The following is a 230,686-nucleotide window of genomic DNA, read 5'->3' as shown; positions in this document are numbered from 1 at the left end:
CCGACATCCCATCGTCAAACAAAATAGTCACTCCATAATAATGGCTGAGCCGTTGAGCTACAGCCTCCACGCTTTCACCATCAAGGTTAATCATACCCTGCATCCAACAAGTGTATTCGTCCGTATTCACTGCCCGTTTCTCGGCGAAACTACCCTCTTGCAAACTCACCAATTCATTCGGTTTCATGCGAACCCGGTCATTGTTTGTCGTTTTAAGTTCTACCGCTCCTTGAACCAACACTACTTGCGAATCCGAAGTATCGTAATTATTCACATTAAATTTTGTTCCAAGCACCTTCACTCTAAAATTATCGGAATGAACCAGAAACGGATGCTCTGCATCGTGTGCCACATCGAAGTAAGCCTCACCCTTCACATATACCTCACGGTACTCGCCATCAAAACGTTTGGGATAACGGACAATTGTACGCGAGTTGGCTACGATCCTTGTGCCATCAGCCAACATCAGCGTCATCTTTTCGCCGACAGGCACCTCTACCTCTTCATCATATACATCTGCCATCAATTCCGTAACTTCCATGCGGAACAAACCGTCCATTGCATTCTCTGTAACTATATATTTTATACCTATTAAAAGAAGTAGCGTGGCAGCTACTGAGCCAATATACATCAAAACATGTCGCTGTCTGGATTTACGTTCTTGTTGATGCATTTTCAGAAAAGCTTTTTTCTTAATGCCGGAGATATCTATCTCTGGCGGGGTACTATGTTCTATAAACGACTTCAGTTTAATGTCGCCCTGCAAATCCCCATATGTGTAATCATTAATATCTTTATCCATCTTCAATTCTTTTTATCCTTTCAATATCTTTTTCCCTTTTATTATCTTCTCATGAGAAGTTCCCTTCTAATTATAAAGACGCAAAGGTTAGATTTATCTATAGGTTTAAATTCTATTTTTTTTCTTTTAGTGCTATTTTTTTCTAATCATCCGTTCACAAGTCTCTTTCTCAAAGCATTCATAGCATATCCTATATGGTAATTCACAGTAGGAAGTGAGATTTGCAACATATGCGCAATTTCCGCATAAGGCATTTGTTCCAATTTAGCCAAAAAGAATACATGCTTGCACTTGGGCGGCAAACTATTGATTGCTTCATTCAAGCACCGTATTTCTTCACGCGAAAGCATATCGTCCATTGGAGTTTGCATATCAGGGAAAGAGAAATCCTGAAGCTCCTCAAAAGATATCTCTTGATTGCCCTTTGCCTCTTTGCGCAAATAAGAAATTGATTTACGATAGACAATCGTATTCAACCAACTCAACATGCTGGCTATTTCCAAAAGCGTCTTACGTAGTTTCCACACTTCAAAGAAAACATCGCCTACCACTTCTTCAGCCATTTCCTTATTACTAAGAATACCAAAGGCATGATAGTATAACCTCTTCGAATATCGGTTCATGAAACTATTAAAAGCTAGCTCATCCCCTTTGGAAATCAACAAAAGTTCTCTTTCCAAGTCTTCCATTTAATTAGATTACTATTTTATATATTTACAGGCGCAGAATTCTTGTATGTTATATAGGTTGAGCTACATAATATTAACTTTCTTTATCAATTAGCATATTCCCCCCAAGAATGAGAAAAGCTACATCATCACTCTGAAAACGGAGTTTGATATAGCTCTTCTACACTTAACAGCTACCACCTGAACTTTACAGAACGGGCTTTTTAGTTTTGATACAGATCCTCTCCATAAAGACGCAAATTATTTTGCCATTTTGCAGATTTCATTACCCGCCATCAAGAAAGCGCCGACGCCATAAACTTCCGTCATATCACGAGTCACTTTCTTCGGATCAGCACCGATTTGCTGTACATAGCCTAGTTTCCCATCCGGCCCCACTGCCGATACTAATGCCTTCCATCCCTCTATCATCACAGGAAGATAAGTTTCCTTATCCAATAAACCTTCATTGATGCCATAAGCTATGGAATACACTATAAAAGTCGTACAACTGGTTTCCGGTGACGGATAAGAAGCAGGGTCTAACAGGCTGGCGTGCCAGAAGCCATCGGGATGCTGCAATCCGGCAACCCGTGTAGCCAGTTTGACAAACAGTTCTTCATAGAATTTGCGGTTCTTATCTTTCTTGGGTAACTCCTTCAATATTTCAACCAAGCCACCGAGTACCCAACCGTTACCACGTCCCCAGAAGACTTTCTTGCCATTAACTTCACGCTTATCAAAGTAGCGCCAGTCACGGTAGAAGAGATTTTCTTCTTTATCGAACAAATAATCATAAGTCGCTTTATACTCACGGTTCATGAATTTGATGTATTTCTTGTCTCCAGTCAACATATACAGCTTGGCATATACAGGCGGAGCCATAAAGAGGGCGTCACACCAAGTCCAGCGTTCCAAAGTTTTCAAGTCTCCCTCCACCAATTTGAAACTGCCTTTAGAAGGATGATTGATAATCCATTCTGTACGAGCCTGTGTGGGGACAATCATCGCTTCATCTTTATACTTGCGATATAAATCCAAAAAGGACTGTGATACAGCGATGTCATCAGCATGGTAAAACCGTTTGTCCGGCTGCCAACAATTCCGCCGCCCGATACGAGTCAGCCACTTATAATATGTATCATCATTGTCTTCTTTTTCAGCCAATTCCGCCCAATCCACCATGCCGACATAAAGAGCGCCTTGCGGCCAGTTCAAGTCGTCATGTTCAGGAGCGGGGTGTGGATTGGCAATCTGCCAATCCGCCACCTTTCGCATGATAGACTTTATTTCTGCTTTTTGAAAAGGAATCTCTGTTGCCATTATAAAAACGGGACATAACAGAGACGCTCCCAATAAAAGTGTTTTTTTCATTATATATTTATTTGTTTATCATTCGGTCATTACAGTTCAACTGTAGCCTTTAAAGGCAACTGACTGGAAGCAGGCCCGACTAAGATCTCAAAGTCTCCTTTTTCCACTACAAAGCGGTGTTGATTCATATCGTAAAAAGAGAATGCATCCTCATCCAGCACAACAGAAACCCGCTTCTTCTCCCCTTTCTTCAAGAATACCTTTTCATATCCTTTCAGTTCTTTCAACGGACGGGGAACAGAAGACTGTACATCATGCACATACACCTGTGCCACTTCCGAAGCATCCATCTTACCTGTATTCTCTATATCAAAGCTAACGGTAACCTGATGCTCACCCGTTTTCTTCGCAGCCATATTACTATAAACGAAAGTAGTATAAGACAAACCGTAGCCAAACGGATAGAAAGGTTCTTTTCCCGAACGGTCATATCCACGATAACCGACAAAGACACCTTCGGAATAGTCTACACGCTTAATCTCCGCCTTTAAGTTCTCGTAATAACTGCCGTGCACCGGATTATCTTCCCACTTCCGCTCAATAGAAATCGGTAGCTTTCCACTTGGAGAAATCTTACCGGTCAGGATTTCAGCAATTGCCTGACCGCCTTCCTGTCCCGGATACCAGGCCATAAGAATCGCTTTTGCGGCATCATACCAGCTGGTGAAATCCACACCGCCACCGGCGTTCAGTACAACCACAACATTGGGATGCATAGACGCAATCTTCTTGATAAACAATTCCTGATAGCGAAGCAAGGCAAACGGACGGTCAAAGCCTTCGCCTTCGGTATTACTATTGAAACCTGTACAGAACACAACATTATCCACCTTTGCCAATCCTTGACGAAGTTTCGCCTCATTAAGACTATAAGCATTAAAACGAATGATGGCCGAAGAAATATTATCAAAGAATTCAATCCGGAAACGGTACTCCTTACCACCCTCAACCGGCAGTTCAACTTCACGGCTAGAGTAGGAATGATTTCCCCAATCTCCTGTAATATGCTTGTCATTCACAAACAGACGATAACCGTCATCACCACCGATATGAAGTTTCAACTGACCGTCAGTTTGTGGCATGTAGCAGGCTGTCCAACGGACAGAGAATCCATCTGTCGGGAAGCCGTCCAAAGGTGCTCCATATCCCCAGTCATAATCAACAGAGGATTCAATGCGAATTACTTCAGGCTGTCCCGAAAGAGTCTTGTTTTTAAAGTATTCAGCTTTGAAGCCTTTCATCTGACGATTAGCATCAGTATAAAACTCATGGACAATATCTTCATAAATCACATCATCCGTCAATAGTAACAGATTCTTTTTCTTCAATTCTTTCAAGCCTTGAGCCACTGAGACGGTAGAAAAAGGAGTGACAAAACCACTGCCGCCACCGGTAGGAATCAAATCTGCATTAGGCCCCATCACGGCTGTCTTTCCTTTCAGCGGGAGCAAGTCTCCTTCATTCTTCAACAGGACTACCCCCTCGCGCGCCAGTTCTAAAGCTGTCTGGCGGGAGAAAGGATTATCCTCTGCGATGTTGCTGTCTTTCTGTTCCTTATCCAGCATACCATAAGCAATCAGAGTTTGCAGGATGTGTTGTACTTTCAGGTTGATGGTTTCTTCTGTCACTGTGCCGGTCTTGATAGCAGGCAACAGATTCTCCAAATTCATAAAACGTCCTTTCGGCATTTCGAGGTCAAGCCCGGCGTTAGCAGCGCCTACGGCGGAATATACAGAAGTCCAGTCCGACATCAGAATACCTTTGAAGCCCCAAAGATTGCGCAAGACATCAATATTCAGCCATTTATGTTCGGTGGCATGGACACCGTTCAACAGATTGTAACTGTTCATTACGGCACCGACATTGGCTTCCTGTACTGCTTTCCGGAAAGCCGGGAAATAGATTTCCTGCAAAGTACGCTCGTCTATGTCAGAGCTGGCATGGTGGCGGCTCCATTCTTGGTTGTTGGCAGCAAAGTGTTTGATGGTAGCAATGACTCCTTCCGATTGTACTCCCAGGATATATTGTTTCGCCGTTTCACCTGTCAAGTAAGGGTCTTCACCGAAGTATTCAAAATTACGGCCACACAACGGAGCACGATAGATATTCACGCCCGGACCAAGCAGGATATTAACTCCTCTTGCCTTGGCGTCCTGTCCCAAGCCTTGCCCTAATTTATAAAGTAATTCCCGGTTCCAAGTAGAAGCGGAAAGTATTCCAGAAGGATATAAAGTGCTCTTGGGAGCATGATTACGAATTCCCTGCGGCCCGTCAGCCAACTTGATTTCAGGTATTCCCAAACGGGGGATGGCACGCAGAGAAAAACTGGTATATCCGGAGATATACTCTATTTTCTCTTGCAAAGTCATTTTTGTTACAATGTCCTTCGCACGTTGTTCGGCTTGGGGAGTGATTGTCTGTGCACAGGTTAATATGCTCCATAGCATACATAAACCTATGCCTCCTATTTTCTTTTTCATGGTGATTCTGTGTTAATATAGCATGTGTAAAAAACCAACTTAGCTATCAGCTCTTTACACACTTTTGTTCTTTACATTTTTAGTCTATCAATTCTATTTTAACGGTCTGTCCCTGTACCAGAATATGATATTCGCCGGCTTCAAGGAAGCGTTTACCATCCTCATTGACAAAACCGAAATCACGTTCCAGGTCAATGTCAAAACAGAAAGTCTTCGTTTCTCCGGCTTTGATAAATTGTTTTTCAAAGTGTTTCAATTCTTTCACCGGACGGGTGATAGAGCAATAAGGATCGGAGATAAACCAATGAACAGTCTCTGCTCCATCGCGGGCACCGGTGTTGGTGACAGTCACTTCTGCCGACAGTTTATCGCCGCGCTTCACCTTAGTGGCAGAAGGTGTAACAGTGCCATACTTAAATTCGGTATAACTTAATCCATGTCCGAACGGATATAACGGATCGCTTGTTATATCTTTATAAAATCCCTGATGTCCGCGTCCGCTCTTGCGGCGATTATAATAAATAGGAATTTGTCCTGTGGAATAAGGGAACGTCATAGCTAGTTTACCGGAAGGGTTGATACGTCCAGATAAAATACCTGCCATTGAACGCGCACCATTTATTCCCGGTTGCCATATCTCCAATATAGCATTACAAAGAGGTTCCATGCGATTTAACTCCAAGGGACGTCCATTAGAAAGCACCAATATAATAGGTTTACCAACCTCCTTTAGTTCTTTCACCAATTCTTCCTGAATCTGTGGCAAAGCAATCGTAGAACGGGAAGCATTCTCACCACTCCAGGTAAGCATCTCGCCCAAACAAACAATGACTACATCAGACCAACGAGCAACGTCCAATGCGCCAGCAAAACCTGAACGGTCATTACCCTGCGGTTTGCATCCCATTGCATAACGTAATTCGGCATCTCCTCCAAACTCGGCAGTCAGCCCATCATAGAGCATTTCCACATCCGTATCTTTTCCATGCCCGCACCAGGAACCCAATAAGTCCCAACCATTTTTTGCCATTGGACCTACTACGGCAATCCTTTTTTTGTTTGTAAGTGGTAATATCTGATTGTCATTTTTCAACAGCACCATTGATTCTGCTGCCAGTTGAGCGGCCACAGCCATACTTTGCGGACGGAAAAAACGATCCTTCTCATTAGTAACCGGAGTATAAGGACGTTCGAACAAACCCAGACGGAATTTTACACGCAATACTCGACGGACTGATTCGTCAACTTGTGCCATTGTTACCTTACCTTCCTCTACAAGCTCTTTCAGATGACGATCGTAGGCATGAGACATCATATCCATTTCAAGCCCCGCATTAAAAGCATACCAAGCAGCATCTTTCTTTGTAGCGGCCAATCCCTGATTCTTTAACTGTTCCACAGCCCCCCAGTCAGACACAATGAACCCGTCATGTTTCCAACGTTTCTTTAATATCTCGGTCATGATATAAGGATTAGCTGACCCGGGTACTCCACTGATGTCATTGAAAGAACTCATCAAAGTGGCCGCACCAGCTTGCACTCCCATCTCATAGGGCAGTAGATAAGTATCCCAAAGAGTTTGAGCTGAAATCTCAGTATAAACATAATCTCGCCCAGCCTCCGAAGCACCATAACCTACATAGTGTTTCAGACAAGCAGCCATACGGTTCTCTGCTGACATATCATCTCCCTGATACCCACGCACCGAAGCAGCGGCAAACACTCCATTTGTATAAGGATCTTCACCATATCCTTCGGCTACACGTCCCCATCGAGGATCACGTGCCACGTCGATCATGGGAGAAAAAGTCCAATCAACCCCAGACATACGGGCTTCTTGTGCAGATACCGCACATGCTTGTTCTACCAATTCCGGATTCCATGAACAGGCCTGCCCCAACGAAATAGGATATATGGTGCGAAATCCATGAATAGCATCGTAGCCAAAAATGATGGGAATACCCAAACGAGATTCTTCCATCGCTTTTTTCTGCATACTATTACGCAATTCTGGATTTATATCAAAGTAAATTAAAGAACCAATCTCTGACGGTACTTTTTTCACTTCTTCGCCAACATTATTCACATTGTTATTTCGTCCCAATGTATATTGGTTTAGCTGCAAAACCTTTTCCTCCAATGTCATACGCGATATTAAATCATCAATACGTTTTTCAATTGGAGCTTTGGCATCCTTATACAAAAGAATACTCTTTTTATCTTTTGACGAAAGAGAATGTGTGACTCCCAATAGGCACAATCCCAAAATCAAAACTTTTTTTCTCATCAATGTTTTCGTCAGTTAATTATTATTTCTATTTTTCAGATGTATATCAAGCAATACGTAAGCAGATACTTATTCCAGCCATTCCATGCACTTATCATTTACCTAAGTACCAAACACTTACAATCAGTTCATTGGAGATATATGCTGCATTTTGGATCTATATCCCCAACAAGCTGGAGAGCTATGACTTGCCAATACATTCATTCCCAACAATTTATGCATCTCGCAGCAATTGATTATGACTTACCGAGCGGTAACCTCAAATAATTTCAACCAGCCGGCAGATGTTACATTGTTCTTCACAGCAAGGTGAATTCCAATCTCATTCTGCTTTGCCGTGTCAACAATACCAACAGCCCACATGTATTTACCTGCTCCCACGCCTTCAACCCGGGTCGTAAACGTATATGATTTAGCCGTACCTTTCACCCAATCACAAGCTTCCGGTTCTCCATCGACAAATACATACTTCGGTTTATCATTCTTGGTGTCCAATAAAGCAAAAGCTACTTTATATTTATTCTTCCACTGGGGAATATTTGTCGGACAATATCCCCAACCAAAATTATTCCAACGATGGGCTATTTCAATCTGTTTACCATTAGAGATAGTTGTAGGCAAAGAAATCCTGTCCGGAAATAAACGGTAGCTTCCTTCTGTACAGAATTGTTTAACTAATTGGAAAGCTTCATTAAACCATGAATAAGTTTCTCCATTACGAAAGTCTGAATTATAGCGTAAATCCATCATATTGACGCAGGCTATTTTAGCCTCATCAAACTCACCCTGACGTACTTCTGCATAATTGGCATATCCATCTCCCTGAATCGAGTTTCCATGAGAATTTTTCACCCAGCCACCTTCCATTACTACAGGAACGAGATACTTCCACTTGGCTATAAAATTGCGTTCCCAAGTAGAATAGTAAGTTTTCATGCCAAACGCATCGTGACGTAATGAATATCCTTTAGCTACTGCTTTTCCTATTAATCTTTCAGTATCCTTATCATAATTATTGCCGTCCCATTCTTTACTTGTACCTATCCAACGATGATAATTTACAAACACAGGAACTTTATCAAATACTTGAGAATATAAATCTGTCACCCAATCGAAAACAGCCTCACGAGTCGGCAGCTCCGGTTTTCCCAACTCACGCACCTGATAGTACCATACACTATGATACTCTCCCCATTTTCCAAATCCTGAACCACTTACAAACTGTACTTTGTCGGGATCATTAAAATCCTTAGCCAAAGCCCTGATAAATTTCTCATAATATTTCTGGAAAATAGGATCATCCGGATAGGGAGACCATACTTTTACTGAACCTGTTTGTGTTTCATATCCTTTCGCACCAGCCTCTTTTACAAAATTCGGAGTAAAATTATAGTGCTTATCACGGCTATCCACCACAAAAGTAAAGGCCAATTTCATATTTCTTTGCTTAGCTCCCTCTATCAACATCTTCAGTCGCTTAGCCGAAGGGGTATCACAATCGGAATTCCATGCATATTTTCCTTCTTCAGGATTAAAATCAGCCCAGGCACCACGAAGGTATAAGGTATTTGCATAATCAGAGACCTTTACAGTGCCTTCCGATGACGGGAAATTATCATAATCCTGCCAGAATGTGGAAGATAAACCATCACCAATACCCGCATATAATACCCATCCGGAAAGAGGATTATGCAAAATGATATTTCGATTCTGCTTTACCGTGACAATGCTGTTCCCAGGAATAGAAGTATCTTCTACCAAACCATCATCACCATTATCACCTTCTTCTTCATCATTATCACTGCCGCAAGCGACTAATGATATAGCCATAGAAAAAATAAGCCCACAACTTATTTTTCTCAAACTGCACATATTTTGAAAATTAATCTTCATACCTATAGCTCTTATTTTTTATGCTTACTTTCGACAATTTTAACCAACCCGAATCCAATATATCCCCTTTGGCGGCAATATCCAGCCCTATGAGATCTTTATTACTCCGGTCAACCAGGCCCACAGCCCAAACATAAGTACCCGTTTCAACTTTGGACATATCCGGCTCAAATACATATTCAACGGGACTCCCTTTTATCCACTTGGATAAATCTGTATCCGTATCCACAAATGTATATCGCACCTCATTCGTTTCAGAATCAAGCAAAGCGAAAGCTACTTTATATTTTTGATTCCATTGCGGAATATTAGTAGGACAGTACCCCCATCCCAAATTGTTCCAGCAATGTTTAATAGTCGGAGTTGTTTTTTTAGAGACTTCTAACGGCAAAGAGATTTCACTGGGATAGAGCCTATACCCCCCTTCCCGAAGGAATCGGCGTACTAAATCAAAAGCATCTTTAAACCAGGACTCTGTATCACCAAAACGGAAATCCATCATATTGACATGTGCCTCTTTGCTGTCATCAAACTCACCGCGTCTTACGTCCTCGTGTGAATCCTTGCGATATCCTCTAGGATCCTGCCAATAACTATGTGATTTGACAATCCAGCCACCTTCCATAATAATGGGGCAGATATTACGATATTTTTTTGCGAACCTACGCTCCCAACTGCCATAATAGGTTGTCATGCCAAATGCATCATGACGTAATGAATATCCTTTCTTGATTGCTCCTTCCAACATTTCTTCACTGTCAGCAGCAAAATGTTCATCATCTACCCAATCTTTTCCCGCACCAATCCACCTATGGTAGTTAATTACTACCGGAACTTTATCAAAAGCTTGAGAATATATATCTGTCACCCAATCGAAAACTGCTTTCTTTGGAGTATCATCACCTGTTGAATAAATCATTGTATGATATTCTCCCCATTTCCCAAGTCCGAATCCATCTATAAATTCAACTTTCGAAGGATCGTTGAAATCTTTAGCCAGGGCCTTCACAAATTTAGTATAGTACTTCTGAAAAACAGGATCGTCAGAATAAGGTGACCATTTACCTTTATTCATAAATCCTTTTGCACCGGCATCTTTTACAAATTGAGGAGTAAATTCTGTTCTCTTATCACGACTATCAACTACAACACGAAATGCCAAACGCATATTCCGCTGATAAGCTCCTTCAATATATGCTCTTAAATTAGAATCAATTTTCCAACCATATACATCTTCCTGTGGATTAAAATCTGTCCAACTAGCGCGAATATAAAGCGTATGAGCATAATCTGTCACACTAACATTGTGTCCCAGTTCAGGAATATACATATGGTCATACTGTGCCCAAAAATCCGCAGCATCCACTCCCATACTTGCATAGAGCACCCATCCTGTAAGCGGGTTATGAAGAATACGCAAAGAATCAGGCTGAATCGTAACTATGTTATTCTCCGATAGTTCCTTATCAAATGAAACGGCTGAATTCTCGTCTCCGAAAACAGGAGATAAAAGGAACATAAACAGACAAAGAGACACAATTACTCTATAATAACTAATCTTTCTTATAACCATACTACTAATTGTTTTTTTAAAGAGTGCTATATCATTGTTCTCTTTATTCATATAAAAATCACGAGATTGATATAGCACTCTTAATTTTATCCTGCTTGATTATCTCTTATCAAAGAATACTGTCAGTTCTTTAATATCTAATTCTATGTAATTAACTCCTACAGGCACACTAAAGAAGGCATAGCGGTTATGAGATTGCCCTCCGACTACAGTCTGTTTTTGATTGTAGTCACTCTCTGCAATATCAAGGCAACCGTCATGAGATCCTCTGATGGCATCTGCTGTTGAGCCAAAGGTATAGCAACCTGCACTTTGCGGTCCGACTTTAAAGTTCAATCCACCCGGATGTGCATTTCCATCTTTGTCTTTAATGGAATTCTTTCTGGGTAGCTCCGCTCCTTTGTATATAAACAAATAAGGATTTGCCAAACTAGGTGTCATAGAATGAGCCATAGTGAATCCTGTATCACCAGTGCCATCTTTAGCCCATCCATCGTATGGTCCCCAAATAAAGACTCTTTCAATAGTGGTAGTCATCGTATTATTATTCCATGTCCACGAAACATCCATTGGTTTAGGATCTGTTTCGGGGGAGTAAATCGTAACCTTTTTAGTATTTATATTAATCACAACACGATAGACACCCGCAGTCTTAATATTCCAATGATAAGCAAGTGCAGCTGCTTCCGGGCTCATTGTCGAGATATTCATTGCTGTGCCATCTGTAAAATCGCCTGATTCTTCCGGAGCAATAGCCATATCTTTCTGTCCGTTAAACAAGATTGGGAAATAAATAGTACCTGGTTGCAGTTCTGCATGGAACGCATATTGATTTTCATCTTCTATAGTGCGAGTCATCTCTACATCTGGGCTAACACAAGTTCCGGCAATATAGATTTTATCAGCTTCTATAAAATTACTAGCCAAACCTATAGTAACGGTACGTGTTTCAAAATCTACCACTACACGATACTGCCCATCTTCAGGAATCACCCAATATCCAGCATTATCTGTCCCCTTAATTTTAGCTTCCATTGCTCCATCAGTAATCTGTTGTTCTGCAGCAACTGGTGAAATGGCATTAATCTTATTTTCATCTTTCCAAACAATCGGGAAGTGAAGATTACCTGCCTTCAAGTCACAAATGGAAACATAACGCTTCGGCTGACTTTCCATTGGCAAGATTTCAATATCTTCACCATCAACAGCTGTGCCTGACATATAAAGATGGTCTGCAACAAAGGTCTTTTCAGAATACATCTTTACTTTTATAGTTACTGTAGAAACTTCCGGTTTTACAAACTTTGGGCCTTCTATAGAACCGATAATACGGGCTTGTAACTTTACTAAATCACCAGGATGCTGCTTCCACTTTGACACCAATAAACTCTGCAATTCTTTATGAGTATAACTTTTAGAAAAATCATCATCAATATACTCTCTTATCATTGTGTTTGTTCCAAAACTGTTATTTTCCAGATCCATTTTATAAAGATAAGAGATATAATAGTCAGAGCCTATTGGATCAGCTTCCGTCCAGTTTAACGTCAATGCAACCTCATCCGGGGTGTCTTCCTTGAGTTCTATTTCATAATCAGAAGGAGTCAGGACTAAACTTGTACGATTATCGAGCAAATCAGTAGTATCGTCATCATCATTACATGCTACCATGAAACACGAAGCAAGTGTCAGGAAGAAGAACCGTAAAAGGTTCTTCTTAAATATATATCCGTTTTTCATATCTATATTCAATATATTAATATTATAACTATTTATTGGTTTCCGACGGTCCAGTCAGGAGTTTGTACCAAATTCCAATTCTTATCAATATCGTCCTGTGGAATAGGCCACCAATAGCTTATAAATTTACGTGTCTGATATACTGTACGAGTATAATATTTATTTCTATAGTCCGCATCGGATACTTTAATATAAGCATTCATGCCATAAAAATCACCATCCAATACTTTCTCGGCTAATTTCCAGCGACGCAGATCATTAAAACGAAGTCCAGATTCACAATTCAATTCCACACGCCTTTCTTGACGAATTAACTCGCGCATTTCTACAGGATCTGATGGGGCTGTTATCTTGCCTTCTTCAGCTGAAACACTATATTCGGGAATACCCGCACGCTCACGAATCAAATTGACATATTTCAGAATCTCTTTTTGATTAGCAGTATAAGTGCCCTTCTCAATGCTATATTCATTCAACGCCTCAGCATAACTTAAATAGATCTCTGCTAAACGACATAATGCACCATGACGGTTTTTATAGTCTCCACTACCTTCTTTGGGATTTGCAGATGGGTCTACTCTCTTACGTACCAGATAGCCGCTCCATGGAGCGTCGTGAGAGGGACCACCGTCTTTACCATCCATATAAAAGTCAGTATTTCTCTTACCACCAATATGCCATTGCTCGTTATGCAGTACTGAAATATAAAAACGAGGTTCGCGGTCACAATACATTTTATATGTATTAGCGTCTACAACTACATTTTCATCTTTATTACGATCTCCTTCTGAAGACCCATACTGCCACTTTGTAGAATAAGTCTCTTTTTGCGTACTAAAGCCTGTCTCTGAATAATTAGCATCTGGATTAACTTTAGGAGAGCCATCCGAATTATAGCCTATAATAGGTCTTTGACCGTTTCTCATGAAAAAAGCATCAACCAAAGATTGGGTTATTCCGATCGCTCCCACGCCATTAATACCCAAACCACGTGGGATACAGTTTTTATCATACCATCCACCGGAATCCATTGTACGAACAAACAGTAATTCTCTGTTGGCTTCATTCCATCTCTTCATCACTGCATTCTGATAAGAAAGAAAAGGATCAATATCACCGTTATCCAAATATTCATAATGCAAATGATAGCCAGATGCTTCTGCCTCATCTATAACCAGTTTACAAGCATCCACTGCCCTTTTCCATCGTTCCGGATCATGTGCAGAATTAAAGATAGGGGTTCCATCAATGTTTTTTATATTCGCCAATGCAGGATTACCATTCACCAAGTCACTTGCAGCAAATAATAAGATACGCGCACGCATTGCCAAACATCCGACAGAAGTTACACGACCATATTTCTTATCTTCAGTTTGAGTGGCAGGTAATTGTTTTGAGGCTTCCAACATTTCTTGATCCGCCCAATCAATTACATTATAAAACGGCTCTTGTTTCAACATCAGATCATCAGCCGAAGTACTTTCACTAGCCTCGCGAATAATAGGAACTGAACCATAAGCTATAGCCATCATAGAATTATAATAAGCTATAAAGAAACGACATTCAGCTTTCATAAAGTCCACTTCTTCAGCCGGTACAGCCTCCAGCGGGTGAGCATGCTTAATGAACAAATAAGCAGAACGGATATATTTGGGATAAGTATTCCAATAAGTAATTACCCCGGGATTGTCTGCTGTCCAGTTACCTTTTTGATATTGAATGGCTTTAAATCCTTGCGCTTCCCAACCAACTGAAGGAATCAGTTCATCAGCTATGGCATCGGGACCATCATAAGTATAATATTCGGGCAGGCCGCGATAAACATATGCCAGCCAACGTTCCATATTCTTTTTATTCTCAAATACTGATTTTAAGTCCAACTGGTCATCCGGTTGCTTATCCAGATAATCAGAACAAGAAGAAAAAGCAAATGTCGTAATAATACTTAATACTATAAATTTTAATATGCTATTTTTCATATGCGCTATTATTAGAATTTAATTTCAAAACCTGCAGATAACGATTTCATAATTGGGTACGCAGCCCCTGTAGTATTTTCGACTTCCGGATCCCACAAATCAAATTTTGAGAATGTCAAAAGATTTGTTCCTCTTACGAAAAGACGAATGCCTGATATAACTGTAGTATTTCTCCACAAACTCTTTGGTAAAGAATAACCTAGTTCTATGTTTTTCAAACGTAAGAAACTCATATTCCGCAGCCACCATGTAGAGGATTGGTTATTATTACTATTTATACCGTCATCCAAACGCGGATAAAATACGTTCTGACTTGGGTTGTCTACAGTCCAACGATCATTTGCATTAGTAAACATATTGCCCGTTACTCCTCTATTGGCACCCGGAATAATACTTGATCCTAATATATTCCAACTACGGCCTATTCCTTGAAAGAGAACCCCAAAATCTAGATCCTTATATTTCATATTCAGTCCAAAGCCATATACTATCTCCGGATCTTTTGTTCCTCCGATTGGCGATTTATCAAATACGTCCACTTTACCATCACCATTGACATCCCTGTATCTAATATCCCCCGGGCGGAGTTTGCTTACAAAACTTTGAGTCGGAATTCCTTCTTTCAGTTTACCTGTACTTACGTCTTCAAAATCGTCTTCTGTAAACAAACCTTCTGCTATATAGCCAGTTAATTGCCCTACCGGATGTCCTGTTTCAGCACGGTTAGTACCAACTACTGCACTAGGTTCATCCTTTTCTGTTATTTCATTATGAGCATAGGTAAATGTTCCCATTAAGCTGACAAATAAGTCTTTGCCAAACTGTTTATTAACATTTAAGGAAACTTCTACACCCTGATTAGTCACTTTTCCAAAATTCTTCCAAGGCTGCTTCATAAATCCAGCCGTCATCGGAACAGACTCACGTGGCATAAATATGTCTTTACGGCGTTCGTCGAAATAGTCTAATTGCAAATCAATCATACCATTCAGGAAACCTAGCTCAACCCCCAAATTCATCTTATTAACAATCTCCCATGTCAAATCTTGTACTGCAAACTCACCTTCTGCCATACCAGTTAAGCCATAACTGCTATCCAATCCCCATTTATACATGTTTAATGTCTCATAGTCATCGGTAATTGTAGAAAGGTATGCAAAACGGCGTCCACCTAAATTAGCATTACCTACCTGACCATAGGATGCACGCAATTTCAATTTAGATATGACCTTACGCAACGGTTGCATAAATGCCTCTTCCGATACAATCCAACCAATGGCTCCTGAAGGGAAAAAGCCATAACGTTTGCCTTTGGCAAAATTCTCAGAACCATTATAGCCAAAATTAAATTCACCTACATATTTACCCGAATAGGTATAAGATGCACGTCCTGCCAATCCCTGATTACGGTAAGGCAACTTGCTTCCATCATCATAATTACGACGATTAAACAATAACATTGCAGCAACGGAATGTTTCTCAGCGAATGTGCGGTCATAAGACAAAGTAGCTTCCATATATACGCTCTTATTTCCATAATCACCGCTTTTTGAGTAATCCAGGAAATTAGTACCATTGGATTTTGATGCTATAATCAAATTACCTTCATCATCACGTCCTGTAGCAGGCACATAATAATCCGGCGTCTTTCCACGAGAAACAGTACCCGAAGAAAACCTGTCAAATGAGAATGTACCTTTTATTTTCAATCCCGGAAGTAAGAATTTCAAATCTTGTTCTACAGAAAACAGTGTTTCAATCTTACTGTCGCTTCTTCTTTTATATCCACTCTGAGTAGCCCATGCCCAAACGTTTGGCTCCTCTGTTGTCGGTATCTGTCCACTGGAATACTGTGCAGGAAAAGCATGAGGAACAGCAACGAACGCTTTTTGGAAAATTTGAGATATATCTTTCGTTGTAGAATTTCTATCTTGCAAATATCCACCAATATTAAAACGTAATTGCGTAGTAGGACTTAATTTCAAATCCACATTAGAACGCACGTTATAACGTTGCAACTTAATAGTAGGATCCCAATCATAGCTTTTATCACGTTTCAAAATACCACGTTCATTATACGCAGCAGCAACAAAAGAATAACGTAATGTCTCTGTACCACCGGAAATATCTACTGTTACACGCTGATTCGAAGCATAATCATTTGCAATTGCATCCATCCAATTCACGTCCGGATATAAATCAGGGTCATAGCCTGCACGAGTTTTTGCAATACGATCTGTATATTTAGGCTGTTGTCCTGTATCCATCAAGATATCATCCAAAACCTGCATATAATCTGCCGCACCCAAATACTCGGGAAGTTTAACTGGCTGTGTAGCTGCAAATTCAGCCTTTACAGTCACACGAGGTTTACCAACTTGTCCGCGTTTTGTATTAATTAAAATAACACCATTAGCTCCCCGCACTCCATAAACAGCACTTGCAGCAGCATCTTTCAACACAGAAAAAGATTCTATCTCTTCAGGATCAATATTATTCAAATCGCGTTCTATACCATCAATCAAAACCAATGGGTTTTGTCCGGCATCCTGGAATGTACTAATACCACGAATCCAGAAAGAAGAATTATCATATCCCGGTTCACCAGAACGTTGCACAGCTAATACACCGGCAACTGTACCAGCCAGATTATTACTTATTGAACGAGTAGTAGAAACCTTTAACTTAGCAGGTTCAATCGTTGTGATAGAACCAACAACAGACTCTTTCTTTTGTGCGCCATAGGCAACCACTACAACCTCATCTAATTGACCAACATCTTCTACCATTTGTACATTAACAACCTTCCGGTTATTAACTATCTCTTCTTTAGGAACAAAACCAATATAACGGAAAGAAAGCACAGATTTTCTTTCAGGAACAATAATACTATAATTACCATTCATGTCTGTCAATGCATGCACTGTGGAATCATTTTTCAAAATGATTGTTACACCAATCAAAGGCTCACCTTTTTCATCTGAAACGTTACCTGTTACCTTAATACCCTTTTGTTGTGTAGTTTGCTGTACCTTAGGAGCTTCTGGCACCGAAATAGTAATTTGTCTTCCCGACATCTTATAATTCAGTCCTGTCTCTGAGAACAACTCTTTTAATACAGCGTCTATTTTCTTATTGGAAACTGAAATGGAGACTTTGTTATTCAGATTTTTCTGAACATTAGCAGAGTAAATAAAAATATACTTACTATGTTTTTCGATATAATCTAAAATATCTTTAACTGTAACATTCTCATACTGTACTGAGAATAAATCTTCTTCGGAATTCCAACTAATAGAATTAGTACCGAATGAAGAGAATGGAATCATAAAAAAGACGTTTATAATGCAAAAAAGCTTAAGTCTTTTTTTTAAGTGTAAAAAAATAGTTTTCTTTACCATAAAAATTTCTTTTTAGGTTAACAATTTTGGATTTATTGATTTAACTAGGGAGTTACTATCGGGTAAATACGGCAATATTTATCCGATTTTTTTTGTCATAATGGCAGTCTGTTCTTCATAGGCAAACATATTAAAAGATTAATTAAAAAAATTATTTATTTAAATATATACTAGTATCACTCTTTTCGATCGTGAATGGCAGGGTTTGCTGAATACATTCAATCACCTCGTCTATATCATCTTTCAAATCTAATTTCCCATACACTTTTTCTTTACCAATAATTGGATCACATTGAATAGATATACCATAGTAGATGCTTAGTCTTTGAATGATCTGCGACAAATCATTACCATTCAATAACATAATCCCCTCTACCCAACTAATATACTCTGCTACATCAACTTGCTTTTGATAAGCAATTGTACCATTTGCTATATTCAACAGATCATTAGGATTCAAACGTGCTTTCTTTTCATTCTTATCAGTAACTTCTACCGCACCTTCCACCAATACAATATTAGTTGTTCCTCCTTTATAATTCGAGATATTGAACTTCGTTCCTAACACTTGCAGTTTAAAATCATCAGACTCCACTATAAAAGGATGTTTCTTATCATGCGCAACTTCCAGGAAAACTTCTCCTTGGGCATAGATTTTACGAATGTCTCCTTTAAAACAACGAGGATAAATCACTTTTGACTGGGAGTTAACGACCAGCCGAGTCCCATCAGACAATTCTACTCTAGCCCTTTTCCCCGCAGGGACAAGCAACTGATTATATTCTTGTTCCTCTTTGGTTTTCTCTTCTTTCTCTTTTATCACTTGTGAATTGACAGCAACTTTCCCCTCTTTCGAATACTTAATGAAAACATCTTCATCCAAATTAAGCTGTTCCTTGGAAGTAATAAGAGTCACTTCCTCAACAGATTGGCTATCCATTTCTTCAGCAATAGCCTGGAAGTCTAAATTAACACTTCCATTATGATTAAAAAAATAAATAGTTGAAATGCAAATCAAAAAGGAAGCAGCAATAGAAGCTGAAGCAACTAAGAAATATTTCTTTCTGCGCTTCATAGCATCTTTTCGCATCTTTCGTTGAGTCTTCTCTATGATAGAAGATGAATCAATCTTTTCCTGCACACAATTTTCCCAAAAGAATTTCAACTTCTCAGCATCAGGCATAGAAGTAAAATCATCCTCAATATTTTCTTGAGAATTCAATTTACTAAATAAATCTGCGAGACGATGGTATTCTTTCAAGCTCATAATCCTATTTTAATGTTGTTCTATAGATAAAGACGCAACTAAAAAAAAAATCTCCCAGTCAAAAATGATTTTTTTTCATTTTTCGGGTAAAAAGAATAAAAGTGGAGTTAGCTATGTGAAAAAATAAGGCATTAATAAGCAGGAGAGTAAAAAACTTAGCTCTTGCGAGATTTCATATTCAATCTTTTAGCAATTTCATCTAACGCAAAAGCAATATGGTTATTGATAGTCTTCACTGATATGTTCAACATATCTGCAATATCTTTATAAGGAAGCCCGTCTATTTTTGCTAAGAAAAAGACATGTTTACACTTGGGAGGAAGTTGTTGAATGGCGTCATTAATTTTAGCCATTTCTTCCTTACTAATCATCTCCTCGGCTGGAGATTGAACCGGCTCAAAAATAAAATCTTCGATATCATCAAATGACAATTCATACTTTCCAGTTTCCTTCCGCAAAAAAGAAATCGCTTTTCGATAGGTGATTGTCTGGATCCAAGCATTCATATTGCCAATTTCAGCCAGACTTTTTCTATTTTTCCAAACTTCAAAAAAAACATCACTCACAATCTCTTCAGCTGACTCCTTCTGGCCAAGTAGCGCAAATGTATAGTGATATAAACGCGAAGAATAATGCTCCATAAAACGATTGAAAGCAATTTCATCGCCGTCTACTATTCTACATATTTCATTATTCTCAAGTTTCACAGAAGTATTTATAGATTATTTCCAATTAACAAAATTGAGCCAAATATAGCAGTATCGTATCAATTACGAAAATAAAACACCATAAAAAGGAATTAAAAGTTATCAATTATAGAAAAATGGCTATAATAAAAACATTACCATTTAGCTATAAAAGTCTCTTACTTAGATAACGTACAGGATACCATACGGAGAGAAAACCAACGGCTAAAACTGTGATAAAGATTAATACGACATCCCAAGCGTGAACGCTGACAGGATAGGCATCTACAACAAAAGTACCACCACCGCCTCCCAATGAAATTATACCGAATTTCTGTTGGATAAAACATAGGATTAAGCCCAGAACAATACCGGAAATAGCGCCAAAAAGAGAAATGAGACGTCCTTCAAAGAGGAATATTCGGGAGATGAGTTTATCACTAGCTCCAAGACTCCGCAAAGTTACTACATCATCCTTCTTATCCAAGATTAACATAGAAAGGGAACCAATTACATTGAAACAGGCTATCATTAAGATAAAAGTGAGAAACAAATAAGAGATTAATTTCTCTATCTCCATAATACGGAAAACATCTGCCTGCTGCTGATAACGGTTTTGAACTACAAAATCATCACCTAATATATTTTCAATTTTGGATTGTACAGATGAAATATTTACATTAGGTTTCAATTTCAATTCCATCGCAGAGACTTCTGTTGTATAATCCAGAAGCTCACGGAGGAAATCGAGAGAAGTCAAAATATATTTCCCGTCATATTCTTGCTGATTCACAACAAATACGACACCCGGAGAATACAGGTAATCACGATTAAAAGAAGCACCGGGATTTGCCATGTTCACTTTGGCATTTCGCTTGGGTAGATAGACCTGAAGAGGATCAACAAATTCCAAACCTGTACCCAAAGTCGCAACCAGTTCCACTCCCATGACCCCGTAGTTCACAATAGAGTCATGAAGAAGAAATTCACCTGCACCATAGAGTATACTGTCTATAGCAGTCAGTTCTTCAAAGTTATCCTCCACACCTTTTAATACAACCATAGCTTGGCGATCCTTGTATTGCACCATTGCATTTTCTTCGAGTGTTTCTGTAAACACCTCTACTTCAGGAAGTGCACAAACAGCGCGAATCCGCTTATCTTGCGCATCAAAGACTTTTCCTTCACGGACCGTAATTTTCAACTGCGGGTCAAAAGCCGTAAAAAAGCTAGCGACCATATCCTGAAAACCATTAAAAACGGAAAGGGTGCAAACCAAAGCAAGCGTAGCAAGAGCTACCCCACATACGGAAATACCGGATATGATATTAATAGCGTTATGCTTTTTTTTTGAGAAAAGATAACGCCTGGCTATATAAAAAGGAAAGTTCACCTCTGCAATGAATTATTTCACTTCAGCAATGAATCTATTTTCTCAATATAATCCAATGAATCATCCACAAAGAATTTCAGCTCGGGAATGATGCGCAACTGGTGACGCACACGAGTTCCAAGTTCATAGCGGATGGATTTCATATTGTTATTGATATTCTTCACCATCTCTTCTGCTTTCTCCGAAGGAAAAACACTGAGGTAAACACGGGCAATACTCATATCAGGACTGATACGAACTGCACTAACAGAGACCAGTGTGCCCGGCATGGACTTTGTTTGAAGCAGGAATATCTCACTTAGTTCTTTCTGCAACAGGCGAGATATCTTATTCTGTCTGGTTGTTTCCATAAATCTACTCTTTTATCTTACTTTTTTCTTATAATCGTTAACCCGTCACGTAAAGGCAATATCACTTTTTCCACTCGCACATCTTCCGCCACCAAATCATTGAAGGCTTTAATACCAATCGTCTGTGCATCCGTGTTGCGAGGCTGTTCGAGAACATGACCGTCCCACAAAGTATTATCAGCAATGATATATCCGCCTGCAGATAGATGCGCCAACGTCATCTCGTAATATTCAATGTACTTACGCTTATCACCATCAATAAAAGCCATATCAAAGGTAACACCTAAACGCGGAACAAGTTCTAAAGCATCACCTATATAAAAACGAATTTTATCGGCAAACGGTGATTTCTCCAACCATGGACGGGTAAAGTCCTCTTGTTCATCATTGATCTCAAACGTATGCAACAGTCCACCTTCCGGCAGACCTTCCGCCAAACAAAGGGCAGAATAGCCGCTATACGTTCCGATTTCCAATATCTGACGAGGCTGAATCATTTCTACAAACATCTTCAGCATCCGTCCCTGCAAATGCCCGGAAGCCATACGAGGACGAAGGAGCTTTACATGCGTATCCCGATAGAGCGATTTCAAGTAATCGCTCTCGGGATCAATATGCTGCAAAATATATTCGTCTATCGATTCGGTTTCCTGCATAAAACTTACCTCTTTAAAAATTAAAGATAACGGTTGTTGTTAGGTAATACAGTCTCCTCTGCATGCTTCAAAGCATCTTCCACTACATTAATTTCGAGGAATGAGGTCTTTGTTCCTGCCTTACCACTACTCAAATATCCTACCATATCGGAAGGCTGCAAACGGCCTTCTTTCAACAGACGGCGCAATGCCGCAAAGTAATATTGCTGTCCGTTAGCCAATTCCGGCATATAGATAGCTTCCACACCATAAGACAAAGCCAAATGACGCATTGTCTTTTCTTTATAGCAGATAGCCAGCACTGGATACTTTCCACGGAAAGCAGCCAGGTTACGAGCAGTGCGTCCGCTATAACTATCAGTGATAATAGCACGTATTTTTAGCTTAGAAGTAGCTTTTACTGCTTGTTTAGCAAGGAACGCCGTAACATCATTACTATTCTCATCTAACGGAATACGGATATCATTTTCTTCCAGTTTATCTTTTTCTGCCTGAGCCGCAACTTTAGTCATTGTTTTCACCGCTTCTACCGGATACTTACCATAAGCGGTTTCTCCGCTCAACATCAAAGCATCTGTACGATAGTAGATTGCATTGGCAATATCAGTCACTTCCGCACGAGTCGGACGAGGATTATTTATCATTGTATGGAGCATTTGAGTAGCAACGATTACCGGCTTCTTTGCCAGAATACACTTGCGAATCAATACACGCTGGATTCCCGGAATACGTTCTTGAGGCACTTCGATACCCAAGTCACCACGGGCAACCATTACGCCATCTGCCACTTCCAGAATTTCATCGATATTATCCACCCCTTCCTGATTCTCAATCTTAGCAATAATCTTAATATCACTATTATGTGCATCCAGAATTTCACGTATGTCAAGTACATCCTGACGGTTGCGCACGAAAGAGTGAGCGATAAAATCAATATCCTTTTCGATAGCATAAAGAATATTGTTACGGTCTTTTTCCGTTAATGAAGGAAGATTGATGCGAACACCCGGGACATTTACGCTTTTACGGCTTCCCAAAGTAGCATCGTTCTTAACTTCACACAGCAAATAACCATCCGTCTTATCAATAACTTCCAGTTCCAGATCGCCATCATCAATCAGAATCGTACCACCGATATTCAGGTCAGACACAAAGTTCGGATATGAAACAGCAATACATTCACGAGTTGTTTCCAAATCCGGATTACCTACAATCTTTACTTTCTCTCCTATTTTATATGGAATCGGCTCTGCATTAGCCGTCGTACGAACTTCCGGACCTTTTGTATCCATCAAAATCGCAATACGGTTGGACACAGCACGTACATTTGCAATCAAAGCTTCAAAACCTTCACGGCTAGCATGCGCTGTATTCATACGCACTACATTCATCCCAGCTTCAAACAACTGTTTTATAAAATCCACATCACAACGTCTATCCGAGATGGAAGCCACAATCTTAGTCTGTTTCAATAACATAGTCTTTCTACCTATTATATATTATTACCTTATTTATTATCTATCCAATAAAGCCTCCAAAGCCAAACGGTACGAATTTAGCCCAAAGCCACAAATCACTCCTTTACAAGCACAAGCAATCATCGATACGTGCCGGAAAGACTCGCGACTATGCACATTGGAAATATGCACCTCAATCACCGGAGATGTCACAGAACGAATAGCATCCTGCAAAGCTATGGAAGTATGTGTATACGCACCTGCATTCAAGATTATACCATCCACATCAAATCCCACCTGCTGTATGCAGTCTATCATTTCTCCCTCGATGTTCGATTGAAAATAGTCGATCTCCACGTCAACGTATCTTTTGCGAAGATCAGCCAAGTAATCTTCAAATGTAACGCTTCCGTAAATGGAAGGTTCACGCTTACCCAACAGATTAATATTCGGGCCATTAATAATTTGTATCTTCATCGCGCAATCCTGTTTTTTTATACCTTTGTATCTGAAAGAATGTGCAAAGGTAGAAAAAAGAAATGGAAATCAACGAAAAAAAGCATAAGAAGGAACAACAAGAGCTGATAATCAGGAAGTATCAGCAGTATCTCAAACTGGAAAAGTCCTTATCTCTTAATACGCTGGATGCCTATCTGACGGATCTGGACAAACTGATGAGCTTTCTGAAATTGGAAGGGATTTACGTATTGGACGTATGCCTGTCCGATCTTCAACATTTTGCGGCCGGATTACATGACATCGGCATTCATCCCCGTTCACAAGCCCGCATTTTATCAGGAATCAAATCATTCTTCCGTTTTCTCATCCTCGAAAACTATCTGGAAGCAGACCCCAGTGAACTATTAGAAGGCCCTAAAATAGGTTTCAAACTTCCTGAAGTACTGACTGTGGAGGAAATTGACCGGATTATCTCCGCCGTCGACCGCAGCAAAGCTGAAGGACAGCGAAACAGAGCTATTTTAGAAACACTATACAGCTGCGGACTTCGGGTATCAGAACTTATCACCCTTAAACTATCCGACCTCTATTTTGATGAAGGCTTTATCAAAGTAGAAGGAAAAGGAAGCAAACAACGACTCGTACCGATCTCCCCCCGGGCTATTAATGAAATAAAGCTTTACATCACAGACCGTAACCAGATTGAAGTGAAAAAAGGGCATGAGGATTTCGTTTTCGTCAGTCAGCGGAGAGGCAAAGGACTTTCCCGGATTATGATCTTTCATATGATAAAAGAATTAGCACAAAAAGCAGGCATTACCAAAAACATCAGTCCGCACACTTTCCGGCATTCCTTCGCCACTCATTTACTGGAAGGTGGAGCCAATTTGCGAGCCATTCAATGCATGCTCGGACATGAATCTATTGCGACAACGGAAATCTATACACACATTGACCGCAACATGCTTCGTAGTGAGATTATTGAGCATCACCCGCGAAATATCAAGTACCGGAAAGAAAAAGAGGAGTTATTTCATTAAATTATGATAAAATCGCCCCCTTATCTATATAATTATATTAAGAATTAATATCTTTGCGTTACTTTTTCTGTGTGAGCAGAAGGAGGTTGGCAAATAGACGATATTTCAATTACAAACATTTAATTTATACCTAAAATGACTAAGAAGTTGTACTTGCCTTTACTCATGGCAATGGTTGTTGCATTATTCTCTTCTTGCAGCAAAAAAATGGGTGAATTATCAGCTGATTACTTCACTGTTACTCCGCAAGTGCTGGAGGCAGTAGGTGGTAAAGTTCCTGCGACCATCAATGGTAAATTTCCTGAAAAGTATTTCAACAAGAAAGCGGTTGTAGAAGTTACTCCGGTTTTGAAATGGAATGGCGGCGAAGCTAAAGGCCAACCAGCTACTTTCCAAGGTGAAAAAGTGGAAGGTAACGACCAGACTATCTCTTACAAGATGGGCGGTAGCTACACTATGAAAACTTCTTTTGACTATGTTCCGGAAATGGCTAAGTCTGAATTGTACCTGGAATTCAAAGCTACTATCGGTAAGAAAGTAGTTACTATTCCTGCTGTGAAAATTGCTGATGGTGTAATCTCTACTTCTGAATTAGTAAACAATACATTAGGTAACGCCAACCCTGCATTGGGCGAAGACGCTTTCCAACGTATTATCAAAGAAAAACACGATGCTAACATCATGTTCTTGATCCAACAAGCTAACATTCGTTCCAGCGAGTTGAAGACTGCTAAAGAATTCAACAAAGAAGTAGCTAACGTAAACGAAGCTGCTAACAAGAAGATCAGCAACATCGAAGTTTCTGCATACGCTTCTCCTGATGGTGGTGTAAGCTTGAATACTACTCTTGCTGAAAACCGCGAAAACAACACAACCAAGCTGTTGAGCAAAGACCTGAAGAAAGCAAAAATCGACGCTCCGATCGATGCTAAATATACTGCACAGGACTGGGAAGGTTTCCAAGAACTGGTTTCTAAATCTAACATCCAAGACAAAGAGTTGATCCTCCGCGTTATTGCAATGTATCAAGACCCTGCTCAAAGAGAAAGCGAAATCAAAAACATCTCTGCTGTATACAAAGAATTGGCTAACACTATTCTTCCTCAGTTGCGTCGTTCTCGTTTGACTTTGAACTATGAAATCATCGGTAAGTCTGACGAAGAAATCACTAAACTGGCTTCTTCTAATCCTTCTGAACTGAATGTAGAAGAATTGCTGTATGCTGCTACACTGACTAGCGATCCTGCTAAACAAGAAGCTATCTATACTCAAGCTACCAAACAATTCCCGAACGATTACCGTGGTTACAACAACTTGGGTAAATTAGCTTACCAGGCTGGTAACATTGACAAAGCTGAATCTTACTTCAAGAAAGCTGCCAGTGTTAATGCTACTCCTGAAGTTAACATGAACTTAGGTTTGGTTTCTTTGATGAAGGGTGACAAAACTGCTGCAGAAGCATACTTCGGTAAAGCTGCCGGAACAAAAGAACTTGGCGAATCTATGGGTAACCTGTACATCGCTCAAGGTCAATATGAAAGAGCAGTTAACTCATTCGGTGACTCTAAGACTAACAGTGCTGCTTTGGCTCAAATCCTTGCTAAGGACTACAACAAAGCTAAAAACACATTGGCTAACGTAACAAGACCGGATGCTTACACTGACTACCTGATGGCAGTTTTAGGTGCTAGAACTAACAATTCTTCTATGGTAACAAGCAGCTTAAAGAGCGCAGTTGCTAAAGATTCGTCATTAGCTAAGAAAGCAGCTACTGACTTGGAATTTGCAAAATACTTCACAAATGCAGATTTCATGAACATCATTAAATAAGAGAATTACCACTCTATTTTAAATATTAAGAATTGCCTGTCATTATAAATGACGGGCAATTCTTTTTTTTTATCTGTAAAAACCGTACTTTCGCAGAAAAGAAATCAAAGCAATGAAAAAGAGTAGCATTTTAATCCTCATAATCATTTGTCTATGCAGTTGTGGTAAATCTTCAAAGAAGGTTAGCATAACCGGGGAAATCAAAGGCCTGGGCACAGATACGCTTTATCTGTATGGAATGGACGAATCATTCGACCGGATAGATACCATTTTCGCGAAGAACGATAAATTCTCTTATACAGCTTCAATAGACACCATTACTTCTGCCTTTTTACTTATTGACAATCAGACAGAATATCCAATCTTCCTTGACAAAGGAAATCAGATCAAAATAAAAGGAGATATCAATCACCCGGAATATCTGGATATCAATGGTAATATATATAATGAAGAGTTTACAAACTTTCAGAAAGAACTAAATAGCCTGCCTACCCCATCCGAGAAAGATTTAGAGCAAAAAGCAGAAGAATTCATCATGAAGCATCATTCTTCTTTTGTCAGCCTCTACTTGTTGGATAAATACTTTGTTCAGAAAGATTCGCCCGATTTCAACAAAATAAAGAAGCTAATTGAAGTCATGACAGGAATATTGCAAGACAAGCTGTATATCGAACAACTCAATGAAGCCATCTCACTGGCAGAGAAAACAGAAACAGGGAAATATGCTCCCTTCTTCAGTCTATCTAACATAAAAGGGGAAAAAATTACCCGGTCATCAGAAGATTTCAAGAAAAAGAACCTGTTAATCAATTTTTGGGCTTCATGGGGAGATAGCATTTCCAATCATCGAAGCAATACCGAGTTAAAAGAGATCTATCAGAAATATAAGAAGAACAAACATATAGCCATGCTCGGTATTTCCCTTGATATGGATAAACAAGAATGGCAGGATGCTATAAAACGTGATACGCTCAATTGGGAGCAAGTCTGTGATTTTGGCGGACTAAATTCCGAAGTAGCCAAACAATACGCCATCAAGCAAGTTCCCAGCAACATTCTTCTGTCGGCAGACGGTAAGATTCTCGCGAAAAACCTCAAAGGAGAACAATTGAAGAAGAAAATAGAGGAAGTAGTCACTGCTTCTGAAGAAAAGGAAAAACAAGACAATAAGAAGAAAAAATAATCAATAATCAAACGTGTTAATTAAAGTATTCGGAGCGGCTGTTCAAGGGATTGATGCAACACTCATCACAATCGAAGTTAACAGCTCGCGCGGCTGTATGTTCTATCTCGTCGGCCTTCCGGATTCTGCGGTCAAAGAAAGCCATCAACGTATTATCTCCGCATTGCTGGTGAATGGTTATAAAATGCCCACTAGCAATATAGTGGTCAACATGGCACCAGCGGACATCCGTAAAGAGGGTTCAGCTTATGACTTGCCTCTTGCCATCGGATTGTTAGGAGCTAACGAAACAATCTCTTCCGAGAAGTTTTCCCGCTATTTGTTAATGGGCGAACTAAGTCTGGACGGAAGTATACAACCTATCAAAGGTACGCTTCCCATTGCTATCAAAGCGCGCGAAGATGGTTTCGAAGGACTAATCATCCCCCAACAAAACGCACGGGAAGCTGCCGTTGTCAATCAATTAAAAGTATACGGAGTCAGTAATATCAAGGAGGTCGTCGAATTCTTCAATAATGAACGCGAATTAGAGCCGACTGTTGTTAATACACGGGAAGAATTCTATCAACAACAGACGAACTGTGACTTGGATTTTGCAGACGTTAAAGGGCAAGAGAATGTAAAAAGGGCACTAGAGGTTGCAGCAGCCGGAGGACATAATTTAATAATGGTAGGTGCTCCGGGTAGCGGTAAATCGATGATGGCCAAACGCCTTCCTTCCATTCTTCCTCCTCTTTCACTAGGCGAAAGTTTGGAAACCACCAAGATACATTCAGTTGCCGGACAACTAAAACGCGGGTCCTCATTGATTTCCCAACGCCCATTCCGCGACCCTCACCACACAATTTCCCAGGTGGCGATGGTTGGCGGAGGTAGTTTTCCACAACCCGGAGAAATCAGTCTGGCACATAATGGGGTACTTTTCTTAGATGAATTGCCGGAATTCAACCGAGGAGTGCTGGAAGTGTTGCGTCAACCATTGGAAGACCGCCAGATCACTATTTCCCGCATCAAAAGTACTATCAGCTATCCGGCCAACCTGATGCTGATTGCATCCATGAACCCATGCCCCTGTGGATATTACAACCATCCGACAAAAGCATGCGTATGCAGCCCCGGACAGGTTCAAAAGTACTTGAATAAGATATCCGGTCCATTATTAGATCGCATCGACATTCAGATAGAGATTGTACCTGTACCCTTTGATAAGATTTCCGATCAAAGACAGGGAGAATCGAGCAATATCATCAGGCAACGAGTGATAAAGGCCCGTCAAATGCAAGAAAAACGATACACCGAATATACCGGAATTTATTGCAATGCACAAATGAACAGCAAACTGCTTGCAATGTATGCTCAACCGGATGCCAAAGGGCTCGCATTACTGAAAAATGCTATGGAACGGCTCAATCTGTCTGCCCGAGCCTATGACCGGATTTTAAAAGTTGCCCGTACAATCGCCGATTTGGAAGGAGCAGAACAAATACTCCCCAATCATTTGGCAGAGGCTATCAGTTATCGGAATCTCGACAGAGAGAACTGGGCAGGATAATAACAATGAATACAAACAGAAGAGAATTATTTCATCATCAGCACTATCTTTTTTCATATATTTGTTTTACATTTGTAACAAATAAATAAATTCTAATATGAGAAAATCGATAATAGCTATTTTAATGACATTTTGTTTGAGTATAATGACTTATGCTCAAACTCCCCGTGACAGAGCCACAGAATTAAAAGAACAAGCACAAAGTAGCCTCAATCAAAAAGATTACATCAAAGCACGTTACTTATTCAAAAAGGCATACGAAGCATTTGCAACCCGCGAAAACTATCCACAGGCAATAGAATGTGGTGTTCAGGCCAACGCTTTATACGTCAGAGAGAACTTTTACAAAGAAGGATTCGAACTTTGTCGTGACATGGACCAACTTATATGGGCCGGAGAGCAAAATCAAAAGAAAGTCTTTTATGACCTCCGCTTCCTCGTGAACAAGGAGCGGTTGCAGATGTACACGGCACTTAAAAATCCAGCTCAGGCAAAAACACAGCTGAATAAACTGGAAGAAACTGCTAACCTTGCCAAGAATGACTCACTGACAGAGGTTTTACTGTATACAAAAGCCAACTATTACTATACATTTAACCAAAACACACAAGGTGATGCCTGTTTCCGCAAACTAATTAATCAATACAAGGAAAAGAAAGACTACGCCAAAGTGAGTGATTGCTACAAAAACCTTATCGGAATTGCCCGTAAAGCCAATAACGCCCCTTTAATGGAACGCACCTATGAAAGTTACATCGTTTGGACAGACTCCGTGAAAGCGCTGACAGCTCAAGACGAACTGAATGTACTGAAAAGGAAATATGACGAAAGCCAACTGACTATACAAGAAAAAGACGACACGCTATCAGCCAAACAATACATCATTATAGGCCTGTGTGTTCTTGTACTCATCCTCGTAGCCGGACTGGCAATACTGGCCACCATATTACTGAAATTTATCGCCGGCAACCGCAAATTAAAGAAAAGTGTGAAGATTGCCAATGAACATAATGAATTAAAAACCAAATTCATACAGAACATATCTTCACAGATGGAGCCGACTTTGAATACGTTAGCTACTTCTGCGAATGAACTTTTACAGAAAGCCCCTCAAGAAGCGAGCCAAATGCAGAGCCAGGTCGCTGCTCTAAAGAAATTCAGCGATGATATCCAAGAGCTGTCTTCATTAGAGAATTCATTAACCGAACTCTATGAATTGGGTGAAATCAACGTAGGTACTTTCTGCGAAAATGTAATGGACAAGGTTAAGGAGCATATAAAAATAGATGTTACTCCTTCAGTTAATGCTCCCAAACTTCAGGTAAAGACAAACAAGGAACAACTGGAACGTATCCTTCTCTATTTACTGAAAAATGCAGCCTTCTACACCGAACAAGGACGTATCAGCCTTGATTTCAAGAAACGTGGTGCACACACTCATCAGTTTATCGTGACGGATACGGGAATCGGTATTCCGGCAGAGCAACAGGAAAATATCTTCAAGCCTTTCACGGAAGTGAAAGACCTCACTACAGGAGATGGGCTAGGATTACCAATCTGCTCACTTATCGCCGCAAAAATGAATGGTAGCCTGACGCTAGATACCGGCTATACCAAAGGAACCCGTTTCATACTGGAACTTCACGTCTAAATTTTGCATAAAACGAATAACTTGTATCATTAGATTACTTTCTAATTTGTTTATTATAGTTACCTCCGACAGGCACTATTCCAAGCTTTTGTTTTGAAGTATACAAAAATATGGACAGGTTCATACATAAACGCATCTCATATTTATAATAAACTTTGGAGTAGTTTATTATAAACGGTATCCATGTTTATTAGAAACTCCAAAAGCTGATTTCCGGTTTTTTATTTCTATTTTTTACAACAAGAAGGCTGCAAATTTTGTAAAATTTGCAGCCTTCTTGCTTATATCCAGCCCACCATTCTTAGTATATGCTAGAAATATTGTAAGCACTCAATTAAGGGCATACCCTTTAATTTGGGCACTGTTGAAGTGCCCAAACTGAGTTTCGTTAAAAAATCGTTTTCAATTTAGCATTCACTTGTAGACAAAGAAATCTTACCGGGTACCATATTAACATAGTCCCTGCACCCGTTAAAGATTTTTTTGAAGAAAGTTCCGATAAAATTCCAAACGGAACTACCGTGAAGCTTCACTGTACTAATTACACTATGGTAGGTTGCCGCCATCTCAGCACCGGCATCACTGCCGTAGTGCAGGGAATTGTTTCGCTGAGTAGTCAGCTTTCGGATGGTTCGCTGTCGAGTAGACCAAGGGAATTTCACCCTCAGCCTCTCTCGGAACCGTACGTGAAAGTCTCCCTTCATACGGCTCTTCGCATTCAAATCATTTCTTTTGACGTGCATAGGGTACATATCCTACTTGCCAATGATAAAACAGATTGGGTTCTTTCTGAGCTATATAGGCTAACCAATAATGAGCAGATATGACACCTCGACGACGAAGTCTTTTATATTTCGTCTTTGCCCAATAAGCAATAGAGCGATTCAGATGGCACATAACTTTCCAAAATTCTGTTTTACCAAATTTCTCATAATAGTTTATCCATCCTCTTACGACATCATTAATATATGCTGCCACAAATCGTAGACTTCGATTATGGAGACGTTTGAGATTCCATGATTTTATTGTTTCATGTATTCTGCTTACCGATTTCTTGCTTATAGCAGGCAAATAACTTGTGAATAAGACGTTGTTGCGTTTATCTTTTGCCGCTCTTGATCTAAAAGTAAAGCCTAAATAATCAAAAGAAGTACAATGATAGTGTTTTGATGAACGACTGCTCATTTTACAGAATACTATTTTTGTCTTTTCCTCATTAAATTTCAATTTACATTCAGTAAAGCGTTCTCCAAGCCTTTCCTTTATGTATTCAGCTTGAGTCAATGTACTGCAATGACAAACACAATCATCAGCATATCTCTCAAAAGGTATGTGAGGATATTTATAAGACATCCATTTATCAAAGGTATAGTGTAGGAACAGGTTTGCTAAAATTGGACCTATGACTGAACCCTGCGGTACTCCCATGTCCCTCTTTACAATTTCTCCATCACTTCTCTGATAAGGGACAGTCAACCAACGTTTTATATAGAGAAGTATCCATTTTATATTGATATGCTTCTCCACCGCTTTCATTAATAAGCCATGGTCGATTGTATCAAAGAATTTGGATATATCTATATCTAAAACCCATGCATACTTCCAACACCGTCTTTCTGCCTTGGCTATGGCATCATGAGCAGAGCGATGCGGACGATAACCAAATGAATCTTCATGAAAACAGGGTTCGATGAGAGGCTCAATTACATTAACAACAGCCATTTGTGCAATACGGTCTTCAATAGTGGGAATCCCTAAAGGTCTTTTACCACCATTTGATTTCGGTATTTCTACAAGTTTTACTGCTTTAGGCATATAACTGCCGGAGCTCATGCGATTCCATAGACGATAAAGGTTGGAACCTAGGTTTTGCTCATAAGTGGTCATCTCTATACCATCAATGCCTGAACTACCTCTATTAAACTTTACTTTCTTAAAGGATTCAAAGATTATTCTTTTGTCTATTTGAAATGGTTTTGCTTCTTGCATTGTGTCCTCCTTAGTTTATCAAGTTGCACAATACAGTCCGCTGAATACGTTTCCCCCTTCGCTCCCTTCTCATTACAAGAACTTCAACACTACTACGGAGAAATCCGCCACAAATTGAGACTTTGATACTTTCTGCCTTACGTGTCATGCGTCTTTGGCATTTTCTCTTGACATTCTCAATCTGCTTCTCACGTTCCATCAAAGAGCCTATATAATGGTCTTGCCGCCTACACACCGTACACCAAAGGGACAGTAAACAGGTAACCTCCCTTCTTATCATAGAGCGTAGCAGAAGCCCTATTTCTGATGTAATCTGATAACAATAACGATGCTTCATCAACGGTTCATTTACATTCAACTCCATTATACATACCTTACCATATCTTCTGACTTATTACACACAACGTTCACCACTTTTTGATTGCTCAAAACGCAGCTTGTGATGGTTTGCAACCTGTTCCTGTAAACCGATTGCGAGGGACCTACCCTCATCTCTTTGATAGTTGCAGACAAAATTTCCATGATACCAGCCAATAGCATCATGTTATAATGCCCTCGTGACACACCAGCCAGATTATTATCTATGGGGAATTCCCCGGCTTTTAAATAGGCAAAGATCTCATCCCAAAAGTGATTCAGATAGTTTAAGGCTTCCGTGTAATATTGACTCCGGTATTCTGAATCGGTGGCCAACTCACCGTCTAAACGACTACGGATCCTTATCAATATTTCTTTCGTTGCTAAACTTTGCCGCTCCTTCAATCGTTCTTCAGGAGTAAGACGGGCTTCATCATACTTACGCTCGTTTCTAAAAAGCTCTTTCAAATCCGCGGCAAATAAGGCCGCATGATCTTCTTTTCCTTGATTGGAAGCTTTGACGAATTTATTGCAGGCGTGAGACATACAAACCTGATGTACCGTAGCCTTGAATTGTGCTGATTTCAACTCATTGCCTATAAATACGTATGCATTGTAGCCGTCTGACATGATACTTTTCAACTCTGAATCTCCTAGAAAATCGGTAAGGACATCACGACTGCGAGAACCTTTTTCATAGAAGAAAATAGCAACCTTCTCGGACTTGTTTACGAGTACCCAGATATAACACTTCTTGTAGTGGTCATACTTGCGAACTTTGCACCACGTCTCATCACAGTTCACGATGGAATCCTTCTCTAATGCGACAGACTTCAAAACACAGACCAACTCATCCAAGTACGTCTTCCCCTTCTTCAACCAATTGCGTAAAGTATTGGGAGAGATGCTCATACCCATATCGGTAACCCATTGGTGAAGAAGACCGAAAGTCACATTCTTCACATAAACCTCATAAGCGATTGCCTGTAGGAATTCAGGAGTGCCCTTCGTTCCTTCAAACTTTGTAACAACCTCAGGATGACCTTCACATGGGAAATAGCCCCATTGGGGGTTCAGACCGGGAGCCGCATAATGAACCATTTCAAAACGTTCCTCGATCAGGCTGGTCTTCAAGCTAAACACCTGAACTGATTTCCTTTCGATTATACGTCCGGGGACTTTTGACAAATCTGAGGGATGGATAATCGGATCACCGGCCAACCCCATTCTGCTATACTCATCCGGGCGATGGGACAAGTCACGTTCCTGCTTGGGGGATTGAGGCACATCATGGGACAGGTTATTATCAACAGAGCCGGTACGGAGTGTACCGCGGGTTCCATCAAAACCTTCTTTTTCATCCTCACGGTCAGGAGCCGGGTTTTCCGGTTCACCGGATTGCATCTTTTTCCTGACCTTCTGCCGTCTATCGCCAAAACGTTCTTGTTTGGCATAGTCGAGTTGCTCTTGAAGTGTCTTTGCTTTACGCTCTGCGGTTTTTCGTTTTTTACGCTCCTCGGACAACTGATCCTTCAGTGCCTGCTGCTGCTCCAGCTGTGAACGTTGCAAAGCTTCAAATGAAGACATACGTTCTTCCAGAACCTTTTGTTTAGCAACGAAATCTTCAAGGACAAGCTCCATTGCTTTCTCCGTCAAAATATGTTCCTGGTTCTGCTCAGCCAAGTATTGAATATACCGGTCTTTTTGATCATCTGACATACCTTCACTATAATTTATAGGAGTACGTGAGTAGGTTTCCCTTTTCAACAACTCCTTTTTGGATTCTATGATATGTTGCAGTTCGATCATTCCAAAGCCTTTGATTTACAGACATAAAGGTACTAAAATAATCATAAAACCGCAAATATATAAACATGATAATTATCTGACTTTCAATATTTTAACTATCGGATTCTCTAATATCAAAACTACGTCTTTCCAGTCTATCCTATACACTTTATCAGCCCCTTTTCGTTCCACTTTCAGAAACTGATAGCCGGAGACAAACTTCTTTTCAAACAAACGGTATGAACGACTGTCAAAAGCAAACATTCGGACGATTCTACGGTTACGAGACATGACTATGAATACATCGCCATCACTTGGCTCTCTATGAAGCTGCTCACGAATGATAGACAACACACGACTGTGCTTGCAGCGCATATCTGTAAAGTCACGGACATAATAGAAATGATTCAGACCGGTAACACTCAACATAATCCCTCCAACTTCTCTACCATACGAACTAAGTCCTGATAGCTTAAATTCTTCTGAGTCAAATGAAGACCGTTACTTATGCGAATATCAATCCATATACGTATCGGATTAGGACTGAATTTGTTTGTTGATTGAGGTTCAACCGTTGGATTACCGTTATCCGAATCCGCCGGAAAACCTGAAACTTTCACTTCGACTACTTTCTTACGAGTGTCCTTATACCATTTTTCAAAAAGGTTATAAGGTACTTTATTCTTAACACAAAAAGATTGGAGAGATTCTCCATGAGGCAAAGCCTCCGTTTGGTACTGAAAGTAAAACCTTTCAAGATCTTCACTGCTATACATACTATTCATTTTTTGATTTGCAGCGAAGGTAGAGATTTTATTATTGAGCCTTTTTTTGAGTGCTTACAGAAATATTCTCTATATTTGTTGTAATATTATATCATTCAAGTCACTAGTTTCATACTCTTTTATCTGCTATTTACAAGGTTTAGATTCTTTTTTCGACTATAAAGATACAACATTTAAAGGCATTTGTCAAGAGATACATCTTATAAAACACCTCCTCCAAGCATTTATAAAAAGTATTGTCCTTCTTCTTTTAATCTTTTACGCAACAAAACAGTATCAATTTTATGAACGTCATTCCTTGTCTGTTTGATGGCATGCACAGCAGCCATTCCAGCAGCTTCCCCCGTCACCAGACAAGGAGGCATTACCCGCAAACTTCCAAAAGCCTCTTCATCAGTAGAGATACAACGACCAGCCACCAACAGATTCTTTAATCCTTTGGGTGTCAGACAACGATAAGGGATTCCATGCGACTCCCCTTTTTTGTAACGTGTTTCTTTATGGCCTGGCTTATGAACATCAATATAGTAACAGTTACGTCCGATCTCATCTTCAAACGTTTTGCGTTCCAGCCAGTCCTGGAAAGTAAACGTATAATCCCCTTCAATCCGACGGCTATCTCTGACTCCCAGCAAGGAGGCAGTCTTCACTACAAAAGCACTACCAAAAGCCTTGGGCCGCACTTCTTTCAGTGCTTCCAAATATTGCTCTGCTATCTGCCTACCAGTAGCCATTGCCCGCGTAGTAGCCCATGGATCGGTCGAATCAACATTATCAATATGCCCTGCATTGAACTGCACCACATCCGGACCAATCAGATTACTATTGAAATGTTTGCCTATCAATGGATATTTCCCGGACTTAATCACATCATAAATAGGACTATTCTTGTTACTCGTATGTAATGAAGGGCCTATGAGATTATAGTGATAGCTATCGATATTGGCAAACGAGAAACATAAAGTAGAACTTTGCACTACTCCATCCTCTCCTCCTTTTTTAAAGGAAGCACCTGCCCATGCAGCCACATCACCATCTCCTGTTGCATCAATAAAAACTTTCGCTTTAAAAGCGACAAGCCCGGATTTATTTGCCACAATGATAGCGTCTATTGTATCATTTGCTGACATCTCAACGGCTGCAACCCTCGAAAAGAAAAGAACCTGAGCTCCCGAATCAGCGACCATTTGATCATAAACCTGCATCAGATATTCGGGATTTATGTTCACCCAGTTCAACTTCTGTTTACTCTCATGAGGTACTCCTTTTTTTGATGCCTCGAATATCTTTTCCGCCAATCCCCTATAAATGATTTTCTCACCATCCGAAAACGGACACCATGCCGGAACCATCCCTGCAGTTCCCATACCACCAAGTTGCCCCATTGCCTCAATCAATAAAGTCTTAGCACCTTCCCTAGCTGCAGAAATTGCAGCGGTACATCCACCAGGTCCACCACCGATTACAATAACATCCCATCGATCGTCCACCGCAATCTTAGTGTTCTTCAGACGTATTTTAGACTGTAGGGTATCGCCATTCACATTAAGGGCAGGAACTGCAAAAGCAGCACTAAGCAGCCCGGCTTTTTTAAGAAAATCTCTTCTAGACGTCATTACAAATTAATTTATTATAATTACTTTTTCATAAAAGTCTCTGCACGCCCTGGTGTAAACAGCTCCCACAAAGAAGCAACAGTCCATCCGGGCGCAAAAATATCATTATAGTATCCTTTACCATTCTTTCCATAATCCCAACTTGTATGTTGGACAACCTCCGGATAATAACCTACCTTTGCAATACCGCACATATGCCCTTCATAAGGTAATAATTGGCGCATAGAAGTTGAAATTACTTCTGCAAAATCTGAAAAGCGAGACTCGTTATACTCGTTCGACAACCAACGAAGCACATCGGCAAATTCAAACACAAAGACATCGATATGATTATTTTCTACTGATACATTTCCCCAGCCACGTGTTTTCAAACCAATATCACCCAGCATCTGACCGGGAGCAAAAGGAACATCCCACAAATAATACCATGATAAGGCGAAATAAGCGGCTTGCTTTGTCAGGTCAGCATAATGTTTATGTTCCTCTCCCTTAGTAACCAATGAAAGATAATAAGTAGCAGTTGCAGCATAAAGTGATGCTTCTTTATCTTCACAATTCGCATCAAGGGTAGATGAGAAATAATCTGCTTTAGAAATCAATTCTTTCTCCAGATAACCTGCAGTCCGCTTAGCACTATCCAAATAACGTTTATCCTTGAAATACTTATATCCCATCACCAAAGGCAATGTAGCAGAAGGAGTGCTTCCCCCACTTTTATCAACAATAGTGAAATCGTCACGAAACTTACGTGGAAAACTGCCGTCAGCATTTTGCAATTGCAGAAACATATCCAGCATTTTCTTCAATCGTTGTTCCCATTCCGGATGTTTACGTCCTTTTTCTTTTTCATAAGCCAGGAAATGGAAGATTGCATAAAGCCCTTCTGACTGACGACGGATGCTATGAACAGGATCTTCAGAATTCTTATCAAAATTAACCGATTCCTTGAAAAAGCCTGCCTCTGTGAAACCATTCTTCAGGTAACTATCAAAGACTTTAGTACTATTAGCCTTCAAATCCTCCCGGTTACATTCCCAGCCATATTCCCAAGCATTGAATGCATTCAGAAGAACACGACCGATAAAACCGACCTCTGCCTGCCCATTACTTGTACATGCGTCTGTCCTAAGATGTATGCCCGAATTATATACCAATGGATATTTATCAACAAAACTACTTACAAAGAACTGACTAAGAGCCTGCTTCATATACTCAATTGAGTAGGGAGTATCAACAGGCTTGGGAGAATATGTATCATAACAATATTCCCAGGTATGGCGCACAAAATCAGAATAGTCTTTGACTTCACCTTCAACAATTTGCCAGGTCAACAAAATAGTTTCTCCTTTTTTCAGAAGCTGATAAGCAGTCACAGCCGGAGCTAATGTCAATTTACGAATATAACTTTTAGGAGCCTCCCGATAAGGGAAACCGAAGGAAAGAGTGGCAACACCACCTTTATTTTCAAATCCGGTATGTCCTAAAGATGTCTTATCCGAAAGAATTATTTCACCTTCACGATGCGTAGCCAACGTGCTGTTTGCAAACTGATCCAGTCTGTTGACAGTCATAAAACGTTGTTTCTTCTCACAGAAAATCCCCGTGAGAGGTGCACTTAACCTGTCTTCACTCACAATCCAACTATCTGATGTATGAAATGAAGGAGCCTCTTTGGGTGAACGCAGGTTACGTCGATACCAAAAACCCGGCATGTAGAACAGGCAGTCATCATGGCGGAAGCTGGTTGCCATCTGTTGATTGTAATTAAAATATACATCTTCCAATGCAGTGATAGACACACTAATACGTAGCCCATCATTACCAGTTACTATATTTTGAGACACAGTCAACGGCATCTTTTCCGAATTCTCCAAATAATAAGTGTCATTATTATTCTGCGATTTCTGAAAAGTCAATGGATAGTGTTTCGCTCCATTTCCTGGTACCTTCAAAGAAATAGATGCAGAAATCGATTCCGGCACATTATCAAAAGCCTCAACAATAGTGGCACATGCCACAAAAGCCATCCCACAAAGTAAATATTTCAAACTCATATAAAACATGATTGCGAATCAGCCTGTCTGATTCCGTTTGTACTAAATTGTTGAGCCAAAGTTATGGAACATCCCTCACATTGAATAAAACAAATTGAGCTATAAATAAAAAAAATTATCCAAATCAATAGAAATATCCTCCAAAAGCCTCAACTACTACTCAATACCGGAACGATTATTTTTCCATTAGAGCGGCAGCACACCACAGATAAGGTCCCTGCCCATGATAATCACCCGTGCGGCGTGGACGGTCATAATAATACTGCTTACTATTCTTCTTATTCGTACCCACGCAAATCTCTCTCACCTGATTTTTGTCATTAAGATATGACACTAAAGCTATCCACGCCTTACGCGCAGCAGGAGCATATTCTTCTGCATTCAACCATCCATTCTTAACTCCCTTGATAAAAGCAAAAGTAAACATAGCCGATCCGGATGTTTCAGTCCAACAGTCAGACTGGTCAATCAACTGATTCCACAGCCCCTCCGGATTCTGATATTTCTTCAGACTTTCCATCATTATCCGATAACCTTCCAAGATACGGGGACGGTCTTTGTGATTTTTAGGCAAACACTGAAGTAATTCCGTCATTCCGGCAGCCATCCAGCCATTTCCGCGCCCCCAATAATAAGGTACATCCGGTGCATGATAGAAAAGACCGTTCGGACGTTGCAACTCATCCAGATACATCACCATCTCTTTAGCTGCACGATCGATATATTTCTTGTCCTTCGTCACTTTATAAGCACGAGTCTGCACGATTGTAATCATATACATATCATCAATCCACAAACGTGTTTGCCAGGAATATCCTTTTTCAGCCCATTCCTTTTCCTCCGGTTTCGCATTTGCAGGCACTTTCCATTGAGAATCAGCATAGGGTAACCCCAAATACCAATATTTCTTATCTTTCGTCACAAGATATAACTCAAGAGGCAAGCTGCCAAACATATTCACATCAACATGATTCATAATAGGTTGCAACGCTTTCTCCTCGGTAAACAGAGGCTCAAACTTATCTTGCAAACGATTGATAAGTTCCTTATCTTTTGCAAGATAAGCATATCGCAAAGCTCCATTCCAATAAAAAGTCTCCGGATAACCAATCCATTTTCCGATATGGAGTGCATGCTTCTCTGTCAGAAAACGATAGGCCAATCGCTTACCAATTTCCTCCGGAGTAGAGCCTTCCGGAAAGTCTTTCAACATACTTTTTTGAGCAAACAATAACTGAAAAGGAATAAAAAATAATAATATTAATACCTTCTTATACATAAATACCTAATCTTTATTTATTCAACAATATATCTTTCGATTCAACATTATATCCATCCACCCGCAAAAGCAACTTATCCACCCCTTCTTTACAGTCTACCTGAAAACGGATTTCTTTAGATTCGCCGGGCATCAAATAAAAATATCCGTCATCAAAATAAGCTGGACGAATGGGCGCATCCGTTTTTGCATCCCTTAATGTCAATGCTATTGCAGCTGCCAGATGTTGTCCTGGATTTTTCACAATAAATTTACCCTCATAATGATTTGCTTTTTTCGTGAAATTCTTCACAGATACATTCACCGAAGAAATCGGCAAATCAGTCAGGATCTTTCCGTCCCATTCTTTTTGATTGAGCCAATAGACATTATCATCCAACAGCTTTCCATTATTAGTTGTCAATACCAGCTTTACCCAACTGAAATCAGGAAGTCCTTTTATATCCTCTAATTGCGTCACAGGAGTCAGCGCATTAGGTGTCACATGACTTACCTTCTGTTGTGAGGAACGTATCTTTTTTCCTAGTTTATCGTAAACCACGACTTCCACTTTCAAATTCCAATATTCCTTCAGCGTAGTATTAATAATATCTACTCTATGTTGACTATTAAGACTCATCTGAATATGAAGAGGACGACATGCTTTTTGAGTACCATAATAGGCACCGGCAGTTTCTCCATTTGAACTGTAATTCTGCCAAACCATACTAGGCCATGCGGGATGACTCATCCACAATAGTACCCCGGAAGCATCATTCCACATCTTACTATTCCATGCTTCAAAAATATCCCGATGGCTTTCGTAATTAATCAATTGTGCTTTCCGACAGAAATCATCTAAATTATCAGAAGGTCCTAATTTACGGTCCATTCCTTCCTTATAAAGCTCACTAAAAGTCTTACTACCATATCTATGATTATGCCAGTCGTGATAATACCAAACATCACTAATGGGCCATGTATCCTCTTCCGCCATAAACTCACGAACAGTTTCAGCCGTAGGCAGAGAAGGAGTACCCACTTCGGATCGGAATCCTCCTGCTAAAGAACGGTAGTACCAGCCTGCATCAAACTGATAACGCCAAGGTCCGCTTCCTGAACTATTCAATGAACGGGAATTTCCTGTATAATGCCTGCTGCCGTCCTCTTTAGCTAAAGTGGCGGCCAACATGTACTCAAGTTCATTGGTCGCAAACCCTTCATTACGCGCACACCATAAAGCAATAGAGGGATGATTGCGGAAACGACGTACTGTTTCGGTCACATTTCTAACGAACAGGCAGTTATCCAGTGGATTGAGGTTAAACCCATCTGTTGAAAGCCAAAAATCATTCATCACTAACATTCCGTATTCATCGCAAAGCTCATAAAATACTTCTTCCGTACTCTCACCTGTCCAGTTACGAATCATGTTATAATTCATATTCTTATGCAACTTCAAGGCAGGTTCCAGTCGTTCCCGGGAAACTCGCTTCATACCATCATCCATTCCCCAGTTACCTCCTTTACAAAAAATCCGTTGTCCGTTCACCTTTATAACCATGTATTCTTTCATCAGTGAATCCTTTATCAACTCTATTCCTTGTGAAGATACTGGTTTTAATAAATAGGGGACAAACTCTCCATCGTAATTCGTATAGCGAACTTTATTATCTGTTTTCTTACGTTTCACAGTATCAAAAGCGGGTTTTCCATCTTGCAAAGCAGCAGTCGGATTATAGTTCAAACGCACTATAGGAGAGTTATCCTCGTATGCAGACAATTCATACTCCAACTCACGGATACCGATACGCATCTTCTTTACGTCAAGCGTGTCCTTACCTGATGAAATCAGACTTAAAGATGCATCATATAAATACTGTTCTCCATACCCATTCGGCCACCAGAGACGTGGATTCTTCATTTGCAGTTCCTTACACTCATTAGAAGTCAGCTTAATCATCCTCTTTTCATTTGCATTCAAAGAAACCGGATAAACAGCTGCCACTCCGCCAATATTAAAATGCAAATTGGCACTCCTCATAGTTTTAGAAGAATTATAAATCTCTGCCTGAACAATAAAATTGACAGAAGTAGTGTCAGGCAAAGGCAGATCCGTAATCACATGCGTATCAGCAATCTCGAGTTCATTGCCAAATTTTATTCTGACATCCTGCCAAATACCCATGTTTCGGTCGCGTATGCCGGGAATCCAATCCCAGCCTTCTGAAGAGATAAAAGTAGGACCATCCAGGCACAATGCTCCACCATTGGGACCAATTCCTTCTTTCTTATTTGCCTCGTGAGGAATACCGGGATTATTAGGCGGAAGAATATGGATGGCCAACAGATTCTTTTTATCATAATCCACCCAAGGAGTTATATCAAAAATACCTCTTTCAAAAGCACCGGTCATAGTTCCTAATAACTGCCTATTGAACCAGATCTCCGCTTTATAATTGATTCCATTCAGAATCAACTTCACTTTCTCTCCCTTCTTATTACGAGGAATACTAAAAGAATTGCGATACCACCAGTCCATCCGGCAAAGCGTATCGGGAATCAATAAATTATTAAGTCCCCAATAAGGATCAGGGTATACACCCTGATCCACCAATGTAGTTAATACTGTACCTGGAACTGTTGCCGAATACCATTCGCTTGTATCTAAATCTTGCGCAACTACTGATTTTTCGGCAGCTCTAGCTTTATATCCTTCTATCATTTCCCATCCTTTGGATAGTTGATACTCCCAATCGGAAAGCGGACTCAATTCTCCGGGTTCTATAACCTTCTCTTTAAGTTTAGCTGTCTGAAACGAGTATTTTGAATGAGGTATCACTTCGGAACTTTGCTTACGTGATAAACCAAAATTCCATTTCAATTTTTGCGAATAAATGCATTCTATAGAAGAACACAGAAAAATAGCAATACAAGCAATATATGTATTCAGCTTTATTCTCATTGTTTTATAATCTACTATTTTATCTTCAGCTTCTTTACATCATCACACACAGCGACTGCTACCCGAGAATCAGCACAACCATAATAGAGGTATAATTTCCTTTTGTGATATGCAAGTCCCTCAATAAATACTGTTCCATCTTTGTACTGTCCGCTCTTCTCAAAAGAAGCTTCAGGAGCAAAGAAGGGCTTATCCAAACGATCCAATACTTTATAAGGATCGTCACCATCCAGTAACAGCTGTCCGGCACAATAAGCATTGGCTGGATAGTCAGCATCTCCAGTTTTACCACTATTCTTACCATTATACATAAGAACAATACCATGTTTGGTACGAACAGCCGGAGGACCACATTCTGTCAGCAAACTATCAAAATGCCCTTTACGAGGTTGTATAATTTTCATTAGCTCATTCTTCTCATCCAAAACCGGATACCAGTCAATCAAGTTATCAGAAGTAGCAGCATATACCGCATACTCTCCCCAATACATCAAATACTTACCGTCAACTTTATCAATGACCAATTGATTTCCTTTCAATTTTGTTAGAATAGAACCTGACTTGCAGAAAAGATCATTAAATCGACCGTTATATGCCTTATCAAAAGCAAGCCCATGCTTTGTCCAATTCTTCAGATCTCGGGAAGTAGCTACAGCAAGACGCGCTTTTTTTCGATTCCATGCCGTATAAAGCATCACGTACAATCCGTCTTCGGTCATAGCCACACGAGGATCTTCACAGCCCCCCGGCCAATCTTGATCTTTAAAATTATCTTCGGCAGGAAAAAGAACAGGGCTAGCCATCCTCTTCATCTCAATCCCATCCTTACTTTCAGCATAACCAACACGTGAGGTTCTTTTACCTATGCCTTGAGCCGAATTATCTTCTGCGCGGTAAAGTACAACAATTTTTCCGTCTTTTGTAGTAGCAGCCGGATTAAAAGTATCACTTTCTTCCCACTTCACTTGCTGTTTCCGCATAGGACAATAAAATTCTGTCGGCTGCGGTGATATGACAGGATTAACTCCTTCCGGACGATGGAATGGACCAATCACCCAATTATTATCCTGTTCTTCCTGAATAGTATCTAAAGAAGGTGCATTAGTAAATCCACATGCTGATAATATACCGACTACACCTATGATAAACTTAAGTCTCATCTCACTTCTTTTTAATAATTAAAATGATTTCTCTATAATATAAATGATGATTCCACAATCTACTGAAACAAAGAAAGCAGAATCAATTCATATCCTTACTTTTTTACTTCAATTTATATTCCTGCTTATTTATATTCCAGCCTTTCAGTGCCAACACAGCTCCATCTTTCAATTTTCCTTTTGCAGTTTCAATAGTTACCGTTTTCTTTTCACCCGGCATCAGGGAGAAGAAATTGTCTGTATAGAATGAAGGACGTATCGGACTCATTTTTGAATTCAGGAATTGCAACTGATTAAAGAAAGCAATCTGCCCGGAGGTATTTCTCAAAGTAATATCTACAAAGTAATTGTTATCATCTTCTCTTACTTTATAGGTAAGTTTCACTTTTGCCTGCTTCAGTTTACTCAAATCTTCAAAACCTGAAGCAGCCGGACCGGTCAAAGTCTTGCTTCCTTCATATTTGTCATTGGAGCGCCAATAGAAATTGGAAGAAACATCTTTTCCATTTTCATCTTTCAGAATCAGTTTAATAAAGTGAACTTGAGATATGTTTTCCGGGAAACGAATAGTCAGCGCATCATTCACCACTCCATCCGAAGGCAGATTAACCACTGCTAATTCTTCAAATACTTTCTTGCTGTTAATATCGTAAACCTGTGCTATCACTTTATAATTCTTAAATTCACGATAATAATCATTCACTACAGACACTGTATTCTTAAGATAGTCAAACTGTGCATGTAATGGTTCTAAAGAGTTGGCAGTATGATAAAGGGATGCTGTCGGTTCCAGAGACCAGTCCCACATACGGGAAGCCACTTGAGGCATAGAGCAGTTATGATACCAGAACAAAAGTCCGGAACAGAAACGATCACCATAATCCAGCTTATTGTAGTTCCATACTTCCCAAATGCTCTTAGAATTAATAGCTCCCAACAATTGCCCTTTCTGTGCAAACTCATCAATGGATGATGATTTTCCGTAGTTATTCACCAAGTCTGTATACATAGTACTCATCAGATGGAAACCATTTCCATCCAGATAATCCCATACTTCCTTATTGATAGGCCAAAGGTCTTTTTCATCCATCATTTCCCGGAGGATTTCCACAGTCGGAAGAGTAGGTGCACCGTATTCCGGATTAAATCCGTCTACACGGCTTCCTCTGGGAGAGGCCGTATTTTCATAATGCTGCATCGGATTTACCTGTTTGTAAGGACTGCCATCATGCACTCCTTCACATTCGGACTGCATCTGGAAGCCACGTGTACCATCCAGTTTATTCAGTAATTCAGGAGTACCGGTAACTTCTGTACTCTCATTAGAAGCAACATAATAAGCCAAAGAAGGATGATTACGAATACGTTTTACGGTAGATTCCACATTACTCATATAGAGAGCCTTGTCATGTGGATGACGAGTATCACCGGTCATCCAAAACTCTTGCCATACCAACAATCCCAATTCATCACACAATTGGAAGAAATAATCAGACTCTGCAATTCCGCCTCCCCACATTCTTAAAAGGTTGACACCGGACTGACGGGAGTAGCGCAATTCAGCATAAGTACGTTCATCTGAAGTTCTCAACATGGCTTCCGGTATCCAGTTGGTACCACGAATAAATAATCGTTTGCCGTTCACATAAAAGACACGTGATTTATCGGGAGTTTTTCTATCCGAGACAATTTCACGAATACCGAATCTTGTCTTTACAGAATCACAATCTTTACCGTCAACTGATACTGTCAGTTTCAGATCATATAAGTTTTGTGGTCCTTTATTGACAGGCCACCACAGTTTTGGAGAGTTAATAATCAGTTGCGGGAATTCTTCGGGGGAGAAGGTTGCTGTTTTTTCTTCTCCACGCATCAGTCGGAAGGTCTTTTCGAAAGTGATATTTTCACCCACAATTTCACCCTTCACCTTGCAACTGATTACCCGGTTACTGGTCGATGGATTGATAATTTCAACCGATACAGTCTCACGAGCCTGGTCATAATCAGGTTTTCGCAATTCAGATTTAACGAAAGGATGGCGTAATGCTACTCTGCCTGTAGCATAGAGGGAAATATTTTTCCATATACCTGTATTACGGTCACGGATACCGTCCATAAAGGTAAAGTCCCAACCTACCGTCATCAACATGGTAGTATTCAAACCAATGTTACCGTTTCCACCGTTATGGAATTCGCCGGCTGCTCCCCAGGATTTCGGCTTCGCACTTCCGGGAACATCTACCGGATAGACCTTTATAGCCAGTCCGTTTTTTCCTCCGATTTTCACAAAATCCGTAACATCAATATAGTCCTGAATAAACATACCATTCATTGTGCTCAACAAGTTACCATTCACCCATACTTCTGCCCGGTAGTTGATACCATCCAACTGTAACCAGACAGTCTTTCCCTTGAATGACTGCGGTACTGTAAAATCTGTCCGAAACCAATAGGTGTAAAAGTCACGTCCGGTTTCAGAAATATCCGGTATCAATTTAGATTCAATCTTATTATTGATTCCATAATAAGGCTCCGGGTATTTTTGGTTATACACCAAAGAATTCAAAACTGTTCCGGGAACGATGGCCGGCATCCAATTTGTAGTTGCATAATTGGATAACGAAATCTTTTCTCCGGGATCTGTTGCATCTCCAGCTTTTATCATTTTCCACTGGTAGTCGCCCTGATGACCAATTTCAGAATCAAGCCAGATGCGTTGCGCATTTCCGACATTGTTCTTCCCATTCTGTGCTGTCACTACTGCAGCAAAAAGTAATAATAAAATCGGGAAAAAGGTTTTAGCAATGTTGTGCATATTCGTACGTTACAATTTATTGGTTTATATAATCTTAAAAGTCTAAAACGGATGAGGACAAAAATAGTGTTTTCTACCTGTCCGGCATGCTAAAAACAAGTCAATAAATGAAATTTGAGTCCCAAACTACCATATATTGCCTATTTGAAGGTTATCTAGCAACAGACAAAAAGACATTAGTTAATCATTGGTTTATCCATTACAAATAGTTGGCATGTTAGCTATTAATAGCTGAATTCTCGGATATTAATACCTTACACGACAGGTATTAATACCCGAGACCTCAATAATTAACAGTCTGGAGACTCACTAATTCCGGTACACCGTTCCGTCATTTCGTAAAGACAAATTCTGTCCGTAATCCCCGGTGATCGAATACATTTTCAAACGGTTCCCAATTAGGAAGAACGATATCCGACGTTTCCGTGTTCTCTCCTATTACCTGACAACGTTTCACTTCCGTGTTGGGAGACAAAGTATAAAGAGTCAAATCTAATCGGTCTTTGGTGTCCTTCTCGCTCGGACGCGGCGTCCACGTGAATCCCGGATGCGTCACAGGGTCCGGATGTATCGTCCGGTAGGCATCACCTTTTATACCGCCTTCCCACAAAGAACGAGTGGTAGGCCACTGAACAACGTATGAAGCAAGACCTGCTGCCAAGGCACCTTCCGTCCAGTCAAGCCATGACGGTTCATTGAAGTCACCCGAGAGACAAACAAAAGGAGTGGTAGATGAATTAAAATCCTCCAGCAGTTTGTCCACCATGCCTTGACGAGCTTCTTTATTGACTTTTACTACATAGTCAACATCGTCCGTACCTTCATATCCTTTATATGCGATACCATTCAACTGATAAGGACCGTAAGGATAGAAAGCACCGTGACAGTTCATCACCAGCACAACAATGCCATCACCCAAGTCGATATAAACACCATACTTGTTTGGTGTAATCCCCGAGAAAGGATAACGTGATATAATGCTGCATTTTCCCTGCCCATTGTTGGAGTGAGTATGAACGTAAAGCCCCTGTGCTTGTATATCAGATTCGGAGAGATTACTGCATTCCTGCGCACAAAGCACGTCCACATCAATTCTATTGAAGTAATCCAACACAACGGAAGTCGATTTACCCCATAAGTTTTGTGTAGCAAGTTTCAGCGTTTTGGGTGCTACACGTGTTGCCCAAGTAGCAGCAACTTTTCCATTTGCATCAGCAGACATTTCAATATAGTAAGTCTTTCCACTGCCTACATTCAACGCAAGTCCCACCGGTACCGTTACCCGTACGTCCTGTTCTCCAGAAATCGGATGAGTGATATGCAGCGTAGCATTCACTCCAAAGGTTCCGGCGCACATATCCGGAAGCATATAGCATACATCCTCTTGGGGCACACACTGATAGGTCTTTCGGGTTGCTACCGGAAGATTCTCATATTCACTGTAATGTTGAGGTTCGATATGAGCATAAGGAACAGAAGAAGCGGCATCTGCAAAAGCCACGGAATTCACTGTAATATCCGAAGCTGTATCCGGATCCTTTTGCAAAACGATCTTAGATGCACGCGGAGCAAGAGTAACCTGCACCGATGCAGACGCAGCAGCTACACGAAGTGTACCATCTTTTTCATTACCTCTACTGACAAGCATCGCCATCGGATCAGCTAACGGCAATTGAGGAGTATACGCTTCTAAATCCCAATAAGTCTTACCAGAAGTCAACTCTGGGAATTTATCGGCTGTGGTGCACAAAAACAGAAATCGATAAACGACGCCTTTAGTTACAGAAACCTTTATTTCATTTGCTGCATCCCCTATACTTCCTGTTTTGTCAAACAGATAATTATATTGATCGTCAAAACAGAATATCTTCCATTTCATTCCGTCCAAAGACACAGAAGCCCTAGTGGAGGACATCGTTAGCCCCCCCTCCATATTCAGACTGAAACGTATTTCTTTTGTGTCATCCTCCTTCTGCACATCACTTACATATCCTTCAGCACAAGCCGTGAATAAGCTGGAAATCATTAGAAGAATCACAAATAAAGTATTCTTTAGCATTGTCTTACAAATTTAATCATTGAATATATATCCTTTCGAGAATCCGTTCAGTTATTCCCAACCTGCTTTATCACGGATACATCTGTAGGGGATTCCGTAATCCTTCTTCACATCCCAATTATGATAATCGTAGAATGTCTTGTCATCTATAGAGAGAGTTTCCCCTTTATTGATATTCACCCAAGCCACACTTGGCCACGTACCATAACAAGCCAAGTCTTTCACATTGGGAGCAGTTTTATTGGAGTATCCCCCCAATATGCGCAGATTAGTTGCCTCGCCGTCTTTATCAAACCAACAGTAAGTATATACAGCCTCCATTACCCGTGACTTGAGATGCTCTCCTACCCACAAAATATAATCTTTTGCCTCTGCACTGTTCAGTGCCGTCCAGCCCTCGGGACAAAGATTCTTCGCCCCCTCATTACCCGACTTACCTTGCATAGGAGTATTAAACGTGTAGCCTTCAGTTCCACAAAAATAAGCCTTATCCACAGTGTTATGCACAAGATAGGTGGACTGACGACAGTGCACCGGCGAATAGAGCTTCTCTCCCCACGATAGACAGGGAAGCGGAGTGCCCGGATACGGATCGGCAAACCCGATTACCAACAAGTTCTCATCTGAAACGGCTCCGTTAAGATGTGTGATAGCAAACTGACTTGTTTTCGCCGGATGTGCAGTCACCGTGTAAACAATCTCATGACGATAAAGACCACTACCTGCATCTTTAGTAGATGAAGAAATAGTAAGCCATGCAGGCAAACTTCCGTCATACGCAGCGTCCAATGCTGCTGAGCTATAATCTGTAACGACACGCTTTATAGTATATGGCATTGTAGCGTCAGCTGCAATTTTTACATAAGTCCCTTTAATATCTGTACCAGCAATGATAGTAGCTTTGTTATCCATTACAGAGATTCCGTCTTCAATCGTTACCCAATCAATTGAAGTTCCGTCTTTCCATTCTTCTACTGAGATATCAAAGCCTGTAGAACCGGCTATCTTTTTCGTATTAAGCTGATAGAGATAGTTGGCCTCCACATTAATATCAGCAGTAAGATTCAGATAAAGAGTCGGCCCTTCTGTATTGGTATTAGCAAGTTTAGTGGTAGCCCATACTACTGTTTTTTCATTCTGCTCAAGAGTTGAAGTCAACTGAGTCGGATAAAGATAGAAACTCTTTCCGTCATTAGCTAAATCAGCTGCCGGTATTTCCAAAACATCAGCAGATATATTGCCTGCATTACCACTTACGTCACCTATGAATCCTTGAGTGTATCTATTCTTAATATATACCTTATCAATCACTAATCCCGATTCTGTTGGATCATTCAACAAATCAAATCTAGCTACACGTCTTTTAAGTTTTACATCAACCTGATTGTTGGAAGATTCCACATCGGCAACTGTCACATACTCCTTACCATCTGTTTTGACATTAGACATAACAAATGGAGGATTCAACTTACCACTTTCGGCAACAGTTTTGCTATTTAGTAGTTCATCGATTGTATTTGTTGCACTCATATTAGGGAAATTGCTCTCATTCTCACTCTCCACAATGATAAACCTCTTTTCTCCTCCAGTCGAAGAAGCTAATTCTACGGTATATGACCTTGTATCACCATTTGCACCTACAGAAGCATCCGCATAATTTAAGACATACCTTTGTTCATACTTACCTTCTTTGCTAAATTGATAAAAGGCTATTTTGTCATTAGTGCCACCATTTTCGTTACCAACACCTACTGCCTTGGTAAGGAATGCACCCGGAGTATGCAAGTTAAATGTTATTTTACCTTTGCCAGAAGGCTGGGGATCATCAGGAATCGGGGTTTCATCACTTTTTGAACAACCGACTAAAACCGTTGAGAATAAAACCAAACAGATATAAATATTCTTTAGAATTTTGTAGTTTTTCATATGTAAACAAATTAATTACGCTCCTTATCCCAAAAGAGCTGACTAAACCATTAATAAATTGTTTTATAGTTCTAAAAAACGAGAGGCTGTACCCAATTCCAGATTTGAACACTGCCTCTCATTATTATATTCATCAATCAACAACCCATCAATTCCATTCGATTTGTTGGTCTTCGTCCGGAATCAACGTATTCAAGTCACGTTGCATACTTAATGTACCTTCTACTCTATACTTCATACGGTTACCCGGGCTAAGCGTATAGTCCTCAAATGAGTATCCCATAGACAAAGTGATATAGATATGCTTCAAGTAAGGCTTCACAGGATCGTTCTCTTCGACAATTGTATAATAAGGAGCTTCCTTAAATCTATCATCATCTCCTTCACCCAGCAACACAACTTTAAAGTTATTGCCATCCTCGCCCCCGTTATCTGTCCATAATCTCAGTTTCTTCTTCATCTCACTTCCTTCATTCAACGGTTCATTCGTAAACTCCACATACAACTTATACTTTTTACGATCTAAGTAATTCACATCACGAACCCCCATGTAAAGCATAATAGTCTTTTCGTCATACACATAAGCTTTATGAGTAGCTAACATGAAGTTATCCTTCTGATTCTCCAAGAATATCTTCAACAAGCTGCCATCATACGAACCTGAATAATCATTGAACGGAATAATATTCAACAATGCCTTCCGATAGTGCAGACGATTGTTCACCTGATAGTTATAAGACGGATCGTCCTGAATAGTCAATGGTAGAATATATTTATCCGACATATCCAACGGTTTAGCATTGTTCTGCCCTCCCAGAGTGAAATCAATAGGTAACAGCGCTTCAGATTCACCCGCAGGCATTTCTACTGTTTCCGGTATGGAATAGTACTGTTTTCCCAACTCTAGGTAAAAAAGTTCCTTACGACGTTCACCAAAACGTTCATGATTCAACGCCTTCAACGTATCTGTGTCAAGTGCCACATGGATAGTTCTTGCCTGTGTATTCATAGTAGAACCACTCAACAAAATCGGAAGCTGATAAGTCACCACTCCTCCTGGTTTATAGCGTACATAAGTAGAAGTTACCCCTTCGTTATTAATCTCCGCCTTGAAAGATGCCAACTGCTTGAATTGTTCATCTTCCCACTCATTGTTACATGAAGCGCAACATACCGCTGCCATCATGCCAATCAATAATTTACATATATTATTCATCTTTTCTATCCAAATTTAGTAGGTTTATTCCGGATCTTTCCAGCCCGGATTCTGAATCATCCACATATTCCGTTTCATTATATTGTGATGGATCGGCCAAAACCACATCTTCGTAGTAAACATGGTAGGCAAGGAAGTGACCTCTATCGGTGTATGAAAACCATCCGGATTTTCCGAAGTCAAATAGATATTACAACCATAAATAGGAAGAGCCTCTTCAATTGGAGCATCACACCAACGACGAATATCAAAGAAACGATGACCTTCCGCAAACAGTTCAATCTGACGTTCACGTTTTACTTTAATACGGAACTTCTTTACATCATCATACACCTCATAGTCTGGCAAGCCGGCACGAATGCGAATAGGCTGAATACCCTCCTTCAAAGCTGTTGCCGAACGTGTGATAGTATACATAGTCTCACCATTCCAAGACGGAATTTCATAAGAGCCTTCAACTTCGTTCAATGCTTCCGCATAATTCAACAGAATTTCCGCATATCGAATGTCCGGAGCATACTTTTGCACTACACGACTCACGTCATACGATTTTTCAGAATCAGCTAAATCTTTTGGGTGTACAAACTTCTTAATACCGATACCTGTACTCAAATAGTTAGTACCTGCTTTGTAACCATCTTGGGCATCTCTATAGTAGAAAATAGGAACATTCGTTTCTTCTTTCTCCTCCGCACTTGCATTCAACATATGCCATACACTACCATTGTAGGCTACTGATGCATAGAAACGGGGTTCACGGTTCACATACTGCTTGGAAATACCTTTTCCCAATGGACCTAATTCAGGATAATTAGACAGTTCGGACGTTTCAACCACACCTGCAACACGCGGTTGTTCATTATAACGACTTGGATCGGTATATCCATCCATACCTTTATACATAGAATTCATACCCGGACAATCACTACCATCTTTCATGTAATAAGCATCACATTGCTTCTGCGTCATGCCATGACAGTTATATCCGCCGCCCTGTGAACGAGGTAACTGATGGATAACCATTACCCTGATATTCTCAGCCCCCTGATTGACACCTCTAGTAAATATAATTTCGTCATTATTGTACGCACCCACTTCTCCATCAAACAAAGAACGGTATGATTCGAACGGATCAATATTTTTCCAGCCATTAGGCCAATCTTCCGTATGGAAAGTTCCGTTATCGTCTGGCGGAGTAATAGTTGTCGGGTAGGCCATATCATTACTTTCTCGTTTATAAGCCACATATAACTTATACCGTTTCAAGTTCATTACATCCTTAGCGGCGGCAGCAGCTCTTGCCCACTTCCGGTTGTCGTATGTATCGGACAGCAACTTACGCCCGCTTTTATCAACCAATGCATCAATCACCTCCGACGGTGCTTGTCCGTTATACAAAGGGCTTGCTGCATACAAAAGCACACGCGAACGAAGTGCCAATGCCGCACCACGTGTAGGACGAACAATATTCTGTACGTCGCGTGTGTCGTCCAACATCGTAGCCGCCTTCACCAATTCTTCAGCAATGTAATCCGCACATTCATCATACGTATTTCGAGGATAAGCGATATCATCATACTCTTTCGTATAATCGACCCCTTCATCCGGGACAATGGGCACCGGACCGAATGAACGAATCAGCATCCAATAGAAATATGCACGCAAAAAATGAGCCTGTCCTTTCATATCCGTAATCTCAGCTTCAGTAAGCTCTTCATTACCATCCACGTTATGAATAAAAATGGAAACGTGACGAATCGCTTGATAGGCGGCCTGCCATATATACAAACTGTTTCCACTACCTAATCCTTTTTCCGTATAGTTTCCACCCTTCCAATCTACATAATTCAAATCTATGTAGTACATATCATCTGCAAAATTGAAACTAGTGTTCTTCTTGCTGTTCACTTGTTGCAGATAATCGTGATTCATATAAGCGTATCCCTTTGCCAACCATTCATTGGTATAGTCCTTACTCTGAAACACATTTTCAATGTTAACACGTTCCTCGAAAAGGTAGTCTGAGTCCAAATAATCGGTACATCCGACAACCATGGTACTCACTCCTAATATAAAACCTAAATTTATTATAAGTTTCTTCATATTCTGTTCTTGTTTATAGATTAACTGATACGCCTAACGAAAGCGTCTTGCTTAACGGGTATTTCTTTCCGTCCGAACTTCCCAACTCCGGATCCCAATATTTAAACGGAGAGAATGTCAGCAAATTGGTTCCGATAAAGAAAACACGTACTTGATTCAAATGAATCTTATTAACCCAAGCTTTCGGAAAGGTATAGCCGATATCCAATGTCTTCAAACGAAGATAAGAACCATCTCTTAACCAATAATTAGATTCTTGATAGTTATTCTTATTATCACCATAAGTCAAACGAGGGAATTCTGCATTCGGATCTTCATTCTCACCCAGAATCCAACGGTTACTTTCTGCCATTTCCTTCAAAACATTTCCCCAACCGTCACCACCTTGGAACATAAAGATGGTTGTACCTTTGACAAAGAAAGAAGACTTACCTGCTCCTTGGAAATGAGCATTGAAATCCAACCCTTTCCATTTAGCCGAAAAACCGAATCCATACACCAAGTTAGGACGAGTGGTAGCACCGATAGCCACCCGGTCATTCGAGTCAATTATACCATCACCATTAATATCTTTATATTTAATGTCACCGGGCATCACCTCACCAAAGGTTTGCTTCGGACTATTTCTGATTTCCTCATAATCTTTGAACAATCCCAAAGCAATAAGTCCTCTTGCCTGATTAACACGATGTCCCTGGTCCAACTTATATTCATAAATGGTGTTCTCTTCATCTTTTTCTATCACCTTATTCTTACTGTAAGTAATATTACCACGTAACGTAAAATTCACTTTACCAAATTTCTGTTTGAATGCAAAATGACCATCAAATCCTTTTGCTTCTACAATACCAACATTTGCTTTCGAAGCATTACCAATTCCCACTTCATAAGGAATATAAGAACGAGTCATATAGATACCGTCACGACGTTCTTTAAAGTAGTCAATCTCTCCAGTCAGTTTGTCATTAAAGAAAGAAAAGTCAATACCCAAATCTTGTTTAGTAGCAACTTCCCACGAAATAGCTGGAGAAGCCACTGTTGAGTAATATTTTCCATTCCACAATTTCTCTCCAGTTCCAATATCTTCAAAATGGTAAACATTATTATCGGTTGCTATCGAATATAAATAGGGGAAACGTACTCTCTCATTGCCTTCGTACAAAGCATCATTTCCAGTCTTTCCATAAGAATAACGGATTTTCAACATATTCAACCATTTTCCGGCAATCTTTTTCATGAATGGTTCCTCAGCCAAGTTCCATGCACCGGAGATAGCCGGGAAGAATCCGAAACGATGATCTTTGTGGAAATTCTCAGAGCCGTTGTATCCGAAATTAAAATCAATAAAATAACGATAATTCCAGTTATAGTTGAAACGCCCGGCTATTCCCTGATTACGATAAGGAATACCGTTCTTCAAGTCTGTACCTATATTTTGAGTAAAAATCTTAGAAGCCTGCGTATACTTCAGTACACCTCCAACATGATGAGTTTTGAAAGCACGACTATAGTGCAGTTCCCATTCAAAGAACTCTCTCTTTTCTCCTTCCGAATTGGAAGATTGCGACATCACTTTTTCGTCTCTGATTTTCGTGAAATTCAATGTTCCATCTGGCTGACGATAACGGTCGGCCTTGTAAGCAGCCGGAGATTTATAACGTTTAATCCAATTGGAGTTATACGTATCATATCCAAATCTACCTACAAAACGCAATCCTTTAGTTACAAAATCCAATTTCTGTTCCAGCGTAAGACTTGTCTGAATATTATTCTTCCAACTTTCATTATATCCGGATTGTGTAGTCATTACCCAAGGATTCATATTATCATCCTTATCTGCCCATCCCGGAATTTTTCCATCCGAATATTCTGCCGGCATCATGATAGAATTATATCCCATCAATACAGTCCACAAATTATCTGTACCACTACCTGTATCATTCTGCTTACGCAAAGAACCGGATACCCCGACCTTCAACAGAGTCGTTTTCGTAATATCAATATCCACATTCATACGGTACGTCCATTTTCTGAAATGTGCGTTTGTATTATAATCCTTAAGGCTTTTGTCAGTCTTATACATACCTTGTTGATCCTGATAACTTCCGGAAACAAAGTAACGCGCTGTTTTACCACCACCACGCATATTCAACGTAGCACGTGAGCTCCAAGCACCGTCACGTAACACCATATCCATCCAGTCTACATCCGGGAAACGGTCTGGATCAAGTTGTGTACGAAACAGTTCCAATTCTGATGGCGAATACAAAGCCTCTTGATTTCTTGTCAAACGAGCTTCATTAGCCATAGAAGCATATGTGTAGCCGTCTACAAATTCTGGTGCCTTTGTAAAAGTGCTATAGAAACCTTCAACCTTTGCATCAATATTAATTTTACCTTCCTTACCACGCTTTGTATTAATCAGGACTACACCATTAGCTCCCTTACTACCATAAATAGCCGTTGCAGAAGCATCCTTCAACACTGTAAATGATTCAATATCTTCCACGCTCACTTCATCAATATCACGTTCGAATCCGTCTACAAGCACCAATGCAGCTGTATTAGCACCAAAAGTGGATATACTACGAATCCAGAACTCGGACACACTACCTGGTCGTCCGGAAGTTTGCATAGCCATTACACCCGGAACAACACCAGCCAATCCATCCACCACAGAAGTGGAAGGAACCGATTTCAACGCATCTACATCCACATTAGTAATGGCACCAGTCACTGCAATTTTCTTTTGTGCTCCCGTACCTGTAATTACGACTTCATCAATAATCGTACTAGCTGCTTCTTTCATTTTTACGTTGATGGTTTTTTGTTCTTTTACCAATACCACCACAGTTTCATAACCTATATATGAGAATACAAGTCTGTCATAAGCAGATGCCTTTATTTTGTATCGACCATTTATATCAGTAATAACACCCAACCCAGGCATATTCTGTATCGCAATATTCACACCAATTAAGGGTTCCTTATTCTCATCGGTCACCACTCCAGTTATCATTGCACTTTCCTGCGCCCAGACGGTTATGGAAAAGAGCAACAATAACATACATGCAATTAAATTTTTACTCCTCATAAAATATATGTGTTTATCATTTATTATTCTTCCATAGCAATTTTACGTATCACCGCTTGTTCATCTCCATTATGTTTCATACCTCTTTCACCTACATAGAAGCATTTTCTCTTTTCATCGTATGCAAGTGCCCACGGATGAGCAAACCGAGCTTCAGTACGCAGGGCACCGTTTGCAAAGCCAGGATCCTTAGAGTCATTTCCACGTCCGGCAAATGTTACAACTCTTCCTGTCGGAGTCAAAATACGAATACAATGATTATACTCATCACAGAAATAAAAATCATACTCATCTTCCTCACCTGCATATTCCGGATTCTTGACAAACACCCCTTGAGTCGGACCATTCAATTGCGCCCTGCTACCTACTCCGTCACGATAACCGCTTCCACTCGCACTTCCCGCCACGATATAAGGGGTCGAGAACTGATCAGTAGTAGAATTATAGTCCATACGGGAGATATACCCATTTCCTCTTTCATTGTATTGACGAAGCAAATAGGCATATTTTCCTGTAGGATGAACTACCATGCGCAATGTTTCTTTTACACGCGGATGCGTAGCTATTTTCGTTGTTGTCTTGTTCTCAAAATCATATTCATAAATCACTTGATCTGGATAAAGAGCATAATAAATCCTTCCCGTCTTAGGATGAACAAAGGCACCAACCACCTGCCTTTGCTTTGATTCGCCTAATTTTACTTCCGTTTTAAACTCTGAAGCACGTTTCTTCAATACGTTTACATTTCCATCTTTAGCCAAATCACGAGAAATAATCATATCTTGATTCTCATCTGCCGTCCAATTAATGATAGCAGGTTTATCACCAGTAGCACTTAAGGAAGGCTGCATAGTCACCGTTTTTTCTTCCAAATCAATCAGACGAATAGAACTTATATTATAACAAGTTAAATACAAATGGTCAAAATTTGATTTCGGATCAAACGAAAACCATGTAGCTCCTTTTATACATCCACATGCATCGAACGCTCCTTCGCCCTGAAAAGCATCTTTCTCGTTCTCAAAACGTTGACCAGCTAATGTAGAAACTAACCACTGTTTTACGTAAGTAAACTTTTCTTCTGCTTCAGCAAAAGCCACTTCTTCACCATTGTCATCATACACACTAATTTCCACATCACCTTCAGTAGCCATACGTGGTACTACACAATACAATATATTGTTCTTAACTGAAATGATATTAGCTTCTTTACCACCAACTATCACTTTCAATTTTTTGGGGTCGTTCCCAAAGTTTTCTCCATACAATATAATATTGTTACCAATACCACCCGATTTTGGGGAAAAATCTGTAATTACCACTGGCTTAGTAGGATCGAAAGGAAGATTCTCTTCTTTGTCTTCATCCTTACAAGCTGTAAAGCAAAGTACTATCAATGGCAATACCACTGCGCATAATCGGATAAACCGAGTTCTCCAATCACTTTTCTTTTTCATACATTAAATTTTAGTTTTACTTAGAAGTCTATATATTATCTATAGTTTCACACATATCAGTTATTAAATACCGGCAGTAAATCTCCCTTTGAAGGCACACATTTTCTAATAGTCGGCCAGCCATCTGCTGACCATACAACACGATCAAGCATGCCCAGACGTCCTCCAACCGCACCATTCTCTTTTACATAACTATGATATATCATCCAATCTGTACCTGCATCATCTGGAATTATTATGGAGTTATGACCAGGACCAAAGAATGTTTCACCGTCACCTTCCAACACTAACTCCCAAGAGTTGTCCAGCATATCTTTTCCTTTTCTATCGACATACGGACCAAGGAGATTTTCCGAACGGCCTACCACGACTTTATACTTACTATCCATTCCATTATTCGGACAGCAATTATTTATAGATGCAAACAAATAGTAGTACTTACCCTTCTTATAAATATTGGTGCCTTCAAATGCCCTGCCGCAGACCTGTTTCTTCAGCACAGGCTTACCATCTGCTCCCCGTTTCACAGAAAGACCATCATCCGTAAGTTCCGTCACATAAATACCGTTGAAACTCCCGACAAACATATATTTTTTACCATCTTCTTCATAATAGAACTGGTCGATACAATTAGAACCGAAATCATCTGTTATCAGCAACGGTTTAGCATTTAAGAAATCACCGACCGGACTATCTGAGGTAGCAACCGCTGTATAACTGATACTTCCATCCCCCCATTTTGCCCATGAGAAATAAAGCACATACTTTCCATTGATGTAGCGAATTTCCGGTGCCCAAAATGCACCTCCACCAGGAAGTACATCTTCAGTAGGTCTAGTTGCTTTTCTGAAAGCACTTCTTTTAAATTCCCAATTAACCAAGTCTTTAGAAAAATAAATAGGAATCCAATAGGAATTAGTTTGAGTAGCATACAAATAAAAGCCTTCATCAGTACGAATAACCGTAGGATCGGCTGCACTAGAAAAAGTTATTACCGGATTTGTATAAGTCATACCTATTTTGAAATAACAAATTTCATTATGAAGAGCAACGCTTTCATGAGAAGCCTCCCTTAGCTGTACAGGTAACAAATATTTTACAGCTTCCATTCCTTCACGCTTCACTGTAATTCCTCCAGTAGCTTCATTCTCTCCAGCTTTAAAAGATATCCCTTCTCCTAAATCATAGTTAGCCGAAGGAAGAAGACGATAAGAAGTCTTATAATCCTCATTATACTTAGCAACCAGTTCCTCCGCATTAGAAGGCACTGCTAATGTACATGTAAAGTTCCAAGGATTAGTCTTTATTTCTCCGTCTGCCCTACAATTAAAAGTAGCATCCACCGAAACCGGCATTGACATTTTACTAACACTAATTTCCTGTGATGGCATAACCAAACTAACCGTTGGATAATCAAACGATATATGCAAAAGAAAATCGCTTTGACTTTTACGGACCTTAGCAACAGATGAAGTAAGTCTCAATGCAATAACATATTCCGCTCCATTTTTTTTAAACTCAGTGAATACTTTATCCGGAGCAAATGTCACCTCTACTTTCTTTGAAGCAATGCCTTGTTCGAGAGTAATCTGTGGCGCACTTATCGAATATAATGAAGAGGGCAACAATTTATAAGCTGTTTCTTCCTCTTTATTATATGCCTCCAGATCTTTTTCATTCCACGCTTCCAACTGTGCAGTAAGAGCGACACTCGCACTGCCCCCCTTTAATTCTACAGAGAAAGGGTACACAACTTGTGCCACATCACTACTGGAAACTTTAATTACATTTAGTCCATTAGGCTGTACTTGTAAATACTGGTTCGAATTGACATCCCCATCTTCACCAGAAACATCCTTAGTATCATCAGAGCCACATGATAAAAAAAGCAAAAGCCCTGCACTAAGAAACATTAGCCCAATTTCTCGAATATTTTTTTTAATTGAATTGTAATTCATTACATATAGATTTAAGTAATACCCTGTGTTTTATACTATAAAAACGTTATCCTTTGAACTATCTTTTTAACTGTATCTAAAAACTAAATTTCGTATTATATAATAATGATCATTATCTTTATAAAAGGTACTAGTGCCCCTATTGTGTGATACAAAAGTAGAGAATCAGGAGTATTTAAGATATTAAATATAGGTCAATAAATGAAAAATTAGTCCCAAACTAATCTAAAGTATTCAAAGATAACACAGAAGAGCATTTATTAGTACTTATCTGAACAATATCTTTCTTTTATTGGATAATTTCTTCTTCAACAATCCACTATTCTAAGATAATAACTATATCCTAAGCTAACAGCAAGCCATTTTTATCTAATTGCCTTCTTTATAACCGGACAAACTAAATCAGCATATCTCATCATACCTAAGTCTGTAAAATGAATACCATCTACAGTAGCCTCTCCATCCTCTCCCAGCATATTCTTTGATGAAATAAGAATGATATTTTTCTCATTTCTTTTCTTTAAATGATTGAATATCTCTTTCAACGTATCATTCTTTCGTCGCACTTCTTTAGCAACCTTTTCATCATAAAATGTATGAGGAAAAATAGGATCCTCTATAAAAATAATTGGTGTATCCGGATGTTTACCACGAATGATACGATAGAATGTTTCCATCCGTTCTTTCATCTTTGCAACAGAAGCATTAGGCACAAAGTCCAAAACGAAAACACTAGCTTCTACTTCAGCTATTACTTTAGCTACTTCCAAATCTAGAAATGCATTTCCACTGAATCCTAAATTGATACATTCACGGTTCAATCTTCTCGATATAATATTGGTATGTGCCATTCCTGGACGTGAAGCACAACCTCCTTGAAGAATGCTGGTTCCATAAAAAACAACAGGATTCTTACGAATTGGATAATCCACTAACGGCTGACTAATAGTAGCCAAAGAATCAACTCCGATAGACAAAGAAATAAGACCATCATACAATGGCAAATAAAGCATGTATTCTCTTTCTTCAGGATGCATATTTTTTATAATGGTGACCTGATTTGTTTTTCCTTTCGGACGGGCACTATTGACAAAACGCCAGTCACCATTCTTCTGAAGACAGTAAAGGTCTAAACCTTTTGCACCAGTATCAGTCATATGATTCATGTGGGTATTAAAAAGAGCCACCCATTTAGCTGCTATCGTAGTGGAATTACTACGGAAACGTATTGCCATTCCCGCAGAGTTACGGCTTAAATTCCATAATGGAGCACGAGAAATATTCTTTAATGAATCTGGAAACCTTTCATATCGTGCCCCAGCACTCTCTGTCGCACTTCCTAATAATGGAAAATTCGATGCATCGTGGTATACTAATTGAGCATGTATATGAAACACTAAAAAAAGCACAATAAAAATACAAAATTCTCTTTTCATATTCAAGCATTATAATTTCAGGCCCTCCGAAAATAAATATATGTTATGTTAAAAGCAACAATACACTATGAATAAAGAAACTCCTAGATCTGTATCCGGTCTTTTATTGTTTTATTTATTCAATAATGCATAAGCACACCATATTATCGGTGCCTGTCCATGATAATCACCGGCGATGCGGGGACGATCCATATAATATTGTTTACTGTTTTTCTTTCCGGTTCCAACACAAACTTCAGTAAGATCATTCTTGTCATTAATATAATTACATAAGCCAAGCCAAGCACGGCGTGCCACTGGAGCATATTCCTCTTTATTCAGCCAGCCGTTGTTGACACCCACAATCATGGCATAGGCAAACATTGCCGAGCCAGATGTCTCTGTCCAAAAGTCCGGTTCGGTAATCAGTTGATTCCAAAGACCGTCCTTGTTCACGTATTTCTTCAAGTTATCCATCATCAACAAGTAACCTTTCATGATACGCGCACGATTAGGATCCTTTTCCGGTAAGCTATAAAGCAACTCCGTCATACCGACAGCCATCCAACCATCACCACGTCCCCAATAATAAGGTACATCCGGTGCATGATAGAAAAGACCGTTGGGATGTTGCAATTCGTCCAAATACAGAACCATTTCTTTGGCAGCCCTATTTATGTACTTAGGATCACCAGTAGCTTTATAAGCCTCAGATTGCACAATAGTAATCATATACATATCATCAATCCAAAGACGAGTTTGCCAAGAATATCCCTTCTTATCCCATTTACGCTCCTCTTCATTCGCATTAGCAGGAAGTTCCCATTGAGTGTCAGCATAGGGTAGTCCAAGGTCCAAATAACGTTTGTCTTTCGTTATATTATAAAATCTCAGAGGTAAGCAACCAAACATATTTTGGTCTACGTGAATCGGCGGAGGTAGAAGTTCTTTTTCCAGATGAAACAATAATTCGAAACGATTTCTCAATAGTTTCATCAATTCTTTATTATTTGTTAATTCTGCAAAACGGAGAGCTCCGTACCATGTACACACCTCTGCATAATGTATTCCTCTATCAAAATACAGTTGATGTTTAGTTTCCATTAAGCGTCTGCTTAATTTATTTCCAACAGTCTTTGGATCTGCCTTCACTGGAAAATCTCCAAAATAATTTTGAGCAGAAATCACGTTTGAACTCAAAAAAACGGCCATCAATAAGGCATAAATCAAATAATTCCTTTTCATAATTGTGGTGTTCTATATAATTAATTATTCAATATTAAATTCTCCAAATCATAATCCAGTCACCGGTATCCAACGGGCCGTACTTGTAGACGCAACATCACAAATAGCGTCTACCGAATTCCGTTTTGTAACAGAAAAATTGACAAGTACCTGCCCGGAAGTTATAGTTAATTCAGAACGTGGAATAGCAATTTCAGCAATATATCCATAATTATCAATACGCCTCTCGTTTGTTTCATCGCAGACATAAGTTTTGACCTGGGCATCTAATTGCGCTTCTTTCCATGATGCATCATATATTTCACAATTTTTCAGTCCATTCATTGTTACTTGTATACAACAAGCACCTTTTGACAGCTTATTATTACTCACAGGAGATATGTATAAGGAAGCGTAATCAGAGACTAGCAAGTTTCGATCAAGTACTTCTAACAGGAAATAAATATTATCATCATCATACGAACAACGTAACGTTCCTTGTGCTTGTGACTTACTGCCCACAAAGAGTGCATGATCTGTATTTGCCCACTCTTTATTGTTACCATCTATCGTTACTTTTCTTTTCACGGCATCAATACGATGATTAAGTACAAACTGTGCCATCTGAACCGGTCCTTCTTTCGCTTTAACATTAGTTCCAACCAGAGTATGTGAATCAATAATACAGAATGATCCCCAATAACCACCAGAAAAAGGTTGATAAGCGCTACCGAAATTACGAGCAGTGGCATCTCCTATTTTAAGAGTATATTTACTTGACGATTCATACGAAAGGACGGTTTCTCCCGAAGGGAACTGTCCCAAATATGGTCCCATACCGGAGAAAACACAATTATTACTATCGGCAGGCCCTTCCTGATCGGCAGCCAAATATTCCCATTCGTCTTTATCTGCATAACAAAGCGAAATATGATATCCTGAATTATTGGTTTCCACAGCTGCAGCCAATCCTTTATTATCATTGAGTCTCACAACAGAAGGCATCTGATGATTATAGCCGACAATTCCATTTTTCTCCCATCTCATTCGCAATACATAATAAGGAGAAGAGCTAAAGTCCGGTCTCCATGTCTTTCCTCCATCAGTAGAAACAACCATTGCTGTACCTGTATCTGTGCCATGTCCTTCCAAACCAGTACGACTGCTATCTGTAAAGTAACAGTGTAATTCACCTGTAGGCAACTCCAACAAGAAAGGTTCCCAATTAACCCCCTGATATATCTTGACTGGTTCACTCCAAGTGACACCATTATCCGTACTACGCCTTAATTCAATTCCTGCATCTTCCGGTAAATCGCGATAACCGGAATTAGCCCTGCAAGATGCAACAGCCAATATATCTCCATTAGAAAGCACCAGTCCATCGCAATTAGCATAGCAATGTATATTCTTATTGCCTTTGCTATCAATAATGTCATAACTGTTAAATATCTCTCCTTTATTGATCCACGTTTTCAGATCCTTACTAAGTGCATAAACACAACGCCGACCAATATTATTATTAGCACTGCCATTGTGATAGAACAAAACATAGTCGCCATTCTTCATCTTTTTTATACGAGGATAGCGAGGATAAGAAGATTCCATAGTCACAAACATCCGATAATTCATCATCAATGAAGAACGTTTCGTAACATCTGCATGGGAATTTATAATAGGAGTCCCCTGATTCAATTCCCCTATAGGTGTGATGCTACAGAGCACAGGTTCTTGGGTTTCATCATCCTTTGGTTTCTCCGTATTCCCGTTATCGGCAGGTAAATTCTCATTATTCTCCCCACCGCCCCCACACGCTATAAATGAAATAGCTATGGAGAAAAATAACATAAAAAAAGTGTGTTTCATAGCTCTACTATATTATTCAGCTTACTATTTCCCCTGTCTCGTCGGTTGCGGTCCTAAATAAGAACGCTTCATTCCTCCGAAATCCAGAACAATCTTTTGCAGGACAGTTCCAGCATCGCCACATATAATTTTCACTGTGTGTTTACCCGGTTTATCGATATGCAAAGTGGTCTTGTTTATTCTACAGTTCTTCAACACACTTTCGTACCAGATTTGTGCGTACTCAAAAGAAGAAGTGGAAGGGTTCATTACAGGACCTTCATCAATACATACTCCATATTTCGTTTCCACATTCGTTGCTTCATGTCCGGCATATCCACGATCCTTACTTAGAGTAAATGTAGGTAGTACATACGTATAAACATCAACCGAACCTTGTTCGAATGTATAGAAATCATATTCCAGGCGAGGCGTACTGCGACCAGCAGTCCGCTGTGGAGCGGCTGTCGGATCACCTAGCTGAATAGCTGTATTTTCTATTCCCAAATTAGGAATCGTTCTCATTTGAATAGCTTTGTTCTCTACTTTCCGGTGGAAACCGGCAGCATCAATGGAAACATATCCGTTGTGTTCTACAAATAAAGAATCCATTTCGGCTAATGAAGGAGAGGAAGGATTGAAAACAGAAATATAGACATTCTCCTTCTCACCACTACCAGATGCGATTTCCAATGTTCCGAATACTTTCTCACCAGTCGGGACCTTAGCCCAGTCGATTGAGACTTCGATACGACTTTCCGTGGCAGTTTCTCCGGCTTTCTGACTTAACAGAATCCAGTTATCTGAAACCGATGCTTTCCATTTCAAAGGAGTCGCTCCTTTATTGAAAACATCTACGTAATAGGATTGGCGGAAGTATGTGTTGAAAGATGGTAGTGAATGGAAACTCTTCTGCCCCTTCAAAATGTCTTCTCCTTCTGCCAATATACCCAAAGAGGCTGTAGGTGCCAGATTAACCTTCCGCAGAGCCGGGAGTTCAAAGTAGGCTGCGGCAAATCCCTGTTTCATGGTCATTACATGATCCCATTTACCTCCAAGTAATGAGTTATATCCTTTTGTGATTACTTCCAGACTATCATAACAAGCCTTAGTCATTTTTTCCAATTCAGCAGTAGTCGCTCTCTGTTGAACAGAATACCAACGATTTCTCTGTCCGTTGAGAATCATACGGTTCAATAGTTCACAACCTTTGACCGGATAATATAATGATTGATAATAACATGCTTTTTTATCTTCCGGTAAAGCTTTCAATATTTTTTCTGCCACATTTCCTATCCGTTGATATTCAGCCAGACGAGTATCCACTTCACGATAATTGGCAAGCGAAAAATCTGTATCCGTATTTCGCTCTCTTCCGTGTTTATCGGTAGCCCACTGATAACCCCATCCCATGAATTCAGGTTTACGGGCGAAAGCCAATTTATAGAAAGAATCTATCACATCCTGATATTCAACCCGATAGTCATCGCCCAACATACCACACAACCATTCGGTACGGTAGTTTGCCGCTCTTTCAAAATTGAACGAGTCAATATCGAAAGCCATTGTCAGAAAATAATCTACAGCAAATTCACAGGACTTGATATCTCCGGCGTTGAGTAGCCAAATGCGATCAGCCGTCATGTCGTATGCCTTACGGAGTTCTTCATACATCAATGTAGGGGAAGTTGTGTTCATCCAAAGATGATCGTGAGGTTTACCCAGATAAGATGAATGATAATATACTCCCGAACGTCCGGAACGTTTCTGCTCTTTCGGACTACTCAAACGTTTCATATATCCATAATTATCATCCGGCCAGATAATGGTCACATCATCCGGAAGTTCCAACCCCTGATCGTATACATCGAGTACTTCTTTATATGGAGTAAAGGCTTGAGGAATGTCTTCCGCACGCTTACCGATGGCATCTACCAGCATTTGCCTTTGTGCCATCAATGCTTCCTGAAGCATATCTTTTCTATCGGACATATTATTGCTCGCATTCATCGCCCGATCGTGCAATCCACGCAAAGCCAAGGTATATACATTTTCAAACGGAGCACATTCTTCTACGCGCGATTTCAAGACTTTGTCGACACCGTCCTTATTATTGATATAATCCCATTCGCCCATTTTATCACGTTTCCATTCGCTTGCTGTATTAAACAATAATGGTTCGCAATGAGAGGAACCCATGACAATAGCAAAACTATCCGCTACCAAACGATTTTCCGGAATACGGTGGAAAGCCATAGATGCATCATGCATAGCCGGACAAAGATAATTGGCCTGAAGACGAAGCAATAATTCGCATACTTTTGCATACGTTCTCGGTCCGAAGTTTCCACGTTCCTTTTCGTAATTATCCCTTGACCAACGGTAAAGTCCCCAGTCTTCATCATTGATAAAGACACCTCTGAACTTGACTGATGGTGTTTTGGAGATAAACTTATCGACTTTTACACTTACTCGTTTCTGTTGTTTGATCGGAGCATCCGCCCACCAATACCAGGGAGATACTCCGATTGCTTTTGAAATAGAGAGAAGTCCATAGGCAGTACCACGCCTGTCACTTCCGGCTACGACAATTGCCTTCTTTATACCCGGAACAGGATTGTTGACTACCTCTATTATATAGCGTTCCCAACCTCCGGCAATAGCTGCCGTATCTATTTTGTTTCTGGATGCCAAGGCGTCAATCCATCCGCTTTCTCCTATAGTCCCAGCGATAATGGCATAACGCGCGGATACTTTCCCAGGCTTGCTTTCATCCATCTTCAACTCTTGCCCTGTCACACGGCGAACATCATCTACCAAAAGAGATGCACTCTTACGTACTACAGTCGCATCTTTTCCATCAAAACAAACAACTGCATTCATTGATGAAGAAACAATAGGAAAACTATTCTTTCCGGTTCCTTTGTCGAGTAAAACTTGTGCTTCTGCCGAAATCAGGCTACAACAAAATAAGCCCAACAATAAAATCTTATTTTTCATATAAACGTTAGATTGACAATTAATATTGCAAAATAAGGCAAAAAGCAGCAAAACGGATAAAAGAAACCGACCTATAAATGAAAGAATATACCCAAAAAGCCCTGTCAGAAATTAATTGTGACCATCTCAACTATTGAATACCTAACACTTAACAACCAATCAAGAAAAACCGACTTAATACAGAAGAGAATTCAGCCAGCAAAGCCTTACGCTGTTCGCTGTCAGCAGCAAATAAACTGGTAGACAGGATTTCCCCTATTGATCCGTTAGTTGTTACCACAGCAATTTGTTTAACGCCTTCCACCAATTTTCCATTTTGGGGAGAAACGATGTGCCGACGATTGGGAGAGTCATTGCCGGAGGTTGTAAGGCATTCATTGTGGAGAAGTATATCATTAATTTTCCATCCCGAACCTACCGGATGATTACCCAAAGCAAGAATAGAACTGTTTCCCATATTTATCAATGCATTTTCTATCAGAGCCTCATTCAATATACCTCTGATTGTTTCCAAAGCATATCCCTTGAGAAAGCCGGACAAATTGATAGTTACTCCCGGCTGTGAAAAAGCGACACTACGATCTCCGGCAGATAAATGTACTGAATGTATAGTGTTCTGGTTGTAATTCTCCGAATGAACTGTGATATCGAAGCATCCCAAAGTCCTGCCATTATATTCCAGACATAAATCGATCATTGAATAAAGTTCTTCGCTAAGAACAACGGGAGAAACAGAGGCTGTCCGGTTGAGAATAGACAATTCGCTGGCCGGATCATAAAAGTTCGCCATCTTTTCCAGCCGACACAATGCATCATAAATACGATTGACCACAAGCAGCAACTCCCCTTCCGGTTTCCGGCTGCATAAGATAATATCCACCCGTGTATGCATGGAAAGGAACCAGGCATAAAACAAGGAGTTACCATCATTTGACGGTTTGTATAGATGTTGAATAGTGATCTGCATCGTATAAAACACAAATTAGGCACGGATTACACAGATTACGCGGTTTTTATTTCATTAGAGTAACCGTGAAACCCGTGTAATCCGTGCCTGAATAAAAATCATAAAGGAGTTTTGACGTATCTCCTAATAACTAGAAAACGGAACTATTTCAGTTCTTTAATCTTCACGTTCTTGAACCATACTTCATCTCCGTGATCCTGAAGAAGTATATTTCCTTCCTCCGGATTTCCGAAATTAGGCCAGTTTTTATATTTACTGTATGCTACCAATGCATTCCACATATCATTGTTACGATCATATTCAATCAATTTAACTCCGTTCAACCAATGTTCTACATGGTTACCTTTTACGATAATGGTAGCTGTATTAAATTCTTTCTTGTTGAAAGGTTTATTCTTAGGAGCCGGAATCAGATCATACAACGAACCTAGCTTTCTGTTACCTTTCACACCCAGTTTTGCATCAGGATGCTTGTCATCGTCAAGAATCTGGAATTCGCAACCGATAGCAGAGCCTTCCCCTTTATTCAGCCCCGGATTCACAAAATATTTAACTCCGCTATTTGCACCTTCAGTAATCTTGAAGTCTACTTTCAGAATAAAGTTCTTGTATTTACGGGTAGTCACAATATCACCACCATTTGCAGATTCAGCTCCACCACTCTTCATTACTTTCAAAATACCATTTTCTATCTTCCAGCCTTTTGCAGGGAAAGTAGAAAGTTTAGCGCCTCTCCATCCGTCAGTAGTCTTACCATCCCATAATAGAGCCCAGCCTTCTTTTGCTTCGCTCGGAGAAATCGTGTTGGCAATCAGATTCACTTCCGGTGCAGCTTGCGCTTCCGGTGTCTGATAGCGTTCTACATCCGTCGTACAAATACGGATATCCTTCCAACGAACTGTTTTTCCTTCATCTGCCGCATTTCCAATAGCGTGCACTTGCAAAGCAATGAAACCTACAGGAGTCATATCATCCCAGATATTAGCACAAGGAACTCCGTTTATCCAGGTACGGATCGAATTACCAACAGCTTCAATACGGGCTTTATTCCATGCGTTATTCTTAAAAGCGGTTTTTGCCGACGGATTCAGTGTCAAAGGATAAAGCCAGTTTCTACGTGCCTCATCATAAATGCCACCCGACCAAGCGCGCTTCGAAGGATCAATCTCAAACTGATAACCGTGTACGCGGCCTTTCTTATAATCCTTCTTGCTTTCACTGCGAAGCTGTACGCCGGAATTTAAACCATCATCTATCTTGAAATCAAATTCAAGGATAAAGTCACCATAATTCTTTGTCGTTGCCAAGAATGTATTGGGAGTTCCCATCTTAGATACACCGACAATGGCACCATCTATAATTTTATACTCGGCTTTGCCATTCAGTTTCTTCCATCCTTTCAGGTTTTTCCCATTGAAAAGAGGTTCCCAATTCTGTGCACCTAAAGAAGCGGCACAAAATAAAAGTAAAGTTAATACGATATTCTTCTTCATAATCATTTATTAGTCTTTCCCATCTCTTTCTCTTGAAGAGAAGGAATGGAAAAGGCTGTTTTTATTTATAATTTATAAAATTCATCCCAACCCTTACGCGGCGGAAGCCCCGCCAACATTGCATTAGCAAATTCGTTATTTGTAATCTGCTTCGTGCGGCTGTCAAAGAACAGTTGTGTATTAAGACGTTGAGCCATTACACCCAGTGAGAACACCTGACTCAAAACACCGTTGATTTCGAACGGTGAGCGCGTCTTTTCAATGCCGTTACATGCCAACAAGAAGTTCTCGAAGTGATTGGAAGGACTTTTAGGAACCTTCGGTAATTTGCCAGCCATCTCTTTCGCTTTCTCTTCCGGGATGATAGACAAAGTGCTTCCATGACTACCCCCTTTAAAGATTAAGTCTTTCGTATAGATAATCTTTCCCGGATTCAATTTAGCCGCAGGAGTATCTCCCTGATTCGTCGAAGGGATGTTCGGATCCAATCCCGAAACTCCATAACCGGCAGGAATAGGAGGAAGATTATCCAGACCATCATACCAGGTAATATCTACCGGTGGCATTCCTTTACGTTGCGGGAAACGGAAGAGAATCGTGGAAGAATATGGGAAGAAATAATCATTATGCCCTTTTGCGTATTGCATAGTGACCTCATAAGGCAATCCCAGTTCCAGGAATTCGTGAGCCGTATCGAGGATATGTGCCCCCCAGTCGCCCAATGCACCCATACCAAAATCATACCAGCAACGCCATTGTCCCAAATGATAATCTTTATTATACTCGTGATAAGGGGTAACTCCGAGCCAGGTGTCCCAGTCCATATCTTTCGGCAGTTGCTGTCCCGAAGGAAGTTTATAGATATTAGTATCCCATTTATGCCAACGCCGCGGGTTATTCATGTGGGCAGTGATAGCAGTTACGTCTTTGATAATTCCCGCATCCATCCAAGCTTTAAACTGGAAATAGTTTGCTTCAGAATGTCCCTGATTTCCTACCTGGGTAACCAAGTTAGGACGTTTAAGCGCAGCTTGCATCAACAATTCCGCTTCATAGAAAGTACGGGCCAGCGGTTTTTCTACATATACATGTTTTCCGGATGCCAATGCCAGCATACTGATCGGGAAATGTGAATGGTCGGGAGTAGCAATCGCCACAGCATCAAACTCATTACCGGCTTTATCAAACATCTGGCGGAAATCTCTAAACTGTTTTGCCTTCGGATATTTAGCCATAATCTTTTGCGTATGTTTGGCACCCATGTCCACATCACATAACGCTACCACTTCTACCATACCTGTCCGCGCAAAATCTTCAATAATCTGTTCACCGCGGTTACCAATGCCGATATAGGCTATCTTTACCTTGTCACCTCTTCCTTTCTTGGGTGAAATCGTTTGAGCATGCAGTAAGTCACCTGCCCCCAACGCCAATCCGGCAGAAGCCATTGACATCGTTTTCAGAAAATCTCTTCGTGTTACCATAAGTTATTTATTTTCATTGATATTGATTAAGTTCGTGAACGAGTAAACAATGCCCGTAGCCCATTAAACAAGAGACGCAAAATCCCCCAAAAAGCATAAAGCACAAAAGTAAATATGATGATATAAAAAATAGAAGTTATCATCTCCGTAAATGGCGCATGATAAGCTATAATTGCATAGAGGTGTATCAAATTGGATACTACGAAACAAACGAGTAAAGTAATTAACTCTATTTTCTTTCGTCGTGCGGTTACAATCGTGTCTTTCATACTGCTTCGGGTGTTTTTACAGATTGATGGTTCAGATAATCTATTTTATATTCATCGGGGAAGTAGAGCATCCGCTCTTCCTCCAGTGCCTGATGTCCCAGCAAACAAAGCATACTTGCATAGTATCCTTCTTCCGCTATTCTTTCCGGTTGTTTTTGTGTTATGACGGCTTCAACGAACGCTTCCAGCAATAAGGATGTACCGTCACTCTTGGGACGTTCTCCAATAATGAACTCTCCAGTGTTCTCATTTGCAGTTTCCGGAGCCCAACTCGTTCCGGCAAAAGGAAGAGAATCGAAAACTTTGTTTTCCCAATCATTCACCATCTGCAGGAAAGCCGGTGCAGGAGCCACATTCTCAAAGTAATATTTTCCCTTTTCCGGTTCTACCGTACCAAGGTTACCCATGATCTGTTCTTCCAGTCCATAGAATTTATTGGATATAACGGAGTCGAACGTCATCTTCACCCCATCATCAAAGACATATACACAACTCACATTATCATACACATCCCTGCCATCCTTCCAATAAGTAATGGCACCATGCCCCATCACCTTCTCGGGAATCTTACGCAAAGCCCAACTTCCGATCTGAAGCTGGTGGCAAGCGAGTTCCGTCATCAGTCCCTTCGAGAATTCCTTGTAAAGACGCCAGTTTATCAGGCGTTCCAGATTGGGTGAAGGTACCGAGCGTCTCCAATCGCCATTCCGGTTCCAAAAGGTACGGATTGCATTTATTTCACCAAAGGTACCCGCATGAATCATCTCCATCGCTTTGATGTAACGAGGGTCGAACAAACGTTGTTGACCAGTGAAGAAAATCTTTCCCGTGCTACGATGTTTCTGATACATACGGTAACACTCTTCCATCGTAAAACCTATCGACTTCTCACAAAATACATGCTTTCCTGCGTCGAAAGCATCCAAGACGATTTTACAATGCGAACTAAGAGGGGTAGCTACGAGTATGGCATCTATCGACTTATCTTCCAGCACTTCCCGGTAGTCACCATACACTTTGGCATTAGGCACAAGTTCCAATGCGCTCTCGATAGACGGTTTATAAATGTCGCACAATGCTACGATCTCGACTTTGGGGTTCTTAGCCAGAAATCCCATTAAAAAACGTCCCCGGGAACCAGGACCGATTATTGCCAGACGGCACTTTTCGTTTGAGGTGTTCGTCACCTCCGAAAAAGCAGAAAGCCAAGGGCTTGCTGCAAGAAGAGTGCCAGCCCCGGCTATGCCTAAATTCTTTAGAAAATCCCGCCTGCTAATAGGGGTATGTTTCATGCTTGTGGTATTTAAGATTATAATTAGTTTATTTGAAAATCAGTTATTAAATACAGGTGCTTTTTGTGTTTCGTAAGAAGGAGATTCTCCTTCTACATAAGGCCATCCTTCTTTATCCCATTTGATTTGGTCCAGCAACAGAATACGTCCGTTCTCCGGGATCGATCTTGAAAAACCATGATACAGAAGCCAGTCTTGTCCGGCATCATCCCGGATAATCTGCGAACCGTGCCCATTGCCTACAAAATGATCATTCGCACCTATCACCAAAGAATAACCATTCTTCAACATCGGTTTGCCCGACTTATCTTTGTAGGGTCCCCAGACTTTTTTAGAGCGGCCCACTACAACTTTATAAGTACTCCTAATCCCCTCGCAACAACTTCCGATAGAGGCAAACATATAATAATAATCGCCGTGCTTATGAATATAGGCAGCTTCAAAAGCAGTTCCTGCTATTCTCTTTTTTTCCGCTCCCGGCTTCAATGACAGACCATCTTCAGTCAGCTCAATCACATATATTCCCCGGAAGCTGCCCCAAACCAGATAGTTTCTCCCTTCATATTGCAGGAAGCTGGGATCGATCGAGTTCTGTACACCGATCTCATTACTACGGAACATCTTACCATGATCTGTAAAAGGTCCCTGTGGAGAGTCGGCCGTAGCTACTCCAATTCCGCACGTCTGTTCTCCTCCCCACACCGACATCGCATAATAAAGCACATATTTATTATTGATATAATTAATGTCAGGTGCCCAAATTCCAGCTTTAGGTTCAAACCTGGGACGAGTTTTATTCGTGAATGCAGTGTTGCAATACGTCCATTCCACCAAATCTTTCGACTTCATGATCGGAACGTTTCTGGTAGATTCGGTAGCATACACATAAAAATAACCATCTGCAGCTTTAATCACCGTAGGGTCGGGCATGGCAATATCTACAACCGGATTCTTATAACTCACTGCAGACTTTGTCTGTGCTCTCCCCTGCGAAAGACAAGCACCTATCATGAATACGAAAACGAACAAATTTACATACTTTTTCATCAAATCATTCTTTTAAAAGCTCCTTTTTACCTTATCTTTATAGCTATAAATTAATATTAACTTACAAAATCTTTGGGTAACACTCCAAATTGCTTCTGGAAACACTTGGCAAAATAAGACGGAGAATTAAACCCTACCATATAGCAAATCTCATTTACCCGGTTTTCTCCTTCTTTCAATAATTGAGCAGCCTTCTTCAAACGTTCCAGTCGAAGATATTCATTCGGACTCAAATCCAAGACTCCCTTTATCTTCCGATAGAAATTAGAACGGCTCATATTCAGGCTATCCGCCATATCATCCATGCTAAATTCCGGATTACTATAATTCACCTGGATAACCTCATTCAACTTCTTTATAAAATCTTCGTCAGCTTTTGTCAACGCCATCGTATTGGCTGCCACAAAAGGAGACTGTGCAAAAGCCTTGCGCAGTTTCTCCCTATTCTGAATAAGGCTGGAAGCACAAGCCTGTAAATATTCCACAGAAAAAGGTTTCTCCAGATAAGCATCTGCTCCCAGTTCCATTCCCTCTATCTTAGACTGGATATTCGTCTTCGCAGTCAACAAAATAACGGGAATATGGCTATAATTCAAATCTGACTTGATCGTCTTACACAATTCAAAACCATCCATCACAGGCATCACAACATCACTAACCACCAAGTTCACATAATTACCATCCAACACTTGCAACGCTTCCGCACCATTAGTGGCAGTCAATACAGTATATTCTTTCGATAGCTGACGCACTACAAAGGCAAGCATATCCGGATTATCTTCTACAACCAGCACTGTAGGCCGATTATCTTTTTTTTCCGTCTCTCCAACAGGAATTTCATTCATCCTGTCTATTTCAACTTCCGGTTCCGGTGTTAAGGTTATTGTCATATCCTGAACGATCGGCAAAGTCAGACAGAAGGTATTATTTTCTTCCCCTGCTCCCATAGCCAGGGTTCCTTGATGCAGTTCTGCCAATGAACGGGAAAGAGCTAAGCCGATTCCTGTTCCAGTGGTCACTTTTCCGTCTTCTTTTTCATTGAAACGAACGAAAGGTTTAGATATCTCCTCCTTCATCTCATTGGGAATAATCACCCCATCATTCTCTGTACGAATACGGAATGAATTATTATCATCCGCTTCCGGCACTTCCAAAGATATGTGTACGTAGCTTTCAGCATACTTCACCCCATTGTTCAACAAATTACTGATAATCTTCGTAAACGCCTCCCGGTTCACATGTGCATAAAAGTCCTTTTCAGGCACTTGCAAGGTGAATTCCAAACCTTTTTGTTTGGCAAGGGAAGTGAAACGTACATGAGTCTCCTTCAAGACCTCCGTTACATTACATTTCGCAAAATTCAAACGGAATCCCTGACTTTCCGTTTTACGGAAGTCAAGCAACTGGTTAGTCAGGTTCAACAACCGTTCCGTATTCTGCTTCATTACATTCAAGTCTTCCCTCGTTTCCGCATCGACCTGTTTCTTCAATATGATGTTTTCCAAAGGACCTTTAATCAGCGTCAACGGTGTACGTATCTCGTGGGCCACATTCGTAAAGAAATCAATCTTTGCATGATAAACTTCACGTTCCTTCTCCTGCTCGAATTTCTCCATCTGCCTGCGGTGTTTGCTGTTACTGCGTCTCTTGAAATACATAACCGTATACAGGGAGCAGCCGATAATCAGCAGAGCATACACACAATACGCCCATATAGAGAGATAAAAAGGAGGAAGAATATGTACCCCTAATGACACTTCGTCGTCACTCCATACACCGTCGCTATTAGCAACCTTTACCCGGAAGGTATAATCACCATAACGAAGATTGGAATAAGTAACGATAGGGCTTTCGCCAACCGTCAGCCAATCCGTATCAAAGCCCTCCAGTTTATACATAATCCGGCTCGTTTTCGGAGCCTGGAAATCCAATGCTGCTACACGGAAAGAAAAAGAATTCTGATTGGACTGGAACACAAGCTGGTCGGAGAAAGTTATACTCTTCTCTAACGGAGATCCCGGTTCGCCGGCATATACCTCCTTACCAAACAGAAAGAAATCAGTAATGGCAACAGACGGAATGAACTTATTCTCCGAGAAATTCTTGGGATTAAAAGCAATAAAACCATCAATGCTACCCAGATAGATCGTACCATCTTCAGTCTCAAAGCTTGAACGATAATTAAACTGGTCGCCCAACAAGCCATTGGAGGTGGTATATACTTTCATCACGCCAGTGTTGGGTTGGAAGCAAACCAGACCGTTGTTGGTTGTCAACCACAAAAATCCGTCTTTATCCTCCACAATCTGATATACAACATCGTTCGGCAATCCGGCCGACAAATTATAATTGGCAAATGTGTCCGTATCCGGCTGAAAACGACAGAATCCTCCTCCCTGGGTAGTCAGCCAGATTTGCCGGTGAGAATCTTCAAAGATGCTCAAGACCTTATCATACGGAAGGCTCTTCGGATTATTTTCATCGTGCAAATAGTTCTTCCATTTCTTTTCGCTCACATTGTAGCAATAAGCTCCATTTGCATAAGTTGCCAACCATAGATTACCACCGGAATCTTCCTTTATATCATATACAAACCTGCCGTTCAGTTCCGGTATCCGGTCAAAATCATCAGATTGTCTGTTGTATCGCAGCAAACCGAATAAAGTACCCAGATAAATATCACCCGTCGTTGTGCGGCAAATAGAGAACACGCTATTGTCTATCAATGAACGGGGAGAGTCTGTTTTCTGATAGGTTTTCACGATAGCTCCCGTACGCGTATCTACTACTTTCACTCCTTTTGAGAAGGTTCCTACCCAAAGATGGTTATCAATCAAACACAGACCATGCACATTGGTAAAAGCACTGCTAGGGGTAAAAAAGGAAAAAGTCTTGGTCTTCGGGTTGAAACGGTTCAAACCGCCGTCTTCCGTACCAATCCACAGAATACCCTGATTATCCTGGCAAAACTCACGTACCCGTTTTCCATGCAAACCATTATCTGTTCCTTTGGGATAATATTTTTCAAAATACGTATAAAAACGCGGATAGTAGTTCACACCTCCAAAATAAGATCCAATCCAGATACCACCCTCTCGATCCTTACACAAGGAATAAATAGCATTATCGGACAAAGAATAAGGGTCGTTGATCGAACTGCGCAAATGAACATATTTACCCATTCGAAGATTATAAATATAGAGTCCCGATTCTGCACCAATCCACAATTCATTATCAGAAGCGACCAGCAGTTCGCGACAAAAAACAGACTCTCCATTTTCATCCTCTGAAAGTAAGTCATGTAGTTTGTTAGAGGTCAGGTTCAGTTCTTTTACTCCTCCCTTTAAAGAGCCTACATATAGACAATTATATGCTCCTTTCACCAGGCCTATCACGACATCATTCTCATAAGTTTTTTGATTGTCTACAGGCGAGACATAAGGATGAAGGGTTTGCAAACGGTCTTTCGAAAAGAAAAGTCCATCACCATAGCAACCAATCCAAAGAGTTCCGCTATTATCGAAAACAAAAGACTGAACATTGGTGGAGATAAAAGGAAGGTTCTTCAATGTATAATTCCGGAGCTTTCCTTCCTCCAAATCATAACAAAATAATCCCTGTGACTCTACCGCTACCCAGACACATCCCTTATTGTCTCCGGAAATTGCAGTTACGGTATGTTCAATTTTCGTATTTTCTACGCTCAATTCAGCAAAATGCCGGAAAGAATCTTTTTCCGGATGATAGATATAAAGTCCGACGTCCGTACCTACCCAGATATCTCCTTTCGCATCCTCATAAAGTGCTGTGATAAAATTATTGCCAATACTCCGCCGTGTGCGGTCATCATGTTTGAACTTGCGGAATGACAAACCGTCATATCTATTCAAACCATCTTTGGTGCCGAACCACATAAAGCCTTGCCTGTCCTGCAAAATCGCATTGACCGTATTTTGGGATAACCCGTTCTGTACACTAAGATTTTTGAAATAATAATGCTCGTCCGCCATTTGCGCATGGCAGCCGATCTGATAGCCAATTAAACAGATTAAAAATATGAGAACTTTCTTCATAAACATACGTGTTTTCTATCCTTCCGTTTGAGTTACCAAATGTAGGCAAAATCATAGCGGAAAGATAGTAAATATGTCTCAATGAATGAAAGAATAGTCCTATTTTTCTATCCTGATACGCGCATCAACTGCTATAACGGCTTTTTGCGTAGCTAAAAGCGGATTTATATCCATTTCTTTGATTTCTGTAGCGAAGCGTAACAAAGTGGACAAACGAACAATAATTTCAGCAAACTTATCTTCGTTGACTCCTTTTTGTCCACGTGTTCCCTGAATGATTTTATAAGCACGCAGCGAATGAATCATTGAGTAGGCTTCTTCGTAGGAAAGTGGAGCCAAACCGGAAGACACATCTTCCAGCACCTCCACAAAAATACCTCCCAAACCGCAAAGCACTACATGACCGAACTTCTCTTCGTATTTCGCACCGATAAACAATTCCGTACCTTTCAACATCGGCTGTACCATAATTGCCCTAGCATCAGGAATCTGCATCATACGATCGAATTCCAGTGCCAGATGTTGCTCGCTTTTGATGTTCAGAATTACACCACCGACATCCGATTTATGCACTGGACCAACGACTTTGGCAACTACCGGGAATCCGCACCGACGGGCAAAGGCTACTATCTCCTCTTTATTATCGGAAACAAACTCATCTACCAGCGGAATACCGGCAGCATGCAGTAATGCTTGTACGTAATTGGGAGCAATATAACCATTCTCCGGAATAGAATCGATAATGCGACGAATCCTCGGAACGTCTACTCCGAACAGTTCTATTTCAGGAACTGCAGGTTTAGGAACATTGACAATGCGGGAAAGGGCAGTACCCAGGGTCACTTCATCTGCAAAATTCACGTGTCCTTTTGCCAGGAAGGCGGCAACCTCCGCTCCGGCTGTATTAATCGAAGGAAGTATAGGGAAAATCGGTTTCTTGCAAGTTTGCATCTTCTCGTGAAGCACGTCATACATTTCAAACATGGTAACCAATCCCGGAGTTCCGAAGATGGCCATCATGGCGTCTATATTGTCGAGTTTCTCCTCGCAGTAGTCGATGCAAAGACGCAGATGCTCCGGTGTTCCGGTAGCCAGAATATCAATAGGATTCCCAACGGCAGCACCGGGGAACAGTCGGGCTTTTAGTTCTTCGGCTATTTCTCCTTCCAGTTTAGGAACATTCAGTCCGCCTTTACTCAAGGCGTCTGTCAGCATCACTCCCGGACCTCCGGCATGGGTGATAATAGCAAAATTCTTCCCTTTCAATTCGGGCAGAGTAAACACACAACCTACAGTAGTCAATTCTTCACGAGAGAAACAACGTACAATCCCCGCTTTACGGAACAATGCTTCCACTGCCGAATCGGAACTGGCGATTGCGCCTGTATGGGAAGACGCCGCCCGGCTTCCGCTCTCCGAACTTCCGGCTTTGATTGCCGCAATCTTACATCCTTTTCTAATCAAAGACGAAGCATGGAATAACAACCTGTCCGGATTCTGAATACTTTCAATATAAAGCAGTTTTAGATGAGAGTCTTTTTCGGGATCGAAGTTCTCATCCATAAATTGCAATACATCTTCTACGCCAATCTGCTTGGCATTTCCCACCGACCAGACTGAATTGAACTGCAAACCTTTTGTAACGGCACTTTCGAGAATAAATACCGCCGTAGCACCGGAGCTGGAAATCAAGTCCACCCCTTTCGGATTTAAATTGGGAATTGGCTGGCTGAACACGCTATGATGCCATGTGTTCATCAATCCGATGCAATTAGGACCAATCAATGAGGCTCCGTATTTATTGACTGTTTCCAGAATACGCTCTTCCAACAGTGCTCCTTCGTGGGTTTCTTCACCAAAACCTGCAGAAAGTATGATAAATGCCCTGGTTTGCTTCTTGCTGGCCAATGTTTCCACAATATCGGGACACATTACAGCAGGTATAGCCAACACTGCCAGATCCGTATCCGGCAGGTCGCTCACATCCGCAAAAGCAGGAACTCCCTGTACTTCCTTCTCCTTCGGATTCACCGCCCGAAGTTCTCCCTGATAACCTCCATTTATCAAATTCTTTAATATTGCGCCACCCGGCTTATGTACATTATTCGATGCCCCTACTACAACAATGCTTTCAGGACGAAGCAACTGGGTTGTTATCATATCATGCTTTGGTTTTCGTTTAACTTAGGTACAAATATATTCTTTCTTATGAGAAAAAAGAAAGAAAAAGGGAAGAATTGTATATAGAAACAAACTGTAAAAAAGAAAAAGATTAAGATTACAAATAGGTTATACTAACTTTTTGAAAAATGAAGCCGTCATCTCTTCATGAAATTCTGATCATCAGGGATGAAATTATTTTTATGCAGAAAAAACGGATATAAAACTAATAAAGAATCTGAAATATACGCCACAAAGACCAAGATGTATCAAGAAAGGGAAAGAAAGACCATTTGTAAATTTCAAATTCACACGAAATAGAGATTAAAACGAATTAAATTAATAGCTCAAAAAGACTATATATAAAAAAGGATCAATTATCTCAATTCCACATTTCAAATTAACACTATTAGTATCTCACTATTTCAGGAGCAACCAGAAGAAAATTTGTACCTAAAAAAAACTTTTATCTCTTTGTTTAAAAGCAAAGACATGTTTCTCTCTAACCAATGAATCGTTCCTTTAAAAGCAACAGAAGCTTCCTTTAAAAGGAACGGTGTTCAATTCTGCCAATAATTATACATATTTACTTATTTATATTCAAATTCATATAGTTATTTCTGCATATTCTTACAATACCTTATACATTATTTATTTTATTAGGACGAAGTTTAGATACTAATATTTTGTTTTAATCTTAAAAACAGAACATGCGAGAATAAATCCAACATATCAGTAAATAGCTTTATGTTAGAATAGCTATCAAATTTACATCATTCTTATGAGACACCCCCGACTATGAGAATGAAAAATCTGTGTTAATCCGTGTAATCTGTGATGAAAAGTCACTATCTTTGCACATTACAAAGCTGAAAACAACAAAAATCACACTATATAATGGAAAAGAAATTCAAAAGAACCACCGTCACATCGGCACTTCCGTATGCGAATGGGCCTGTCCACATCGGTCACCTGGCGGGTGTATACGTACCGGCAGATATTTATGTGCGTTATCTGCGTCTGAAAAAAGAAGATGTATTATTCATCGGAGGTTCGGACGAACACGGAGTACCTATCACGATCCGTGCCAAAAAAGAAGGAATTACTCCGCAGGATGTAGTAGACCGTTACCATTCACTGATTAAAAAATCATTCGAAGAATTCGGTATCTCATTCGACGTGTATAGCCGCACCACTTCACCGACGCATCACCAACTGGCTTCGGATTTCTTCAAAACATTGTACAATAAAGGAGAATTCATCGAAAAAACATCCGAACAATATTATGACGAGGAAGCAAAAACATTCCTTGCCGACCGTTATATCACTGGAGAATGTCCCCACTGCCATTCGGAAGGCGCTTACGGCGACCAATGCGAAAAGTGCGGAACCTCACTTTCTCCTACGGACCTTATCAATCCCAAAAGCGCCATCAGCGGCAGCAAACCGGTGATGAAAGAAACCAAGCACTGGTATCTTCCTCTCGACAAACACGAAGCATGGCTGCGCAAATGGATTCTGGAAGACCACAAAGAATGGCGTCCCAATGTATACGGCCAATGCAAAAGCTGGCTCGACATGGGGTTGCAGCCACGTGCCGTGAGCCGTGACCTCGACTGGGGTATCCCTGTGCCGGTAGAAGGAGCAGAAGGAAAAGTGCTTTATGTATGGTTTGACGCACCTATCGGCTATATCTCCAACACCAAAGAACTTCTCCCCGACAGCTGGGAAACCTGGTGGAAAGATCCCGAGACCCGCCTGATTCATTTCATCGGGAAAGACAACATCGTGTTCCACTGCATCGTATTCCCTGCCATGCTGAAAGCAGAGGGCAGCTATATCCTGCCGGACAACGTGCCGAGCAACGAATTCCTCAACCTCGAAGGAGAAAAAATCTCTACTTCCCGCAACTGGGCTGTATGGTTGCACGAATACCTGATCGACTTCCCCGGCAAACAGGACGTACTCCGCTACGTACTGACCGCCAACGCACCGGAAACAAAAGACAACGACTTCACCTGGAAAGACTTCCAGGCACGCAATAACAACGAACTGGTAGCCGTATACGGTAACTTCGTGAACCGTGCAATGGTATTGACTCAAAAATACTTCGACGGGTGCGTACCTGCACAAGGCGAATTGACCGACTACGACAAGGAAACGCTGAAAGAATTTGCAGACGTAAAAGCGGAAGTGGAAAAACTGCTCGACGTATTCAAATTCCGCGACGCACAGAAAGAAGCCATGAACCTGGCACGTATCGGCAACAAATACCTGGCCGACACCGAACCGTGGAAACTGGCTAAGACAGATATGGAACGTGTAGGAACCATCCTCAACATTTCCCTGCAACTGGTTGCCAACCTTGCCATCGCCTTCGACCCGTTCCTGCCGTTCAGCTCGGAAAAACTCCGCAAAATGCTGAATATGGACACTTTCGAATGGTCTGAACTGGGAAAAGATAACCTGCTTCCTGTAGGCCATCAGTTAAACAAACCGGAGTTATTGTTCGAGAAGATCGAAGACGCTACTATCGAAGCACAGGTACAAAAGCTGCTCGATACAAAGAAGGCAAACGAAGAAGCCAACTACAAAGCTAATCCTATCCGCCCAAACATCGAATTCGACGACTTCACGAAACTGGATATCCGTGTAGGTACCATTCTCGAATGTCAAAAAGTTCCGAAAGCGGATAAATTGCTGCAATTCAAAATCGATGACGGACTGGAAACACGTACCATCGTATCAGGTATTGCCAAGCATTATCAACCGGAAGAGCTGGTAGGCAAACAAGTTTGCTTCATCGCTAATCTTGCTCCGCGCAAACTGAAAGGTATCGTCAGCGAAGGCATGATTCTAAGTGCCGAAAACAACGACGGCAGTCTGGCAGTTATTATGCCGGGACGTGAGGTGAAACCGGGCAGCGAAGTAAAATAATAAAACTAGAATAGGGAATACATGAAAAGCTATCATCACGCATAGCCTTTTCATGTATTCTTTGCAAATAACATGAGCGAGAATCAGTCACTAAAAGAAAAGACGGCCAAAGGACTATTTTGGGGAGGATTCAGCAACGGCATACAGCAGTTGTTAAATCTGCTTTTCGGAATATTCCTCGCGCGGTTGCTCACTCCGTCAGATTATGGAATGGTGGGAATGTTGGCCATCTTCTCCCTCATTGCCAGTTCGATACAGGAAAGTGGTTTCACAGCTGCCCTTGTTAATAAGAAAGAAGTGACGCACAATGATTACAATGCCGTATTCTGGTTCAACGCGGCCATCAGTCTGTCGCTGTACCTGCTGTTATTCCTCTGTGCACCGCTTATCGCTGACTTTTACGATACTCCCGAACTGACACCACTGGCACGTTATTCTTTTATCGGCTTCTTCATTGCCAGTCTGGGAATATCCCACAGTGCCTATCTCCTGCGTAATCTGATGGTCAAACAGCGGGCATTGTCTTCGGTTATCGGACTCACCGTGTCCGGAATCACCGGAGTCACTCTTGCCTACTTTGGTTTCTCTTATTGGGGAATTGCTACGCAAAGCATCGTTTACGTAACCATCAACACAGCCTGTTACTGGCATTTCACCCGTTGGCGACCGAGCTTGCAGTTCAACTTCACCCCGATTAAGGAAATGTTCGGATTCAGTGGGAAACTACTGGTTACCAATGTATTCAATCACATCAATAACAATCTGTTTTCCGTGATACTAGGTAAATTCTACAGCGAAAAAGAAGTAGGATATTACAACCAAGCCAATAAATGGTGCGGCATGGGCCAACTCTTCATCTCCGGCATGATAAACGGAGTAGCGCAACCGGTACTCACCAAAGTGTCCGACGACCTTGAACGGCAAAAACGGGTATTTCGCAAAATGCTGCGTTTCACCGCTTTTGTCTCGTTTCCCGCCATGTTGGGATTGGGAATCGTATCGGAAGAGCTGATTATCATCACCATCACCGACAAGTGGTATTCCAGCATATTAATCATGCAAATACTGTGTATCAGCGGAGCCTTTGCTCCCATCGCATACCTCTATCAACAACTGATTATCAGTAAAGGGAAATCCCGCATCTATATGTGGAACACCATAGCGCTCGGCATAATTCTACTGTCAGGCGTTCTGTTAGTCCACTCACACGGTATCTATGCCATGCTCGCCGTCTATGTATCCACCAATATACTGTGGCTACTGACGTGGCACTACTTCGTATGGCAGGAAATCGGACTAAAGCTGCGCCATGCACTGATAGACATTCTTCCTTATGCTGTCATTGCAGCTACGGTAATGGCAATCACCTATTATTCCACCCGTTCCATCGAGAATATTTATCTCCGCTTGGCAAGCAAGATAGTGCTCGCAGCAGCACTCTACGTAGCCGCCATGTGGGGCAGCCGTTCGGTCACCTTTAAAGAAAGCATCCAGTATTTCATCAAAAAGAAGACACATGAACCCCAATGATCTTGCCACCAAATACCACCTTCTAAATCGTTCTTTCAAAAAGACGATGATCTATCACATAGGTATAGACGCCGGATTCTTTACCGAATATACCTATATGCTTCACGCAATGCTTTATTGCCTGCAACACAAAATACAGTTCAAGCTCTACTCCGACGACGCCAACTTCGGATGGGAAAAAGGTTGGGAAGATTGTTTCGCCCCCTTCTGCGAGCAAATGCACGAACCGTTTCATCACACTTATAACACCCATCGCCTCCCCTCCTGGCAGGCATTGATGAAAGACAAAAAGCTGCCTAAGACGAAGTTACTGAAATGGAAACTGAAAGTAACCTGTAAGAACATCATCGGAAAAACGATTGCCTTTTTCACATACGGCAAACCGGTCTTGCTCAACTTTCAACTGACATTCAACCCCAATCAGCACTTCCATATTCCCGAACTGGGAATAGACGGCGACTATCTCCATACCTTCCAAAAACTGACGGAAATCACTTGGAAACTCAACGACACCACCGCACAGGAATGTCGCCAATGTGCCGCCGACCTGCAACTTCCACCCCAATACGCAGGATGCCAGATACGGGGAGGAGACAAGATCACCGAAACCAACCTGCTTCCACCGGAACATTACATACGGCTTATTAAAGAAAAGACCGCCCTACGCGACGTCTTTGTATTAACGGACGATTACCGCCTTTTCGAACAAGTACAAACCCTTGCCCCGGACATACACTGGTACACCCTTTGCAGCCCCGACGAAAAAGGATACGTCAACAGCGCTTTCACGCAGACCACCAAAGAGCTGAAACAGAGACAAATGACACGTTTCCTTTCCTCGATACAGATATTGATGAATGCCTCCGTCTTTATAGGAAGCATCACCACCGGTCCCAGCCTGTTCCTATTGAAGAAATTCTATCCGGACATTAATCCGGCAGACTGTCTGCTCAAGGACTTTCCGCAAGCATCCGTCCTCCCCATCCCGGGACGCGGACAAGTGGCCACCGAATTTATGCAAGGAAACTTAAAGTGATAGTAACTCAAAGTTATAGTAACTTAGCAATATAATTACTACTTTTGTAGCACAACGTGCATTAACCATTTCCGATGAACAAGAAATATACAGCCGAAGAGCTTGATTTATTACATGCCGAACTCTACGACATATTGGGAGAAACCATCCGGGTGTGTCAGAAGCACAACATTCCCTATTTTGTGATTGGCGGCACGGCAATCGGTGCACTCTACGACCAGGCGATTCTCCCCTGGGATGATGATATTGACATAGGCATGACGCGGGAGAACTACAACAAATTTCTGAAAGTAGCTCCCGGGGAACTGGGTCCTTCCTACTTCCTTTCATGGATAGAGACAGACCCTCATACCCCGTATTATTTTGCCAAAGTCAAGAAAAACGACACCCTTTTTGTAGAAGAAATGTTCAAGAATGTCCCGATGCATCCGGGCATTTTTGTCGATATATTCCCATTCGACAAGATTCCCGACAACAAGCTGCTGCGAAGAATACAATCCGAAGCACTCGGCTTCCTCAAATGCTGCCTGATGGGAAAAGAGATATGGATGTGGAAACACTTCGGTACATGTGAAATAGAGAACCCCACGAACCGGGGAGCCTTCTCCTGTTTCCTGAACAGGGTAGTCGACCTGCTTTTCTCTAAAAAAGCAATCTACCGCATGCTGGTGTCAGTTCAAAGCTGTTTCAACTCACGAAACACTCGTTACTATAACAACGTAATGGCCACTGCCGACCACATAACCGTAGAAAGCATCCGCCACCTGCAACCCGTGAAATTCGGCCCTCTCACAGTGACCGCCCCCGACGACCTGGAAGGATTTTTGCGTTACAACTATCCAACCCTGCATCGATTTACAGAAGAAGAGCAGGAAAAAGTGAACAACCACTATCCTGCCGCCCTGTCATTCAGTACAACCCCAAAACAAGAACTATGAATATGAAATCCGCTTTAGTAGACGTCCCGGTACTTATCCTGTTCTTCAACCGCCCGCAACAGTTGTCGCAAGTGTTCGAGCAAGTGAAGAAAGCGCGTCCGTCCCGCCTCTTCCTCTATCAGGACGGAGCACGAAACGAACGTGACCTGCCCGGAATAGAAGCCTGCCGTGAAATCGTATCACAGATAGACTGGGAATGTGAAGTAGAACGGCTTTATCAGGAAAAGAATTTCGGCTGCGACCCTTCGGAGTACATTTCGCAGAAATGGGCCTTTTCGAAAGTCGACAAGTGCATCGTATTGGAAGACGACGATGTGCCCGCCGTCTCCTTTTTCCAATTCTGCAAGGAGATGCTGGATAAATACGAACATGACACCCGCATCAGCATGATTGCCGGATTTAACCCTGAAGAAATCACCCAAGACATGCCCTACGACTATTTCTTTACCACCACCTTCTCCATCTGGGGATGGGCAAGCTGGAAACGGGTAGTCGACCAATGGGATGAGTTCTACAACTTCCTGGACGACTCCTTCAATATGCAACAACTGGAACAGCTTATCAAGGAACGCAAATTCCGGAGCGACTTTATCTACATGTGCCAGCGTCACCGGGAACAGCAGAAAGCCTTTTATGAAACGATCTTCCACGCCTCCATACTGTTCAACTCCGGGCTAAGCATCGTGCCTACCCGCAACATGATTAATAACTTGGGAGCAACGGCAGATTCCACCCATTTCGCCGGCTCGATTCATACCCTGCCCAAAGGTTACCGCCGCATCTTCACGATGAAGCGCTATGAGGTGGATTTTCCACTGAAACATCCCCGCTACGTCATCGAAAACGTTGCCTACAAAGAGAGCGTTTACCGCATCATGGGCTGGGATCATCCGTGGATCAAGATCGGACGTTCGTTCGAAGAACTGTTCCTCAACCTGAAATACGGCAATTTCTCCATCATTACGAAAGCTGTCAAAAACCGAATCAACAAATGGCTGAAAAGAAACAAGCACCACTAAATAAGTTGCTTACTATTTATTTTTACCATACCCGCCTCACACGGGAAAGCTACGAGGAATGGAAAGAATATAAATTCCCCGGACACATCTTATACGGACTTCCTTTACTGGAGAATTACGGAATACACTCCGTGATGCACAAATGCAAATATTTCTCCGGCCGTCTGAAACTCATGCTTTACGCCACCAAAGAGATTCTCTTCTGCAAGGAGAAATACGACGTCCTCTACGCCACCTCTTTCCGGGGTATAGAGCCCGTCATCTTCCTCCGTGCCCTGGGACTGTATCGCAAACCCATCGTGATCTGGCATCATACGGCAGTCGTGACCAATCCCAAACCGTGGCGCGAACAAATCTCCCGCCTTTTCTACAAAGGTATAGACCAAATGTTCCTGTTCAGTCGGAAACTGATTCAGGACTCGCAGAAAACCCGGAAAGCACCGTCCCACAAACTGAAACTCATCCATTGGGGACCGGATCTTCCTTTCTACGACCACCTGCTTGCAGAAATGCCCGACCGGAAGCCCGAAGGATTTATCTCCACCGGTAAAGAAAACCGGGACGTAGACACCTTGCTCCAGGCATTTGCCGCAACGAACGAGAAACTGGATTTGTACATTGCCGTCTCATGCGGTAACATCAACTATAAAAAGATCATCGACCCGTATGCATTGCCCGACTCCATTCGCATCCATTATACCGACGGAGTGATTCCCTACGAACTGGGGAAACTGGTGGCACGCAAAAGTTGCATCGTGATCTGCTGCCTGGACTTCCCCTATACCGTAGGACTGACCACGCTCGTGGAAGCATTCGCCCTCGGCATCCCCGTCATCTGTTCGCGCAACCCCAACTTCGAAATAGACATCGATAAGGAAGGAATAGGCATCACCGTAGAATATAACGACGTACAAGGCTGGATAGACGCTATCCGCTACATCGCCGACCACCCCGAAGAGGCACGGCGCATGGGAGAGAATGCCCGCAAACTGGCGGAAGAACGTTTCAACCTCGAAATCTTTTCACGCGAAATAGCAGAAAGCTTGCTGGAAATATCAAACATTTCCTCTAAAAACCGTACATTTGCATAAACTTTTGCCCATGAGAGTCCTGATTATAAATACATCTGAACGAATAGGAGGAGCAGCCATCGCAGCAAGCCGGTTGATGGAGTCACTGAAAAACAACGGCATCAAAGCCAAAATGCTGGTACGTGACAAACAGACCGACCAAATCAGTGTTGTCCGCTTAAAAAGTAACTGGTTGCAAGTGTGGAAGTTCATGTGGGAACGGATTGTGATCTGGAGTGCCAACCGTTTCCGGCGTTACCATTTGTTTGACGTAGACATCGCCAACACAGGTACAGACATCACCTCACTCCCGGAATTCCGCCAGGCCGACGTGATCCATCTGCATTGGATCAACCAGGGAATGCTCTCACTGAACGATATACGAAAGATACTGACCTCCGGCAAACCCGTAGTCTGGACCATGCACGATATGTGGCCATGCACCGGCATCTGCCATTACGCACGGGAGTGCAACAACTATCAGCAGGAATGTCACGACTGTCCGTACATCTACAAAGGCGGGGGACGAAAGGATTTATCCTATCGCACGTTCCGCAAAAAACAAAAGTTATACAGCTACGCTCCCATTCATTTCGTCACGTGCAGCCATTGGCTGAAGGAACAAGCCCAGACCAGTGCATTATTTGAAGGGAAAAGCGTGACCAATATTCCGAACGCTATTAATACCAACTTGTTCAAACCCATGAACAAGAAGGAAGCGCGTGCCAAATTCATGTTGCCGGAAGGTAAGAAACTAGTTTTGTTCGGCTCATTAAAGATCACCGATAAACGAAAAGGGGTCGACTATCTGATTGGGGCATGCAAACTGTTAGCAGAAAAGCATCCGGAATGGAAAGACTCACTGGGTGTAGTCGTATTCGGCAACCAGTCGCAGCAGTTACAGGAACAACTTCCTTTCCATGTATACCCGCTCCCTTATATCAAAAATGAGCATGAAGTAGTGAATATCTACAATGCCGTAGACCTCTTCGCCATCCCGTCTCTGGAAGAGAATCTTCCCAATATGATTATGGAAGCAATGGCCTGTGGAGTGCCTTGTGTCGGTTTTAATGTGGGAGGTATCCCCGAAATGATCGATCATCTGCACAACGGCTACGTGGCACAATACAAATCCTCGGAAGATTTTGCCAACGGCATACATTGGATATTGACGGAACCGGAATACAACGAACTCTCTGCACAGGCCTGCCGCAAGGTTCTGGGTAATTATTCGGAGAGTATCGTTGCAAAGAAATATACAGATGTCTACAATAAAATAACGGGGAAATATGCATAGTGTCCATCCTACTCCCAAGTTCTCTATCATTACGGTGACATACAATGCTGAAAAGGTATTGGAAGACACGATTCAAAGTGTTATTTCACAAACCTATCATCATATAGAATATATTATCGTGGATGGAGCTTCCAAGGATGGGACTCTCTCTATTATCAACCGTTACCGGTCACGCATACACACCGTCGTCAGCGAACCCGACAAAGGACTGTATGACGCCATGAATAAGGGCATCGCCCTTGCCAGCGGTGATTATCTCTGTTTCCTGAATGCAGGCGACTGTTTTCATGAGGACGATACTCTACAACAAATGGTGCACACCATCAACGGCAATGAACTGCCTGATATACTTTACGGAGAAACCGCTATCGTAGACAAGGACAGGCATTTCCTACGGATGCGCAGATTGTCCGCCCCTGAAACGCTCACCTGGAAAAGCTTCAAACAGGGAATGCTAGTCTGCCACCAGGCATTCTTCCCCCGCCACACGCTCGTAGAGCCATATAATCTGCAATATCGCTTTTCTGCAGATTTCGACTGGTGCATCCGCATCATGAAGAAAGCACATACTTTGCACAATACTCACCTGACAATCATCGACTATCTGGAAGAGGGAATGACTACCCGGAATCAGAAAGCATCCCTCAAAGAAAGATTTCGGATCATGGCAAAGCACTATGGGCTGATCGGAACCGTGGCGCATCATGCATGGTTCGTGATCCGTGCAGTTACTCACCGGTAGGCGAAGGCATATAAAGCATTACCTGGTCTAATATCACTCCTTCGTCCAATGCCTTGATTACCAATTTGTGGGACTTCTTTCCGGATACCGGAAGTCGAACCGTTCGGATGGCTTGATTGCGCAGCACGTTCTCTTTCCATTCTTCACTCCGTCCTTTCGTTTCATAAGAGATCACTTCAGGCGCTGCATCGTCTAATGATACCAAGAAACGTAATTGATCTCCTCTCACAGGATGATTAGGCAACAAGCGGATGTCAACCTCTACCGAGTCTGTTTTCCAGTTATCAAAAGAGAACATCAGTGCATCTCCCTTGTCAATGCCTGTCGCTTTGCTTTCATATCCCAGACCCTCACAAACAGCAGAAGTTCCTTTCCGCGCATTCAAGGTCTTACTATTCGGGATATTTTTCCCATCCAAGCCGTTCCATTTATAGATAGCTACACGCTCTTTCATCATCGGAGAAGTAGCCGTTTTTCTTTCCACGCGATTGAATACGGGGAGTTTTCGGGGTTGGAAATCCATCATGCGGTTCCACTTCCCATCTTCCAGTGAGTTATACTGTTTTGTCAATACTACAATGCTGTCATAGGCAAGATCACTTTTCTCCCAGTCCGCTTTTCCGTGGCGGGCTAATTGGGCATATAGCAATTTCCGGTTCATCTGTGTAGCAGCTTGCACCGGGTATTTCACCAATTCAAAATAGGCACTTTGTCTGCCGGATGGGATTTTCGAAGCTGCCCGTTCCACTGCCTCCGACAATTTATCATAAGCCTGCAAACGTCCGTTGATTTCTTTTTCACTCCATGGGAGATCTTTGACAACACGATAAACAGGATCTTTCTCCTCTTCCCTCGTGTTTCCCATAAATTCAGGTTTACGAATATGGGCCAGACGATAGTGTTCCTGCATCACAGGCAATACTGCCTTTGCGCACGAAGCTCCCAATTCCCGTTCCAGCCAGTGTTTCAGATGAGAGGTCACTCCTTCCGAGGCCACAGCTTCCATATTCCAGGCCATATCCATAAACAACTCTATCTGATACTCGGCGGGCTTGATATCTCCGACGTTCAGTATCCACATCTTCTGTATGCCTTGATCGTAAGCCAGTTTCATTTGCTGGAAAATCAGATACGGACTCATCGTACCCAACCAGAGATGGTCGTGCGGACGTCCCCAATAAGAAACATGATAATAGACTCCATTCCCTCCTTTACGTGCGCATTCTTCGGCCGTAGGAAAATGGCGGATATAACCATAGTTATCGTCACACCACATTAATGTTACATCATCAGGCACCTGTAATCCGGCATGATAAATGTCGAGTACCTCTTTATAAGGGATAAAAACCTGCGGGACTTTAGTTACATCCTTATCAACATATTTTTCAATCAATCCGCGTTGATCTGCAAACACACGATCTATTACAGCCTTCTGTTCTTCCACCGTCTTCGCTCCCTGCATCTTGCCATCGTGTACACCACGCATACCCAACGTATAGAGTATTTCCTGATCTGCCACCTCTTTTACACGGTCTTCCCAGAATTTATAAACTGCCGGAGCATTATTTACATAATCATAAGCCCCTTCCCCTCTTCGTTTCCACTCACCAGCAGCGCTGCAAGCCATCGGTTCGCAGTGGGAAGCACCGATGAAGATTCCATATTTCTTGGCAGCTTCCCGGTTACCTTTGGTCAGGAAGAAAGGAAGTGTACATTCGTGCATTGCAGGCCAATAGGTATTGGCACGCAGACGAAGTAAGAGTTCGAAAATACGCTCGTTAGTACGCGGGCCTATCTCACCTTTCACTGTTGAAGGTTCATAGGTCCGACTGCTCCACGGCATCAACCCCCAGTCTTCATCATTAATAAAGATACCCCGATATTCCACCGAAGGAGCCTGAAGGCTTTGGTATTTGGAAGATAGTTTAAAAAGTCCCTTCTTTTCCGGAGTTACGTCCGCCCACCATTCCCAGGGAGAGACACCTAACAAACGGGATATTTCGAGTATTCCATAAGCCGTACCATGTTTATCACTGCCGGCTACTACCAATTTCCCCTCCGGAGAAACAGATAATAGAAAAGCCTGCTTCTTGCCTCTTAACGCAGAAACATCTACCCCGGTCCGGCTGATAAGCTCATTCTGGCCCACCGTTCCTATCACAATTTCACCTGTTTTCTCATTCGTTTGGGTGGTTGACGACAATACTGTCTGAATATCACGTCCCAGCATTTCCAATGCGGTTCGCACAACCAGTTCTTCAGAAGGGCTGCAAGCGATGACAACTGTTTGACCGGAAGTCAAAACAAAATCCTTACTACGAATCGGTAAAGCAACTATCAAAAAGATGAAAAAAGAAAACAGAAGTTTATGTCTCATAGGTTCTATTATTTATAGAAGACAAAATTACAGGTTTGCAGAAAATGTACTATAGAATAGTGTACAATTTCATAGAATTCTGTCCGACCTATTTAAAATGTAGCAGGCAACGCAAACAACTGATACATCAGCGTTCGTGCCATGCGTATCTGTCCTTTCGTGCTGGGATGCAAACGGTCATATCCCGCATCATAGAAATAAATCAGTTGTTCTTCCACCATCGGATTCAATCCGGTTACCGCATTAAAATCAATCACGGGGACTCCCCACACATTGCCGGCTTCTTTAACAGCCTGCACGTAGGCATCCACATATTCGCCACAACTGTTCTGGTAGTTTTCATCCGGTTGCACGTTCGTTTCTCCAAAATTGGCCAATGAGCGGTGCAACGGGGTCAGTAACACAATCTGCTTGTCCGGAAATAGCTGTTTCAGTCTATTGATTCCTATGTTGATACGTCCCTTATACGTGCTTCCATCCATTATAGGAGTGCGTTTCTTACGGGTTTCCAGCTTTTGGGTTTGTCCACGGGCTGCCATCACTTGTTCTTCTGTTTCCGTAAACCATTCTCCAATAGGTACACCGTCATTAAAATCATTCGTACCCATCAAAATCACGATAGCATCTACTTCTCCGCCGTGTTCTTTCTTCAACAGCTCGGCTTGCCGGGGCACATCATTCCACTGCCTGCCACTGATACCATATACATAAGGAGTAATTCCCAGCCATTCCTGCAGAAAATCCCAGTATTTCTTGATCTTGTCGCCATAACAGTTGGGATCTGTAATAGAGTCTCCCAAATATCCCACTCTTTTTCCTTGCCACGGGTGCCGGATGCATCCATTATTCGTTTCAACAGAGTTTGCCACTTTAGAAGATTGATTCTGTCCGCACAGAAAAGAGGAACAGAAAAACAGGATGGTACATGTGAGTAATAATTTGCTTTTCATCGGTATCATACATTAAATGAGAGATTTGTATTCAATATTCGACAAAAATAACTCAAAAAAATGTAGTTTCAATCAATTTGGGCGATCAATCTCATCCATACAACCGGATATATAAACATATTCCTATTTGACTATTCTTGCTAAAATGCAGGTATACAGTCTTTTTTCAATCAAGTTATCATTGAGTTTTACAGCTAAAACCCTATCTTTGCCACAAACTAAAAGAAAAATTGGATGTTTAACTCATTTTCATTCCATAAGGATTCCGTTCTGTAAATAATCTGTAAACCTCCTCTCATTACAGATTATCCCTTATGTTTTCTGACATACTCTTGTCAGAGTTATTTTCTATATCTAAATTTTCAAACTATTTGTATGGTCAAATGGTTGCAAGCATCATTATATGCCTCCATTCGCCGTACAACCAAAACATTAAAACAATGAGTAACGATTTTAAATCAATCCACGAATTCGATTTTACACTGATATGTAATTACTTCAAGGCATTAAAACGTCAAGGTCCCGGAAGTCCTGAAGTCACACAAAAAGCCGTAAGCTTCATCAACGAACTGTCCGACAAGACACGAATAGCCGACATTGGCTGTGGCACAGGCGGTCAGACAATGGCATTAGCCAACTATACGAAAGGACAAATTACAGGTATCGACCTTTTCCCCGACTTTATCGAGCTATTCAACAAAAATGCAATAGAAGCGCATTGTGAAGACAGAGTAAAGGGTATCGTCGGCTCTATGGACGCTCTGCCATTTCAAGAGGAAGAACTCGATCTGATCTGGTCCGAAGGCGCTATCTATAACATAGGATTCGAACGCGGCATGAACGAATGGAACAAATTCCTGAAAAAGAACGGGTTTATCGCTGTAACGGAAGCCTCCTGGTTCACCCCGGAACGTCCCTCTGAAATAGAAGACTTCTGGATGGCCAATTACCCGGAAATCGATACGATCCCAAGAAAGATAATGCAAATGGAAAAAGCAGGATATATCCCGACAGCCCATTTCATTTTACCGGAAAATTGCTGGACCGAGCATTTCTACGCTCCCCAATTCCCGGTTCAGGAAGCTTTCTTAAAGGAATATGCAGGAAATAACGCAGCCGCAGACCTCATCACCGGGCAACGGTATGAAGAGAGCCTATATAATAAGTATAAAGAATACTACGGCTACGTATTCTATATAGGACAAAAAAAAGATTGATTATCTGCCGGAGAAGTTAGCAAGATAGGACAACTCTCCGGCATTTATTATCCTTTACTTTGCAGAAAACATGGAGACGAAAGATATCAATAAACAGGAATATCAGTTACGGATCAATAAAGTGACCGACTATATTCACAATCACATAGACCAGCCGTTATCATTACAGAAAATGGCAGGTATCGCCTGCTTTTCTCCTTTCCACTTCCATCGCGTATTTACAATCCTGACGGGCGAAACGCCTACGGATTATATCAAACGCACCCGGATTGAAAAAGCAGCCCTATTATTAAAACGAAACAAGGAACTTTCCGCCACCGAAATCGCCCGTCTTTGCGGCTTTAGCAGCCTTTCACTTTTAAGTCGCAATTTCAGGTTACATTTCAGTATGACGATCCGGGAGTTCCGTTCATTAAAATAAAACTCTAAAGAATATGGAAAAGGAAAATAAGATTCTGATTTTTCGAACTTCTATCACCCAAAGGCGTGACATCAAGCGCATAGGAGAGCTTTTGGCAGAGTTCCCCCAAATAGACAAATGGAATGTGGACTTTGAGGACTGGGAGAAAATATTAAGAATCGAGTGCAGGGATATCTCTGCACTCGAAATATCGGAAGTACTCCGGAACAATCATATTTTTGCCACCGAACTGGAATAAAACCGGGAAAAGAAAACCTCTCAAACTCCCAACAACTGTTTCAATTCAGCCACTCCTTCAGAAGCTCCCTTCTGAATTACATGTATCGAACGGGAAGTATGCGTATCTACCGGTTTCGGATCAATCAGATACACCTCTGCTCGTCTCGGTACATAATGAAGCAGCCCCGCCGCAGGATATACGTTAAGCGACGTACCAATAATGACGAAAATATCCGCTTTCTCCACATATTGGATGGCTGTTTCAATTTCCGGCACAGCTTCTCCAAACCATACGATAAAAGGTCGCAATTGAGTGCCGTCGCCGGCCTTGTCTCCTATCTTCACTTCATATTCTTCCGGTTTCAGTTCTTTTATGTAGTGGGGATTATGAGGATCTCTGCTGGAACACACTTTCGTCAGTTCGCCATGCAGATGAATGATGTGGCTACTCCCGGCACGTTCGTGCAAGTTATCAATATTCTGTGTCACCACCGTCACATGGAAGTTTTTCTCCAGTTCCGCCAACAATTCATGTCCACGGTTCGGTTTCACCTCCAACAACTGTTTCCGGCGCTCATTATAGAAATTAATCACCAAAGCCGGGTCACGCTGATAACCTTCAGGAGTGGCCACCTGCTCCACTGGATATCTATCCCACAAACCGCCTGCATCGCGAAATGTACTAATCCCACTCTCGGCACTCATACCCGCACCCGTCAAAACTACCAGATTCTTCATTACTATTCCTCCTTCTTTTTTAATAGCCACACAAATGTAATCAGAATCATCGAATAAAAGAACACTTTCTCACGCTTAATATAATCCAATTTATGCAGAACTTTAAGATGAAAGATGCAGATAGTTAGCATCATTTATGGCAACAACTATTCGTCTGACTACTGTTATTCTTTCGTCTGACAGTTGTCAGACGAAAGAATAACAGTAGTCAGACGCAAGTTCAACAGCTGTCAGACGATTAATTATCTACATAAACCAACCTAAATAATAAGAATAAGCCGATTAAATCCTACGAACAAAAAAACTAATTCTTTAAAGAAAAGCGATTAACTTTCACAGATATAAGAATTTTTAAATAGCAAATGCTAAATCATTCAAATAAAACACGTACTTTTGCGATTCATAAATTTGCAATTGATTGAAAGCTAAAACCATGATGGTGATACATTTCAATCGCCAACAAAAAACATTATATGGATAAATTCAGTTACGCTATTGGCCTCGGAATTGGTCAAAACTTATCAAGTATGGGAATCGGAAACCTTGCGGTAGATGATTTCGCACAAGCAATCAAAGACGTATTGGAAGGCAATCAGACGGCTATCAGCCACAATGAAGCCCGCGAAATAGTAAACAAGTATTTCGAAGAACTGGAAGCTAAAATGGGTGCCGTTGCTATCGAGCAAGGACAGGCTTTCCTCGAAGAAAACAAAAAAGGACCGGGCGTAGTTGTTCTTCCCAGCGGACTACAATATGAAATTATCAAAGAAGGTACAGGCAAAAAGCCGAAAGCTACCGACCAGGTAAGATGCCACTATGAAGGAACATTGATTGACGGCACACTGTTCGACAGCTCTATCCAACGCGGAGAACCGGCTGTATTCGGTGTCAACCAAGTAATCCCGGGATGGGTGGAAGCTTTGCAGCTGATGCCGGAAGGTTCTAAATGGAAACTGTATATTCCGTCAGAACTTGGTTATGGCGCAAGAGGTGCCGGAGAAATGATCCCTCCTCATAGCACACTCATTTTTGAAGTAGAATTACTCGAAGTATTATAAATAAAAAATTTCAAAGCAAAATGAAAAAAGTTAGTATTTTTATGGCAATCGCCGCTGCTGCAAGCCTTGCTTCTTGTACAGCTCAAGCTCCTAAAGCAAATCTGAAATCAGACATCGACTCACTGTCGTATTCTATCGGTATGGCGCAGACTCAAGGTCTGAAAGGCTATCTGACAGGTCGTCTGGATGTTGATACTACCTACATGGCAGATTTCATCAAAGGTTTGAACGAAGGTGCAAACAAGACTAGCAAAAAAGACATCGCTTACATGGCAGGTCTGCAAATCGGTCAGCAAATCAGCAACCAGATGATGAAAGGTATCAACCAGGAATTATTTGGCACTGACTCTACTAAAACCATCAGCAAAGAAAACTTCTTGGCAGGTTTCATCGCAGGTACTTTGGAAAAAGGTGGCGTAATGACTATGGAAGCAGCTCAAGAATATACTCGTACAGCTATGGAAACTATCAAAGCAAAAGCTTTGGAAGAAAAATATGCTGACTACAAAGCTGAAAACGAAAAATTCCTCGCTGAAAACAAGACTAAAGACGGTGTAAAAACAACTGCAAGCGGTCTGCAATACAAAGTAATCACTGAAGGTAAAGGTGAAATTCCTGCTGACACTTGCAAAGTGAAAGTGAACTACAAAGGTACTTTGATCGACGGAACAGAATTCGACAGCTCTTACAAACGTAACGAACCGGCTACTTTCCGTGCTAACCAAGTAATCAAAGGTTGGACAGAAGCATTGACTATGATGCCTGTAGGTTCTAAATGGGAACTTTACATCCCGCAAGAACTTGCTTACGGTGCTAGAGAATCTGGCAATCAAATCAAACCGTTCTCTACTTTGATTTTCGAAGTTGAACTGTTGGGCATCGAAAAAGATAAGAAATAAGAAAGTTCTTTTCTAAATAGAAAAAGGAAAGAGGTGCAAAACGTTTGTACCTCTTTTTTTTGCTTTTTCCTATTTTTTTTCTCCGAAAAGAAGAATAATTAAAATAAATCTCTATATTTGCTTACTATTTGATAACAACAGGAAATTACAATTTATTATTATGGAAAGAATAGACAACCTCGACAGGCAGATCCTAGAGATTATCTCCCAGAATGCCCGCATCCCTTTTAAAGACGTAGCAGCCGAATGTGGAGTGTCACGCGCAGCTATCCATCAGCGTGTGCAAAGACTGATTGACCTAGGTGTCATTGTAGGCTCTGGTTACCATGTGAACCCGAAATCATTGGGATACAGAACTTGTACCTACGTGGGTATCAAACTGGAAAAAGGCTCCATGTACAAATCTGTCGTAGCGGAACTACAAAAGATTCCCGAAATTGTGGAATGTCATTTCACTACAGGTCCGTACACAATGCTGACAAAGCTTTATGCATGCGACAACGAACATCTGATGGATTTGCTGAATAACAAAATGCAAGAAATACCGGGTGTGGTAGCTACCGAGACATTGATTTCTCTGGAACAGAGTATCAAGAAAGAAATCCCCATCCGCGTTGAAAAATAATTGTGATGGAATTTCTAAATGAATATCACCTTGCGGGGTTATTCATCGGAATATGTACCTTTTTGATTATCGGTCTTTTTCACCCCGTCGTGGTAAAGGCCGAATACTATTGGGGTACAAAATGCTGGTGGATATTCCTGGTACTCGGCATAGCCGGTGTGGTCGCCTCATTAAGCATCGATAATGTGATTTTATCTTCTTTGCTTGGCGTGTTTGCATTTTCTTCCTTCTGGACGATTAAAGAGGTCTTCGAACAGGAAGAACGGGTACAAAAAGGATGGTTCCCCAAGAACCCGAAGCGCAAATATAAGTTCTAAAAATAAAGTATCGTAGTTTTTTATCAAAAGGATTTGCATAATTCGAGGGAAAATACTACTTTTGTCACCGCATCCAACAAAGGATACATCGGACTTGTAGCTCAGTTGGTTAGAGCAACAGACTCATAATCTGGAGGTCCCTGGTTCAAGCCCAGGCTGGTCCACTGAAAAATTCCTGTAAGTGTTTCACTCGCAGGAATTTTTCCTTTTTATAGCCATCCTCCAACTAGAATAAAAGATAACTAATTGTTCCCAAACAGGTAAAAACAACAGCAACGGACAAAGCAGAAATGGCGAAGAATAAGCAATAGGGGAATAACACCTATAATATTAAGCTATAGAGTACCCAATATTAAATAATTCCAAAATGTTTCAGCGCTTTACAAAGCCCGTCATTCTCCACCGTATCAGTAACAAAATTGGCTGAAGCCTTGACTATCTCCGATGCATTTCCCATAGCCACTCCGATTCCGGCAACTTTCAACATAGGAATATCATTACCACCATCGCCGCAAGCCATTATTTCCGTCATTCCAATCCCATAATAATCAGCAAATACCGAAAGGCCGGTTGCTTTACTTATTCCTGCCACATTTACGTCAGCAAATAAAGGATGCCAGCGCGACAAGGAAAGATTAGGCAGAAACGACATCACTTTTTGTTCCATCTCATCATCGATATAAAAACAAAGCTGACAACACTCTTTCTTTTCAAACAGGTTTTCAATGTCTACAACGGTCGGGATAGGGTGTTCCACGATTTTAGCAATCTGTTCGACAGTCGGAGTCAGACGATTAACAAACACACCTTCATCCAATTCAATAGCGACTGCAAAATCAAAGGTCTTTGCTATTTCCATGGCTTTCTTAAAATCATCTTTCGGAATAAGGTGCTTTCTTATCACGGTGCCATCCCGCAAAACACAGTCGGCACCATTCAATGCAATAATTCCGTCATACGGAACATCAGCTATTTCATGAAGGTCGCCTGCCGCTCTACCGGTAGCAATGACTATTCGAATTCCACCGTCATGAATCTTCCTAAGGGCATCAACAGAGGATGGCAACACTTTATGAGTTTCAAAACTTACCAATGTTCCATCCACATCGAGCATGATCGCTTTTATCATAACATTTATATCTTTATTCATTCTTCGACAATTTAGAGAAGCAAATCGACTATCCTTGACTGATAAGTCAGAGCAGTCAATTAAACAGTGACAAAGTTACTGAAAAAATTCCCATAACAAATACAAACCTCCAACACATAAAATAAAAAAGGCAAAAGGAAACGAGATCCTTTTGCCCTATACCTATTGATACCAACTGAAAATTGATAGTAAACGTTTAGCGGAAGTCCTTTAATTCTTCCTGCAATTTCTGACGGGTAAAGAATATGCGGCTCTTTACAGTACCTAACGGAAGATTCAGCTTTTCTGCAATCTCACGGTACTTGAATCCTGAAACATGCATAGCAAACGGAACTCTGTATTCTTTCGGCAGAGCATTGACTACGCGATGCATTTCTTTTAAATCGTAAGCTCTTTCCGTACTTTCAAAACCTGAATCTTGTGGCAGGTTAAGGTGATAGAGGTTTTCAGTCTGATCGACAAATGTCTGATCGCGCACTATTTTGCGGTAATTATTAATAAAGATGTTCCGCATTATAGTATACATCCATCCTTTGAAATTTGTGTCGGGGGTATATTTATCTTCGTTATCCAATGCTTTTAATGAGGTTTCCTGTAACAAATCGTTTGCTTCTTCACGATCGGTTGTCAGTTTATATGCAAAACGGAGTAATTCATCCTGTACTCCTATCAGATCTTTCCTGAAGCTTAAACTTTTCATATACGTTATTTTTAAATTGTGAGTATTCGTTATCATTATTTCAATGTTGCAAGTTTACGGGTTTTCAACAAATGTGACAGGTGAAAAACAGACATTGTTTAGGGGAAAATCTATCGGCTGATAGAATTTAGGTCATTTCTGATAGTATTCAGGTGGCTTTGAGAGTGTCCTTATAGCGAAAATCCCATTTTGAAGTCACACCTGACTCAAAATGGGATAACACAAACAAAACAAACAATATTAGCGATTTTCACAAACAGCTGTCTTTTTCATCTTTAAAAATTCATAAGACTTAATTTAGAATCTGTTGCTAAAACATTCTAATTATGGGAACAAATGTATTATTTTCCAGCAAAAGGAAACGTAGGATTTAAGAATAGTTATAAAGAATAATTGTTTTATGTCTAAAAAATTGTGCCTGACTATAAAGAATTGTATTTGATATTTGGAGAATATACAACCAAATTCCGATTTATTATCTATGACTGATACCATCTCTTACCAATATACAGCTCCTTCCGCACTGCAACGGTCAGCCGATCAGGACGAACTGTTTTTTTGGGGACAATTGACATAGCCCTATATGACAGCACGCTACCTCATCGCATTATCCAACGCTGTGCAATCCAGTTTCACTCAAACAATCAGGATTTAGAAGCATAGCTTATTGGAACTAAAGCCAAAAAGAAGTACCTTTGACGTACTAAATACAAAAGCTCCAATGAGATTTATAAAATATAGTTTACCTATCCTCTGTCTGCTGCTGACAGAATGTACTTCCGTTTCCGGTCACAAGGAAAAGGAAAGCCCCGCCATGGCGGAACACGAATATACATCAAGCGCTATGGCTCTCTATATGGATTCATTAGGACTGGTAGATGTCACCGAAGTGGATAGCAGCATCGCAGTGAAGCTAATATACACACAAGCCGACAATTTCACCGGAGAGATTCTTTACGATAATTTGACGGAAGCCTATCTGCATCCGGATGCGGCATACGCTCTCGCAAAAGCACAAAGAAACTTAAAGGAACTATACCCGTCTTACAGCCTCATCATTTACGATGCTGCACGCCCGATGTCGGTACAAAAAAGAATGTGGGAGGTAGTGAAAGGAACTCCTAAATACAAATATGTATCCAATCCGAATCACGGCGGCGGGCTTCACAACTACGGACTGGCAGTAGACATCAGCATCCGGGATTCTTTGGGGCAGCCGTTACCTATGGGAACAGAAGTAGACCACTTGGGCATAAAAGCCCACATCACCCAAGAAGATGAATTGGTACGCAACGGGAAAATAAGTGAAACGGAATGGCAGAACCGGATATTGTTGCGAAAAGTGATGAAAGATGCCGGATTCCGTGCGTTACCCAGCGAATGGTGGCACTTCAACTTTTGCAGCCGAGACGTAGCCAAACGGAAATACAAGGTAATACCATAAACCGATAGTCAACCATTAAACGTACTTACAAATAACGTAATCATACCCTTATGCAAATCTCTCCCGAAACGCAACTTTTCATCCGTAAGCACCAGGCGGACGATGTACGCGCACTGGCTCTGCAAGCTAAAAAATATCCGAATGTAGACATGCCGACTGCCATCACCCAAATAGCCGGAAGGCAGGTGGCTGCCGAAAAGATTCCTTCATGGGGAGAGGCAGAAGAAATCTGGTATCCGAAACATCTGTCACTGGAGCAGTGTTCCTCGGAAATCACCGCCCGCTACAAGGCAAGTCTCCTGCAAGGCGAATCACTGACCGACCTCACCGCTGGTTTCGGAATAGACTGTTCTTTCCTTGCTTCCGGTTTCCAATCAGTCACCTACGTAGAACGTCAGAAAGAACTCTGCGAAATAGCGGCACATAACTTTCCCATACTTAACCTGAACCACATTACTGTCAGAAACGAAGACGGAGTGGCCTACCTGACGGCAATGTCTCCCGTAGACTGCATCTTCCTCGACCCCGCCCGTCGCAACGAACACGGTGGAAAAACCATTGCCATCTCCGACTGCGAACCGGACGTATCCGAACTGGAAACGCTTTTACTAAGCAAAGCCAACCGGATAATGGTTAAACTCTCTCCCATGCTCGATCTTTCTCTAGCACTGAAAGAGCTGGGGCATACACAGGAAGTCCATATCATCTCCGTCAATAACGAATGTAAAGAACTACTGTTATTGCTCGGACAAAACCTTCCGGAAGAAGTCCCGATTCATTGCGTGAACCTCTCTACGAAGGGAACTCAAGAGGTGCAACATTTCGTATTCACCCGCGAACAGGAACAACACAACGAATGTACTTACACAGATACATTGGGAAACTATCTGTACGAACCGAACACATCTCTCCTGAAAGCCGGTGCTTTCCGCAGCATTGCCGCAACCTATCCGGTAAAGAAGTTGCACCCTAACAGCCATCTTTATACTTCCGATACGCTGATCGGTGACTTCCCCGGAAGAACCTTCCGCATCGTCAGTCATTGTGGATTTAAGAAAAAAGAAATAAAAGAGAGTCTGGCAGACCTGAAAAAGGCCAACATCACAGTCCGCAACTTCCCTGCCACCGTAGTGGAACTTCGCAAGCGTCTCAAGCTTACGGAAGGAGGGGATACCTTTCTGTTTGCCAGCACATTAAACAACAATCAGAAAACGCTCATCCGCTCAACGAAGATATAGGCTGTAACGGAATCGTCACATATTTGTCATGCGTTCTTCAACCCGCTGTAAGAAGTCAGAAATGTCAGCCCACTACTTTTGCAGCAAATTATTAACGCATAACAACACTTATGAAACGATTTTTCAAATTAGTCTCACTCGTTCTTTTACTCATGAGTATGAGTGGCAATATTTCGGCGGATGAGAAAACTAATGTCGTCAGACAAGGCACGATCCGCGGACGCGTTGTGGATGCTTCCAAGCAAATCTTGCCGGGAGCATCTATTTATATAGAGAAGCTACATACCGGAGTGACAAGCGACGTCAACGGTTACTACACTTTCTCTAACCTTACCCCGGGCACATACACTGTTAAGGTCAGTTATGTAGGCTACTCTCCTGTAGAAATGAAGATTACTATTCCTGCGGGAAAGACACTGGAAAAGAATGTCGTGCTCAACGAGGGACTGGAATTGCAGGAAGTCGTAGTAGGCGGTGCATTTCAAGGTCAACGCCGTGCCATCAACTCACAGAAAAATAAGTTGGGAATCACCAATGTCGTTTCGGCCGACCAAGTAGGAAAGTTCCCCGATTCAAATATCGGTGATGCGCTGAAACGTATCTCCGGCATCAACGTACAATATGATCAGGGAGAAGCCCGCTTCGGACAAGTTCGCGGAACATCTGCCGACCTCAGCTCGGTAACCATCAACGGCAACCGTATTCCTTCTGCAGAGGGTGACACACGTAACGTACAGCTGGACTTGATTCCTGCCGACATGGTGCAGACGATTGAAGTGAACAAGGTGGTTACTCCCGATATGGACGGAGACGCCATCGGCGGTTCCATCAATCTGGTTACCAAGAACTCTCCTTACAAACGCATCATCTCCGCCACTGCCGGAAGCGGTTACAACTGGGTCAGCGAGAAAGCGCAGCTCAATCTCGGATTTACTTACGGAGACCGTTTCTTTAATAATAAGTTGGGAGTGATGTTGTCCGCTTCTTATCAGAACGCACCTTCCGGATCGGACGATGTAGAGTTTGCATGGGACAGAGATTCAAAAGGAACTCTCTGCCTGACAGACTACCAAATCCGCCAATACTACATCACCCGCGAACGCCAAAGCTATTCGGCAGCTTTCGACTGGGATATTAACGCCAACCACAAACTGACCTTCAAAGGTATCTTCAACAACCGCAACGACTGGGAAAACCGTTACCGCATGACGCTCAAGGATTTGAATAAGGATGTGAACGAGAAAAAGAAAAGCGATTACGAAGTAGACAACAAAGCTACCGTCCGCATACAGACCAAAGGTGGTACACCGGACAACCGCAACGCCCGTCTGGAACGTCAACGGACAATGGACTTCACTCTGGGTGGCGAGCATTTGTTCGGCAAACTAAGCATGGACTGGAACGCATCATACGCACAGGCCACGGAAGAACGTCCCAACGAACGTTACATTGACTTCCAACTGAAGAAGCAGAAATTCACTCCAGACTTCAGCGATATGCGCAGACCATTCTACACCCCTCAAGACGGTTCTACCATGGTGTTGAACAACGACTTTGAACTCAAAGAAGTGACAGAACAGCAAGAGGACATCAAAGAGAAAGACCTCAAGTTCTCCATCAATTTCAAACTTCCTCTTCAAAAAGGATTCTACAGCAATCAGTTGAAGTTCGGAGCCAAAATTGTAAGCAAGAGCAAAGACAAAGACTTGGAATTTTACGAATACAGCCCGCTGGACGAAGACGCTTTCCAACAACAAAGCCTTGCCAACACCGTGGAGCAAAACCGCAGCGGTTACATGCCCGGAGAGAAATACAAAGCCGGAACATTCATCAGCAAAGAATATCTGGGAGAACTTGATCTGAACAACGCTTCTCTCTTCGAGAAAGAAGAAAAACTTGACGAACTGGCAGAAGAATACAAAGCCAGCGAAACCGTAACTGCCGGCTACCTCCGTTTCGACCAGAACTTCGGCAAGAAGCTGAGCGCCATGATTGGTGTACGTCTGGAAAGCACCCACCTGAAATATAACGGAAGACAACTGACTATGGACGAAGACGGCGATCCCGAATCACTGACAGTGACACCGGACGTAAAAGACGACTATCTGAACCTGCTGCCATCTATCCTGCTGAAATACGATGTGAACGATGATTTCAAGATTCGCGGTTCATTCACAGAAACGCTGTCACGCCCGAAATACTCGGCATTAGTGCCGAATGTCAACATCAACCGGGAAGAAAACACCCTGACACTGGGAAATCCCGACTTGACACCGACCACCTCATTCAACTTCGATTTAAGTGCTGATTATTATTTCAAGAGTGTCGGTCTGGTAAGCCTCGGACTTTTCTACAAAGACATCAACGATTTTATTGTTGAACAGACCGTAAGAGGATACCAATACGAAGGAAACACCTACGACCGGTTCAACCAGCCCAAGAATGCCGGAGACGCCAATCTCTTCGGTGTAGAAGTAGGCTATCAGCGCGATTTCGGGTTCATCGCTCCCGCCCTGAAATGTGTAGGATTCTACGGAACTTATACGTACACTCACACCAAAGTGAACAACTTCAACTTTGCCGGACGTGAGAATGAGAAAAACCTTCGCCTCCCGGGTTCACCGGAACATACAGCCAACGCTTCTCTCTACTTCGAGAAAGCCGGCCTGAACATCCGCCTGTCCTACAACTTCGCTTCCGACTTCATCGACGAAATGGGAGAAAGCGCTTTCTACGACCGCTACTACGACAAAGTGAACTACATGGACTTGAATGCAAGTTACACTTTCGGCAAGAAACTGAAAACCACTTTCTATGCTGAAGCCAACAACCTGCTGAACCAGCCACTGCGTTACTATCAGGGTACACCCGACCAAACCATGCAGTCAGAACACTACGGTGTGAAGGTTAATGCCGGTGTGAAAATCAACTTCTGATAAATCAGAAACAAGAATAACAATCATCTATTAATCATCAACTTAATATGAAAATAAAAACTCTTTTCCTACTTTTATTCATCTCAGCCTGTTCATTCGTTCAAGCACAGATCACGGACTACTCCATCTTCGACAAGAAATTCAACTTCTATGTAGCGAATGACTTAGGCCGCAACGGCTACTATGACCAGAAACCGATTGCCGAACTGATGGGAACAATGGCGGAAGAGATAGGCCCTGAATTCGTGCTGGCCACCGGAGACATTCATCACTTTGAAGGAGTGCGCAGCGTGAACGACCCACTGTGGATGACGAACTACGAGCTGATCTACACCCACCCGGAACTGATGATTGACTGGTTCCCGGTTTTAGGCAACCATGAATATCGCGGAAACACACAGGCAGTGCTGGACTACACCAACGTCAGCCGCCGATGGTCGATGACTGCCCGCTATTATACAAAAACATTTGAAGAAAAAGGAACCACCATCCGCATCATCTGGCTGGACACCGCTCCGCTGATTGATAAGTACCGCAAAGAAAATAACAAGTATCCCGATGCCTGCAAACAAGATGTCAACAAACAGTTGTCATGGCTGGAGTCTGTACTTGCCAATGCCAAAGAAGACTGGGTCATCGTAGCCGGACATCATCCGATTCACGCCTACACTCCGAAAGACGAAAGCGAACGACAGGATATGCAGAAGCGTGTAGACACCATTTTGCGGAAACACAACGTAGATATGTACATCTGCGGACACATCCATAACTTTCAGCATATCCGCGTAGCGGGAAGTAACATTGACTATGTGGTCAATTCCGCCGGCTCACTGGCACGCAAAGTAGCCCCTATCGAAGGAACTAAGTTCTGTAGCCCCGAACCAGGATTCTCTGTCTGCTCCATCGACAAGAAGGAACTGAACTTGCGTATGATAGATAAAAAAGGGAACGTACTTTATACGGTTACCCGAAAGAAATAAATTCTACTCTCAAGTAAAAACACACAATGCGGGTGTCTCTTTCGTGATGAAAGGGACACCTTTTTTATTTCGAATCCTTTTTAGGAATCGTCGTCTCATTTCCATCCCGTACAGCCATATAGTGCGGTGACATAATTTCAATACCGGCTTCATTAAATTTATCCTGAATATTCTGATGCAAATCAGAATAAATCTGCGCCATCTTATCTGCTTCCTTAATATAAGCGTTAATCTGATAAACCGGATACCAATCACTCAAAGAAGTCTCCAGTACAAACGGACGCGGATCGTCCACCACTCCGGGAGTGTTCAGTGCAGCATCAATCAGCAGTTGGTTCACTTGCCGCCACGGAGCATCATAGCCAATGGTGACTTCGGAGTGAATAATCAACCCGTACTCTCGTGCCGAAGTGCTGTAATTGACCGTATGAGACGACATGATAAATGAATTGGGAACAGTGACCACCTCATTCTTGGGAGTCCGGATACGAGTAACGAGCGGAGTTTTCTCTATAATATCTCCGGTGGTATCATTCAGCTTAATCCGGTCGCCCAATTTGAACGGACGCATATACGTTATTACCAATCCGGCAATAATATTACCGATTACCGTACTTGACCCGAGAGAAACAATCAATCCGACAAATACCGAGATACCCTGAAACACACCGGAATCGGAGCCCGGCAGATAAGGATAAATCATCGCAATCATAAATGCATAGAGCAGGAAACGGACGATATGGAAAGTCGGCATCGCCCAGTCCGGGTAGAATCCGTTGATTTTGAGCCGTCCTGCTTCCACTTCACGCGCCAGATACAGAACGAGACGCACCAGATACTTCACGGCATACCAGATAACAATGATAGTGAACAACTTGGGAACATAGTCGATAATCCCCACAAAAATACCGCGAATCGGATTCCATATATACCCTAACAGTTGATATGCCAGTCCTTCTGTCTGCGGGAAGATGATGAAAATTAACGGTACACTAAACAGTAGCTGCAATCCCATCAATATATACCGTCCGATACTGGACAGGAATACTAACAGATTCGCTTGTTTCTGCGCATCCAGCAATTCATATCCCTGAATGGATACCGGTTTTATCTTCGTATCTTTCAGACGTAGGATACGCGCTTTCAGTTTACGGAATAACCAGTTGGTCAAGCGGAACAGGAAATACTGTCCTACAATCACCAACACAAAATAGAGCACACGCTTTGCCATTCGCCAAAGTCCGTGCTCCGCTTTCATCTCATGCAGTTTGGTAATGACATTCTGTTGTCTTTCTTTAGCCAGCGAATCACGGGGAACTCCTTCCCATAAGGCATCCTGATCGGTAAGAGAAAGTAGTACCTTACTGCCGTACATCAAATCGGAGACAATATCCGAATGATCGATAGAAACAGAGTCGGGCCGAAGATTAAAACGTTTTCCGATTTCTTCAATCGCCGCACCGGTCATTTGAGCACGTTGTTGGGGAGTGTATCCGCCTCGCTTGGTGAAAAGATAGAATAAAGTGTCTCCATCCACCACTACCGGTACTCCTTTAGTGAACTGACGTAAAGAATCGATACGTTGCCGCTGCTGTGCAAACTTCACAGAATCAGCAGAAGCCATCTGGAGCCTCATCTGTTCCATCTCCATCCGCATATTCGCCTCATTGAGCCGGGCCTCTTCCAATGTCCTCTGCAGATTTTCCACATAGGCTGAATCTGAATCCCGCATTAAAGCGGTATGTGTGCCGGCTATGGTATCTCCGGCAAATATCTTTTTGACAGCTTGTTCCAACTGTGCTTGCGCCCCGATTGCTAGGAAAGAAAAGAACAATACCAGTAACGACCGCTTTATTCTATTTTTTTTCATACCTTATATTCCTTGATTATAATTAAGATTAATCTAACTTTCATTAAAACAGAGCAAACATACGGATTGTTTTTGACATTACCATTTCCAAAATGATTATCTTTGCCACTAAAATAGAAAAACTATGAATATATTGCTACTCATCGGAGGGCTCATCCTCATTCTTCTGGGGGCTAACGGACTGACAGACGGCGCAGCTTCAGTAGCCAAACGCTTTCGTATCCCTTCTATCGTTATCGGACTGACGATTGTTGCATTCGGCACTTCCGCACCGGAACTGACGGTCAGTGTTTCTTCCGCCCTCAAAGGCAGCGCGGACATTTCCATAGGTAATGTGGTGGGAAGTAATTTATTCAACACATTGATGATTGTAGGCTGCACCGCCCTGTTTGCCCCGATTGTCATCACCCGCAATACACTCAGAAAGGAGATACCACTCTGCATACTTTCTTCTGTCGTCCTGCTGGTCTGTGCCAATGATGTTTTACTGGATAAGGCGTCAGAAAATATACTGAACAGAGTAGACGGTTTATTATTGCTTTGCTTTTTCGCCATATTCATGAGCTATACGTTTGCTATCGCTTCCAAGCCTTCCACAACGGAACAGGCCGAACATCCGGCCATAGAAGAGGAGACAGAAATCAAATCACTACCCTGGTGGAAATCCATTCTTTATATCATCGGAGGTCTGGCGGCACTTATTTATGGAGGTCAGTTGTTTGTTAACGGTGCCACGGGCATCGCCCGCAATCTGGGTGTCAGCGAATCAATTATCGGACTGACTCTGGTTGCAGGAGGTACTTCTCTTCCGGAACTGGCTACGTCTATCGTTGCCGCATTAAAGAAAAATCCGGAAATTGCCATCGGAAATGTGATCGGAAGTAACCTCTTCAATATCTTCTTTGTACTGGGATGTAGTGCCAGCATCACTCCTCTCCGTTTTAGCGGAATCACCAACTTCGACTTGTTCACACTAGTAGGCTCCGGTATCCTGCTCTGGTTATTCGGACTGTTCTTTGCCAAAAGGACAATCACAAGAATTGAAGGAGGAATTATGATACTTTGCTATGTGGCATACACGGTGGCATTGATTTATAATACCTGAAAATAAGAAAAACTTTATTATCGTATCATGATGCCACCTCATCATTCGCATACAATGATCTGCATCAGTAATGCGTAAAACCCGCTTTCGAGGTAAAATTAAGGAAAATATCTCTATAAAAATGACTAATGCAAATCCGGTTTCCAATTAATACAACACGGTTCGTACCTTATATTCTTGCGAAATCTACAAAAAACACCAATAATTTAATGAATGGCCTATTGAACACATCGGATAGCAATCAGTTTTTGCCACCCCACGCGTTGTAATTTAAAGATTATCACGTATCTTTGCCTGCTCAAATCATAAATACGAGATATGGCTATTACAATCAAGAAAGTCTCCACAAAGAGAGAGCTTAAGAAATTTATCCGTTTCAATTACAGGATGTATAAGGACAATCCTTATTCCGTACCCGACCTCTATGACGATATGCTCAATACGTTCAACAAGAAGAAAAACGCGGCATTCGAGTTCTGTGAAGCTGATTATTTTCTGGCATACCGGGACGATAAAATCGTGGGGCGCATAGCCGCTATCATCAACAACCGCGCCAACGAGAAATGGGGATGCAAGAATGTCCGCTTCGGGTGGATAGACTTCATCGACGACCCCGAAGTATCATCCGCACTTATCAAAACAGTGGAAGAATGGGGAAAAGAACGGGGCATGACTCATATTGCCGGCCCTCTCGGATTTACCGATTTCGATGCGGAAGGAATGCTGATCGAAGGATTCGACCAGCTTAGCACCATGGCCACTATCTACAACTACCCGTACTATCCGGTACACATGAAAAAGTTGGGCTTCGAGAAAGACGCCGACTGGGTGGAATACAAAATCTACATACCGGATGCCATTCCCGACAAACATAAGCGTATCTCCGAACTAATCCAACGAAAATACAACCTTAAGATAAAGAAATATACTTCCGGAAGAAAGATAGCCAAAGACTATGGACAGAAGATTTTCGAACTGATGAACGAAGCATATAGTCCACTTTATGGTTATTCTCCGCTGACACAGCGGCAAATCGACCAATACGTGAAAATGTATCTGCCGATCCTTGACTTACGGATGGTTACACTGATTACTGATGCCAATGATGAACTGGTCTGTGTAGGTATCTCTATGCCATCTCTCGCTGAAGCTTTACAGAAATCAAACGGACGTCTGTTGCCGCTCGGATGGTTCTATCTGTTAAAGGCATTATTCATGAAACGTCGTGCCAAAATGCTTGATCTGCTACTCGTTGCAGTGAAACCGGAATATCAAAATAAAGGTGTTAACGCTTTGTTATTTTCCGATTTAATTCCAGTTTATCAAAAATTAGGTTTTATCTTTGCGGAAAGCAACCCCGAACTGGAACTGAATGGAAAAGTTCAGGCACAATGGGATTACTTTGAGACTCAACAACATAAGCGCCGCCGTGCGTTCATCAAAGAGATAAAATAAAAAACAGCTATGGAAGAGAACGAATTGATACCTGTAGACAACAACAATGCAGTAGAGTACACTGACGACAACATCCGCCACTTGAGTGACATGGAACATGTACGCACACGCCCCGGTATGTATATCGGAAGGCTGGGCGACGGTGCACATGCCGAAGATGGAATCTATGTCCTCCTGAAAGAAGTAATTGACAACAGTATTGACGAGTTCAAAATGCAAGCCGGTAAGAAAATCGAGATTACCGTTGAAGAAAACCTTCGTGTCAGTGTACGCGACTACGGACGAGGCATCCCACAGGGAAAACTCATCGAGGCTGTCAGCATGCTGAATACCGGTGGTAAATACGACAGCAAGGCATTTAAGAAAAGTGTCGGACTGAATGGTGTCGGTGTGAAAGCCGTCAACGCTTTAAGCTCCCGTTTCGAGGTACGCAGTTACCGCGACGGCAAAGTGCGTATCGCCACTTTCTCAAAAGGAAACTTACTGACCGATGAGACAAAGAATACCGAAGAAGAAAACGGAACTTACATCTTCTTTGAACCGGATAATACACTATTTCTGAATTACTGTTTCAAGCCCGAATTTATTGAGACAATGCTACGTAACTACACGTATCTCAATACGGGGCTTGCTATCATCTATAACGGACACCGTATCTTGTCGCGCAACGGTCTGGTAGACCTTTTGAACGACAACATGACGGCAACCGGGCTTTACCCGATCATCCACCTGAAAGGGGAAGACATCGAAATCGCCTTCACACATACCGGACAATACGGAGAAGAATATTATTCTTTCGTCAACGGTCAGCATACTACCCAAGGTGGTACACATCAAAGTGCCTTCAAAGAACACATTGCCCGTACCATCAAAGAGTTCTTCAACAAGAACATGGACTACACCGATATCCGTAACGGATTGGTTGCCGCCATTGCCGTCAATGTGGAAGAACCGATCTTCGAAAGTCAGACGAAAACTAAACTGGGTTCTACCAATATGGTTCCCGGTGGCGTAACGGTCAATAAGTATGTAGGCGACTTTATCAAACAGGAAGTGGACAACTTCCTGCACAAGAATGCGGACATAGCCGAAGCAATTCAACAAAAGATACAAGAATCTGAAAAGGAGCGTAAAGCCATTGCAGGGGTAACGAAACTTGCCCGTGAACGTGCCAAGAAAGCCAACCTGCACAACCGCAAACTACGTGACTGCCGCATACACCTCAACGATCCGAAAGGCAAAGGACTGGAGGAAGACTCCTGCATCTTTATCACCGAGGGAGACTCTGCAAGCGGTTCCATCACCAAAAGTCGTGATGTCAACACCCAAGCAGTATTCAGTCTCCGTGGTAAACCATTGAACTCTTTCGGACTGACCAAAAAAGTGGTTTACGAGAACGAGGAATTCAACCTGCTTCAAGCAGCCCTGAATATAGAAGATGGTATTGAAGGATTACGCTACAACAAAGTAATCGTAGCAACCGATGCCGATGTGGACGGTATGCACATCCGCCTGTTGCTGATTACTTTCTTCCTGCAATTCTTCCCTGATCTCATCAAGAAAGGACATGTATATATCCTGCAGACGCCTTTGTTCCGTGTACGCAACAAGAAAAAGACAAATTACTGCTACAGCGAGGAAGAACGCATCAATGCTATCAATGAACTAGGACCGAATCCGGAGATCACCCGATTTAAAGGTTTGGGAGAAATCTCACCGGATGAGTTCAAACATTTCATTGGTAAAGATATGCGTCTGGAGCAGGTGACACTGCGCAAAACGGATGCGGTAAAAGAACTACTCGAATTCTACATGGGCAAAAATACCATGGAACGACAGAACTTTATTATAGACAATCTGGTTATAGAAGAAGACTTGGCATCATGAGAAAAGCAATATTCCCGGGTACTTTCGACCCTTTCACCATCGGACATTACTCGGTAGTGGAACGTGCACTTACCTTTATGGACGAAATCGTGATAGGAATCGGTATCAATGAGAACAAGAATACCTACTTCCCCATTGAGAAAAGAGAAGAAATGATTCGGGAACTTTATAAAGACGAACCTCGTATCCAGGTGATGTCCTATGACTGTCTGACAATTGATTTTGCACAGGAAGTAGAGGCCAGGTTCATTGTCCGCGGTATCCGTACGGTGAAGGATTTCGAGTATGAAGAGACCATTGCAGACATTAACCGCAAACTGGCAGGGATTGAAACCATCCTGCTCTTCACAGAACCGGAACTGACTTGCGTCAGCTCTACAATTGTACGCGAGTTATTAACCTATAATAAAGATATCAGCCAGTTTATTCCCAAAGGAATGAAAATGAGTGAATAACACTCGTTAGGGAATAGGCGATGAGTCAGAAAAGATGATGAAGAAACTAACGATTATACTATCCGTTTGCTTGTGGGCAGTTGCCACACAAGCCCAGAACTTCGGTTCCGAAGCCATGCGAAAGTTACAAATGGCAGAGTTTGCAATCTCCAATTTCTATGTGGACAAAGTAGATGAAGACAAGTTGGTAGAAGAAGCCATCATCAAAATGCTGGCACAACTTGATCCGCACTCTACTTATTCGGATGCAGAGGAAGTGAAGAAGATGAACGAACCACTTCAAGGTAACTTCGAGGGTATCGGAGTGCAATTCCAGATGATAGAAGACACCCTGCTGGTGGTGCAACCTGTCAGCAACGGACCTTCCGAGAAAGTCGGCATCCTTGCCGGTGACCGTATCGTTGCGGTCAATGACAGCGCCATTGCCGGAGTGAAAATGAGTACGGAAGATATTATGAAGCGCCTTCGTGGTCCGAAAGGTTCGAAAGTCAATCTAACAATCGTTCGTCGTGGCGTGCAAGACCCTTTATTGTTTACAGTGAAAAGAGACAAGATACCTATCCTTAGCCTCGATGCCTCCTATATGATTCAACCTAAAACGGGTTATATCCGCATCAACCGTTTTGGAGCAACCACTGCCGAAGAATTCAAAAAAGCAATGACAAGTCTTCAGAAGCAAGGTATGAAGGATATGATTCTCGACCTGCAAGGAAACGGAGGTGGTTATCTCAATGCAGCCATTGACCTTGCTAACGAATTCCTGGGACAAAAGGAGCTAATCGTATATACCGAAGGCCGGACTGCCAAACGCAGTGATTTCTATGCCAAAGGGAATGGAGATTTCCGTAATGGACGTCTTATCATTCTGGTGGATGAGTACACAGCCTCTGCCAGTGAAATCGTCAGTGGCGCAGTACAGGATTGGGACAGAGGAATTATTGTAGGACGCCGCTCTTTCGGCAAAGGATTGGTGCAACGTCCTATCGACCTGCCGGACGGTTCCATGATTCGTTTGACTATTGCACGCTATTATACTCCATCGGGTCGTTCCATCCAAAAACCGTACGACAGTACTGTTGATTACAACAAGGATTTGATAGAACGTTTCAACCACGGTGAACTGATGAATGCTGACAGTATTCATTTCCCGGATTCGCTGAAAGTACAAACCAAGAAACTCGGACGTACCGTCTATGGTGGAGGTGGTATCATGCCGGATTATTTCGTACCTATCGACACTACTCTTTATACGGATTATCACCGTAATCTGGTAGCCAAAGGAGCCGTGATTAAATTCACCATGCAGTTTATCGAAGGACACCGGAAAGAGTTGGCAAACAAATACAAGAAGTTCGAATCGTTTGATGAGAAATTCGTAGTCGATGATGACATGCTCGCCAATCTAAAAGAAATCGGAGAGAAAGAAGGAGTGAAGTTCAATGAAGAGCAATATCAGAAATCGCTCCCTCTTATCAAGACCCAGCTCAAAGCATTGATAGCCCGTGACCTTTGGGATATGAACGAATATTTCCGGGTAATGAATACCACGAATGAGAGTATACAAAAAGCACTGGAAATATTGAATTCGGATGAATATCAGAAGAAACTGAAATAGGGTATTCAATAAACAATCATAAAACATCGTCTTTCAGTTTGGTGGACATACATACTCATCATAGTGGACATATAGATACATGATGGTGAGTATATATGTTAGCGTCCAAAAATGCCGTATAGTATAACCGATATAAAATCCAGATCTTTGCTTTCGTTAAATCAAAATCCAAGTTTATGTATAGTTACAATGATTTTGAGCGTCTATTTTTGCGCTATAAATTGGAAGGTATCCCTGCTGGTGTTTCTATTGAGAAATTTTGTATGTCCAACCAAGTTCCTTATAACCTATTTTCCAAATGGTACAAGGATACCCGAAAGAAGATAATTCCTGTTCAGGTTTTGGGTTCTCCCTCAACGGAAGCAGAAGTGCCGGAAAGTCCTTCCTCAATCCGGGAAGTAAAGCCAGAATCGGATCCTCGGCTTTCTTGTCATACCGAACTTCGAATCCTGGTGGATATCCGCATGAGCAATGGTGTTCATCTCAGTCAGAAAAATTTAAGCTACGAAGGTTTGAAAAGCTTAGTGGAGAAACTGGAGGGCTTATGTTGAATATTACAGGACTAAATCGTTTTTTCTTAGTTCGTGATTTTCATGATATGCGCTGTAAATATGATAAGGTCTTATCCATCATCCATCAACAGTTGAACCGTGAGCCTGAGGATGGTGATGTCTTTATCGTGATGTCTAAAGATTTACGTCTGGTTCGTTTGTTCAGCTATGACCGACGGTCTTACAGTATGTTTGAGAAACGTTTCAGACCCGGCTACCAGTTTATGCATGTAACCTGTAATGGTGCTGAAAGTATTTATTCAATCAATTGGCAGGATGTCATCCTCTTGTTGGAATCCCCTGTTGTTAAACGTTTAATAATCAAATAATTATCAATTAAAAAGTAGTAAAAAATTCTTTTATTTCATTGTTTTTTTGTATCTTTGAAGCAACAAAGATGCTGAATATGAATGATTTGGAAAGAATGAAACAGCTTTCTTCCGCAAGGAAATTGAAGGAACGGGAGGAGACTCCTGCACCTTTTGAAGACCCATATTCAGATATGACCCCTGACGAAAAATCAAAAATGATAATAGCGCTGATGGCTGCCCGTGAGCGTGACGCTGAACGGATCCAACGGGACGAGGCTCGCATAGATGAACTGTTGTCCAAGGTTGATGAACTGTTGTCTTTGCAGAGATCGGCCATTGCAGCTGAAAAACAGCTGGACGATTATAAACAGATGAACATCAATCTGTTGTCTAAAATATCAGCTTTGGAAGAGCGGCTTAAAGTCCGTAATAAGAATCTTTATGATGGTAAGAGCCAAAAAGGAATCCATAAAAAGAAGCGTGAGGTCGAAGAGGACCATACACGTGACAAGGATGATTTCGACGGCACTCCCCAATCCCTCGGCTCCTGCTTGCCACAATCTGGTGAGGCTCATGCGCAGGAAGAGGATTTTGAATCAAAATCAAAAGAAGCTCGTCTTTATCGTCAAGGACTTTCTTATCGCACTATGAGCGCTGACAATACGGTTTGTCATAATAGTGATATCCGCCAACTGCCGGCAGGTTCAAAAATCATCAAACGTTTCCGTAAATATGCCTATGAACAGGTAAGCAAGCTTGTCGAGCATGATTACGAGGTTATCCGCTATAAGACTTCGGACGGGAAAATTCATGAAGGCTATTTCCCTTTCAGTGGGCAGCCTGAAATCATTGACGTGGTTCCTGGAACGCACGCTTCCGGTTCTTTTCTGGCTTATCTTGCTTTCAACAAATATGTTCTGGATACCCCTCTTTATCGTGAAATGTACAGATTATCAGGTGAATCAATGCGTTTGAGCCGTATGAGTCTGACCAATTGGTTGGAGAAAGGCTCTACCCATTTCTGCGGTTTGATTGCTTATCTTAAGAATACTTGTTTGGAAAAGGATTCCATCGTGAACTGTGATGAGACCTGGTGCCGGGTAAAGCGTAAAGGCTGCTATAAGAAGAAATACATCTGGTGTCTGGTCAACAAACTGTCAAAAGTGGTTATCTATTGCTACGAGGATGGTTCCAGAGGACGTGATGCCTTGAAGCATATCTTGGGTGACAGCCAGGTGAAAGCTCTTCAGTCAGATGGCTACAATGTCTATCTGTATTTGGATGATCATATGGTCGATATAGAACATCTTTGTTGCATGGCCCATGCCCGTGCGAAGTTCAAGTATGCGTTGGATCAGGGTAATGATAAGGATGCGGCATTCATATTGGAATTGATCGGTGAGCTTTACAAGCTGGAACGCGAGTATGAAGAAGGGCAGTTGTCCCCCGAGCAGATAAAGCTTTGCCGGAATAACTTAAAGACCAAAGAAGTAATCATAAAGTTACGCAGTAAGCTTGACGTCTTGCTCAGTGACGGTCATCCGCCCCGCGGAGAGTTGATGGAGAAGGCAATAAATTATATGAATACTTTTTGGACTCAGCTGTTCGCCTACTTGAATGACGGCTCTTATTCCATCGACAATTCCATTGCCGAACGTTTTATCCGTCCCTTGGCCGGTGAGCGAAAGAACTCGTTATTCTTCGGAAGTGACAGGATGGCACACGTTTCAGCGGTATATCATACCATCATCTCAACCTGTAAGATGCAGGGTGTGTCTGTGCTTGATTATTTCAAGAGATTTTTCAGCGAAATTGTTAAAGGACGTAGGGATTATGAACATTTGTTACCCTTGACAATCGGACTGGAGTAATAACAAATATTAAAAATCAGTATCTTTTTTGACGTTATTTATGAGGGAACCGCCTTGTGGCGGCTTTCCTTGGGGTACACGTCAAAATTGGACGCTAACAGTATATATATCCACCACTCTGTATCTATATGTCCACTAAGCTTTGTGTATCAACCCGTTAACTTTATTATTGAATATATTCGAATGTCACCGTACCGCGAATATCAGAAGAAGAGGCGGCAATGTATGCCTTGAATTTTCCAGGTTCTGCCACCCAAGTACGCTGTTTATCATCAAAGAATTGCAATGCTTCCGGTTTGATTGTAAACTTCACCTCTTTTTCTTCATTCGGAAGAAGTTGTACCTTCCGAAAATCTTTCAGTTCCTTAACCGGACGCAGGACACTACACTCCTCATCACCAATGTATAGTTGGATAATCTCTTTCCCTGCTACTTTTCCTGTATTCTTAACCTTTACAGAAACATCTATACTGCCATCAGTATTCATTGTTTGAGCCGATACTACAGGTTTACTATACTCAAAGGTAGTATAACTCATGCCATAACCAAAAGGAAAAAGTGGCTGCACCTTCTTCGTATCATACCAACGATAGCCAACCAGAATATCTTCTTTATATTCTTGACGGATGCTATCGCCCGGATAACTGATTTCCCCAAAGAAATGAGCTGGACAATCCTCCAGTTTCACCGGATAAGAGAAAGGAAGTTTACCACTGGGAGTCACCTCTCCACTCAACACATCAGCCAGCGCCTCCCCACCAACAGAGCCTAAATACCACGACTGGACAATAGAAGGAATCTCCTTTACCCAAGGCATTTCCACCGCATTTCCGCTGACAATCACTGCTACCAGATTTTTATTTACCTTCAACAAGGCTTCTATCAACTCATTCTGCGCAAAAGGAAGTTCGTATGATAAACGGTCTCCACCCTCACAGTCCTGAAAATGATTCTTATTTAGTCCGCCTACAAAAATCACCAAATCCGAATTCATCGCCTTTTCCACCGCATCATTACGCAAAGAATCCACAGTAACCTGCGGAATAACATCCGCCCGTCCATACATCGGGCGACCGCTTGTGTAACCTTGTGCATAAACCACACCGTCACCAAATTTGGCCTTTATACCGTCCAGTGGTGAAATCACTTTCTGAACTTTCAACTCTGAAGAGCCACCACCTAACATCAAATTACGGGTAGCATTATCTCCCACCACTAAAATACGTTTGTATTTTCCTTGAGGTACAGGCAATAAGGCAGGTTGTTTCTTACCGGTTCCATTTTTCAACAGGACAATACCCTCTGTTGCAATCTCATAAGCCGTACGATAGTGCTCTTCACTAGTCAGTGCCCCGAACGGTTTCCTGCGATTCATAGCTGTACGGAAAATCAGACGCAACACACGAGCAGCCTTATCATTCACTACTTCCATCGGAATCTTACCTTCCCGAACCATTTTCAGATAAGACTTACCCAAGTAATAATCGTCATAACCGAATTCCGATTCTGAAGTCAAACCATTCGTATAAGATCCCATTTCAATATCCAAGCCATACATGGCAGCTTCATAGGTATCATGCGCAGCTCCCCAATCTGTTATGACACAACCGTCGAAGTTCCATTCTCCCTTCAATATATCATTATTCAGCAGTTTATGATGAGTAGCATGAGTTCCGCGCACCTTATTGTACGCTCCCATAATAGACCAAGCCTTCCCTCTTTCCACAGCAGCCTTAAAGGCAGGCAGATATATCTCATACAATGCACGGTCACTTAGCTGCACATCGATATGTCCCCGCCATAATTCCTGATTGTTCAGTGCGTAATGTTTTACGCAGGCGGCTACTCCATTCTTCTGCACTCCCTGAATATAAGGTACACAAAGCTCCGAGGCTAAATAAGGGTCTTCCCCCATATATTCAAAGTTACGCCCGTTGAGCGGAGTACGATAGATATTCACACCCGGTCCCAGCAAAACATCCTTTTCACGATAACGGGCTTCTTCACCGATAGCATATCCATATTTCGCTGCTAATAGTGGATTCCAGCTAGCTGCCAGACAGGTCAGTGCAGGAAAGGCTGTGCAACTATCGTTCGTCCATCCGGCATATCCCCAATCATTCCAATTAATTTCGGCACGTACGCCGTGAGGTCCGTCACTCATCCAAAGTTCAGGAATACCCAAACGGGGACAGCCAGGGGAGCTAAACTTCCCTTGTGCATAACTAAGACGAGTTTTCTCCTCCACAGTCATACGGTTCAACGCATCCTGTACCCTAACCTCTATCGGTTGTGTATCATCCAGATACACCGGTGTTTGTTCTTTGTCTTGAGCAATCGCCACCATGCCTGTCTGAACAGACAGGAAACATATAGTCAATAAAAATGTCTTCATTATTCCAATAATCATTTACAGTTTACAATCTTTTGCCGAGACCTTTACCACGGCTTGCCGAAGCCCTTCCGAAGTAGCTGTCAGCTCCGTTTTTCCCGGTTTCCCATCATTCTGAATTACAACAAGGCATTTTCCATAAAATGCTTTCCTCTTTTTATCCTTAAAGCGTTCCAACGATACCGGGTTTCCATTGTCCACTCCTGCGATGAAACCATTACCTCTCACTGTGAAATTCACCAAATTATCTGCATTCGGACAAAGATTCCCTTCTTCATCCAGCACCTCTACAGTGACGAAACACAAATCTTTTCCATCAGCAGCCAGAACTGAACGATCAGGAGTCAGGCGAATTTCTGCAGGCTTTCCGGCTGTACGAATTTCCTTTTCTGCTATCACTTCATCCTTTCTGCGTGCAACGACCTTCACCGTTCCCGGTTCAAACTTTACACGCCAAACAGCATGCAGGTTATCAGCATCTTTACATTTCACTCCCTGCGACTTTCCATTCACAAACAATTCCACTTCATCAGCCTGATTATAGTAGCACCACATATCAATCTCCTGTCCCGGAGTCCAGTTCCAATGCGGGAAAAGATGCAATACTTGTTTATCTGTCCATTCCGACTGATATAGATAGTAGACATCTTTTGGGAAACCTGCCAGATCGACAATACCAAAGAATGAACTACGTGCAGGCCACCCGTAAGGAGTCGGTTCTCCGATATAATCAAATCCTGTCCATACATATTGCCCGCTGATAAAGTTGTTGTCTCTGACTAACTTCAGACTTTCTTCATGAGTGTTTCCCCAAGGCACATGACAGTTCTCATAAGATGAACAGGCAAAAGTAGAATCAGCAAAGGGTTTATCCCAACGCTCGGGCCAGATAAACATCCGGTCACTGGGCATACGGTAGTATCCACGTGTCATCAATGCCGAATTACTTTCAGTAATGATAAAGGGCTTGTCCGGAAAATTAGCCGGAACATGAGGAATATCTTTATTATGATAATTATAGCCAATCACATCCAGTGCACCGGAACGGAATAAATGATTGCCGGAATTTGGTTCATTGCATCCGGCAGTGACAGGACGGGTAGAATCAAGCCCTTTTACAAAGCTTACCAATTTCTTCGTCAGCAAAGAGTTGACACTCTCCTCTCCTTCTTTTGCCAACATTTCAGAAGAATGTCCAAAATTCAGGATCAAATTGGCCTCTTCCAGACTCAATGTATCCGCTTTAGCATCACTCCATTGTTCGAGGACTTCATTACCGATACTCCACATAAAGACAGAAGGATGATTGCGGTCACGCAAAATAAAGTCATTCAAATCGCGCTCGTGCCATTCATTGAAGTAACGGGCATAATCATGTGCTGTTTTTTTCTTCCGCCACATATCAAAAGCCTCATCCATCACGATAAATCCCATACGATCACAGAGATCAAGCAGTTCGGGTGCGGGAGGATTATGGGAACAACGTATGCCGTTGCATCCCATTTCTTTCAGAATCTGCAATTGCCGTTCAATGGCACGTGTGTTGACAGCTGCCCCCAGACAGCCCAGATCATGGTGCATACATACCCCGTTAATCTTGGTTTGCCTACCGTTCAATGTAAATCCTTTCCGGGCATCAAAACTGAAGGTACGAATACCGACAGGAGTCGTATACCTATCCATACATTCCTCGTTTCGCATCACTTTGGTAACCAATGTATACAAGTAAGGAGTATCAACATCCCACAGCTCCGGTTGTTTTACAGTCAATTGCTGGGTGAAAACAGCTTCTCTGCCAGTTTCCGTTTTTCCGGTCGACTGCGTTCTAGCAACTTCTCTGCCTTCAGCATCCTGCAAGGATGAGCAGACCGTGATATTTTCATTTGTATCACTTTCATTCACAATAGTAGTAACAAGATTCAGTACAGCCTCTCCCTTGTCAACCGATGATGTCGTGACATACGTTCCCCAATCGGCTACGTGTATCGGACCAGTCTTGCTTAGCCATACATTCCGGTAAATGCCACAACCCGAATACCAACGTGAATTGGGTTGTTCGGCATTATCTACACACACAGCCAACACATTCGGTTCATCCCATTTCAGATAAGGGGTCAGATTATAGCTGAAACTAATATATCCATAAGGACGCACTCCTAACGAAACACCGTTGATGAATACTTCCGAATTCATATATACTCCGTCAAACTCAATGCGGAAGATCTTTCCTATATCTGCTTTGTCTACACTAAAAGTTTTGCGATACCATCCAACTCCACCCGGAAGCGCCCCTCCCCCTGTGCCGGAAGGATTTTCACAGCTAAAGTCTCCCTCAATCGCCCAATCATGAGGCAGATTCAATACCCGCCAGTCATTGTCGGCAAAACCGGGTTGTGCAGCTTGTAATCCGTCTCCCAAGTGGAAACGCCAATCCGCATTAAAGTCAGACCGCTCGCGTGGAGAAATGGGGGAAGAACTGTTACATGCTCCCAACAGCATCAGACAGCTCCCCAATATCAAATATTTCAATTTACCAATCATCATCATCGGATTATATCATCCAGCCTACAGTTTCAATGTCTGCTTGCTGCCATTATATTTCACAGTCACCCCTTTCGCATTCAAATCAAATGGTTGGGCTTTCTCCTTATTGACCGTAACCACAGTGAAGGTGCGTTCCTTCAGCATACCCGGAAATTCTCCCTGACGTTCACCAATCACTAAGGTCTTGGTAGCCTCATCATACTTCATCGGTATCATGGTATACATCCCTTGTTCATAGTTATAATTCACGCCCTCATCTTCGTACAAAGTAAATGCTCCATCCGCTCCCTGATAAATATACAAACGAATATGATCCGCCGGTCTTTCATCCGTATACTGAATATCATCACCTAACGGTACGATAGCTCCCGCACGCACATACAACGGAATCCGTTCATAAGGCGCATCTATCATTTTCTTTTCTCCACCGGACTGAAACTTGCCGGAATAAAAATCATACCAACCTTCTGCTTGGGGGAAATAGATTTCACGGCTCCGATCACCATAGCGATAAACCGGCGATACCATAAACGAAGGGCCGAACATATACTGGTCACCAATATCATTTACTTGGGTATCCGCTGTAAAATCCATGACTAATGGACGCATGATTGTATAATCATTAAACCAGGTCATGCCTGCCAACGAATAAATATACGGCATCATATTGTAGCGCAGTTTGGTATAATAAACAACCGATTGATAGGCCGGATGCCCTTCCGGAGCAATCTCCCATATTTCACGGAACGGGTATTGTCCATGTGCACGATACAGAGGAACGAATGCACCGAATTGATACCAACGGGCATTTAATTCACGCCATTCTTTATAATCGGCATTTTCCGTCTTTGTCGCATTCCATTGCTTCTGTCCCGCCACATAACGGTTCTCTACACAAAAGCCGCCAATATCCATTGTCCAGTAAGGTATTCCACTCATGGCGAAATTAAGTCCGGCAGAAATCTGTGCCTTCATATCCTCCCAACGTGTACCGATATCTCCGCTCCATGTAGCTGTAGAATAACGCTGTAACCCGGCAAATCCCGAACGGGTCAATAAGAACACACGTTTATTATTATCCACTCCACGCTGACCGTCATAAATGGCTTCTGCATTCATCAGTGCATAAGCATTGAAAAATTCCGTAGAGGAACCCAACGCCGTAGGTCCGCACAAAGCCTTCCGATATTCCAAATCGGTACAGTCACGTACATTCGGTTCGCTGGCATCCATCCACCAGGCATCGATACCCAACGGATAATAGTGCTCATACATCTGCTTCCAAAACAGTTTACGTGCATCCGGATCATAAGCGTCATAAAAACCATAATGGTAACCGGGACCTACCCAATCTTTCAAGCTATCCCTGACAGACTGCTGATACATCCACCCATTCTTGTCGAACTCCTTGAAATGTTCGGTAGTAACATAGAACTTAGGCCACACCGAAATCATCATACGCCCATGCATAGCATGAATGGAATCGACCATTGCTTTGGGATCCGGAAAGCGTGCCTTATCAAACTCATGACTCCCCCAGGCATTTTCCGGCCAGTGATTCCAATCCAGTACGATATTATCCACCGGGATTTTACGATCACGGAAACCTTTCAGAGCGCCCAACATTTCATCTTGTGTATTATACTTCTCCCGACTTTGCCAGAAACCCATTGCCCATTTCGGCATAACAGGTGACTTTCCGGTCAGAGTCCGATAGCCACTGATTACTTCATCCATATCCTCACCAACCACAAAATAATAATCAAGCTGCTTTGCCATCTCGCTCCACCATGACTGTTTTCCCTGTTCTGCCGGATCTACAGGAGTCAATGCCCGCAGCCCGCAATAAGACTGCCCGCCATCAGGCTGCCATTCAATTTTCAACGGCACACGCTTCCCTGCTTCCAGATGAACAGCAAACTTATAGCTATTTGGATTCCATGCAGTCCGCCAACGTTCCGGCACCACCGGTTCATTATTCAAATAGACCTTGACATATCCGGCGTAATAAAGAATAAACTTAAATTCTCCTGTTTGAGCAGGTTCTATCTCGCCTTCATAAGTGACCTTAGCCCCCATTAACGGCAATTTCTCCGGAAGATTCTGAATCGTTTTCAGATTCTCAAAATAAATGGAGTCTTCCCGGCGAACCAACGTCTCTCCTTTTTTCGGCACATAAGTACCGGTAAGCGCACCTTCCCGACCTGTCTTATCATAAAGCTTAAAGACCCGGTTCAATTGGGAGTAGTCATTCGGATTACCGAAACGGCATAACGAATAGCTATCCAGCAGTACACCATAATTCTTATTTGAAACAACGAATGGAACAGAGACTTTCGTATTGTATTGGAACAGTTCTTCGTTCTTACCCTTATAATTAAATTCATCCGCCTGATGCTGCCCCAATCCGTAGAACGCTTCATCTTCAGGAGATTCAAAAACCTGACAGATCGTATATCCCTTTGTTCCTTCTACTTCGATTGGAGTAAACTTCTTTCCTCCTCCCTTGTTTTCCTGCAGAATTAACTTTCCGTCTTTATCCGCAAACCACACCTCTCCGGTACTGGCCAATACGGACGCTTTCACTTCTTCTGTAGACACTGTAATCGTATCGCCATTCTGCATGACGGCAAATGGGATTTGTTTTTCCTGCGGAACAACAATCAAACTTTGCGGATCGGCAAACTTGCTGTCGGCAGTAGCAGAAACACGGATTAATTTATCTCCCATCACTTGCAGACGAACCAGTCGGGGACCTCCCGTTACTTCCTGTTGTACTTTAACTATCACGCTATCGCCTGTTTCCTCATAGACCTTATTGGCACATGCTCCGAAAAGAAGTCCCGGCAACAGGCAACAGAAAATGTTTTTCATATTCATAATCATACCTACCTTTAGGGTTCAACAATATATTTTCTCATATCGCAAAAGTAAGTACTATAAATGAAAAGTTCCCCTTCTAATGTTTTATAGAAGGGGAACTTTTAAACAGTGACCGGACGATATGTTTTTTTCAGAGGTATCATTTGTTATTTCCCTTCTTTTTCCTGGTAAACAGAGGGCAAAACACCAAATTCATCCTTGAAATAACGACTGAAATATTTAGGGTTATTAAAGCCTACTTCGAAGGCTACCTCAGATACATGAAGCTGGCTTTCACGCAATAATTGCGCTGCCCGTTTCAAACGGATCACGCGGATAAACTCAATCGGTGTCTTTCCTGTGATCTGGAGTAATTTCTTATACAGATGCACACGGCTCATACCCAGTTCCCGGCTAAGCTCCTCTACCGAGAGTTCGGTACGCGACATATTATCTTCCACATACTTGATTGCTTTCTCTATCAATTTCTCATCCAATGAAGTAATCACAATCTCACTGGGAGCAGGGTCAATCATTCCCTGGGTAACACGATGATAGCGGCTTAATTCTATCAGTTTACGGATACGCAATACAAGAATAGTCATATTGAACGGCTTCGTTACATAATCGTCCGCTCCTGTCTGCAATCCTTCCAGCTTCGCTTCGGTATTCTGCCGTGCTGTCAGCAAAATCACAGGGATATGCGCTGTGCGCTTATCCTGCTTAATCAGACGGCACAACTCATTACCATCCATTTGAGGCATCATCACATCACTGATAACCAGATCGGGTAATTCTTCCTGCATCATCTCCCATGCTTCGTTACCATTCACAGCCAGTTTGACACGATACTGCAATTCCAGACTATAACGCATAAAGATACGGAAGTCTTCATTATCATCTACTATCAGCAACAATGGGAAATCCTTACGTTCCGTTTCCTCTCTGGTTTCCTCTTTTATCTCCTTATCTTCTTCCTCCCCGGCCGGTATACCTGTCTCTGGCGGCAATTGCACCTGTGTCTCCACATGCTTTACCGGAAACTGAATAACGAAAACGGAGCCTGTTCCTATATTATCAAAGACCTTCACTTCTCCTTCATGCAGAGTTACAAAGTCACGTACCAAACTCAAGCCGATACCATTTCCGGTAGTTTCCTCTACCCCTTTATGACCCGCCTGATAGAAACGTTCGAAGATATGTTCCTTATCCACCTCACTAATTCCTATTCCAGTATCAGCAATCTTGATCTCCAGCATATCAGGAGTTCCTGCCACATGCTCTATCATCACCGTCACCCGTCCTCCTTCGGGAGTAAACTTAAAGGCATTGGAAAGCAGATTCATGACAATCTTTCCCACCTTGTCAGCATCAAAAGCCATCGAGAATGTATCTATCCCCGAGAAAAAAGAGAACTGAATATGTTTCTTATCCGCCATCAACAGGAAAGAGTTGCAAACACTATGCACATACGAGATAATATCTCCTTCCGACAGAGACAACTGATGAGTGCTCATCTCCCCTTTACGGAAATCGAGCAGTTGATTGACCAAGTGCAACAACCGCTGCGCATTGCGATGCATCAACTGCAAACGTGTACTTTGCAATTCATCGGTTGTTTCTTTCAGCATACCCTCCAAAGGAGAAATAATCAATGTAAGTGGTGTACGCAATTCATGGCTGACGTTCGTGAAGAAACGGAATTTCATATTATTGATTTCTTCGTTCTTCGCCACCTCGCTTTCTATCTGCTGAAGATGAAACTTCTCACGTTCACGTTTCAACATCCGGTAGCGTGCCAGAAAAAGCACGACCACCAAACCGATGGCATACAACAAATAGGCCCACCATGACATCCAGAAAGGAGGATTGACTACAATACCCAGCGTCGCTTCCTTCACGCCGACATAACCGTCACTATTTACCGCTTTCACTCTCAAAACATACTTTCCCGGGGCAAGATTTGTAAAAGTCACATTGTGTACTCCTAACGGTAAGGTTAGCCAGTCATTATTAAACCCTTCCAACTTATACATGTATTGAGTTTTCTCCGGTAAATTATAGTTATCCGAAGCAAAAGATACACTGAAAATGTTCTGCTTATAATCAAACTCGACATTTTCTACATCGTTCAATTCCTTTTCTATCAACACTCTTCCACCATACGACTGTCCCACCTTTATCGGCTCATCAAACAGCGAAAGACCTGTAAACATCACAGTAGGCAGCATTTTATTATAGCGTATATGATCCGGAGCAAAAACATTGACCCCATATAAACCTCCAATGGCAATAATTCCATTGTGCAAGGTTTTGATAGAACGCTGGTTAAAATCACAATTCTGCAATCCATCCTCACTATTATAAGCCCTGGAATCAAAAAGGTAACTCCCTTTTCCGTCAGAAGCTACTGTCACCCGGATTACCTTCCTACTGGTCGATACCCACATATTACGCTCCTGATCTTCCGTAATCGCAGCAATAAAACTTCCTTTGGCCTCTGCAACAGGAGATAAATCAAGAAACAGATGGCGTCTTACATCATATACGTTCAATCCCTCACGTGTAGCAATCCATATCAGTCCCCGGCTATCCTTGTACACATGATTAACCGCATCGTTCGACATTTTCATGCTACCGCTCTGACCTTGAACTTTTTTTATTTCACGAGTACGCATATCCATCATGCCTACTCCCTGACTGGCAGTTCCAAAAAACAATGTATTATCATCTCCCCAACACAAAGAGGTAACATTATTTTCCAGCAGAGCCGAGTTATTACTCGTATAAGTCTCAAAAGTACCGGACAACGGTTCCAAACATTGTAAACCACCTCCTAAGGAAGCAATCCAGATTCTCCCCTTATCATCTTCCACCAATGCCCAGACATTATTACTTGCCAGAGCATTTCCGGCACCCTCCTTATAAGAACGTACCTGGGAACCATTCATACAATACAGCCCTCCATTAAATGTTCCGACCCATAATTTGCCGTCTTTTGACTTTAGCATAGACACAACCGGATTCGGCAACTGTCCTTCGGCATCTCTCCAGAAAGGTTCCGCCTTTCCTGTTGAACGGTTCCACAAAAGAATCCCATGGTCATTCGTTCCCAGCCACAATTTATTTTCATCTGCCTGCTCTATGCAGGTAATATCTCCCCATTCATACATATTGAACTTAAAGATACTTTCACTATAATAAGATACTCCTTTCTTATAAGTTCCCACCCACATGATACCATCTCTATCAGCATATAAGTCATAAATTGTATTATGAGGCAAACTCCGTCCATTGTCATCATGGGCAACAAGAGAAGTCACTTTTCCAGTTTCTTTCTCAAGCACATCTATACCGTCATAATCCTTTCCAACCCAGATTCTGCCTTCTATATCCTGTGCCACCGTATGAATGATTACGTCCGGACGTGACGACCAAATACCAGTCAAGTCTGTCCGCCAACTTTTTGTTCCGCAGTCATACACCCAGATTCCCATAAGACTATATGCCCAGATACAATTGTCTCTGTCTACAAAGAGCGAAAGCTCTATCTTCTTCCCTTCCGGAATATATTTTTTGATTTCATCAGACTGCCATTTTACTGCTAATGTGGAACGATCCAGGCAAACAAGTAGTCCTGTATTATAAATCAACAAGATCCCGTCACTACATTCTGCCATTTGTGTTACTCCATATTCTGGTAACGAATGTTCCATGTACGAGAAGAAAAGTCTTTTTCCGCCTTCCTTGTAACGGTAACATCCCTCACCTGCCACACTAAGCCAGGTATTCCCTTCCCGGTCTACAAAAACCTGTTCCGGAACTCCCCATGATTCGAGAGTCTTCATAAATCCGGTAACATCAGTGATGAAGCAATCCCGTTCCTTGTCAAACAATACATATCCCCGGGCAGTATTTATCCAAAACCGTCCATCAGGCATTTCTACAATATCAGTGATATAATTATCCGGCAAAGACCCCGGCTCGTTCTCGGCATGCTGGTAAACCTTAAAAGTATATCCATCATAACGATTCAATCCGGTAGTCGTGCCAAACCACATGAATCCGTCACGATCCTTATAAATAGTATTTACAGAATTATTAGACAATCCGTCCGACACTTCCAGATGCTTGAATAAATAGGATTGTGCTTGCACAATCCATGAAGTAAAAAGTAAAGCTAACAATAAAAGGCTCTTTCTTATCATGTTTTTCAGATTTGTACAAAGGAAATAAAATATTATCAAACAGCCAAGAAAAAGAGCCTGCGGATTATTTGACAGAATCAACAGCAAGCGCATCTAATGAAGAGGATAATGCCACCAAAGCGGCATTCCAATTAATTGCCACTTCATTGGAAGCATAAGAATCTTCCGTATCCACATACGATTCATCCGGACTGGCCGTAGGATAAAATGCCTTGTCTTGTTGCCCCGGATTAGGTCCTCCGACAAGAAATCCCGGAATAGGAGCCTTTATATCATCCGATGCAGAAAGGCGATGATGCGGATGCTCCGGGCTTTTTGTTCCAAGTCCCGTTACATAGCAGAAACCTGTCGCGTTTCGCCCCAATATATAATCCATATTTCTGTAGGCATTAGTCAAATACGTTTCTTTGTCAGTCAGAATATAAGCATACATCAATGATACACCCTGATTAAGACATTTCTCTGCAAGACATCCCCAAAAGAAGTCTTTGGCATCATTACCATAAGGGGGATGAAATGGAGTCTGTTCGGCTCCTTGTATTACTTTATCAGCATATTTCAAAAGTTCAGTTTTCAATGAACCGGCAAAACGACAATCGGCTTCATTCAATTTTCTGTCCGGCTGAAGCCATGCAAATATGCCTAGTGCAAACGTGTTACCCCATCCCGGAGCTGTGTATACTTTGGGAGCCTTTTTTATTGCTTCTTCCCGGTATATCTCTTTTCCGGTTGAAAAATAGAGTTCGGTTGCCGCCCAGAAAAATTCATCGTCTGCATGTGTGTCACCGTATTCTCCCGTAGCTATCTCCGGTTGAAACTTCTGATTAAGCAGGTTCTGATTATAATAGTCCTCCGGATGTTTTTCCGCCCAAGCATAAGCCTTCTCCGCAGCCAGCAGAGCACGTTTGGAAAATCCCGGATAATCTTTCTCATAAGAGGCAAACAGACGGGAAGCCTGTGCCATGACAGCAGCAAAGTCTAAGGCAGCAGTGACCGATTTCTGCACAATATAACGCTGTTGTTTACAATCGACAGGTTTCACAAAGCCTTCAAAAAAGGGAGTGGTCAGTTTGTGATACACTCCTCCATCTGCGGGATCTTGCATTGTTAACATCCAATCCAAGTTATAATGCATTTCGTCCAGTAAGTCGGGAGTGTGATTATCGCTCTCCGGAATATTTATCTTTTGCCGTGAGAAGTAATCCGGAAACAGCTGATAAATAGACTGCATCAGACCTATCGAATAGCCCGAATTCACAATATACTTATTATAATCTCCAGCATCATACCAGCCTTTGGAAGAAGAGACAATCGTTCCCGAAGGACGGCCGGGAGAAGCAGCACTAGCATGTATTAATACGTGATTATCCGGATGTCCGGCCGGTCTGTTCCACTGCCCTGCATACTGTTCCTCGATTGGTATTGCGGTACGTTGATAATAAAAAGACTTCAAAGCCGCATCAGCCAAAGGAGATAATACACTGTCCTTTACAGGAAAAGCAACCGATGCTCCGTTCACTTTTAGAATATATTCCCCCGGAGTTGTTATTGCACTAAAATCCAGTGTTGTTCTTGTTTTATCCGACCATGCAGATTTTGCTGTATATAAAGATTTTCCGGCAAACACTTGTTCGCCGGAAACAGCATCTAATATTACAAACTCTTCAACCTTTCCGCTGTCTATCACAGCTATTTTCTCCTGATTGGGGTAATAGCCCAACTGATTCAATCGAACAACGTCGTTTGATATCACACTTGTTGAAGGGGTACATGCAACCGCCAATCCACTCAACATCCCCAACAGAGCAATATATTTTATTATTTTCATACACATTCAGTTCATGAAAAGTCCCACTATTAACAAACTCTTGGTAAACAGTTTCATTTAAACTGCCATTGGTCAAAAACAATATTTTCCCCTTTCAATACAAAGCAGAGATCTGTTGTACCTTCAAATTGTGTCTGAATCTTAGTTTTCAGGAGTTTCATATTGGGGGTATTTATCTGAATGGCAGCCATCATTTCTCCATCCGGAGTATTACGGTGTACTTCAATGATACCATCTCCTGCGGCTTGCACCTCCAGACGTGAGGGAGCCTTACAGAATTCCACACCTCTGACAGATAAAATACCTTCCATGCCCGGTACAGTCACTGCATACATATCGCCTACATCTTTTCCATTCAAGAACTTAACACCTTGTGTAGCAGCCGTTGTTTCAGCTTGTTGGAGCATAAATGGATTGAGTACTTTTATCTGCGAGACACCTTTCAGGGTTTGTTTTCCCATGTGTATGTTCACATTTCCCTCGTCTATTTCAATCTCGTCTACACATATATTTCGGAAGCCTCCTGTTGTATTGAAACTGCGCTGCAGGCTCATCGTGTGATAGAACACATACCATTTCCCGCCATATTTGTGTAGGTGCGTGTGATTGTTTCCAAACTCGAACCCATATTCACCGGGATTTTTCATATAATTATGCTGATATTGCCAACTATCACTCTCAAGCGGAGTTTTACTTGTCATATAACTCATACAGCAGATGGTCGGTTTCTCTGTTGGTAGTGACCAATCATCAAAGTTTTGCCAGTCGATATTATAAGTATATACATAAGTTCCATTAATAAAGTTGAGTTCATTGGCTTCGAAATGATGCGGTGCATTAATCGGCACTATCGGACTGTCTATACTGATCATATCCTTTCCTAAACGTATGATACGTGCGCATCCGCCTCCCACAGCAAGCCACCCCGTCCCTTCTTCGTCGATAACGGCTCCAGGATCGAAGGCGGCTTTACAGTCTCCGATGCCCGGTGACTGTGTATCTATCACACTGCGGTTCAAAGGGCTTTCCCACGGACCTACGGGCGAGGTAGCTGTCAATACAGCACTGCCATCTCCATTATTAGAGAAATAAAGATAGAAATGCGTTTTACCATCGCCTTCTTTACGACTCACGACAGAAGGCGCCCATGATGCTTTAATCCATGGTGCGATACTATCTGTCCGAATCAGTCCATGATACGTCCAGTTTACCATATCATTGGTAGACATCATCACCAACGATTTAATGTATTCGTAAGAATTTTTGCCGTTCCCTCCTACTGCTTCATACTGTTGATGATCATTTGTGCCATACACATAAAGTCTTCCTTCGTACTCTACTGCTGTAGGATCTGCAGTAAATATAAAATCAAGCAGTGGATTGGCATCTCCCGACAACAATTTTGGGGAGACTTCCGGCATGATTATCACGGGGGTAGAACTACCATTCGCTATTCTATCCTGCATCTGAAGTTCCTGTGTATGACATGCCACACTTGCCACTATTGCCATTGAAAAAACGACGAAATAAATAATATTCTTTCTCATAGTTTACTAAAAATACAGGAGAGGGTAGAACGAATCGTTTACCTTCTCCTGCTTCATTTAAATCATTATTTCTTCACGATACGGAAGTTATCGAAATAAACTTCTATAGTAGCTTCACTACCACCAGGATTTGTTGCATATACACCTATGTGAGCAGAATTCCTGTTCAAGAACTCTTGATATGTAGCATCCGCGACAACAGAAGATAAAGATACAGAACATTGCATCCATTTTCCAGTCTCCGTTTCTCCTGTAAAAGAGCTCACCGGAACATAGCCATTTAATGCAGCATCGAAGTTTTCGCACATTGCAATCTGGAAAACAGGCCCGGTAAAGACTTCTTTCACAAAACATTCAAACTGTAATTTCAAGTCACTGATCGGTGTATTTCCCGGAATGATACTTGTACCTACCCATTGAGCGTTGGAATAACTTTGTTTCCACCAATAGTTGTATGCACTCACTGTTCCAGTAATGCCTAGACAAGTTCCATTAGAAACATAAGGAGCCGATGAGCCGTCTGCTACTACAAAACTGCAATCGCCCCAAACATGACTACCGATTCCATCGTAGTTCAGTATCACATTTTCTAAAGGATAGAATATTTCTGCAGATTCTACCGTTCCTCCAATCGCAGTCACAGAAATATGACCGGACTGGGTAGGAGCCTGTGGCAATACAAAACTAATCTCATCAAAAGTGTTTGAGGTTGTGATATCCTCCACTGGAATGTCGAACTCACCGTTAATATTCACACGTGATATCTTAATAAAGTTCTGTCCGGTGATAGTAACCGTACTTCCTACAACCGGCATTGTCGAACTGACAGCAGTAACAACCGGTCTCGGACCATTCTTCTTGAACTCTGTAACCGCACTACTCGTATAGCACTCTACCACAAGATATCCCTCTTCAAGCAGATTTGCCGGAGCTGTCAGAGTAATTTGACTATATTTGTTATTTACTTCATAGTTTGTTATCTCCTGAACGTCAACAGGGCGTGTTCCATCCTTTGCCGGTTGTTCTGTAGAAAGATAAACAGCCTGTACCTCGTAAAAGTTACCGCCTATCACAGTCATCTGATCTCCCGGCTTAATAGGATAGGTCGCGGAAATACGGGTGATGTAAGGTGCAGGCGAAAGCACGTGCATATTGTAGGTCGCTATTCCATGATCAGTCTCCAAGCGAATTTCACCTTTCAATTCGGGATTTTGCCCTGTCAATTCCAGCTCATTGGGAACCGTCAGTATGATATTAGTAGAAGTCACATAGTTTCGGTTGAAACTTACCTCCTGATCATTGATAAATATTTTCTGCGTACCGCCCAGATGCTCTCCCACCACAACAATCATCGTACCGGGACTCACATCGGTGAAAGTACTGTCTGCACGGGTAGGGTCGGTCACCCGGATATAATGAATCACAGGAATACTGTCATCGTCGTTCTGACAAGAAATAAGCGCGAGTAATGGCAGAAACAGCCAAAACAACAAGAGTAGCCGCGCATCTGTATACTTATATATTGATTTCATAAGTTCGTCTGATTTATTCGTTAAACGTATAAGGAACCGGTGGTTCGTTCAGCAATGGATTCTGGATTACATCAGACTCCGGATAAGGTAAGAAGATATCCTCTGCTTCAATGTTGATAGTAAACTCCGGAGCCGTGTAATTTTCAGGACCTTCAAGGAAGGTAGTTCCGTCCGTATCATATTTCCCGAAATGCAACTTTCCATCCTCATCCTTGATAATAGCATCTGCCCGGTATCCCCGCCACTGATTATTAAAGTAGTTGAGCATCTTGTCCGGCAAATAGCGGAACCAAGTCACCATATCATACCAGTTTGAATACTCCATGCCAAACTCAACACGCCGTTCGCGGATAATATCGTCCAGTGTTATGGAAGATTTCTTGTTAACCTTTGCACGCTCGCGTACCAGATTGAAAAAGTAAAGTCCGCGTCCGTCACTCAACGCAGAGTTGTTACCCAAACAAGCCTCCGCATATGTCAGGTAGACATCTGCCAAACGCAAGATATAGGTATTAAGCGGTGAGTTCATTTGTTTTACTTTGCCATCATTATCATCATCCGGCCCTCCCGGAACACCTTTTTTGATAGGAGAAGCAGTGCCCTCATAAGTATAGCCTCCATCCTTCATGGCAATGTAAGAATAATAAGAACCTTTAGTAAAGAAGGTAGCGTTCCGGCGCAACGTATCTGCCAGCTCGTACTGCTGCAACATATCAATACTTCCATTATAGCTGCTCCAGCAATTGACACCCCCCGTCACTTCGGTAGAGAATGCCAAATCGGACAGCAGCGTATTACATTCGTACCACTCACCCAATGGCACCCACTGCATGGCGAGTAGGGATTCCTGATTGTTATTATTCTTATACTTGAATAGATCTTCGTAGTTTGTCATCAGACCCAGCCCGCTATTTTCGCAAACATCACCGGCGTATTGGCGGGCAAGTTCCAAATCATCTTCATTGCGTGTACCACCGTTGTTCCATCCCGAACGAGCCAGATAAACCTTTGCCAATATTCCTTTTGCTGCCCACGACGTAGCTCGTCCTTTATCGTTCTGTTCCGGCAGATGAGTAACGGCATAGTTCAGGTCGTTGATAATAAACTGGAACACATCCTCTTCCCGATTGAGTGGACGAACGGGATTGTCAACTAATTTCTGATTGTCTTCTATGAGAATCACCGGCCCCCAAATACGCAACATATAGAAATATGCACATGCACGCATCAGCCGGGCTTCCGCAATTGCTTTTGTCTTGGCCGCTTCGCTCACACTACCCTGTGTCTGTGTCTCTACCGCATTGATTACAGAGTTAGCCATCGTTACTACCGAGTAAAATCCGCTCCATGCACCCGATAGATTTTCGTCTAATGCTGTCACTTGGAAAGTAACAAACTGCGGATAGTTCCACGGGCTGTACATATCATTGGCACGCCCGCTACCGATAGGAACTATGGAACGTTGATTGTAATCAAACCATGCCCGATTGTAAAGTGGAGCAGTGGCTGCTTCCAACGCTTCATCGGAAGTATAGAACGTAGCGTCTACATAGCTTCCCTCTGGTGCTCTGTCCAGAAAACTGTCACTACATGCTACAAGCAGCAGTGCGGTAGTTGCTATTGCTAATAATTTCCTTTTCATAAATGTTCTCGTTATTTGTCTGGTTAGAAACTAAGGTTAAGTCCGAAAGTATAAATCCGTTGTGAAGGATAACGGGCATTATCGATACCACGCGTCAACACGTCATAATTGTAAGCACCCACTTCTGGATCATATCCTTTGTACTTTGTAAAGGTGAATGCATTCTGGATATTCATATACACCCGCAGATTATCAATATTGAGCTTACTTATCCACTTTTTAGGGAAAGTATAACCTAACGAAATATTCTTGATACGAAGATATGAACCGTCTTCCACAAAGCGGCTGCTCATACGGTTGTTATCATTGGCATTGGCAGCAGTGATGCGCTGCACTTGTGCAGAACCGGCATTCGAAACATAGACATTGGAAAGTGTCGCCGGCTGTGACGGATCAATCAGTTCCACACGGGCAATATTAACAGCCTCTTTCAGCATGCCACTGTTATTCATCGGATTGGTAAATTCTTTACGCAACATATTCACCACTTTATTACCGTATACACCATTGATGAAAACATTCAGATCAAAGCCTTTATAAGAAAAAGAGTTATTAAAACCGTAAGAGAACTTTGGTTCGGGATTACCTAAATAGGTACGGTCTTTCTCATCAATAACACCATTGTCGTCAATATCCTCATAAATATAATCCCCTACCCATATCTCACTTTCAGAGATGTTTTTTCCTTTTGGAATGGCCACTTTCGCACGCTCGCCATTTTTATCGAGGATATAATTGCCATAAGAATCCCGTTTGTAAAAGTCATCTTCTTTTGCAAACATACCTATCACGTTATATCCGTAGAACTGTCCTATCGGCTGTCCTACTTCCGAGTAAGTGTAAGTTTCACTATTGATAGTACCGGAAAGTCCTGCTGTTTCCGTATAAAGTTTTGTAATCTCATTCCTGTTGAATGAAATAGTCAGTCCTGATCTCCACATGAAATCTTTTTTATTGATATTAACCGTATTCAACGTGAATTCCAAACCTTTATTGGTCATGGCACCCGCATTTACCCACGGTGAAGAAATAACACCGTTAACGTAAGAGGGAAGCGATGCTTTCATCAACAGATTATCAGTATTCTTGTAATATCCATCGATAATCAGCTCAACCCGGTTACCAAAAAGATTAATGTCTAGTCCGGCATTCCATGCTTCAGTCTCTTCCCATTTCAAGTTTTCGTTTCCATAGTTCTCCGCATAATATCCGCTTCCCCAAATAGTTGCCACCGTTCTCATCTTTACGCCATAAGCATAGTTGTCTGCCGCTTGATTACCAACCAATCCCCAGCCAAGACGCAGCTTCAAATTATCCAACCAAGAGACGTTCTTCAAGAATTTCTCATTTTTCAACTTCCAAGCAAGAGCTGCCGATGGAAATATACCCCAACGGTTTTTCGGAGCAAACGTGGAAGAGCCGTCACCACGTACGGTAAGTGTTAACAAATAACGGTCATCAAATCCGTAATTAACACGACCGAAGTAAGATTCGATAGCAGAAGAACCTTTGGAACTACTGTTCTTTGCTGTGAGTGAACTACCTGCATCCAGTTCGTGAACAGAGTTGAGGAAATAGTCGCTCCGAGTACCGGAAAGTGACTCCCAATTATTCTCCTGCGCTTCATGTCCCGCCATGGCAGTAATTTGGTGTCGACCAAAAGTATTAGTATAAGTCAGATAAGTCTTTAACGTCCAGTTACTACCGTTACTGGCACTACGGCTACCCAATGACTCTTGGGTATAAAGACCATAGTCATAAGACGGTGTATACTTGTAACTGTTGTTATAATAGTAATTACCTGCATATTCTGCCCGAAAGACCAAGCCTTTGTAGAGCGTAATATCAGCAAAGAAGTCTACATAGAGTTGCAGCCCCTTGTCATAATTCTCACGCATCAATGCTTCCGCTACCGGATTCGTAAAATAAGTACCGTACATGTTTTCCGACTGCATTCCCCACGAACCGTCAGGATTTTTCGCCGGCACTTCGGGTAACTGTTGTATTGCTGTGCGGATAATATTACCATTGTCAATCGTATTGTTCTGTTGTGTCTTGGCAACAGAAGCGCGTAAACCGGTAGAAAGCCAGTTCGTTATCTTATTATCCATATTGACACGGGCAGAAAAACGTTCGAAGTTAGAACCGATACCAATACCATCCTGACTTAAATAACCACCCGAAAGCGAATAAGTAGTCCCTTCGTTTCCTCCAGAGATGTTGATCTGATGATTATGCATGGAAGCATTGCGGAAAATCTCATCCTGCCAGTTCGTCCCTTCTCCCAATAAACTGGGATCTTTAAACTCCTCACGATCTCCAAAGCCCAGTACTTGAGCGCGTAGATTTTGATACTCCGCATACTCGCGTAGATTCAGCACATCCTGTTGTTTCGGCAATTGCTGCAAACCATAATATCCTTCGTAGGAAACTTTCGTTTTACCAGCTTTCCCCTGATTAGTGGTAATAAGTACCACACCATTAGAGGCTCTCGAACCATAAATAGCTGTGGCCGAAGCATCTTTCAAAATTTCCATGGAAACGATATCCGATGGATTAATAGAAGACAATACACTGGAGTTACCGTCTGTATTACCGGAAATCGCTACACCATCAATCACATATAGAGGTTCGTTACCATTCAGAGAGTTGATACCACGAATACTCACAGAGATACCTCCACCCGGAGCTCCCGAATTTTGTGTAACGGAAACACCCGCTGCACGCCCCTGCAAAGCTTGGTCTAACGAAGTAACAACAGACTTTTTCAGTTCGTCTCCAGTCACGGAAACAACCGAACCCGTAAGGTCGCTTCGTTTCATGGTTCCATAGCCGACAACTACCACCTCATCCAGCGTTTTAGTGTCTTCTTTCAGGACTATGTTAATGACAGGTTTTGTTGCCACCACTTGCTGTTCCATGAAACCGATGTAAGAGAATACCAGCGTCTGTCCGGTAGATACATTCAGCGTATACTTACCGTTCAGGTCTGTAATTGTCCCTGTCGTCGTACCTTTCACTTGTACGCTTACCCCAATCAACGGTTCTCCGTCAGTTGCAGAAGTTACTATTCCGGACACCTTTAAGTCCTGTGAAGGGGCAGCCTTCAATATCGTTATCGGCAACCAAAGTAATATTGCCAATGCAAGACAGTACCAATGTACAAATGTACATTTTCCAAGAAAGTGTTTATTCATTGTACCTTATTTAAATGGTTAATATTCAATTTAATCCTTCCATAATAGCTGCTATAGACGCTGCATTATGCGGTTGTCCGGTAGTGCGGTCGAACAGCTTTTCGGTATAGCCGGCATCCCAGTACAAGGGAACGAGTTTATTTTTCACGCAGGTCTTTACTACATATTCGATATAGTCATTACGTGATTTCAAATGGTTTTCCAATGCCTCTCCGGTCAACTGATCTCTTAACGTCGGTCCATATTCACCGATGATTACAGGCACATTATCATTAATAAATACATTCAGCGAACCTAATGTAGCTTCTATATCTGCTTCCTGTCCGGTAGAAGACACATCTCCACCTGCAAACGCAGCTCCCCATTGACTCTTGAAATCTTCATCATTAGGCATGATCGTGAAATCATAAGGATCGTAGTAATGACATTCCAGGAAAATACGGTTTTGAACAATATCGAGTGGCATTGTGAAATGCGCCACTGCTTTCGCTACATCCGTATTGTATGCCTGCACAATCAGATGGCGGTAGTGGTTACGTCCTCCGGTAGCTCTAACCGTATTGACGAATACCTGATTGAAACCATTCTGCACTCTGTAATTCTCCTCTGTAGGTTGTGCACCGTCAGCATCATCATTATTGACCTCATTGGTTCCGGCAAAAAGCAAACGGTCGTCATAATCCCTGAATTTTAAGGCAATCTGTTTCCACATCGCTTCCAGTCTTTCATCCAAAGCCTCTTTATTGGCATCCACCGGATGATTCAGCCAACCACCTTCCCAATGAATATTTATAATAACATAAAGACCAGCATCAAGCGCAGCTTTCACCGCAGTCTCTACTTTATCCATCCATGCACTCTTAATCTTATACGTTGATGCATCTTCAAACTGATGAGAATAAGCAACAGGCATACGTACAACATCAAAGCCTGCTGCCTTGATTCCCTCGAAAAGAGCCTTATTCGGCGTAGGATTTCCCCAACACGTCTCATCACCGGAAAGACTTCCGTCTTCCCCTACAATCACCGCTTCAAATGTATTACCTATATTTACTCCGGCTTTCATCAATGCCGACAGTTGCATAGAAGTCAAATCACGCATTCCTGTATTATCAGGATCAATATATTCATCGTATGGAGGCACGCTATACATAGACTGTTTGACATTGATAATAATATCAGGAGTACCACTTGCCGAAACAGTGACGGTAGCTGTCCTGTCTTTCTGCGTATCATTCGCCTCTACTGTGATATTTACATATTGTTTCCCTTCCCCGATTGCGTGGGAACTTTTACACCAGCTTTCCGAAGTGCTGATATGCCATTCGGACGGACCGTTGATCTGAATAGTCTGCCTGCTTCCGCGAGCATCAAATTCCAGATTGCGATATTCCTGTGCCACTTCCAGACTTCCTCCTTTTTCATCGCTATTGCTACATGATATAAAAGAGGTAGTCAGCAACACCAGCATAAATATGACTCGTTTAATACCCAATGGACCAAATAATCCATCACTAAATGACTGTTTTTCCATATTCTTCTATACTATTAGATTAAATTTAAAACCGTTAACTTCGTCTTATCAAAACATATTTGTTTTCCACACCACAAAATTAGGTATTCGACACGTAACTTCGCTTCTGTAATGTTATTCATATAGGGAGCGTTTTGGAAACGATGGGGTGGATTTGTTTTATAAAGGGGATTCATTTGTTTTCTTCCTATTCCCCTTTATACTTAAAGCACTCAAAATCAGCGTACATCTTTGATTCTTTAGAAGCTGATACAGCATAAAGTCCCAAGACGACTCCGGTAAATCCACCTGCTGTTTCAGTGCTTAGATAACGAGTATTCATCTTACCCAAATCATGATATATTCCATTCACTTTATAACCGAAATAATAGTAATTGATATCCGACTTCACCACCAGTTCCACTTCACCACTGGTTGGTAAGGAAACCTCTTGGGCATAATGGGTAATCTCTCCCAGTTTATACCGCAAACCAACAGAACGTTTCTGATCCTTATCCTGACGGACAAATAAATCATAGTGAGAATGAAATTCCATAAAAACGGAAAGTCCCGCTTCATCATTTACTCCCGCTTTCTGCAAGACTACCGGAGCGGATGCTTCCATATCAAAGTGTTCCTGTCGCAAGGCGACAAAGGTAGGACTTTTCCAGTCACTTAGCGTAACAGGAGTCGCTATCAAACGAAGTTTGCCATCTTTGGTAAAAGTATAATTCTTTGCTTCCGGATTTTGCAAATGAATCCATTCGGGAGAAAGTTTTCCTTCTTTAAAGTCTATCTGTTCCGGTCTGCCTTTCATTTCCTGTTGAGGCAGAGTGGTTACATCCATCTCCAAAGAAATAGTTCCGTTGGCATTGACCACAGGCCAGGCATCCTTATCCCAACGCACCGGAGCCAGATACGTTTCACGTCCCAATGTATGATGAGTTCCCGGCATAATTCTGTATGCCAGGCACACCATCCACCAAGAACCATCGGTGCCTTCCACCAGGTCAGCATGCCCTGTTCCCTGAATCGGACTGGATTGTCCCGACTCATTGGCATGGGTCAGAATAGGATTTGCCGGATTTCCCTGATAAGGACCGTCTATGTAACGACTGCGGGCAATGGTTACTTTATGTCCCAATTCTGTACCGCCCTCTGAAATCAGCAGATAGTACCAGCCGTCTTTCTTATAAATGTGTGGACCTTCGGCATATCTGCCTCCGGTACCGTTCCATATTCGTTTGGAAGAAGAAAGCTGCTTGCCTGTCATGGGGTCAATCTCACACAGGTTGATGTACCCATCCGGATTACTGACCATAAAACATTTGCCATCTTCAAAATAAAGCGAAGGATCGATGCCTCCTTGTTCGAGCCAGACAGGTTCCGACCATTCACTACGGGGATCAGTAGTATGTACCAGGAAATTCCCCTTACCGGAAACGTTAGTCGTAATCATGTAAAACACTCCATCATTGTAACGAATGGTAGGAGCAAAAATACCGCTTCCCGAATTGGCATTAGTCAGATCAAGCTGGGACGGACGAGTCAGACAGTTTCCTATCTGCTCCCAATGCACAAGGTCTTTGCTATGAAACAAAGGCACTCCGGGGAAATATTGAAAGCTGCTGTTGACTAAATAATAATCATCCCCTGCCTTGCAAACACTCGGATCGGGATGGAAACCGGGAATTACAGGATTACTGTAACCTTGAGCCGATGATTTGCATACAGAACAAAGCGAGATGAAAATAAGGAATAAAGCGTTTCGCATATCATATAATTTAAGAGTTAAACATCTTTTGCCAGCCGACGATACAAAAGTAGATGTTTTTCCCCAAGGAGACATGGTATTTCGTTCACACCCGGTCTGCCAAATGTTTTACCCATACGCACAGAATGTTTCCCTTTTGCGTATGATTTGTTTTCAACCCTCTTCAGCTTAGTCCAAGCAGCGAAAATCGAACCAGTCAAAGTCGGCCGGATTTGTATTTGCCTGCCCATTACCGGAAGCATACATACCTATAAATACACCGGTAAATCCACCTACCACTTCATTAGAGACATCACGCGTGGAAGCCATCCCTAACACTTCAACAGCGTGACCGGCTTTCACCTCAAACGTATATGCCGTCTTGGTAGCAGTGATGGATAAAATTACATCTCCGGTGGCAGGAAGTTCTTTATAGATTGTATCAACAACCTTATCTTTCAAAGTCTTACGAAGCATGGCGGTCCGCTGACCATTCCTCTTTGTTATCAGCAAATCATAATGATTCTTATCATCCGCTCTTACTACCAGTCCCGCCTCTTCATTTTCCACTTTCGGAATAAAGCTGACTTTTGCAGATGCAGTCAGATTGAAAGCAGCCTGCCGGCGGCCGATAAAAGAAGGAGAATCATTCATTGTGAAGTTGATTGCTGTTCCTTTCAGACGCAGCGAGCCCGGCTTCTCCGTCAATGACCAGAACGAATGAGCAGGATTACGGATAAAAGTCCAGTCCAACCCCAGCGTTTCCGCATCGAAATCATCACGAACCGGTTGTTTCGCCCAAACATGTGACGGCAGGTTAGGGAAGGGATATGTTTCCTGTACGACGCCATCTTTACCCACTTTAGGCCAACCGTCGGCATCCCACGTCACAGGTGCCAGGAAAGTTTCACGTCCCAAATGCTGGAACTTGCCATCCACGGGCCTTATTCCCAGACAAACTGCCCACCAGCTTCCGTCTTTCAGTTGGACAAGATCCGCATGCCCTATTGCCTGAAAAGGATGTCCGGGGCAATTCATATTCGAAAGAACCGGATTCACAGGACTGGGTTCATAAGGTCCCCAAGGGGATTTGCTCCGTTGTATGACTTCCCGGTGCTCATAACCCGTTCCTCCTTCAGCAGACATGATATAATAGAATTCACCCATTTTATAGAAGTGAGGTCCCTCCGGTGAAGAACCTCCCAGACCGGCAGCCACTTTCCGCAAGGGTTCGACAAACTTCCCGGTTTCCGGGTCCATCACTCCCAAAAGGAAGCTGCCTTGATTATCCGGACTCAAAAAGTACATCTTTCCGTCAATAAACTCAATAGACGGGTCTACATACCAGTTCCCCACCCATACCGGATCAGACCAGGGACCCGCAGGATTCTTGGCCGTCACATAGAATACTCCTTGCGAACCTTTCCCGCCATAATTCGTGCCAATCACATAGAATGTACCCTCATGATAGCGCAACGTCGGAGCATACTGTCCGCCAGTGGAGGCACTGCATCCCATCAACGGATTATTTTCCGGACGGGACAGGGCATGCCCGATCAGTTTCCAATGAACAAGGTCTTTACTATGGTAAACCGGCAAACCGGGAAAATACTCAAAGGTAGACGTAACCAAATAAAAATCATCTCCCACCCTGCAAATACTCGGATCGGGATTCATTCCTGTAATAATAGGATTCCTGAATGTCTCCTGTGCGATAGAGACATTATTAGCCATCCATAATCCGATTAAGATTAATAAAAGTCTGCAACTGTTCTTCATCATTCTTATTTTTAAAGTTTGTACTGATGGCAAAGTTCACCATAATCCGGCAAAAACAAGGTGTGTTATGTTTCGAGCAAGAGAATAGAATGTATCTTATTGGGGCATCATATGTATTCAATTGCATTTCGCCCTTTCGAGTGACTGCAAATCTTTCTACATTTGTGGTAGATTTTAAGTCTCACTTTAAAAATATCAACTCATGAAAAGCATTAAGAAAATGGTATTAATATCAGCCTTTGCCGGTACCTGCCTTACAACTCACGCGCAGGCTACCCCTCCCGCCATCCCAACCGATCCGGCTATTGAAGCTAACATCCGGCAATGGCTTCAGAGAATGACCCTCGAACAGAAGATCGGTCAGATGTGTGAAATCACCATTGATGTGGTGTCTGACCTTGAAACCAGCCGTGAGAAGGGATTCTGTCTAAGCGAGGCGATGCTCGACACGGTTATCGGTAAATATAAGGTAGGCTCACTACTGAATGTCCCTCTGGGAGTAGCACAGAAAAAGGAGAAGTGGGCGGAAGCCATCAAGCAGATACAGGAGAAATCAATGAAAGAAATCGGTATCCCGTGCATCTATGGAGTAGACCAGATTCATGGAACGACCTATACGTTGGACGGAACGATGTTTCCGCAAGGCATCAACATGGGAGCCACTTTCAACCGGGAACTGACAAGGAAAAGTGCCGAAATATCTGCCTATGAAACCAAAGCAGGATGTATCCCCTGGACGTTTGCCCCCGTTGTCGATTTAGGTCGCGACCCGCGCTGGGCACGTATGTGGGAAAACTATGGAGAAGATTGTTATGTAAATGCAGAAATGGGCGTGTCGGCCGTAAAGGGATTTCAGGGAGAAGATCCGAACCGCATCGGAGCATACCATGTAGCTGCCTGTATGAAGCACTATATGGGTTACGGTGTACCCGTTTCCGGGAAAGACCGTACTCCTTCTTCCATCTCACGCAGCGATATGCGTGAAAAACACTTCGCTCCTTTCCTGGCTGCCGTGCGTCATGGTGCATTGAGCGTGATGGTGAATTCTGGCGTTAACAACGGCCTGCCTTTTCATGCCAACCGTGAATTACTGACCGAATGGCTGAAAGAAGACTTGAACTGGGACGGTCTGATTGTAACAGACTGGGCGGACATAAACAATCTCTGCACACGGGATCATATTGCTGCCACCAAGAAAGAAGCCATCAAGATTGCCATCAATGCCGGAATCGACATGTCAATGGTTCCTTATGAAGTGAGTTTCTGCGATTATCTGAAAGAGTTGGTTGAAGAAGGAGAGATATCTATGGAACGCATCGACGATGCAGTAGCCCGTGTGTTGCGTTTGAAATATCGTCTGGGATTATTCGACAATCCGTATTGGGACATTAAGAAGTATGACAAGTTCGGTTCTAAGGAATTTGCGGCCGTTGCCCTCCAGGCTGCCGAAGAATCGGAAGTGTTATTGAAGAATGACGCACATACCCTGCCGATAGCGAAAGGCAAAAAGATTCTGCTGACCGGGCCGAACGCAAACTCCATGCGTTGCCTGAATGGCGGATGGTCGTATAGCTGGCAGGGACACGTTGCCGATGATTACACGCAGGCATATCATACAATCTACGAGGCTTTGTGTGAGAAATACGGAAAAGAGAATATTATCTACGAACCGGGAGTCACCTATGCTCCTTACAAAAACGATAACTGGTGGGAAGAAAACAAACCGGAAATTGAAAAACCGGTAGCAGCGGCAGCACAGGCAGATATTATCATCGCCTGCATTGGCGAAAACTCTTATTGCGAAACTCCCGGCAACCTGACGGATCTTACCTTATCGGAAAATCAGCGCAATCTGGTAAAAGCTCTGGCCGCTACGGGTAAACCTATCGTTTTGGTTCTGAACCAGGGACGTCCGCGTATTATCAATGACATAGAGCCTTTGGCAAAAGCTGTCGTCAACATCATGCTGCCAAGCAATTACGGTGGCGATGCACTTGCTAACTTATTGGCCGGTGATGCCAACTTCAGTGGAAAAATGCCATTTACTTATCCCCGCCTAATCAACGCTTTGGCGACTTATGACTACAAGCCTTGTGAAAATATGGGGCAAATGGGAGGTAACTACAATTATGATTCGGTGATGGATATTCAATGGCCGTTCGGCTTCGGATTAAGCTATACCCATTATAAATATAATAACCTAAAAGTAAACAAACCGGCTTTCAATGCCGATGATGAGCTGATATTCACGATTGATGTAACCAATACGGGCAAAGTTGCCGGAAAAGAAAGTGTGTTGTTATTCTCTAAAGACTTGGTGGCAAGCAGTACACCGGACAATATCCGTCTGCGGAACTTTGAAAAGATCTCTTTGAAACCGGGAGAAACAAAGACTGTTACGTTGAAACTAAAAGGAAGCGATTTGGCATTTGTCGGATATGACGGTAAGTGGAGACTGGAAAAAGGAGATTTCAAGATCAAATGCGGTGACCAATGGATTGATATTGTATGCGATCAGACGAAAGTATGGAATACTCCGAATAAAAATACTCTTCATTAATAAGCTTCTTCTCATATATAAAAAATCACTTTTCTCTATCACCTATCACCGACGGCAATCAAATACCTTATTCATCGAGGTTTCCGGTGGTGATAGGTTGTTTTTTAACCTATCACCACATCTGTCACCTATCACCGCAAAAAAACACTACTTTCATCACATTTTTGCAAAGACAACCTGAATAGCTATGACTTAGAGAGCCATTTCTTTCTTTTCTTCACAGGAGCCATCACCAATTTAGTATGCAGTTCTTTGATTTCACATAAATCGAACCTTTCCTGTATATACACATACATGATGACCAAATGGATAAGTTCTTTATTCGGACATGAGAATTCATCTTTAGACAGCCCGTCTATCACTATATTCAATAAACAGAGAGAACACTGCAATTCAGCCTTTGACAATTGGTCTACGCTTTCAATATTTGCAAAGCTAGGCCAGTTTTCTTTCATAAAACTAAGCTTGTCGACGGAGCGTTCTAAATCGTGCTTCATCAGGCAGGAACAGGAACAAGTAAGGTCACTCATAACTATCATTTTTTTAATTATGTGTTCCCGTTTGCCAATAAAAAAGGCGCGGAAACTATTACTGTACTATCCTCCGACGGCTCTGGTAAGCCTACACCTGAATAATAAGCAATAGCTCCACGCCCGTTGAGATATATAACAAATATATATACAACATGGACGTGGAGACCGGTCACTTATTATCTGCAGGTGTTAAATTTACCAGATTTACGGAGCAGATAATAAAAACACTTTCTCCAATTCAAAAGTAAACGTATCTTCTCTCTGAAGACACGCTACAAATATAACTATATTTTTCAGACAATGCCACTGTTATCACAGTAAAATAGTTTAATTCTCCCTTGCCCTATATCTATCAAATAGAACAAGGCATATAAATACCTACAACAAGTAGGAATACTTTGCTTTTCTCCCTGATATAGTTTATCTTTGCTACCGATATAGTTCATTCTTCATGGCCGTGGCGAATTCCTACCACGGCCGTGAAAAGATACTACCACAGCCATGACGAGATCTCTCCACGGCCGTGGGAAACTAATGATAAAGGCACCGGAAGATAACTATCCCTATGCCTTAGTCCAAGAATAAAGGCAGGATAACTTATAAAAGCCGCTTGATAGCAAACAAACAACAGCTATATAACACCCTCCCCCTAAGTCCGAAGATGATCGATTAGCTTCGCAACAAAAAAACAATGTCCTTATAGGCTTACAACGATAAATTTAAAATACGTAGTAATGTATAAGGCGAAAACAAATTAATAATGGCAATACAATTTGAATTGTACAAGACTCCCCGTCCCAAGGATGAGGAAGACAAAGAAACGTACCACGCACGTGTAGTCAACTTCCAACACATTGACACAGACTATCTGGCAAAAGAAATCCAGATAGCCACTTCTCTAACTGAAGGGGATGTAAAGTCAGTTCTCGAATCTCTAAGTCATTTTATGGGGGATCGTCTTCGGGAAGGACAAAGCGTCCATCTGGATGGCATCGGTTATTTCCAGATAAAGCTGAATAGTCAAGAGCCTATCACTTCGCCCAAACTAAAAGCGAATCAGATAAAACTCAAAGCCAACATCAGCTTTAAAGCGGATGCCAAACTGAAAAGGTCAGTCAGTGTTGTTCATGTGGAGCGAAGTAAACTGAAACCCCATTCGGCTGTCCTTTCAAATGACGAGATAGACAAATTGCTGACAAACTACTTCAAGAGCAACCCTGTATTAACCCGTCGCGACTTTCAAGGATTGTGCGGCTTTGCCCCTACCACTGCCGCACGGCAAATCAAACGGCTGAAAGAGGAGGAGAAGAAGTTGAAGAATATCAATACTTATTATAATCCGATTTACATGCCGATGCCGGGATATTATGGCAAGGCGGAGATAAAAGAGGATGAAGCAAATACTATACAATAATAAAGTAAAGAGTATGAAAAAAGTGCCCAAGAAGGCACTACCGATCATTTTGCTGACGTCAGCAAAATGGTATTCCTGATAATAAATTCCCCCCAAAAAAATAACCTATTTTTATGGTAGAATGAGAGACACCTTGAAGCGAGGTATCTCTCATTATCTATATCACTCATTAATAAGACCTAAATTCAATTATTCTTATTAATCAAATTGATTACTACCTTCACCATCACGTCCTTTTCTTCCGTCCGGCTTTCGGCAATCATCAACGTAAGTGCCACAAGCGTATTATTTCCAATCAACTTCGAACCATCGGATTTATATAATATACCGTTCTTCTCCAGAAACCAAAGAAACAAGAAAGCGGCAATACGCTTGTTACCGTCACTAAACGAGTGATTCTTTACGACAAGGTAGAAAAGCATTGCGGCTTTTTCTTCAATGCTTGGATAAAGTTCCTCTCCACCGAATGTCTGATAAATGGTGTTGATAGAGCTTTTGAACGACTGATCCTTTTCATTTCCAAACAAATCACTGCTTCCGAACTTTTCCTGCAAAAGGTGAATGGCTTCCATTGCTTCTTCATAGGTGGCACGAAATTCTTCAGTAGGAGTCGTGGAGTCTACTTCCAATTGCTGGTAATCGTATTTATCCAGTGTATCCAGACCGTAAGTGTAATCGGTAATCACACGCAAGAGTCCATTGGCCTCATCCAGCGTCAATTGTTTGTGTTCGATGACGTTAGAAAGAAGGCGTACGGTGCTCTTCAGGTCTTCCAGTTGAGCAGCTTTGACCTGCTGATTAATGGCGTAACCCTTAATCAGGTAGTCTTTCAGGATTTTGTTCGCCCAGATACGGAATTGGGTGCCACGCATGGAATTGACCCTATAACCGACAGAAATAATCATATCAAGATTATAATAAATAATGTGACGCTTGATAGTCCGATTCCCTTCCATCTGAACTTGTGCAATTTTTGCACAAGTTGAGTCTTTCTCCAACTCTTCCGACTTATAGATGTTATTAACATGCTTCACTATGGAAGTTCTATCCGTTTGAAACAATTCCGCCATTTGAGCTTGATTGAGCCACACCGTCTCATTCTCCAACTTCACATCAATGGAAGTTTTCCCATCCTTTGTCTGATAAATGACAATTTCTCCTCTATTGTCCATAAAATGCCTCCTTATTTATGCATTGTGTCCGTCCATTACCTTCGTAGCAATGGACGGACACACAAATGTATAACTTTCAAAAAGAAATAAAAATATAAAGCCGTTTTTAATTATTTGCTCTGAAGCGTTACAATAGAACGCGCCGGAATCTGAACTGTTTTTCCACTTTTCACTGTCCTCACCGGAAGCAAATTTTCCCCTTCTTTATCCGAAGTACGATAAATCTGCCATTGCGTATTTCCTACTTTTTCTTTATGAATAGAAAACTCTTTTTCCTCATTGGCATAGTTTATAACGACTATCACATACGTTCCATCTACGTTTTTGTAAGCAGAACACATCAATCCTTGCTGATCGGTATCGCCATCAGGGATGAAAGCGTTTGTTTGATCGAAAGCCGAAACGGATAGCCTGACTGCTCCCGGACGGATAAAACGGCTATAATTTCCTAAAGCCCACATCAATTTAGAATCTTCTACTCTACCATCCAAAAAGTTATCGTCAGTAGTGTACTCGCGAATCAGTCCGTCTTTGTAGTCACCACCAATGGCACGCCACCATTGCCAACTTTCGGCTCTAGCATACACAATGTCATGATGAATGATACGTGCCACATAGAGCGCTGTCTTCATTGTACGGTCGAAACCATTTCCACCACCAATTTCTTCATCATTACCCATGATGCAAGTCTCCGTTTGCCAGAAGCCAACTTGATGTTTATCTAAGGTATCCCGCAACTGGCAGCGGATATTACGTAATTCACTTAACGGAGTCGTTGTCCAATAGCTATGTCCAAGCATCAGGCGGGGAACATTCGGAGTATCTCCTAAATAGGTATCTACACTATCCGGACAGAAAAAGGCTTGAATCTGATAACCCCGTTGCCAATCTGTTTCGTGAGTGCGGAACATACAGCGATAATCGGAAGATTCATTCACCAAAATCTGCGTATCCATATTCCGGCTTACAAATTCTTTGCTTAACAAACGGATAGTATGAGCTACTTCTTTGTTGGTTGCCGGACAACCTTCCTGTTTCGGTCCTACCCAATTCCAGTGTCCGTCCGGTTCGTTGAAAGGACAAATGTAGTTGAACTTGATGCCATCATGTTTTTCTACTCCCTGTATTACATCTGCCAGAAAACGGACGTATTTTTCATAACAATCCGGCTTCAGATTTGCCGTACCTCCACGACCGGTATTGGTTGCCAATCCGTTCTGTGTATAATGTACGGGAGGCGAGTTCAGGAAAGCCAGGAATTTATTGACTCCCCGTTCTTTTGCCAGTTTTAGGAAGTTGCGTTGTCCTTGTTGCTTGTTCCAGTCGTACGTTCCATCTGCATTCAGAAAACACTCGGCTCGCATCCAGGGAGAAGCGATCTGACTAGCCTCCCCTTGTTCCGCACTACCTGCTCCGACATTGAAACGCCAGAGGGACAGGCCGATGCCTTTCGGCTGTCCGTTCGCATCATTCTCCGTACTGAACAGCCAATCGGCTACCTGGTTTTGTTTCTCTTCCGGCCAAAGTCCGATAAACTGCATACTCCAAGCGTCTGAAGCGCTGAAATATGCCATCGTTTGACAGGGCTTATCCGTTTCTATCTGATAACTTACATCAGGTACAGATTGAGAACATCCACCCGCCACACATACAAACAGAAAACCTAAAATCGCTACTCTCTTTTTACCTATAATCCTATTCATCTATAATCTTCCATTATTCAAATCATACAATACAACTCCGTCCTGAAACAACCTGACCATCTACCAAAATCAAGAAAGATATTATCAAAGAGTAGGTATTACCTGCTTAATGCTCCCATCTTCATTAAATTCCATACGATCTATACATACTTCACGATGAACACCGGGATCACTTTTCAGATAATTCTTATTGATGCGATGATAAACAATATACCACTTATCAGTGCCGGGAATTTGCAAAACAGCATTATGAGCAGGACCATATATTTCCTTTTCCGGGTTTTGAATCAGCACAACTGGATTATCAGCCACTTTAATCGGTCCCAAAGGTGATGTTGAAGTGCCATAAGCTACATGATAATTGGGAGAACCAGTATCATCTACCGACCACATAAAATAATAAAGCCCGTTACGGTAGAATACATAAGCCGCTTCACGATAAGCATAATCCTGCAAAGTACCTCCTACGGGAGTCATCACTGTGACTGTTTCCTTCTTTATGGAAACCATATCCTCATTCAGCTCCGCACCTGCCATATAACCATTTCCCCAATACAGATAAGACTTCCCCGAAACCGGATCGGTAAACACATCCACATCTATTTGCTGACCGTTCCCGGTGGGTGAATCCGTTACGATGGGACGTCCCAAATCAACAAACGGCCCGGTGGGAGAATCGCTCGTAGCTACTCCGATCTGTTTTCCTCCTCCTGCTTTCGGATGACCGCTGTAGTAAAAGAAGTATTTATATTCTCCTCCTATCAACTTCTCCTCAATACAAGGCGCCCACGCATTACCATCCGCCCAAGGTACTTGGTCTGATTTCAGATCCAGCATTATCCCTTCATCCCTCCAATCCTTTAAGTCAACAGACGAAAAAACGGTAAAATACCAACCACCCCATCCGGGCTGTCCGTCTGTGGTAGAATAGATATAGTATTTCTTAGTCTTGTTGGAATATAAAATTTCAGGATCAGCATGGAAACCTGGCAACACAGGATTACCAGACAACGAGAAAGCGGGCAGCGTCACTGCCAACATCAAGCCGATTGTAATCAAAGTTCGTTTAATAGGTACTATCATATTTTCATTAGTTGGATAAAAAGGGGAAATATCAGGTTGTGATACTCCCCCCTCCGGTATTTACATTCTTGATACTATTTATTTCAATGCTACTTTAATAGATTGACTGTAACAATATTCCGATGATTTGTCTGATTTGACTCCTACACGGGCATAAAGATAGGATTCGTTTATCAAACCATTCGGGATCTCAATTTCAGCAGTGTTTTCCTGACCGAGTGAGACTGTATTACCCAACTTCAACTCTGCTTCTTTCTGTTTCTCATCCGTCAAAACACCTGTACCCAGATAGATACCTACATTCTCCATATTGGCATCAGCAACCACTTTATTAATAGTAAACCGTGCGGTAACCTTGTTGCCGTTTCTGGCAAAAGATACGTTTCTAACAGAGAAATACGGTGTCACAGGAATATCCTGCACAGTGTTTCCTTTCACTGTAATATAAATTGTGTCATTAGAAGGTCTTTCCCAAGGAGCATTACCCATACGCACCAATTTATAATCACCATTGAAAAGGGACACGGAATAGCTTCCGTCCTGCGCAACATACACCGGAATAGAGCCATGCAAAGCATAACCGTCCTGGAATAAAGCAAACTCTGAACTTCCGCTTCTAACTCCTACTGCTTCACCGTCATAAATTGCTCTTCCGGTCAATGTAGCCTTAGGTTCCTCAAAGTTGTCGTAGCTGCAACTGCTTACTGCCAACAAACAACATATCATAATAAAGAAAGGTATAATCTTTTTCATAATCTCTTATTTTTATTGGAATGGATTCTTCACAATCGTCGGATTGTTATTAATTACATCATCAGCAATGAATGAATAATAGTTAGACTGCTGGAAGGTTCTTGCCACCTTGAAACGTTCGGATTTTGTCTTTACAAAAATGTACTTGTCCTGATCCGATGTTCCCGGTTTTGGTTTAGCAATACGATAAGGATATAAACCGTAAACGATCGCTTTATCGTTATCTGTATTTCCGTTCCAGGTGATATCAGCTATTCTCCATCGTTTCATATCAAAATAACGGTGATCTTCGAAAGCTAGTTCCACACGACGTTCGTTCTGAATCTTTTCTATTGTCAGGCTTGTCAGACTGTTGGCCGGGAAACCGGCACGTTGACGCAAGCGGTTGATGTAGGGTAAAGCTGTCGGCTCGTCATTCAATTCAAAAGCAGCTTCGGCAGCATTCAAATAGATTTCACCCAGACGGAACCAAGGCCACCAGTTTTCAGCGTAGTTACGGAGAGTGTAACCGGATGCCTCACTGATAAACTTACGGATATAAAATCCGGTATTGCTCACGTTAGGACTATTAGTCTGAGGACCGTCCTGGCCGACAAAAGTTTTATCATCGTCATAAGCACTTCCTAATTTCGAGTCTGTCAGTAAGTCGTAGGAACCGGTCTTATCATTCCATACTGCTACTCCTGCCTGAATATCCACATCCTGATTTCTGAACTTTGAGCCCGGATAGACGATCGTACCATACAAACGTGCATCTTTATTGGCAAAAATATCGCTCGGAGTATCATATACTACATAGTCATTACCATTCTTATAATGTAAGGTCCCCGAAGTTCCATCCAAATAATCAAATGCTTCTACCAATCCTAAAGACGGACCGATGCAAGAAGAATTATCGTTATCTTCTCTTAAATGATGAACTACATTATCATAACCGAAGCTATGCACTTTCAAAGGATTCTTATAGTCTTTCACCCAAATAGCCTCCTTATTCAGCGTCTTGTCCACAAACATCTTATAGAAGTTCACTCCTTTATCTGACTCCTTCTCATAAAGTTCATATCCACCGTTTTTAATGATTTCCTGCGAAGCTGTCAACGATTTACGATAATAATCGTCTGCCATATCAGCCGGAATACCTACTTCTCCGCCAGACGTTACAATATTAGGAGTCTTCAGCGCATTATATTTGGCAATAGAACCGGCATACAGCATAGCACGGCTTTCCAATGCCAATGCAGTGTAATAGTTGGCACGACTTTGACTGCCTTTATTGCCCAATTGTGACTTGATTGCTTCACATTCACTGTATACAAAGTCATATATTTCGTGCTCCTTGGCACGCGGATTACGTAAGTAAGAAGGATCTCCGCTGAAATCATACTCCAAAGTAGTTGTAATCAATGGTACACCACCCATACGTCTTACAAGCTCAAAATAAACGTAAGCGCGGATAAAGCGAAATTCAGCTTTGAACTGTAGCTTGGCATCTGCTGAAATATCTATTCCATATTTGTCGATATTCTCAATAGACATATTGATGTCACGTATCAATCCATAATCCCACCAACGTCCGTAGTCGTTGCCATAACGTAATTCATTACGATAATTCTGATCCAGCGTGCCACAGTACATAGCATCATCCGTTTCGCACATACCACCGGTATTGAAGTCACCGTGCAACTGTGGAATACGATTATATAAATTGGCTAGCTGTGATTTAATCATGTTCGGATCGTTCCATACCAACTCATTGGTAAGAATATTTTTGGGATCTCTTTCGAACCAGCTGTCGCCACAACCCGATAACATGGAAGTAAGGACGGCTCCCAACAGAACTATTTTTATAGATTTGCTTTTCATGATAGCGTTCATTTTTTAGTATGTAATATTAAATCCAAGAAGGAATGTACGTTGTTGCGGGTATACCACTGCAGCTGCGGCAGTGATTTCAGGATCGACTCCAAACTTACCCACATTGTCAAACGAACACAAGTTAGAAACATTAGCATAAATACGTACTTTCTGTGCACGAATCGGTCTCAACAGTTGTACCGGCAGGCTATAACCCACTTCCAGATTCTTGATACGGAGATAACGCACATTGTGCAACCAGAAGTCACTATTCTTATTGTTATAGCTGAATTCACCTTTACGGATGGCCGGATAACGTCCCGGCATCCATTCACTTTCCGGATCGTACAAGTCGGCACGATGCCAACGGTCTTCCAATAAATAAACCGGTGAGTTTCCATTTCCATGATATGCATTAGCCAATTCATAGTTTTGTCTCCATCCTTGCATAGCCCCACCGGAAAGGTCGATATTCAAGTCAATCCCCTTCCATGCCAAACCGATATTACCACCAAACGACATAATAGGTGCCCAACCTTCCGGATAACCGATAGGACGCTCGTCCATACCATTGATAATACCGTCGCCATTCACATCTTTATAGATAAAGTCACCGGGAAGCAGTGTCCGGTTATTATTTCCATCCAGATTTACCGGATAATTACGAATTTCTTCTTCCGACTGGAACTGGCCAATTACCTGATATCCCCAATAGATACCGCCCCAACGGCCTTCCGCAGAATTGCGGTATTCATCCCAAGAGTTATTAAAACGCGGTTTATAAGTCTCAATGCTCTTGTAACGTGAGAAAGTAAAGTTACCGCTTACGGTATAGTTCAAATCACCGATATGGTCGGTCCATGTAACCATACCTTCCGCACCGATATATGCTTGTTTGTTCAAGTTCTCATTAGGCAATGTATATCCCACTTCACTCGGAAGCAATACATCATAACGGGCAGCCGGTACACCGGTAATATCCTTGCGGAAAGCATCGGCGGTTACCTTCAAACGATTATTGAACATAGTCAGGTCAAAACCGATATTCGATGTTGTATTCTTCGTCCAGGATAAGTTGGTAATAGGTAATCCTCTCTGGTTCAATCCGGTCACCAGTTCACCATCCAATACAGCATTACCATTATTCCACGTATAACCACTCAAGTAATCAAACAGTTTTACATCCTTTTCTGTACCTGTCTGACCAATAGAAGCACGAATCTTCAAATCATCTACAACAGGTCTCAACTTTTCAAAGAATTTCTCTTCCGAGATTCTCCAACCTATAGATACACCCGGGAAGAATCCCCAACGATTATTTGCTGCATAGAGATAAGAACCGTCATAACGAGCCAATAATTCAATCAGATATTTGTGGGCAAAGTCGTAATTGATACGCCCAATCCATCCGGCACGCGCTTCGTAACTCCATTCATCAGCGAAACTGTTGAGCTCATCAAACTGCAATAACGGCAGATAGTCAGTAGAAGGTTCTGTACCATAAGTTTTCTTAGTCCAATCATAATCGGAGGCTTCATAACCCAAAACCGCCGAAATATTATGGTTTTTAATCTGTTTTGCATAATTCAGTTGCAATTGCATATAACGCGCAGGCACACTACGATCTATTTGATTTCTCCAACGTCCTGCGGCAGGTGTCCCGTTATAAGTATCTTTCTCCTTATCGTATGTATAGATTTGATAAGCATATTGATAACCGTCGAAACGGCTGTTGGTATAATTGTACGAGAACGTAGCTTTTGCAGTCAAACCGAAAGAGAAATCATACTGTGCATAAGCATTGATATTGGCATTACGAGTCAAATTATCCTTGTAACCGGCAATGTCACGACTGAACGCAGCCGGATTGTAACCATTCTCATGCACATTATTGATATATTCCGGATTATCATTGGCATAAGGGCTTTCGATAGGCTGCATCTTGAACATAGCCAATATAGCCGAATAATAACCGTCACCACCCGGCAAACCTACGTCTTCACTCTTTTCATACTTACCGCTAATCTGTGCACCTATTGTAAAACGGTCTGTTATCTTAGTATCAATATTCAACTGAAGATTGGTACGCTCATATTTAAAGTCAGGCATCATCGCATCTTGTCCGGTATGAGCTACAGAAAGATAATAGTTGGTCTTTTCAGAGCCACCTGTCACATTCGCATTGATGTGGTATTGAGGTACATTTTTTCTCATTACCATATCATAATAGTCATAGCTCTTATATCCCGGTTCGGTACCAGCTTCCCATTTAGCAAGTTCCTCGGGACTATATAATTTGCTTGGATCTTCACCTCTATTCTGTGCTGCTTCAGCCAAACCTCTTACATATTGTCCTGCATTTGCCAATTCAGGGAAACGGGTCAGATTCTGCCAACCATAGTATCCATTGACATTGATGCTTACTTTATCATTCTTTTTACCTTTCTTGGTGGTTACCAAAACTACACCATTTGATGCACGCAAACCGTAAATAGCAGCAGAAGCATCCTTCAAGACTGTGATACTCTCGATATCCTCGATATTCAGAGCATTAAACACATCGCTACCGGAAACATCCGATGCCTGCAACCAGTCACGACTATTCATTCCACCATAAGGAATACCGTCGATTACAAACAGGGGGCTACCCATATTACGGATTTCAAGATTGATACCTCTACCCGGACGGGCATCTACAGCACGCGTAGACACACCTGCTATCTTACCGGATAAGGCTCCCGCAGTAGTCGTAGAAACAGAACGCGTCAATGCATCGGATTTAACATCACTGATGGCTCCGGTCAGGCTTTTCTTGGTTTGTGTACCATAACCCACCACCACAACTTCATCCAAAGTTTCCGTATCTTCTTCAAGAACGATTTGAAGATGTGTCTTTCCATCTATCTTCACCTCTTTAGTCTTATAACCGATGAACGAAATTGCCAATGTAGCATTTTTATCATCTACATTAATGGTGAAGTTACCATCGATATCAGTAATGGTTCCATTAGAAGTTCCTTTGACAGTAACATTGGCACCAATGATATCATCTCCTCTCACATCGGCCACATGTCCTGTAACTTGTGTTTGTGCAAATGCTGCAGCTGACAGAAGCAACTGTATGACACACATGCATAAGATTCTTACATACCTCATAAATTAGAATTTAAAGATTAAACATTTTTTGTTGTTTTTTCCGATGCAAATATAGAGTATTGATATAAATCAATTAAGCAAAAATCATGCAGAAGAGCTATGCAAATCATTCATTGCACGATTTACACACTCTAAATAAAATATTTATTCTTATTTTTGAACTGGTAATTGAAACAAATAAGCACGAGTTATGAAAAAACACATTGCTTCTACTTTATTTTTATCCTTGTTGTCTATTCTTCAATTGACAGCCCAGTCTCATTCTGTAAAAAAACTGGGGATAGAACAAGGATTATCCAACAATTATGTAGTCAGTATTACACAGGATAAACAAGGCTTTTTATGGTTTGCTACAGAAGAAGGACTTAATAAGTTTGACGGTACCCGCTTCATTACTTATTATAAAAATGATTTGCCACATAACAATCAGGGAATCACCGGCAACGAACTCAACCGGGTGTATGCTGATTCCAAACGTCCCATCATTTGGATAGCCACTCAGCGAGACGGACTAAATGCATACAATTATGACGAACAAACATTTACTGCCTACCAACATAACCCGGAAAATCCACACAGCCTGATTACAAATGACGTAACGGACATCTCTCCTTCCACCCAAAACGACGATGGTTTATGGGTCAGCACCTATTATAGAGGTATAGAATATCTAAATATTAATAACGGGCAATTCACACATTATAATAGGAGTACGGTGCCTAGTCTACCCTCCAATCAGACATGGACAGTATTGGACGGAGGAGACAACAATTTGTATATCGGCCATGTCGGAAGCGGATTCAGTATTTTTTCTCTCAAAGACAAAAGTGTAAAGAATTTCCAGAATGAAACGGGAAATCCGACAAGCTTGCCCGGTAATGATGTGTTTTGTATCATAAAAGATGCAAACGGCAACATCTGGTTAGGAACGAATAATGGATTGGCTCTATATAATGCTGCCAATGATAACTTTATCACATTCAGAAATAACAAGAATGACAAGTATGCTACTTTATGCAGTCGCATATTATCCATCCGGCAATTAAAAGATAATAGACTTTGGATTGCTTCAGAACTCAATGGCATTGCCATATTAAACCTGAAGCAAGGTATGTTTCTCTCACCAGAGGAGCTTTCTATTGAATACATACAGGAGGGTGATGATAGTCGAAGCCTCTCTAATGCAAGCGCTCGATGTATATTTCAGGATTCTTTCGACAATATCTGGATAGGAACATGGGGAGGAGGCATCAACTTTATTAGTAGCAAACCTCCTTTGTTCACCACATTAAGCTATTCCCCGATTCCAAACAATGAAAACAGCCTGAACAACAAAGTAGCCAGCAGTCTTTGTATGGACAGACAAGGACGGATTTGGATCGGAACAGACGGAGGAGGTATTAATGTATTTGAAGGAGAGAAACGGATTGCCATTTATAAGAAAGAGAGTGGAGATATTCCTTCAAATTTTATATTAGCTTCTTTACAGGATTCAAAAGGGAATTTATGGTTCGGTTCCTACCAAGGAGGAATCAGCTATTATGATAGCCGGAATAAAAGATTCCGTTCCATCTCCCTCATGGGACAATCTAATCTAGACGTCCGTACGATCTATGAAGATGCCCAACATAACATTTGGGTTGGATATAGTGGAGGAATTGTTGTATTAAATCCTCTCACCATGAAAATTATCCAACATTACAATACAGATAATAGCGAACTGCACAGTGATTTTATACGTTCTATAGCTCAAGATGAGAAAGGACGTTTTTGGATTGGAACTTTCGGAGACGGACTTGGTATATACACCCCGAACTTACAGAAAATCAAGACGTTCACTCAAAGAGATGGCTTTTGTTCTAACACCATCAATCAGATCATACAGGATAAACAAAAAAGAATGTGGATAGGAACGGGGGAAGGATTAGTTTGTTTCCTGTCGACTGATGAGCTGAATTACAAAACTTACCAACGGAAAGACGGGCTGATCAATACGAATATTTGTGCCATAACAGAAGATAAAAAAGGGAATATCTGGTTTAGCAATAATAAAGGTATCAGTTGTTATGTCACGAATAAAGGCTGTTTTTATAACTATGACCACTCTGACGATGTTCCGGCAGGAAGTTTTTCAAGCAGTTGTGTCACACAAAGCAAGAATGGACAGATTTATTTCGGTTCTATCAATGGAGTATGTTGTTTCAATCCAGACATTACTATGAATGAACAACCGGCCCCGGCAGCAGTTGTCACAGAGATGAAAATACTGGGACGGTTGAGTAATCTGGAAAACAATGACATGATTATCAATCTCTCCAAAGGACAAAACGTTGAGTTGAGTCATGCACAAAATAGCTTCGGATTGACATTCAATGTACAAAACTACTCACTTGTCAATCAGGTAGAATATGTGTATATGCTGAAAGGACTCGAAAATTCCTGGTATACCGTCAACGAAAATAATAGTGTCACTTTCCGAAACATTCCTCCGGGAAAATATGAGTTCCTTATCAAAGCACGAATTCATAATCAAAAATGGCCGGAAGAAGCCACTTCCCTGACCATTCGTATCAATCCTCCTCTCTGGTTGACGTGGTGGGCAAAACTTATCTACATCTTGGTATCTATCAGCATCACTTATCTTATCTTGCATGCTTACAAAAAGAAGTTAGATCTGGAGAGTCTCTATACGTTGGAAAAGAAAAACCATGAGCAGGAACAGGAGTTAAATCAGGAACGCTTGCGTTTCTATACCAATATCACGCATGAGCTGCGTACACCGTTGACCTTAATCCTCGGTCCTCTCGAAGATATGCAAAAAGAAGCATCACTTCCTGCAAAACAAGCCCAGAAACTATCAGTTATCCATCAGAGCGCACTACGTTTGCTCAATCTGATCAATCAGATACTGGAATTCCGAAAGACGGAGACACAAAACAAGAAATTGTGTGTCAGCAAAGGAAACATTGCCCCTCTGATTTATGAAATAGGGCTTAAATACAAAGAATTAAATCAAAATACCAAAATAGATTTCCGGATTCAGATAGAAAAAGAAGAAATGTTTCTTTTCTTCGATAAAGAAATCATCACGATTGTTTTGGACAATCTGATTTCCAACGCTATCAAATATACGGAACAAGGGTGTGTAACGCTAAGTTTGCATCAGACCATGCGTAATGAGGTAGCTTATACGGAAATAAAAGTCAGTGATACAGGGTACGGAATTTCCGCCGAGGCCCTGCCACATATTTTCGACCGCTATTATCAGGAAAGCAGCAAGCATCAGGCATCCGGTACAGGTATCGGACTGGCCTTGGTGAAGAATCTCGTCACCTTACATGAAGGGGAAATTCGTGCAGAAAGCATCCAAAATGAAGGAAGTACGTTCTATATCAGTTTACTGACGGATAATATCTACCCCAATGCCTTACACGCAGACTCAACGGAACCGGTTCAAGAAGAGATGAACCAGAATACGGAACTGGAATATTCACAAGAAGCGACATTAGATACCAGTAAACCAATCCTATTGATTGTAGAAGACAATGAAGAAATACAGAAATATATAGTTGAATCCTTCACCGACTCGTTTGAGGTAATCACGGCCAACAACGGAGAAGAAGGTAAGCAACAGGCTCTTAGCCGTATCCCCGATATTGTAGTCAGCGACATTATGATGCCTGTGATGGACGGCATCACTTTATGCAAGCAATTAAAAGATGATGTGCGCACCAGCCATATTCCTATTATTCTGCTGACAGCCAAAGATTCTCTCCAAGATAAAGAAGAAGGATATGAAGTAGGAGCCGATTCTTATCTGACGAAACCTTTCAGTGCTTCTCTGTTACGTAGCCGAATCAATAATCTGCTCGATTCAAGGAAAAAGTTAGTAGCCCAATTCCAGGCGCAATCTACTCCGGGGAGTCAAATAGATTTAAGTGAGAAGCGTATAGTAATTGCCGAAGCTTTGAGCAAGTTAGATAATGAGTTTATTGAAAAAATTACCCTTTTAATCGAGGAAAACCTTTCTTCAGAGAAGATTGATATTAACTATCTATCTGATAAAATGTGCATGAGCGGTTCCACTCTTTACCGAAAAATGAAAGCACTTACGGGACTCTCGACTAACGAATATATCCGAAAAGTGAAAATGGAGAATGCAGAACGTTTGCTGCTTGAAGGGAAGTTCAATATCTCTGAAATAGCCTATAAAGTAGGAATGAACAGTACGGGATATTTCCGTCAATGCTTTAAGGAAGAATTTGGGCTCTCTCCTTCAGATTACCTGAAGCAAATTAAACAATCTTGAGAAAGGGAGATGTATCAGAAGTAGAATCTGCCTTCATGTTGTTCTATTATTCAGAACGATAATGAAGAATCTCTTCTGATACCTCCCAATAGGAAATTCAGCGACCTGTAGGGGAGGTCATTTCCTTAATTCTTCAACCATCACTTTGAGCAATGATTTAGAATCATCCAGCGGCAAATCCGTGGCCAAATCCCAACTCATCATGCCTTTTAGTCCTTGCTCCATCGCATAACGGGTCTTAGTACGGATATTGTCCTGTCCGTCAAACACATATTTCTCTCCCTTATATATTACTTCATTTTGTGCAGGCTCAGTAATCAATCCCTCTTGTACAAAACTGAAATAAGCCTCTGTCTTCTTTGAATTATCCTTTGTCACACCATAGAAAGGAACTCCCGCTACCAGTTTCTCTTTGGGAATACCATACTTCAATACCATCTGAATATCCGAATCATATTTCTCTACCGGAAAACGAACCGGCGAAGGACCGTAGCATTGAAGTGAAATAAAATCAACTGCATCAATAGCTTTCCTGCTAATTTTATAGCAAACAGGATGCAGAGAAACACTGAAAATATACTTATCGCCCAACACCTCCCTCATCTTCACGATAGCCAGACTATAATTTTCATACTCTTTCTCATTCTCCGCCCATTCAAAGTCAAGGTCAATGCCATCCAATTTATTCTTTTCCAGCACTTTCTTTATGTTTCTTGCAAATGCCGTACGAGCAGTCTCATCAGCCACCATTGCCTTCCATTCACCACTGGAAGCTCCTAAACGTATTTTCGCTTTTGTTCCTTTTACTTTTGCACGAACCGATTTAATCAATCCTTCCCAAGTTGTCACCCCCTTTCCCTGAAATGCACGTGGGTTCTCGAATGAAAGCGATCCATCTTTATCAGGATGAACATTCAAGAAAATAAGGTCGTCACTCGCCCGCAGACTTTCAGTAGAAATACGTCCGCGATTGTAGAAATTACCCCGCACATAAGAACTCACCATATAGTTTTGTTGTGCAAATAACGATAACCCTACAAACAAAAAAAAGAAGAATACAATTTTTCTTAGCATTAGCATAATGATTGATAATTAATGAATTTAGATCACAAAAATACGCATGACAAATAGAAATAGATGTTCAATAATTACTATAATACTTCCAAAAATCAACATAAAGCCTTCTATCACAAGCATAAAAAACAGAAAAGTCTTGAAAAAGAACCAGAAAACCAACCGAAAAACGAACAACATCCCAATATTCTCTTTATTCTTAACGATGGCCATACGTCATGAGGATTTATGCCGAAGTTCTGGCAGATTACGCCTAGAGCCTAACCATGACCGATACGTGAAAAATTAAACGCACATAATGATGTAAGTAATGAAAGAAAGAATTCCATTTTCCGCAAAAAAATTATATCTTTGTTCCCCGTAAATAACAATTCACGAATAACTTCATGCAAGGAGATTCATTTTGCATACAATATACCAACTGTACAGGATGTCCCAAAGCTGTTGAGAATATCCTTATATACAGAAACTTACCCAAAGGGGAACATATCCCCAAGGATAAGTGTACGCAGAATTGTATGCTTTTCATGATAAAGGGTGAGTTACTTATCAATAGTGAGGAGTATCCCGGAAATAGACTGCGTGAAAGACAGTTTATCCTGCAAGCTATTGGTTCCAAGGTCGAAATACTAGCATTGACAGATGTTGAATACGTTGTCTACTGGTTCAACGAGCTGCCTCTGCTCTGCGAAGACCGGTACAAGGAAATGATGGAACACACAGAGGTCCCGGTGACCTACACTCCACTGATTATGAGTGAAAGGTTATACCACCTTGTCACCAGCATGCCCGAATTCCTCAACGAAGAAACTCCTTGCGGCAAGTATATCGACTTAAAATGTAAGGAACTTGTCTTCTTGATCACCAATTTCTATCCTCTGCCCCAGCTAAGTTCATTCTTCTATCCCATCAGCACTTATACGGAAAGTTTCCACTATTTCGTCATGCAGAATTACAGTAATGTAAAGAATGTGGAAGAATTTGCGCATCTGGGAGGATACACGACCACTACCTTCCGCCGCCTTTTCAAAAACTTGTATGGCATGCCCGTATATGAATGGATACTGGAAAAGAAACGGGAAGGAATACTGGAAGACCTGCAACACACCAAAATGCGAATCACTGAAATCTGCAACAAATACGGATTCGACTCCCTGTCTCACTTCGCCCACTTCTGCAAAAACTCTTTTGGCGATACCCCACGCGCTTTACGCAAGAAAGCAGCCAGTGGTGAGAAAATCGGAAAGATACAATAAATAGTCCCATAATACCAATATGCCAATCAGTTGCACCATGCGTGCATACTGGCTGGCATATTGACACATTAGCACATTGATTCATTATTAAAGAATTATTTCTTTAATTCCTTGCTCAATCAATCTATTTCCCCTATTTTTGCAGTCCGTAAGAGGTGTAAAACGTCGAAATTTTAGTTCTAACAATTAAATAATTTAAATTCAATCATTTATGTGGTTAAGTAATTCATCTGTAGGAAGGAAAGTGGTGATGAGCGTTACCGGTATCGCCCTTGTCCTGTTTCTAACATTTCACATGGCGATGAACTTGGTTGCAATCATCTCGGCTGATGGTTACAACATGATTTGTGAGTTCCTGGGAGCAAACTGGTATGCGTTAGTGGCTACCGCAGGACTAGCCGCTCTTTTTGTGATTCACATCATCTACGCATTCTGGCTGACAATGCAGAATCGCAAAGCGCGTGGTAGCGAACGCTATGCAGTGGTTGACAAACCAAAAACTGTAGAATGGGCATCTCAAAACATGTTGGTGCTGGGTCTGATCGTTATCGTAGGTCTTGGTTTGCACCTCTTCAACTTCTGGGCAAAAATGCAGTTGCCGGAACTGATGCACAACATGGGCATGCACGCTGATACACTGACGCTGGCTTATGCCGCTAACGGTGCTTATCACATCCAGCAGACTTTCTCTAGCCCGGTTTACGTAGTTCTTTACCTCGTTTGGCTGTTTGCTTTGTGGTTCCACCTGACTCACGGTTTCTGGAGCTCTATGCAATCACTGGGATGGAACAACAAAGTATGGATCAATCGTTGGAAATGCATTTCTAACATCTATTCTACGATTGTTGTACTCGGTTTCGCACTGGTAGTAGTGGTATTCTTCGTGAAAACACTGATTTGTGGCGGTGCTTGCTAAATAGTAAATTGTAAATGATTAAATTGTAAATAATATTATGATCAAGATAGATTCAAAAATTCCAGAAGGCCCGGTGGCTGAGAAATGGACCAACTATAAAGCTCACCAGAAATTGGTGAACCCCGCTAATAAACGTCGTTTGGACATCATCGTTGTGGGTACGGGTCTGGCAGGTGCTTCTGCCGCTGCTTCACTTGGTGAAATGGGTTTCAGAGTATTCAATTTCTGTATTCAGGATTCTCCCCGTCGTGCACACTCTATCGCTGCACAGGGTGGTATCAATGCTGCAAAGAATTATCAAAATGATGGTGACTCGGTTTACCGTCTGTTCTACGATACTGTAAAAGGTGGCGACTATCGTGCCCGTGAAGCAAACGTATATCGTTTGGCTGAAGTGTCTAACGCTATCATCGACCAATGTGTAGCGCAAGGTGTTCCTTTCGCTCGCGAATATGGCGGTACACTGGATAACCGTTCTTTCGGTGGTGCACAGGTATCCCGTACTTTCTACGCTAAAGGCCAGACTGGTCAGCAGTTGTTGCTGGGTGCTTACTCTGCATTGAGCCGTCAGGTAAACGTAGGTACTGTAAAACTGTACACTCGTTATGAAATGCAAGATGTGGTGATCGTTGACGGACGTGCTCGCGGTATCATCGCTAAAAATCTTGTAACAGGTGAACTGGAACGCTTCGCCGCTCACGCAGTAGTTATCGCTACCGGTGGTTATGGTAACGCTTACTTCTTGTCTACCAACGCTATGGGTTGTAACTGTACAGCTGCTATCTCTTGCTACCGCAAGGGTGCTGTATTCGCTAACCCTGCTTACGTTCAGATTCACCCGACTTGTATTCCGGTACATGGCGACAAGCAGTCTAAGCTGACTTTGATGTCTGAATCTCTCCGTAACGACGGTCGTATCTGGGTTCCGAAGAAAAAAGAAGATGCTGTGAAACTTCAGAAAGGCGAAATCAAAGGAAGTGATATTCCTGAAGAAGACCGCGACTATTACTTGGAACGCCGCTATCCGGCATTCGGTAACCTGGTTCCGCGTGACGTTGCCAGCCGTGCCGCTAAAGAACGTTGCGACGCAGGTTTCGGTGTAAACAACACTGGTTTAGCCGTATTCCTTGATTTCTCTGAAGCTATCAACCGCTTGGGTATCGACATCGTTCTCCAACGTTATGGTAACCTCTTCGATATGTATGAAGAAATCACTGACGTTAATCCGGGAGAACTGGCAAAAGAAATTAATGGCGTAAAATATTATAATCCGATGATGATTTATCCGGCTATCCACTATACAATGGGTGGTATCTGGGTAGACTACGAACTGCAAACCACTATCAAGGGTCTGTTCGCTATCGGTGAATGTAACTTCTCCGACCATGGTGCAAACCGCCTCGGTGCTTCCGCATTGATGCAAGGTTTGGCTGACGGTTACTTCGTATTGCCTTATACAATCCAGAATTATCTGGCAGATCAAATCACTGTTCCTCGTTTCTCTACTGATCTTCCTGAATTTGCTGAAGCAGAAAAGGCAGTTCAAGCTAAGATCGACAAGTTCATGAGCATCCAGGGTAAAGAATCTGTTGATTCTATCCACAAGAAACTGGGTCATGTTATGTGGGAATATGTAGGTATGGGACGTACGGCAGAAGGCTTGAAGAAAGGTATTGCCGAACTGAAAGAAATCCGCAAGGAATTCGAAACGAATCTGTTTATCCCCGGTTCTAAAGAAGGTATGAACGTAGAGCTTGACAAAGCAATCCGTCTGTACGACTTCATCACAATGGGTGAGCTTGTTGCTTACGATGCATTGAACCGTAACGAAAGTTGTGGTGGTCACTTCCGTGAAGAATACCAGACTGAAGAAGGAGAAGCTAAACGTGATGACGAAAACTTCTTCTATGTAGCATGCTGGGAATATCAAGGTGACGATGAAAAAGCTCCGGTGTTGTACAAAGAACCGCTGGTATACGAAGCTATCAAGGTTCAAACCCGTAACTACAAGAGCTAATCGGTGAAGTTAAACATTTAAAAGAATTAGAAGAAAATGGATAAAAATATATCATTTACACTGAAGGTATGGCGCCAAGCTGGTCCGAAGGCTAAAGGTGCTTTTGAAACCTACCAAATGAAAGATATCCCCGGCGATACTTCCTTCCTCGAAATGCTGGATATTCTGAACGAACAGCTCATCAGCGAAAGAAAAGAACCGGTAGTATTCGACCACGATTGCCGCGAAGGTATCTGCGGTATGTGTTCTCTTTACATCAATGGACACCCGCACGGTCCTGCAACAGGTGCTACTACTTGTCAGATCTATATGCGTCGTTTCCAGGATGGTGATACGATTACTGTTGAACCTTGGCGTTCGGCCGGTTTCCCTGTAATCAAGGACTTGATGGTAGACCGTACTGCTTATGACAAGATTATGCAAGCTGGTGGTTACGTGAGCGTACGCACAGGTGCTCCGCAGGATGCTAACGCTATCCTGATTCCGAAGCCTATCGCTGACGAAGCTATGGATGCTGCTTCTTGTATCGGTTGTGGTGCTTGTGTAGCTGCATGTAAAAATGGCTCTGCTATGTTGTTCGTTTCTGCAAAAGTTAGCCAGTTGAACTTGCTGCCGCAAGGTAAACCGGAAGCTTTGCGCCGTGCAAAAGCTATGTTGTCAAAGATGGATGAACTGGGATTCGGTAACTGTACAAACACTCGTGCTTGTGAGGCTGAATGTCCGAAGAACATCTCTATCAGCAACATCGCCCGCTTGAACCGTGACTTCATCATCGCAAAATTAAAAGACTAGAAATTGCTAGATTTCGAGAGCGAGAGCTTAATTTGATTAATGACAGAATCCCCTGCCGGCTAGTCCGACAGGGGATTTCTTTATATATGAATGGATCATGATTATTATTAATAATCAGTTATCATGAACGGTTTTGTCCACGCAAATTACGTGGAGAAGCGCCGAAAGATTTCTTACAGAAATTAGAGAAATGAGGTAAGGACTCAAAACCATATTTATAGCATATCTCGGAAATACTATAAGCAGAATTATTCAAGTCATCGAGAATACCCTCTTTACGCCTTGCCAGCATCCATTCATAAACTGGTTCATGAAAGACATTATTGAAAATACGACGAAATGTGCTAAGAGTATATCCCCCTAATTGGGCTAGTTCTTCTACAGTCTTTACTTTCTTATAGTTTTGGATAACAAAGTAGTGGAAACTATTGATGTACTTAGAGAGCGGATGCACCAGACTCGAAAGGTCATAATCAGAATAATAATACCCCAACACAAATGCCAACTCTTTCCGCTTGAGAGACAACAAATCCCGGCAGACTTTATTTCCTTTTAAATAAGTGATGGAACCCTTCAAAAAATATTGTAGTTCAGGAACTATCTTTATTGGGGAATAGATAAGTGGAGGTGACACATCTTTCATTATATGATTGAAACGAGAATCACAAAACAATTCCGGTTGAATAAAACGATAATAAATGCACTCACATTCAAGCATGGCAAGCATCTCAAATGTAGAATCAATAGCTTGAAGTATAAATTCACCTTCTTTGAGCATGGTACCGGCATATTCCTTACTATTAACCAGCATTTCTCCTTTAATCAAGAAAAGAATAAAATTTTCCTCACACCTCTGAGCTGGTTTATGAAAACCACGCTGATAAATAACATGAGTAATAGCATTGCTCACTGCTTTCGGACATATTTGACAATCCCAAGTTCCTTGACAAATAGATGGCATAAGCTGGCTGTATTTGTATTTGTTTATGCTGCCAGCAAAAATATATGAAAGATTTCATATAGCCATAAAAAATGGGAAGAAAAGTGAAAAAGAGATTGCAAGTATAAAACTAGAATCCTACAGCTTTCTATTTACACAAAATCACAGATAGCACCCCATATTATTTGATTATCAACAACAATTCTCACTTAATCAGAAAATAAAGTGAAACTCATCATTCTTATTCCAAATAACTGAAAAGGTGAGTAGAATTTTATTTCTCCACCATACAAAGAAAAATTAAAATTCTACTCACCTTTCATGTCTGTCTAAAAGAAAGAGATATTATAATATATCTAAATTATCTTTCAGCTTATTCAATATCAGCACCACCACCTGTTCCAGTAGTCCACTCTGCAATTGCTCCACTTGGAGTTATGCTCTTACCTTTAAAGGTTAGAGTTATTGTATATGCTTTACCCATTTCAAACTTACCTCCGTCAGTACCCGTAATTGTAACATCGGACGAGTCATATCCTGTTGCCGAAACAGTTAATACTAAGGAAGTTAAATTAGGTTCTAACATAAAACCTGCTGTTTCTACTGTACCAGTTACAGAAGCAGTAGCATTTGTTATAGGGTTAATTGTAGATATAGGAGTCCCCCAATCTGATAATACACCATCAACTAGACTCATCTTAAAAATAGAATTTGCATCTTTTATAGTTACAGCTACATTAGTGATATCAGCATCTGTCGAAGCAGCATCCCTCTTTACCACAAATTTAAATTGTGTCAATTTATGTTGAAATGATAATGGAGTTGTAATCGGGGTTTCCTTGCTACCCGACACATAAGAAGCATATAACACATCCTCATCTCCTGTAATGGTCATAGTTGCCACACCAGCTGTAATAGAAGTTGCTACTGGATAAAAGCCTAAAATATTCGCCTTTGTAGAACCATTAGAGGGGTAGTATTGTACAGGTGAAAAAGTTATAGCTCCTCCTGCTGCCATAGCACCAGTAATTGTTACGTTACTGAAATCCTCCAAAGTACCAATATCATTTCCATCAACTCTTACGAACTGTATACCAGACAAAGCCTCACCTTTATTTATAGCTGCTCTTGATACAGTAGTGGCTTCAACACCACCATTCAAATTAATTTCTACCGAATTACCATTATTAATAATAACCTCATCTTCATTCTGTGAGCAACCCGTAATTGCTAAAGCAGCTGTAACTGCCAATAAAATCTTTTTCATAACTGTATTTTTAAAAGTTTATAATATTGTTCTATTTTGTTTATAGTATCTCATTCAGTTCACAGGTAATTCAACGCCATCCTCTGGACCCCATCCATCAACATTACCTCCTATTCCTCCTCCATCAGGATTCGGTGGTAACTCTGGCTTATCAACCTCAATCTTATCATCAGGCGGTAACTCAATCTCCGGTGGAGGCTCCTGTTTTCCATCATCTCCAGTTCCAATATCTTCAAGTGTCTCTATTATTTCAGTAACATCAATCGCTGCCTCTTGCACCGTATTATCCGTTTTGATAAATCTCAAGATCAACTTTATATCGCCTACACCACGGGAAGTTGCGCTCCTTGATTCTGATATTCGTGTCGGGACTGACATTTCCTTTGCCTGCTTGAAAGCTGTGAAATACGCCACTACCTTACTACCATCTTTCTTTACCTCAAAATAGATAGGCTGCGAGGAAGATGCTCCATAACCTTTACCAATGTGGCAACAATCAGATAGTCCATTAATACACCCTACGATTGTTGTTACGTATTCCAAACCTTTGACCTCTACCGCAAAAGAATACTTCTTCACTACCGATTCCAGTTTCCAATCCAAAGAAAGCACCTCTTCACTCTTATCTATTTTCAGTTCATCAATATTCAGCACATACAGTGAGTCCGGTGACCAAACCATCTTTTCCGTTCCTGCAATCCCTAAACCATTGCAGTTTCCTGTATAAGCTTCTATCGTTTCATAGGACTCTTCTCCTCGGATACGTATGGACTCCGTATTATAGTTGTAAGCTACAACCGAATATCGTCCCGGAGAAACTTTCATTTCTCCACCTCGTACCGAAAGGTACCTGTCCACTTTTTTACCCTCACCATCTTTCGGATAAAATATAACCCGGATACCTTCTGGTAATTTATCTGTTACTCCATCCCAGTTTAATGAAATTTCTACCCCACTTACAGGATAATCATCCAATATATCGCGACGGCTACACCCGTTTAGTACCAGCAGCGAGGACAGAAGCACAAGAAGCATGAATCTTGCATTTCGCATAACGCCCTCCTATCTCTTTGTTGTTATCAACCATACCAAAGAAACTTTTGCTTTGGTAGGACCAATAAAGTTATAACGCCCACTATTTGTCCATACAATATCCCCCTCATAAGGAGTATATTTCTTATATTCTGTTGTCAAATACCCTATGCCAAAACTGAATTCAAGGGAAAAGTGCCGTACTAATTGCTTTGCATATCCATAAGTCACTCCAGCAGCTCCATAGTACTTACCTTGATATCCGTCTCCACGTAACTGGAAATCGTATATTCCACCTTCAGCATAAAGTCCAATAAAATGTCCGGTCAATCGGTCGCGTTTCTGACGGTTCCCCAGCCAATAGCGTCCTTCCATGCCTCCAGAAAGGAGCTGATAGCAGAAATCATGTTTACTATTCAGCCACCACGGACATTTATATTCAGTATTCAAAGACCACCTTTTACCTATCGGAATTTCTACTTCTATATTCGGCGCCAATGCCAAATCATATAATAGATTGTTCTTTACTGCAAGCACTGTTTTGCTTTTCACCGGCTCTTCTGCCTCCGACATATCGACCTCACAGGTCTGTTTATCTTCACTTTCTCCCACAGGCTTATCAGGTTGATTCTTCGGAAGCGCCTCTTCCTGATTCGAAACAAACAACCCGGAGACAGAAGATACCGGTTCAAAAGCCTCTCTATCTATTATCCCAGTTTCTCCGACAATCGTTATAACAGACCGCCTCAATTCCGGAAATACATTACGAACCATATATCGGTAGGCGGCTCCCCGATTTAGCTTACGCAACAGTTGCTTTCTTTTGGCGATATCATCCTTATGATAGTCAATCAACATCAGCACTTCTTCCCGGTCGGGTAAGTTGGTGTCAGATGCCACCAACTTACGAAACTCCAACCAATCCTCTCCCTTTGAACAGAAATGAATCTTATCAACATTATTAACTAATTCATATCGCCTCAAGAATTCCTTTATCGAGTTATTTCTCTTAGTAACCAAACTTTTATTATAAGACTCGTCACCATCAGGAGAAACAAAACTCACTACATTTAACGCTGTTATATATTTCGTATCCGAATTTCCGAACAACAAGGAATCTAATGCTATAATTGCCTCTTTATTACCCCTATAACAAGGATTCACATTCGTTTCATTCGCATCGAAATATATCACAACCCGTCGGATTGTATCATTAATAACAGTAAAAAATGGTACCGCAGCATACCCACTTTCTGGAAGGCTTAACAAAGCCATAAGAATAGCCAAGATAAAGATACCATGTTTCATTGTCGTTCGTTTCTGTTGACAAATATAGAAGTTAGAAAATAAATCAAATCATACTTTCAGGAGAAAATACAGGCCCTGAAAGGTTCTGTGAAACGATTTTGCAAGTTTGAGGAGTATAAAAGCAGAAAATCATATAAAAAGAATGCACAGATTACCGATCTATCGATCAATAATCTGTGCATCTACTAACTAAAAGTTAATCTTGTTTTTTAGATAGAATCAAATTTTGTAATAATCCGCCCATCCGTCACGGGGCACCGCCCCCCAAAGAAGCTGGTTAGCAAGTGGATTATTCACAATCTGTTTCGTCTCACGATCGAAAACCAGCTTTTCACCCATCCACTGACCGATCACTCCCAAGCAAAAGACCTGACTCAACGGACCGGAAATAGAAAATGGTGAACGCGGTTTCTCCTTTCCCATACAAGCCAGCAGGAAATTGGCATAGTGGTTCGACGGACTTGCAGGAACTTCCGGCAACTTCGACTCCATCTCCTTTGCCTTTGCATCCGGAATAATGGAAAGAGTACTTCCGTGGGATCCACCTTTAAAAGTCAGTGTCTCGGAATATATTTCTTTACCGGGATTCAGTTTGGCAGGTTGCAATTTACCTCCGGCAACAGTAGGAATGTTGGGATCAATTTCCGAAACGCCATATCCTTCGGGAACCTGCGGTATATTATCCAATCCGTCATACCAGGTAATATCCAACGGAGGCATATTTTCTCTCTCGGAAAACTTAAACACAATAGTCGACGACATCGGATAAAAGAACCTGTTATGATCCTTCAAATACAGAGGATTGATCTCTGTGGGTAACCCCAAATGGAGATACTCATGTACAGTGTCCAAGATATGTGCTCCCCAATCACCTAGTGCTCCCATCCCAAAATCATACCAGCAGCGCCATTGTCCGTTATGATAATCATGATTGTAATCATGGTAATGAGAGGCTGCCAGCCAAGTATCCCAATCCATGTCAGCAGGAACTGGCTCACCTTTCGGATAACCCGTCATCTTCGGATTCCACGAATGCCATCGCCGTTCATTATTCATGTGTGCAGTTACTGCTGTAACATCCTTTATGATACCGGCATCCTTCCAAGCCTTAAACTGAAAATAGTTAGCCTCCGAATGTCCTTGATTTCCCATTTGCGTGATAACATTGTATTCTTTTTCAGCTTGCATCAATAACTCACACTCATAAAAAGTTCGGGCAAGCGGTTTTTCCACATAAACATGGATACCCAGTTTCATGGCAGCCATACAAATCGGGAAATGACTATGGTCGGGAGTAGCCACCATCACCGCATCTATTTTGTCTGCCATCTTATCGAACATTTTCCGGAAATCGCGAAACTGCGGAACACCCGGAAACATACTCATTATTTCCTGTGTATGTTCAGCTCCCATATCAACATCACACAAGGCAACAACATTGCATAAGCCGGTTTTATCAAGTTCCTTTATAACATCTTTCCCGCGATTTCCAATACCTACCATTGCCATGTCCACTCTTCCGTTCGCACCTATAATCCGTGCATCTCTCTTCTTTGGAGCCGGGCTAGAACAACTGCTTCCTGCTCCCATTATAAATGATGGAACTGCCAGAACCGAAGACAATGCTGCCGCATTTGCAAGAAACTTTCTGCGAGATATTTTGTTTTCCGACATTTTATTCAGGTTTTAAAGGTTACTATTTAATTTCCTTGATTTTTATATTCTTAAAATAGACTTCATCCCCATGATCCTGAAGTAGGATATGTCCCGTCTCGAAATTGCCGAAATTAATCCAGTCTTTATATTTGCTATAATCAACGAGAGCATCCCACATCTGGTTGTTACGCGTATATTCTATGATTTTAACGTCATTCAACCAATGCTCCACGTGATTTCCGTTAACAACAATCGTTGCTTTATTAAAGAAACCAGGGCGGAAAGGCTTATTTACAGGGGCTGGTATAAGGTCATAAAGAGAACCTAGCTTCCGGTTTCCGTTTACTCCTAACTTTGCATCCGGATGCAGATTGTCATCTAATATCTGAAACTCACATCCGATAGCCGAACCTCCCGGTTCATTATTAACATCTGGATTTACAAAATATTTCACCCCACTATTGGCTCCGCTCGTGATACGGAATTCAACAGTTAGAACAAAGTTCTTATATTTCTCTTTTGTAATGATATCACCACCATTACCCGACTCGGCTCCATCCGCTTTCTCCACTACCAACACACCGTCTTCTATGTGCCAGCCCTTTTCCGGAAATTTCGGTGCCCGATGACTCATCCATCCATCCGTAGTCTTACCATCCCACAAAAGTTTCCATCCCTCTGCCGACTCTCGTTCGGATATGGTATTAGGAATACAATTATGCTGTACAATACCACTTCCGGGAGATTTCTCACTTTCAAGATTCGTAGTCAAGATGCGGATACCTCTCCAGGCAACCTGTTTTCCGGCAAGATTTTCTTTATGAACAGAATGAACCTGCAAGGCTATGAAACCAGAGGCATCCTGATCGTCTAAAATATCTGCCGCCGGCACACCATTTATCCAAGTACGTATGTTATTACCAATTGCCTCTATGCGAACCTTATTCCAATCATTATGTTTGAATGCCTTTTGAGCATCAGGATTAGTAGTCAGAGGATATAGCCACCCCAATCTGGCTTCATCATAAATACCACCGCTCCATGCACGTGATGACGGATCGATCTCATATTGATATCCATGTACCCGTCCGTTTTTATACTCTTTTTTTGCATTACTTCTAAATTGAATACCAGAATTCAATTCATCATCTACTTTAAATTCCATTTCCAGAATGAAATCTCCATAGCATTTTTCTGTTGCCAGGAAAGTATTCGGAGTGTCCATTCGGCTTGTACCGACAATAGCTCCATCTACAACCTTATATTCAGCTTTTCCACCAATAACTTTCCATCCTTTCAGATTCTTCCCATTAAAAAGAGATTGCCAACCGGTCTGGGCCGAGATGGTGCAGGCAATACAACTCATCATTAAAATAAATAAATGTCTTTTCATGATACTATTTTTATATTAGTCTATTATTTGCAATCTGGGTATCAGGTTAACATCATCAGTCCGTATTTGAATGCAATTCCCCTGCTCCATACAGGCAACACTTACAGAGAGATTGTCCTCCGTTGAGAACGTGTGGATAGCAGCTTCTGTCTTATAAAAAATTTCCGGTCTTTCTACCTTCTGCCCCGATTCAACTATTTTCACGACAACACCAAACCAGTCTGCTTTCTCATTAAATACATATTCATTGAAATGCGCAGGACGTGTATGGTAACGAGGACTGGTCTTTTCTCTCTGCCGAAGTTCCATAGAACTCGATTTGATCTCTCCATTAACCATTTCAAACGGGAAAATATAAACATCATACCCGTATGCCTGTATGACAATTCTTTCCGACGTTCGCGAAACTCGTTTAAATTGATCTGTAAATCCAATTCCAAACTCACCGAAAGTTTCACGATAATCAGCCAGGTCACCTTTCCATTGGGTCAAGTGCCACATAGTAGGAAGACGGTTGAAGACACAGAGTGCAGACAATCCTTGTTGGCTCGTAAATCCATTTATAGGTGTATATGAACCGGGAATAAAAAGTGTAGCTTTCTCTTTCTCACTCTTGCCCATTGCAGCCATACAATAGATCTGTTGCCAATAATAGTTTCCCCAACCACTCATTGAACCCATAGCCGCATTGGGTGTCTGATAAGTTTTATAAACGAATGGCAGTGCCCCGGTTCTTCCGGTAGCTTCAAAAGGATACTTTCGGTTCGTATTGATTTCTATCGCTTTGGCAGGAGGCGTATAGCCCTGAACATCATGCTGAAGGAACTCCACTCTGGCATCATTGTACTTGGTAAACTCTCTGTAGTCCCTGGCAATGCCCGACACAGGAATTTTCAGCAAAGGGTGTGTCACTGCCGATTGTTGCAAATAAAGGAAATCCATCATTTCTTTTGCCTCCTTGGCTATTCTTTCTTCATGCCCAAAGTTTTTAATATCCATCAACGCATCGAATATGACCTGGTAATACGTAGTAGACAAAAACTCTGAAATACCGTAAAACTTAAAGTTATTGTAAAAACGCCTCCATTGGATATTCGCCTTACGACGTAGCCGGTCACTGTCATACCGTTCGGCTGCCAACGTTAAAGTCTGCACATAAAGAGAAAAAACATTGCTATACGCAACGACTTCCCTTCCCAATTCAAATATCTCCTCATCATATCTGCGTTCAGCTGCAACCAATATACATTTGCATGCTTTCAGGAATGCCTCGCGAGTTTGAGCCGACATCTTATTCTGCTCGTCCCAAAGATTCACAAACATGAGATGGGCATGAAATAACGGCACATTCTTGTCTTTTACAGTGGAGCCTACACTCCAGGGCCATAAACCGTAGTTTCCTGATTCCGAGTCATTCGACACCTGAAAAGAAAGAGTCATATTCAGTACTTTATCTGCTTTCGAAATCGATTCAGGCGTATTTTTATGATAAAGCAAGTAAGCATATTGAAGCGCATTCCCAATATTTGCTTTAGCCATATTTGTTTCCAGCAGATTCAGCCTGTCCAACTTATTAAATTTCTCTTCAAGATTGTCCTGTCCATAGATAACACAAGTTGCCAGACAAAACAAGATTGTAAAAATGATATATCTCTTATTCATTAAGTAACTAATCAAAATTAAGCAGCATAATGACTAAAGTTAATATTCAGTTGTGTTCCTATCGCCGCCAAAGCCCTATTTGTGGCATAAAACAGCGATTCTGTAGTGACATAATCTTGCGGTCGGAGCCATTTCCCTTTCATAATACGCCAAAGGGTCTCCACAATGTTCAAATGAGGAGAGTATGGGGGAATGTAGAAAAGAAAAAGTCCCCGTTTTTCCCATATTGGACGCATTCGCTTTATTTTCTCATTACGGTGTACACTTGCATTGTCAAGCACAACAAATGTCTTTCTGTTGAGCTTGAAAGAGAACCTGTCGAGGAAATCCACGACTTTCTCTGCATCAACAGAATCGCAGGTGCAGAAACCTTCAAAGCGGTTATTCCTGTCAATCATACCAAAGATGTTGAGCCGTTTGGCTTTTTCGACAGGAATGTAAACGTCTTCTCCGGAAAACTGCCACCCGTAAGGGACATAGCCTTCCGTGCAGATATGAGATTCGTCACCATAGAAGAGGTCGATGGAGCCTTTTTCAAAAAGTACTTCAAGTTCTTGCAGCTTCTCGGTCTTATACGCATAGAGCTGCGGCGAGGGCTTACCCTTAGGACGTTTTCTTATACGTCTATATCTTGCGCCAATGCGGATAAAAAACGTTTGAACGTCGATTCGCTCGCTTCCTTGCCCGAAGCATTCTGCCAGGCTTCTTTGGCTGCACGCACACTCTGTCGGTCCGACTCGATGGCTTTGCGCACAGCTTCCTCGTCCGAACAGTCCATGATGGCTTTGCGACCTTGTCCCGGACGTGTATATAATCCTTGGATTCCTTGGTTTTCGAAACGTTTGACCCAACTGCCAACGGTTTGGGCGGTCATTTCCGTTTGTGCTCCCACTTGGGGCGCACTCAAGCCCTCTGCTTTGAGCAATATGGCGCGGCAACGCATACGAAAACAATGGCTTTCGCCTGTACGGAAACCGGTGGTAAGTTCCCGACGTTCGGAATCGCTCAACGTCAATTTCTTGATTTTCATTTGTCTTGCGGTTTGGTTCGAGACAAAGATAATGCAATTTCGACATATGTGAAATAATTATGAATAACTACTTACTTATTCATTTACTCATTGAACGTAGTTTGTCAACCTCTATTGCAGCTATAATGACAGGAAACAACCCGTGACAGTCATTTAACGCTGTCGGACGCTCTAAATAGTAATTAATATCCGTAGTTCCGTTCGTTCCTACCGTGATGCCGTGTACCTGATATTGCTCATCTATCATCGTTTCTATCCCCTCCCATCCTTTTTCAACGATTGGGATGTATTTCTTACTATCCAGCCAACCATTCATGATACCGCGAGCCATGCAAAGCGTAAATATTGCCGTACCGGACGTCTCAAGATATGATTCGGGGACATCGAGTACATTATGCCACAGGCCACTTTTATCCTGCCATACAATCAATCCTTCTACATGATCCCGGTAATGCTTCAGCATTTTCTTATATAACGGATGATTCTTAGGTAACTCTGAAAGAATATTAGTAACCGCCCACAAAGCCCAACCGTTTCCCCGTGACCAGAATGGAAGTTTAGCCGGTTCTCCTGTGAACTGTGCATGCTGATATAATCTGACTTCCGGATGATAGACATATTTGTTAAATGCAAAAACCATTTCTGCCGCTTCATTCAGTCTTTTCATCTTCTCCTCCTTGTTATCCGCTAAACGAGACGACTGCACCAGAAAAGGAAGTGCCATATACATATCATCTACCCAGACAGTATATTTCACAGGATTAATACGATTGAAATTACCTTCCGGCGTGCGAGTTTGCACATGGTCCAGATAATCCTGCATTTCATTAAATAAAGCCATGTATTCAAGTTTTCTCTTTGCCGGTTCAGTATTCAGCAAAACTTCTGCATAAGGAAGTAACGGAGCTGAAGTATAATCCAGCAAATACCCTTCGACCAATTTATGATCCCAAGCATTAAAAGCATTGACCACATATTTTTGATAAGCCATATATTTGCGCTTTTCAAGAAAGAAATCGCAGTAAGTACGACAATATCCCGAATAAGGTTCCAACCCTGTATACTTACCCAGCATTTCCATAGCCATAGCCAAACCTGCCGCATGATAATTGAATGCTGTATATCCCTCTCCCCACGGTTGATGTATCTCGGCATTTGCAGCAACGATGTCCAACCGGGGAATAGTCCATGCAACTGCTTCTCCCGCATAACCGTCATACATCTTACCTGTAACAAATTCCTTCTCAACAATCGACGCTTGATTAAAATCGGCATCAGGGAAAGTCCCGATAATCAGCCATTTCGACACGTCAGACAATGACTGTTCTATCTCTTTTAGCCCGGTAAGAGTGAAATGGAACCCATGCGGGCGTAAATGCACTTTCCAATTTCCGGATGGAGGTGCAAGGGATTTGATGAGTATCTTATTCACACCTTTATTCAGATGTAAATCAACTTCACCTTTGAGTATAAAATCACGTTCAATATAAACAAAGTCATCTTTAGACATACCAGGATGATTCCAAACCTCCTTACCATTCAGGATAATCTTACAAGCCCCATAATTGACAAGAGACAACTTTACCGTTTTATCGCTGTCCACTACAATGGTAGACAATGCATAAGCCGTACCTTTCTGACAGAAGTTTCGTGAAAAATCCACAGTCTGCACCACCCAATAATCTTTATCTCCCGCCAGTTTCAGGTTATAATAGAAACGTACATCCTGAAGCACTTTATCAGCAACTTTACATACAGTTTCGACAGGAGAGCCTGCCGCCATCCTAAGTGATGGCAGCAGACATGCTATCAAAAATACCATTTTGAAAACTATTCTCATCATTCTACTTTTTTAATTGACTTTATAGTAGCATACTTATTTTAGTTTGAATCTCTGTTCTTCCACATTCCACCCTTTTATGACCAACGAATTATCCAATACTTTAGATACAGCTGTATCAATAGTCACTTTACGTGACTCTCCGGGTAATAAAGAGAAGAAGTTGTCTGTGTAGAAACTAGGTCTGACCGGTTTATTGTTCTTATCCAAAAATTGTATTTGTGTAAAGAAGGCAATATTCCGTGAAGAATTTTTCAATTCTATATCTATATAATAATTGCCACTATCTGTTCTGGTCTTGTATTTGGCCGATAACCTTACTTTTGGCAATTGATCGATAGATTCGAAACCGGAAGTTGCAGGTCCCGTTAGTGTCTTGGCTCCTTCATAACTGTCCTTGGATCTCCAATAAAAGTTACTTCCCACTTGTTTGCCTTTATCATCCAACAAACGTAATTTGATAAAATGCACCTGTGAGAGTTCCTCCGGAAAATCTATTTTAAAAGCATCATTCACCACTCCGTCTTCAGGAATATCAATAACCACTGACTTCTGCCAGATATTACGGCTCTTAATATCATAAACTTCAGCCGAAACCGTATAACCTTTAAAAGACCGGTAATAGTCATTGTATACTGAAACCGTATTTTTCAAGTAATCAAATTGTGGATGAAGAGGTTCGAGCGCATTTTGAGTATGGTAAAGGGAAGCTGTGGGTTCAAGGGTATAATCCCACATTCTGCCGGCCACTTGCGGAACAGGACATTGATGATACCAGAATAACAAACCGGAAGCATATCTGTCACCAAAATCATATTTATTATAATTCCAGCACTCCCATATAGATTTTGAGTTCATTGCTCCCACAAACTGCCCCTTTATAGCAAACTCATCAATACTGGCTGATTCACCGTATTTATCCGTCAACTCTTTATACATGGTAGACATCAGGTGGAAGCCACCACCATCATGATAATCCCAGACTTCTTTATTTATCGGCCAAAGATCTTTCTCGTCCATCATTTCGCGTAATGTCTCAACCAAAGGCAAGGTGGGTGCTCCATATTCAGGATTAAATCCGTCTATTCTGCTTCCCCGTTCCGAAGCGGTGTTTTCGTAATGTTGCATCGGATTGACTTGCTTGTAAGGACTTCCGTCATGCACTCCGCAACATTCCGATTCCATCTGATAACCGCGTGTACCGTCAAGCCGGTTAATAAGAGCCTCCGCATCAGGCATCTCTGTACTTTCATTCGACGAAACATAATAAGCGAGTGACGGATGATTGCGTATACGTTTGACAGTCGACTCTACATTGCCCAAATACAAAGATTTATCCTGTGGATGTTTGGTATCTCCCGTCATCCAAAATTCCTGCCATACGAGGAATCCCATCTCATCACACAACTGGAAAAAATAATCAGATTCCGCAATACCACCTCCCCAAAAACGAATCAGATTAATCCCCGACTGCTTGGTATAGCGCAATTCGGCATAAGTTCTTTCATCCGAAGTACGAAGCATAGCTTCAGGAATCCAGTTAGTACCTCTTACAAATATCTTCTTACCATTCACATAAAACTGGCGCGAATGGTCGGGTGTATTTTGATCCGAAGTAATTTCCCTGATACCGAAACGTGTTTTAACAGAGTCACAGACAATCCCATTAATTGCTACATCCAGTTTAAGCTCATACATTTCGGGAGCCCCCTTGAACAACGGCCACCAAAGACGCGGATTCTTAATGATAAGTTGAGGATATTCATCCGGAGTAAAAACTACCTCCTGTGTCTCTCCTCTAAAAAGAGTAACGTTCTTGCTGAATTTAATTCCCTCACCGACAATCTCTCCACTAACCACACAATTCACCTTAGCAGATAAAGTACCCGGATTGGTAACCTCCACACTGACAGTTTCCTGGGCTACATCATAACCCGGAACAGACAGCTTTGACTTCACAAACGGATATCTTACCACAGCACCTCCGGTAGCATACAAAGAAATGTTTTTCCAAATACCCGTATTACGGTCCCGAATACCATCCAGAAAAGTAAAATCCCAGCCTACACTCATCAACATCGTCGTATTCAAACCGATATTACCGTCACCACCATTACGGAATTCCCCCGGAGCTCCCCACCATTTGGAAGCAGTGGTACTAGGCATATCGACCGGATATACCTTAATAGCCAATGCATTGGATTCACCGACACGGGCATACTCGGTAATATTGATAAAGTCCTGCTTGAACATTCCGTTGACAGTACTAAGCAGGTTTCCGTTTACCCATACTTCCGCACGGTAATTAATACCATCTACCTGCAACCAGATTACCTTATCTTTATAATCTGCCGGCACATCAAAATTCGTCCGGAACCAATACGTATAAAAATCCCGTCCGGTCTTTGAGATATCCGGAATGATTCCTTTTTCCAACTTATTATTTATTCCGTAATAAGGTTCCGGATAAACACTGTTGTATACAAGGGAATTAAGTACCGTCCCCGGCACGATGGCAGGAAGCCATCGTGAGTCATTATAATTGATTCGGGATATTTCTTCAGGTGATTCACCTACATCGCCCGCTTTCATCATGCGCCAATCAAACTCTCCATCCCCCGATCCATACCGGGAATCAAGATAAATCCGATTAGAGTCAAGATACCTATTGAGAGGTTGTTGTGCAAAAGCAATTCCCCACAATAGTAAAGACAGTATCGTACAAAAACATTTCGTCAACATAGTTCTGATTTTTGTTTTAAATTGGCAGGAGTTATTTCATCCTAGTTAATAATAGTAACGTGGCTTCGAATAGGGGTCTTCGTCTCGAACCTGAACACTGACACCATCCTTTTGTGCAATTTTCAACTGATGTCCCTCATTGGTAGAAAATACCATTACCCCATTCTCATTCTTGAACGTTATCTCCGGAGTAGGAACACTGGTATTCGCAGGCACCACCTTGACATATACACCAAACCACAAAGCATTGGAGGGGAAGAGCAATTCATCAAAGCTCAAATCTTCCACATGATATTTCTCACTTGTTTTGGCCCGTTTCACTTTAGTAAGACTACAACCCTTGATCTGATTATTATTGTCCAGTATGTACGGGAACAGATATACGTAGTATCCTCTGTTGTTGGCGTTCAATACCACTTTACCCTCTTCCGACGATACCTCTATCCATTGAGTAGACAGCCCCACACCAAAATCAAATAATGTACTCGAAATATCGCTCTGATTTCCTCCCCATTGGTCACGGTGCCACAATGTAGGCAACCTGTTATAGACACATAAAGTAGACAGTTCTTTCTGATCGGTAAAACCATTCACGTGAATATAAGATCCTGGAATAAAGAGTGTAGACCTGGCACTGGTACTTGTGCCCATAGTTGCCATACAATGAACCTGTTGGCAATAGTAACTTCCCCATCCGGACATACTACCCATAGCCGCTTTCTCGGTCTGATAAGACTTAAAAGTAAACGTATAAGAACCGGCTCTACCATTAATCTCGAACGGATAAGTCCTGTTATTTTTAAGATTTGTCGCCTCATCAGGAATTATATATCCTGCAGGAGTATTTCCCGGCTTCAGGAATTCACTGCGAGCATCATTCCCGGCATTGTACTTACGATCATCCCGACTGATACCTACTACAGGAGTATAAAGTTTAGGATGAGTGACCGCCATCTTCAATATATACATATAATCCATCACCTCCGTTATCTCATCCTGCTGTGATCCTGTTACATATTCGTGAATTCCCCAAAGAGCATTAAATATAATATTATCATAATCACGTGAAAGGAATTCATCTATACCATGCACTTTAAAGTTATCATAAAAAACTTTCCATTTATCTTTGGCCAGTTGTGTCAACCGGCTATCTTTGAAACGGACTCCCGCCAGCGTGAGCGTTTCCACATAGAGACTATATACATTGCTATACGCTACGCCTGCACGGTTGGCAGCAAATACTTCTACGTCCCAACGACGTTCGGCGGCAGTGACCAGACGTTCACACGATTTCAAGTATGCAGTTTTCATACTCGGCAGCATCCTGTCCTGTAAATCCCACAATTCTCCCAACATTCGGCGGGCGAAGAACAATGGCGGGTTCCGGTCTCCCACATTATCATTAATTCCCCAAGCCCAATTACCATAATGCGAAGAACTCTCATCGGTGACCTGTGCGGCAATTATGGTCTTGAGAATCAGCTCTGCCCGCTGAACCGAAGCAGCTTCACCACTTTTAAAAAGCAAGACCACATATTCCAACGTCGAAAGATAAGTACCTCCCGAAAGAAGCTTGATGGAAGAATCGTATGTTTTTCCTAATGTTTCCAACCGGGTTGCTTCCGCTGTGGTCAATAAAGACGGATGATCCTCGTAATCGGGATCCGGTTCTGGCTCCGGTTCAGCGGCGGCCGGAAGCGGGGGCGGTAATTGATAACCGTCCCACATATCACCATTGCACCCGACCAATGCCATTAGAAAAAGACATGGAATCAAGCTTCTCACTCTCAATATCGAACTGATAGATTTTATTATTGATTTCATAAATTGTACAGATTAAATGTTCATACGAATTAATACCATCCTTTATTTTGTTCCACTTCAAGTGCACCGGCAGGGTCCAGACGGTCTATGTGATTCTGCGGTATCGGACGAAGTACATGGTAAGGTTGTATATTACCGGCAGTACCACCTATTGCATTATGTGCCTTGAACCGTTCGATTAGTTTCTCACAACGGTTAAGATCATTCCAACGATTGTCTTCACCGATCAACTCACGTCCTCTTTCATCGAGCATCAAGTCTACAAACTGGTCTAACGACAAACTGCTCAAATCAGTTTCCTTAACCGTCATCTTCGATTCAGTAGAACTTGTCAGCTTCTCCCCTTTCCCATTAATTACATTCAGATTCGATCTCCATTCTCCTGATTTATAAGCAGCACGCTTACGAACTTCATTTAATCGGTCGGCAGCCTTATCATACAACCCCTGACGTCCATAGGCTTCCGCTGCAATCAGATATGTTTCTCCCAGTCGATACACATTGAAATTACGGTGTCCCGGTTCATACATAATATCCGGGCGGTCTCCATTTGCCCATTTTTCAATAATTGGCCAAAAGTCCCTTACACTTTCAATTCTTTCCATCGTCCACAGATTATGATCCTGCGAACCGAAAAGTATTAAGGAATCCCGTTTGCTTTCAAATCCTCCCTCTGTCAATGGAATACCTTTATAATGGATAGGTCTCATAACAATACACGTATCACCTACTTCAAACTTAGGTTTCCCTTTCAATGCAGCACTAGGAGACCATATCACCGTCGAACCGTCTTTAATATCGGCCCATTTAGGAATCGTTTCGGAATTATTGGAGTACCATACTGATTTAAATGTTTTTTCGCCACGGGAGTCATTAGTGTAATCAAATAATCCTCCATGTTTCGCCTGGTCTTCCATCACCCAAAATGTCTGACGAATACGTGACCAGGGTCTACCGTTCGCGATATCGCGAATCATTCCCGGCTGATTAGTATACGAACCTGTGGAATACATGTGCATCGGATTACCCTCTCCGTTCCACATCTCATCTTTGGTATAATTGACAGTCAGAATCACCTCTTTGCTGTCTTTATTGTCAAGCAGGAAAATATCGGCAAAGTTCTTTTCCAATTCATATTCGCTACTGCCGATAACCAAATCGGCATATCGTGCAGCTTCCGCCAAATCCGTATCTTGCGTACCACGAGTTGCTTTCGCTTCTGCACTAACGGCACTTCCCCGTGTGAGATATACCTTAGCCAACAAATGTTGTGCAGCTCCTATTCTGATACGACCGCGCTCTGCCGTTTTAGGCAAATAGTTATAATCAGCACCATATTTCAAATCTTCAATAATCTGGGTATAAACCTTATCAACCGACGTTCTTGGAATATAAGTCTGGGCTTCGAACACCGGTTCCAGAGGCATCGGGATAGCGCCGAATTGCTGCATCAGATCAAATAAGAAATAAGCTCTGAAAAAACGCATTTCAGCGGTTCGTTGATTTTTCCAACTTGCATTCTCATTCATGTCATCAATATAATATAACCCTGTGTTACAAGCCGAAATGGCTTCATACCATTGGGTCCACAGCGAATAAAGAAGACTGGTTGAAGCATTCAGTGCGGTAGCCTGATATTGGTCCCAGGCATTACCGTGTGTTCCTGTGGCAGTCATGAACAGATCAGTCCCGAATAATGCATAATTGTGGAAACGTTCTCCACTAAAAGGCCACCTCATTTTTGAATAAATCGAATTCACCACAGCGTCTATACCCTCCGGTGTTTCATAATATGCCATCGTAGCTTTTGAAACTACTTTTTCCTCCAGAAAATCATTACAAGAGAAATTCACAAACAATAGGCAACTTGTTATGATTGTTAAAATATATCGTTTCATTGTTATATACATTTTAATGTTAGAAACTTAGATTCAGACCGAACATATAAGTACGTACCATAGGATAGTCATTACCATGTGCAGCTTCCGGGTCCACACCAGAGAAATTAGTAATAATGAATGGATTCTGCACGGCGGCATATACACGGCAACGTTCTATAAAAGCCTTACGGGTAAAGGTTGCAGGAAGCGTATAACCCAGTGTTATTTCGCGCATACGCAAGAAAGAACCGTTCTCGTAACGAAGCGGGGTGATGTAAGTCGATCCTGTTGTCGGACTCTCTGCATCCCGATAAGGCTGCGGATATCTTCCTCCCGGATTATTGGGTGTCCAATAATCATATTTAGGCTGGTTAGCTCTCCCGTTAAAGCCCATATCCGCCTCATTCTTAATTATACGTCCGTAATCGGCATACAAAAGGAAGGATAAATCAAATCCCTTAAAGGAAAAATTATTCATCATACTGGCTGTAAATTTAGGTCTCGGATTACCTAATATAACTCTATCGTCTTCGGGAGTGAGTTTATTATCTCCATTTTGGTCTACAAGTTTAATAGTGCCGGGAACATAATTTGTATTACCCGCTTTATTCCATACTTCCATCAAGGCGAGATCTTCTTCCGTATTACTCCAGATTCGATCAAATTTATATCCATACCAGGCACTGATAGGTTCCCCAATAAACCAAGAGTTACCGACATCGTCACTTTTACCATTATATAATTCTACGATTTTCTCCCTGTTCATAGAAAACACCCAATCGGTTGACCAACGGAAGCCTTGTTTCGAATCTATATTAACTGTGTTTAGTGCAATTTCCAAACCTTTATTCTCTGTTTTTCCCACATTAAACAAAATACTGCTATACCCCAAAGCAACCGGAAGTTGTCTGTTCATCAACAGGGAATTCGTGTTCTGTACATAAAGATCCAAGCTACCGGAAATCCGTCCTTTCAAAAAGCCGAAGTCGATACCGATATTGGTCTGGTTCGTATATTCCCAACCTAATTGTTTATTTGCCAGTTCACTAGGGCGAAATCCCACAGCGGGAGTCGCATCTCCAAAAACATATTTAGTATTTGTCAATAAACCTTGTGTCTTGTACGGAGTTACCGCAGAATTTCCGGTACGTCCCCAACCGGCACGAATCTTCAGATTAGACAACCATTCATGTGTATTCTTCATAAAAGGCTCTTCCATTATTCTCCATGCCAGAGCTGCACTAGGGAAAGCTGCCCATTTATGTCCGTCAGAAAGGACAGACGCACCGTCATAGCGAAGTGATGCAGTCAGCAAATAACGATCTTTCAAACTATATTGCACTCTTCCCAGGAATGAAGCCAAACGACGCTCGGTAAGATCACTGCTTACAGAGGTTACTTCATTGGCAGAAGACAAGTTATACCATTTTTGAACATCAATTGGAATCCCTTTTGCACTGATATAGGATGTTTCCGCACTGGACCCCTCGATAGACTGAACAACAGTGGCAGTAAGATTATGAATACTTCCGAAAGTCTTCGTATACGTCAGCATATTATCCAATGTATAAGCATACGCTCTACGGTTTGATACACTTGCAGTGTTATCTCCTCCGGTGTTCGCTCTTGTCTTGGAAGCTCTGAAGTCACCATCCACATACATATCATAATCATAACTGAAACTGGATCTGAATGATAAACCGTCGATAATTTTAGCTTCCAGATAGACATTGGCTAATACCCGGTCTCTTTTACGCTGGCGTACTACAGCTCCATCAACAAGATCATATAATATGTTGTAATTACTATTATCATTACCGGGCAGCTCTATATAGTTACCATCTTCGTCAAGAGGGAAAGAAGCGGGCCACATCTTGGAGGCATTTGAATATAAACCGGTATCAAGGTCTTCCAATGAATGTGAATACTGGAAGGTAACCCCAGCTTTAAACCGGCTACTGATTTGGGTATCTATGGCCGAACGTGCGGTAATTCTCTCAAATCCCCGGTTTTTCACAACACCATCCGTATTTGTATAGGTTGCCCCGAAAGAATATTGCGTCTTCGCCGAACCTCCACGCACATTAATGTTATGATTTTGAGTGAAACCATTTTGAGTAACCGCATCAACCCAGTCAAATCCTCTTACCTTATTGGGGTCCCAATATGTTCCGTCTTCATTCCATCCCATCATCACCGTACGCAATACATATTGGTCTTCGTTAAACCTCAACATATTCATATCCTGTTCCATGTTGGCTACCGGACTGTCATATTTAAGATTTCCTTTAGCCTGACGATGAGATTCACGCATATATTCGATCCACTCGGCTGCATTCATCATATCCAGTTTCCGGCCAATAGTCTGAAATCCGATATAACTGTTATAATCCACCTGTGGTTTCCCCTCTTTTCCCCGTTTCGTAGTGACAATAACAACACCATTTGCACCACGCGAACCATAAATGGCGGTAGCCGACGCATCCTTCAATACATCTATACTCTCAATATCACCCGGATCGAGGAAGCTCAATCCTGTAGAAAGCATCATCCCGTCCACTACATAAAGCGGATCATTCGAGGCTTGAAATGAACGCGTACCACGTATACGGATTTCAAGACCTCCACTGGGAGAGAAGTCTGTTTGAGTGACCTGAACGCCAGGAACACGTCCCTGCAGTGCCAACTGGGGATTTGTTACGGTTACTTCTTTTAATTGTTTAGCAGATACAGATCCTACAGCACCAGTCAAATCGCTTTTCTTCACTGTACCATAACCAATTACAACTACATCATCAATCTCATACGATTGAGACCGTAAGGCTACATTAATCTGTTTCTTGGTGCCTACGGCATGCGTAACAGTCTTATACCCGACAAAGCTGAATTCCAGCGTTGCTCCATTTGAGACATTTATCGCATAATTTCCCGAAATATCAGTGACTGTTCCTTGAGCAGTCCCGAGTATCTTTACAGTGACACCTATTAAAGGTTCTTCCGTATCCGCATCGACCACACAACCTGTAATTGCGTTCGTCTGCGCCAAAGCGAGTGTTCCATAGGAATAAAACAAAAGCAAAGATACAACAGATAAGATCTTTCTTTTCCATGATTTAGCCAGATAGCTCTTGAATTGATTTTTTTTCATCGGTTAACAAATTGATTTTAATAATCCAGATAACAAAGACAACAACACTCTTGTCTGGATGCAAATGTGGTGATTAAAATCCTGAACTATGTTTCCATTTCTGCCTAATAAAAGCGCATTTTGGCGAGGCTGTTTTTTTAAGCAACAATGAATACCTTGGCCAAAAATACAATTTACTGTGACTAAACAAACATGATTGGAATTAAAAAAGGCAGTATTGAGTACATATTTGGCAAAAACAGGCATATAATCCGAGAATTTGCCGTAGGTTTTAACAACTGCAATCATTACTTTTGAGAAAAAATAAAAAGTATGCAGAATCCCATAGTCTATATCATGGTAATCTTTACCTGTCTCTCTAGTTTGTCTGCCCATGCATACAATTTGAGACAGATTAACAGTATCAACGGACTTTCCAACAGTTCCGTCATCTGTATCATGCAAGATGACGAAAGATTTCTCTGGATCGGTACTTATGACGGTCTTAATGTCTATGACGGACATAATATACGGACTTACAAACCTGCAATCAATAATTCGACCGGGCTATCCAGTAATGTCATAAGGAAAATCCTGGAAACGTCTGCCGATTATATATGGCTTAGCACCAAATGGGGACTGAATAAATTCAATCAGCGCCGCAATAGTATAGAAGAGTATTACGAAGAGTTTAATGAGGATTGCCATTTTGCCACCGATACACATTCACATTTATATATTCTGGGGCATACGGGATTTATATCACTCTATCAGGATGAGCAGAAAAAGTTCATAAACCTGCCCATCGATCCGGAAATAACCAAAAGTAATGTGTCCGGAATGACAGTCGACGAGGATGGCATTATCTGGATTCTGTATAAAGGCACCTTAAAAAGATACAGCATTCATGAATCAACAGATGGAGAACCGACTATCATGCCTCATGCCGATTTCAGACATGAGGATGCTATTGATTATCTGTTTAAAAGTGACAATAAACTAATAATCGTAGACCAAAAGGGAAATATATTTGAAATAAAAGGAGATCAACAACTATTCATCTGCAATATCGAGAAACTAATGATGGAAAATGGAGGAATTTCCTCCATCATATATGATAATGAAGATATTCTGATCGCATTTAATTCAAATGGCTTAATCAGATTGAATAACAATCAAGGGAATTATCTGCCGGAAAGGATCAGAATTGATTGCGGAGTGTTTTCCCTATGGAAAGATCAGCAACAGGATATTGTCTGGATAGGGACCGACGGACAGGGAGTCTACGCGATGACAAAGGATGAATATACTTTCAACGGCATTAATCTGACGGAACTACCTATTGAAAAGAAACGCCCGGTGAGAGCTGTTTACGCAGATGACGACAATAACCTCTGGCTTGGAACGAAAGACAATGGAATCATACACATCAAGGACTATCAGTCACAAAATTACTCACAAGACAACGTCATACATTACACTACAGCCAACGGACTATCCAACAATGCTATCTTTGCCTTTGCTTCTACCCCCAACGGCTTACTTTGGATTGGTTCTGACGGACCTAATCTGAATTATTATAATCGCACAGACCATAAAATACACACACTGGAAAACCGGACCGGACTCCCCATAAAATACGTACATTCTATCCTGACAGATACCGATTCATTACTATGGGTAGGTGCAGGAAACGAAATCTTCAGAATCCGGATCGGAAAGAACGGATATAAATTGTATACGGATGATATCGACCGATATACCTTTAATGTCAAAAACAAACATCGGTTCAATCAGATTTATGCATTATGTTTTGAAAATGACTCCATCATGTGGATAGGAATGCGGGGAAATGGAATCATACGCTTTAATACCCAAACTTCCAACAGTAAATATTTCAGTTTTGAAGACAACGGCATCGCACCCATGAACGATGTACTTTGTTTCCATTACAACCATAAAGGCACATTATGGATAGGAACAAGTTATGGCCTAATACGTATGTCATTAAAAAGTGGAGAAAACTTTGCTTATGAAAACATCAACGAGACACACGGACTGCCCAACAATACAATTCATGGTATCACTGAAGACCATCTGGGTAAACTCTGGTTAAGTACCAATGCGGGGCTTATCCTGTTTGATCCTGAAAAAAGGACTTTCAGAAACTTCAATAACAAATCCGGAATAAAAGTAGTTGAATACAGCGATAATGCTTACTTCAAGCGCTTGTCCGATTCCTCATCCTTTTTCGGAGGAGTCAATGGTTTGGTCTGGATTAATAAAGGGGATGATTTTCAGAAAAAATATCAGCCCGAAATATACTTTACCGGCTTGAGGATATTCAATAAGCAATACAATATAAGTGACTTTGAGAAACAAGAATCAAAAGGTAATCAGTTAGTGTTGAAGCACCGCCAAAACTTTTTCACGATTCAATTTGTGGCTATGGATTTCATTAACGGTGAAAATGGGACCTATTCGTATAAACTCGAAAATTTCAGTAATGTCTGGATGCACGCACAATCAAATGAAGCACAATTCACCAATATCAGTCCGGGAGAATATATACTTCATGTCAAGTACAATGACGGTTTAGGCACCGACATCCCAACTCAATCAATAGCCATACAAATTCTTCCTCCATGGTATAGCTCCATTTATGCCCAAATCATATACGTAATGCTCATCGGAGGAGGTATTTGGATAGTTTATCTCTTTTTAAAGAGGAAATATAAACAGCGCAAGGTTGCCGTAGCTCGTCAGTTAACCGAAAAATATAAAGAAGAGATGTATGAAAGTAAATTGCGATTCTTTACTAATATCACACATGAATTCTGTACTCCCCTATCGCTTATATACGGTCCCTGCATCAGAATAATCGATAGTAAGGAGGCATCTTCATCCATTAAGAAATATGCTAATTTAATCAAATCGAATACCGAACGGCTCAATGGGCTTATACAAGAAATTATAGACTTCCGACGGATGGAAACCGGGAACAAGATATGTGTGATTAAACAGTTGCCTCTTGGAATAATTGTCAAAGAAATGATGGAATCTTTCACTGATATTTCCGAAAGGAACCATATTGAGTTTGAGGCCGAATTCGACAATACCCTGATATGGAATAGCGACGAAAGTTGCTTCGTTAAAATCGCCAACAACCTGCTCTCGAATGCCTTCAAATATACTCCGCCCCGCGGCACCATACGTATCAGAATGTATATAGCAGAAAGTAAGCTAATCTTTTCGGTCTACAATACCGGAAAGGGAATACCGGAAAAAGACATTTCCAATATTTTCAATAGATATACTATCTTAGATAACATAACAGAGAATTCAGTGAACGAATTATCTGCCCGCAACGGATTGGGGTTGGCTATTGCTTATAGCATGGCCGTGCTACTCAAAGGAACTATTGAGGTAGAAAGCATTGAAAATGATTATACTTGCTTCACTGTGACACTGCCTTGTCTGGAAGTAGACAACCATGCGAAAGAATCTCCGGAAGAGGAGAAGAAACATTCTGTAGAGTCCATAACCTCGGCAAACAGTTTCACAGAAGACAACGATCTTGCTATCTTATCTTCTCTACCTTCCATTCTTGTCATTGATGACAACAAAGATATTTTATGGATGATAAAAGACATATTCCAGGAAGAATATACCGTTTTAACTGCCGAGAATGCAGAAGAGGGGATGAAAGTATTAAAGAAATATAGCCCCGTCCTTGTCATTACTGATATTATGATGCCTGGAATCGACGGAATTACATTGACCAGACAAATAAAGCAGAATCAGCATTTAATGCATATCCCTATTATCATCCTTTCGGCCAAAAATGATAATAGCGATAAGGTAGCAGGTGTCAACTCGGGCGCCGATATATACATAACCAAACCTTTTGATGTCAACTACCTAAAAACTGTCGTAACCAAACTTCTGGAAAAAAGCAAGAATCTGGAAACTTATTACTCGACATCAGCCAGCGCCTTTGAATTTATATCGGGACAGTTGGTCGACCGCGAAGATAAAGAGCTTATGGAAAAAGCGATGCGAATTATCGCAGAGAACATCAGTAATAATGAATTTACCCCCCAAGAACTTGCCAGCAGCTTACAAATCAGCATCCGCAATTTATATCGTAAATTCGAACAATTAAATCTGTCTCCACCAAAGAATTTCATTAAAGAACAACGAATCAACTTTGCGACAAAACTACTTGTTACCACTTCACTCACTATTGAAGAAATTATGTATCGAAGTGGATTTATGAATAGATCACATTTCTATAAGGAGTTTACAAAGCGGATGGGAGTGGCACCTAAAGACTACCGTTTGCATAATAAAAAATAGGAAAGCTACAAAGGTCTCATATACTAGCAGCAATATCATTCCTGATCTGCTGAATTGCAAGAAGCAATCCAGGCAGATGCACTTTTACTATTTTAAAAATTTCTTCGGGGTCAATAGATAAATATTCATGAGAAATAATATTGCGCAGTCCAATGATGCTCCTCCATGGAGTACCGGCATAATTTATCAATAATTCATGATTAGTCAGATTATCTATATTCTTAACAGTTTCACCTATGGTTTGCAAACGCATACAAGTTGCATCAAAAATATCCATCTTATCAGGAGAAGCTAAGAAATCATTTACAGAAATAACACTACCACATCTTTCTATAGTTGTATTAATACGTTCTTCTACAAAAAGAAGCATATCCAATATGTCAGCATTAGATATAGATTGCATCTTTCTCTATATGATTGCGGAATAAACTACGCATAATTGCAGTTAAAGACACGACATCCACTTTTGCATTAAAACGCTCTTCTAATGACTCTTTTATTTCCATTCGAGTAAAATAATCCGGATCTTGAAGCTTTACACAAATATCAATATCACTATCCTCTTTCTGCTCACCACGAGCCACAGAACCAAAAAGTCCTAACTTTTCAATTCCATATCTCTCCCCAAATTCTTCCTTAAAATTCCGGAGAATAGCGATTATTTCATCTTTTGTTTTCAACTGACACTATTGTTATAATGCAAATATTAAAATTAATATTGGAATTAGCAAATTCTTAATCATATTTTGTGGTATCACTAATTGAAAAAAGATGCACAGGCCATCGAATTTTCATCGATCCCCTGTACACCTACTACTCTAAATTCTACTTCAAAACATAAATAGCCTAATTATGCTGCCGAATCCATTATTAACAACCGTGTTAGTTATATCCATTAAAAGTACAGAACATAATTACGTAAAACGCCTAGAGAAATCTCTAAGACGATGTATCGCCTATCCTTCCGTCTTCCAGAATCAGGAGAGGAAAGGCATATCATTTTAGGAATGATACCAGAACAGGAATAGATATAGTTAACTATCAATAAAATACAAATAGAATATATGTCAATGCCAATACGATCAAAATATAATCCGACTTCATCTTTTCAGTTAACCTTAGCATATACACTTTTTGTTGTTTATAACCATCAGGAGAACTATAATTTGGCTATTTATAAATGATCAGTTTAGGTTTATGGCAAGAGTTGTAGTTGTCATCAAGTATTGCCCCATTTGAGAAAATGATGTGCTCATCCTTGAATGTACCATATCCTTCATGAGCATGGCCGAACAAATGATAATGTGGCTTTACCTCATAAACCTTGTTTCGAAGTAATGCATTTCCCCAGTGAATTCCTGCTGATTCATCAAGTATCATGATAGGAGGTTCATGAGTAATGAGCACGTCAACATCATTTGGTATCAAAGTCTCAGGATGGTTATATGCCAAACCAAAGAACTTAATACCATCAATCTCACATTCACAATCTTGAAGGAAGTATACATTGTTAGGCAAATCTTCAATGCCTTCAGCCTCCCAAAGGCAAAGATCATGATTACCAGTTATGAAGATTTTGTGAGGATAGGGTAATTCGATGAACCAGTTGAGAAAGTTAAGCACTTCTTCCTCTGTACCATTGTCCGTAAAGTCGCCACAGTGTACAATGACATCAGCAGCTGGAAGATCGGTCAACTGCCGATGCTGATTATGTGTATCAGAAATTTGAAGTATTTTCATTTTACAGAAATATGAATGTCATGTATGTCAACATCACCTTCGTCGAATATAAAGTATGAAGAAATTCCACTAATGCTATCATATCGTGAGTTCTCATCTTTATGTATAGGTATGACCCCAATACGAGGATGAAGAGTTTGACAGACTTCTTTTAATGTTTCAACATCAGCGTGTCCACTTGTGTGAACACCATCCATTGTTCCATCTAATATTCTATCGCCAAACAGATTACGGATATTTATAACATCGCTGTTTGTGTAGTCTTTACCCTCTTTTGCATAGCCACCCCACATAGAATATATCAACCACGGTTTTTCATCATTATATATATCGAGCATTCCCTTAAGCAAATAGCCACTACTCATTCGAATTGGCATTAAGAACCCTTCCTTCTGTAGCTTGCTTCTAACATTGACAGCTCTATAACTGATTAGCTTGAAAGCATTAAACTGGAATAAATCAGATTTGCATCCTGCATATTTCGTGAATACATTAAGTACCCTATCTTGATACTCATCAACTAAGAATATACGTCCAGTCTTTTTACACGCCGCATGGAATGTTGCAAGCCGGTCAAGGTCAGTTGACGAACACAAGGCAAAGACATACTTGTGTTCACGCAATGCCTTTATAATATTCTTCTGTATTTCGCTCTCTGAAATCACACATTCTTGACTTCTTCCTAACATTGTTCCTTCTGTTATAAGTATGTCAACTTCTCCCACATTCTTCTTCAAAGTAGGAAAAAGACCTTTGCCAATATAGCCATGTCTGCGAAAATCTCCTGTGTGCAATATCTTCTTTCCCTCACATTCTATCAAGAACATATATGCATCAAAAGCAGAATGACTAACAAAATACGGAGTAACGAAAATCTTCCCTTTCTTACTGACATCAATACGTTTTGCCGCACAATAGGTTTCCATACGCTCTATTGCTTCAATCTGTTTGGAGTAATCTCCGTGCCCCCTCAAAGCGTCATATTTGCAGAGCATAACTTCTTTTGCTCCTACTCCTATATATTGAAGGACATTTGTTGGTATCAGATGGTGCAAACCAACATGATCACTATGATAATGTGTATAGAATACAGCATCAGCATTTCCTATGATTGATTTTACTTGTTCTTCTGTCAGTTCTTCTTTTTTGCAACCAGGAAGATTGCTACCGAAGTCTATAAGAATTTTACAATTCTCGGTCGATATTTCTGTAATACAACCACCTATCTGGTCAGCCCCACGATGAATAATAAGATTCATTCTGTTTCTAAGTTTTCTGATGTAACGAGAGTACCCTCAACCTCGGATGTGCATGTGTATGCTTTCATTTCCGGTAAAAATAAATCACGAATAAATCTATATCTTTCGCAGATTGTTTCAGATAGTCTATTGTCTTCTCCTACAATTACACACGGTATTATTCTTCCGGAAAGCTTTAATGGTATTTTATTTTTGTAATTGGAACCGATAAGTCCATAATCTATTTTTTGCTCGATCATTGCTTTTATTCGTTGGTACAACTTATCATCTTCTCTAGCTAATTTTTGAAACTGTAGATAGTAATATGAAGTTTGAATGGGCGACAATGCAGTCTTAGCAGGATCATTTTGTTTAAGTTCCATTATCAATATATCTCCATTAGTATTTAGACCAAGGAAGTCAAATTCACCATACTCAGGTTTTATTTCTTCAGGGAGTGTTCCATTGTACGTCTTTCTTAATTGTTCAATTTTCAATGTTTGTTGGTCTACGATTTCCTTATTCCATTCATCTTTTATGCCTTTTGTTTTAAAACCGATAACTAGCTCCTTGTCAAAAAGAATAAAATCATCGGTATCTTTAACTTCGAACGTATAACGACGTCCTATTAATGTCTGATAATATCCTTCATTGCGAACCTCTGTATCTTTATAGTATCTTTTGAATTTTTCCGTGGAAGCGATTTTCGCTAAATATGTGTCAAACTGATCCGGTGTTGGATTTCTAAAAAAATCTGGTTGCATTAATTCTTTGTAAGCCTCGGCTACATCACATATTTCATTAACTTTACCCGAATGACTACGAAAGGTTAGTATACGTCCAGTACCTCTATATATAGAAAACCAAGAACGATTAGTTTTAGGATCATTTCCAGTCTGGAAATCTAAACAATTATGTGATTTAACATAACTGATGATCCAAGGAAACCGCTCGTTTATTTGGGTTAGCAACTTTTCATCCATTTTCCTATCGTAATAGGTTGTTTTTATTGTGTAATTATTAACCATTTCCAATTTCTTCATTTAGAGTTTATAACTGTGTATATTGATCTCTGCTAAGACTCTGCACGCCATTATTTTCCTATTTATATCTATTTATGGCAGCAAAAAGTCTTTTTCTAATTTCTTCACGCAGCCCTATTGGCTCCATAACTTCGATCTTTTCACCCATAGCAAGTAACTGACTTGTTAGCTCTGGAGTTAAGCAAAGTTGGTATTCAAAGTCGCTGTACTCTTTGTGTTCTGTTTTTATCTCTTGTTGAGAGAAATGCAGTGGCAGAGAACGCATATACTCTACATGAACACCGAATACCCGAACAACTACTTTCTGTGGCTTCAATTTGTCATTGACAAATATGCCAACTGTATGAGCATAATATTCTTCTGCATCAAAATCATTGGGGAGTATAAATGAGTCATCTGTCAATTCCATTTCCAAAATACGATCAAGGGCAATATTCCTTATTCCCTCCTGCTCTTTGAGATAGCCGACTACATACCAACGCTGATGGTAAACCTTCATAGCGTATGGCTGCAAGTGAAATATTGACTGATGACCATTGAAAGGTTTATAATCAATCTTCAGTTCCTTTTTTCGTTGCATTGCATCTATGACTGTTTGGAGATATTCAGTTCCTTCAGGAATTTCCTCAAACAAAATTCGATCTTTCATGTTGCGCCCTGCTTCTATCATATTAGACACAGTGAAGGAGTTAAGCAACCACTGACGAGTCTTGTCATTTTTCAGTTGACTGGAAGAAGAAATATAATACTCATAGCTGGATGTATCACATTCGACCTCTACACCAAAAAGTTCTGCAATAGCTTCTCTATGCATGTGGAATGTACGTAATGCAAGCGGTCTACCATCACCGAGACAACTATCTTTCCATCGACAGCTTATCTCCTCAAAAGTTAATCTGCGATGCTGAAGCAGCGTGTTGAGCAACCAGATATAGCGGTTAAAGGTTTTACTTATCATTTTCTAAACTTCCGTGATTTTCAAAATATTATTACTATTTTCTATTATTCAATTGCTTAACCCCTTTTTGTATATCTCATCTAATTGTTTTTCCTACTTTAGATATCTTGATAGCATGTTTTATAGGGTAGAATTCATAATCTTATTTAGTACAAAGTTAACTTTTTTGTATGCAAAAAAACTGCATACCACCTAAATATATTAATTTATAGCATTTTTTTTTATGTGTGCAACGTTTCTGCATACTTCACCATTATTTTTGCACACTCATTTTAACATTCTATTCGTCATGGCATACAAAAAAAATCCAAAGAAAAAAGATGCTCTCAGTATAAAGAGAGCTGTAGAATCTCTGCGTTTCCAAATTGATTGGGGTTTAAAACTACTTGGCGCAGAGAAAGGAGATCTATTTCATCAATTAGCAAAAGTAGAGGTTGATTTCATCTCAGAGCTCAACCTCACCCAAGATATTCTTGCTATCAAGAGCCTCGTGGATGGAGTGAAACAGAATTTACAGATAGAGCCCACACCTGAAAGTGGAGATTTCACCCATAGTGTCGTTGCTCTCGCTCTTGGCATTGCCTCAATTAGCCACCTTAGCAACATAAGTTTACCAGAGTCATGGAGAGACCAGATAGAGAAAAAACTACTTACAATCTACTATCCGGAAAAGCTGCGTAACAAAGTCGTAGATTGGGCAAAAGCGAACGGTTACAGCACCTCCAGCTACCTTGGCCGTCCAATCGTGAAATTCAAGCAGTTGTACTTAATTATAGAAAGAACAAAATAAGTCCGCTTTTTTTGCTCTGACCATCGCATTTTTTACAAAATACGCTCATTCCATATTAAACATTCCATTCTACTACCGATAAATATCCATTCAATTACAACACATAAGAATTTTCATGATCGTCTTTACATTGAATTTATACGCAAAAGAAAGGGGCTGTCTAAAAAGGGACTTGTTAGACACTCCCCTAAAATTCTTTATTGAGTTACCTATACCCTAACTCTTATAAGAGTCTACGCAAAAATATCGCTTCGTAGAATATAACCGATTACATCTCCCTTATGTACAGTCGCACCTTGCTGTGCACATATCTCCACCACACGTCCGGTAAATCCGGTTAGAATCTTTTCATATTCCCCCCACGGAGTGGAAAGATAACAAAAGACTTCGTCATGCTGATATTTACGCCCGATGAATGGAGCAATGGATGGTCCCTCTACGGAAACTTCCCAAAGTACCTGTCCGTTATCAGGGGCAATAACCGGATCTGCCTTGGCACGTTTCAACTTCTTAATTTCCTCTTCCGAATACCCGTTCTTTGCCATTGCCGCATCCTTAGCATGTTGCAACTCTTCCTCAAAACGCTTTTTGGCAACCCCGGACTTATAATCACGATACTGGCGATCGTGCATAGCCAGTTCAAAAAGTTCTTCGTCATCCTCTCCATATTCCCAGCCATTTTCATCCATTTCCTTTCGATATTCATCCAAAGCATCCGGATAATTCAACTGCGGGTCGGTATCGACAAATTCATATCCTTTAGATTTCGCCAACTCTATAATCTCCGGTGCAAGCGTACCAGGAAGACGTCCACTTTTACCCAGAATCATATCCCAAGTATGGTTATCTATCATTGTCCAACGTTCTTCCCCTTTTACCTGCTGCATAAGATTCATTAATGCAACATTTTTCACATACTGGCTGAAAGGAGTCACCAAAGGAGGATAACCCAGCTTGGGCCATACATATTCCACTTCATCAAAAAGCATCACAAGCAGATCATCCAGACTAAGTTCCGGCTCATTCTTACTCCTTAATATCATATTGATGCCGGAATGCACTCCTTTCAGGTCTGCCATCATGGAACCCATCATGCCACCCGGCAAACCACATTTCAGTAGAAGCGAAGACATATATTTGTTGGTAGGATCCATGAAGTAACCCAGAAAGTCATCAATGAATTCCTGCGTCATCGCACGAGCCTTCATATATGCTTTCATATTAATATCCGGAACCTGAAAACCTAAATCTTTCAACATTGCCTGTACCGAGATTACGTCCGGATGCACTTTACCCCAAGACATGGGTTCCATAGCCACATCAATAATATCCGCACCATTCTCGCAAACCTCGAGGATGGATGCCATAGACAATCCCGGCCCACTATGACCATGATATTGTATCAATACATCCGGATGTTTTTCCTTGATGGTCCTGACCAGTTGCCCCAACATACCCGGGCGACCAATACCTGCCATATCTTTCAAACAAATTTCAGGTGCACCAGCCTCAACCAGCTGATCGGCAATTCGAGCATAATATTCAACGGTATGCACCGGAGAATAGGTGATACAAAGAGTTGCCTGCGGAATCATACCTGCTTCCAAAGCATATTTAATGGAAGGAATGATATTTCTCGTTTCATTCAGCCCACAGAAGATACGTGTGATGTCCACTCCTTGCGCATGCTTGACTTTATACATCAGTTTACGCACATCTGCCGGAACCGGGTACATGCGCAACGCATTCAATCCGCGATCAAGCATATGCGTTTGAATACCCGCTTCTTTAAAAGGTGCGGTAAAAGCACGGACGGCCTTATTAGGATTTTCGCCGTACAACAGATTCACTTGCTCAAAAGCACCGCCGTTTGTTTCAACTCTGGCAAAACAACCCATCTCAATAATCAAAGGAGCAATACGGACAAGCTGATCAACCCGAGGTTGATATTTACCGGAAGATTGCCACATATCCCGATAAACAAGACTGAATTTAATTTCCTTTTTCATCATAGCCAATAATAAGTGATTTTTTCTTCGGTTAACTTCACATATACAAATATAAAGGTTTAAACTGACATATAGTCAAATAATCACCTTAAAAAATAGAAATAAAGAGATGTTTTACATCATAATGTAAGAAGAGCATCTCCATATAGATCCATTTGTTATAAATAACAAATCAAATTGTTTTATGTTCGCATTTATTTTTTTAAGAAATGCTTTACTGACATATATACAATAAAAGATGCACAGATCACCGATCATAAATCGATTCTCTGTGCATCACTACTACTCTAAAGACACTTTTAAGACAAAACTAACTAAATTATGCAGCCGGATCCGGTGCTTCCCCGTTATCTCCCTTACCATCATCACCGGAATCAGGATTGCCACCATTATTACCACCGTTACTACTTCCATCCGTATAATCCGTTTCAATCTCCACACGACGGGTGATACTCATATCTTCCAACGTATCCTTAAAGATTTTTCCCGGATAAAAAATAATTTTTCTTTGAACGATCGACTTGGACGAAACATCTTTCTCATCATCCGCACTCTTGGCACGGATAGTAGGACTGAAAATACCGAACTCACCCAACTGAACGCTCTTTCCATCGTCAATATCCTCGGCCATTTTATCTACCAGACCGCTGACCACCAAATCAACCACCTTACGATGGACACCACAAAGCTGACTCACCTTGCGACACATCTTTGCAAAATTCACCTTACCGGAACGAACCGATTTTGCTACATACTTTTCGTTTTTGTCCTTGTCAAAACCGAACACACGTTTTGTTACTACATACTCTAAAGCCATAATTGTTAAAGTTTAAATGGTTAAAAAAATAAAGGTTATCTATTTGTCATTCTCTTTGTTTGAATGACTCTGCAAAGATATAACAGGGCAGATACCGCTCAGTCCCCTTTTGTCCCTTTTATGTCTCCTTTTAACAACCTGAAACTTACAATTACTTAGGCATAAACATCTATTAGACAGCGTTCTATATGAATTAATTATTTTTTCTGTAAATCAGCGTTCAACAAGATACTGAACCTGCCAACGGATGGGACTCCTGTTTCAGTCCGCATTTGCAGAACAGATTCATCCGGTTTATTTTCTATTCCACAGGAGTTAATTTGTGTTTTTGAAGTGTATCACAAACAGGAGGCCATATAGGCAGACACACTATCCCTTCCTTTACGCATAGGTTCCTAGGATGAATCACATAGCATTCTCCTATGCGCTGATAAAAACTCTCGTTGAACCTGATAAGCGAACAAATGGTATACTTGTCATTCGATTTTACCTCTATTGGAAAAGTTTTACATTTTAGGATAAGTAGCCCGGTATCACCCATATAGTACTTCACATAAGTCCTGTCTTCATTCAGCGAGAGTCCCAACCGAGTCACTTACCTTATTGAAATCCATCAAAAGATAGCTTCGGTATTCATTCTTTGTGAACTCTTCCACAAGAGTGGATTTACCTATCCACCGGGCACCTTCTATTAGAAGTGCCTAAGTGCCTGCCGCCTATCGTTTCCAAACAAACAGTTTGTTATACATTTTAGTTTAAATATCATGTTATTCACTATTTATCATCTTATCAATACACAAATTGAATACTATATTCCACAATACGCACTTTCCCGTATTAGATTTGCATCAGCCCGATAAAGTGTACCAACTAAGAAAGTACATATTATTTATATAACATTATTTTACCACTTCACATGTGTAACAAAACAAAATTCAAGTCAGAAAAATCCTGCACAAAATCCCTAAGAATATGGCATTTTATGCATGTTTGAACTGGGGTACATGGAAATGTACAGCCGTCAAGGTACATTATAAGCAAATCGCATACCTTTGCTCTATACAAAGTCAGAGAGACCTATAAATAAACAGGGAATATATAACAACCACATTATTTATATATAAAACAGTAACGTTTATGAAAAACATGTATTTAACAGTAGTACTAGGAATACTGGTTCTCACCGGATGCAACAGCAATGAATATGGTGGACCAGATACCCCTGGTGCAAAAGCTGAAATCTGGGGAAGTATAAGCAGTCCTCAAACACGCTACCACGGCTCCATGTGGGGTCAGGGAGAATGTATAGGTGTATCCGTTACCGGAGGGGATACAGGAAGCACTAATATCTTATATCAATGCTCCGGAGAAAACGAACAACTTTTTACTGCTGTAGGTGACCATAATGATATTTATATCAAAGGAAATGGTAAAGTCTCACTGACTGCATATCACCCTTACACCGGTATCAACGGTACAGCAGGAGGGCTTGTTACAGTAGACACCAAAAGTGAAAATCAAACCGCAACTAATCAACTCAATATCGATTGGTTGTTTGCCGAAGCCACTACTACCCGAAGTAATCCTCTGATCAATTTTCAATTTACACATCAACTGAGCCAACTTAGCTTGATTTTCAAAAATAAAGATGAGAGTAAACCCGAAAATGTTTCTTACACTTTAAAAGGATTTATCACAAAGGGATTCTTCAACACCTCAAATGGCACAACCTCTTTAGGAACAGAAAGCGAAGATGTAAGTGTACTAGTGAATGACAATACATCAATAACTTCGACATTAATTTTATTACCTCAAGAAGTAGTACAAACTACAATAGAAGTGGTAGCCGATGGGGTTTTTTATGAGAAAACAATAGATAATATAACATTAGAAAGCAATAGAAGACACCTATACACGGTTACTCTGGGAGGAGAAGGAGAAAATCCTAGTATTACCATCACAGAAAGTGGCATCACAGATTGGCAACCTGGTAATGGAGAAAATATTAACTCTACAACTGATGCTCCTGAAACAGATACCGCTTTTGATTCTTCCTATTGGAATAACTCAGGTGAGACACAAGATATAAAATCGCAATCAACCGAAAAATAAAAATAAGGAAATATTTTCCCTCATTTCTAATAAATATAAAAAACAAGAAGATATGAAACGAAATATATTTGTATATACAATAGCACTCGCATGCTCTTTACTTATAGCGGCATGTTCACAAGACGAGAACATTACTCTTTCAAACAATGATAAAAATAAGATTCTAATTAATATCACAGATAAAGCTATATATAATAGTAGCAAAACCCGTGCAACAACAGATGAAACATATAAAACAACATTCGAAAACGAAGATCAGATAGGTTTGTTCGCCGTTAAAAATGGAGAAATTGCAGGCTCAATTAATAATGTATGCCTAATTTACAACAAGACTCACGATGTATGGATACCTGCAAATGGCTCTTTATTTTATAGCAGCGAACTGGAAGGAGCCACTTATTATGCATATTATCCTTATAAAGAGGAAGTTAGCAATTCTTTTAAAGCATCCATTGAAAACCCTTTTGCAGAAATCATAAGTAACTGGAAGATAGGTGCTAATATGAGTGGAAGTGAATATACCCAATATGACTTGATGACAGGCTCTGCAGAAGCTGAACTATCCGGTAAGAATTACTCACTCAATCTAACATTAGAACATCAAATGGCAATGGTAGTTATTCAGTTACCGTCCACCACATATGAATTTACAAACCAAGGAACAACAATAGCTCCATACAACATTCCTGCTGCTAATCCAACATTCAAGCTAACCAAAGGAGAAAGTGAGAATATAGAAGTGCAACCATATTATGAACCAAGCACAGATAAATATCGCTTATTGATAAACCCTACAACTACTTATAAAATAAATGGCACTTTCATTTCAAGCGAGAACAAGCAGTACGAAATCGCAATTACAGGAATAGAAAAAGGAACATACGCACCATACACTGTTGATGGTGGAACAAAGAAAATACAGCACGAACTGAAGATTGGAGATTTCTATTGTGCAGATGGCACTTTAATTAAAGCAGATCAAGATTTAGAATCAGAAGATAAAACCAAAATCATTGGGGTCATTTATCAAATAGGGACCACTGAAGCTATAAGAAAAGACTATCCTGAATGTACGCACGCACTGGTATACGCATTAAAACGTAACGAAGGAACCGGACAAAGATGGGGAACCGTATCCAGTGTTAGCAATAAGACATGGTATACAGACATTCTTCCTGCACCAGTCGGTACAAGTTCAGTCAACGGGCAAAAAATTCCAAATGAAGAAGAGTTTTCAAATACTGGCTACCAAGATACCAAAGCATGGTTAAATTCAGACATCGCTGTTGTTGGAGCAGATATCAACTCTGTTGTAAAAGAGAAACTTTCCAGCTATTCAGTCCAGGCTCCATCATTCACGACCGGTTGGTATGTTCCATCAGTCAAAGAGCTACTTATCATACAAGAGCAAAATACCACTATCTCAAGCAGCTTAACCAAAGCCGATGGAGAAACGCTATGGCAGGATTCTTCATGGGAGCGATTAACTTCCGGAAGTGGTTATTGGACATCCACACTACGTAGTGAGTCAACAATATGGGTATATACCGGACTTAATGAGGAAGGACATCGAGAAAAGAATTATCTTGCCCTCAATCTAAAAACAAATTCATACTACCGCTTCGCACTAGCATTTTAACACTTAAAATATCAAGAATAGCATTATGAAAAAGATTATTTTAATTATCTCATTAATCACCCTTAGTCTGACAGGCAATGCACAGATTATCAAAAACAATCTCCTTGATGGATATAAAACCGGAGACAAGTTAGAGAAATCGGCATATATTGAGCCTAAAGCAATGATTCAAGAAAATACTTGGTGTGCTGCCTATACTAAAGATCCCAAAGCAGCAACAACATCAAGTCCCATAATTGGAAAAGAACTAAGTTACCCCGAATATCAGGAAGGTGGTCCATCCATACAATTCGGATTTGAGGATGGGATAAAAGGGACACGTTCCAGTGTGTATTCTATGACATCATCCGGCAAAACATACCGGCAAGGTAGTTATTACCTTGCTTGCCTTGTCAACTTCTCAAAATTAGGAACTAAAAAACCTAGTGAATTTTTAGCATTAATCGCTAACCATGTAGGCGGTAGTGCACGCGGAAACATATATGCACATCGTAATGAAAATGGCAAGTTAAAATTCACAGTTGGACTAGGTAAGAATCGTACGGAAGCTCCCAATGAATACGATTTCAAGAAAACCCATTTACTCGTATTAAAAGTAGACTACACTAATAATCGAGTAGAATTATTCGTAAATCCGTCTTTAAAAGGAGAAGAGGCCCAATCTGATGCCATGGCTAAAGGAGAAGAAGGTGCATTAAAAGCAGGATTAAAAGCAATATCTATCAGAAATAACCACACATATCAAGGAAATATTGGAAATATTCGTTTCGCCGGCCGCTGGACCGATATTACTACTAAATAATACATAATATTAAAACACTATTTCCATCATAAGCTCTCCCTTATTTGCTAGATATACATTTATTTCCAGATAAACAAGGGAGAGCTTTTTGCACAAATCTTTCTAATTCATCATTTTTTTAATAATCTTTTTGCGGCTTCTGCATAACGTCTGCCTAGTATTATTTGGCTGTCTGCATCAAAATGAGGATCTTTCTCATTCTTCAGTGGCTTTAGCCCCTCGGACGAAACACAGGCGCTATTTGGAAGAAAAGAAGAAATATCCTTAATCATATCGTTAAATGGTTTCGTTCCTTCAGGTATATAAGGCTTCTTTGTCCAGTTCCATTCTGCCAATTGTCCTACAATGACAGGTAAATCAGGTATTCCCAAATCATTACGAAGATCCGTCATTAGCTTTATTATTTTCTTTTTATATCCTTCAGGATACTGACAATCTGTCTCTCCCTGATGCCAAATAATAGCTTTCAGTTTGCCATATTTCATTGCTTCCTTAGTTCGGCGTAAAGCTTCATTATAATAGAGCCCACCTGTTTTTTCTGTGCTCTTCAACCAAGAGCGGATGGAAGTACCGCCACGAGCATTTACTATCAAGCCTACCGGATGTTTTTTAGAAGCCATTGCTTTAGCAAAACTATATACAGGTCCCAAATATTCACCGGTAAGTCCCCTTCCGATAGTAGAATAACGATTTAAAGGATTTACTGCTAGCTCAAACTGGTCTTCGGCATTTAATAAATAAACATTCTGCATCGTATCCATCACCGCCGGAGAAAGTTTTCCTCGTCCGGCCATGTTAGATTGTCCAATACAAAGATACAAATCCATATTCTTCACAGGCTTGCCTGCATATACCATAGGTATTCCCAGTAACAATATCCCTACAAAAAGGGTGATTACATTTTTTCTCATTTTATTATTCTATCTTTTAAAAATTCAACTTACTGTTTTCCAAAAATTCAACCTCAATAATTGGTAAATAACGTTCTTCATCCGCCTTTTCCTGTACGCGTGTATTTGATGCTTTATCTTCTACCTCAACAATTTCTCCGAAAGCATCTTTCACACTAACAGATCCCTTCAAACGGATAGTTATATTATCCGTACGCATCGGCATTGTTTTCAAATGTATATATCCCAAATTTCGTTCTGTCTTTCCACTCCAAACGAGGGTATTTCCTGCATATACCTCTAACGGATAACTATTCTTACGCCACTCTCTTAACTTCAAACAGACATCATCAATATTCACCTCACGTTCAAGCTGATAAGTAATCCAAGCCGTACTAAGCTGCCCATCATTACTCCATTCACTAAGTTCATCATCATCATAACTTTTCGCTACATTCTGGCTATTAGCACCTGCTTTAGCCGAAACAATGCCTATATTAACTTTTTTATCTCTATATGAAGAGGATAATGGCGTTTCACCTTTATCTAATCGTCCTTTCAATGTCATTTGTGGCAAATAGTTACTTACCCCATCAACTTTTTCCACCGGAATAGTTTCTAAGGTTATAGAAGCCTCAGGAAGGCCTTTCGCTTTTGCTGTAAGTATCAATTTCCCGGCTTTCGTTGTACTACGGATAAGAACACGATTTACTCCACATTCTACAGGTAAGTCCTTACTAAGGATATAATTATCCTCACCCTGCGCAATACCACCGCGCCATTCAGCTTCACCTTTCAAATCAAATTTGACAATCCGATTATCCAATGGACAACGTTTTCCATCCTTATCTACTACCTCGAATTGAATAAGTGCCATATCTGCTCCATCGGCATGAAAACCTTCCGGATTTTGTATAGCTGTCAATCTTATATTTGTAGGCTCACCAACAGTAGTCAAGACATAGCGGCTCAATTCTTTTCCAGCCTTATTATAACTGACAGCCTCCAGTTTACCCGGTTTAAATGCCACTTTATCAAAAGTAAACAAAAAATCATACTCACGTTCTCCTTCACCTAATAGCCGGTCGTTCAAAAATAATTCCACTTTTTCCCCGGTAGATACTACATATACAGGTTTCACCGTATTTTCCGGATAATTCCAGTGACCAATTATATAAGTCTGTTCAGATTCTATATCTACCCAACCATTCCACATCACCTGATGCGCAAAGAACCCGTCTTTCTCTATACGCATAGCATCAGTCACACCACTACGACGATAATTTTCTGCTCCACGAAAGTGTGTATTACTATCAGAGAAAATAATCTTAGTTCCTCCAGCATTGATTCTCAATCCAGTCCCTGGACGCTCACGCCAATAATCATACCAGCGACGGACTAATTCAACCGCAAACATATCCTGATTATGATTATAGCTCTTGGCAGATGCTCCACGGTGTAAAGGACCGTCACCTTCCTTATGATACGGATAACTATAATCATCCCAATATTTCCTTAATCCTTCATCTCGACAATATTCCATTGACCACATCGGATGATGCCTACTCTTATTAACATAAAGCATTTCACCACCATATTCTGCTTCACGAATATCAAGCATCTCACGAGAACCAATAGCACGTCCACCATAAGGATCATATTTATCACGTATTGCTTTCATTTCCAACATATGTTCACGCTTAATCCCCTTATTTCCACATTCATAAAACAAAATACTCGGATTATTACGATTATAAATAATTGCATCACGCATCAGTTCTGTACGTTGTTCCCATTGGCGTCCCTTGGAATCCCGCTCCTGATCACCCGCTGGCATTGCTTGTATTAATCCGACACGATCACACGACTCCACATCCTGTTTCCACGGAGTAACATGCATCCAACGCACGAGATTAGCGTTACTTTTCACGACTAAATCATTAGAATAATCACTCAACCATGCAGGAACAGACATTCCAACTCCCGGCCACTCATTAGTTGTACGCTGTGCATAGCCTTTTAAATGAATCACACGGTCATTCAACCAGACTTTACCTTCATCAAATTTTGTTTTTCGAAAACCTGTTCGAGTATTCACTTCATCAACAACCTCATTATCTGCATTTACCAACTTTGTTTTTACTGTATATAAATAACCATATCCCCAACTCCAGAAATGAAGATTATTCACTTCAGCCTCCGCTTTTATAATCTTTACCTCTTTTGATTTCAAGCACACATCAGGCCCCTTGAATACTTTGACATTTTTTCCATCTGCATCTACTAAAGTTACCAAGAAACTAAATTTCCGTGATTTATGACTGTCATTCTTCACTTCCGATTCCACATGAATTTTAGCCTTCCGGTTTTTAATATCAAAATCTGTTGCATAGACATAAAGTCCAGTTGTTTTCAAATTATTATATAGTGGTAAAGTCTGATATACATCATTCGTCACATGCAAAAAAACATTTTTAGGAATGCCGCCATAGTTACAATTGAAACGGTTATCATGCCATTGAAATTTTGTATTTGTACTTACTTCCTTATAGCTCCAGTCATTATCTACACGTACAGCCATAACATTATCACCATTTTTCATATAAGGAGTTAAATCAAATCCCACCGCCATAACTCCATTTTCATGCTTGCCCAAATGATATCCATTCAAATAAAAATCAGCTCCCTGACGAACTCCTTCAAACTCAACAAAAACCTTACGAGCATCTAAAACTGCAACTTTAAAGTGCTTACGATACCATACTATTGTATCAGTCAGTTGGTCAATGGCAACTTTAAAAGACTCATTTTCATTAAAAGCTCTTGGAAGAGTCACCATATTCCAATCACTATCCTCAAAACCAACAGCTTGTGCATTAGGAACATCACCTATCTTCAATAGCCAGTCACTATTGAAATTATATTTTTCACGTCCTGCCGCACACCCCTCTGACAGGCTGAAAACGCATAGAATAAATGTTATTACTAAAATTCGCTTCATCATCTTATTTTTTTATCAAATCTGATCCAAGATAGTATCCTAATTGTGTAGGTTGATTATAACCTATATTCTGATTGACAGCACTCATCTCATAGACATGATCACTCATCAAATAAGGAAATTTATATTCAGTAGGATACCATGTACTAAAAATGCGCAGTTCTGTGCCATCCTTGGTAATCATAATAACCTCTTCACGCCAATCTCCGGTGATATCACCATAGAAACATGGATTGGATTTGGTACCATTAACAGTTGTCACATCATATCGATAAATAGTAAACATCCTGTCATTAGAAGCATTCTTCACAGGCGCGTCAATTGCACTTTCATTCAAAAGTTGCCTGTTCAAAGAACCAGACCACCAAATCGCCATATTGCAGGATTGTGACTTATAACCCAAGTCTACTCCAGTACATGAATATACATTACTCCTGAACCACCACATTTCGCAACCTGGAGACTCCGGATCTATATCAGCAACTAATGCACGTCCTATATCCGAAGAATCATCGTATTTCCATATTACTTCTCCTGTGTGAGCATCTCGGAAAGCCGCCCCGACTGCTCCCGTCTCAAAGCAAGACCAAATCTGTAACCCCGGTCTCGACGGATCGAATTTACCCAAATGTAATGCGTCTCCATGACCAAAACCTGAATTGTTCAATCCTTTTCCATCATGATCAATAGTACAAGCACCATATACAACCTCATCTAATCGGTCACCATCTACATCACCCACACTCAAACTATGATTCCCTTGTCCCGCATATGAACCATGAATACCATCCGTGGTATCAAATCTCCATCGTTTCGTCAATTTTCCACTCCCAAAATCCCATGCCTCCAAAACCATTTTATCATAAACTCCTCTACAAATCAAAATCGAAGTATTTGTCCCTGAAAAATTTCCCAAACCAACCCGATAACTGCTGGAACGTTTATAATAATTGTCTCCCCAATCCTCACTTGTCCCTAAAGAAATATAATTTGTACGAGCCAATTCTTTCCCTGTAGCTCCCTCTATGACAGAAAGAAATTCCGGCCCACCATGAATGTAATTTTCTCCAGGAACCCGATAATCAGTCTTTCCATCTCCATCAATATCCCCAATTTCCGTTCCATCACCAAATATCGTCCCTTCGGAAGTACGAAGAGCAATCTCGCATTTTCCGTCTCCATCAAAATCATAGACTGCAAACGAGGCCGAGTTCCCCATAGGAATATTAGGACCTGAAGTTATTCTCCACATAAATTCCCCATTCAACTTATAAGCTTCAAATAAGGTCGTATGTCTGACCTCGCTCGTTGTACTACCTTCACCTCCATCTGTTGTCGAAGTATGCACCAGTCTCTTTAAAACAATTTCATAAATTCCATCTCCATCCAGATCACCGACACTAGCATCATTAGCTTCATATAGAAGCAGAGGGCTCACATTTACTGTACTCTGCAATGGAATTGATAAATATGGTAGTCCTTCACTAGCCTGCCGAGCCGTAATTGTATAAGTATCCAATGTTTCATTACTATTGGCATAGCATAATCTATATGTATTATCAACAGTACGATCTGCCTCTACATCCTGATAATTAGTAGAGTTCTTTATTGGTTCTGAGTTCAACTTTATTTCCATAGTATTACCACTGGTACGATACAAATCAAATGCTGTAGAAGCATCATCAATAGGAAACATACGCCAACTAACTAATATCTTGTCATTAAATTCTCTAAACTTCTTCAACGAAGCATCCGGACGACTATTAATAGATGCCCATAACATCCGTTTCAAAGGAGAAGCCATATTAGTTACCGGAGAATAATCAGGTATTTCCGAAACTGGCGATTCATTAACAATTATCTCATCATCTGTACAAGATGTAACCATACATAGACCTACAAACACAAAAAGTATATATATCTTCATTTCTCGCTATTTAAGTTAACAAATTACAACTTCCTTCCTTAAAAAAATGGCACCGTTTCAATTCTCATTAAAACGACACCATTTACTAGTCTAATCAATCTTATTACAATTTAAGCAAGATATCATTTCACATTCTCAAGAAATTCAACCTCTATAATCTTAAGATAGCGTTTTCCCTTCTGTTTGTTATCTTGTAGTTCCATTTTATTGGTCACTGTAGCCGCCACTTCCACAATTTCACCAAATGCATCACTTTCTGTAGCACTACCTTTTAAAGAGATTGTTATTTCATCTGTACGTACCGGAATAGTTTCCAAATGAATATAACCCAAACTTTTATCCGTATTTCCTTTCCAAATCAACGTTTTCCCTGCATACACCTCCAACGGATAACTATTTCTACGCCATCCCCGTAATTTCAAACAGATATCATTAATCTCTGCTACACGTTCAAGTTTATAAGTAATCCAAGCGGTTGATAACGCACCATCATTACCCCATTCACTTAGTTCATTATCATCATAACTCTTTTCTACATCTTGTGTATTAGCACCCGCTTTGGCAGAAACAATGCGTACTTCTTTTTTTGTATCTTTATAAGATGGAGTTCGAGGTGTTTCACCTTTATCAAATCTCCCTTTCAATGTATATTGAGGTAAATAAGTTCCCAAACCATCTTTTATAGTAACAGGGATTGTTTCCAATAAAACAGAAGCATCGGGAAGTCCCTTAGCTTTCGCAGTTAATATTATTTTTCCTGCTTTTGTAGTACTACGGACAAAGACACGATTTATACCACATTCAACTGGTAAATTCTTACTAAGAATATAATTATTTTCACCTTGTGCAATGCCACCACGCCATTCAGCTTCCCCTTTCAAATCAAACTTAATGATTCGATTGTCCAGTGGACAGCGCTTTCCTTCTCTATCTACAACTTCCACTTGAATTAAAGCCATGTCAGCTCCATCTGCCTGGAAACCATCGGGATTCTGTATAACTGTCAATTTCAAATTCGCAGGTTCACCCGCAGTTGCCAAAGTACAACGACTCAATTCTTTTCCTTTTTTATCATAGCTTACAGCTTCTAATTTGCCCGGTTTAAATGCAACTTTATCAAAAGTAAATAAGAAATTATAATCACGATTGCCTTTACCTAAAGACTCCCCATTAAGAAACAATTCCACTTCTTCTCCTGTAGATACTACATACACAGGTTTCACTGTATCTAGCGGATAATTCCAATGACCAATTATATGAGTTTGGTGGTTTTCTGTATCTACCCAACCATTCCACATCACTTGATGAGCAAAAAAGCCATCTTTCTCAATGCGCATCGGGTCAGTCACACCACTACGACGATAATTTTCCGAACCACGATGATGGGTATTGCTATCAGAAAAGATAATTTTTGCTCCACCGGAACTAACTCGTTCCCCCGTTCCGGGACGTTCACGCCAATAATCATACCAACGACGAATTAATTCAACTGCAAACTCATCTTGATTATGATTATAACTGGTAGCTGGTTGATTGCGATGCAAAGGACCATCTCCCTCTTTATGAAACGGATAACTATATTCATCCCAATATTTTCTCAGTCCTTCATCACGACAATATTCCGTAGCCCACATCGGATGATGTTTACTCTTATTGATATACAGCATTTCTCCTCCCCATTCAGCTTCACGAATGTCTAACATCTCACGGGAACCAATAGCACGACCACCAAACGGGTCATATTTATCCCGAATAGCTTTCATATCCAGCATGTGATCTCGGCTAATCGAGTTATTACCGCATTCATAGAACAAAATACGGGGCACTTGCAAAAACCTGTGTTTAGCCAAATATCTTTGAGAGTCTGAATAAGAAGAACTTTACATCTATAACCCCATGTAGTTGTGCTCGAAACTGCTTGATCTTTGAATTAAGAGATTCAGCAGACGCATTGGTAGACCGATTGATGAAGTAGTTGAGAATCTCTCCCTGCCGTTCATAGATGGTTGCTGCAACAGTGTTGAAGTTTTCGTCTCCGAACTCTCCGACTTTTGCATACCATTGGGCGAGGCTTTTCTTCCCGCTTTCCCTTGTGGCGTTTTTGTTATTGAAAATCATGCGCAAAGAGTGCGAGATTGAATATGCGGTCTTCATATCAGGATAGAGTTCAAACAGCAGCCTTGCACGGATTTTCTGAGTCGCTGTCCATTTATCTGCCGATGTCATCAGCAAATAGCGTGAGCGCGTCAGGAGTTCACAGACGGTATCTCCGTTTGACAGCCTCACAGGCTCGTACTTCTCATTCTTGCGGTTAGGCTTCCGTCCTTGTTTTCCTTTCCGTTTGCCTCCATTCTTCTCAAGACGTCTCTTTCGTGCCTCGGCATTCTTCTTGTTACGGAGCTTGTGCTGCTCGCGCGCTTCCACTTCGGTACGTTGGGCCTCGCGCCTGTGCCTGATACGCACTTGCTGCATGGCATCGTAGCAGTCCTTCTGGACATGGAAGCGGTCGATGGTTATCGTGGCATACGGGAAGCACTGCTTTACTATGGAATGCATGCTCTCGGAGAAGTCCATCGTTACCTCCAGCACCTTAGCCCTCTCGTACCAAAGGATGCGCATCAACGCCTTTACGACATCCTCGACCTTTGTCCCCTTGATAATGGCCACGATAGCTCCCTTGCCGCCATGGGCAGCCTTGTTGGAGATTATTGTATAAAGTTCACCGTCAGAGAGCGCTGTCTCGTCAATGCTCAGTTGTGGCCCTATGTTCTTATAGAAGACAAGCCAGTCCTCCGCATGTGACAATTCTTTCCACGTGCGGTAACCGCTGAGGAAATCCTTGTAGGCACGTTCGAACTCGTCAGCCTTGATGTGATACGGTTTCTGGAGTGATCTGGCTGTAATCGGGGATGTATCCAAGGAATTCTTTTAAAAAAGCGGCAAACTCCTTAGTGTGCCGTGTTCCTTTTGCTGTCAACTCCCAATCTCTGCTATACGTCCTGCCCAAACCGTCCTTCCAACGGCGACGGCATACGTGCAGAACGGTACGGTGCTCGTTGAGAGGAAAGTGGTTGATGCATGATTCCGGGTAGAAACCGTTGGGAGACAGCTCTGTGTGACCATCCGGCTGAAGGTTCTTCTCGTGAAGATACAGATGGAGAATCTTCTCCACGCCACGTTCTTCTTCCTTAACATCGGTAAGGTCAAAATATTCGTTGAACTCCGAAGGGAGTATGTAGCTTAATAGCTTTACTAATGGATTCTCTGACATTGCTATATGATTGCAAAACAAAGGTACTACAAAGATTTTTTATAGCAAAAAATAACAAACGAAAACACAGGTTTTTACACGTGCCCCCAAAATACTCGGGTTATTGCGATTATAAATGATCGCATCACGCATCAACTCCGTACGTTGCTCCCATTGGCGACCTTCCCTATCTTTTTCTGAATCTCCAGCAGGCATGGCTTGAATAAGACCAACACGGTCACATGATTCTACATCTTGTTTCCATGGTGTAACATGCATCCAACGAACAAAATTAGCATTACTTCTTACCATCAGATCATTTGAATAGTCACTAAGCCATGCCGGAACAGACATTCCTACCGAAGGCCATTCATTACTAGTACGTTGAGCATACCCTTTCATTTGTATGACACGATCATTCAACCAGATCTTTCCTTCTCCAAATCTAGTTTTACGAAAACCTGTACGCGTTGTTACTTCATCAAAGATTTGTTTCTGAGCATTTACAAGTGCAGTCTTCACCATGTAAAGATAACCGTATCCCCAACTCCAGAAATGTAAATCTCCGACTTCGGCGGCAGCTTTAACTATTCTTGTTTCTCCAGCTTTTAATGTTATATCAGAACCTCTAAAGGATTTTACAATTTTACCGTCTGCATCAATTAATGTCACCTGATAACTAAACCGACGAACTTCACGACTATCATTCTTTACCTCGGATTCCGCATGAATCTTAGCTTTACGGTCTTTTATATTTATATCAGTCGCATAAACATATACTCCTGTTGTTTTCAAGTGACTATATAATGGAAGAGTTTGATAAACGCTATCTTTTACATACAAATAAACATTTTTGGGGATACCGCCATAATTAGCATTAAAATTACGATCATTCCACTGAAATTTGGCTTTTGTTGCCACCTCACGATATTGCCAGTTATTATCAATACGTACAGCTAGCACGTTATCTCCGTCTTTCATATAAGGTGTTAAATCAAAACCTACTGCCATTACACCATTCTCATGCTTTCCCAAACGATGTCCGTTCAAATAAAAATCACCAGCCTGACGTATTCCTTCAAACTCAATAAACACTTTCCGATTGCCTCGATTTTCAATCTTAAAATGTTTACGATACCACATAACCGTATCGGTCAGTTGCTCTATCGAAACTTTGAATGCTTCATCCTCATTAAAAGCTCTCGGAAGTGTTACCTTGCTCCAATCATCATCTTTAAACTGACTTTTCTGTGCATCAGGAATATCGCCTACTTTTAAAAGCCAGTCGTTATTAAAACTATATTTTCCACATTCCGTAGTATATCCTTTAATGGCAAATGTAAAAGTAAAGATATACAATAATATAAGAAATTTATTCTTCATACTAATTCTAAATTAACAATTATGTTTTAATCACTTATAAGCCTCATTCTGTTCATATAATCCTTCTTTCACTTTCATCTGTGTATCAGGAATCGGATAAAGATAAGTACCTTCTTTTACACGATCAGCATATTGAGCAACTAGAGGGCGAGTGATATTACCTTCTGAATCAGTAGCATAATGCATAAACTTGTCTTTCACGGCTTGCAAATTATTATGACGGACAAGATCATGCCAGCGAATACCCTCAAAAGCCAATTCCTTACGACGTTCTTTTTCTATACACTTCTGGAATTTATCCGGTACTTTCTCCGCATCACTTAATTCACTCAAGCCGGCACGAGTACGAATCCTATCTACCATATCTATCCCCCTATCCGTAGGCCCCACAATCTCCGCATACATTAACATGACATCTTCCAACCGAATTAATGGATAATTAATAGGGAAATAAGTACGATCTATTATTTGCCCATCAATATCGGAATATCCCAGTTCCTGTCTCTTAATCTTATGTTCCATAAATTTAATAAAGAAATCATCGCCCGAATATCTAGTAATTTGGTTTGGGTTGTCTTTATTGACAAATTTCGTTGTATCAATAGTTGCCAGACAACGTACATCCAAGTAATGTCCTTCTGCATCTTTCTCTTCCCCCAGAAGTTCTTTCAAACCATCTGCACATCCCATGCTCCATCCTGCCAATTGTACTGCGGTATATTGGGAGGGAAGTTTAGGAGTACATATACCTGCCATCGGATTACCATAATCTTTAGCTGCGATATATTGAATCTCAAATATATGATATTTATTATCATTGTCACTAATCCATATCCTCTTCCACTCATCAGCATTTTTCGCCCAAAATTTCTTTTTTGCGTCAGCGTAATCTATTACTTTCTCAAATAAGTCTTTTGCTAATTCTTTTTTACTTTCATCATATAAAGGATAACCTGCCATAGTTAAATAAACCTTGCCAAGTAAAGACTGTGCAGCTTGCAAAGTAGCGCGTCCTGTGGAAGTTGCCTTTCCCAAATAATCAGTAGGAGCATCATTTAAACTAGTTATAGCATATTCTAAATCGGGTATTATGGCTTTTTCATAAATTTCATGCGCTTCTGATTGTGGAACAGACATAGCCTCGGTAATAGTCAAAGGAGATAGAGTCAAAGGTATGCGTCCAAAATAGCGTACCAAATCAAAATAGGCCAACGCTCTTAAAAAACGCGCTTCCCCTATCATCTGTTCTTTTGTTCCTTCTATGATAAATGTTACTCCATCAACTTTTGACAGAAATACATTGGTACGATATACAATCCGGTATAATTCTTCCCATGCTCCACTTATAGTGGAAGTAATAGCCAAATTAGGATCATAGGTACTAATAGCCAAATAATCCCGTTGGGCCCCGGTATATTCACCACACCAAACATTATCAGAGCGAAGTTCCGACATTAATAACGAATATTCCGACACAGGAAGTAATCCATTATAAATCCCCATTAACGCTTGTTCCATCTCTTTGGGTGTCTTATAATAATAGTTTGTTGTACGAGTGTCTACTGGTTCTACTTCCAACCAATCACTACATGATGAAAAGAGCGATCCTAAACATAAAGCTCCACCTAATATGTATTTATACAATTCCATAATTTTCCGTTTTATTAAAATGTAACATTAACTCCCAAAGTAATCGTTCTTGGCTGAGGATAAGCTCCATAATCATAATCTGCAGTTTCACCACCATTATTAGATTCCGGAGAGAATCCCCCGTCATATTTATCCCACATCCAAACATTCTCTGCCGACATATACAAACGGGCACTGCTAAGATATTTAAACCTTTTAACGGGAATACGATAACCAAGAGTAATATTTTTTATCTTTATAAAGTCTGTACTATATAACCACCGTGAGTCATATAACGAACTTGTATTTTTATTATCAATACCTGGAGTTTTTCCATCTCCCGGTTCTTCTTCCGATCTCCACATATTCTTCCATTTAGCTAATACATTAATAGAAGCTCCCATACCTGGACGGTCCATAGCTCGGCCTAACACACTGTAAAGTTTACCACCGGTTTGAGCCGTAAGCAGAATAGACAAATCAAAATCTTTATATCTGAACGAGTTTGTGAAACCAAAAGTATAATCAGGTGACGGTTTACCTACTAATGTACGATCCTGGTCATTAATAACTCCATCATCATTAGCATCGCGATATCTCACGTCTCCCACCTGTGAGTTTGTCATGGTAGGATATTTCTTCAAATCTTCTTTAGTCTGATAAACTCCGACAGCATCATACATATAATAAGCTCTCAATGGCTGACCTACCATAAATACCTGAGTATTAGAATCACTATAACCAATAAATACAGTAGTATTATCTTCTCCCAGACTCTTTACCTCGTTTTTATTATAAGAAACGTTTAAGGATGTACTCCAATTCAGCTTCCCTGTCAAGTTCTGAGTTGTCAGTTCCAATTCAAAACCTCTATTTCCTATACTACCAATATTTCCCCAAGCTTTGGTGAATCCCATAATGGCAGGAACAGAAACTTTATACAAAAGATCTTTGGTCGTTTTATCATAATAGTCGGCAGCCAGCACAATACGGTTATTAAAGAATCCTAGGTCTATACCAATATTCCAGCTATGTGTCTTTTCCCAACCCAGTTTTTCGTTGTCAATAGAACTTGGCGCAAAGCCATTAACCAAACTTCCCAATGAGTAATTTGCACTTTCCATCAATCCTAATGCAGCACCATTAGAGATGGAATTATTACCATTCAGTCCCCAGCTTGCACGCACCTTTAATTGATTCATCACAAAATCTTTAGGCCAGAATTTCTCATTCGAGACACGGTAAGCCGCTGATACAGCAGGAAAAGTACCCCATCTATTCTCCCTGCCAAAACGCGAAGAACCATCCCGGCGAATACTCGCTGTCAATAGATAGCGATTATCGTATTCATACTGAAAACGTCCGAAATAAGAAAGTAAACGGCTAGGAGTCGTTAAAGTAGCAGATGCTCCGGTAATCGCCTGATCATTCAAAGTAAAAACTTCTAAAGAGTTATCCGCAAATTGCTTTGCAGACAAACTACTTGATGCCCCAGAAGAAGACTCCATAGAGTAACCAGCCATCAAGCCTACCGTATGCTTGCGAAAAGTTCTGTTATAATTCAATATCGTTTGGAACAAATATTTATGGGAACGTGTATCAGAACGATTTGCACTTGTATGATATCCTTCACCCACTTCCCATTTCTTCAGAACTGAGCTTGGAGTAAAGATACGTCTATGCTGACTTGAAAAAATATAAGAGCCGGTTGCTTCCAACTTTAACCCTTTCAATAAATCAATTTTCAAATAAGCAGAAGAGTTTACATTAATATTTTCCCGATGATTAACATTCTGCTCCATAAAAGCTATTGGACTCACATTGGAACTAGCCCACAAATAACTATCATAAGGCTCTGCACCCTCATATACCCCTGCTTCCGGCTCAGCTATAGGACACATAGACAAAACTTTCTGCGCCTGTTGATCTTTTCCTTCAATGCTCCCTCCTTCATTCCAAGTCATAGTCGGAGCAATATTAAATCCCATTGTGATACGATCAAACAAACGGGACTCTACATTTGCACGTAGATTCAAACGTTTATAGCTTGTTTCAATAGCAACACCTTGCTGATCAATATATCCCAACGAAAGACGGTATTTGCTATTCTTATTACCATTAGATACAGATAGTTGGTAATTCTGTATAGGAGCCAAACGAAAAAACTCATCCTGCCAGTCTATCAATGCCAAACCACCATAATTAGGCTGTGACCAACGAGGGTCATTCATGTAATAATAACTAATCTTACCACCATTCATAGCTAAACGAGTTTCCCAATCATCATTAGCAGTAGCTCCTTTTGCAGCATATTTCTCTACATATCTATAATTATTATATGCAGTACGAAAATCAATCCATTCTTCCGGACTCAAAACATCTACCCTTCTCTCCAATTGCTGAATACCATAAGATGCAGAAAAATCAACACGTACTTTATCAGACTTCGATGCAGTTTTCGTCGTTATCAAAATAACGCCATTTGCACCACGTGAACCATAGATAGCAGAAGAAGAAGCATCTTTTAACACCTCAATCGACTCAATATCGTTCGGATTAATGCTCCCCAGATTATCTACCGGAATCCCATCCAATACATATAAAGGTACCGCATCAGCATTAATCGATGCTGCTCCCCGTACACGAATCTCAAGCTCTTCTCCAGGCGCTCCACTTGTTGAACGGATTTCCACCCCTGAAAGCATACCTTGCAATGCAGAAGCAATATTCGGCGCCGGACGATTTTCAATTTTCGAAGCATCCACTTTGGACACAGAACCTGTCAGATTACCTCTCTTGGCAGAACCATACCCTATAGCTACTACCTCATCTAATTGAACCAATGATTCTGTCAATTGAACTTTATAAGTTGATTGTGCTTTCAACTGGACCTTTGCTTTATTATATCCTAAAAAAGAAATTTCCAGAGTTTTAACTGTAGATGGAAGATTTAATTCAAAAGCACCGTCCATATTTGTAATAGTAGAACGGTTGGTACCGATAGCAACAACCGTTGCACCAATAACAGGTTCCTCATTTTCATCAATTACTGTACCCCTGATAGTACGATCATTTTGAGCCAGTAACGTAACTGATTGCAAAACAAAGACAGTTAGCAGAAAGAGAAACAAAGTTCCTCTACTTAAACAACTAATGCCGTACTCTGTGCTTTTCATACATTTCATTTTCATATTAGTAAAAACTTAATTTAAACATTCAATTTTGTGATTTTCATATTGCAAATGTAGTACAGGAACATATTTTAATTATGCAATCCAGTACAAATAGATGGTACAGAATCCTATTTTTCAATTAAACGCACCTTTATTAAACCATCATAAGGATTAAAATCAAAAATAATTTTATCCCCCAAGATATTTGCTGATAGTCGTTTTTTATTTTGGGTAACAACTACTCCTTTTACTCCTTCCTTTCTGACTATCATTGTTAATGGTTCCGCAAAAAGTTCCTTATTTAGCTTCAATTTTGGAGTAATAACCAGCACATCTTTTTTATCTGATACTTTCAGTTGTATTTCTTTCCTCTCCTTTATATAAGAAGCGATTTGCCGAAAAGTACTTATCCAAATTTTATCCTCCATATTTTTCACTTCGTCCAAATGTTCCCAAAATAATTCAGGTGACTTGAAAGCATCATATCCGTAATTAATGCCATGGGTCATGGTTACTCCCCAATCCTTGTTTTTTATTAAGTCTTCCAACCATTTTGCAAACCGTTGAGGACTTGCCTTACTTCCACCTATCGAAAATTGTTTCACACGTGTTGCCACCCTATTTTCAGAAGCTATCTGAGAAATCGTATCTGGCTTATAATTATATGGATAACAATAGGTAACAGGCATAATACCAATGTTAGCAAAAATTGCACTATCATTTTTCTCTATCTCATCTTTAATACGAGCTAAGGGCAAACGTGACATTTTCTTATGTGACCAACTATGATTGGAAATCTCATGTCCTTTATTTGCCATTTCCTTCAATTGCATCCAAGTCATTCGAGGAACCTTTGCATCCATTCCCTGTTCCGTATAATAGCCGCATATCCAAAAAGTTCCTTTAAAACCCCGTTTTTCCAATTCTGGAAAAACGATTGTATAATGTTCTGCCAACCCATCATCAAATGTATAACTAATAGCACATATTTTATCATGCTTATATTTGGCTACATAAACCTCCCTATTTGCAGCGAATGCAGAATTAGAACAAATGATAAGGTTTAAAATAAGGAAAAAGAATATTTTCATGACTTTTCTAATTATCTATTTATCCATTATTGTACAAATTATTTTAGAGGCGACAATTTCTTGTCCAGCCCCTGCCATGTGCACTCCATCACCAGCATAATAATCAAGTATTCCTAATAACGGATGATATACATCAACCACACTAAAACCTTTTTTGGAAGCCATATACATCAATTCCGGTATCAAATTATTTAATCTCTGACTAGCTCCTTGGAACTTTAGACTAATATTTTTCTCTCTGAGAGGAGGAGGAGTTACGAAAATTAATTTTGTATCCGAACCTTTATACAGATTATGCATTTTTATCTTATTCAGAAGTTTCTCAAAATTTAGTACAACCTCATTCTGCCTGGCTTCAAATATTCTTTTTGTATCATTAGTTCCTAAACACAAAATAATATAATCATACTTTTTCTTTTCAACTTGTGCCTGATCTAAATATGAATTGATATTTTTAAGTCCATTCAATCTTTCCTTACCATTATTGTCAAACCCAATAGTACGCCCGGCTTCTGAATAATTAATTATTGTAGATTCCGGTAACATCTTCTTCAGTTGTGCAACCCAACCATCTTTTTTCTGTCCATTAGAATCACCAATAGTCAGGATATTATATTTTAGGTCTGTAATTTTATTGTAAGGTATCAAACCTAAAGCCTGAGGAATTTGATCATAATCACTCTCAAGAACTGTTAACTGTATGTTACTATACTTACGTATCAAATAGACATCACAACCAAACATCCTTCTATTCTTTTTGCAGTCAAAATTACTACGTTCACCCAATAAATCAAATATTTCGTAACAAGATATAAGGCTAGGATCATTAACCGCCTTCATCTTAATATCATCCATATTCAATATTCCATATTTTAACTCTCCAACTAATCGATTGTATATATTCAAAGACGGTGTAACAGAAAGAGAATCTTTATCTCCCCCATTCATCTTAGCATAGATAAACAATCGGGCATCTTTACGCTTTTCAATCAAACATTGATGTTCTAAAGATAAATCTACATTCAGTGCTCCCCAAACCGAAAAAGATTTCACCGGATAGTTAAGATTCATGTAGCTTGCCAATGTCGCAACGCCACCTTTTCCTGAACCTATTATATGAACATCATTGGGATTGGCATTAGTTTGTCTTAATGCATATCGAATTGCATCCTCAATATGGGCCAACATTTCAAGAATACTCACTACACTCACTTCTTGATTGACTTCTTCTAAATTCGGATGAATATAATTCCAGCCACGAGCTATAATTTCTTTGATTAAAGGATTCTTCTGTACAGAATCATTATTCCAAGTATCAAGATTCACCACCAAAGGCTGAGGACTTTTGCAAATAGTCTTATACATAAGTGCTCGCCGAATAGTGCCATCTTTAACAGAAGGAATCTCCACGTTCCTCAGTGCAGAATCCCAATTAGTCTCCACTGCATTATCACAAATCATTTTATTTTGAGCAAACATTTGTAAAAATGACAAGCCCCCCAAAAGAAATATAAACGTAATCTTTCTCATGATTATTCTATTTTTACTAGCTTTCATTATTTTAGCTCTTACTATGCAAAAGAAGCGCAAATTTATGAATACAGCCTTAATCACCATACATTTATATGTATTCCTGTTCAAAATATACCATCACCTGATTTTTGCGATTTGTTTTGCATCATAATACTTGTTTTCGTACTATATTACAGGAATAAGAGAATACAACGCCCTATATTTGCCAATAAAAATTCTGCATAATAATTATAACTTAATAATTTATGAAACACAAATTATCCACTTTATGCCTCGTTATTATCGGGCTCTTGTTCCATTCTTCTATCCTTGCAGAGAACCATCCTCGCACCTCTATTCTATTGGATAAAGGCTGGGGATATAAACCACTCACCAGTAATAAGAAAGATGCATCACTTACTCCGGTAACCCTTCCTCACACTTGGAATGCGAATTATCTGGAAGGTACCACAACATACAATCGGGAAATGATGGTATATAAACGTGATTTGGAAATTACTCCGGAAATGAAAGATAAACGACTTTTCCTCTATTTCGAAGGTGTCAATTCTGCCGCTGACATTTTCATAAATTACCGGACTGTAGGACAACATCTAGGTGGCTACACGGCTTTTTGCTTCGAAATCACAGATTTTGTACAGAATGGTAATAATGATCTGGAAGT

At 41.3% G+C, this 230,686-nt stretch carries 150 protein-coding genes, 1 tRNA gene and 4 pseudogenes (2 of these 155 running past the window's edge); 48 read left to right on the top strand and 107 right to left on the bottom strand.

Annotated features, from left to right (window positions below; genetic code table 11):
* The 17 genes from CJF29_RS01470 to aroQ all read right to left on the bottom strand — a co-directional run.
* On the bottom strand, window positions 1-802 hold the 5' portion of the coding sequence (locus tag CJF29_RS01470; RefSeq protein ID WP_099146203.1) for a FecR family protein. The gene continues 125 nt to the left of window position 1, outside the view; the window shows 802 of its 927 coding nt (coding positions 1-802); it begins with the start codon at window positions 800-802; its stop codon lies beyond the left edge, outside the window.
* A gap of 146 nt (window positions 803-948) precedes the next feature.
* Complete coding sequence (locus CJF29_RS01465) at window positions 949-1,491, bottom strand: RNA polymerase sigma factor (RefSeq protein WP_004302520.1); 543 nt, start codon at window positions 1,489-1,491, stop codon at window positions 949-951.
* A 240-nt stretch (window positions 1,492-1,731) separates the two neighbouring features.
* Window positions 1,732-2,844: a glycoside hydrolase family 105 protein gene (locus tag CJF29_RS01460; protein WP_099146204.1), complete on the bottom strand. Its 1,113-nt coding sequence runs from the start codon at window positions 2,842-2,844 to the stop codon at window positions 1,732-1,734.
* A 29-nt stretch (window positions 2,845-2,873) separates the two neighbouring features.
* Entirely contained in the window at window positions 2,874-5,324 is a 2,451-nt protein-coding gene (locus tag CJF29_RS01455) for a beta-glucosidase (protein WP_099146205.1), read from the bottom strand.
* A 79-nt stretch (window positions 5,325-5,403) separates the two neighbouring features.
* Window positions 5,404-7,611, bottom strand: a complete 2,208-nt coding sequence (locus CJF29_RS01450; protein WP_099146206.1) for a glycoside hydrolase family 3 N-terminal domain-containing protein — start codon at window positions 7,609-7,611, stop codon at window positions 5,404-5,406.
* Window positions 7,612-7,854: 243 nt separating this feature from the next.
* The gene (locus CJF29_RS01445; RefSeq protein WP_099146207.1) at window positions 7,855-9,504 is read right to left on the bottom strand and encodes a DUF4832 domain-containing protein; all 1,650 of its coding nucleotides are present in this window, start codon (window positions 9,502-9,504) and stop codon (window positions 7,855-7,857) included.
* On the bottom strand, window positions 9,494-11,077 hold the full coding sequence (locus CJF29_RS01440; RefSeq protein ID WP_099146208.1) for a DUF4832 domain-containing protein: 1,584 nt from the start codon (window positions 11,075-11,077) through the stop codon (window positions 9,494-9,496). The genes CJF29_RS01445 and CJF29_RS01440 overlap by 11 nt, the downstream gene beginning before the upstream one ends.
* 99 nt (window positions 11,078-11,176) lie before the next feature.
* Window positions 11,177-12,817 carry a SusE domain-containing protein gene (locus CJF29_RS01435; RefSeq protein WP_099146226.1) on the bottom strand — a complete coding sequence of 547 codons (1,641 nt, stop codon included), beginning with the start codon at window positions 12,815-12,817 and terminating at the stop codon, window positions 11,177-11,179.
* Window positions 12,818-12,849: 32 nt separating this feature from the next.
* Window positions 12,850-14,796 (bottom strand): RagB/SusD family nutrient uptake outer membrane protein, encoded by a 1,947-nt coding sequence (locus tag CJF29_RS01430; RefSeq protein ID WP_099146209.1) that lies wholly within the window; start codon window positions 14,794-14,796, stop codon window positions 12,850-12,852.
* Between the two features lie 11 nt (window positions 14,797-14,807).
* Window positions 14,808-18,197: a TonB-dependent receptor gene (locus CJF29_RS01425; protein ID WP_099146210.1), complete on the bottom strand. Its 3,390-nt coding sequence runs from the start codon at window positions 18,195-18,197 to the stop codon at window positions 14,808-14,810.
* Between the two features lie 151 nt (window positions 18,198-18,348).
* On the bottom strand, window positions 18,349-19,464 hold the full coding sequence (locus CJF29_RS01420; RefSeq protein ID WP_099146211.1) for a FecR family protein: 1,116 nt from the start codon (window positions 19,462-19,464) through the stop codon (window positions 18,349-18,351).
* 155 nt (window positions 19,465-19,619) lie between these two features.
* A complete protein-coding gene (locus CJF29_RS01415) occupies window positions 19,620-20,171 on the bottom strand; it encodes an RNA polymerase sigma factor (protein WP_008642439.1) in 552 nt (183 codons plus the stop codon).
* A gap of 145 nt (window positions 20,172-20,316) precedes the next feature.
* A complete protein-coding gene (locus CJF29_RS01410) occupies window positions 20,317-21,543 on the bottom strand; it encodes an FtsX-like permease family protein (RefSeq protein ID WP_099146212.1) in 1,227 nt (408 codons plus the stop codon).
* Window positions 21,544-21,560: 17 nt separating this feature from the next.
* Window positions 21,561-21,893, bottom strand: coding sequence for a 30S ribosome-binding factor RbfA (gene rbfA, locus CJF29_RS01405; protein WP_004296522.1), 333 nt, complete (start codon window positions 21,891-21,893; stop codon window positions 21,561-21,563).
* 17 nt (window positions 21,894-21,910) lie between these two features.
* Window positions 21,911-22,549: an O-methyltransferase gene (locus CJF29_RS01400; protein ID WP_099146213.1), complete on the bottom strand. Its 639-nt coding sequence runs from the start codon at window positions 22,547-22,549 to the stop codon at window positions 21,911-21,913.
* Window positions 22,550-22,569: 20 nt separating this feature from the next.
* Window positions 22,570-24,027, bottom strand: coding sequence for a pyruvate kinase (gene pyk / locus CJF29_RS01395; protein ID WP_004311172.1), 1,458 nt, complete (start codon window positions 24,025-24,027; stop codon window positions 22,570-22,572).
* Window positions 24,028-24,063: 36 nt separating this feature from the next.
* Window positions 24,064-24,483: a type II 3-dehydroquinate dehydratase gene (gene aroQ, locus CJF29_RS01390; RefSeq protein WP_004311171.1), complete on the bottom strand. Its 420-nt coding sequence runs from the start codon at window positions 24,481-24,483 to the stop codon at window positions 24,064-24,066.
* 62 nt (window positions 24,484-24,545) lie between these two features.
* Here aroQ and xerD point away from each other — a divergent pair, with 62 nt between their 5' ends.
* The 5 genes from xerD (at window position 24,546) to CJF29_RS01365 (ending at window position 31,721) form a co-directional block, all read left to right on the top strand.
* Window positions 24,546-25,505, top strand: a complete 960-nt coding sequence (gene xerD, locus CJF29_RS01385; RefSeq protein ID WP_099146214.1) for a site-specific tyrosine recombinase XerD — start codon at window positions 24,546-24,548, stop codon at window positions 25,503-25,505.
* Between the two features lie 135 nt (window positions 25,506-25,640).
* Complete coding sequence (locus tag CJF29_RS01380) at window positions 25,641-27,335, top strand: tetratricopeptide repeat protein (RefSeq protein WP_008642433.1); 1,695 nt, start codon at window positions 25,641-25,643, stop codon at window positions 27,333-27,335.
* 112 nt (window positions 27,336-27,447) lie between these two features.
* Complete coding sequence (locus CJF29_RS01375; protein WP_099146215.1) at window positions 27,448-28,518, top strand: TlpA disulfide reductase family protein; 1,071 nt, start codon at window positions 27,448-27,450, stop codon at window positions 28,516-28,518.
* 13 nt (window positions 28,519-28,531) lie between these two features.
* Window positions 28,532-30,070, top strand: a complete 1,539-nt coding sequence (locus tag CJF29_RS01370) for a YifB family Mg chelatase-like AAA ATPase (protein WP_099146216.1) — start codon at window positions 28,532-28,534, stop codon at window positions 30,068-30,070.
* A gap of 124 nt (window positions 30,071-30,194) precedes the next feature.
* Window positions 30,195-31,721, top strand: coding sequence for a sensor histidine kinase (locus tag CJF29_RS01365; RefSeq protein WP_413544551.1), 1,527 nt, complete (start codon window positions 30,195-30,197; stop codon window positions 31,719-31,721).
* A 407-nt stretch (window positions 31,722-32,128) separates the two neighbouring features.
* Here CJF29_RS01365 and CJF29_RS01360 read toward each other — a convergent pair.
* From CJF29_RS01360 to CJF29_RS01210, 31 genes and pseudogenes are all read right to left on the bottom strand, one after another.
* A pseudogene (locus CJF29_RS01360) lies at window positions 32,129-32,359 on the bottom strand (IS66 family transposase); the annotation flags it as partial.
* Window positions 32,360-32,444: 85 nt separating this feature from the next.
* Window positions 32,445-33,710, bottom strand: a complete 1,266-nt coding sequence (gene ltrA / locus CJF29_RS01355; protein ID WP_413544519.1) for a group II intron reverse transcriptase/maturase — start codon at window positions 33,708-33,710, stop codon at window positions 32,445-32,447.
* A gap of 10 nt (window positions 33,711-33,720) precedes the next feature.
* Window positions 33,721-34,074, bottom strand: coding sequence for a hypothetical protein (locus tag CJF29_RS01350; protein ID WP_141561043.1), 354 nt, complete (start codon window positions 34,072-34,074; stop codon window positions 33,721-33,723).
* Window positions 34,074-35,876 (bottom strand): IS66 family transposase, encoded by a 1,803-nt coding sequence (locus tag CJF29_RS01345; protein WP_413544518.1) that lies wholly within the window; start codon window positions 35,874-35,876, stop codon window positions 34,074-34,076. The genes CJF29_RS01350 and CJF29_RS01345 overlap by 1 nt, the downstream gene beginning before the upstream one ends.
* 72 nt (window positions 35,877-35,948) lie before the next feature.
* Entirely contained in the window at window positions 35,949-36,284 is a 336-nt protein-coding gene (gene tnpB / locus CJF29_RS01340) for an IS66 family insertion sequence element accessory protein TnpB (RefSeq protein ID WP_099147663.1), read from the bottom strand.
* A complete protein-coding gene (locus CJF29_RS01335; RefSeq protein ID WP_099147662.1) occupies window positions 36,278-36,631 on the bottom strand; it encodes a hypothetical protein in 354 nt (117 codons plus the stop codon). The genes tnpB (CJF29_RS01340) and CJF29_RS01335 overlap by 7 nt, the downstream gene beginning before the upstream one ends.
* Before the next feature lie 233 nt (window positions 36,632-36,864).
* Window positions 36,865-38,256 (bottom strand): FAD-dependent oxidoreductase, encoded by a 1,392-nt coding sequence (locus CJF29_RS01330; protein WP_099146574.1) that lies wholly within the window; start codon window positions 38,254-38,256, stop codon window positions 36,865-36,867.
* A gap of 20 nt (window positions 38,257-38,276) precedes the next feature.
* Complete coding sequence (locus CJF29_RS01325; protein ID WP_099146600.1) at window positions 38,277-40,310, bottom strand: hypothetical protein; 2,034 nt, start codon at window positions 40,308-40,310, stop codon at window positions 38,277-38,279.
* A 175-nt stretch (window positions 40,311-40,485) separates the two neighbouring features.
* Window positions 40,486-41,589 (bottom strand): glycoside hydrolase family 105 protein, encoded by a 1,104-nt coding sequence (locus CJF29_RS01320; protein WP_099146575.1) that lies wholly within the window; start codon window positions 41,587-41,589, stop codon window positions 40,486-40,488.
* A gap of 13 nt (window positions 41,590-41,602) precedes the next feature.
* Window positions 41,603-44,533, bottom strand: coding sequence for a glycoside hydrolase family 2 protein (locus CJF29_RS01315; protein ID WP_099146576.1), 2,931 nt, complete (start codon window positions 44,531-44,533; stop codon window positions 41,603-41,605).
* A gap of 14 nt (window positions 44,534-44,547) precedes the next feature.
* Window positions 44,548-45,693 (bottom strand): glycoside hydrolase family 130 protein, encoded by a 1,146-nt coding sequence (locus tag CJF29_RS01310; RefSeq protein WP_099146577.1) that lies wholly within the window; start codon window positions 45,691-45,693, stop codon window positions 44,548-44,550.
* Between the two features lie 103 nt (window positions 45,694-45,796).
* Window positions 45,797-48,508, bottom strand: a complete 2,712-nt coding sequence (locus tag CJF29_RS01305) for a glycoside hydrolase family 2 protein (protein WP_099146578.1) — start codon at window positions 48,506-48,508, stop codon at window positions 45,797-45,799.
* Window positions 48,509-48,839: 331 nt separating this feature from the next.
* A complete protein-coding gene (locus tag CJF29_RS01300; RefSeq protein WP_099146579.1) occupies window positions 48,840-50,567 on the bottom strand; it encodes an endonuclease/exonuclease/phosphatase family protein in 1,728 nt (575 codons plus the stop codon).
* A 51-nt stretch (window positions 50,568-50,618) separates the two neighbouring features.
* The gene (locus tag CJF29_RS01295) at window positions 50,619-52,493 is read right to left on the bottom strand and encodes a hypothetical protein (RefSeq protein WP_099146580.1); all 1,875 of its coding nucleotides are present in this window, start codon (window positions 52,491-52,493) and stop codon (window positions 50,619-50,621) included.
* 148 nt (window positions 52,494-52,641) lie between these two features.
* Window positions 52,642-53,709, bottom strand: coding sequence for a DUF4973 domain-containing protein (locus CJF29_RS01290; RefSeq protein ID WP_099146581.1), 1,068 nt, complete (start codon window positions 53,707-53,709; stop codon window positions 52,642-52,644).
* 24 nt (window positions 53,710-53,733) lie between these two features.
* Window positions 53,734-55,812, bottom strand: coding sequence for a RagB/SusD family nutrient uptake outer membrane protein (locus tag CJF29_RS01285; RefSeq protein WP_099146582.1), 2,079 nt, complete (start codon window positions 55,810-55,812; stop codon window positions 53,734-53,736).
* A 13-nt stretch (window positions 55,813-55,825) separates the two neighbouring features.
* A complete protein-coding gene (locus tag CJF29_RS01280) occupies window positions 55,826-58,906 on the bottom strand; it encodes a SusC/RagA family TonB-linked outer membrane protein (RefSeq protein ID WP_099146583.1) in 3,081 nt (1,026 codons plus the stop codon).
* Between the two features lie 23 nt (window positions 58,907-58,929).
* Window positions 58,930-60,363 (bottom strand): IPT/TIG domain-containing protein, encoded by a 1,434-nt coding sequence (locus tag CJF29_RS01275; protein WP_099146584.1) that lies wholly within the window; start codon window positions 60,361-60,363, stop codon window positions 58,930-58,932.
* Between the two features lie 56 nt (window positions 60,364-60,419).
* Window positions 60,420-62,321, bottom strand: a complete 1,902-nt coding sequence (locus CJF29_RS01270; protein WP_099146585.1) for a family 43 glycosylhydrolase — start codon at window positions 62,319-62,321, stop codon at window positions 60,420-60,422.
* Between the two features lie 365 nt (window positions 62,322-62,686).
* Window positions 62,687-63,757 (bottom strand): SGNH/GDSL hydrolase family protein, encoded by a 1,071-nt coding sequence (locus tag CJF29_RS01265; protein ID WP_099146586.1) that lies wholly within the window; start codon window positions 63,755-63,757, stop codon window positions 62,687-62,689.
* Window positions 63,758-63,868: 111 nt separating this feature from the next.
* Complete coding sequence (locus tag CJF29_RS01260) at window positions 63,869-64,981, bottom strand: glycoside hydrolase family 105 protein (RefSeq protein ID WP_099146587.1); 1,113 nt, start codon at window positions 64,979-64,981, stop codon at window positions 63,869-63,871.
* 48 nt (window positions 64,982-65,029) lie between these two features.
* Complete coding sequence (locus CJF29_RS01255; protein WP_099146588.1) at window positions 65,030-66,826, bottom strand: hypothetical protein; 1,797 nt, start codon at window positions 66,824-66,826, stop codon at window positions 65,030-65,032.
* A 24-nt stretch (window positions 66,827-66,850) separates the two neighbouring features.
* Entirely contained in the window at window positions 66,851-69,805 is a 2,955-nt protein-coding gene (locus tag CJF29_RS01250; protein WP_099146589.1) for a glycosyl hydrolase 115 family protein, read from the bottom strand.
* 148 nt (window positions 69,806-69,953) lie between these two features.
* Window positions 69,954-70,772 carry an FAD:protein FMN transferase gene (locus tag CJF29_RS01245; protein ID WP_099146601.1) on the bottom strand — a complete coding sequence of 273 codons (819 nt, stop codon included), beginning with the start codon at window positions 70,770-70,772 and terminating at the stop codon, window positions 69,954-69,956.
* Between the two features lie 143 nt (window positions 70,773-70,915).
* Window positions 70,916-72,265: a DUF1080 domain-containing protein gene (locus CJF29_RS01240; RefSeq protein WP_099146602.1), complete on the bottom strand. Its 1,350-nt coding sequence runs from the start codon at window positions 72,263-72,265 to the stop codon at window positions 70,916-70,918.
* Window positions 72,266-72,330: 65 nt separating this feature from the next.
* Entirely contained in the window at window positions 72,331-73,749 is a 1,419-nt protein-coding gene (locus tag CJF29_RS01235; protein WP_141561018.1) for a Gfo/Idh/MocA family oxidoreductase, read from the bottom strand.
* Window positions 73,750-73,775: 26 nt separating this feature from the next.
* The gene (locus tag CJF29_RS01230; protein ID WP_008646559.1) at window positions 73,776-74,018 is read right to left on the bottom strand and encodes a hypothetical protein; all 243 of its coding nucleotides are present in this window, start codon (window positions 74,016-74,018) and stop codon (window positions 73,776-73,778) included.
* Window positions 74,015-75,310, bottom strand: a complete 1,296-nt coding sequence (locus tag CJF29_RS01225; protein ID WP_004311144.1) for a Gfo/Idh/MocA family oxidoreductase — start codon at window positions 75,308-75,310, stop codon at window positions 74,015-74,017. Before CJF29_RS01225 ends, CJF29_RS01230 begins: the two co-directional genes overlap by 4 nt.
* A 39-nt stretch (window positions 75,311-75,349) precedes the next feature.
* Complete coding sequence (locus CJF29_RS01220; protein ID WP_099146591.1) at window positions 75,350-76,357, bottom strand: family 43 glycosylhydrolase; 1,008 nt, start codon at window positions 76,355-76,357, stop codon at window positions 75,350-75,352.
* 56 nt (window positions 76,358-76,413) lie between these two features.
* On the bottom strand, window positions 76,414-80,430 hold the full coding sequence (locus CJF29_RS01215; protein WP_099146603.1) for a two-component regulator propeller domain-containing protein: 4,017 nt from the start codon (window positions 80,428-80,430) through the stop codon (window positions 76,414-76,416).
* Between the two features lie 99 nt (window positions 80,431-80,529).
* The gene (locus CJF29_RS01210) at window positions 80,530-82,590 is read right to left on the bottom strand and encodes an acetate--CoA ligase family protein (RefSeq protein ID WP_099146592.1); all 2,061 of its coding nucleotides are present in this window, start codon (window positions 82,588-82,590) and stop codon (window positions 80,530-80,532) included.
* Window positions 82,591-83,487: 897 nt separating this feature from the next.
* On the opposite strand from CJF29_RS01210, the gene metG reads away from it, so the two are divergent.
* The 8 genes from metG to CJF29_RS01170 all read left to right on the top strand — a co-directional run bounded on the left by metG (window position 83,488) and on the right by CJF29_RS01170 (window position 93,159).
* Window positions 83,488-85,527 carry a methionine--tRNA ligase gene (metG, locus tag CJF29_RS01205; RefSeq protein WP_099146593.1) on the top strand — a complete coding sequence of 680 codons (2,040 nt, stop codon included), beginning with the start codon at window positions 83,488-83,490 and terminating at the stop codon, window positions 85,525-85,527.
* A gap of 72 nt (window positions 85,528-85,599) precedes the next feature.
* Window positions 85,600-87,057: a lipopolysaccharide biosynthesis protein gene (locus tag CJF29_RS01200; RefSeq protein WP_099146594.1), complete on the top strand. Its 1,458-nt coding sequence runs from the start codon at window positions 85,600-85,602 to the stop codon at window positions 87,055-87,057.
* Window positions 87,044-88,093, top strand: a complete 1,050-nt coding sequence (locus CJF29_RS01195; protein WP_099146595.1) for a hypothetical protein — start codon at window positions 87,044-87,046, stop codon at window positions 88,091-88,093. The genes CJF29_RS01200 and CJF29_RS01195 overlap by 14 nt, the downstream gene beginning before the upstream one ends.
* Window positions 88,094-88,167: 74 nt before the next feature.
* Window positions 88,168-89,031: a LicD family protein gene (locus tag CJF29_RS01190; protein WP_099146596.1), complete on the top strand. Its 864-nt coding sequence runs from the start codon at window positions 88,168-88,170 to the stop codon at window positions 89,029-89,031.
* Complete coding sequence (locus tag CJF29_RS01185; RefSeq protein WP_176553135.1) at window positions 89,028-90,050, top strand: hemolysin activation protein; 1,023 nt, start codon at window positions 89,028-89,030, stop codon at window positions 90,048-90,050. Before CJF29_RS01190 ends, CJF29_RS01185 begins: the two co-directional genes overlap by 4 nt.
* The gene (locus tag CJF29_RS01180; RefSeq protein ID WP_004296594.1) at window positions 90,023-91,141 is read left to right on the top strand and encodes a glycosyltransferase family 4 protein; all 1,119 of its coding nucleotides are present in this window, start codon (window positions 90,023-90,025) and stop codon (window positions 91,139-91,141) included. Before CJF29_RS01185 ends, CJF29_RS01180 begins: the two co-directional genes overlap by 28 nt.
* Before the next feature lie 10 nt (window positions 91,142-91,151).
* Window positions 91,152-92,417, top strand: coding sequence for a glycosyltransferase family 4 protein (locus CJF29_RS01175; RefSeq protein WP_004296595.1), 1,266 nt, complete (start codon window positions 91,152-91,154; stop codon window positions 92,415-92,417).
* Window positions 92,410-93,159 (top strand): glycosyltransferase family 2 protein, encoded by a 750-nt coding sequence (locus CJF29_RS01170; RefSeq protein ID WP_099146597.1) that lies wholly within the window; start codon window positions 92,410-92,412, stop codon window positions 93,157-93,159. Before CJF29_RS01175 ends, CJF29_RS01170 begins: the two co-directional genes overlap by 8 nt.
* On the opposite strand, the gene CJF29_RS01165 is transcribed toward CJF29_RS01170, so the two are convergent.
* Together CJF29_RS01165 and CJF29_RS01160 are read right to left on the bottom strand one after the other, a co-directional pair.
* Complete coding sequence (locus tag CJF29_RS01165) at window positions 93,146-95,536, bottom strand: glycosyl hydrolase 115 family protein (RefSeq protein ID WP_099146598.1); 2,391 nt, start codon at window positions 95,534-95,536, stop codon at window positions 93,146-93,148. The two genes, CJF29_RS01170 and CJF29_RS01165, sit on opposite strands and share 14 nt — an antisense overlap.
* A 92-nt stretch (window positions 95,537-95,628) precedes the next feature.
* Complete coding sequence (locus CJF29_RS01160) at window positions 95,629-96,486, bottom strand: SGNH/GDSL hydrolase family protein (protein WP_099146604.1); 858 nt, start codon at window positions 96,484-96,486, stop codon at window positions 95,629-95,631.
* Window positions 96,487-96,926: 440 nt separating this feature from the next.
* Between CJF29_RS01160 and CJF29_RS01155 the strand changes: the two genes are divergently transcribed.
* From CJF29_RS01155 to CJF29_RS01145, 3 genes are all read left to right on the top strand, one after another.
* The gene (locus CJF29_RS01155) at window positions 96,927-97,703 is read left to right on the top strand and encodes a class I SAM-dependent methyltransferase (protein ID WP_074556538.1); all 777 of its coding nucleotides are present in this window, start codon (window positions 96,927-96,929) and stop codon (window positions 97,701-97,703) included.
* A gap of 70 nt (window positions 97,704-97,773) precedes the next feature.
* The gene (locus CJF29_RS01150; RefSeq protein WP_004302575.1) at window positions 97,774-98,124 is read left to right on the top strand and encodes a helix-turn-helix domain-containing protein; all 351 of its coding nucleotides are present in this window, start codon (window positions 97,774-97,776) and stop codon (window positions 98,122-98,124) included.
* 13 nt (window positions 98,125-98,137) lie between these two features.
* The gene (locus tag CJF29_RS01145; protein WP_004311131.1) at window positions 98,138-98,362 is read left to right on the top strand and encodes a hypothetical protein; all 225 of its coding nucleotides are present in this window, start codon (window positions 98,138-98,140) and stop codon (window positions 98,360-98,362) included.
* 20 nt (window positions 98,363-98,382) lie between these two features.
* On the opposite strand, the gene CJF29_RS01140 is transcribed toward CJF29_RS01145, so the two are convergent.
* On the bottom strand, window positions 98,383-99,081 hold the full coding sequence (locus CJF29_RS01140) for an SIR2 family NAD-dependent protein deacylase (protein ID WP_099146599.1): 699 nt from the start codon (window positions 99,079-99,081) through the stop codon (window positions 98,383-98,385).
* 473 nt (window positions 99,082-99,554) lie between these two features.
* Here CJF29_RS01140 and CJF29_RS01135 point away from each other — a divergent pair, with 473 nt between their 5' ends.
* The 5 genes from CJF29_RS01135 (at window position 99,555) to CJF29_RS01115 (ending at window position 102,144) form a co-directional block, all read left to right on the top strand.
* Window positions 99,555-100,139, top strand: a complete 585-nt coding sequence (locus CJF29_RS01135; protein WP_008775241.1) for an FKBP-type peptidyl-prolyl cis-trans isomerase — start codon at window positions 99,555-99,557, stop codon at window positions 100,137-100,139.
* Window positions 100,140-100,159: 20 nt separating this feature from the next.
* Entirely contained in the window at window positions 100,160-101,038 is an 879-nt protein-coding gene (locus tag CJF29_RS01130; protein WP_074638574.1) for an FKBP-type peptidyl-prolyl cis-trans isomerase, read from the top strand.
* Between the two features lie 160 nt (window positions 101,039-101,198).
* A complete protein-coding gene (locus tag CJF29_RS01125) occupies window positions 101,199-101,663 on the top strand; it encodes an Lrp/AsnC family transcriptional regulator (RefSeq protein WP_004302580.1) in 465 nt (154 codons plus the stop codon).
* A 5-nt stretch (window positions 101,664-101,668) separates the two neighbouring features.
* Window positions 101,669-101,980, top strand: a complete 312-nt coding sequence (locus CJF29_RS01120) for a DUF4491 family protein (protein WP_004302581.1) — start codon at window positions 101,669-101,671, stop codon at window positions 101,978-101,980.
* A 90-nt stretch (window positions 101,981-102,070) separates the two neighbouring features.
* Window positions 102,071-102,144, top strand: a tRNA-Ile gene (locus tag CJF29_RS01115).
* 188 nt (window positions 102,145-102,332) lie between these two features.
* Here CJF29_RS01115 and CJF29_RS01110 read toward each other — a convergent pair.
* Together CJF29_RS01110 and CJF29_RS01105 are read right to left on the bottom strand one after the other, a co-directional pair.
* Window positions 102,333-103,109 carry a Cof-type HAD-IIB family hydrolase gene (locus tag CJF29_RS01110; RefSeq protein WP_004311110.1) on the bottom strand — a complete coding sequence of 259 codons (777 nt, stop codon included), beginning with the start codon at window positions 103,107-103,109 and terminating at the stop codon, window positions 102,333-102,335.
* 217 nt (window positions 103,110-103,326) lie between these two features.
* Window positions 103,327-103,830 carry an RNA polymerase sigma factor gene (locus CJF29_RS01105; RefSeq protein WP_004302598.1) on the bottom strand — a complete coding sequence of 168 codons (504 nt, stop codon included), beginning with the start codon at window positions 103,828-103,830 and terminating at the stop codon, window positions 103,327-103,329.
* 481 nt (window positions 103,831-104,311) lie between these two features.
* Here CJF29_RS01105 and CJF29_RS01100 point away from each other — a divergent pair.
* From CJF29_RS01100 to CJF29_RS01080, 5 genes and pseudogenes are all read left to right on the top strand, one after another.
* A pseudogene (locus CJF29_RS01100) lies at window positions 104,312-104,473 on the top strand (SWIM zinc finger family protein); the annotation flags it as partial.
* Window positions 104,474-104,551: 78 nt separating this feature from the next.
* Window positions 104,552-105,274 (top strand): M15 family metallopeptidase, encoded by a 723-nt coding sequence (locus CJF29_RS01095; protein ID WP_074556541.1) that lies wholly within the window; start codon window positions 104,552-104,554, stop codon window positions 105,272-105,274.
* Window positions 105,275-105,324: 50 nt separating this feature from the next.
* Window positions 105,325-106,512 (top strand): class I SAM-dependent methyltransferase, encoded by a 1,188-nt coding sequence (locus CJF29_RS01090; RefSeq protein WP_074556542.1) that lies wholly within the window; start codon window positions 105,325-105,327, stop codon window positions 106,510-106,512.
* A 110-nt stretch (window positions 106,513-106,622) separates the two neighbouring features.
* The gene (locus tag CJF29_RS01085; protein WP_074556543.1) at window positions 106,623-109,448 is read left to right on the top strand and encodes a TonB-dependent receptor; all 2,826 of its coding nucleotides are present in this window, start codon (window positions 106,623-106,625) and stop codon (window positions 109,446-109,448) included.
* A gap of 47 nt (window positions 109,449-109,495) precedes the next feature.
* Window positions 109,496-110,428 carry a metallophosphoesterase gene (locus tag CJF29_RS01080; protein ID WP_074556544.1) on the top strand — a complete coding sequence of 311 codons (933 nt, stop codon included), beginning with the start codon at window positions 109,496-109,498 and terminating at the stop codon, window positions 110,426-110,428.
* A 64-nt stretch (window positions 110,429-110,492) separates the two neighbouring features.
* Here the strand turns inward: CJF29_RS01080 and CJF29_RS01075 are convergent, their stop codons facing one another.
* Window positions 110,493-112,298: a mechanosensitive ion channel family protein gene (locus CJF29_RS01075; RefSeq protein WP_074556545.1), complete on the bottom strand. Its 1,806-nt coding sequence runs from the start codon at window positions 112,296-112,298 to the stop codon at window positions 110,493-110,495.
* Between the two features lie 124 nt (window positions 112,299-112,422).
* On the opposite strand from CJF29_RS01075, the gene CJF29_RS01070 reads away from it, so the two are divergent.
* The 8 genes from CJF29_RS01070 to tnpC all read left to right on the top strand — a co-directional run bounded on the left by CJF29_RS01070 (window position 112,423) and on the right by tnpC (window position 121,548).
* Window positions 112,423-113,403 carry a calcium/sodium antiporter gene (locus CJF29_RS01070; protein WP_074556546.1) on the top strand — a complete coding sequence of 327 codons (981 nt, stop codon included), beginning with the start codon at window positions 112,423-112,425 and terminating at the stop codon, window positions 113,401-113,403.
* Between the two features lie 318 nt (window positions 113,404-113,721).
* Complete coding sequence (locus CJF29_RS01065) at window positions 113,722-114,858, top strand: GNAT family N-acetyltransferase (protein WP_074556547.1); 1,137 nt, start codon at window positions 113,722-113,724, stop codon at window positions 114,856-114,858.
* A gap of 9 nt (window positions 114,859-114,867) precedes the next feature.
* On the top strand, window positions 114,868-116,745 hold the full coding sequence (locus CJF29_RS01060; RefSeq protein ID WP_004302623.1) for a DNA topoisomerase IV subunit B: 1,878 nt from the start codon (window positions 114,868-114,870) through the stop codon (window positions 116,743-116,745).
* Window positions 116,742-117,200: a pantetheine-phosphate adenylyltransferase gene (gene coaD, locus CJF29_RS01055; protein WP_004298426.1), complete on the top strand. Its 459-nt coding sequence runs from the start codon at window positions 116,742-116,744 to the stop codon at window positions 117,198-117,200. The genes CJF29_RS01060 and coaD overlap by 4 nt, the downstream gene beginning before the upstream one ends.
* Window positions 117,201-117,237: 37 nt before the next feature.
* The gene (locus CJF29_RS01050; protein ID WP_004323980.1) at window positions 117,238-118,815 is read left to right on the top strand and encodes a S41 family peptidase; all 1,578 of its coding nucleotides are present in this window, start codon (window positions 117,238-117,240) and stop codon (window positions 118,813-118,815) included.
* Window positions 118,816-118,991: 176 nt separating this feature from the next.
* Entirely contained in the window at window positions 118,992-119,366 is a 375-nt protein-coding gene (locus CJF29_RS01045) for a hypothetical protein (RefSeq protein ID WP_099147684.1), read from the top strand.
* Window positions 119,360-119,695, top strand: a complete 336-nt coding sequence (tnpB, locus tag CJF29_RS01040) for an IS66 family insertion sequence element accessory protein TnpB (protein WP_099147683.1) — start codon at window positions 119,360-119,362, stop codon at window positions 119,693-119,695. Before CJF29_RS01045 ends, tnpB (CJF29_RS01040) begins: the two co-directional genes overlap by 7 nt.
* Window positions 119,696-119,763: 68 nt before the next feature.
* Entirely contained in the window at window positions 119,764-121,548 is a 1,785-nt protein-coding gene (gene tnpC, locus CJF29_RS01035) for an IS66 family transposase (protein WP_413544489.1), read from the top strand.
* Between the two features lie 166 nt (window positions 121,549-121,714).
* Here the strand turns inward: tnpC and CJF29_RS01030 are convergent, their stop codons facing one another.
* The 12 genes from CJF29_RS01030 to CJF29_RS00975 all read right to left on the bottom strand — a co-directional run bounded on the left by CJF29_RS01030 (window position 121,715) and on the right by CJF29_RS00975 (window position 148,348).
* Window positions 121,715-123,943 carry a glycoside hydrolase family 3 C-terminal domain-containing protein gene (locus CJF29_RS01030; protein ID WP_004323981.1) on the bottom strand — a complete coding sequence of 743 codons (2,229 nt, stop codon included), beginning with the start codon at window positions 123,941-123,943 and terminating at the stop codon, window positions 121,715-121,717.
* A 15-nt stretch (window positions 123,944-123,958) separates the two neighbouring features.
* Entirely contained in the window at window positions 123,959-126,484 is a 2,526-nt protein-coding gene (locus CJF29_RS01025) for a glycoside hydrolase family 2 TIM barrel-domain containing protein (protein ID WP_074556641.1), read from the bottom strand.
* A 21-nt stretch (window positions 126,485-126,505) separates the two neighbouring features.
* Window positions 126,506-129,370 carry an alpha-xylosidase BoGH31A gene (locus CJF29_RS01020; protein WP_195358300.1) on the bottom strand — a complete coding sequence of 955 codons (2,865 nt, stop codon included), beginning with the start codon at window positions 129,368-129,370 and terminating at the stop codon, window positions 126,506-126,508.
* A 143-nt stretch (window positions 129,371-129,513) separates the two neighbouring features.
* Window positions 129,514-133,554 (bottom strand): hybrid sensor histidine kinase/response regulator transcription factor, encoded by a 4,041-nt coding sequence (locus CJF29_RS01015; RefSeq protein ID WP_074556548.1) that lies wholly within the window; start codon window positions 133,552-133,554, stop codon window positions 129,514-129,516.
* Between the two features lie 64 nt (window positions 133,555-133,618).
* Complete coding sequence (locus CJF29_RS01010) at window positions 133,619-135,382, bottom strand: glycoside hydrolase family 9 protein (RefSeq protein WP_099146867.1); 1,764 nt, start codon at window positions 135,380-135,382, stop codon at window positions 133,619-133,621.
* A gap of 53 nt (window positions 135,383-135,435) precedes the next feature.
* Window positions 135,436-136,929 carry a glycoside hydrolase family 43 protein gene (locus CJF29_RS01005; protein ID WP_099146863.1) on the bottom strand — a complete coding sequence of 498 codons (1,494 nt, stop codon included), beginning with the start codon at window positions 136,927-136,929 and terminating at the stop codon, window positions 135,436-135,438.
* 65 nt (window positions 136,930-136,994) lie between these two features.
* On the bottom strand, window positions 136,995-138,461 hold the full coding sequence (locus CJF29_RS01000; protein ID WP_074556550.1) for a glycan-binding surface protein: 1,467 nt from the start codon (window positions 138,459-138,461) through the stop codon (window positions 136,995-136,997).
* Window positions 138,462-138,474: 13 nt separating this feature from the next.
* A complete protein-coding gene (locus CJF29_RS00995; protein ID WP_074556551.1) occupies window positions 138,475-140,103 on the bottom strand; it encodes a RagB/SusD family nutrient uptake outer membrane protein in 1,629 nt (542 codons plus the stop codon).
* Window positions 140,104-140,126: 23 nt separating this feature from the next.
* Window positions 140,127-143,300, bottom strand: a complete 3,174-nt coding sequence (locus tag CJF29_RS00990; RefSeq protein WP_099146862.1) for a SusC/RagA family TonB-linked outer membrane protein — start codon at window positions 143,298-143,300, stop codon at window positions 140,127-140,129.
* A gap of 25 nt (window positions 143,301-143,325) precedes the next feature.
* Window positions 143,326-144,834, bottom strand: a complete 1,509-nt coding sequence (locus tag CJF29_RS00985; protein ID WP_074637444.1) for a cellulase family glycosylhydrolase — start codon at window positions 144,832-144,834, stop codon at window positions 143,326-143,328.
* Between the two features lie 187 nt (window positions 144,835-145,021).
* Window positions 145,022-146,587, bottom strand: coding sequence for a glycoside hydrolase family 43 protein (locus CJF29_RS00980; protein ID WP_099146866.1), 1,566 nt, complete (start codon window positions 146,585-146,587; stop codon window positions 145,022-145,024).
* 168 nt (window positions 146,588-146,755) lie between these two features.
* Window positions 146,756-148,348, bottom strand: a complete 1,593-nt coding sequence (locus CJF29_RS00975; RefSeq protein ID WP_081352693.1) for a glycoside hydrolase family 43 protein — start codon at window positions 148,346-148,348, stop codon at window positions 146,756-146,758.
* A 199-nt stretch (window positions 148,349-148,547) separates the two neighbouring features.
* Between CJF29_RS00975 and CJF29_RS00970 the strand changes: the two genes are divergently transcribed.
* Window positions 148,548-150,905, top strand: a complete 2,358-nt coding sequence (locus CJF29_RS00970; RefSeq protein ID WP_099146861.1) for a glycoside hydrolase family 3 protein — start codon at window positions 148,548-148,550, stop codon at window positions 150,903-150,905.
* Between the two features lie 185 nt (window positions 150,906-151,090).
* Here the strand turns inward: CJF29_RS00970 and CJF29_RS00965 are convergent, their stop codons facing one another.
* On the bottom strand, window positions 151,091-151,435 hold the full coding sequence (locus tag CJF29_RS00965) for a hypothetical protein (protein WP_074556556.1): 345 nt from the start codon (window positions 151,433-151,435) through the stop codon (window positions 151,091-151,093).
* A 763-nt stretch (window positions 151,436-152,198) separates the two neighbouring features.
* On the opposite strand from CJF29_RS00965, the gene CJF29_RS00960 reads away from it, so the two are divergent.
* Window positions 152,199-152,852 carry an HU family DNA-binding protein gene (locus CJF29_RS00960; protein WP_074556557.1) on the top strand — a complete coding sequence of 218 codons (654 nt, stop codon included), beginning with the start codon at window positions 152,199-152,201 and terminating at the stop codon, window positions 152,850-152,852.
* Between the two features lie 185 nt (window positions 152,853-153,037).
* On the opposite strand, the gene rhuM is transcribed toward CJF29_RS00960, so the two are convergent.
* The 6 genes from rhuM to CJF29_RS00930 all read right to left on the bottom strand — a co-directional run bounded on the left by rhuM (window position 153,038) and on the right by CJF29_RS00930 (window position 162,573).
* Window positions 153,038-154,024 (bottom strand): RhuM family protein, encoded by a 987-nt coding sequence (rhuM, locus tag CJF29_RS00955; RefSeq protein WP_074556558.1) that lies wholly within the window; start codon window positions 154,022-154,024, stop codon window positions 153,038-153,040.
* A gap of 110 nt (window positions 154,025-154,134) precedes the next feature.
* Window positions 154,135-155,727: a glycoside hydrolase family 30 protein gene (locus tag CJF29_RS00950; protein ID WP_074556559.1), complete on the bottom strand. Its 1,593-nt coding sequence runs from the start codon at window positions 155,725-155,727 to the stop codon at window positions 154,135-154,137.
* Between the two features lie 84 nt (window positions 155,728-155,811).
* A complete protein-coding gene (locus CJF29_RS00945; protein WP_074556560.1) occupies window positions 155,812-156,810 on the bottom strand; it encodes a family 43 glycosylhydrolase in 999 nt (332 codons plus the stop codon).
* 78 nt (window positions 156,811-156,888) lie between these two features.
* Window positions 156,889-157,563 (bottom strand): DUF3823 domain-containing protein, encoded by a 675-nt coding sequence (locus tag CJF29_RS00940; RefSeq protein WP_074556561.1) that lies wholly within the window; start codon window positions 157,561-157,563, stop codon window positions 156,889-156,891.
* Between the two features lie 12 nt (window positions 157,564-157,575).
* On the bottom strand, window positions 157,576-159,426 hold the full coding sequence (locus CJF29_RS00935; protein WP_099146864.1) for a RagB/SusD family nutrient uptake outer membrane protein: 1,851 nt from the start codon (window positions 159,424-159,426) through the stop codon (window positions 157,576-157,578).
* 15 nt (window positions 159,427-159,441) lie between these two features.
* Window positions 159,442-162,573, bottom strand: coding sequence for a SusC/RagA family TonB-linked outer membrane protein (locus tag CJF29_RS00930; RefSeq protein WP_074556562.1), 3,132 nt, complete (start codon window positions 162,571-162,573; stop codon window positions 159,442-159,444).
* 190 nt (window positions 162,574-162,763) lie between these two features.
* On the opposite strand from CJF29_RS00930, the gene CJF29_RS00925 reads away from it, so the two are divergent.
* Entirely contained in the window at window positions 162,764-166,882 is a 4,119-nt protein-coding gene (locus tag CJF29_RS00925; RefSeq protein ID WP_074556563.1) for a two-component regulator propeller domain-containing protein, read from the top strand.
* A 117-nt stretch (window positions 166,883-166,999) separates the two neighbouring features.
* On the opposite strand, the gene CJF29_RS00920 is transcribed toward CJF29_RS00925, so the two are convergent.
* Window positions 167,000-167,962, bottom strand: coding sequence for a glycoside hydrolase family 18 protein (locus CJF29_RS00920; RefSeq protein WP_074556564.1), 963 nt, complete (start codon window positions 167,960-167,962; stop codon window positions 167,000-167,002).
* 380 nt (window positions 167,963-168,342) lie between these two features.
* Here CJF29_RS00920 and CJF29_RS00915 point away from each other — a divergent pair, with 380 nt between their 5' ends.
* The 4 genes from CJF29_RS00915 (at window position 168,343) to CJF29_RS00900 (ending at window position 172,937) form a co-directional block, all read left to right on the top strand.
* Window positions 168,343-169,212, top strand: coding sequence for a helix-turn-helix domain-containing protein (locus CJF29_RS00915; protein WP_074556566.1), 870 nt, complete (start codon window positions 168,343-168,345; stop codon window positions 169,210-169,212).
* Window positions 169,213-169,423: 211 nt separating this feature from the next.
* On the top strand, window positions 169,424-170,128 hold the full coding sequence (locus CJF29_RS00910; protein WP_004298481.1) for a succinate dehydrogenase/fumarate reductase cytochrome b subunit: 705 nt from the start codon (window positions 169,424-169,426) through the stop codon (window positions 170,126-170,128).
* 37 nt (window positions 170,129-170,165) lie between these two features.
* The gene (locus CJF29_RS00905; protein ID WP_004324018.1) at window positions 170,166-172,145 is read left to right on the top strand and encodes a fumarate reductase/succinate dehydrogenase flavoprotein subunit; all 1,980 of its coding nucleotides are present in this window, start codon (window positions 170,166-170,168) and stop codon (window positions 172,143-172,145) included.
* Window positions 172,146-172,181: 36 nt separating this feature from the next.
* A complete protein-coding gene (locus tag CJF29_RS00900) occupies window positions 172,182-172,937 on the top strand; it encodes a succinate dehydrogenase/fumarate reductase iron-sulfur subunit (RefSeq protein ID WP_004324019.1) in 756 nt (251 codons plus the stop codon).
* Between the two features lie 121 nt (window positions 172,938-173,058).
* Here CJF29_RS00900 and CJF29_RS00895 read toward each other — a convergent pair whose 3' ends face one another.
* Complete coding sequence (locus CJF29_RS00895; protein WP_366513000.1) at window positions 173,059-173,391, bottom strand: helix-turn-helix domain-containing protein; 333 nt, start codon at window positions 173,389-173,391, stop codon at window positions 173,059-173,061.
* On the opposite strand from CJF29_RS00895, the gene CJF29_RS00890 reads away from it, so the two are divergent.
* The gene (locus tag CJF29_RS00890; protein ID WP_368077335.1) at window positions 173,356-173,493 is read left to right on the top strand and encodes a hypothetical protein; all 138 of its coding nucleotides are present in this window, start codon (window positions 173,356-173,358) and stop codon (window positions 173,491-173,493) included. The two genes, CJF29_RS00895 and CJF29_RS00890, sit on opposite strands and share 36 nt — an antisense overlap.
* Before the next feature lie 757 nt (window positions 173,494-174,250).
* Here CJF29_RS00890 and CJF29_RS00885 read toward each other — a convergent pair.
* The 13 genes from CJF29_RS00885 to CJF29_RS00825 all read right to left on the bottom strand — a co-directional run bounded on the left by CJF29_RS00885 (window position 174,251) and on the right by CJF29_RS00825 (window position 194,659).
* On the bottom strand, window positions 174,251-175,144 hold the full coding sequence (locus CJF29_RS00885; RefSeq protein ID WP_099146859.1) for a fimbrillin family protein: 894 nt from the start codon (window positions 175,142-175,144) through the stop codon (window positions 174,251-174,253).
* A gap of 54 nt (window positions 175,145-175,198) precedes the next feature.
* Window positions 175,199-176,197 (bottom strand): DUF5119 domain-containing protein, encoded by a 999-nt coding sequence (locus tag CJF29_RS00880; RefSeq protein ID WP_099146858.1) that lies wholly within the window; start codon window positions 176,195-176,197, stop codon window positions 175,199-175,201.
* A gap of 9 nt (window positions 176,198-176,206) precedes the next feature.
* A complete protein-coding gene (locus tag CJF29_RS00875) occupies window positions 176,207-177,484 on the bottom strand; it encodes a DUF3575 domain-containing protein (protein ID WP_099146857.1) in 1,278 nt (425 codons plus the stop codon).
* A 219-nt stretch (window positions 177,485-177,703) separates the two neighbouring features.
* On the bottom strand, window positions 177,704-179,158 hold the full coding sequence (locus tag CJF29_RS00870) for a Gfo/Idh/MocA family oxidoreductase (protein WP_099146856.1): 1,455 nt from the start codon (window positions 179,156-179,158) through the stop codon (window positions 177,704-177,706).
* A 22-nt stretch (window positions 179,159-179,180) separates the two neighbouring features.
* Window positions 179,181-180,509, bottom strand: coding sequence for a DUF1080 domain-containing protein (locus tag CJF29_RS00865; RefSeq protein ID WP_413544550.1), 1,329 nt, complete (start codon window positions 180,507-180,509; stop codon window positions 179,181-179,183).
* A 39-nt stretch (window positions 180,510-180,548) separates the two neighbouring features.
* Window positions 180,549-182,195, bottom strand: a complete 1,647-nt coding sequence (locus CJF29_RS00860) for a hypothetical protein (RefSeq protein WP_141561025.1) — start codon at window positions 182,193-182,195, stop codon at window positions 180,549-180,551.
* A 17-nt stretch (window positions 182,196-182,212) separates the two neighbouring features.
* Window positions 182,213-182,842: an IS630 family transposase gene (locus CJF29_RS00855; protein WP_255299464.1), complete on the bottom strand. Its 630-nt coding sequence runs from the start codon at window positions 182,840-182,842 to the stop codon at window positions 182,213-182,215.
* Window positions 182,812-183,225, bottom strand: a complete 414-nt coding sequence (locus CJF29_RS00850; RefSeq protein ID WP_099147678.1) for a helix-turn-helix domain-containing protein — start codon at window positions 183,223-183,225, stop codon at window positions 182,812-182,814. The genes CJF29_RS00855 and CJF29_RS00850 overlap by 31 nt, the downstream gene beginning before the upstream one ends.
* Window positions 183,226-183,304: 79 nt before the next feature.
* Window positions 183,305-185,068, bottom strand: a complete 1,764-nt coding sequence (locus CJF29_RS00845; protein WP_099147344.1) for a glycoside hydrolase family 105 protein — start codon at window positions 185,066-185,068, stop codon at window positions 183,305-183,307.
* Window positions 185,069-185,101: 33 nt separating this feature from the next.
* Window positions 185,102-187,807 (bottom strand): glycosyl hydrolase 2 galactose-binding domain-containing protein, encoded by a 2,706-nt coding sequence (locus CJF29_RS00840; RefSeq protein WP_099147343.1) that lies wholly within the window; start codon window positions 187,805-187,807, stop codon window positions 185,102-185,104.
* A 45-nt stretch (window positions 187,808-187,852) separates the two neighbouring features.
* Window positions 187,853-189,631, bottom strand: coding sequence for a hypothetical protein (locus CJF29_RS00835; protein WP_141561031.1), 1,779 nt, complete (start codon window positions 189,629-189,631; stop codon window positions 187,853-187,855).
* 29 nt (window positions 189,632-189,660) lie between these two features.
* Entirely contained in the window at window positions 189,661-191,529 is a 1,869-nt protein-coding gene (locus CJF29_RS00830; protein WP_176553175.1) for a RagB/SusD family nutrient uptake outer membrane protein, read from the bottom strand.
* Window positions 191,530-191,548: 19 nt separating this feature from the next.
* Entirely contained in the window at window positions 191,549-194,659 is a 3,111-nt protein-coding gene (locus tag CJF29_RS00825) for a SusC/RagA family TonB-linked outer membrane protein (protein ID WP_099147340.1), read from the bottom strand.
* A 312-nt stretch (window positions 194,660-194,971) separates the two neighbouring features.
* Between CJF29_RS00825 and CJF29_RS00820 the strand changes: the two genes are divergently transcribed.
* Window positions 194,972-198,997: a two-component regulator propeller domain-containing protein gene (locus tag CJF29_RS00820; protein WP_099147339.1), complete on the top strand. Its 4,026-nt coding sequence runs from the start codon at window positions 194,972-194,974 to the stop codon at window positions 198,995-198,997.
* Between the two features lie 16 nt (window positions 198,998-199,013).
* Here the strand turns inward: CJF29_RS00820 and CJF29_RS00815 are convergent, their stop codons facing one another.
* The 6 genes from CJF29_RS00815 to CJF29_RS00790 form a co-directional block, all read right to left on the bottom strand.
* Complete coding sequence (locus CJF29_RS00815) at window positions 199,014-199,400, bottom strand: DUF86 domain-containing protein (RefSeq protein WP_004317062.1); 387 nt, start codon at window positions 199,398-199,400, stop codon at window positions 199,014-199,016.
* Window positions 199,384-199,677, bottom strand: a complete 294-nt coding sequence (locus tag CJF29_RS00810; RefSeq protein WP_004298496.1) for a nucleotidyltransferase family protein — start codon at window positions 199,675-199,677, stop codon at window positions 199,384-199,386. Before CJF29_RS00810 ends, CJF29_RS00815 begins: the two co-directional genes overlap by 17 nt.
* Before the next feature lie 490 nt (window positions 199,678-200,167).
* Complete coding sequence (locus CJF29_RS00805) at window positions 200,168-200,737, bottom strand: metallophosphatase domain-containing protein (protein ID WP_099147338.1); 570 nt, start codon at window positions 200,735-200,737, stop codon at window positions 200,168-200,170.
* Window positions 200,734-201,996: an MBL fold metallo-hydrolase gene (locus tag CJF29_RS00800; protein ID WP_099147337.1), complete on the bottom strand. Its 1,263-nt coding sequence runs from the start codon at window positions 201,994-201,996 to the stop codon at window positions 200,734-200,736. Before CJF29_RS00800 ends, CJF29_RS00805 begins: the two co-directional genes overlap by 4 nt.
* Entirely contained in the window at window positions 201,993-203,018 is a 1,026-nt protein-coding gene (locus CJF29_RS00795; protein WP_099147336.1) for a hypothetical protein, read from the bottom strand. Before CJF29_RS00795 ends, CJF29_RS00800 begins: the two co-directional genes overlap by 4 nt.
* A 58-nt stretch (window positions 203,019-203,076) precedes the next feature.
* Complete coding sequence (locus CJF29_RS00790) at window positions 203,077-203,976, bottom strand: helix-turn-helix transcriptional regulator (RefSeq protein WP_032844510.1); 900 nt, start codon at window positions 203,974-203,976, stop codon at window positions 203,077-203,079.
* 289 nt (window positions 203,977-204,265) lie between these two features.
* Between CJF29_RS00790 and CJF29_RS00785 the strand changes: the two genes are divergently transcribed.
* The gene (locus CJF29_RS00785; protein WP_099147335.1) at window positions 204,266-204,766 is read left to right on the top strand and encodes a hypothetical protein; all 501 of its coding nucleotides are present in this window, start codon (window positions 204,266-204,268) and stop codon (window positions 204,764-204,766) included.
* 233 nt (window positions 204,767-204,999) lie between these two features.
* Here CJF29_RS00785 and CJF29_RS00780 read toward each other — a convergent pair whose 3' ends face one another.
* Window positions 205,000-206,775 (bottom strand): oxaloacetate decarboxylase, encoded by a 1,776-nt coding sequence (locus CJF29_RS00780; protein WP_099147345.1) that lies wholly within the window; start codon window positions 206,773-206,775, stop codon window positions 205,000-205,002.
* A 319-nt stretch (window positions 206,776-207,094) separates the two neighbouring features.
* Window positions 207,095-207,592 (bottom strand): HU family DNA-binding protein, encoded by a 498-nt coding sequence (locus tag CJF29_RS00775; RefSeq protein WP_004302663.1) that lies wholly within the window; start codon window positions 207,590-207,592, stop codon window positions 207,095-207,097.
* A 1,137-nt stretch (window positions 207,593-208,729) separates the two neighbouring features.
* Between CJF29_RS00775 and CJF29_RS00770 the strand changes: the two genes are divergently transcribed.
* From CJF29_RS00770 to CJF29_RS00760, 3 genes are read left to right on the top strand one after another with little or no spacing between them, the layout of a single operon-like run.
* Window positions 208,730-209,704, top strand: a complete 975-nt coding sequence (locus CJF29_RS00770) for a fimbrillin family protein (RefSeq protein WP_099147334.1) — start codon at window positions 208,730-208,732, stop codon at window positions 209,702-209,704.
* A gap of 52 nt (window positions 209,705-209,756) precedes the next feature.
* The gene (locus CJF29_RS00765; protein ID WP_008646714.1) at window positions 209,757-211,343 is read left to right on the top strand and encodes a fimbrillin family protein; all 1,587 of its coding nucleotides are present in this window, start codon (window positions 209,757-209,759) and stop codon (window positions 211,341-211,343) included.
* 25 nt (window positions 211,344-211,368) lie between these two features.
* Entirely contained in the window at window positions 211,369-212,145 is a 777-nt protein-coding gene (locus tag CJF29_RS00760) for a hypothetical protein (protein WP_099147333.1), read from the top strand.
* A gap of 110 nt (window positions 212,146-212,255) precedes the next feature.
* Here the strand turns inward: CJF29_RS00760 and CJF29_RS00755 are convergent, their stop codons facing one another.
* From CJF29_RS00755 to CJF29_RS00705, 11 genes and pseudogenes are all read right to left on the bottom strand, one after another.
* Window positions 212,256-213,056 carry a sialate O-acetylesterase gene (locus CJF29_RS00755; protein ID WP_099147332.1) on the bottom strand — a complete coding sequence of 267 codons (801 nt, stop codon included), beginning with the start codon at window positions 213,054-213,056 and terminating at the stop codon, window positions 212,256-212,258.
* 16 nt (window positions 213,057-213,072) lie between these two features.
* On the bottom strand, window positions 213,073-216,039 hold the full coding sequence (locus CJF29_RS00750) for a glycoside hydrolase family 2 protein (protein WP_099147331.1): 2,967 nt from the start codon (window positions 216,037-216,039) through the stop codon (window positions 213,073-213,075).
* A gap of 1 nt (window position 216,040) precedes the next feature.
* Window positions 216,041-217,963, bottom strand: a complete 1,923-nt coding sequence (locus tag CJF29_RS00745; RefSeq protein WP_099147330.1) for a hypothetical protein — start codon at window positions 217,961-217,963, stop codon at window positions 216,041-216,043.
* Between the two features lie 122 nt (window positions 217,964-218,085).
* Window positions 218,086-219,786 (bottom strand): annotated as a pseudogene (locus CJF29_RS00740) (DUF4982 domain-containing protein); the annotation flags it as partial.
* A 19-nt stretch (window positions 219,787-219,805) separates the two neighbouring features.
* Entirely contained in the window at window positions 219,806-220,882 is a 1,077-nt protein-coding gene (locus CJF29_RS00735; RefSeq protein ID WP_002558306.1) for a transposase, read from the bottom strand.
* Window positions 220,824-221,234, bottom strand: coding sequence for a hypothetical protein (locus tag CJF29_RS00730; RefSeq protein ID WP_002558307.1), 411 nt, complete (start codon window positions 221,232-221,234; stop codon window positions 220,824-220,826). The genes CJF29_RS00735 and CJF29_RS00730 overlap by 59 nt, the downstream gene beginning before the upstream one ends.
* Before the next feature lie 87 nt (window positions 221,235-221,321).
* Window positions 221,322-222,596: pseudogene (locus CJF29_RS00725) on the bottom strand (glycoside hydrolase family 2 protein); the annotation flags it as partial.
* A 30-nt stretch (window positions 222,597-222,626) separates the two neighbouring features.
* Window positions 222,627-224,246, bottom strand: coding sequence for a RagB/SusD family nutrient uptake outer membrane protein (locus tag CJF29_RS00720; protein WP_099147575.1), 1,620 nt, complete (start codon window positions 224,244-224,246; stop codon window positions 222,627-222,629).
* 14 nt (window positions 224,247-224,260) lie between these two features.
* Window positions 224,261-227,401, bottom strand: a complete 3,141-nt coding sequence (locus CJF29_RS00715) for a SusC/RagA family TonB-linked outer membrane protein (RefSeq protein ID WP_099147576.1) — start codon at window positions 227,399-227,401, stop codon at window positions 224,261-224,263.
* 125 nt (window positions 227,402-227,526) lie between these two features.
* Window positions 227,527-228,489 carry a polysaccharide deacetylase family protein gene (locus CJF29_RS00710; protein WP_004302675.1) on the bottom strand — a complete coding sequence of 321 codons (963 nt, stop codon included), beginning with the start codon at window positions 228,487-228,489 and terminating at the stop codon, window positions 227,527-227,529.
* Window positions 228,490-228,504: 15 nt separating this feature from the next.
* A complete protein-coding gene (locus tag CJF29_RS00705) occupies window positions 228,505-230,019 on the bottom strand; it encodes an SGNH/GDSL hydrolase family protein (RefSeq protein ID WP_004302676.1) in 1,515 nt (504 codons plus the stop codon).
* A 248-nt stretch (window positions 230,020-230,267) separates the two neighbouring features.
* Here CJF29_RS00705 and CJF29_RS00700 point away from each other — a divergent pair, with 248 nt between their 5' ends.
* Window positions 230,268-230,686, top strand: the 5' portion of a protein-coding gene (locus CJF29_RS00700) for a glycoside hydrolase family 2 protein (protein ID WP_099147573.1). The gene runs 1,636 nt beyond the window's last position; 419 of the gene's 2,055 nt are visible here — the first part of the coding sequence; its start codon is at window positions 230,268-230,270; its stop codon lies off the right edge, out of view.

Origin of the sequence: Bacteroides celer, assembly GCF_002632415.2 — a bacterium.
GTDB lineage: Bacteria > Bacteroidota > Bacteroidia > Bacteroidales > Bacteroidaceae > Bacteroides.
This window is presented reverse-complemented; position numbering and strand designations above follow the sequence as displayed.

Coding starts and splice junctions, on each gene's coding strand:
- CJF29_RS01465 (WP_004302520.1), bottom strand. CDS start 1,491: ATGGAAGACTTGGAAAGAGAACTTTTGTTGATTTCCAAAGGGGATGAG.
- CJF29_RS01460 (WP_099146204.1), bottom strand. CDS start 2,844: ATGAAAAAAACACTTTTATTGGGAGCGTCTCTGTTATGTCCCGTTTTT.
- CJF29_RS01455 (WP_099146205.1), bottom strand. CDS start 5,324: ATGAAAAAGAAAATAGGAGGCATAGGTTTATGTATGCTATGGAGCATA.
- CJF29_RS01450 (WP_099146206.1), bottom strand. CDS start 7,611: ATGAGAAAAAAAGTTTTGATTTTGGGATTGTGCCTATTGGGAGTCACA.
- CJF29_RS01445 (WP_099146207.1), bottom strand. CDS start 9,504: ATGAAGATTAATTTTCAAAATATGTGCAGTTTGAGAAAAATAAGTTGT.
- CJF29_RS01440 (WP_099146208.1), bottom strand. CDS start 11,077: ATGGTTATAAGAAAGATTAGTTATTATAGAGTAATTGTGTCTCTTTGT.
- CJF29_RS01435 (WP_099146226.1), bottom strand. CDS start 12,817: ATGAAAAACGGATATATATTTAAGAAGAACCTTTTACGGTTCTTCTTC.
- CJF29_RS01430 (WP_099146209.1), bottom strand. CDS start 14,796: ATGAAAAATAGCATATTAAAATTTATAGTATTAAGTATTATTACGACA.
- CJF29_RS01425 (WP_099146210.1), bottom strand. CDS start 18,197: ATGGTAAAGAAAACTATTTTTTTACACTTAAAAAAAAGACTTAAGCTT.
- CJF29_RS01420 (WP_099146211.1), bottom strand. CDS start 19,464: ATGAGCTTGAAAGAATACCATCGTCTCGCAGATTTATTTAGTAAATTG.
- rbfA (WP_004296522.1), bottom strand. CDS start 21,893: ATGGAAACAACCAGACAGAATAAGATATCTCGCCTGTTGCAGAAAGAA.
- CJF29_RS01400 (WP_099146213.1), bottom strand. CDS start 22,549: ATGCAGGAAACCGAATCGATAGACGAATATATTTTGCAGCATATTGAT.
- pyk (WP_004311172.1), bottom strand. CDS start 24,027: ATGTTATTGAAACAGACTAAGATTGTGGCTTCCATCTCGGATAGACGT.
- aroQ (WP_004311171.1), bottom strand. CDS start 24,483: ATGAAGATACAAATTATTAATGGCCCGAATATTAATCTGTTGGGTAAG.
- xerD (WP_099146214.1), top strand. CDS start 24,546: ATGGAAATCAACGAAAAAAAGCATAAGAAGGAACAACAAGAGCTGATA.
- CJF29_RS01380 (WP_008642433.1), top strand. CDS start 25,641: ATGACTAAGAAGTTGTACTTGCCTTTACTCATGGCAATGGTTGTTGCA.
- CJF29_RS01375 (WP_099146215.1), top strand. CDS start 27,448: ATGAAAAAGAGTAGCATTTTAATCCTCATAATCATTTGTCTATGCAGT.
- CJF29_RS01365 (WP_413544551.1), top strand. CDS start 30,195: ATGACATTTTGTTTGAGTATAATGACTTATGCTCAAACTCCCCGTGAC.
- ltrA (WP_413544519.1), bottom strand. CDS start 33,710: ATGCAAGAAGCAAAACCATTTCAAATAGACAAAAGAATAATCTTTGAA.
- CJF29_RS01350 (WP_141561043.1), bottom strand. CDS start 34,074: ATGGAGTTGAATGTAAATGAACCGTTGATGAAGCATCGTTATTGTTAT.
- CJF29_RS01345 (WP_413544518.1), bottom strand. CDS start 35,876: ATGATCGAACTGCAACATATCATAGAATCCAAAAAGGAGTTGTTGAAA.
- tnpB (WP_099147663.1), bottom strand. CDS start 36,284: ATGTTGAGTGTTACCGGTCTGAATCATTTCTATTATGTCCGTGACTTT.
- CJF29_RS01335 (WP_099147662.1), bottom strand. CDS start 36,631: ATGTATAGCAGTGAAGATCTTGAAAGGTTTTACTTTCAGTACCAAACG.
- CJF29_RS01330 (WP_099146574.1), bottom strand. CDS start 38,256: ATGACGTCTAGAAGAGATTTTCTTAAAAAAGCCGGGCTGCTTAGTGCT.
- CJF29_RS01325 (WP_099146600.1), bottom strand. CDS start 40,310: ATGAGTTTGAAATATTTACTTTGTGGGATGGCTTTTGTGGCATGTGCC.
- CJF29_RS01320 (WP_099146575.1), bottom strand. CDS start 41,589: ATGTATAAGAAGGTATTAATATTATTATTTTTTATTCCTTTTCAGTTA.
- CJF29_RS01315 (WP_099146576.1), bottom strand. CDS start 44,533: ATGAGAATAAAGCTGAATACATATATTGCTTGTATTGCTATTTTTCTG.
- CJF29_RS01310 (WP_099146577.1), bottom strand. CDS start 45,693: ATGAGACTTAAGTTTATCATAGGTGTAGTCGGTATATTATCAGCATGT.
- CJF29_RS01305 (WP_099146578.1), bottom strand. CDS start 48,508: ATGCACAACATTGCTAAAACCTTTTTCCCGATTTTATTATTACTTTTT.
- CJF29_RS01300 (WP_099146579.1), bottom strand. CDS start 50,567: ATGCTAAAGAATACTTTATTTGTGATTCTTCTAATGATTTCCAGCTTA.
- CJF29_RS01295 (WP_099146580.1), bottom strand. CDS start 52,493: ATGAAAAACTACAAAATTCTAAAGAATATTTATATCTGTTTGGTTTTA.
- CJF29_RS01290 (WP_099146581.1), bottom strand. CDS start 53,709: ATGAATAATATATGTAAATTATTGATTGGCATGATGGCAGCGGTATGT.
- CJF29_RS01285 (WP_099146582.1), bottom strand. CDS start 55,812: ATGAAGAAACTTATAATAAATTTAGGTTTTATATTAGGAGTGAGTACC.
- CJF29_RS01280 (WP_099146583.1), bottom strand. CDS start 58,906: ATGAGGAGTAAAAATTTAATTGCATGTATGTTATTGTTGCTCTTTTCC.
- CJF29_RS01275 (WP_099146584.1), bottom strand. CDS start 60,363: ATGAAAAAGAAAAGTGATTGGAGAACTCGGTTTATCCGATTATGCGCA.
- CJF29_RS01270 (WP_099146585.1), bottom strand. CDS start 62,321: ATGAATTACAATTCAATTAAAAAAAATATTCGAGAAATTGGGCTAATG.
- CJF29_RS01265 (WP_099146586.1), bottom strand. CDS start 63,757: ATGAAAAGAGAATTTTGTATTTTTATTGTGCTTTTTTTAGTGTTTCAT.
- CJF29_RS01260 (WP_099146587.1), bottom strand. CDS start 64,981: ATGAAAAGGAATTATTTGATTTATGCCTTATTGATGGCCGTTTTTTTG.
- CJF29_RS01255 (WP_099146588.1), bottom strand. CDS start 66,826: ATGAAACACACTTTTTTTATGTTATTTTTCTCCATAGCTATTTCATTT.
- CJF29_RS01250 (WP_099146589.1), bottom strand. CDS start 69,805: ATGAAAAATAAGATTTTATTGTTGGGCTTATTTTGTTGTAGCCTGATT.
- CJF29_RS01245 (WP_099146601.1), bottom strand. CDS start 70,772: ATGCAGATCACTATTCAACATCTATACAAACCGTCAAATGATGGTAAC.
- CJF29_RS01240 (WP_099146602.1), bottom strand. CDS start 72,265: ATGAAGAAGAATATCGTATTAACTTTACTTTTATTTTGTGCCGCTTCT.
- CJF29_RS01235 (WP_141561018.1), bottom strand. CDS start 73,749: ATGGTAACACGAAGAGATTTTCTGAAAACGATGTCAATGGCTTCTGCC.
- CJF29_RS01230 (WP_008646559.1), bottom strand. CDS start 74,018: ATGAAAGACACGATTGTAACCGCACGACGAAAGAAAATAGAGTTAATT.
- CJF29_RS01225 (WP_004311144.1), bottom strand. CDS start 75,310: ATGAAACATACCCCTATTAGCAGGCGGGATTTTCTAAAGAATTTAGGC.
- CJF29_RS01220 (WP_099146591.1), bottom strand. CDS start 76,357: ATGAAAAAGTATGTAAATTTGTTCGTTTTCGTATTCATGATAGGTGCT.
- CJF29_RS01215 (WP_099146603.1), bottom strand. CDS start 80,430: ATGAAGAAAGTTCTCATATTTTTAATCTGTTTAATTGGCTATCAGATC.
- CJF29_RS01210 (WP_099146592.1), bottom strand. CDS start 82,590: ATGATAACAACCCAGTTGCTTCGTCCTGAAAGCATTGTTGTAGTAGGG.
- metG (WP_099146593.1), top strand. CDS start 83,488: ATGGAAAAGAAATTCAAAAGAACCACCGTCACATCGGCACTTCCGTAT.
- CJF29_RS01200 (WP_099146594.1), top strand. CDS start 85,600: ATGAGCGAGAATCAGTCACTAAAAGAAAAGACGGCCAAAGGACTATTT.
- CJF29_RS01195 (WP_099146595.1), top strand. CDS start 87,044: ATGAACCCCAATGATCTTGCCACCAAATACCACCTTCTAAATCGTTCT.
- CJF29_RS01190 (WP_099146596.1), top strand. CDS start 88,168: ATGAACAAGAAATATACAGCCGAAGAGCTTGATTTATTACATGCCGAA.
- CJF29_RS01185 (WP_176553135.1), top strand. CDS start 89,028: ATGAATATGAAATCCGCTTTAGTAGACGTCCCGGTACTTATCCTGTTC.
- CJF29_RS01180 (WP_004296594.1), top strand. CDS start 90,023: ATGGCTGAAAAGAAACAAGCACCACTAAATAAGTTGCTTACTATTTAT.
- CJF29_RS01175 (WP_004296595.1), top strand. CDS start 91,152: ATGAGAGTCCTGATTATAAATACATCTGAACGAATAGGAGGAGCAGCC.
- CJF29_RS01170 (WP_099146597.1), top strand. CDS start 92,410: ATGCATAGTGTCCATCCTACTCCCAAGTTCTCTATCATTACGGTGACA.
- CJF29_RS01165 (WP_099146598.1), bottom strand. CDS start 95,536: ATGAGACATAAACTTCTGTTTTCTTTTTTCATCTTTTTGATAGTTGCT.
- CJF29_RS01160 (WP_099146604.1), bottom strand. CDS start 96,486: ATGAAAAGCAAATTATTACTCACATGTACCATCCTGTTTTTCTGTTCC.
- CJF29_RS01155 (WP_074556538.1), top strand. CDS start 96,927: ATGAGTAACGATTTTAAATCAATCCACGAATTCGATTTTACACTGATA.
- CJF29_RS01150 (WP_004302575.1), top strand. CDS start 97,774: ATGGAGACGAAAGATATCAATAAACAGGAATATCAGTTACGGATCAAT.
- CJF29_RS01145 (WP_004311131.1), top strand. CDS start 98,138: ATGGAAAAGGAAAATAAGATTCTGATTTTTCGAACTTCTATCACCCAA.
- CJF29_RS01140 (WP_099146599.1), bottom strand. CDS start 99,081: ATGAAGAATCTGGTAGTTTTGACGGGTGCGGGTATGAGTGCCGAGAGT.
- CJF29_RS01135 (WP_008775241.1), top strand. CDS start 99,555: ATGGATAAATTCAGTTACGCTATTGGCCTCGGAATTGGTCAAAACTTA.
- CJF29_RS01130 (WP_074638574.1), top strand. CDS start 100,160: ATGAAAAAAGTTAGTATTTTTATGGCAATCGCCGCTGCTGCAAGCCTT.
- CJF29_RS01125 (WP_004302580.1), top strand. CDS start 101,199: ATGGAAAGAATAGACAACCTCGACAGGCAGATCCTAGAGATTATCTCC.
- CJF29_RS01120 (WP_004302581.1), top strand. CDS start 101,669: ATGGAATTTCTAAATGAATATCACCTTGCGGGGTTATTCATCGGAATA.
- CJF29_RS01110 (WP_004311110.1), bottom strand. CDS start 103,109: ATGATAAAAGCGATCATGCTCGATGTGGATGGAACATTGGTAAGTTTT.
- CJF29_RS01105 (WP_004302598.1), bottom strand. CDS start 103,830: ATGAAAAGTTTAAGCTTCAGGAAAGATCTGATAGGAGTACAGGATGAA.
- CJF29_RS01095 (WP_074556541.1), top strand. CDS start 104,552: ATGAGATTTATAAAATATAGTTTACCTATCCTCTGTCTGCTGCTGACA.
- CJF29_RS01090 (WP_074556542.1), top strand. CDS start 105,325: ATGCAAATCTCTCCCGAAACGCAACTTTTCATCCGTAAGCACCAGGCG.
- CJF29_RS01085 (WP_074556543.1), top strand. CDS start 106,623: ATGAAACGATTTTTCAAATTAGTCTCACTCGTTCTTTTACTCATGAGT.
- CJF29_RS01080 (WP_074556544.1), top strand. CDS start 109,496: ATGAAAATAAAAACTCTTTTCCTACTTTTATTCATCTCAGCCTGTTCA.
- CJF29_RS01075 (WP_074556545.1), bottom strand. CDS start 112,298: ATGAAAAAAAATAGAATAAAGCGGTCGTTACTGGTATTGTTCTTTTCT.
- CJF29_RS01070 (WP_074556546.1), top strand. CDS start 112,423: ATGAATATATTGCTACTCATCGGAGGGCTCATCCTCATTCTTCTGGGG.
- CJF29_RS01065 (WP_074556547.1), top strand. CDS start 113,722: ATGGCTATTACAATCAAGAAAGTCTCCACAAAGAGAGAGCTTAAGAAA.
- CJF29_RS01060 (WP_004302623.1), top strand. CDS start 114,868: ATGGAAGAGAACGAATTGATACCTGTAGACAACAACAATGCAGTAGAG.
- coaD (WP_004298426.1), top strand. CDS start 116,742: ATGAGAAAAGCAATATTCCCGGGTACTTTCGACCCTTTCACCATCGGA.
- CJF29_RS01050 (WP_004323980.1), top strand. CDS start 117,238: ATGAAGAAACTAACGATTATACTATCCGTTTGCTTGTGGGCAGTTGCC.
- CJF29_RS01045 (WP_099147684.1), top strand. CDS start 118,992: ATGTATAGTTACAATGATTTTGAGCGTCTATTTTTGCGCTATAAATTG.
- tnpB (WP_099147683.1), top strand. CDS start 119,360: ATGTTGAATATTACAGGACTAAATCGTTTTTTCTTAGTTCGTGATTTT.
- tnpC (WP_413544489.1), top strand. CDS start 119,764: ATGCTGAATATGAATGATTTGGAAAGAATGAAACAGCTTTCTTCCGCA.
- CJF29_RS01030 (WP_004323981.1), bottom strand. CDS start 123,943: ATGAAGACATTTTTATTGACTATATGTTTCCTGTCTGTTCAGACAGGC.
- CJF29_RS01025 (WP_074556641.1), bottom strand. CDS start 126,484: ATGATGATTGGTAAATTGAAATATTTGATATTGGGGAGCTGTCTGATG.
- CJF29_RS01020 (WP_195358300.1), bottom strand. CDS start 129,370: ATGATTATGAATATGAAAAACATTTTCTGTTGCCTGTTGCCGGGACTT.
- CJF29_RS01015 (WP_074556548.1), bottom strand. CDS start 133,554: ATGATAAGAAAGAGCCTTTTATTGTTAGCTTTACTTTTTACTTCATGG.
- CJF29_RS01010 (WP_099146867.1), bottom strand. CDS start 135,382: ATGAAAATAATAAAATATATTGCTCTGTTGGGGATGTTGAGTGGATTG.
- CJF29_RS01005 (WP_099146863.1), bottom strand. CDS start 136,929: ATGAGAAAGAATATTATTTATTTCGTCGTTTTTTCAATGGCAATAGTG.
- CJF29_RS01000 (WP_074556550.1), bottom strand. CDS start 138,461: ATGAAATCAATATATAAGTATACAGATGCGCGGCTACTCTTGTTGTTT.
- CJF29_RS00995 (WP_074556551.1), bottom strand. CDS start 140,103: ATGAAAAGGAAATTATTAGCAATAGCAACTACCGCACTGCTGCTTGTA.
- CJF29_RS00990 (WP_099146862.1), bottom strand. CDS start 143,300: ATGAATAAACACTTTCTTGGAAAATGTACATTTGTACATTGGTACTGT.
- CJF29_RS00985 (WP_074637444.1), bottom strand. CDS start 144,834: ATGGAAAAACAGTCATTTAGTGATGGATTATTTGGTCCATTGGGTATT.
- CJF29_RS00980 (WP_099146866.1), bottom strand. CDS start 146,587: ATGCGAAACGCTTTATTCCTTATTTTCATCTCGCTTTGTTCTGTATGC.
- CJF29_RS00975 (WP_081352693.1), bottom strand. CDS start 148,348: ATGATGAAGAACAGTTGCAGACTTTTATTAATCTTAATCGGATTATGG.
- CJF29_RS00970 (WP_099146861.1), top strand. CDS start 148,548: ATGAAAAGCATTAAGAAAATGGTATTAATATCAGCCTTTGCCGGTACC.
- CJF29_RS00965 (WP_074556556.1), bottom strand. CDS start 151,435: ATGAGTGACCTTACTTGTTCCTGTTCCTGCCTGATGAAGCACGATTTA.
- CJF29_RS00960 (WP_074556557.1), top strand. CDS start 152,199: ATGGCAATACAATTTGAATTGTACAAGACTCCCCGTCCCAAGGATGAG.
- rhuM (WP_074556558.1), bottom strand. CDS start 154,024: ATGGACAATAGAGGAGAAATTGTCATTTATCAGACAAAGGATGGGAAA.
- CJF29_RS00950 (WP_074556559.1), bottom strand. CDS start 155,727: ATGAATAGGATTATAGGTAAAAAGAGAGTAGCGATTTTAGGTTTTCTG.
- CJF29_RS00945 (WP_074556560.1), bottom strand. CDS start 156,810: ATGATAGTACCTATTAAACGAACTTTGATTACAATCGGCTTGATGTTG.
- CJF29_RS00940 (WP_074556561.1), bottom strand. CDS start 157,563: ATGAAAAAGATTATACCTTTCTTTATTATGATATGTTGTTTGTTGGCA.
- CJF29_RS00935 (WP_099146864.1), bottom strand. CDS start 159,426: ATGAAAAGCAAATCTATAAAAATAGTTCTGTTGGGAGCCGTCCTTACT.
- CJF29_RS00930 (WP_074556562.1), bottom strand. CDS start 162,573: ATGAGGTATGTAAGAATCTTATGCATGTGTGTCATACAGTTGCTTCTG.
- CJF29_RS00925 (WP_074556563.1), top strand. CDS start 162,764: ATGAAAAAACACATTGCTTCTACTTTATTTTTATCCTTGTTGTCTATT.
- CJF29_RS00920 (WP_074556564.1), bottom strand. CDS start 167,962: ATGCTAATGCTAAGAAAAATTGTATTCTTCTTTTTTTTGTTTGTAGGG.
- CJF29_RS00915 (WP_074556566.1), top strand. CDS start 168,343: ATGCAAGGAGATTCATTTTGCATACAATATACCAACTGTACAGGATGT.
- CJF29_RS00910 (WP_004298481.1), top strand. CDS start 169,424: ATGTGGTTAAGTAATTCATCTGTAGGAAGGAAAGTGGTGATGAGCGTT.
- CJF29_RS00905 (WP_004324018.1), top strand. CDS start 170,166: ATGATCAAGATAGATTCAAAAATTCCAGAAGGCCCGGTGGCTGAGAAA.
- CJF29_RS00900 (WP_004324019.1), top strand. CDS start 172,182: ATGGATAAAAATATATCATTTACACTGAAGGTATGGCGCCAAGCTGGT.
- CJF29_RS00885 (WP_099146859.1), bottom strand. CDS start 175,144: ATGAAAAAGATTTTATTGGCAGTTACAGCTGCTTTAGCAATTACGGGT.
- CJF29_RS00880 (WP_099146858.1), bottom strand. CDS start 176,197: ATGCGAAATGCAAGATTCATGCTTCTTGTGCTTCTGTCCTCGCTGCTG.
- CJF29_RS00875 (WP_099146857.1), bottom strand. CDS start 177,484: ATGAAACATGGTATCTTTATCTTGGCTATTCTTATGGCTTTGTTAAGC.
- CJF29_RS00870 (WP_099146856.1), bottom strand. CDS start 179,158: ATGTCGGAAAACAAAATATCTCGCAGAAAGTTTCTTGCAAATGCGGCA.
- CJF29_RS00865 (WP_413544550.1), bottom strand. CDS start 180,509: ATGATGAGTTGTATTGCCTGCACCATCTCGGCCCAGACCGGTTGGCAA.
- CJF29_RS00860 (WP_141561025.1), bottom strand. CDS start 182,195: ATGAATAAGAGATATATCATTTTTACAATCTTGTTTTGTCTGGCAACT.
- CJF29_RS00850 (WP_099147678.1), bottom strand. CDS start 183,225: ATGAAAATCAAGAAATTGACGTTGAGCGATTCCGAACGTCGGGAACTT.
- CJF29_RS00845 (WP_099147344.1), bottom strand. CDS start 185,068: ATGATGAGAATAGTTTTCAAAATGGTATTTTTGATAGCATGTCTGCTG.
- CJF29_RS00840 (WP_099147343.1), bottom strand. CDS start 187,807: ATGTTGACGAAATGTTTTTGTACGATACTGTCTTTACTATTGTGGGGA.
- CJF29_RS00835 (WP_141561031.1), bottom strand. CDS start 189,631: ATGAAATCAATAATAAAATCTATCAGTTCGATATTGAGAGTGAGAAGC.
- CJF29_RS00830 (WP_176553175.1), bottom strand. CDS start 191,529: ATGAAACGATATATTTTAACAATCATAACAAGTTGCCTATTGTTTGTG.
- CJF29_RS00825 (WP_099147340.1), bottom strand. CDS start 194,659: ATGAAAAAAAATCAATTCAAGAGCTATCTGGCTAAATCATGGAAAAGA.
- CJF29_RS00820 (WP_099147339.1), top strand. CDS start 194,972: ATGCAGAATCCCATAGTCTATATCATGGTAATCTTTACCTGTCTCTCT.
- CJF29_RS00815 (WP_004317062.1), bottom strand. CDS start 199,400: ATGCAATCTATATCTAATGCTGACATATTGGATATGCTTCTTTTTGTA.
- CJF29_RS00805 (WP_099147338.1), bottom strand. CDS start 200,737: ATGAAAATACTTCAAATTTCTGATACACATAATCAGCATCGGCAGTTG.
- CJF29_RS00800 (WP_099147337.1), bottom strand. CDS start 201,996: ATGAATCTTATTATTCATCGTGGGGCTGACCAGATAGGTGGTTGTATT.
- CJF29_RS00795 (WP_099147336.1), bottom strand. CDS start 203,018: ATGAAGAAATTGGAAATGGTTAATAATTACACAATAAAAACAACCTAT.
- CJF29_RS00790 (WP_032844510.1), bottom strand. CDS start 203,976: ATGATAAGTAAAACCTTTAACCGCTATATCTGGTTGCTCAACACGCTG.
- CJF29_RS00785 (WP_099147335.1), top strand. CDS start 204,266: ATGGCATACAAAAAAAATCCAAAGAAAAAAGATGCTCTCAGTATAAAG.
- CJF29_RS00780 (WP_099147345.1), bottom strand. CDS start 206,775: ATGAAAAAGGAAATTAAATTCAGTCTTGTTTATCGGGATATGTGGCAA.
- CJF29_RS00775 (WP_004302663.1), bottom strand. CDS start 207,592: ATGGCTTTAGAGTATGTAGTAACAAAACGTGTGTTCGGTTTTGACAAG.
- CJF29_RS00770 (WP_099147334.1), top strand. CDS start 208,730: ATGAAAAACATGTATTTAACAGTAGTACTAGGAATACTGGTTCTCACC.
- CJF29_RS00765 (WP_008646714.1), top strand. CDS start 209,757: ATGAAACGAAATATATTTGTATATACAATAGCACTCGCATGCTCTTTA.
- CJF29_RS00760 (WP_099147333.1), top strand. CDS start 211,369: ATGAAAAAGATTATTTTAATTATCTCATTAATCACCCTTAGTCTGACA.
- CJF29_RS00755 (WP_099147332.1), bottom strand. CDS start 213,056: ATGAGAAAAAATGTAATCACCCTTTTTGTAGGGATATTGTTACTGGGA.
- CJF29_RS00750 (WP_099147331.1), bottom strand. CDS start 216,039: ATGATGAAGCGAATTTTAGTAATAACATTTATTCTATGCGTTTTCAGC.
- CJF29_RS00745 (WP_099147330.1), bottom strand. CDS start 217,963: ATGAAGATATATATACTTTTTGTGTTTGTAGGTCTATGTATGGTTACA.
- CJF29_RS00730 (WP_002558307.1), bottom strand. CDS start 221,234: ATGTCAGAGAATCCATTAGTAAAGCTATTAAGCTACATACTCCCTTCG.
- CJF29_RS00720 (WP_099147575.1), bottom strand. CDS start 224,246: ATGGAATTGTATAAATACATATTAGGTGGAGCTTTATGTTTAGGATCG.
- CJF29_RS00715 (WP_099147576.1), bottom strand. CDS start 227,401: ATGAAAAGCACAGAGTACGGCATTAGTTGTTTAAGTAGAGGAACTTTG.
- CJF29_RS00710 (WP_004302675.1), bottom strand. CDS start 228,489: ATGAAAATATTCTTTTTCCTTATTTTAAACCTTATCATTTGTTCTAAT.
- CJF29_RS00705 (WP_004302676.1), bottom strand. CDS start 230,019: ATGAGAAAGATTACGTTTATATTTCTTTTGGGGGGCTTGTCATTTTTA.